Source organism: Streptomyces avidinii (assembly GCF_014650695.1).
GTDB classification, from domain to species: Bacteria; Actinomycetota; Actinomycetes; order Streptomycetales; family Streptomycetaceae; genus Streptomyces; species Streptomyces avidinii.
In genome coordinates this window covers 159,915-324,487 of record NZ_BMVL01000009.1, presented here as the reverse complement: position 1 = coordinate 324,487, position 164,573 = coordinate 159,915, and the positions used below count along the sequence as shown (strand labels likewise).

The window sequence follows — 164,573 nt, the reverse complement described above, 5'->3', positions numbered from 1 at the left end:
GCCGCACACCCCAGCCACACCGCCCACTGAGGTGCGGGCCCGCACATCCAGCCTCGCCGGCGATCGAGGCGCGGGTCCGGGCAGCGCCCGGCACACCGGCTCTAGGAGATGGCGGTGCGCAGCCGGACCACGTCGATCGGCTCGGTCTCGTCGTGGGCCGTCAGGTCGATGACCTGACCCACCGCCCGGGTCTCGTCGGTCGCCGGCTTGAACTCCGGCTCCGCGACGGCCCGGGCCGACTCCGCCTTGTGCACGGCGAGGGCCTCCGCGCCGACCACATCGGCCAGGTCCTCGTTCTGGACCGCCTCGATCACCGCGCGGGCCTGCGCCGCGTTCTTGGTGCCGAAGAAGTCGAAGCCGCCCTCGACGCGGGAGGCCGTGCGCCGCTGGGCCGCGTACGGGGCCACCGCGGCCGCCGGACGACGCGCGGGCACCGAGGGCGCCGCAGCGGGAACGGGGGCGTGGCCCCGGCCGGGGCCGGGAGTGGGGTCGGGCTCCGGGAGGGTCGGGGCGGACGGGGCCGCGGGCAGCTCCCGCGTCTGCCGCTTGCGGGCCAGTGCGCCGAGGGCCGCGTGGGCCCGGGCGTAGCCGACCGTGGTGGGCGCGCCCGCCGAGGTGCGCTCCTCGGTGACGGCCGGAAGTTCCTTGGGGGTCGAGGCCGGAGCCGCAGAGGCCTCCAAGGCCAGCAGCCGGCGGCCCTCCAGGGCGCTGGCGCGCTCGGTCTCGGCGGTCGCGTACCGGCGCAGCAGCGCCGCGTGCTCGCCGCGCAGGCCGGCGAGTTCGACCCGCTTGGCCCGCAGCTTGGCGTCGAGCCGGGCCCGCAGCATCCGGGCTTCTTCGAGGTCGGATTCGAGCTCGGCTATCCGCTCGTCCGTCCGCCACTCGTCCTTGACCCGCTCGCGCGCGAGCTCCGCGACGCGGCGGCCCGCCGAGCGGTCCCAGGCGCGCATGACGACGGCGCCGGCGACCCCGGCGGCCGCCGTGACGGCCACGAGCAGCCGCAGCGCCATCGGTTCCGCCAGCAACCAGGCCGCGCCCGCACTGGCGACGGACACGCCGGCCACGGTCGTCGGCGTGAGCAGCCGGTGCAGGGGTTCGGGATTGCGGTGGCGTCCACGGGGCATGGCCCGAAATTTACAGGGCCCGGGGGTCGAGTGGGATACCCGCCCGGCAAACTCTTCCCGGGCAGTTACCCCACATTTCTCCATCAACCCCGTGCGCGCTACTTCTTCAGCAGGCCCTTGGACTCCAGGTAGGCCTTCGCGACATCGGCCGGCTTGGCGCGCTCGGCGTCCACCTTCCGGTTCAGGTCGACGAGATCGGCCGTCGTGAGCACCTTGGTCAGCTTGTCGAGCGCTGCCGCGACCTCCGGCGTACCGGCGTCCTTGGCGTTGACCACCGGCAGGACGTTGTCGGCGTTCTGGAGCTTCTTGTCGTCGTCCAGCAGGACCAGGTCGAAGCTGTCGAGGGTGGCGTCGGTGGTCGTGGTGAGCACGAGCTGGTCGGCGCCGTCCTTGACCGCCTGCTTGGCCTGGGGGGTGCCGACGCCCTTCGGGTCGACACCGGAAACCTGAATTCCGTACGTCTTCGTCAACCCCGGCGCGCAGAAGGGCCGGACGCTGCATTCGTCGCCCGCCGCGATCTTCACCTTGAGTCCGGACTTACCAAGATCGGAAAGGGTCTTCAGGTTGTTCTTGCGGGCGAATTCCTTGGTCACCGCGAATGCGTTCTGGTCGACCGCCTCACCCGCGGCCAGCGCCTTCAGGCCGAGCGGGGCCGCCAGCTTCTCCAGACCCGCCACCGTCGCCGCGACGTCACTGGAGGCGACCGGCTTCTCCTCGGGCGCCTTCGGGCCGTTCACCTTGGCGTTGAGGAACTCCGCGAGCGTTGCCGCGTACTCCGGGACGACGTCGATCTCGCCCTTCTCCAGCGACGGCTCGTACAGCTCGCGGTTGTTGACCGTCTTGACCGACGTGCTGTAGCCCGCGTCCTTCAGGATCTGCGCGTACAGCTCGGCGAGCACGTTCGACTCGGTGAACCCGGCCGCGCCGATCACCAGGCTGCCCTTGCCACCGCCCGCGGACGAGGAGGAGCCGTCGGAGGCCGCGCCGCCGTCCTTGCTCTTCTCCAGGCTGTCGCCGCCGCACGCGGCCAGCGACACCGTCAGCGCAAGGGCGCCCAGGGACGCGCCGAGGACGCGCGTGGTCTTGGTCATGGAGGTACTCCGTTCGAGGCGATGGACAGGATTCAGCGGGAGGCCGCGGTCCCGGGCAGCAGCCGGTCGGCCGCCACCAGCGCGCCCTCCACCAGCAGGGCGAGGGCGGCCACCAGCAGGGCTCCCGCGACGACCTGCGGGGTGTTGTACGTGTTGAATCCGGCGGTGATGATCCGGCCGAGGCCGCCCTGGCCGACCATGGCGGCGATCGTGGCCGTGGCGATGACCTGCACGGCGCCCGAGCGCAGCCCGGTCATCACCAGGCCGCGGGCGAGCGGCAGCTCGACGCGCAGGAAGAGCTGGGTCCCGGACATGCCCATGCCCCGGGCGGCCTCCACCACCGAGCGGTCCACCTCGCGCATGCCGACGTACGCGTTGGTCAGCAGCGGCGGAACGGCGAACAGCACGAGCGCGGCGATGGTCGGCAGGTAGCCCGCGTTGCGCAGCGGGGAGACCATGAACAGCGCCAGGACCGCGAAGACGGGGACGGCCCGGCCGATGTTGGAGATGTTGATCGCGAGGGTGCCGCCCTTGCCGAGGTGGCCGAGGAACAGGCCGATCGGCAGCGCCACGGCGCAGGCGAGCGCGAGCGCGACCGCGCTGACGTAGACGTGCTCGCCGAGCCGGTGCCAGACACCGCTCTCCCCCGCCCAGTTGGCGCCGTTCGCCAGCCAGTCCCAGGCCCCTGTGATGACGTCCACGGCCTCAGGCCCCCTTCGCCGGAGCCGGAGCCGGAGACTGCGCCGCGGTGCGGGCCGGATCCTTCGCAGGGGCCGCGGCCCGGCCACCGCCGCCGGCCCGGGTCCACGGGGTGAGCAGGCGCTGCAGGCCGAGCAGCAGCAGGTCGGCCACGAGCGCGAGCAGCACGCACAGCACGGAGGCGGTGAGCACCTGGGCCTTGAAGGAGCTGTTCACGGCCGGCGCGATGAGGTTGCCGAGGCCGCCCTTGCCGACGATGGAGCCGACGGTGGTCAGCGCGACCGTCGAGACGGTGGCGATCCGTACGCCGGCGAGCAGCGCGGGCAGTGCGAGCGGCAGTTCGACCTGCCACAGCAGGCGCCCGGGGCCGTATCCCATGCCGCGCGCGGCCTCCCGTACGTCCTCGGGGACGGCCTCCAGGCCGGCCAGCACGTTACGGACCAGGATCGTGAGCGAGTACAGCACCAGCCCGGTCACCACCAGCGCCGCCGAGAGCCCGAAGACGGGCAGCAGCAGGGAGAACATGGCCAGCGAGGGGATCGTGTAGAGCAGGGTGGTCAGGCCCAGGACGGGCGCCGCCCAGTGGCGGCCGCGGCGGGCCAGCAGGGCGAGCGGCACGGACACGGCGATGCCGATCAGGACGGATACGGCCGTGATCCATATGTGTTCGAGGGTGGCGTCGGTGAGTTCCTGGGAGCGGGAGGTGACGTAGTCCCAGCAGATCCAGTCGTTCGCCACGAGGCAGTTCTGCCCGGCCATGCCCCCACCCCCCATCATTCGAACGTACGTCTTCACGATCACCCGTCACAGCGACCCTAACCCCCACGACCCACAATGGCCGGAATCCTTCGCACTGGGGCAACACGCCCTTCACAAATCAGCGGCACGCGTGCGGAAAGATGAGCTTGTGATCCGATTCGAGCATGTGACCAAGCGCTACCCCGACGGGACGACAGCCGTCGAGGACCTGTCCTTCGAGGTGGCGGAGGGTGAGCTCGTCACGCTCGTGGGCCCGTCCGGCTGCGGCAAGACCACCACGATGAAGATGGTCAACCGGCTGATCGACCCGACCTCCGGCCGGATCCTGCTGAACGGCGAGGACATCGCGGCCGCCGATCCGGTCGAGCTGCGCCGCCGTATCGGGTACGTCATCCAGCAGGTCGGGCTGTTCCCGCACAAGACGGTGCTGGAGAACACGGCGACCGTGCCGCAGCTGATCGGCACCCCCAAGGCGCAGGCCCGCGCCCGGGCGGCCGAACTGCTCGAACTGGTGGGCCTGGACCCGGCCGTGTACGGGGGCCGGTACCCGGAGCAGCTGTCGGGCGGGCAGCGCCAGCGCGTCGGCGTGGCCCGCGCGCTCGCCGCCGATCCGCCGGTGCTGCTGATGGACGAGCCGTTCGGCGCGGTGGACCCGGTGGTGCGCGAGCGGCTGCAGAACGAATTCCTGACGCTTCAGCGGACGGTGCGCAAGACGATCCTGCTGGTCACCCACGACTTGGAGGAGGCGATCCGGCTCGGCGACCGCATCGCGGTCTACGGGACGGGCACCATCGAGCAGTTCGCCCGCCCGGCGGCGGTGCTCGGGGCGCCGGCCACCGAGTACGTGGCCTCCTTCGTCGGCGCCGACCGCGGTCTCAAGCGGCTCGCGGTGACCGCGGTCGAGGCGGCCGACCTGGCGGCGGCCGACGGGAGGGCCCCGGCCGCGTCGGTGCCGCTGGGGGCGACGCTGCGCGAGGCGCTCGCGGCCCTGCTGCAGGAGGACTCGGGGCGGATCGGGGTCACGGACCCGGACACCGGCGCGCTGGCCGGCGTACTGACCCCGGAGGGGGTCCACCGGGCCCTGCGGCGGGCCCAACTGCAGGAGGCGTAGCCCCGGAAACGGCTGTGACCGGCCTCGGGAGGCCGGTCACGGGTGCGTCGGCGCCGGGTCGGCGCGGGGCGGGTCAGGCCTCCAGGCGGTTGCTCATCCACGTGAGCATCGGCGGGATCTCCCGTCGCCACGTGTTGAAGTTGTGGCCACCGCTGTCGAGGATGATGGAGGAGACCCGGTCCGGGCCCTGCACCTTCTTGATGAACTTCTTGGTGTCGCCGAGGTTCGGCTCGCCCTTCTCGCTGCTGGTGACGAGGAAGGACGTACCGGTCGGCTTCTTGTTCGCGATGCTGTGCAGCACGTCGGCGCGCTTCTTCAGCTTCTCGTCCCCGTGGAACAGGTCACCGGTCGTCGGGTCGTCCGGAGCGTCGTAGTACGCGGACAGACCCGCGGCGGCACCGAAGGTCTCCGGGTAGTGCGCGGCGATCTTCAGGGCGCAGTAACCGCCCGTGGAGTTGCCGATGAAGCCCATGTTCTGGGGCTTCTTGCCGACCCGGAAGGTGTCCTTGATGGCCTGCGGGAGGTCCTCGCCGAAGAAGGTCTCGGTCTGCGGTCCGCCGGGTATATCGACGCACTCGGTGTCACGCGGCGGCGCGATGGTCGGGCGCAGCATGACCAGGATCATCGGCTTCATCTTGCCCGACTTGGACAGGCTGAAGGCCTTCATCGGGTAGTCGAGCCCTTTGATCAGGTTCTCGGCGGTGCCCGGGTAGCCCGTCAGGACGATGGACGCGGGGAAGTTCTGGTCCTTGTGCTGCGGCTGGAAGTACTCCGGCGGGAGCCAGACGTAGCCGGGGCTCGTTATCTTCGACTTCTGCCCGGTTATGGCAACCTTCAGGATCTGACCACCGACCTGGGGCTTGGCGCCGCCGGGTACGTCCAGCTTCTGCTTGTCGACGACCTTGATGTCCTTGCTGCTCATCGAGTGGTCGACGACCTTGCCCATGGACGTCTCCTGGCCGAGCAGGTCGGCCCAGGAACCGTAGAAGAGGAACGACTTGTTAGCCGCGAGCCCCACAGCCGAGAACAGCGCCAGCTGGGTCGCCAGCAGCAGCCCGATGCGGCCGGCGAACGCGCGCCAGGTGCGGTTCGAGAGCTTCGGCCAGAACCAGACCGTGGCTGCGAAGAGCAGCACACCGGCGAGGATGGCCAGCGCCAGAACCGTATTACTGGTGAGACCCATGAGCAGTAAGTCGACTTTCTGGTGGCAGGACTGTTTTTTTCCGACGAAAGAGTGAACCCGCTCCTCGTCGATGTCGTCCTAAGGGACGCACCACACACCGGAGGCTGTCGCGGCCTTCGGCCACTTGATCTCTCGCGGAGCAACGGGAAGCGATGTCTAGCAGGATAGATGGCGATAAGTCGGGACAGGTTCCGAGCAGGGTCCGCCGAATCCTCCGAGGACCACAGCCGGAGTCGGTGCCCGGCCTGGTAGGTACGGCCGTCATGATCGTCGGCCTTCTGGACATCGCGGCAGGGGTGTTCCCCCGCTTCCGGCACAGCCGGATCCACGCGGTGGCGGAGGTGCTGCCGGTCTTCGGCCCGTTCGCAGCGGCCCTCGCCATCAGCGCGGGCGTACTGCTCCTGCTGCTCGCGCACGGCCTCAAGCGCCGCAAGCGCCGGGCCTGGCGGGCGGCGATGGTCCTGCTGCCGGCCGGCGCAGCGGCGCAGTTCCTCTACCGGCACTCGATCCCCGGCGTGGTCATCGCAGCGGTGCTCTTCGCGCTGCTGCTGCGCCACCAGGGTGAATTCAAGGCGCTGCCCGACCCGCGCAGCCGCTGGAAGGCGCTCGCGAACTTCGTGCTGATGAGCGCCGGCTCCATCGGGCTCGGCCTGCTCATCGTCAACGTCCACCCGAACAAGGTCGTCGGCAACCCGGGCCTGTACGAGCAGATCACGCACGTCGTCTACGGCCTCTTCGGCTTCGAGGGCCCCGTCGACTACGCCGGCCAGGTCTCCTGGACCGTCGGCTACTCCCTCGGCGCGCTCGGCATGCTGACCGCCCTCACCACCATGTACCTGGCCTTCCGCCCCGAGCACCCGGCCGCCCGGCTCACCGCCGACGACGAGGGCAAGCTGCGCGAGCTGCTCGCCAAGCACGGTGGCCGCGACTCGCTCGGCCACTTCGCGCTCCGCCGCGACAAGGCCGTCGTCTTCTCCCCCAGCGGCAAGGCCGCCGTCACCTACCGCGTCGTCTCCGGCGTGATGCTCGCCTCCGGCGACCCCATCGGCGACGTCGAGGCCTGGCCCGGCGCGATCGAGCGGTTCATGGAAGAGGCCAAGGCCCACTCCTGGACCCCGGCCGTCATGGGCTGCAGCGAGACCGGCGGCGAGGTCTGGACCCGCGAGACCGGTCTCGACGCCCTGGAGCTGGGTGACGAGGCGATTGTCGATGTCAAAGACTTCTCCCTCTCGGGCCGCGCCATGCGCAATGTCCGCCAGATGGTGAAGCGCATCGAGCGCAACGGCTACACCACCAAGGTCCGGCGGGTCAGCGAGCTCACCGAAGCGGAGCTGGAGCAGGTGCGCGGCGCCGCCGAGGCCTGGCGCGGCACCGACACCGAGCGCGGCTTCTCCATGGCGCTGGGCCGGGTCGGAGACCCGGGCGACGGCGACTGCTTCATCGCCACCGCCCACCGCATCGAGGAGGGCGACACCAGCCCCTTCGGCGACCTGAAGGCCGTCCTGCACTTCGTCCCGTGGGGCACCGACGGCATGTCGCTGGAGCTGATGCGCCGCGACCGCGCCGCCGACCCCGGCATGAACGAGCTGCTCATCGTCGCCTCCCTGGAGGCCGCCCCCGGTCTGAAGATCGAGAAGGTCTCGCTGAACTTCGCGATGTTCCGCTCGGCCCTCGCCCGCGGCGAGAAGATCGGCGCCGGCCCGGTCCTGCGGATGTGGCGGGGCCTGCTGGTCTTCCTGTCCCGCTGGTTCCAGATCGAGTCGCTGTACAAGTTCAACGCGAAGTTCCGCCCCCGCTGGGAGCCCCGCTTCGTGGTCTTCCGCACCACCCGCGACCTGCCCCGCATCGGCTTCGCCGCGATGCAGGCCGAGGGCTTCGTGACGCTGGCCCTGCCCCGGCTGTTCGCCAGCCGCCGGCGCCCCAAGCCGGTGCGCACCTGCACGCACACCCACATGGCGACGGTGCCGAAGCAGACCGAGCGCGAGGTCCAGGCGGCGTAGCCCTCGCCGGGCGTGCGGGGCCCCTGCGGCCCCGCCCCCGGCGGGCCCGGGCCCGGGCCGGACGCCCGGGCTTCCGGCCCGGATCCGGGGAAGCCGGACGCAGATCCGGCGCAGTCCCCGTCCACGGTCCCGTACGCAGTCCCGATACGCCCGCCCGGCCGGGGCCCCGGCGGCCACGAGCCGCCGGGGCCCTGCTGTATCCAGGTCAGCCCTACCCTTGGACCTATGAACACGATGCGCGGAGCCACCGGCAGGGGCCGGGTCGCAGGTCTGCCGGATTGGGACCGCTGCGGGGTCATGGGCGTGGTCAACGTCACCCCCGACTCCTTCTCCGACGGCGGTCGCTGGTTCGACACCACCGCCGCGGTTAAGCGCGGCCTCGACCTCGCCGAGCACGGCGCCGACCTCGTCGACGTCGGCGGCGAGTCCACCCGCCCCGGCGCCTCCCGCGTCGACGAGGAGGAGGAGCTGCGCCGGGTCGTCCCCGTGGTGCGCGGCCTGGCCTCCGAGGGCGTGACCGTCTCCGTAGACACCATGCGCGCGACCGTCGCCGCCCGCGCGGTCGAGGTCGGAGCGATGCTGGTCAACGACGTCAGCGGCGGCCTGGCCGACCCCGGGATGATCCCGGCCGTCGCCGCCGCCGAGGTGCCCTTCGTGGTGATGCACTGGCGCGGCTTCAGCGCCGGCATGAACAGCCTCGCCGTCTACGAGGACGTGGTCGCCGAGGTGACCGCCGAGCTGCGGGCCCGGATCGACGCGGTCGTGGCCGGCGGGATCGCCCCCGAGCGCCTCCTGGTCGACCCCGGTCTCGGCTTCGCGAAGAACGCCGAGCACGACCTGGCCCTGGTCGCCCACCTCCCCGAACTGCGCGCGCTGGGCTTCCCGCTGCTGGTCGCCGCATCGAGGAAGCGTTTCCTCGGCCGGGTCCTGGCCGGCGCGGCCGACGCCGCCCCGCCGCCCGCCCGCGAGCGCGACGCCGCGACGGCAGCCGTCTCCGCGATCGCCGCCCACCAGGGCGCCTGGGCCGTACGCGTCCACGAGGTACGGGCGACCGCGGACGCCGTTCGGGTTGCCCGGGCCGTCGAAGGGGCACTCTGATCGTCACCCACCGACAAGGAGCACCGTGAGCAGAACCGACATCGAGGCGGTCGAAGAGGTCAACACGGCCTTCTACGAGGCAATGGAGCAGGGGGACTTCGACTCACTGTCGGCGCTCTGGCTGGAGGACGAGATCTCCTGCGTGCACCCCGGCTGGCCGGTGCTGTCGGGCCGCGGCGAGGTCCTGCGCTCGTACGCGCTCATCATGTCGCACACCGACTACATTCAGTTCTTCCTGACCGACACCAAAGTGGCTGTAATAGGTGATACCGCCCTGGTCACCTGTACGGAGAACATCCTCAGCGGCGGTCCCGCCGAGGACGGCGGGGAACTCGGCCCGCTCGTCGGTCAGCTGGTCGTCGCCACGAATGTGTTCCGACGCACATCCGAGGGCTGGCGACTGTGGTCCCACCACGGTTCTCCCGTCCTCACGGAGTCCGACGACGACGAGGATGAGGACGCCTCCTGACCCCTCCGGCGGGAGCCGGAGTATTTCGCAGGTAAATTCGAAGACGGACGACGCCGACCGCACTCGGCGCAGGCCCATGGCCCCGGGGAGCCCCGGGACCGGAAGCACTTACGAAAGCAGGAGTGATTCGCGTGGATCGTGTCGCGCTGCGCGGCCTCAAGGCTCGCGGGCACCACGGCGTCTTCCCCCGGGAGCGCGAGGAGGGCCAGACCTTCATCGTCGACCTCGTGCTGCACCTCGACACCCGTCCCGCTGCGGCCGGGGACGACCTGGCGAAGACCGTGCACTACGGGGTCGTCGCCGAAGAGGTCGTCGACGTGGTCCAGGGTGAGCCCGTCGACCTGATCGAAACCCTGGCCGAGCGAATCGCCCAGCAGTGCCTCAAGCACGAAGCGGTGGCGCAGGTGGAGGTCGTCGTCCACAAGCCGGACGCGCCCATCACCGTCCCCTTCGACGACGTGACCATCACGATCACCCGGAGCCGCGCATGAACAACGGACTGAACGCTCAGAGCGACCCCACCGTCCAGCCGGTCCCCGCCTCCGTCGTGGAGACGGTCGACGCGGCGGACGTCACCCTGTCCAACCCCAAATGGGCCGTCATCGCGCTCGGAGCGAACCTCGGCAACCGGCTGGAGACCCTGCAGGGCGCCATCGACGCCCTCGGTGACACCCCGGGCATGCGGATCAAGGCCGTCTCCCCCGTCTACGAGACCGAGCCGTGGGGCGTCGAGCCCGGCTCGCAGCCCTCGTACCTCAACGCGGTCGTCGCCGTGAAGACCACCCTGCCGCCGTCCTCGCTCCTGGAGCGCGCGCACGCCGTGGAGGAGGCCTTCGACCGCGTCCGCGAGGAGCGCTGGGGCCCGCGCACGATCGACGTGGACATCGTCGCGTACGCCGACAGGGTCTCCGACGACCCGGTGCTCACGCTCCCGCACCCGCGTGCCCACCAGCGCGCCTTCGTGCTGGCCCCCTGGCACGACATCGACCCGGAGGCCCGGATCCCGGGCCGCGGAGAGGTCGCCGCGCTGCTGGCCGAGATCGGTCTGGTCGGCGTGACGCCGCGCCTCGACCTGGAACTCCACCTCCCCGAGTAGTCGTTAGCCTGTTCACGGCTATTCGCTGAAAGTGGGGAACAGGCAAGTGAAGCAACTGAGGCCGGCGGTCCTGGCAGGCATCTTCGTGGTCGCCGGGGTCCTGTCCTGGGCCGGCGCGCGCCTGTGGAACGCCTACGGCATCCTGCCGGGCGTTCCGCTGGCCGCACCGATCGTCCTGGGCGTCATCGCGGCGGTACTGCTGGCCACCGCCCTGTCGCTGCGGTCCCGCCTCAAGGCCCAGCGCGAGCGCCGCCCGGGCGCCAAGGGCGTGGAGCCGCTGATGGCGGCCCGCGCGGTGGTCTTCGCCCAGGCCAGCGCCCTGGTGGCGGCCCTGGTCGCGGGCATGTACGGCGGTGTGGGCGTCTTCCTGCTGACCGACGCCCTCGACGTCCCGGCCCGCCGCGACCAGGCCTGGTACGCCGGCTTCTCGGTCCTGGCGGGCGTGGCGGTCGTCGCCGCGGCCCTCTTCCTGGAACACGTCCTCAAACTCCCGGAGGACGACGAAACGCCTGAAGCCCCGGCCGCCCACGCCTGACGGCGCCGCTTCCGGGGCTTACGGGGCTTACGGGGCTTACGGGGCTTACGGAGCCACGGGCCTACAGGCCGTGTGCGGGCACCGGCTCAGCGGGCCATGATCAGGCTCATGGCCTCGTTGCGGGTGGCGGGGTCGCGGAGCTGACCGCGGACCGCGGAGGTGATGGTCTTCGCGCCGGGCTTGCGGACACCGCGCATGGTCATGCACATGTGCTCGCACTCGATGACCACGATGACCCCGCGCGGGTCCAGTATCTCCATCAGGGAGTCGGCTATCTGCGTGGTCAGTCGCTCCTGCACCTGGGGGCGGCGGGCGAACACGTCCACGAGGCGGGCCAGCTTCGACAGGCCGGTGATCTTGCCGTCGGTGGACGGGATGTAGCCGACGTGGGCCACGCCGTGGAAGGGAACCAGGTGATGTTCGCAGTTCGACATGACCTCGATGTCCTTCACCAGGACCATCTCGTCGTGACCGAGGTCGAACGTCGTGGTCAGGACCTCTTCGGGCTTCTGGTAGAGGCCGGCGAATATCTCCCTGTACGCCCGCGCCACGCGCGCCGGGGTCTCCAGCAGGCCCTCGCGGTCCGGGTCCTCGCCGACCGCGATCAGCAGCTCACGGACCGCCGCCTCGGCGCGCTTCTCGTCGAACACGCCGATCGTGTCCTCGTCGCCGGTCAGGGTCACTGGGTCCGTCATTGCTTCCTCGTTCCTGTGTGCCTGTGCACTCGCACTCGCGGGCACGTCAAATCAAAGTGCCGCGCCCCCCAGGCTAGAACCTGGGGGGCGCGGCTTCCATTCCGGGTGGACGGGCTCACGGACTAGTCCGTGAGCTCCTCCGGCGAGGCCTCGGGGGCCTTCTCCACCGACACGGCCGACGTGCCGTTCGCCGAGTTCGTCAGCTGGAGCTCCTTGGGCGAGAGCACCGGCGGACGGGTGGAGGGGGTGCGGCGGGAGGAGCCGGTCCACGCGGGGCGGGCCGGACGCTTCACGATCGTCGAGAAGATCTCGGCGATCTGCTCCTTGTTCAGCGTCTCCTTCTCCAGCAGCGCGAGGACCAGGTTGTCGAGGACGTCACGGTTCTCGACGAGGATCTCCCAGGCCTCGTTGTGCGCGGTCTCGATGAGCTTCTTGACCTCTTCGTCGACCAGCGCCGCGACCTCTTCCGAGTAGTCCCGCGGGTGCGACATCTCGCGGCCCAGGAACGGCTCGGTGTTGTCGCCGCCGAACTTGATCGCACCGAGACGCTCGGTCATGCCGTACTGCGTGACCATGGCCCGCGCCGTGGCGGTGGCCTTCTCGATGTCGTTCGCCGCGCCGGTGGTCGGGTCGTGGAAGACCAGCTCCTCGGCCGCGCGCCCGCCCAGCATGTACGCCAGCTGGTCGAGCATCTCGTTGCGCGTGGTCGAGTACTTGTCCTCGTCGGGCAGGACCATGGTGTAACCCAGGGCCCGGCCGCGGGACAGGATCGTGATCTTGTGGACCGGGTCGGAGTTCGGGGAGGCCGCCGCGACCAGGGCGTGTCCGCCCTCGTGGTACGCCGTGATCTTCTTTTCCCGGTCCGACATGATCCGGGTCCGCTTCTGCGGGCCCGCCACGACACGGTCGATCGCCTCGTCCAGCGCGTGGTTGTCGACCAGCTTCTTGTCCGAGCGGGCCGTGAGCAGCGCGGCCTCGTTCAGGACGTTGGAGAGATCGGCACCGGTGAAGCCGGGCGTACGACGGGCAACGGCGCCCAGGTCGACGTCCGGGGCGACCGGCTTGCCCTTCTGGTGGACCTTGAGGATCTCCAGACGGCCCTGCATGTCCGGACGGTCGACCGCGATCTGGCGGTCGAAGCGGCCGGGGCGCAGGAGGGCCGGGTCGAGGATGTCCGGACGGTTCGTGGCGGCGATCAGGATGACCCCGCCCTTCACGTCGAAGCCGTCCATCTCGACGAGCAGCTGGTTGAGGGTCTGCTCGCGCTCGTCGTGACCGCCACCGAGACCCGCACCGCGGTGCCGGCCGACGGCGTCGATCTCGTCGACGAAGACGATCGCCGGCGCGTTGGCCTTGGCCTGCTCGAACAGGTCACGGACACGCGAGGCACCGACACCGACGAACATCTCGACGAAGTCGGAACCGGAGATCGAGTAGAAGGGAACACCGGCCTCGCCCGCGACGGCACGCGCGAGCAGGGTCTTACCGGTGCCGGGCGGGCCGTAGAGCAGCACGCCCTTGGGGATCTTGGCGCCGACGGCCTGGAACTTCGCCGGCTCCTGGAGGAACTCCTTGATCTCGTGGAGTTCCTCGACGGCCTCGTCCGCGCCCGCGACATCGGCGAACGTCGTCTTCGGGGTGTCCTTGGTGATGAGCTTGGCCTTGGACTTCCCGAAGTTCATGACCCGGGAGCCGCCACCCTGCATCTGGTTCATCAGGAACAGGAAGACAACGACGATGAGGACGAAGGGCAGGAGAGAGAGCAGCACGCTCAGGAACGGGCTGGTCTTGTCCGGCGCGACCTTGTAGCCGTCGGGGATCTGGCCGGCTTCGTACTTCTTCTGGAGATTGTCCGCGAGCTGAACGCCCTGGTCTCCGATGTAGTTGGCCTGGAACTTGGTGCCGGAGTTGTCGCCGAGCTTCTGGTCCTTCTTCAGCTCGACCTTGATCATCTGGCTGTCGCCGGTGGTGAGCTCGGCGCTCTGCACCTGGCCGCTGTTGATCGCCTTGATGACCTCGCTGGTGTCCACCGTCTTGTAGCCGCCGCCGGAGCCGACGACATTCATCAACACGACCACGGCGAGGACGGCCAGCACGATCCACATGACCGGCCCACGGAAGTATCGCTTCACGTCCATCCATACGGGGCGCCAGGCGCCCCGTCCCTCCTGCCCGTAGGTAAATGCTGCTGTGAGTAAAGACTGTTCTTCGGAATGTACCCCTGTATTGTCACCCGCGGCCTCATGGGACGGCTGACAGACCCGCCTTCCCCTGCTCCAACGGCGGGAATCGCCCCCAGGTTCCCCGCGGGCCTGCCGGGGTTCCCGGGGACGGGAGCGGGATCAGCCGCCGTAGACGTGCGGGGCGAGGGTGCCGACGAACGGCAGGTTGCGGTACTTCTCCGCGTAGTCGAGGCCGTAGCCCACGACGAACTCGTTCGGGATGTCGAAGCCGACCCACTTCACGTCGATCGCGACCTTCGCCGCCTCGGGCTTGCGCAGCAGCGTGACGACCTCCAGGGAGGCCGGCTGGCGCGAGCCCAGGTTCGACAGCAGCCAGGACAGCGTCAGACCCGAGTCGATGATGTCCTCGACGATCAGGACGTGCTTGTCCTTGATGTCGGTGTCCAGGTCCTTGAGGATCCGCACCACGCCCGAGGACTGGGTCCCGGCGCCGTACGAGGACACCGCCATCCAGTCCATGGTGAGGGGGGTGGACAAGGCACGCGCCAGGTCCGCCATCACCATCACCGCGCCCTTGAGCACACCGACGATGAGCAGGTCCTTGCCCGCGTACTCCGCGTCGATCTTCGCGGCCAGCTCGGCCAGCTTCGCGTCGATCTCTTCCTTGGTGATGAGCACCGACTGGAGGTCGCTGCCCATGTCCTTCTCGTCCACCCGCATCACTTTCGTTGTCGGCCGGGGCTCCGGGGGGCCACCCCGGAGGACTCAGCCGTGTTTCAGCACCAATCAGCCCTGCCGGATGACAAGTCTGCCACCCTGCCGCTGGGCCTCGACCCGGCCGGGCAGGTTGATGGCGCCCTGACCGCGCCAACCGGTGATGAGGCGGTCGACTTCTTCGATGTGGCGGGCGAAGAGGGAGCCCGCGGGGGAACCGGCGGCGACCACGGCCCTGCGCAGCACACGGCGCCGGACGGCCGGGGGCAGGGCGTAGAGCTTGGCGCACTCCAGGCGCCCGTCCGCGTCGCGTACGCCGGTCTCCGCCTCGGCGGCCCAGGCGTCCAGGGCGTCGGCGTCGTCCCGGGAGAGCTGCGCCGTGCGGGCGAGTGCCTCGACGACTCCCTTGCCGAGCGCCTTCTCGAGGGCGGGCAGTCCCTCGTGGCGCAGCCGGGAGCGGGTGTAGGCGGGGTCGATGTTGTGCGGGTCGTCCCAGACGGGGAGGGACTGGACCATGCACGCCTTGCGGGCGGTCTGGCGGTCGACCTGGAGGAAGGGCCGGCGGTAGCGGTTCGTGCGGCCCGCGCTGCCGCCGGAGACCTCGGGCATGCCGGACAGCGAGCGGATGCCGGAGCCGCGGGCCAGGCCCAGCAGGACGGTTTCGGCTTGATCGTCCCGGGTGTGGCCGAGCAGCACGGCGGCGGCGCCGAGCCGGTCCGCGGCCTCGTCCAGGGCCCCGTAGCGGGCGTCGCGGGCGGCGGCCTCGGGTCCGCCGTCACGGCCGACGCGCACGGCGACGGACTCCACCGGGTCGAGGCGGAGTGCGGTCATGCGGCTGACGACCTCGGCGGCACGCAGGTCGGAGCCGGGCTGGAGGCCGTGGTCGACGGTGATGCCGCCGGCCCGGATGCCGAGCTTGGGGGCCTCGAAGGCGAGGGCCGAGGCGAGGGCCATGGAGTCGGCGCCGCCGGAGCAGGCGACGAGGACGAGCGGCAGGGAGCCCCCGGCGGTGCGGGGGGCGGGGGGACTGCCCGGGTGATCGGTGAGGTCGGTGAGGTCGGTGAGGACGTCGTGGAGTACGCGGCGGACCGCCAGGCGTATCGCCGCGACCGCAGGATGGGGACCCATGTCCGGTGCCCTTCGATGGAGTTCGGATGCCTCGGAGGCGTTGGGGTGGTGTGCTGGGGTGCTGCTGCCCGGCTGCCCCCGCGGAACGGGAGGATGTCACTCAGAGTGCGTCGATGGTGACAGAGCCGAGCCGTTCCCCGAGCATCGCACGCCCTTCCACGGCCCACGGTCCCTCGGACGGGTGACGCTGCTTCCCCCAGTGAGACATGTTTACGCCCCCTGTGTCACTCCGCTTCGCTCTGTTCGCTCCCCTTGCTGTGCACCCGGGCGACCCAGTCGGCGGGCGTGGCGATCTCGGCCTTGGTCGGCAGTGTGTTCGGGGAGGTCCATACGCGGTTGAAGCCGTCCATGCCGACCTGGCCGACGACGGCGCGCACGAACCGCTCGCCGTCGCGGTACTGGCGCAGCTTGGCGTCGAGGCCCAGCAGCTTGCGCAGGGCGGCGTCGAGCCGGCCGGCGCCGCTGGCCCTGCGCTGCTGGAACTTCTCGCGGATCTCGGCGACCGAGGGCACCACCTGGGGGCCGACCCCGTCCATGACGAAGTCTGCGTGACCCTCCAGCAGGGACATGACGGCGGTGAGGCGGGCCAGGATCTCGCGTTGCTCGGGGGTCTGTACGAGCTCCACGAGCGAGCGGCCCTCGTCTCCGCCCTCGGCGTCCGGGCGGGCGCCTGCGAAGGACTGGGCGGCCTCGCGGATGCGCTCCAGGACGGTGCCCGGGTCCACATCGGTGGCGCCGAGGAAAGTCTGGATTTCGCCTTCGAGGTGGGCGCGCAGCCACGGGACGGCCGTGAACTGTGTACGGTGCGTCTCCTCGTGCAGGCAGACCCACAGCCGGAAGTCGTGCGGATGCACCTCCAGCTCGCGCTCGACGTGCACGATGTTGGGCGCGACGAGCAGCAGCCGGCCGCCCGCGGCGGAGGCCGGCAGGTCCCGGGAGACCGGTGCGAAGGTCTCGTACTGGCCCAGGACCCGGGAGGCCAGGAAGCTGAGCAGCATGCCCAGCTCGACGCCGGTGACCTTGCCGCCGACCACGCCGAGCACGGCGCCGCCGGGGGCGCCCGCGCGGCGTTCCTGCATCTTGCCGAGGAGCGGCTGGAGCAGCTCGCGGAAGCCCGCGACATTGGCCTTGACCCAGCCGGCCCGGTCGACGACCAGGACGGGCGTGTCGGGGACGGCCGCCCCCTCCGGGATCATCCGGGTGAACTCGCGCACGTGCCGTTCCGAGGTCCTGGCGTGCCGCCGCAGCTCCGCCACGACGGCCCGCGCCTCGTCGCGGGTGACTTCCGGGCCGGGTCGTACCAGCCGGGTCGCGGTCGCCACCGCGAGGTTCCAGTCGACCATCTCCGCACCACTGATGCTCGTCATGCGTCAACCGTACGTGGACCGGCCCTCCGGCGGACCCCCTACGAAGCGGTCGCGACGGCGGCGGCCAGCTTGTCGAGGGCCTTCTCGGCGCCCTCGGGGCCGGGGCTGTTCGCCGTCAGGAAGGCGAAGGCGAGCAGTCGGCCGGAGGGGTCGACGACGGTGCCGGAGAGGGAGTTCACCCCGGTCAGGGTGCCGGTCTTGGCCCGGAGCAGGCCGGCGGCCGGTGAACTGCCGGCGTTGCGGGCCTTCAGGGTTCCGGTGAATCCGGCGACGGGCAGTCCGGTGAGCACCGGCCGCAGCTCCGGGCGCTGCGGGTCGGCGGCCTTGACGAGCAGCCCGGTGAGCAGGCCGGCGCTGATCCTGTCGGCACGGTTCAGGCCGCTGCCGTCGGCGAAGCGGGAGCCGGCGGTGTCGACGCCGAGGGCGGTGAGCCGCTCGGTGACGGCCTTCTCGGCGCCCTCGAAGCTCGCGGGCCGGCCGGAGGCGAGGGCGGTCTGCCGGGCGAGGGCCTCGGCGATGTCGTTGTCGCTGTTGGTCAGCATCCGCTCGACCAGTCCGGCGATCGGGGTGGACAGGGTGACGGCCAGCGGCTGGACGCCGGCGGCGGCCTTGGCCCGGGCCGGTTCGCCGGTGACCTCGATGCCGCGTTCGGCCAGCAGGGTGCGGAAGGCGCGCGCGGCGTCGCGGGAGGGGTCCTCGGCCCGGTCCACGGGTCCGGAGGTGGACTCGTCGGGGCGGCCCTCGTCGGCCGCCAGGGCGGTCACCGGAGCGATGTTGGGGTTGACGCCGATCGGGTGGCGGGCGGGGCCGGCGTAGAGGCTGTCGTCGTAGCCCAGGGTCACCGTGGCGGTGCCGGCGGCCTTGAGGGCCTGCGCGGTGTCGGCGGCGAGGGCGACGAGGCTGCCGCCGGAGCCCGCGGGGCTCTTCTTCTTCGCGGTGAGCGAGGGGTCGCCGCCGCCGACGAGGACGATCTGCCCGGGGGAGGCGCCGGGCGCGACCGTGGTCCTGATCCGGTGCTCGGGCCCGAGGGCGGCCAGCACGGCCGCGGCGGTGGCGATCTTGACGGTGGAGGCGGGGGTCATGGCGTCCCGCGCCCCGGACTCGTAGAGGACCTGCCCGGTAGCGGTGTCGACCACGGAAGCGGTACGGGCGGTGCCGAGCGCGGGATCGGCGAGCAGCGGCTTCAGTACGGCGGCCAGGCCCCCGGCGGAGGCGGGCGCGGCGGGCGCCGACTGTGCGCGCGCCGCCCCGGGGCCGATTCCGCCGAGCACCCCGGGAGCGCTGGGCGCGGCCTGCGGCAGGTCCCCGGAACCGGGCCCGTCACCGTGATCTGCGCCACCCGTAAGGCCCCAGGAGGCGGCGCTGTCCCGCTCGGCCTTACGCTGGCCGGAGTCCCAAGGACCGGCGGCGGCCACCGCTGCCACCGACAGGGCCAGGCCGGCGACGGCCGAACCCGCGATGAGCTGCCACGTCTTGTCCAATGGCACCTCGGACCAGCCCCTTTCGCGATCACACATATGCGTGAGGGACACTTAACCACTGCGTCTTGCCGCGAGCATGGCACCCCACCCGGCAGGGCTGGGCCGGACGCGCACGCGGTGCAATCAACGCAGTCTCGAAGCAATGCAGCTGATCATGGAGGAGCAGGACGTGGAGTTCGACGTCACCATCGAGATCCCCAAGGGTTCGCGGAACAAGTACGAGGTGGACCACGAGACCGGCCGGATCCGTCTGGACCGTCGCCTCTTCACCTCGACCAGCTACCCGGCCGACTACGGCTTCGTCGAGAACACCCTCGGCGAGGACGGCGACCCGCTGGACGCGCTGGTCATCCTTGACGAGCCGACCTTCCCGGGCTGCCTGATCAAGTGCCGCGCCATCGGCATGTTCCGCATGACGGACGAGGCGGGCGGCGACGACAAGCTGCTCTGCGTGCCGGCCTCCGACCCGCGTGTCGAGCACCTGCGCGACATCCACCACGTCTCCGAGTTCGACCGCCTGGAGATCCAGCACTTCTTCGAGGTCTACAAGGACCTGGAGCCGGGCAAGTCCGTCGAGGGCGCGAACTGGGTCGGCCGCACCGAGGCCGAGGCCGAGATCGAGGCCTCGTACAAGCGCCTGGAGGCGCAGGGCGGCCACCACTGAGCTCGCGCTCGGCGGTAACGGGCCGGGGGACTCCCCCGCGCCCCCTGTGACATGGCGGGCGGTATCCCCTCGGGGGATGCCGCCCGCTGTCGCGTTCGCGGGCGTGCGGCGGGAGGAAACGATTCCGCATACTGATGCCCAGGGTGATCACGGACTGGAGGACGCGTGGCGGATGCCGACGGGGCCGAGGACAGGAAGCCCCAGTCCGACGAGGCGCACAGCGCCTTCACGCCGCCGCCGGGGATGGAGCCGGAGGTTTCCGAGGAGGACCAGCCCACTTCGGAATTCGCCCGTCCGGCGGGCGCCGATCCGGTGCAGCCGGAGCCCGAGGGATCGGCCTTCGCCGCCCCGGCCACCTACCGGGCCGCGCAGTCCCCGCCCGCCTACACCCCCGGCCAGGGCTTCCCCGTCGTACTGCTGAAGGAATCGCCCTGGCAGGACCGGATGCGCACCATGCTGCGCATGCCGGTCGACATCCGGCCCGTGCCGGAGCCGGTCCAGAGGCTGAGCGAAACGGGCCCCGCCGTGGGCCGCGTGCTCGACCTGACCCTGCGCATCGGCGAGCTGCTGCTCGCGGGCGGTGAGGGCGCCGAGGACGTGGAGGCCGCGATGTTCGCCGTGGCCCGCTCCTACGGGCTGGACCGCTGCGAGCCGACCGTCACCTTCACCATGCTGTCGATCACCCACCACCCCTCGCTGGTGGGCGATCCGGTCTCGGCCAGCCGGACCGTGCGCCGCCGCGGCACCGACTACAACCGGCTCGCCGCCGTGTTCCGGCTCGTGGACGACATCAGCGCGCACGAGATCGACGTGTCGCTGGAGGAGGCCTACCGGCGCCTCGCCGAGATCCGCCGCAACCGGCACCCGTACCCCGGCTGGATGCTCACCGCCTCCGCCGGACTGCTCGCCGGCGCCGCCTCCACCCTGGTGGGCGGCGGGGTCCTCGTCTTCTTCGCCGCCGTGATCGGTGCGATCCTCGGCGACCGCCTCGCCTGGCTGTGCGCCGGGCGCGGACTGCCCGAGTTCTACCAGTTCGTCGTCGCCGCGATGCCGCCCGCCGCCATCGGGGTGGCGCTGAACATGACCGGCATCGACGTCAAGGCGTCCGCCGTGATCACCGGTGGGCTGTTCGCGCTGCTGCCGGGACGGGCCCTGGTCGCGGCCGTGCAGGACGGCCTGACCGGCTACTACATCACCGCCTCGGCCCGGCTGCTGGAGGTCATGTACCTCTTCATCGGCATCATCATGGGCGTGCTGGTGGTGCTCTACGTCGGGCTGCAGTTCGACGCCTCGCCGCGGCCGGAGGAGGTCCTCCAGATCCAGCAGCGGCCGCTGATCCAGATCGCCGCCTCGATGGTGCTGGTGTTCACCTTCGCGATCCTGCTCCAGCAAGAACGCTCCACCGTGTGGATCGTGACCCTCAACGGCGCCGTCGCCTGGGTCACCTTCGGGGCCCTGCACTACGCGGGCGGCATCCCGCCCGTACCGTCCACGGCCATCGCCGCCGGGCTGGTGGGTCTCTTCGGGCAGCTCTTCTCCCGCTACCGCTTCGCGTCCGCCCTGCCGTACGTGACGGCCGCCATCGGCCCGCTGCTGCCCGGCTCGGCGACGTACTACGGGCTGCTGCTGATCGCCGAGAACCGGCTGAACGAGGGCCTGGGCTCGCTGGTGAACGCCGCGGCGATCGCGCTGGCCATCGCGATCGGCGTCAACCTCGGGTCGGAGGCCTCACGGCTCTTCATGCGCATCCCGGGAGCCGCGAGCGCCGCCAAGCGCCGCGCGGCCAAGCGGACCCGCGGCTTCTGAGCGCCGCGCACAGGGCCGCCCGTACGCGAAGCCCCGTACGCGGGCCCCGTGCGGGCACACGTACGCCCCGGGGCCTCTCGTGGGCCTCCGGGGCGGTACGGGCGTGCGGCGTGCGTACGGGGCGCGGCTCAGCGCTTGGCGTGCCGGCCGCGTGCGCCCGGGGCCTGCGGGCCGGAGCCGTCGCCTGCGGGCACGGCGGCCGACTCGGCGCCGGCGTTCGCCTTGTTCTCCTTGCGGGCCTTCAGCACCTCGAAGACCACCGGGATGACCGACAGCAGGACGATGCCCACCAGGATCGGCTCGACGTTCGTCTTGATGAACTCGATCTGCCCGAGCCAGTAGCCGGCGATCGTGACGCCCGCTCCCCAGCCGATGCCCCCGATGACGTTGTAGGTCAGGAAGGTGCGGTACTTCATCGTGCCGGCGCCCGCGACCATCGGGGCGAAGGTGCGGATGATCGGCACGAAGCGGGCGAGCACGATGGCCTTGGGGCCGTGCTTGTCCATGAACTCGTGCGCCTTGTCCAGGTTCTCGCGCTTGAAGAGCTTGGACTTGGGCCGGTTGAAGAGCTTCGGCCCGAAGAACTTGCCGATCATGTAACCGACCTGGTCGCCGATGATCGCGGCGGCCACGATCAGGGTGCAGACCAGCCACAGCGGCTGCTTGATGTACTGCCCGTCCGCGACCAGCAGGCCCGCCGTGAAGAGCAGCGAGTCGCCGGGGAGGAACGCGAAGAGTCCCGACTCGGCGAAGACGATGACCAGGATGCCGATCAGACCGAAGTGCGAGATCAGATAGTCCGGGGACAGCCACTCAGGGCCGAGCGCAAGCGTATACACGGTTTCCGGGCTCTCCTGGATCGGGGGGCGTATTGCGGAAGGAGCGGTTTCAATTATCAACGCACACGACCCCCGCCCGGTTCCAGGGACCGGAGGGGGTCGGATGCGTGACGTCCGCGCCTACACCTTGCGTACGGCGTTGGCCATGATCGCGTCCCGCAGGAACACGCCCAGCCCCGGCCGGACGGCGTCGTAGGTGGCCGTGAACCGCTCGTCCGCCACGTACATCTCGCCCAGATTGGTGTGCATCTCGTACGAGCAGGTGTAGCAGTTCCCGTCGATCCAGCCGCGGTGCTCCTCGGCCAGGTCCATGGCCTCCTCGGACTCCGCGGCCGCTCCCGAGTCCATCAGCGCGGCCAGGCGCCGGTTGATGCCGTCGGCCTCGGCCAGGATCCGCTTCCAGTCCTCCTTGGTGCAGGCGGCGGCCCGGCGCTGCGACTCGGCGTAGGCGTCCGTGCCGCCCCAGCGCTGCTCGGCCTCCGCGGCGTACTGATCGGGATCGAAGTTCCCGAAGACCTCGAACTTCTCCTCGGGCGTGAGGTTGATGCCCATCTTCTTCGCCTCCATGGCGTGCTCAACGGCCTGGGCCATCTGCTGGAGCCGGTCGATCCGGTCGGTCAGCAGGGCATGCTGCCGGCGCAGATGCTCCCGCGGATCCGTCTCCGGGTCGTCCAGCAGGACCGCGACCTCGTCGAGGGGGAAGCCGAGCTCCCGGTAGAACAGGATCCGCTGCAGACGGTCCAGGTCGGCGTCGTCGTACCGCCGGTGTCCCGCGTTGCTGCGGCCGCTCGGGGAGAGCAGGCCGATCTCGTCGTAGTGGTGCAGGGTGCGCACCGTGACTCCGGCGAATCCGGCGACCTGGCCCACGGAGTAGCTCATCTCTTCCGCCCTCTGGTTGGGTACGCCCTTCACTGTGGTCCCTCACGCGGCGTGAGGTGCAAGTCCCTCCGCGGGTCCGCTCGCGGGTCCGCTCGCGGCGTCTTTTCGCCCGTCCGCCGCGGCGGCTACTTGCCGAGGCCGCGGAACCTGGCCACCGCCAGCGGGAAGAAGACGGCGAGCAGCAGCACCGGCCAGCCGACGGCCAGCAGCGCGGCATGGTCACCGGCCCACGATGGTCCGGCCGCGGCCGGGTTGCCGAACAGGTCGCGGACCGCGGTCGCCGTCGCCGACATCGGGTTCCATTCCACCACCGCCCCCAGCCAGCCCGGCATCGACTCCGCAGTGGCGAACGCGTTGGAGAGGAAGCCCACCGGCCACACCAGGATCTGCACCGCCTGCACCAGCTCCGGGCGGCCCGCGACCATGCCCAGGTAGATACCGATCCACAGCATCGCGAAGCGCAGCAGCAGGAGCAGCGCGAAGGCCAGCAGCGCCGCCGCCGGCGAGCCGTGCCAGCGCCAGCCCAGCAGCAGGCCGACGCCCGCGAGGACGGCCAGGCCCACCGCCGACTGGAGCATGTCGGCGGCGCTGCGGCCGACCAGCACCGCCGCCGAGGACATCGGCATGGCGCGGAACCGGTCGATCACCCCCTTGCCCAGGTCCTGGGTGACCGCGGTCATGGTCGCCTCCAGCCCGAAGGCCATGGTCAGTGCGAGCATCCCGGGCACCAGGAACTCCACGTACTCGCCGTCGATCCCGCGTCCGCCGCCGACCAGGAAGCCGAACATCAGCAGCAGCATCACCGGGAAGACCAGGCCGACGACCATCTGGACCGGCTGGCGCGCCCAGTGCGCGAGCTCGCGCCGGGTCATCGTCCAGGAGTCCACGACCACCCAGGGCACGCCCCGGCCCGCCGACGGACCCGCGCTCGTGCTCGTGCTCGTGCTCACGCTCATGCAGCCACCTCCGCGGCGTCCGTACGGTCGGTCAGGTGCAGGAAGACCTCGTCGAGCGTGGGGCGGCGGACCGCGAGGTCCACCGCCTCGATGCCCGCCTCCTCCAGCACGCGCAGGGTCAGGGCCAGGCCCGCCATCCGGTCCTCCACCGGGAAGCTCAGGGTGAGGGAGTCCGCGTCCACAGCCGGCTCCGGCAGCAGCCGCGCCGCCTGCGCGAGCCGCGCCTCGTCGCGCAGGACGACGACGATCCGGTCGGCCCCGACGAGGGACTTCAGCTCGTCGGCCGTGCCCTCGGCCGCCACCCGCCCGGCATCGATCAGCGTGATGCGGTCGGCCAGCTGATCGGCCTCCTCCAGGTACTGCGTGGTCAGCAGGACGGTCGTGCCGCCGCCCACCAGCGAGCGGACCGCGCTCCACACCTCGGCGCGGCCGCGCGGGTCGAGCCCGGTGGTGGGCTCGTCGAGGAAGAGCACCTCCGGCTCGGTGATCAGGGACGCCGCGAGGTCGAGGCGGCGCCGCATGCCGCCGCTGTACTGCTTCACCGGCTTGCGCCCGGTGTCCGCGAGGCCGAAGAGGTCCAGCAGTTCGTCGGCCCGCAGCCCGGCCCGTCGCGCGCCGAGGTGGTTCAGGCGGCCGAACATCTCCAGGTTCTGCCGGCCGCCCAGGCCCTCGTCGAGCGCCGCGTGCTGGCCGAGCAGCCCGATCCGGGCTCGGACGGCGGGCGCCTGGGTGCGTACGTCGTGGCCCGCGACCCGGACCACGCCCTCGTCGTGCCGCAGCAGGGTGCTCATGATGCGCACGGCCGTGGTCTTCCCGGCTCCGTTGGGACCGAGCACGGCCTGCACCGTCCCGGACTTCACCTCCAGGTCGAGCCCTGCCAGCGCGGGCTTGCCGCCGTACCGCTTGTGCACACCTTCGACGGAGATCGCCAAAACCGCTCCTCCATTAGTCAAATTTGAGTAGCTGGGCCGCCCAAAGTAATGCCCGCCATCCGGCTAGTCAAACTTGATTAGGCATCCTGTCGCGCGGCGTACGGATTCTCCTGGCCGTCCGCGAGGACCCCCACGAACGGATCGCCGCCCTCACCTGCGAAGGAGTACGCGCCCCCCTCGATCCGGGCGATCAGCCCCCGCGTCCACTCCGCCTCGGCGTCCGCGGAGTGGACCCACATGTGCATGATCTCGCCGATGTGCCCGAGCGACTCCGGGCCGCCCTCCGGCGTGTAGTACTCCGTCACCGACGACCGCCAGAGAGCCAGCTTCGCCATCCGCTCCCGGAGCAGCGCGAGCACCTCCGCCCGCGGCAGATCGACCATGAAGCCGATCGCCGCCGACAGCACGTCCGTCTTCTGGTCGTACGCCGCGAGGGCCTCGCGCAGCAGCCGGAAGTACTCCTGGCGGCCGGCCTCCGTCACCTCGTACTCGGTGCGCGGCGGGCCGCCCGCCGCGCTCGGCGCCACCTCGTGCGCGTGCAGGACGCCCTGCTTCGCCATCTGCTTGAGCGCGTGGTAGATCGATCCGGGCTTGGTGTTCGACCACTCGTGGGCGCCCCAGTACTCCAGGTCGTTGCGTACCTGGTACCCGTGGGCCCGCCCGTGCTGGCGGACCGCGCCGAGGACAAGAAGCCGGATCGCTGACATGGGGCCAGGCTACTCACCCCCGCTCACCCCATGGCGCGGGTGCCGTCCAGGGACTCCCGGACGATGTCCGCGTGGCCCGCGTGCCGGGCGAACTCCTCGACCAGGTGCAGGAGCATCCACCGGATCGAGACCTTGCCGTCCTCGGGGAACCAGGGCGCCGGCGGCAGCGGGAAGGTGCTGTCCAGGCTCGGGACGGCGGCGACGAAGGCCTCCGTCTCCTGCCTGACCCCGTCCCAGAAGGCCAGCACCGACTCCACGGACTCGCCGTCGACGAGCCGGAACATCTCGCCGTAGGTCTCCTCGTTGCGTTCCCGCTCGTTCGGCCGCTGCTGTGCCAGGCGCAGCCAGCCCAGTTCGCACTCGGCCACGTGCTTGAGCACCCCGGACAGGCTGAGCTCGCTCACGCTCGGGCGGCTCGCGGCCTGCTCCTCGTCGAGCCCGAGGAGGGATTCGCGGATCGCCGTGCGCTGGGCCTCGACGAAGGCGAGGAGGGTGCCGCGCTCGTCGCCGAGGACTTCGGTGGAAAGCTGAGCCATGACCGACCGCCTTGGGTGTGGGATGGGGTGCCGGGGGCTCTTCCCTCCGACACCCCGTACGTTACGGAGCCTTGCGGTCAGTTCCTGTCCGCAATCCCCGCTCAGTTGCCCTCGATCTCCCCGTCCGGGCGGATCGCCGGCAGCGCGGTGGCGGGCTGCGGAAGCAGCGCCTTGGAGAGGTCCTGCTTGCCCGTCGGGTCGAGCCCGTACATCGCCTCGTAGATCTTGCGGACCGCCGGTCCCGACGCGCCCGAGCCGGTGCCGCCCTGCGAGATCGTCATCACGATCGCGTAGTCGCCGGTGTACGAGGCGAACCACGAGGTGGTCTGCTTGCCCTGGACCTCGGCCGTGCCCGTCTTGGCGTGCATCGGGATCTGCTTCTGCGGCCAGCCGCCGAAGCGCCATGCGGCGCTGCCGTCGGTGGCCACGCCGGCGAGCGCCTCGTCGATGTTGTCGCGGGTCTTCGCGTCCATCGGCAACTTGCCCTGCTCCTTCGGCGCGATCTCCTGGACCGACTTCCCGTCGGCGCTGACGACCGCCTTGCCGATGCTGGGCTGGTGGAGCGTGCCGCCGTTGGCGATCGCCGAGTAGACGGAGGCCATCTGGATCGGGGTGACGAGCGTGTCGCCCTGCCCGATGGAGTAGTTGATGGCGTCGCCCTCGCGCAGCTGGTTGCCCTGACGGCAGTTCTCGTAGGCGATCTTCTCGGCGAAGGAGCCGTTCTTCTTGCCGTCGCGGCACCAGGCGTCCTTGTTCGCCTCGAAGAAGTCCTGCTTCCACTTCCGGTCGGGGACGCGGCCGGGGACCTCGTTCGGCAGGTCGATGCCGGTGCGCTTGCCCAGCCCGAACTCGTGGGCGGTCCTGAGGAACCAGTCGTTCGGGTTCTTCTTCGGGTTGATGCCGCCGTCCTTCTTCCACTCCTGGTCCGCGAGGGCGTAGTAGACGGTGTCGCAGGAGACCTCCAGGGCCCGGCCGATGGTGATGTCGCCGTGGCCCTGCGACTCGAAGTTCGTGAAGGTCTGACTGCCCACCGAGTACGAGCTCGGGCACGGGTAGCGGTTGTTGAACGGGTACCCGGCATTGACCGCGGCGGTCGAGGTGACCACCTTGAAGATGGAGCCGGGCGCCGCCTGGGCCTGGATGGCCCGGTTCAGCAGCGGGTAGTTCGACTCCTTGTCGGTCAGGCCGGCGTAGTCCTTGGCGGAGATGCCACCCACCCACGCATTGGGGTCGTAGGTCGGGTTCGAGGCCATCGCCACGACCCGGCCGGTCTTGGTCTCCATCACCACCACGGAGCCGGAGTCGGCCTCGTAGTTGCGGCGGGTGTTCTTGTCGTAGACCTTGCGCGCGTCGATCATCGCGTTGTTCAGCTCGCGCTCGGCGACCGCCTGCACGCGGGAGTCGATCGAGGTCACGATGTTCGAGCCGGGCTGCGCCGGATCGGTCTCGCCCTGCCCGATGACCCGGCCGAGGTTGTCCACCTCGTAGCGGGTGATGCCCGCCTTGCCGCGCAGCTCCTTGTCGTACGTGCGCTCCAGGCCGGAGCGGCCGACCTGGTCGGAGCGCAGGTACGGCGAGTCCGACTTCTTCGCCTTGGCGATCTCCTCGTCGGTGACCGGCGAGAGGTAGCCGAGCACCTGGGAGGTGTTCGCCTGGTCCGGGGCGGCGTAGCGGCGCAGGGCCGTCGCCTCGGCCGTGATGCCCGGGAAGTCCTCGGGGTGCTCGCGGATCTGCAGGGCCTGCTCGGTGGTGGCCTCGTCGCTGACCGGGATCGGCTGGTAGGGGGACCCGTTCCAGCAGGGCTGCTTGGTCTTGGCATCGCAGAGCCGGACCTTGTCGACGACCTCCTGGGCGTCCATGCCCAGCACCCCGGCGAGCCGGGTCAGCACGGACTTGCCCTTGTCCTTCATGGTCAGCAGCTCGGTGCGGTTGGCGGAGACCACGAGGTGGGTCGCGTTGTCGGCGAGCGGGACCCCGCGGGAGTCCAGGATCGAGCCGCGCACGGCGGGCTGGACCACCTGCTGGACGTGGTTGTTCTTCGCCTCGTCCGTGTACTCCGGGCCATTGCGGATCTGGAGGTACCAGAGGCGTCCGCCCAGCGTGAGCAGCAGCGAGAAGACCACGATCTGGATGACGACGAGCCGGTTCTGGACCCGAGGGGTCCGGCCGGTCTCCGGTATGTTGCTCAACTCGATCTCCCCCGGGCGGCTGCCTACGCCCGGCCGAGTCTAGGGGTGTGACCCGTGAGACCTAGAACGGGAAGGTCGTCCGGCCGTGCTGTACGGAGATCCACTTCTGGGTGGTGAAGGCCTCGATCGTGGCCTCGCCGTTCAGCCGGCCCAGGCCCGAGGCCTTCTCGCCTCCGAACGCGGCCAGCGGCTCGTCCCCGATCGTGGAGTCGTTGACGTGGATCATGCCCGTCTCGATCCGCTGCGCGAAGCGGACGCCCCGCTCCACGTCCCGGGTGTGCACCGCACCGCTGAGACCGTAGGGGGTCGCGTTGGTCAGCCGGACGGCCTCGTCCTCACCGTCGAATACCACCAGCAGGGCCACCGGCCCGAAGATCTCCTGGCCCAGCAGCGGGGAGTCCTCGGGGATCCCGGCGAGCACCGTGGGTTCGACCAGGTTGCCGCGCGTAGAACCCCGTACGAGCGCCTGCGCGCCGGATTCCACGGCCTGGTCCACGAGGGCGGTCAGGGCGTCGGCCTGGAAGGAGTTGATCAGCGGGCCGATGTGGGTGTCGGCCTCGTGCGGGTCGCCCGTCTTCAGGCCGCGCACGCGGGCGATGAACTTCTCCGTGAACTCCTCGGCGACGGAGGCGTCGACGAGGATGCGGTTGGCGGCCATGCAGACCTGGCCCTGGTAGACGAAGCGGCTGAAGACGGCCGCGTCCACCGCATAGTCGAGGTCGGCGTCGTCGAGGACGACGAGCGCGCTGTTGCCGCTGAGCTCCAGGACCGTGCGCTTGAAGTGGCGGGCGGCGACCGCCCCGACGTGCCGGCCGACCCGGTCCGATCCCGCGAAGGAGATGACCTTGGGCACGGGGTGGGTCAGGAGCGCATCGCCTATCTCGGCGATGTCGGTGACGAGGACGTTCAGCAGGCCGGCCGGCAGCCCGGCGTCCTCGAAGATCTTGGCGATCACGCCGCCGCCGACGACCGGGGCGTTCTGGTTGGGCTTGATGACGACCGCGTTGCCCAGCGCCAGGGCCGGGGCGACCGACTTCAGGGTCACCAGGAACGGGAAGTTGAACGGGCTGATCACGGTGATGACACCCACGGGCAGCCGCTGGATCCGGTTCTCCTTGCCCTCGACCGGCGAGGGCAGGATCCGGCCCTCGGGGCGGACGGCCAGCTGGAGCGACTCGCGGATGAACTCCATCGCGAGGTGGACCTCGTACTCGGCCTTGGGACGGGTCCCGCCGAGCTCGTCGATCATCGCCTCGACGATTTCCTTCTCGCGCTCCTCGGTGATCCGCAGGGCGCGCTCCAGGACCGCGCGTCTGATGTACGGGCTGGTGGCGGCCCACTCCCGCTGGGCGCGCTCGGCGCCGCGGTAGGCCTGGTCCACCTGCTCGACGGTGGCCACCGTGATGGCCGCGAGCTTCTCCCCGTTGTACGGGTTGACGTCGATGATGTCCCACGAACCGGTACCGGCCAGCCATTCGCCGTCGATGTACTGGTGAGCCAGGTCGCTGAATATGGACATGCCATCCCTTACTGCGAGCGCGCACCCGTGCGCTGCACCGGAGACCGATCGGTCATCATGCACTGATCAGACGTCATACTACGTGCGAATCAAGACAGTTGGAGCAGGCCGCGAAGAAGATCGCGGGTCCGGTCGGGGTCGGGGCAGTCGGCCTGGAGCCGTTCCATCGCCCGCTCGTACTGCCCCACTTCCTCGTCCTTGTCCAGGTAGAGGGCACTGGTGAGCTGTTCCAGATAGACGATGTCCTGCAGGTCGGACTCGGGGAAGCGCAGCAGGGTGAAGGCTCCGCTCTCGCCCGCGTGGCCGCCGAAGGAGAAGGGCATCACCTGGAGCTGCACGTTGGGGCGCTGGGATACCTCGATGAGGTGCTCCAGCTGGCCGCGCATGACCTCGCGGTCGCCGTACGGGCGGCGCAGCGCGGCCTCGTCGAGGACGGCGTGGAAAACCGGGGCGTTCTCGGAGACGAGGACCTTCTGCCGCTCCAGCCGCAGGGCGACGCGGCGGTCGATCTCGGCGCCGGTGGCGCCGGGCATGCCGCGGCTGACGACGGCGTGGGCGTAGGCCTCGGTCTGCAACAGCCCGTGGACGAACTGCACTTCGTAGATGCGGATGAGGGAGGCGGCGCCCTCCAGGCCGATGTACGTCTGGAACCACCCGGGCAGCACGTCGCCGTAACTGTGCCACCAGCCGGTCGCGTTGGCCTCGCGGACCAGTCCGAGCAGCGACTCGCGCTCGGTGCTGTCCGTGACTCCGTAGAGCGTGAGGAGGTCCTCTACGTCTCTGGCCTTGAAGCTCACCCTTCCCAACTCCAAGCGGCTGATCTTCGATTCGGATGCGCGGATCGAGTAGCCGGCCGCCTCACGGGTGATGCCGCGGGATTCTCGGAGTCGCCTGAGCTGGGAGCCCAGGAGGATGCGGCGCACCACAGAACCGCTTGCTTCTGCGGTCACTAGTACTGCCCTCCCCATCGCATTGGCGTTGCGCGTGGTGTGCGCGAGCGTCATCGGGGCCCCCGTACCCCAGGGGCCGCAGTCTGCCACCAAAACGCATCGGCCCGTACTCGTGCTGTAACGGAATCCTGTCTCCGGGAAAAGAAGTCCGTAAGTATGCGTAGGAAGAAATGAGTCAGAACCGTCACGGGAGGGGACAGGTCCGGCGCGTGCACGTGCATCTGCCCTTGCATCCGGCTCCGCCATTCGGAACGATGGTCCCCGCGCACCTGCGTGCTGTTCGCGCCGGCGCCGGACCCACCCCGCAGTTCTTTCTGGACGGAGTTGACCGCTCCGCCCGCGAATCCCGGGAGTGCCTCGCATGGGGACGAATGGATCGACCATGCTCGAGCCGTTACGGCAGGGGCTTCCCCCGGTCGACCCCACGGCTGTCTCCGGGTCCGCCTCATGCGCCCTTCCCGCACGCTTCGACGCAGTGCGCGGCGCCCGCACCTTCACCCGGTCGACCCTGTCCCAGTGGGGGCTCGACGACCGTTTCGACGATGTGGCCCTGGTCGTCTCCGAACTCGTCACGAACGCGCTGCGCCATGCCCTGCCCGAGGACAGGCGCGGTCCGGACGCCGAACCGGAGCCGCCGGTACGCCTGCATCTGATGCGGTGGAGCACACGGCTGGTGTGTGCGGTGCGGGACCCCAGCGAGGACCGGCCCGGCGGGGCGTTCTCACCGGAGCGGACCTCGGAGAACTGCGACCTGGAGTCCGGGCGCGGGCTGTTCCTGGTGGACGCGTACAGCGACAGCTGGGGCTGGCACCCGCTCGCGGGACGGCTGACCGGCAAGGTCGTCTGGGCACTCTTTTTGCTCCAGGACTGAACAACCGACAGCCGCCGATCAGGGGCGTACACAGGACAACTGGCCGGGATTGATCATTGCGATCAGTCCCGGCCAGTGCACGTGCATGGCTTGATTGGGTGCGCTGTTCCGTCAGCCGATCAGATGATCGAACTCGCCGTCCTTGACGCCCAGAAGCAGGGCCTCGATCTCCGCCGGCGTGTAGACCAGTGCCGGTCCGTCGGGAAAGCGCGAGTTGCGCATGGCGACGTCGCCTCCCGGCAGCCGCGCGAACTCCACGCAGGAACCCTGCGAGTTGCTGTGTCTGCTCTTCTGCCACGTCAGCTCAAACAAGGAAGCGAGTTCTGCAGCTGCCATCCCGTTGTACGCGTGGTCCACAGGAAGCCCCCGATAGTGCAGATGTCAACTCCTCCGGATCATAGCTGTGTTCATGAGCGGCTGCATGGGCAGATGCACGTGCACGCGGGGTGGTCCGTTGATCACTCAGAGGTTGGTGCTCAGGGGCGAAGGGCTTCGGACACCTCGTCCAGCGAGTCCAGGAGCTGCGCGGCAGTCCCGCGCAGGACCCTGCCCGGGTGCACGCCGGTCCGCCGGCACCGCCCTGACCTCGTCCCACTGCGGCACCCGGCGCTCCCGGACCGCCTCGGCGCCCGCCTCGGTGGCCCCGCGCAGCGCCCCCGCCGGATCGGCGGCGCCGGGCACCGGGGCCTGCCCGCGGTCCGGGAGATGGGCCTCCAGCAGCATGGCGGACCGGCCCAGCGCGGCCGGCGCTTCCCCCGCGCCGTCGGCGGCCGCGTGGGACAGCCCGCGGTGGCGCACCGGCTCCCCGGCGATCCGGAAGAGACGGCCCGGGCGGGCCCCGGAGTACCTAGCGCGCCAGCGGCCTGCGCCGGCCGCCCATGTGGGCGCGGTCGGCGGCCGCCGTGCCGTCCTCCCAGCCCGCGTGGTCGGTCGCGCCGCGCAGCCGGGTCGTGGTGGTCCGCGGGAACATCTCGTCCGCGCGCGAGGTGACCGCCACGTCCCGGGCCACCAGGGCCGGCAGGTTGTCGGGGGCCTCCGTCGCCGCGTGCTCGGCGGTCTCGGTGAGCCGGTGGCCGAGCCGGCTGGCGTAGGCGAGCAGGAAGGACTGCCTGAAGGTCTTCGTCCGCTTGCGCCCGGCGGAGCGCTGCGCGGCCTCCGCACGGGTCATCGCCGCCGTTCCCTGGACGAGCAGCGAGGTGTGGAGCAGCTCCACCGCCTCCAGGTCGCTCTCGAAGCCGACCACCGTGGAGAACCCGAAGCCGCTGTTCCACACAGCCCGGCAGCGGTTGGCGGTGGCCACCGCGTCGAGCAGCACCGCCTTCGCCTCCTCGTACGGCGGCTCGACGCCGATCCGGCACGCTCCCGGGACCTGCGCCGGGCCGCCGCCGCGGGCGGCCAGCAGCGCCTCGTCGACGGTGTGCCGGGCCATCAGCTCCTGGGCCTTGGCGCTGAGCGCCTCCGCCTCCTCCGGGAAGGTGGTGGCCTCGGCCTTGGCGAGAAGCGCCCGGATCCGGCCCAGCATGCGGGGCTCTATGTGGGCGTGCTCGGCGAGGGCGTCGGCCGGGTCACCGGGCAGCGGACCCACCGGCTCGATCGAGGGCAGCCGTATCAGCAGCCGCAGCACCTCCAGGAAGGCGGTGGCCAGCGTGAAACGGTCGGCCCGTTCCCGCTGCGCAAGCCGGTCGGCGTACTCCTCGTCGCCCGCCCACCACACCTCACCGGCGCCCCAGCGCGCCGGCAGCCGCGCGTAGCGGCGCGCCTCGGCGGCGATCAGGTCCCCGGCGATGCGCAGGTGCCGCTCGTCGAGGTCCCGCCGGACCAGCCGCAGTACGTCCGCAGGCTGCCAGCCCCGCTCCCAGCCCTGGCGCACGTACGCCTCCCCGCGCGCGAGCAGCTCCCTCCCGACCGCGGCCCAGCCGCCCTGATCGGCGACGAGCAGCGAGGCCCCGGTGTCCAGCCCGGCATCGTCCTGGGCGTAGAGGGCGGCGGCGAAGGCTCGGTCGACGATCTCGGCAAGGTCTCTCACCCCTCCAGTCTTCCAGCCCGCCCGCCGATCCAGCTCCGGCCGTCCCAGCCCCACCGGCGTTCGAGACGCACCCACCCAGCCCCACCGGCATTCGAGACGCACCCACCCAGCCCCGCCAGCGTTCGAGACGCACCCACCCAGCCCCGCCAGCGTTCGAGACGCACCCACCCAGCCCCGCCGGCGTTTGAGGCGCACCCACCCAGCCCCGCCGGCGTTTGAGGCGCGGGGTCCGGGGCGGAGCCCCGGCAACGGCGCCGCACCGGCCACGACCGGCACGGCACAGCGACCCGGCGGCCCAGCGGCCCAGCGACCCGGCACGCCGGGGCTCCCCTGTCAGACCCCGGTGGGACACTCGCACCCATGAGCGACCGCACCCCCCGCTGGGCCCTCGCCGAGGACGGCGACGGGTGGTGGCACGCCGCGCCCGTACCCCCCGCGGACGGAGTCCGGCTCCGCGTCCGCGACCCCGCCGAGGCGATCCGCTCCGCCCCGCCCGGCACCCGCTGGGTCTGGCGGTCCACCGCCGCCGTGTACCCCCGCCTGCTCGCCGCGGGCACCCGCGTCGAGCGCTGCCACGACATCGAGGCCGCCGAGCTGCTGCTCCTCGGCCACGAGGGCCGCTCCGGCGAGCCCCGCTCCGCCGCCGCCGCCTGGGCCCGGCTCACCCGCACCCCCGTACCGCCCGATCCGCGCCCGCGCGCCGTCGAGCCCCGCGCCCAGGACTCCCTGTTCGACCCGCAGCCCGCCCCCGTCCCTCTGGACGCCCTGCTCGCCATCCACGCCGACCAGGCGAAACGGCTCGACGCCACCGACCGCCCCGACCGGATGCGGCTGCTCACCGCCGCCGAGTCGGCGGCCTTCCTCGTCGCCGCCGAGATGAACCGTGCCGGTCTGCCCTGGCGGGCCGACGTGCACCGGGCCCTGCTGACCGAGCTGCTCGGCGAGCGGTACGCGGGCGGCGGCGAGCCCCGGCGCCTCGCCGAGCTGGCCGACCGCGTGTCCGCCGCCTTCGGCAGACGGGTGCGCCCCGATCTGCCCGCCGACGTCGTCAAGGCCTTCGCCGGAGCCGGGATCAAGCTCAGGTCCACCCGCCGCTGGGAGATCCAGGAGCTGGACCATCCCGCCGTCGAGCCGTTGATCGAGTACAAGAAGCTGTACCGGATCTACACCGCCCACGGCTGGTCCTGGCTCGCGGACTGGGTCCGCGACGGCCGCTTCCGCCCGGAGTTCATCCCCGGCGGCACCCTGACCGGCCGCTGGGTCACCAACGGCGGCGGCGCCCTGCAGATCCCCAAGGTGATCCGCCGGGCGGTGGTCGCCGACCCGGGCTGGCGGCTCGTCGTCGCCGACGCCGACCAGATGGAACCGCGCGTACTCGCCGCCATCTCCCGCGACCCGGCCTTCATGGAGGTCGCCGGGGAGGCCTCGGACCTCTACACGGCCGTGTCCCGCCGGGGCTTCTCCGGCGACCGGGACAAGGCCAAGATCGCCGTGCTCGGCGCGGTCTACGGGCAGACCTCCGGGGACGGCCTGAAGAACCTGGCCGCGCTCCGCCGCCGCTTCCCCCTGGCGGTCGCGTACGTGGACGACGCCGCGAAGGCCGGGGAGGAGGGCCGGCTCGTACGGACCTGGCTGGGACGCACCTGCCCGCCACCCGCCGGCTCCGGCGACGGCGACGAGGCCGGCGACGGCGGCGTCGACCCCGGCGAGGGGTACGGCGAGGGCGAGGCGGGGACCCCGCAGGACCGGGAGGACGGCTGGACCCCGAGCTACGCCTCCACCAACACCCGGGCCCGCGGCCGGTTCACCCGCAACTTCGTGGTCCAGGGCAGTGCGGCCGACTGGGCGCTGCTGCTGCTCGCGGCCCTGCGGCAGGCGACCGTCGGCATGCGGGCCGAGCTGGTCTTCTTCCAGCACGACGAGGTGATCGTGCACTGCCCGGCCGAGGAGGCCGAGGCCGTGGTGGAGGCGATCCGCGCCGCCGGTGACCGGGCCGGCCGGATCGCCTTCGGCGACACCCCGGTCCGGTTCCCGTTCACGACGGCGGTCGTGGAGTGCTACGCGGACGCCAAATGAACCCGCCCACGCCGGTTTCTAGTTGCTGGTCCGGTTCCACCCCGGGGCGAGGGCGATCTCGTGCAGCTGCTCCATCGTCAGCATGGGCGAGTCGCGCGTGGGCGTACCGTTCGGATCGGCCGCGTTGAAGGAGGAGACCAGCACGCGCAGACCGTCCTTGCGCAGGGTGTCCACGCTCCACTGCATCACGTCCTTGCCCTTCGTGGCGCGCCCCACCATGGGCTTCACCCTCGTCCCGTCGGGCCGCACGGTGGCATCGGCCTCCGTGAAACCGATGTTGCCCTCGCCCTTTTGGACGTTGATCTGGACCAGGGACTTTCCGCTGCCGTCGTCGAGGACGACATAGCCGTACTCGCCCTCACCGCCCTTGGCGACGACGGGCAGTGCGACTCCGAGTCCGTTGATCAGGTGCTCCAGGGCGGCCCCGGCGTTCCGGTCCCGCAGTGCGGTCGGCCCCTCCACCTGGGGGACCTCGGGCTCGACCGTCGGCAGGTCGTTCAGCGCCGGCTGCCATGCCGGTGAGGTGACCAGCGTCTTCAAGTCCTCCGTGGCCAGCGGCGGATCGGTCCGGGAGACGGGGGCGCCCTTCTCGGCCGCCGCGTTCCACTCGGACGCGCCGACCAGGAAGCCCTGGGGGGTGACGAGCGTCGCCGACCACACCTTGGTGTCCACCCGGCGGTCGGGGTACTCGTACCCCTTGTGGAGCATCAGCCTGGAACCGTCGGCCAGATACTCGGTCCGGCAGTCGTCGTAACCCTGCAGGCTCTTGTCCCCGCACTCGGTCTGCGCGCGCGCCAGGCTGCCCTTCGGATCGACCCGCTGTAGGCGGACGGAGACGGCGGACTTCCCCTTCCCGTCGTCGTACACGCCGGAGACCCAGGGGCCCAGCTCGTCGCTGGTGCCCCGCGCCTCCGCCTTGGTGAGCGCTCCGCCCGGCAGGAGCGCCTTCAGGCTCGCGATCAGCTGCTCGGCGGTCACCACGCCGGTGCCGGTCCGCGGCTGCTTCCCGTTCCCGCCCGGCACGGTCGACGGCGCCGCGACGTCGACCCGGTCCGCGGCGCCCGGGCCGTCGAACAGGCCGCCGGTGTAGGCGCCCGCCGCGGCGATCACGGTCAGGGCCAGCGCGGAGGCACCGGCCACGGCGGTCCGGCGGCGCGCCACCAGCCGTCGGCCGCGCTGCTCGCCCGCTTCCGCGAGGGCGTTCCGGTCGGTCGTGAACCCTTCCCCCGCACGCCGCAGGGCCTCGCCGAGTTCGTCTTCAAAGGGCATGTGGAACCAGACCTTCCGTTTGCAGGGTGGGGTGGGGCGCGGGAGTGACCGGAGCGACCGGAGCGGAGCGGCCCGGAGCGAATCCGAAGGGACCCGAGCCGAGCGGTTCGCGCCGGTCTCAGAGATCCGCGAAGGCGGAGAGGCTGCCCCCCAGCTGCTCGCGCAGCCGGGCGAGCGCCCGCGAGGTCCGCGTACGGACCGCTGCCGAGCTGGTGTTCATCGCGTCGGCGGTCTCCTCGACGCTGCGGTCCTCCCAGTAGCGGAGCACCAGTACCGCCCGGTCCTTGGGCGCCAGCCGCCCCAGCGCCTCCAGCAGCGTCAGCCGCAGCGCCGGATCCTCGCCGCCCGTCGCGGGCGCGCCCGGGTCGGGCAACTCCCCGACCGGGCGCTCCCCCGCCGAGCGGCGGCGCTGGTGCGTGAGGAAGGCCCGTACCAGCACCGTCTGCGCGTACGCCGCCGGATTGTCGATACGGGAGATCCGCCCCCAGCGCAGGTACATCCGCCCCAGGGTCTCCTGCACCAAGTCCTCCGCGAGGTGGGTGTCCCCGCTCGCCAGCAGGCACGCCGACCGGTACAGATGCCCCGACCGGCCCGCCGCGAACTCACGGAATCCACCCCCGCGACCGTGCCGCATCTGCTCCCCCTCGCGTCCGTCACACCACACTGACGCGTCGGCCGTGCGGAAATGTTTCATCGCCCGCCGGAAGTCCTCCCGGGAGCATTCCCCGGAGTCCCACCCGGAGGACCGTGCCCTGCCCCGGAAGCCGGTCAGCCCAGGCCGTGGAAGTACACGTGGAACTCCTCGCGGACGAAGCCCTCGGCCTCGTACAGCCCCTGCGCGACGGTGTTGTCGTACGCGGTCTCCAGCTGCACCCCGGACACCCCGGCCTCGCGGGCCCGGCGCAGCACCTCGCGCAGCAGCGCCCGGCCGGCCCCCGTGCGGCGGCCCTCCGGGGCCACGTACAGGTCGTTGAGGACCCAGGCGGTCCGCAGCGAGAGCGAGGAGAACCCGCGGTAGACCTGCGCGAAGCCGACCATGCCCGCCTCCGGGACGTCGGCGAGCAGGACCAGGGACTCGTCCTTTGCGATCCGCTCCGCCAGGAAGGCCCGCGGGGCGTCCGGGTCCTCGATGTCCACCTCGTAGAAGTCGAGGTAGCCGCGGAACAGCACGGCCGCCGCCTCGACGTCCGCCTCGCCGGCGGCGCGGACCGCCACCCCGGGCGCGGATGCCGGTGCCGAGTCCTCCGCCGGGGACGGGACGTCCTGCTGTGCCGCCGCCTGTGCCTGACCGTTCATGTGCGTCTCCCTCAGGGGTGTTTCGCGCGCGCCGCGGACCATTGTGCGCGGGCGACCGGTCGCCCGGACTCTCGACTGCCTACGCTACGGCCGGAGTCGGCCGCCGCGAAGGACCGGCCGCACACATGACGACACGGGCCCCGGGACCGAAGTCCCGGGGCCCGCCGCTGATGTGGCGTCGGTCGTCCCGCCCGCTCACGACGGGGGCTGGGCGGGGAGCGAGTAGACCCGGTCGGGAGTCACGATCTTGGTGATCGCCTCCCCGAAGAGGGTGCTGGGCTCCTGGTTCTCGTACGAGATGTCCGTGTTGAGCAGCACGACCAGCGTGGCCTCGGCCTCCGGGAGGTAGAGGACGAGCGAGCCGTAGCCCGGCAGGGAGCCGTTGTGGCCGATCCAGCCCTGGACCTTGAAGATGCCGAGGCCGTAGCCCGCGCCCGGGATCGCGTCGACCACGTCCAGCCGCTGGGCCTGGGTGGCGGGGGTCAGCAGGGTCCCGGTCGCCAGGGTCTTCGCCCAGCTGCGCAGGTCGGAAAGGTCGGAGATCATCGCGCCGGCCGCCCAGCCCCAGGAGGGATTCCAGTCGGTGGAGTTCTCGACCTTCCCTGAGGCCGTCTGGTTCGTGTAGCCCTGGGCGTGCGGCCGGGGAAAGTCCGCGCCCGTGGGGAAGAGCGTGTGCTTCAGCCCGGCCGGTTCGACGACCTCCCGGTCGATGAACCGGTCGAGGGGGATGCCGCTGACCTTCTCCACCACCAGCCCGAGGAGGATCAGGTTGGTGTTGCAGTAGTAGAACTTCGCGTTCGGCTCGAACAACACCGGGTGCTTGAACGAGTAGTCGAGCAGTTCCTGCGGGGTGAAGGGCCGCTCGGGATTGCTGGTCAGCGCCTTGTAGAAGCCCTCGTCCGCCGAGTAGTTGAAGAGCCCGCTGCGCATCCCGGCCAGCTCGCGCAGGGTGATCCGGTCGCCGTTCGGCACCCCGTCGACGTACTTGCCTATGGGGTCGTCCAGCCCGACCTTGCCGTCGTCGACCAGTTCCAGGAGGGCGGTGACGGTGAAGGTCTTCGTCACGCTGCCGATCCGCATGTTGAGGTTCGGGGTCATCGGCGCACCCGTGCCCTTGTCGGCGATGCCGAAGGACCGTACGTACTCGCCCTTGCCCGGCGCCGACACGGCCACGATCACACCCGGGATCTTCGCCTCGGCCAGGACCTTCCGGATGGCGTCGTCCAACTGTCGGGCCACGGCGGGGGTCAGCCGGGCGAACTCGTCGGAGGCGGACGTCGGCGTCGGCGTCGTCTTGGGCGTGGGTGTCGGCGTGGGCGTCTGGGCTGCGGCCGGCGCCGTCGCGGTCGCGGTCCGTGTGTGCGCCGCCGCGTCCCACCCGTACACCGCGCCCGCACCCGCGCCCACCGGACCCACCACCAGTGCGACGGCCGCCCCGCCCACGGCTGCACTGCGCCAACGTGTCGTCATGCCCGGCCTCCTCGCCCGCCAAGCCACAGACCTCCACTCCACGCTAGACCTGTGCCGGCGGGCGGGCGACCGGGAGCCGGGAGGACTCGCCGGGCAGCGAGGGAGGCGGCGAAGAAGTCTAAAAATCTATTCTAGAAATGCCGCTGTACCGGCCAGACTTCCCCCATGACCGGTCGCACTCCCGGCGCACGGCCGGAACCCGACGAGCAGGAGCCCGCCGGCTTCGGGCCGCCGCCCGCACCGTTCGGCCCGGATCCCGCCCCTCGTCCCCCTTCGCGTCCGCGGCTGCGACCCGCCGTCGCCGTCGCGGCGGTGGCCGCCGCCCTGCTCCTGATCGGCGGCGGCTCCTACCACCTGACGGTCCGCACCGGCGTCGGCGTCCCCGCCCGGCCCGCTGCCGGGCCCTCCGGTTCCCCCTCGGTCGACCAGGGCGACGGCAAGGGCCCCGGTGGGACCCCCGGCGCCTACGACCCCAACGCGGGCATCCGGCCGGGTGAGGCCCGGGTCTGGCTGCGCGACAACCGGACCGAGGTGGCCGGTTCGGGGACCGCGCAGTACGGCCCGTGGCGGGTGGGGGACGCCGTGGTCGGCGCGATCTCCAGCGGGCTCACCGCGTACGCCGTGGCCGACGGCCAGGAGAAGTGGAAACTTTCGCTCCAGACGCCGCTGTGCGGGGTCCCACCGGCCCCGTCCGCGACCGGCGTACTCGTCGTGGCGGTGAAGGAGAGCGCTTCGGACACCTCGCGGTGCACCCACCTCCAGCAGATCGACCTCGCCACGGGCAAGGCGGGCTGGAAGGTTCCGGTACCGCCCGAGAACGAGCACGACAGCTCGGTGCAGTTCGAGCTGGCGATCAGCGGTGACACCGTGGCCGTCGCGCGGCCCGCCGTCATGAGCGGCTTCTCGGTCACCGACGGCCGCAAGCTGTTCGGCACCTCGAAGACCAACGGCTGTTACCCGTCCGCCTTCGCCGGGGGCTCGCGGCTGATCGGCATCCGCCACTGCCCCGACCCGAACGGCGCCCTCGCCTCCGGCCAGGCGATGGTCGAGGAACTGGATCCGGCCACCGGCGGCGCGCGCTGGAGTCACAAGTACGACCGGGACTGGACCGTCGGCCGGGTGCTCTCCATCGACCCTCTGGTGATCGCCGCGCACCACAAGGACAAGAAGACCTGGAACATCACGGCCTTCACGGCCGACGGCAGGGTCCGCTCGCAGACCAACCCGGGCTTCGGGGTCAGCGGCCGGTGCAACGGATTCGGCAACGCGAGCGGCTTCCAGGAGTGCTACGCCGTCGCGGCCGACGCCGACACCCTCTACCTGGGTGCGGGCAAGCCCGGCAGCAGCCTCGGCATCGACGACACCAACCAGGTCGTCGCCGTCGACCTGAACACCGGCAAGGAGCGGTGGCGCACGGCCGAGCAGCCCAAGGAGCGCACCCTGTGGCCGCTCGCGGTGGAGGACGGCCGGGTCGTCGTGTACGTCTCCTCCGGCAGCAGCGGCGAAGCAGGGGCGGTCGTCTCCCTCGCCCCGGCCGACGGGGCGGCGCAGCCCCTCCTGCAGAGCCCGGCCGCGGCTGCCGGCGCCCAGGGCGTCTTCTTCACCCACGGCCTGCGCACCGCCTGGGCGGGCGGACGGCTGTTCCTGCTCAACGGCAGGGTCTACAGCCCGGAGCCGAAGAAGGCGAGCCGCTCGATCCTGTCGTTCGGCAAGTAGGAGGGCACCATGGAGAACCCGTACCCACAGCCGGATCGGCCCGGCGGCCTGTACCAACCGCCGCCGTTCCGTCCGCCGCAGGAACCCGGCGGCCGGGGGAGGAGCAGCAGGAAGAAGGTCGTGGCCGGGATCTGCGCCCTGACCGCCCTGGCGGTCACCGCTGCCGCGACCGGCGTCGCACTCGGCGTCCGCGAGAACCGCGCGAGGGAAGCCGCCGTCCCTCCGGCGTCCGCAGCGGATCCGACGAAGCCGCAGGTCGCGGGCTGGAAGACCGTGGTCAACCCGAAGCACGGCACCGCGTTCGACGTGCCGCCGCAGTGGGAGGTCCTCGAACCCACGGTCTTCAGCGGCCATACGGACAGCAAGGACCGGGAGAAGGTCCTCATCGGGCACACGGCCCCCGCCTTCTACAAGTCCAAGTGGTGCAGCATCGACGCGGACGGAGACGGCCAGGTCTCGGACGTCCGGCTCGCCAACGTCGGCACCAAGGGCGCCGCCGGCGCCAAGAACGCCGCCGAGATCGCCGAGAAGGAAGCGCCCACCTGGGTCTACGCCGCCTACACCCAGCCGGACAAGAGCGCGGTCAAGACGGACAAGCCGGTGGCGTACACGACGAGGTCGGGGGTCAGCGGGAGCTACGTCAAGGCCCGCTCCACGGGCGTTCCCCGCACCAACCACTGTGCCGGCGACGGCCAGGCGGTCGTCTTCGGCTTCAAGAACTCCCGGGGCGACCTCGTCTCCTGGGACTTCTACGGCCGCACGGGCGTCCCAGGCGCCGTCGACGACGCCCTGATCATGCGCGTCCTGAGCACGGTCCGCCTGGCGGGCGACCCGAAGGAACCCTGACCCGCCCCCGGCACCCCGGCCCGCCCACCTCGCTCACCGGGCGCCCGGACGACGACGGGCCAGCAGGGCGCTTCCTCCGAGTACGACGCCGATGGCGAGGACCTTGGCGGCCTGGTAGTAGCCGGTAGCCAGGTTCTCGGGGGTGCCGGGCAGCCGGAGGAAGACCCACGCTGCGCAGAGAACCCCGACGACGATCAATCCGACCGCCCCCCAGGCCCCCAGGTCCGTCCACCAGGGCCCCGGGCCGTAACCCCGCTCGTCGGGCTGCTCAACGTCCTTGTCGGTCAAGGTCTCTTCTCCCGTGGGTGTAGTGACGATCGGGAGAGAAGACGCAGGGCCGGTACGGGAGGTTCACGCGTCCGGGACCGGAACCGGGACCGCCAGCATCCGAGCGGCCCGCGCGCGGCGGCGGCGCATGATCCGGGAAATAGCAAAAGCCCCAGGTCACGGCGAGTGAGTCCTGGGGCTTCTACAGAGCCGCCTTCGGGATTCGAACCCGAGACCTACGCATTACGAGTGCGTTGCTCTGGCCAACTGAGCTAAGGCGGCACCACTGGTCAGACAAGTGTTCCCTCGAAGAGGGGCGCTCATCAGCAGCGGCGCCAAGTCTACAGGGTGTGGACGGGTGCCCCGAACCAGGTTTCGCACGGGCGAGACACGGGTCACATACTCGGACGTTTACGTTGTTTTCTTCACGCGTCGCCACCGAGCCGGACGCGGGGCGGCGGGCTCAGCACTTCTTGCCCGCCGCCGGGGCCTTCCCCTCCAGGAGGTAGCGGTTGATCGCGGTGTCGATGCAGTCGCTGCCGCGGCCGTACGCCGTGTGGCCGTCGCCGTCGTAGGTGAGGAGCGTGCCCGAGTCGAGCTGGCCGGCCAGTGCCTGGGCCCACTTGTACGGGGTGGCGGGGTCGCGGGTGGTGCCCACCACCACGATCGGCGGGGCGCCCTTCGCGGCCAGCTCCTTCGCCTTGCCCGTGGCCTTCACGGGCCAGTAGGCGCAGTTCAGCGACGCCCAGGCCAGGCCCGGGCCGAAGACCGGGGAGGCCTTCTCGAAGGAGGGCAGGGCGGAGTCGACCGCCGCCGGGCCGGTGAAGGCCGGGGGCTGGTCGAGGCAGTTGACGGCGGCGTTCGCGAACATCAGGTTGGCGTACTTGCCGTCCGCTTCGCGCTCGTAGTAGCTGTCGGCCAGGCTCAGCAGGCTCGATCCGTCACCGTTCATCGCCGAGGAGAGGGCCTCGCGCAGCTGCGGCCAGGCGCTCTCGTCGTACAGGGCCGCGATCACCCCGGTCGTCGCCAGCGACTCGCCCAGCGGACGGTTCGGATCGCCTGACGGAACCGGCTGCGCGTCCACCTTGCGGAAGAAGTCCTTCAGGCGAGCCGCCACCGCGTCCGGGCCGCCCTTGCCCAGCGGGCAGTCGGGCTGCTTCGCGCAGTCCTTGGCGAAGGAGGTGAAGGCCGTCTCGAAGCCCTCGGTCTGGTCCCGGTTCAGTTCGAGCGCGGGCCGGGCGGGGTCCATGGCCCCGTCCAGGACCAGCCTGCCGACCCGGTCCGGGAAGAGGTCCGCGTACGTCGCCCCGAGCAGGGTGCCGTACGAGGCCCCGACGTAGTTGAGCTTCTGGTCGCCGAGCACCCCGCGCAGCAGGTCCATGTCCCTGGCCGCTTCGACGGTGGAGACGTGCGGCAGGACCCGCTGCGAGTTCTTCTGGCAGCCGGCCGCGAACTCCTTGAACGCAGCCACCAGCTCGGCCCGCTCGGCCTCGTCGTCCGGCGTCTGGTCCACCTGCGTGTACTTGTCCATGGCAGGGCCGTCCAGACACTCGACGGGGTTGCTGCGTTCCACCCCGCGGGGGTCGAAGGACACCATGTCGTACTGGGCCCGGACGGCCGCGGGATAGCCGATGCCCGCGTACGCCTGGAGGTAGCCGATGCCGGAGCCGCCCGGGCCGCCCGGGTTGACCAGCAGCGAGCCGAGGCGCTTGCCGGGACCGGTGGCCTTGCGCCGCGCCACCGCGATGTCGACGTCCTGGCCCGAGCCGGGGTTCGCGTAGTCCAGCGGGGCCTTCATGGTGGAGCACTCGAATCCGGGGACACCGCAGTCGCGCCAGGTCAGCTTCTGCTCGTAGTACGGGCGCAGCGCGGCCTCGTTCGGGGACGACCGGCCCGACGGCGGGGCGGACTCCGGTGTGGAGGACGCGGCGGCCCGGGGTTCCCCCGAGCCGCCCGAGGTGCACCCGGAGAGCAGCAGCCCGGCGGCTGCGATCACGGTCCCGGTGGTGCGCAGCAGGCGACTGGTGTCCATCTACGGAGCCTACGTCCTGCCGGAGGAGGTCAGCAGGCCCGCCGGGACCGGACGGCCGCACGCCTTCCGTGGCCCGCGCCGCGCAGGGCACGGACCGGGCGCTGCCCGGCCCGGCGACCGGTCCGCCCGTACGGGTGAACCCGTCAACCGGGTGTGGACCGCCGCCCGGTCGGTCCGGCCGATTTCGGCCCCGCGCAGCCCGCGATCAGCCCTCGATCAGCCCGCGCGCAGCGACATCGTCATCGCCTCGACCGCGAGGAGCGGGGCGACATTGCGGTCGAGGGCGTCCCGGCAGGCGATGATCGCCTCGATCCGGCGCAGGGTCCGCTCGGGGCCCGAGGCGCGGGCGACGCGGTCCAGGTCGGGCCGTATCTCCTCATTGGCGATGGCCACGGAGGAGCCGAGCTGCAGGGCCAGCACGTCCCGGTAGAAGCCGGTGAGATCGGTCAGCGCCAGGTCGAGGGTGTCGCGCTGGGTACGGGTGCGGCGGCGCTTCTGCCGGTCCTCCAGCTCCTTCATCACGCCCGCCGTACCGCGCGGCATCCGGCTGCCGGCGCCCGCTCCGGCGCCGAGCGCGGCGCGCAGCTCCTCGGTCTCCTTGGTGTCGACCTCCTCCGCGACCTGCTTGGCGTCCTCGGCGGCGGCGTCGACCAGCTCCTGCGCGGCCTTGAGGCAGCCGCCCACGTCGTCGACGCGCAGCGGGAGCTTCAGCACGGCGGACCGGCGGGCCCGGGCGGTCTCGTCGGTGGCGAGCCGGCGGGCCCGGTCGATGTGCCCCTGGGTCGCCCGGGCGACGGCCGCGGCCACGGCGGGCTCGATGCCGTCGCGCCGGACCAGCACGTCGGCGACGGCGTCGACGCTCGGAGTGCTCAGCGTCAGGTGCCGGCAGCGGGAACGGATGGTGGGCAGCACGTCCTCCAGCGAGGGCGCGCACAGCAGCCACACCGTCCGCGGAGCGGGCTCCTCCACGGCCTTGAGGATCACGTTGCCGGCGCCCTCGGTGAGCCGGTCGGCGTCCTCCAGCACGATGACCTGCCAGCGGCCGACGGCCGGGGAGAGCTGGGCCCGGCGGACCAGGTCGCGGGTCTCCTTCACACCGATCGACAGCAGGTCGGTGCGGACGATCTGCACGTCGGCGTGCGTACCGATGAGGGTGGTGTGGCAGCCGTCGCAGAACCCGCAGCCCGGCTCACCGCCGAGGGCACGGTCGGGGCTGGTGCACTGCAGCGCGGCCGCGAAGGCCCGGGCGGCGGTGGACCGCCCGGATCCTGGCGGTCCGGTGAACAGCCAGGCGTGGGTCATCTTGGACGACGGCGGCGGCGCGGTCCCGTCCGTGATGGCCGTGACCAGTGCGTCGGCGTCGCGGGCGGCGGCGGCCAGCTGCTTCTGGACCCGCTCCTGTCCCACCAGGTCGTCCCATACGGGCATCCCGCCCACCACCTTTCACTCTCCGTGCACCCATTGTGGCGGGCGCCACCGACAATCCCGTCCCGCCCGGCTCAGCGGCGGCGCGGTGCGCGTTCGCCCTCGTCGCCGTCCTCGTCGTCCCGGTGGCGGCCCAGCAGTTCGTCCGCCAGCGTCGGCAGATCGTCCAGCGGGGTCTCCTCCGCCCAGTCCGGGCGCGCCCGGCGCGGCCGGCCCTCGTCGTCGACGACGGGGAGCTCCCGGGTCCGGTCGTTGCCGGCGTCCCGGAAGATGCCCGACGGCACCCGGTCGGCCGGATTCTCCTCGGGGCGCTGGGCCGTCGGCCGGGTGGCGGAGCGGTGACCGCCACCACTGTCCCGCGGGGCCGGCCGGGCCTGCGCGGCCTGCGGCGCGTCCGGGCGTACGGGGGGCAGCACCGCCGTCTCGTCCGTCGCGCGGACCGGCGGCAGCACCGTGGTCTCCTCGGCGGACGACGGGTCGATCTTCGGCACCGGGACGGTCTGGGTGACGTCGTCCGGCTGGACGACCCGCTTGACCGGCGGCGCGGCCATCGGGGTCTCCACCGTCACCGCATCGTCCGGGTGCGACTCCGGCTCCGGCTCCGGCTTCTTGGTCATGCCGACCTTGGGCGCGGAAGCAGGAGCAGCAGACTGGGCAGGGGCAGGGGCAGGGGCAGGCGCCGCCGCGGCGGCCGCAGCGGCCTCCGCAGCCGCGGCCGCCGCGACAGCCGCCGCCTTGGCCGCCGCCTCGGCCTCCACCAGCCGGCGTGCCTCCTCGGCCTTCAGCAGGGCCTCCTCGGCCCTGCGCTGCTTCTCCAGCCGCCGCTCCTCGGCCTCGGCCCGCAGCCGGGCCTCCTCCTCGGCCTGCCTGCGCAGCCGCTCGGCCTCCGCCGCGCGCGCCTTCTCCTCGGCCTCCGCTCGCAGCCGCTCGGCCTCGGCCCGGACCCGGGCCTCCTCCTCGGCGCGCAGCCGCTCCTCCTGCGCCCTGCGGGCGGCCTCCGCCTCGGCCTTGATCCGCGCTTCCTCGGCCTCCCGTGCCTTGCGGGCCTCTTCCTCGGCGCGCAGCCGCTCTTCCTCGGCCTTGCGCGCGGCCTCTTCCTCGGCCCGGCGCCGGGCCTCCTCCTCGGCGAGGCGCCGCGCCTCCGCCTGGGCGGCCACCTCTGCCTCCGAGAGCGGGAGCATCCGGTCCAGGCGGTGCCGTACGACCGTGGTCACCGAATCCGGGTCCTGGCCCGCGTCGACCACGAGGTAGCGGCCGGGGTCGGACGCGGCGAGGGTCAGGAAACCGGACCGCACCCGCTGGTGGAACTCCGCCGGCTCCGACTCCAGCCGGTCCGGCGCCTCCGTGAAGCGCTCGCGTGCCGCCTCCGGCGACACGTCGAGAAGCACGGTCAGGTTCGGGACGAGTCCGTCGGTGGCCCAGCGCGAGATCCGGGCGATCTCCGTCGGGGACAGGTCACGGCCGGCGCCCTGATAGGCGACCGAGGAGTCGATGTAGCGGTCCGAGATGACGACAGCGCCGCGCTCCAGGGCCGGGCGCACCACGGTGTCCACGTGCTCCGCACGGTCGGCGGCGTACAGCAGGGCCTCGGCGCGGTTCGAGAGACCGGCGGAGGAGATGTCGAGCAGGATCGAACGGAGCCGCTTGCCGACGGGGGTCGCCCCGGGCTCCCGGGTCACCACGACCTCATGGCCCTTGCCCCGTATCCAGGCGGCCAGCGCCTCGACCTGGGTGGACTTGCCGGCCCCGTCGCCGCCTTCCAGGGCGATGAAGAAGCCGGTGGCGGACGCCGCCTGGACGGGCTCACCGCCGCGCAGCGCCTCGCGCAGGTCCCGCCGCAGGGGCACGCCCCGGCGGTCGTCGGCCTTGGTCAGCACCAGCACGGCGACGGGCAGCAGCAGGGCGCCGACCAGCATCAGGGTGAAGGCGGCGCCGCCGTGCGCGAAGACGACCTCGGCGCCGGTCAGCCGGTGCGGGCCGATCGCCGCGGCCAGGACGGGGGCGAGGACGGCGCCGAGCGCGACGGCCACCCGTACGGCCGCCTGGAGGTGCTCGGTGACCCGGGCCCGGCGGACCTCCTCGGTCTCCTGGTCCAGCAGGGTGTGGCCGGTGTTGGCCGCGACGCCCGCGGCGAGGCCGGCGAGCAGCGACAGGAAGAGCACGGTCGCCATGTCGGGGACGAGCCCGGTCAGCAGCAGCGCGGTCCCGGTCACCGCTATGGCGAGGGCCAGCAGCCGGCGCCGGGACAGGCCCGGCAGCACCTTGCCGGCCTGGGTGGCGCGGATGCCGGCGGCGGTGCCGCCGACGAGCGCGAGGACGAACAGCGCGAACGCGGCCGGGCCGCCGCCCAGGTCGAAGGCGTGCAGCACGGCGACGGCGACGGCGCTGGACACCGCTCCGGCGACCGCGGCACAGCTCAGGACCAGCAGGGGGATGGCGCCCGTACGGCCCTTGTCGGGCCGGTCGCCCGCCTTGGGGGCGCGCAGGCCCTCCAACGGGGAACGCGGACGCGGGGTCGCCCCGCCGGGCAGCACCAGCGGCAGCAGCAGCGAGACGGAGGCGGCGAAGAGGCCGGAGGCCACGTACGAGCCGAGGGCGGCCTGGTTCGCGGCGAACCAGTCGATGCCGAGGCCGAGTGCCTTGCCGACCAGGGTCGCGGCGAGCAGCACGGCCGCGGCGACGGGCAGCGCCGCGAAGGCGGTGCGCAGGGTCAGCCGGCGCAGCGCGTCCAGGTGGTCCGGGAGCGGCCGTACGGCGGCCCCCTCCAGCGGCGGCGCGGGCAGCAGGGCGGGCGCCGCACTCTCCTTGGCCAGGGTCCACAGCCGCTCGGCGGCACCGGCGACGAACACGGTGGCCAGCAGCGCGGTGAGTGCGTGGGCCGGGATCCAGTCGAGCCACAGCGGGGCGACGACGAAGAGCGCGAGGCGGACCCCGTCGGCCCCGATCATGGTCCAGCGGCGGTCCAGCTTGCCCCCGGCGCCCAGCAGCCCGGCCAGCGGGCCGAGAAGGACCGCGCCGAAGAGCAGGGTGGCGAGGATGCGGACCCCGAAGATCGCGGCGACGGCGAGGGCCGCGCCGCGGTACCCGCCGCCGAAGGCCCCTTCCGAGGCGGCGGCCTGGAGGGCCAGCAGCACCAGCACCAGGAGGGCCAGGGCATCACCGATGCCGCTCACCAACTGGGCGCTCCACAGCCGGCGCAGCCTGGGAGTGCGCAGCAGTGCGCGCACCGCACGCTCGCGGGAATCCGCGGCTAGGGCTTCGTCGTAAGTGGGGTTCGCCGGGGCGGTAACGACCGCCGGCTGCTCGGCTCGCGTCATCCGCCCAGCCTATCCGCTACGCCATGCGGGTGCGGAAGCCTGTGGACAAGGCCGGGTGTGACCCCGGACCCACCTTTCCGGGAACGGTCCGGCGCCGTTGCGGGGCTCCGCCCCGGACCCCGAGACTCGAATGCCGGCGGGGCTCCATACGGACGGGACGGGGCACGAAGCGCCCCGTCCCGTCCGTATGAGTACTACTCGTCCGCGGCCGGGGCGGCGGCCGTCTTCTTCGCCGTCGCCTTCTTGGCGGTGGTCTTCTTTGCCGCCGTCGTCTTCTTCGCGGCTGCGGTCTTCGTCGCCGTCGCCTTCTTCGCCGGGGCCTTCTTGGCGGGGGCCTTCTTCGCCACCTTCTTGGCCGGGCCCTTCGCGCGCTTCTCCGCGAGCAGCTCGTAGCCCCGCTCCGGCGTGATCGTCTCGACGTCGTCGTCCCGCCGCAGCGTCGCGTTCGTCTCGCCGTCCGTCACGTACGGGCCGAAGCGGCCGTCCTTGACCACCACCGGCTTCTCGCTGACCGGGTCCGTGCCCAGCTCCTTGAGCGGCGGCTTGGCCGCGGCCCGGCCCCGCTGCTTGGGCTGCGCGTAGATCGCGAGGGCCTCGTCCAGCGTGATCGAGAAGAGCTGGTCCTCGGTCTCCAGCGACCGCGAGTCCGTGCCCTTCTTCAGGTACGGGCCGTAGCGGCCGTTCTGGGCCGTGATCTCCACGCCCTCCGCGTCCGCGCCGACGACGCGCGGCAACGACATCAGCTTCAGCGCCTCGTCGAGGGTGACCGTGTCCAGGCTCATGGACTTGAAGAGCGAGGCCGTCCGCGGCTTGACCGCGTTCTTGCCCGTCTTCGGGGTGCCCTCGGGGAGGATCTCCGTCACGTACGGCCCGTAGCGGCCGTCCTTGGCGACGATCTCGTTGCCGCTGACCGGGTCCTTGCCGAGCTCGAACTCGCCGCTCGGCTTCGCGAACAGCTCCTCCGCGTACTCGACGGTCAGCTCGTCCGGAGCCATGTCCTCCGGGACGTCGGCGCGCTGGTGGCCCTCCGCGTCCTTCTCGCCGCGCTCGATGTACGGCCCGTAGCGGCCGACCCGGAGCACGATGCCCTCGCCGACCGGGAAGGAGGAGATCTCCCGGGCGTCGATCGCACCGAGGTCCGTGACCAGCTCCTTCAGACCACCGAGGTGGTCCCCGTCGGCCGGCACGACCTCGGTCGCGTCCTCCGAGCCGAAGTAGAACCGCTTCAGCCACGGCACGGACTGGGCCTCGCCCCGCGCGATGCGGTCGAGGTCGTCCTCCATCTTCGCGGTGAAGTCGTAGTCGACGAGCCGCCCGAAGTGCGTCTCCAGCAGGTTCACCACGGCGAACGACAGGAAGGACGGCACGAGCGCCGTGCCCTTCTTGAAGACGTAGCCGCGGTCGAGGATCGTGCCGATGATCGACGCGTACGTCGACGGACGGCCGATCTCACGCTCTTCGAGCTCCTTGACGAGCGAGGCCTCGGTGTAGCGGGCCGGCGGCTTGGTCGAGTGCCCGTCCGCCGTGATCTCCTCGGCGGCCAGCGCGTCGCCCTGCGCGACCTGCGGCAGCCGCTTCTCACGGTCGTCGAGCTCGGCGTTCGGGTCGTCCGCGCCCTCGACGTACGCCTTCATGAAGCCGTGGAAGGTGATCGTCTTGCCGGAGGCGGTGAACTCGGCGTCACGCCCGTCCGAGGCACGGCCGCCGATCTTCACGGTGACGCTGTTGCCGACCGCGTCCTTCATCTGGGAGGCGACGGTCCGCTTCCAGATCAGCTCGTACAGGCGGAACTGGTCGCCGGTCAGGCCCGTCTCGGCCGGGGTGCGGAAACGATCACCCGAAGGACGGATCGCCTCGTGCGCCTCCTGGGCGTTCTTGACCTTGCCGGCGTAGATGCGCGGCTTCTCCGGCAGGTAGTCGGCCCCGTAGAGCTGGGTGACCTGCGCCCGCGCCGCCGACACCGCGGTGTCGGACAGCGTGGTGGAGTCGGTACGCATATAGGTGATGAAGCCGTTCTCGTACAGCTTCTGCGCCACCTGCATCGTCGCCTTCGCACCGAAGCCCAGCTTGCGCGAGGCCTCCTGCTGGAGCGTCGTCGTGCGGAAGGGGGCGTACGGGGAACGGCGGTACGGCTTGGACTCGACCGAGCGGACCGCGAACGAGGTGTCCGCCAGCGCGGCGGCAAGCGCCCGGGCGCCCGCCTCGTCGAGGTGCAGCACCTCGCTCTTGAGCTGCCCGTTCGAGCCGAAGTCACGGCCCTGGGCGATGCGCTTGCCATCGACCGTGTTCAGCCGGGCGACCAGCGTGGAGGGGTCGGAGGCGTCACCGGCACGGCCGGTGGAGAAGGTTCCGGTCAGGTCCCAGTACTCGGCGGAGCGGAAGGCGATGCGCTCGCGCTCCCGCTCGACGACCATGCGCGTGGCCACCGACTGGACGCGGCCCGCCGACAGCTTCGGCATGACCTTCTTCCACAGGACCGGCGAGACCTCGTAGCCGTAGAGGCGGTCGAGGATGCGGCGGGTCTCCTGGGCGTCGACCATGCGCTGGTTGAGCTCGCGCGGGTTGGCGACGGCGTCGCGGATCGCGTCCTTGGTGATCTCGTGGAAGACCATCCGGTGGACGGGGACCTTGGGCTTGAGGACTTCCTGCAGGTGCCACGCGATGGCTTCGCCCTCGCGGTCCTCATCGGTGGCGAGGAAGAGTTCGTCGGACTCGGCCAGCAGCTCCTTGAGCTTCCTGACCTGGGACTTCTTGTCCGCGTTGACGACGTAGATCGGCGCGAAGTCGTGCTCGACGTCCACACCGAGGCGACGGACCTCGCCGGTGTACTTGTCGGGAACCTCGGCCGCGCCGTTCGGGAGGTCGCGGATGTGCCCGACGCTCGCCTCGACGACGTATCCGGGGCCGAGGTAGCCCTTGATCGTCTTCGCCTTGGCTGGGGACTCGACGATGACGAGTCGGCGGCCGCCCTTTGCGGTCTCGCTAGTCGGGGACAACTTGGCTCTTCTCTCCGGTCGGCACTCGGTCGCAGTACGGCGACGCTGCGGAGTGTGACGGTACAACCCGCCCCCGTGTCAAACGGCAGAAGCCCGCAACGGCCACTCGAACGGTAACCCGACAAGTGCCGTTTCTGCCGCCCGGATGCCGCGCCGGGGCGTTCGCGATCACCGGGCCGAGTGGCGCAAGGGCCGTCTGGCCGCGCCTTCGCACCCGGTCGCGCGCCTGCTCCGGCCTCGTGTTTTCGTGCCGGAGGAGGGCCGTGATCCCGGTCCGGCCGAGCCCCGCGATCTCGCTGTGGCTGCCGCGCGAGGCGCCCCGGTCCGAGGGCCGTCGGCGCTGCGCCGACGAGCCGGACCGGCGGCAGGCCCGCGACGGGGCGCGCGCCGTCCGCCACCGCTGCGCGGTGGAGGCGTGCGTGCCCCGTCCAGGCCTGCAGAGCCGCCCCGAGCAGCGGGAACACGGCCGCGCGAAGATCGCCGGACCGTTTTCCGCGCCGCTCTCCCTGTACCCCCGGGCCGCCCTCGGGATCCCCCCGGATCCCTCTGACCGGCAGACTGACAGCCCCGGGGATACGCCGGGCGAACCCCGGGTTACATCCAGGTGCCCTACTGCGTGCGGCCCGCCACGGGGTCCAGGAAACCCTGCTCGACCAGCAGCCGGATGGCTTCCGGAGTGCGGTCCCGCAGCACGATCGGGTCCTCCTGCATCAGCTGCGCGATCGCGTCCAGGATCCGGCCCGCGCTCAGTGAGCCGTCACACACTCCGGCGAACCCGGCGCCGACCGTGTCGACCTTGGTCGCGCGGCGCATTCCGCGGTTCTGCCGCAGCACGACGTGTTCCGGATCCTCCGCGCCGGGCGCGCCGACCTGCTCCTGGACCACTTCCTCGGCCAGCGCGAAATGGGCCTCCAGCAGGGCCGCGTCGTCGTGCTCGCGCAAGTAGTCCTGGCGGGCGAAATGGGCCAGCACGGCGTCGCCGAGCGGCTGCTCGACCGTGTGCGGCCACTCCTCGACCACGATCGAGGGCTCGGCCGCGTCCGTCCGGCGCAAGGTGATCCACCCGAAGCCGACGGACTTGGTCCCGCGGGCCTCGAACTCGTCCAGCCAGTCCTCGTACCGGCGCGCGTACTCGGCCGGGTCGGTCCGGTGGTCACCCGCGTCGCGCAGCCACAGCTCGGCGTACTGCGTCACGTCCTGCACGTCACGCTGCACGATCCAGGCGTCGCAGCCGCGCGGCACCCAGGAGCGGAGCCGGTCGTGCCAGTCCTCGCCCTCCACGTGCTGCCAGTTGCCGAGGAACTGCGCGTACCCGCCCTGATTGAGCCGCGCGCCGGACTCCTGGACCAGGGTCCGGCACAGGTCGTCGCCGCCCATGCCGCCGTCCCGGTACGTCAGCCGGGCGCCGGGGGAGATCACGAACGGCGGGTTCGACACGATCAGGTCGTACGTGGCGTCGCCGACCGGCTCGAAGAGCGACCCGGTGAGCAGCTCGGCCTCCGGGGCCCCGGACAGCGCCAGCGTCAGGCGGGTGAATTCCAGGGCCCTGGGGTTGACGTCCGTGGCGGTGACCCGGGTGGCGTGCCGGGAGGCGTGCAGCGCCTGGATTCCGGATCCGGTGCCGACGTCGAGGGCCGAGCCGACCGGGGTGCGGACGGTGATCCCGGCCAGGGTGGTGGAGGCGCCGCCCACGCCGAGGACCACTCCCTCCTCGCGGCTGCCGATCCCGCCGATCCCGCCGGCCCCGCCGACGGAGCAGCCGAGGTCGGAGACGATGAACCAGTCCTCGCCGTCGGGGCCGCCGTACGGGCGTACGTCGACGGTGGCGTGCACCTCGTCGCCCTCCAGCCGCAGCCAGCCGTCGGCCAGGGCCGCCTCGACCGGCAGCGCCTCGGCGGCGTGCACGTACGGCTCGGGCTGCTGGAGCAGGAAGAGCCGGACCAGGCTCGCGAGCGCCCCGTCGCCGGGGCCGCGGGTGGCGCGCAGGGCCGGAACGGTCTCGCTGCGGGCCAGTGCGGCGTAGGCGGGGGCGCCGAGCAGGTCGAGCAGCCCGTCTGCGGTGAAACCGGCGGCCAGCAGGGCTTCGCGGAGCTCGGCGGCGCGGTCGGGCGTGGGAAGGCTGGTGGTACTCACGCGTCCATTGTGTCCGCTGGGACCCGTCCTGCCGATCACACCGGGCCCGGGGGCACGAAAGGGCGGCCGCGGCCCCCTTGCGGGACCCCGGCCGCCCTGATCGACGTACCGCGCCGAACGCCGCCCCCGAAGGCGGGCCGCGCTACTGCGGAGCCGCGGAGGACGTCGCGACCTGGCAGCCCTTCTGGCTGTTGATCGCCTTGTCCAGGCCGCCCGCGTTGAGCTGGGCGAGCGCGTCCTGGCCGCCCTTCGTCGCCTCCTGGAGGCCGCCCGCGACCTCCTTGAGGCCGTCGGCGAACTTCGGCTGGTCCTTCGGGTCGAGGGCGTCCATCTTCGCCTTCAGGTCGGCGTAGCCCTTCGAGGTCGACTCGAAGCCCTTGGCCGCCGCCGCCTGGGTCGCGGCGCCGTTCTTGACGGGCGGAACGCCCGCCGACTGCAGGGCGGCCCCCATCGTCCTGTACGACTCGGACATGGTCCCGAAGGCCGCCGAGTCGGTCTTCTGGACGTCCTCGGGCTTACTGCTCTCCGAGGCCACCCGCTTGATGTCGGCGTTGGCGGTCTCGATCTTCTTGAGTTCGGGTTGCCACTGGTCACAGACCTTTTTGGCCCAGGTGCCGGCCTTCTCGTCGGTCTCGTCCCCGCCGCAGCCGGACAGGACGAGCATCAGCACCGCACCGCCCGACATTGCGGCCGCAAGCTTCTTGTTCACCGGATTGGTCCCTTCGAAGGCTCTCGGCCCGGAAGATACACGCCTACCGTCCGGTGACGCACAAAGGCGGACAGACGGCGCGTGAGTCCGCGCCGCCCGTCCGCCGTTCGGGCGTACCGGCCGGCCCTGCCCGGCCCTGCCCGGCCCGCTGGCCGAACCTCGGGTCAGGAGACCGTCGCGGGGTCGGCCGACTGAGCCACCCGCTCGGCGGCTCCGCCTTCGGTCTCGTCGCCGACGGCGATGCCGCGGCGCTTGGAGATGTACACCGCGGCGACGATCACGCCGATCGCGAGGACCGCGACGATCGCCCGCACCGTCGGGCTGCTGTCCGTGCCGTAGCTGAACTGCACGACGGCGGGAGCGATCAGCAGCGCCACCAGGTTCATGACCTTGAGCAGCGGGTTGATCGCGGGACCGGCGGTGTCCTTGAACGGGTCGCCGACCGTGTCGCCGATGACGACCGCGGCGTGGGCCTCGCTGCCCTTGCCGCCGTGGTGACCGTCCTCGACGAGCTTCTTCGCGTTGTCCCACGCGCCGCCGGAGTTGGCGAGGAAGACCGCCATCAGGGTGCCCGTGCCGATGGCTCCGGCGAGGAAGGAGCCGAGGGCGCCCACACCGAGGGAGAAGCCGACGGCGATGGGGGTGAGCACGGCGAGCAGACCGGGCGTGGCGAGCTCGCGCAGCGCGTCCTTGGTGCAGATGTCGACGACGCGCCCGTACTCGGGCTTCTCGGTGTAGTCCATGATCCCGGGGTGCTCGCGGAACTGGCGGCGCACCTCGTAGACGACGGCGCCCGCGGAGCGGGAGACGGCGTTGATGGCGAGGCCGGAGAACAGGAACACGACCGCCGCGCCCAGGATCAGCCCGACGAGGTTGTTGGGCTGTGCGATGTCGAGGCTGAGGTTCATCTCCCCGGCCTTGGCACCGACTTCCCTGACCGCGGTGGCGATCGCGTCGTTGTACGAGCCGAAGAGCGCCGCCGCGGCGAGCACGGCCGTGGCGATGGCGATGCCCTTGGTGATGGCCTTGGTGGTGTTGCCCACGGCGTCGAGGTCGGTCAGGACCTGCGCACCGGCGCCCTCGACGTCGCCGGACATCTCGGCGATGCCCTGGGCGTTGTCGGAGACGGGCCCGAAGGTGTCCATGGCGACGATGACGCCGACGGTGGTGAGCAGGCCGGTGCCGGCCAGGGCCACCGCGAAGAGCGCGAGCAGGATCGACGTACCGCCGAGCAGGAACGCCCCGTAGACGCCGAGGCCGATGAGCAGCGCCGTGTAGACGGCGGACTCCAGACCGACGGAGATGCCGGCGAGGACGACGGTGGCCGCGCCGGTCAGGGAGGACTTGCCGATGTCCCGGACGGGGCGCCGGTTGGTCTCCGTGAAGTAGCCGGTCAGCTGCTGGATCAGGGCCGCGAGCACGATGCCGATGGCGACGGCGACGACGGCCAGGACGCGCGGGTCACCGGAGTGGTTGGTGATCGCCGGGTTCTCGACGCCGACCAGCTCCTTGTAGGTGGCCGGCAGGTAGGCGTAGACGGCGATCGCGACCAGCACCAGGGAGATCACGGCCGAGATGAAGAAGCCGCGGTTGATGGCGGTCATGCCGCTGCGGTCGGAGCGCCGCGGGGAGACCGCGAAGATGCCGATCATCGCGGTGATGACGCCGATCGCGGGGACGATCAGCGGGAAGGCGAGGCCCAGGTCGCCGAAGGCGGCCTTGCCGAGGATGAGCGCGGCCACGAGGGTGACGGCGTAGGACTCGAAGAGGTCGGCCGCCATTCCGGCGCAGTCTCCGACGTTGTCGCCCACGTTGTCGGCGATGGTCGCGGCATTGCGCGGGTCGTCCTCCGGAATGCCCTGCTCGACCTTGCCGACCAGGTCGGCGCCGACGTCGGCGGCCTTGGTGAAGATTCCGCCGCCCACGCGCATGAACATCGCGATCAGGGCGGCCCCGAGGCCGAAGCCCTCCAGGACCTTGGGGGCGTCGGCGGCGTAGACCAGCACGACGCAGGAGGCGCCGAACAGGCCGAGACCGACGGTGAACATGCCGACGACGCCACCCGTGCGGAAGGCGATCTTCATCGCCTTGTGGGAGACCTCGGTCAGGTCCTTGGCGGGCTCCCCCTCGGCCGGGGTGGCCTCGCGTGCGGCGGCGGCGACGCGCACGTTGGCGCGGACCGCCAGACGCATGCCGATGTAGCCGGTGGCGGCCGAGAAGATGGCGCCCACGAGGAAGAAGGCGGACCGCCCGCTCCGCTGGGACCAGTCGTCGGCGGGGAGCAGGAAGAGCAGGAAGAAGACCACGACGGCGAAGACGCCGAGGGTGCGCAACTGCCGGCCGAGATAGGCGTTGGCGCCTTCCTGGACGGCTGCTGCGATCTTCTTCATGCTGTCGGTTCCCTCGTCTGCGGCGAGTACCTGGCGGACCAGGATCTGCGCGACGACGAGTGCGGCGAGTGCCACGGCCGCAATGACGATCACGATGAGCCGATTGTCATCAGTGAGTACTGCGGATGCCAGATCTGTGGTGCGACCCGGCGCAATGGGGGTGAAGAGCCCCGTCATTCGTCCTCCTTGACGTGATGAGCTCAAGATGTGGACGGATTGTAGGGAGCGCGACCCGATCAAAACAGTGCGCAGGAAACGTAATTGGCGTGCTCCTGCTCCTCAGCAATAGATCGCGTCACTCCATTACCCCCGAAAGTGGTAATGGGACAAAGGCATTGACGCCTCGTCATCGATCTAGGGAAATGAAAAAGGCCCTGCTCAGCAGGGCCTTGATAAAGATCGGAAGATACGAGGGATTCGCGCGCGGTGGATCGCGTGGATCGCGGCGGACCTCAGTGCAGCTCGGAGACACCGGCGACGGGCCAGCTCATCCGGATGGTTCCGCCCGATTCCCCACTGGTCACCTCGACGTCGTCGACGAGCCCGGTGATCACTGCGAGCCCCATCTCGTCCTCCGCCTCACCGTCGGACTCCAGGACGGCGGTCATGCCGGACACGGCGTCGGACCCGCCTCCGGACGGGCCGGGGACCTCGTCGCCGACCTCGATGGAGAACACCTTCTCGTCCTCGGTCAGCACGACCCGGACGGGCCCGGTCAGCCCGTTGAGCCGATGGAGTCCGACGGCACGCGAACAGGCCTCGCCCACGGCGAGGCGGACCTCGTCGAGGACGGCTTCCTCCACACCGACCCGGCGCGCCACGGCAGCCGCTACCAGGCGGGCCGTCCGGACGTGTTCGGGCTGGGCGCTGAAGCGCAGTTCAACGGTGGCCATGCGCGTCCCCCTCGGACTACGGGCGTGCCTTGACAGGGGCCCGGGCCAACCATGGCCCGGTACCCCCGCTCTCCTTGTCGGCGCCCTGCCGCCCGAAGGCCGCGGGGAGCCGCTCGGAGCCGTCAGTCAGTGGCGTTGACGGCGTCTTCCACAGTGGTGTGGATCGGAAACACCTTGGTCAGACCGGTGATGCGGAAGATCTTCAGGATGCGCTCCTGGTTGCACACCAGACGGAGCGAGCCCTCGTGCGCACGGACGCGCTTGAGGCCTCCCACAAGCACACCGAGGCCGGTGGAGTCGAGGAAGTCCACTCGCTCCATGTCGACAACCAAGTGGTAGCTGCCGTCGTTCACCAACTCGACCAACTGCTCGCGCAGCTTGGGCGCGGTATACACATCAATCTCGCCACCGACCTCCACGACCGTACGGTCGCCGACAGTGCGAGTCGACAGGGACAGGTCCACGGATCCTCCAGCACCTTGCTATCGAGCGACGCCCCCTCACCCGAAGGTAGGCGAGGGATTGGCTGCCGCGATGGCATTCAATCACTTACCGGCAGGCGCGCACGACGCCTTCGGACCATTGTCCCGCACGCCGGTGACACACTCGGTTCCGATGGCCGACACTCACGGTCCCGGACGGCCCACGGCGCCCGCGGACCCTCGACCCACCCCCGACACGGTCCTGGACCGTCTGTCACGGGGGCCTTCCCGTGCTGCGCGCATCACCCATACGGAGCACTTGCCCCCTCGGGCGGGTCGTCATGCAGTCTGGCCCGACCGCATCCGAACGGACGTCGTAGCCGCGATCCGATCGGCCGGAATCGACCATCCGTGGGAACACCAGGCCGCGGCGGCCGAGCTCGCCCTCGACGGAACGTCCGTGGTCGTGGCCACCGGCACCGCCTCGGGCAAGTCCCTGGCCTACCTCGCGCCCGTGCTGTCCGCCCTGGCGGACGGCGCCGAGGCCCCGAACGGCCGGGGGGCGACCGCCCTGTACCTGGCCCCCACCAAGGCCCTGGCGGCCGACCAGCGGCGCGCCGTACGGGAACTGGCCGCTCCGCTGGGCAACGCCGTACGCCCCGCCGTCTACGACGGGGACACGCCCGTCGAGGAACGCGAGTGGGTCCGCCAGTACGCGAACTACGTCCTCACCAACCCCGACATGCTGCACCGCGGGATCCTCCCGGCCCACCCGCGCTGGTCCTCCTTCCTGCGGGCGCTGCGCTACGTCGTGATCGACGAGTGCCACACCTACCGCGGGGTCTTCGGCTCCCACGTGGCGCAGGTCCTGCGCCGGCTGCGGCGGCTGTGCGCCCGCTACGGCGCGGACCCGGTCTTCCTGCTGGCCTCCGCCACCGCGAGCGACCCGGCGGCGGCCGCGTCCCGGCTGACCGGCGTACGGGTGATCGAGATCACCGACGACGCCTCACCGCGCGGCGAGCTGGTCTTCGCCCTGTGGGAGCCGCCGCTACTCACCGAGCTGCGGGGCGAGAAGGGCGCTCCCGTACGCCGTACGGCCACCGCGGAGACGGCCGACCTGCTGACCGACCTGGTCGTCCAGGGGGTCCGTACGGTCGCCTTCGTCCGCTCCCGGCGCGGCGCCGAACTGATCTCCGTCATCACCCAGGAACGGCTCGCGTCGGTCGACCGGTCGCTGCCCCGCCGGGTTGCCGCCTACCGGGGCGGCTACCTCCCCGAGGAGCGCCGGGCCCTGGAGTGGGCCCTGCACTCCGGGGAGCTGCTCGGGCTGGCTGCCACGACGGCCCTGGAGCTGGGCGTGGACGTCTCGGGCCTGGACGCCGTCCTGATCACCGGCTATCCGGGCACCAGGGCCTCCCTGTGGCAGCAGGCCGGCCGCGCCGGGCGCTCGGGCCAGGGCGCCCTGGCCGTGCTGATCGCCCGCGACGACCCGCTGGACACCTACCTCGTCCACCACCCGGAGGCGCTGTTCCGCCAACCGGTGGAAGCCACCGTCCTGGACCCCGACAACCCGTACGTCCTCGCCCCCCACCTGTGCGCGGCGGCGGCCGAGCTACCGCTGACCGACGCGGACCTGGACCTCTTCGGCCCGGCGACCAAGGAGCTCCTTCCCCAGCTCGAAGCAGCGAAGCTGCTGCGCCGCCGGGCGACCGCCTGGCACTGGACCCGCCGGGAACGGGCCTCGGACCTGACCGACATCCGGGGCGGCGGCGGCCGCCCGGTGCAGATCGTCGAGGCCACGACCGGCCGGCTGCTGGGCACGGTCGACGAGTCGGCGGCCCACACCGCCGTCCACGAGGGGGCCGTCCACCTCCACCAGGGCCGCACGTACCTCGTGAAGCACCTGGACCTGGAGGACTCCGTGGCCCTCGTGGAGCAAGCCGACCCGCCCTTCTCCACCACGGCCCGTGACACCACCTCCATTTCCATCCTGGAGACCGAGACCCAGATCCCGTGGGGCTCGGCCCGGCTCTGCTTCGGCTCCGTCGAGGTCACCAACCAGGTCGTCTCCTACCTGCGCCGCAAGCTGATCACCGGCGAGGTGCTGGGCGAGGCCAAGCTCGACCTGCCGCCCCGCACCCTGCGCACCCGGGCCGTGTGGTGGACCGTGACCGAGGACCAGCTCGACGAGGCCCGGATCAATCCGGAGATCCTCGGCGGCGCGCTGCACGCCGCCGAACACGCCTCCATCGGCATGCTCCCGCTCTTCGCCACCTGCGACCGCTGGGACATCGGCGGCGTCTCGGTGCCGCTGCATCCCGACACCCTCCTCCCCACGGTCTTCGTCTACGACGGCCACCCCGGCGGCGCCGGCTTCGCAGAGCGCGCCTTCCGCACGGCCCGCGCCTGGCTGACGGCCACCCGGGACGCGATCGCCGCCTGCGAGTGCGAGTCCGGTTGCCCTTCCTGCATCCAGTCCCCCAAGTGCGGCAACGGCAACGAGCCCCTCCACAAGCGCGGCGCCATCCGCCTCCTGACCCGCCTCCTCTCCGAATCCCCGCCGGCCCCGGCCGCCGAGGCCTGACGGAATCCACCGGGGGAAAACCGGTGGGGGCGGAAGCCGGTGGAGCCTGACGCAGCCCTGCCGGCGGTCCTCGGTCCGCGGCCCGCGCCTCCGGTCTCAGCCCGGACGCGGGCCGGGCGGGCCCGCCCGGGCCCGGATCGCCGGGGTGAAGGGGCCCGCCGCGACCCGTGCGGTGACCTCGGCGACCTCTCCCCGGAGCAGGCACCCGCCCAGCGCCGCGCCCTGCGCCCGGGCCACCCGCAGGGCCGCCGCGCACGCCGGCCCCGGCCCGTGCGCCCAGGTTGCCGCCGCCGCGAGCGCCGCCAGGTCGGCGGCCGCCGCCGCGCGGTGGCGGGCCACGACGGCCTGGCCGAGCAGCAGCACGCCGCCGAACACCGCAGCCAGCACCGTCGCCACCAGTGCCGCCCAGACCGTGGCAGACCCCCGGTCCCGGCTCATGGCGGCGGCCCCACGCTGTCCTCCGCCAGGGCCACCGCCTGCGCGCCCAGCCGTACCTGCGGCCCGCCGGGCCCCGGCGCCGGCGCCACCACGCGGACCCGCCAGAGGTCGCCCACCCGGGCCAGCTCCACCCGCGCGCCCTCCGGAGCAGCCGCCCGGGCCGCCTCCTCCACCACTTCCACCGGTTCCGACCTGGCCGCCGCCCGGGCACCGGCCCGGGCCGCGTCCACGCACCGGATCTGCGCGGCCGCCGCCGTCAGCGCCCACACCAGCAGCGCCGCGAACAGCACCAGCGCCGGGATCACGAGGGCGGCCTCCGCCGTCACATATCCCCGGTCCGACTTTCCACGGAGACCCCCTGACCCACCCTCAGAACGGCACATCGAGCGCCTTTCCGATGGTCGACTGCAGGGCCGTGGCAACGACTTCACTCGTCACCACCTTGTAGAGGACGGCAGCGAATGCGCAGGCCGCGATCGTGCCCATGGCGTATTCCGAGGTGGACATCCCCGCATCGCTCCTGCGTCCCCTCAGCACCTTCCGCACACGAAACCAGATGATCCTCATGACAACCTCCTGTGGATTTCTGCTGTTGATGTCTGTGGTCAATGCGACTTCAGGTGTTCGAGAGAAGTCCCGAGGCCATACCGATCACCACCGGCGCGACCCCGATCGCGAGAAAAGCCGGGAGAAAACACAGCCCCACCGGCGCCGTGACGAGGACCGCCGCCCGCTGCGCCCGCGCCCCCGCACTCCGGGCGTGGTCCTCCCGCAGGCCGGACGCGAGCCGGGAGACCGGCTCCGCCGCGGGCGCCCCCGTCCGGGCCGCCCGCTCCAGGCATTCCGCGAGAGCCCGGGCGCCGGGTATCTCCGCCAACCTCCCCCACCCGGATCCCGGTTCACCGCCGAGCCGCAGCTCCGCTCCGGCCCTCGCAAGCCGCTCCCCCACCGGGCCGCCCAGCGACTCCCCGACCACCTCGGCGGCCTCCACCGGGCCCGCCCCGGCCGCCAGGCACGCGGCCAACAGATCTGCGGCAAACGGCAGCTGACGCTCCGCCTCCTTCAGGTCTACTCCGCCCTGCGGCCCGACCCTGGACCGCCACCGCCGCACGCCGAGCGCGGCCAGGCCGCCCACGGCCACACCCGCCACGCCACCGACGAGCACCCAGCCCGCCAGCAGCGCCCCGGCCGGACCGGCCCACACCGCCACCGCGCCGCGCACCGCGGAGCCGAACACCGGCCCCCGCAGTCCCGGTTCCACCCCCAGCAGGGCCACGGCCCTGCGCCGGGCCGCCCGCGACCGGATCCGCGCGGTCACCGCTCTCACCGTCCACAGCGCCGCCACCGCCAGGCACACGGCGATCCCCAGCCTGTGGACGAGGCACCCGGCCATCACCGCTCCCCCGTCCGGACGATCCGCCGGCACCACAGCAGTCCCAGCGCCTCCAGCACGCCGCCCGCCACCAGACACCCCCAACCCATCGGCGTGTGCAGCAGCACCCGCAGCGGATCCGCGCCCAGGCCCGTGCCGATCAGCAGACCCACCAGCGGCAGCAGGGCCAGCACCAGCACCGTCGACCGCGCCCCCGCCAACTGGGCCCGCATCGACTCCTGCCGGTCCCGCTCGGCCCTCAGCGCTCCCTCCAACCGCTCCAGTCCGGCTGCCAGGCCCGCACCGCCGTCCACCGACACCCGCCAGCAGGCGGCCATCCCGGCCAGCCCCTGCGCACCGGGCTCCCGCGCCGCCTGGCGCAACGCACCGGACACGTCCCCGCCGAAGGCCGCCGCGGCCAGGACCCCCGTCTCCACCGCTCCCGGGCCGCCGGGCCCGACGGCCGTGCGCCGCATCGCCGCTGTCAGGGCCTGCCCCGGCTGGGCTCCCGCCCGCAGCTCGCCCACCACCGCCCCGCACAGGGCCACCACCTCGGCGGCCCGCGCGGCCCGGGCCCGCTCCCGCGCCCGTACCCGCAGCCACCGCCGTACCAGCGGGACCGCAGCCGCCCCCGCCAGCAACGGGATCACCGACCCGCCGAGCGCAGCGACCACCAGCCCGGCCCCGAGGCAGGACCACTCCCGCCACCGCGCCGCCCGCACCCGTACGGCGATCAGCAACCGCTCCCGGCGCAGTGGCCCACCCGGAACCACCGGAGCACCCGCGGCGAGCACCACCCGGGCCCGCCGGGACACCCGGTCGCCCCCGGCCAGACCCCAAACTGCCGCTCCGGCGCACAGCACCCCGGCGAACAGCGGCACCGGTAGCGCGGCTGCCGCGTTCACCGGGCACCGCGCAGCAGTGGGCGAAGCCGTTCCCAGCCGCGCTCCCGTACGAAGCCCCGCGCGGCCCACCGCAGCGCCGGTACGGTGACCACCAGCCCGGCGGCGTCCCGCTCCAGCACGTGCACCTCGGCCAGTCGGCGCCGGCCCTCCCGGTCCCGGACCAGGTGGAGCACCAGGGTCAGGGCCGCGGCCAACTGGCTGTGCAGAGCCGCCCGATCGAGCCCCGCGGCCGTCCCCAGCGCTTCCAGCCGTGCGGGCACATGGGCCGCGGCATTGGCGTGGACCGTCCCGCAGCCCCCCTCGTGCCCGGTGTTCAGGGCGGCGAGCAGGTCCGCCACCTCCGCGCCCCGCACCTCGCCCACCACCAGCCGGTCGGGCCGCATCCGCAGCGCCTGGCGGACCAGGTCCGCCAGGGTGACCAGGCCCGCCCCCTCCTGGTTGGCCGGCCGGGTCTCCAGCCGCACCACATGCGGATGGTCGGGACGCAGCTCGGCCGAATCCTCGGCCAGGACGATCCGCTCGCCGGGCCCGACCAGCCCCAACAGGGCGCTGAGCAGAGTGGTCTTGCCGGTCCCCGTCCCACCGGAGACGAGGAACGACAGGCGGGCCTCGACCATGTCCCGGAGCAGTCGGTGCCCGCCGGGCGGCAGGGTCCCCGCGGCGACGAGCTCCTCCAGCGTGAAGGCCCGCGGGCGCACCACCCGTAGCGAGAGGCAGGCCGACCCGACCGAGACCGGGGGCAGCACGGCATGCAACCGGGTCCCGTCGGGCATCCGGGCGTCCGCCCAGGGCCGGGCGTCGTCCAGGCGCCGGCCCGCCACGGCAGCCAGCCGCTGGGCGAGCCTGCGCACGGCTTCCGCATCGGCGAAGGTCACCCCGGTCAACTCCAGGCCGCCGCCCCGGTCCACCCACACCCGGTCGGGGGCCGCCACCAGCACGTCGGTGACCTCCGGGTCGGCGAGCAGCGGCTCCAGCGGGCCCGCCCCGACCAGCTCCGACCGTAACTCGGCGGCCACCCCCAGCACTTCGGCGTCCCCGAGCAGCCTGCCCTGGGCCCGCAGGGCGGCCGCCACCCGCGCCGGGGTCGGTTCCGCCCCGGTCTCGGCAAGGCGTCGGCGCACCGCGTCCAGGAGTACCGCGCTCATGCCGGCACCCCCTGGGCGGAGCCGAGGGCCCGCTGCCAGAAGCCGTCGCAGAAGCGGGCCAGGGCACTGCGCCCCTGCGCCCCCGGCGGTTCCCCCTCGGCCACCCGCCCCGGGAGTCCCACCTCGACCGGCACCTCCCCGGCCAGCGGCGCCCCCAACAGCCCGGCAACGGCCTCCGGATCGAGACCGCCCGGGCAACGTCCCCGTACGACGACGCGCACGTCCCGGGACACCATCCGCACCCCGGCCGCCACCCGCCCCGCGGCGGCCACCGACCGCAACTCGCCCGGCACCACCATCAGCACCAGGTCGAGCTGGGCCAGCACCTCGGCCACGGCTTCGTCGACGCGCCGCGGGAGGTCGACCACCACCACCCCGCCCCGGCGGCGCGCGGCGGCAACCACGGACCGGATGGCCGCGGGCGGCACCACCACCCGGTCCCCGCGGTCCCAGCTGAGCACGCGCAGGGCGTGCAGCTCGGGCAGGGACTCCTCCAGCGCTCCGGCGCCCACCCGGCCCCGCGAGGCCGCGAAGTCGGGCCAGCGCAGCCCTTCGGCACTCTCGCCGCCGAGCAGGACGTCCATGCCCCCGCCCAGCGGGTCGCCGTCGATGAGGATGGTCCGCTCACCGGCGTGGGCGGCCCGCAGGGCGAGCGCGCACGCGAGGGTGGACGCTCCGGCGCCGCCGCTGCCGCCGATCACCCCCACGGTGAGGGCGGGCCGCCCGGCACCCTCCACGACATCGGCGATGCGGTCGACGAGCAGGCTCTCGGCATCCGGGAGCCGCAGCACCTCCTCGGCGCCGATCTCCACCGCCCGCTGCCACACCTGGGGGTCGTCCAGCTCGCGGCCGACGAGGAACACCCCGGCCCTGCGCGGCGCCCCTCGCACCCGTCGGGCGGCGTCGTCGCCCACCAGCACGAGCGGAGCGGTTTCCCATCCCACGCTCCCCGCCGCCCCGCCCTCCGGCGTCCCGGCCGTCCCGTCCGTCCCGGCCGTCCCGGCTGACGCCTCCATCGCGTGCGCCCCGGCTGCCCAGGCCCGCTCGGGAAGCCCGTGGTGCACATGCGGTTCGGCACCTGCCGCGGCGCACAGCCTCAGCAGATCGTCGAGCAGCAGCGGGTCCTCGGTGATGATCAGCGGCCGCCCGCCGCCGGGTGCGGATCCGGCCACGGAACCGGGGCCGAGGCCCACCCCGGCCCTCGTCCCCCTTCCGCCGACCACGGACTCCGGCGTTTCACACGACTTCGATCGCGCCACGATCTCCGCCCCCTTCTCACTGCAAATGCTTCCGCCACGGACTTCGCGGCTGGAATCACCGTGCAGCGATCAGGAAAAACAAGTGGATCTTGCTCGATAACTGTGGACAACCCATCGATTGTGAATAACCCGGTCACCCTCACAGGTGAGTTCCGGAGCGCGGCGGAACCATCACGCAGCGTCACGAGTCTGATGTGGAGAGGGCCTTCGCGACGTCGGCCCCACACAAGGGGAAGGGCCGGAGGATGGTCACTTGGGGCCGAAGGCAGGGACGCAAACCGCGTCCGGACATGCGACGACCCCCGCCGGGGGGGAGAGCGGGGGTCGTCCCCACGGTCCGACTCGGGGGGGGAGGAGCCAGACCGGGTTAGCACGGTCGCGAACGATCCGTGACTTCCATGGTGTACCCGAGAGCCTTCTCAGGCAAACCCACGCGCCACACCTTACGCCGAATGGTGGGCGCATATGCTCGGGGCGTGGAAAATCAGCCCTTGCCGCACTCCTCGCCTCGCACCGCAGCCTTCTTCGACCTGGACAAGACGGTCATTGCGAAGTCGAGCACCTTGACGTTCAGCAAGTCCTTCTACCAAGGCGGCCTGATCAACCGGCGAGCCGTGTTGCGCACCGCGTACACGCAGTTCATCTTCCTGGCCGGCGGCGCCGACCACGATCAGATGGAACGGATGCGGGAGTACCTGTCCGCCCTCTGCAAGGGGTGGAACGTGCAGCAGGTGCGGGAGATCGTCGCGGAGACCCTGCACGACCTCATCGACCCGATCATCTATGACGAGGCCGCGTCCCTGATCGAGGCCCACCACACCGCGGGCCGCGACGTGGTGATCGTGTCCACCTCCGGAGCGGAGGTCGTCGAGCCCATCGGGGAGATGCTCGGCGCGGACCGGGTCGTCGCCACCCGCATGGTCGTGGGTGAGGACGGTTGCTTCACCGGAGAGATCGAGTACTACGCCTACGGGCCCACCAAGGCCGAAGCCGTACGGGAACTCGCCGAGTCCGAGGGGTACGACCTCACCCGGTGCTACGCCTACAGCGACTCGGCGACCGACATCCCCATGCTCGAAGCCGTCGGACACCCGCACGCCGTCAACCCCGACCGGGCGCTGCGGCGGGAGGCCGTGGCACGCGAGTGGCCGGCCCTCGTCTTCAACCGGCCCGTGCGGCTCAAGCAGCGCCTCCCCGGGCTGTCCATGCCGACCCGGCCGGCCCTGGTCGCCGCCGCGGCCGTGGGTGCGGCAGCCGCCACTGCGGGGCTGGTCTGGTACGCGAGCCGGCGTCGGGCTCACGCCCTGGCCGCCACCCGCTCTGCCTGAATGTCCCGACCTGCACCGATAAGAACTGTCCGGTTCGCCCTCGGTCGTCCCGGAAAGTAAAAAGTGGAGCCAGGGGTTTCGCATGGCTCCGAAGCGGAGTACAAATAAAGCAACGGCCCGCGAGACCAAAGAACATCCGAGAGGATCATCTTTAAAACGCAGTAAGGCCCACGGACCGAAGCATGAGCGCCGAGCACCCACGCGACGTCGACCCGTCGATTACGGGCCAGCCGCACCAGGTAACGGGCAAAGACCCCGACCTGATGGGCATATATCGAGGACGCTTGGTAACTGGGCGTAAATGCCAGCGGCGACACCAAAGCTAGACGGTGTCGCCGCAACCCATGTCCGCGAGGGCCGGACGGACGCGCTCAGGCCGCGCCGCGCTGGAGGGCCTCGCAGACCGCCGTCGACTCGCGGACACCCAGTTCGATCGCCCGCCCGCAGTGCGCGATCCAGGCGGCCATCCCCTCCGGGGTCCCGGAGACGTAGCCCTCGAAGGCGGCCAGATAGGCCTCGGTCCCCTGTTCGGCGTGACCGACCTCCGCCGGGCAGATCGCCTTCGGGTCCAGACCGCTGTTGATCAGCACGATCCGCTCGGCCGCCCGCGCCACGAGGCCGTTGTACGAGGCGAACGGGCGCAGGGCCAGCAGCTCGCCGTGCACCACCGCCGCCGTGATCAGAGCCGGGGCGGAGCCGCCGGCGATGATCAGGCGGGAGAGTCCGTCCAGCCGGCCCGCGACCTCCTCGGCGCTCGGCAGCGGGAGTTCCACCAGGGGCTCGACCACCGGCTCGCCCGCCAACCGGGGGCGGCCCACGACATCGCCGTCCGCTGTCGACCCGCACGCCACCAGGTGCAGCCGCGCCAGGACCCGTAGCGGCGACTGGCGCCAGATGCTGAGCAGTTGGCCGGCCTCCGCCGTCAGCCGCAGCGCCGCGCCCACCGTCAACGCCTCCGGCTCCGATCCGAAGTCGGTCCGGCGGCGCACCTCCTCCAGCGCCCAGTCCGCGCCGGACAGCGCCGCGCTCCCGCGGGCGCCGCGCAGGGCGGCCTCCGAGGTGATCTCGCCGCTGCGGCGGCGCATCACGCGGTGCCCGTAGACCCGGTCCACGGCCTTGCGTACGGAATCCACGGACTCGACGACACCCGGGAGCCCGGCCAGGGGGGCCAGCGGGTCAGAAGCGCTACTCATAAGTAGGGAGCCTACGCACTGCGCACCCTCAGCACCGACCCCTCCTTGGAGTGGTCTTCTTCACTCACCTTGACAACACCCTGCTATCAACCCACTACGCTTGGTGAACATGAAGATCGCTTTCGTGGGAAAGGGCGGCAGCGGCAAGACGACCCTGTCCTCCCTCTTCATCCGCCACCTCGCAGCCAATGAAGCCCCTGTCGTCGCGGTGGACGCCGACATCAACCAGCACCTGGGCGCCGCGCTCGGACTCACCGAGGAGGAGGCCGCCGAGCTGCCCGCCCTGGGCGCTCACCTGCCCCTGATCAAGGAGTACCTGCGGGGCTCCAATCCGCGCATCGCGTCCGCCGACACGATGATCAAGACCACCCCGCCCGGGCGCGGCTCGCGCCTGCTGCGGGTCACCGAGGACAACCCGGTCTACGAGGCCTGCGCGCGCACGCTCGTGCTCGACGGGGAGCCCGTCCGGCTCATGGCCACGGGGCCGTTCACCGAGGCCGATCTGGGCGTGGCGTGCTACCACTCCAAGGTCGGGGCGGTCGAGCTCTGCCTGAACCACCTGGTCGACGGACCGGACGAGTACGTGGTCGTCGACATGACGGCCGGCTCGGACTCCTTCGCCTCGGGCATGTTCACGCGCTTCGACGTGACCTTCCTGGTCGCCGAGCCGACCCGCAAGGGCGTCTCCGTCTACCGCCAGTACAAGGAGTACGCGCGGGACTTCGGGGTCGCGCTCAAGGTCATCGGCAACAAGGTGCAGGGGCCCGAGGACATCGAGTTCCTCCAGGACGAGGTGGGCGAGGACCTGCTGGTCACCGTGGGGCACTCCGACTGGGTACGGGCGATGGAGAAGGGCCGGCCGGCCCCCTTCGACCTGCTGGAGGCGTCGAACCGGTTCGCCCTCCAGGAGCTCCAGGACGCCGCCGACGACTCGTACGCCCACCGCGACTGGGCCCGGTACACCCAGCAGATGGTGAGCTTCCATCTCAAGAACGCGGAGAGCTGGGGCAACACCAAGACCGGGGTCGATCTGGCGGACCAGGTCGACCCCGACTTCGTCCTGCACGAGGGGACCGAGGTGCTCGTCAGCCCTCGTCCCCACTCTCCTCGGCCGGCTCCGCAGCCGGCTTGACGCCCGCGGGGGCGGCCGGCTTGGCCGGCGGCCCCGCGGTCAGGAACTTGGACCAGCCCTCCTTCGGCGTCTCGCCGACGTCGAGGGTGCGCATCCACTCCAGGGCCTTGGGGTCCTGCGCGTCCAGCCAGTCCACCAGCTCGCGGAAGGGGACGCAGCGGACCTCCTTCTGGGTGCACATGGTCTTGATGGACTCCTCGACGGCGCGCATGTAGGTGCCGCCGTTCCAGGACTCGAAGTGGTTGCCGATGATCAACGGCGCACGGTTGCCCTGGTAGACGCGGTCGAAGGCCTGACTCAGGCCGTCACGCATCTGCTCGCCCCAGTACGCGTGCTGCGAAGGGTCGCCCTGGGAGGTCGTCCCGGACTGGTTGACCATGTAGTTGTAGTCCATGCTCAAGGTGTCGAAGGCGCGCCCCGGCATGGGCACCAGCTGGAGCGGGATGTCCCAGAGACCGTCCGTCTTCTTGGGCCAGATCTGCTTGCTGATGCCACTGGAGTCGTAGCGGAAGCCCATGTCCTTCGCCGCCAGCATGAAGTTCTTCTGGCCTTCGAGGCAGGGGGTGCGGGCGCCGATGAGCTCCTTGTCATAGTCGAAGGGGAGCGCCGCCTGGTCCTTCAGACCGGAGTTGGTCCGCCAGTTCTTGACGAAGGACTTCGCCTGGTTGATCTCGCTCTTCCACTCGTCCACGGACCAGGTGCCGACGCCGCCGTCGGGGCCGCAGAAGTGGCCGTTGAAGTGGGTGCCGATCTCGTTGCCCTCCAGCCAGGCCGCGCGGACCTGGGTGGCGGTGTCCTTGATCCCCTGGAGGTCGCCGAAGCCGATGTCGGAGCGGCCGGGCGAGTGCTGGGGCGCCGTGTAGAGGGAGCTCTTCTCCTCCGGGAGCATGTACACCCCGCTGAGGAAGTACGTCATGCGGGCGTTGTACTTCTTGCCGACCTCGCGGAAGTGCGAGAAGAGCTTCTGGCTGTCCTCGCCGGCGCCGTCCCACGAGAACACCACGAACTGCGGCGGCTTTTCACCGGGCTTCAGCTTCTGCGGCTTCTGTACGTTCGGCTGCGCACCCGTGTACGCGGTCGAGCCGTCTCCGATGGGTCGGTTCACACTGCCGGGCGCCTCCGGGGCGGCGGGTCCCTTCAGCGCGTTCTGGGCCCCTGGAGCCGGGGACTTGGCGGGTTCCGAGATGCTGCACCCGGCGGCTCCAAGGACCAGCGCCGTGGCGACCAGGCCGCCGGCGATCTTCTTCGTGGCGGCGATCATCCGCCCCACCTCTCCCTCGCAGTTCCATCGCAGGACTTCCGCGCCGCAACGTCCCATGCGGTCTGCTTTGAGGAAGGTATGACAAGCCGGACAAAATGCTTAATCACCCTTGCGTGGTAATTTGTCGGCTATTTGCCCGTATTATTCACCGCCCACCTTTACTCTCCATTACCATCCATTTACCGAGTGTTGAGACTCCCGCCGCTTCATCCCTCCCCCGAGGAGACGGGACCCATGACAGTCACCTCCCCCACCCGCACGACCCAGGAGATCCGCAAGGACCTCCCGGCGGACCTCTCCGCCTCCATCGCCGTCTTCCTGATCGCCCTGCCGCTCTCGCTCGGCATCGCCCTGGCCACCGGCGCCCCGCTCCAGGCCGGCCTGGTGGCCGCGGCGGTCGGCGGGATCGTCGCCGGGCGGCTCGGTGGCGCTCCGCTCCAGGTGAGCGGACCCGCCGCCGGACTCACCGTGGTCACCGCCGAATTGATCCAGCGCTACGGCTGGCGCACCACCTGCGCCATCACCGTGCTCGCCGGCGTGTGCCAGCTCGGCCTCGCCGCACTGCGCACCGCCCGATCGGCGCTCATGGTCAGCCCGGCCATCGTGCACGGCATGCTCGCGGGCATCGGCGTGACCATCGCGCTGGCCCAGCTGCACATCGTGCTCGGCGGCACCCCCCAGAGCAACGCCGTGGCCAACGTCCTCGGGCTGCCCGGGCAGTTGGCCGACCTGCATCCGGTCGCACTGGGCATCAGTGTGCTGACCCTGATCGTCCTGCTCGGCTGGCCCCGGCTGCCCGGACGGGTGGGCCGCGCCCTGCGCAAGGTGCCCGCGGCGCTCGCCGCCGTGGCCACGGCCACCGCGGTCGCCGCCCTGGCCGGACTCAGCCTGCCCCGGGTGGACCTGCCGTCCTGGCGCAGCCACGCCCTGCCGGAACTGCCCGAGGGTCCGGTCCTCGGCCTCATCGCCGCCGTACTGACCATCACCCTGGTCGGAAGCGTGGAGTCGCTGCTCTCCGCCGTCGCGACCGACAAGCTGATCGCCTCCGAGCGGCGCACGGGCAACCGCCCGCCGCGCGCCGACCTCAACCGGGAACTGCGCGGGCAGGGTGCCGCGAACATCGTCTCCGGGGCGCTGGGCGGACTGCCCATCACCGGCGTGGCCGTCCGCAGCGTGGCGAACGTCAAGTCCGGTGCGGTCAGCCGGAAGTCGGCCATGCTGCACGGCTTCTGGGTGCTGCTCGCGGCCGGGCTGCTGGTCCCGGTCCTGGACCTGATCCCGCTGGCCGCACTGGCCGCACTGGTGATGGCGGTCGGCGTGCAGATGGTCAACATCACGCACATGCGCAGCGTCACCCGGCACCGGGAGATCCTGGTCTACGGCACGACCATCGTGGCCGTGGTGCTCGGCGGAGTCCTGGAGGGCGTGGCCATCGGCATCGCGGTGGCGGTCGCGCTGGCCCTGCACCGGCTCGCCCGGACCCGGATCACCGTGGAGCAGCAGGACAACGGGGTCCATCGGGTGCGGGCGCGCGGGCAGTTGACCTTCCTCGCCGTGCCCCGCCTGAGCCGGGTGCTGAACCAGCTTCCGTACGAGGGGCACGCGGTGATCGAGCTGGACGGCTCGTTCATGGACCACGCGGCCTACGAGACCCTGCACGACTGGCAGGAGTCCCATCTGGCACACGGGGGCACGCTGGAAGTGACAGGCCGGGCCGGATCCTCGGCGCGGCTACCCGGAACCACCTCCGCCGACGAGTTGGACGGGTACGACGAGTCCGAGGGAGCCTACGGACCCACCGGGGCCGGAGCGGCCGAAGCAGCCGGTCCGAACGGCGCGGGCCACCACGCGGACCGGTCCCGCCGCGGGGCCCACCAGTGCTGCCGGCCCTGGACGCCGTGGCAGAACCACTGCGACCACCGCCCCGCGGGCACCCGTACGGTCACTGCCGCTGCCGCGGCCGCGGCAGCCGCGGCGACCACAGAGGCCGAGGCGGAGGCCGCCACGGACCGGGCCGCCTCGCCCGCGCCCCGGCGGCGCGGCGCGGGCCAACTGGCCAATGGCATCAGCGCCTTCCAGCGCGACACCGCACCGCACGTCCGGGACGAGCTGGCCCGGCTGGCCCGCGAGGGGCAGCGGCCCTCCCAGCTCTTCCTCACCTGCGCGGACTCCCGCCTGGTGACCAGCATGATCACGGCCAGCGGCCCCGGCGACCTGTTCACGGTCCGCAACGTCGGCAATCTCGTGCCGCTGCCCGGCGCGGAGTCCACGGACGACTCCGTCGCCGCTGCCATCGAGTACGCCGTGGACGTGCTGCAGGTGGACAGCATCACGGTGTGCGGGCACTCGGGCTGCGGGGCCATGCAGGCCCTGCTCAGTTCCACGCCCGGCGCCCCGATGACCCCGCTGCGTCGCTGGCTGAAGCACGGGCTGCCCAGCCTGGAGCGGATGGCCAGCCGCCACCACGCCTGGGCCCGGATCGCGGGCCGGCTCCCGGCGGACGCCGTCGAGCAGCTGTGCCTGACCAATGTGGTCCAGCAGCTGGAGCACCTGCGGGCCCACGAATCGGTGGCCAGGCGACTCGCCGAGGGCACCCTGGAGCTGCACGGGATGTACTTCCACGTGGGCGAGGCTCAGGCGTACCTGCTGTCCGAGGGCGAGGACTTCTTCGACTGCCGGGTCTTCGACAGCGTCGGCCAGCACGCCTGAACCGATACCCTCCCGTATTCGTGCAATCGTTTGGCCCCTTCCCGCCCCCTGCAGCGGGGAGGGGCCATTCGCACTCCGTTCGCGCGCGGCCCGGATCGTGATATAGGTCTAAACCAATTCCCGGCTACCCCTTGTCACCTGGGCCGCTGACTGATGAGCTATGCCCGGGGACACAACGGACACCCTGGGAAAGGGAGATGTCGTGAGCAATGAGAGCCTGGCCAATCTGCTCAAGGAGGAGCGGCGGTTCGCACCGCCCGCCGATCTGGCCGCCGCCGCCAATGTGACCGAGGCTGCGTACACACAGGCCGACGCGGACCGGCTGGGCTTCTGGGCCGAGCAGGCCCGGCGGCTGACCTGGGCCACCGAGCCGACGGAGACGCTCGACTGGACGAACCCGCCCTTCGCGAAGTGGTTCGCGGATGGCAAGCTCAACGTCGCGTACAACTGCGTGGACCGCCACGTCGAGGCCGGCAACGGCGACCGCGTCGCCCTCCACTTCGAGGGCGAGCCCGGCGACAGCCGCGCGATCACCTACGCCGAGCTCAAGGACGAGGTGTCCAAGGCCGCCAACGCCCTCACCGAGCTGGGTGTCGAGGCCGGCGACCGGGTCGCCGTCTACCTGCCGATGATCCCCGAAGCGGTCATCGCGATGCTCGCGTGCGCCCGCGTCGGCGCCGCGCACTCCGTCGTCTTCGGCGGCTTCTCCGCCGACGCCGTCGCCTCCCGCATCCAGGACGCCGACGCCAAGCTGGTCATCACCGCGGACGGCGGATACCGCCGCGGCAAGCCCACGGCCCTGAAGCCCGCCATCGACGAGGCCGTCACCAAGTGCCCGCAGGTCGAGAACGTGCTCGTCGTGCGCCGCACCGGCCAGGACACCGCCTTCACCGAGGGCCGCGACATCTGGTGGCACGACCTGGTCGGCCGGCAGTCCGCCGAGCACACCCCGCAGCCGTTCGACGCCGAGCACCCGCTCTTCATCCTCTACACCTCGGGGACCACGGGTAAGCCGAAGGGCATCCTGCACACCTCCGGCGGCTACCTCACGCAGGCCGCGTACACCCACCACGCGGTCTTCGACCTGAAGCCGGAGACCGACGTCTACTGGTGCACCGCCGACATCGGCTGGGTGACCGGGCACTCCTACATCGTCTACGGGCCGCTCGCGAACGGCGCCACCCAGGTGATGTACGAGGGCACCCCCGACACCCCGCATCAGGGCCGGTTCTGGGAGGTCGTCCAGAAGTACGGCGTCACCATCCTCTACACGGCGCCCACGGCCATCCGTACGTTCATGAAGTGGGGCGACGACATCCCCGCGAAGTTCGACCTGTCGAGCTTGCGCGTGCTGGGCTCGGTCGGCGAGCCGATCAACCCCGAGGCCTGGATCTGGTACCGCAAGCACATCGGCGGCGACCGGTGCCCGATCGTGGACACCTGGTGGCAGACCGAGACCGGCGCGATGATGATCTCCCCGCTGCCGGGCGTCACCGCCACCAAGCCGGGCTCCGCCCAGCGCGCCCTGCCCGGGATCTCCGCCACCGTCGTGGACGACGAGGCGCACGAGGTCCCGAACGGCGGAGGCGGCTACCTGGTCCTCACCGAGCCGTGGCCGTCGATGCTGCGCACCATCTGGGGCGACGACCAGCGGTTCATCGACACCTACTGGTCGCGCTTCGAGGGCAAGTACTTCGCGGGCGACGGTGCCAAGAAGGACGACGACGGCGACATCTGGCTGCTCGGCCGGGTGGACGACGTGATGCTGGTGTCCGGCCACAACATCTCGACCACCGAGGTCGAGTCGGCGCTCGTCTCGCACCCCGCGGTCGCCGAGGCGGCCGTGGTCGGCGCCAACGACGAGACCACCGGTCAGGCCATCGTGGCCTTCGTCATCCTGCGCGGCAGCGCCTCCGAGACCGAAAGCCTGGTCGCGGACCTGCGCAACCACGTGGGCAGCACGCTCGGCCCGATCGCCAAGCCGAAGCGGATCCTGCCGGTCCAGGAGCTGCCGAAGACCCGCTCGGGCAAGATCATGCGCCGCCTGCTGCGCGACGTCGCGGAGAACCGCGCGGTCGGTGACGTCACCACGCTCGCCGACTCCTCGGTGATGGACCTGATCCAGAGCAAGCTTCCGGCCGCCGGCAGCGAGGACTGAGACACACCCAGAAGGGGCACCCGGCGCGCCGCGCCGGGTGCCCCTTTCGCACTTAAAGTGATGATCGCCGGATACGTCCTCGCGTACGCCCTGTAAAATATTGAAAGCATAAAGAAAGACCACAGGGTGCGCCGGGAAGTCTGGTCGGCAATGAGCTTCGCCATGCCGTCCAACCGACCCCCGGAGGTTTCCCCTCGTGGCCGCGCCCAGCCCCACCGACCACCAGAGCCGCAAGCTGCTCGGCCTGCTCTCCCTGCCCGAGCGCCGCTTCGTCGCCGACGCGCTGCGCACCGAGACCGTCGGCGGGGTGCTGCTGCTCGTGGCCGCGATCGCGGCCCTGGTGTGGGCGAACATCCCCGCCATCGCCGACAGCTACGCCGCGGTCCGCTCCTTCCACATCGGCCCCGCGTCCCTCGGGCTGGACCTCTCGCTCCAGCACTGGGCGGCCGACGGCCTCCTCGCCGTCTTCTTCTTCGTCGCCGGCATCGAGCTCAAGCGCGAGCTCGTCGCGGGTGATCTGAGCGATCCCCGGGCGGCCGCCCTTCCGGTGATCGCCGCCGTCTGCGGCATGGCCGTACCCGCGGTGGTCTACGTACTCGTCAACATCGCGGGCAACGGCTCCACGGACGGCTGGGCCGTCCCGACCGCCACCGACATCGCCTTCGCACTCGCCGTCCTCGCCGTCATCGGAACCTCGCTGCCGTCGGCCCTGCGCGCCTTCCTGCTCACCCTCGCGGTCGTCGACGACCTCTTCGCCATCATGATCATCGCGGTGTTCTTCACCAGCGACATCGACTTCCTGGCACTCGGCGGCGCCGTCGTGGGCCTGGCCCTCTTCTGGCTCCTGCTCCGCACGGGCGTGCGCGGCTGGTACGTCTACGTTCCGCTCGCCCTGGTCATCTGGGGCCTGATGTACAACAGCGGCGTGCACGCCACCATCGCCGGCGTCGCCATGGGCCTGATGCTCCGCTGCACCCGCCGCGACGGCGAACAGCAGTCCCCCGGCGAGCACATCGAGCACCTGGTACGGCCCCTGTCGGCCGGTCTCGCCGTACCGCTCTTCGCCCTCCTCTCCGCCGGCGTCTCCCTCTCCGACGAGGCCATCGCCCAGGTCTTCACCCGACCCGAGACCCTCGGCGTGGTCCTCGGCCTCGTCGTCGGCAAGACCGTCGGCATCTTCGGCGGCACCTGGCTTGCCGCCCGCTTCACCAAGGCCGAACTGAACGAGGACCTCGCCTGGCCCGACGTACTGGCCGTGGCCTCGCTCGCCGGCATCGGCTTCACCGTTTCCCTCCTGATCGGTGAACTCGCCTTCGCCGGCGACGCCGTCCTCACCGACGAGATCAAGGCCGCCGTACTGATCGGCTCGCTGATCGCCGCCGTGATCGCGTGCGTCATGCTCAAGCTCCGCAACCGCAGGTACAAGGCGCTGACCGACGCCGAGGAGCGCGACGAGGACCACGACGGCATCCCGGACATCTACGAGCAGCACAACCCCGAGTACCACCTGCGGATGGCCAGGATCTACGAGGACAGGGCCGCGGAACACCGCCGCAAGGCCGCGGACGCGGCCGCCGCCGCGCTCCAAACAGCAGCCGGGTCCACCACCGAGGGCGACCGTCCGGCATGATCTGACTGACGACGCAGGACAGCCGCGCCGCCCGGCAGCAGACGACAGAGGGAGAGAGCGATGAGCGCAGTGGACCAAGAGGCGCAGGGAGCCGAGCTCACACTCGGCCAGCTGGTCGCCTCGGCCACCGCCGAGATGTCCGCGCTGGTGCACGACGAGATCGCCCTCGCCAAGGCGGAGATCCGCGAGGACGTCAAGCGCGTGGGCAGCGGTTCCGCCTCCATCGCTGCCGCAGGAGTGTTCGCGGTCTTCTCCCTCCCGGTGCTGACCTTCGCCGCGGCGTACGGGATCCACAACCTCGGGCTCGGACTCGCGTGGTCCTTCCTCATCGTCGGCGGCGCGTTCCTGCTGATCGCGGGCGTGCTCACGCTGATCGCCGTCCGCAAGTTCAAGAAGGTCAAGCCGCCGGAGAAGTCCATCGCCTCCGTCAAGCAGACCGCCGCACTGGTCGGTACCGTCAAGCCGCACCCGCGGCCGGTGAGTGACAAGGCTGTGGGTGTGGCACGCTCGTCCTCATGACAGCGCCCACCCCGGACCCCAGCGTTCCTCCCACAGCTGCCACGGCGGTGCGGCTCGGCCTCCCCGGCGGCCGGTCGGTGACGCACCGGGACGTCGCCGCCAACGGCGCCCGTTTCCACGTCGCCGAGCTGGGTGACGGTCCGCTGGTCCTGCTGCTGCACGGCTTCCCGCAGTTCTGGTGGACCTGGCGGCACCAGATGACCGCGCTCGCCGACGCCGGGTACCGGGCGGTCGCGATGGACCTGCGCGGCGTGGGCGGCAGCGACCGCACCCCGCGCGGCTACGACCCCGCCAACCTGGCACTCGACATCACCGGGGTCGTACGGTCCCTCGGCGAGCCGGACGCCGCACTGGTCGGGCACGACCTGGGCGGCTACCTCGCCTGGACGGCGGCCGTGATGCGGCCCAAGCTGGTGCGCCGGCTGGTCGTCTCGTCCATGCCGCATCCGCGCCGCTGGCGCTCGGCGATGCTGTCGGACTTCGGGCAGACGCGGGCCAGTTCACACATCTGGGGTTTTCAGCGGCCTTTCGTTCCCGAGCGGCAGCTGGTCGCCGATGGCGGGGCGCTCGTAGGCGAGCTGATCCGGGAGTGGTCGGGTCCGCGGCCTCCCGAGGACGAGGATCTGGCCGTGTACCGGCGGGCCATGTGCATCCCCTCCACCGCGCACTGCTCGGTCGAGCCGTACCGCTGGATGATGCGGTCGATGGCGCGGCCCGACGGGATCCAGTTCAACCGGCGGATGAAGCGGCCGGTGCGGGTGCCGACGCTGCACCTGCACGGTTCGCTCGACCCGGTGATGCGCACCCGCAGTGCGGCCGGTTCCGGGGAGTACGTCGAAGCCCCGTACCGGTGGCGGCTGTTCGACGGGCTCGGGCACTTCCCGCACGAAGAGGACCCGGTCGCCTTCTCGTCCGAGCTGGTGAACTGGCTCAAGGACCCCGAGCCGGACCGCTGACGGACCGTCGGCCGGGCGGCGATCACCCCTGAACGGGCGGCAGTTCGCCCGTGCGCTTGTCCGACGAGCATTCAATTGCCCGGCGCATAGGCCAATTGGCCGCGCCTGACGGGGTTACGGACCATGGGGCCCGGGCACAGCTCGAAGTATGAGCTGGACGCACGACTACGGTGACACCGCGCACGAACGCCGCTCGGCAGCTACGCCGGGCACCCACGAGAGGGCCGGCCGGCACGGCCACGACCCCCGCCTCGGGATTCCGCTCATCCTGCGCCGACGGGCCCGATGGGTCTCCGCGCGCCTGCGCCATCCACGGACGTAGGCGCCCGGCGGGAGCGGGAGCGGCCGCGACTCAGAGGGCGCAGCCCTGGCTGTCGACCCGGCGCACGGCTTCCTTGCCGATCCGGATGTCGTCGCGGATCTCGTCCACCGTCAGCACGTAACCGGTGTTGGGGTCGTCCAAGGACTTTGCGAAGACGACTCCGTACACCTTGCCGTCGGGGGTCAGCAGCGGTCCGCCGGAGTTGCCCTGGCGAACGGTCGCGTACAGCGAGTAGACGTCCCGTCGGACAGTACCGCGGTGGTAGATGTCCGGACCGTTGGCGTTGATCCGGCCGCGGACGCGGGCGGGGCGGACGTCGTACGCGCCGTTCTCCGGGAAGCCGGCGACGATCGCGTCGCCGCCGCTCGCCGCGTCCTTCTCGGAGAACTCCAGCGGCGGGGCCTTCAGCTTCGGCACGTCCAGGACGGCGATGTCGCGCGCCCAGTCGTAGAGCACGACCTTGGCGTCGTACAGCTTGCCCTCGCCGCCGATCTGCACGGTCGGCTCGCCGACGCCGCCGACGACGTGCGCGTTGGTCATCACCTTGCCGGGCGCGAAGACGAAGCCCGTGCCCTCCAGCACCTTGCTGCAGCTGGGCGCGGTGCCGACGACCTTCACGATCGAGCGTTTGGCCTGCTCGGCGACGGGGCTGCCGGCGAGCGCCGGGTCGGGCGCCCGTACCTCGGTGATGGGCTCGTTCGAGAACGGGCTGAAGACCTGGGGGAAGCCGTTGCGCGCGAGGGTGGAGCTGAAGTCCGAGAACCAGGTGTTCGCCTGGTCGGGCAGCACCCGCGACACGCCGAGGAGGACCTTGGAGTTGCGGACCTCCTTGCCCAGGGTGGGCAGCGAGGTCCCGGCGAGCGCAGAACCGATCAGCCACGCCACCAGCAGCATCGCGACCACATTGACCAGCGCCCCGCCGGTCGCGTCCAGCGCGCGCGCCGGTGACCAGGTGATCTGGCGGCGGAGTTTGCTTCCGAGATGGGTGGTCAGGGCCTGGCCGATCGAGGCGCAGATGATGATCACGACCACGGCGATCACGACGACCGTGGTGGACACCTGGGTGCCGTTGTCCGTCACCCGGTCCCAGATCAGCGGGAGCAGGGACACGGCGACGAGACCACCGCCGAGGAAGCCGATCACCGACAGGATGCCGACGACGAACCCCTGGCGATAGCCGACGATCGCGAACCACACGGCGGCGAGCAGCAACAGGATGTCCAGCACGTTCACGTGGGTCACCGTCTCATGCGCGCCAGTCGAGCGGGACCTGTCGTGACCGGTCCCACGGCCGCTCCCAGCCCGCGAAGTGCAGGATCCGGTCGATCACCCCAGCGGTGAAACCCCAGACCAGGGCCGATTCGACGGTGAACGCCGGCCCCAGGTGACCCCGCGGGTGAACGGCCATGACCCGGTGTTCGGGATCCGTGAGATCGGCCACGGGAACCGTGAAGACCCGGGCCGTCTCGGCCGGATCCACGGCTCCGACGGGGCTCGGGGCGCGCCACCAGCCGAGGACCGGGGTCACGACGAACTCGCTGACCGGGATGTAGAGCCGGGGCAGCACACCGAAGAGCTGGACGCCGGAAGGATCCAGTCCGGTCTCCTCCTCGGCCTCGCGGAGCGCGGCACGCAGCGGGCCGGTGGTGTGCGGATCACCGTCCTCGGGATCCAGCGCGCCGCCCGGGAAGGACGGCTGGCCCGCATGCGAGCGCAGGGTCCCGGCGCGCTCCATGAGGAGCAGCTCGGGGCCGCGGGGGCCCTCCCCGAAGAGGACGAGCACGGCGGACTGCCGCCCGCGGCCGTCCTCGGGCGGCAGGAAGCGGCTCAGCTGCCCCGGCTGGACGGACCGGGCCGCCTCGACGACGGGATCGAGCCAACCGGGCAGACCGTCGGTGGTGACGGCCGGGGCACCGCCCTCGCGGGCTCCCGCCCTGGCCTCGGTCTCGTCCCGCGTACCGCGCGTCATGGGCACCCCTGTCCGCGTCGTCCTGTCCAACACCGTCTCCACACACCGCAAACGCGGCCCTGGTAGCGATTCGTTCCTGAGTCCCTGCGTGCTTGGTGCCTGCGCCGCCCGCCCCACCTGCCCGCGCCTACGTACCCGCGCCCTGCGGGCCCGCGTCCTGCGGGCCCGCGTCCTGCGGGCCCGCGTCCTGGACGGCGCCGCCCAGCGGCGGGGCCGGCAGTCCCGGGTAGTCCGGGGGCGGGCTCAGCCGCTGCCCCGGCTGGCCGCCCTTCTCGTACTTGAGCAGCTTCTTCGCCTTCTCCGGGTCCGTCTCGCCCTCCCCGTACGCCGGGCACAGCGGGGCGATCGGGCAGGCTCCGCACGCGGGCTTGCGGGCGTGGCAGATCCGCCGTCCGTGGAAGACGACCCGGTGCGAGAGCATCGTCCACTCGCTCTTCGGGAAGATCGCGCAGATCTCCGCCTCGACCTTCTCGGGGTCCTCCTGCGCGGTCAGCTTCCAGCGGCGCACCAGCCGGCCGAAATGGGTGTCCACGGTGATCCCCGGGACACCGAACGCATTGCCGAGGACCACGTTCGCGGTCTTGCGGCCCACTCCGGGCAGGGTCACCAGGTCCTCGATCCGCCCCGGCACCTCCCCGCCGAAGTTGTCCCGCAGGGCCTGCGAGAGGCCGAGCAGGGACCTCGACTTGGCCCGGAAGAACCCGGTCGGCCGGATCAGCTCCTCCAGATCCTCGGGGGCGGCCGCGGCCATGTCCTCGGGGGTCGGGTAGGCGGCGAAGAGGGCCGGGGTCGTCTGGTTCACCCGCAGGTCGGTGGTCTGGGCCGACAGCACCGTCGCGACGAGCAGCTCGAAGGGATTGCGGAAGTCGAGCTCCGGATGGGCGTATGGGTAGATCTCGGCCAGCTCGCGGTTGATGCGCCGCGCCCTGCGCACCATGGCCAGGCGGGATTCCGGCTTGACCGACTTCGGATTCTTGGCCGAAACTTTGCCCTGTGGGGTGGCCGCGGCCCGCGCGGACGTCTTCACTGGGACATGTTCGCCCACGGCAGAATTTTGGGGCTCCGTCACTCCGGCGGACCCCTTGGCCTGTGCTCTCACCGGCTTATTGGACACCCGGCCAGCCTAAGGCCGGGCGCTGACACCCGCCCGGACCTCAGGTAACACGACTCCGATTGGCCTCTCGCCGCACAGCACGCCCGTCCGTCCGGCATCCTTGTGATTGATCGCACTGTTTGAGCCGTCCGGCAAAATGGGGAGCACGGTCCCCTGAGCCGGTCGACATAGGAGAGAGACTCGTGGACGACGTTCTGCGGCGCGCCCCGCTCTTCGCGGCGCTCGATGACGAGCAGGCCGCGGAGCTCCGCGCCTCCATGGGCGAGGTGACCCTCGCACGCGGTGACGCCCTGTTCCACGAGGGCGACCCCGGCGACCGGCTTTATGTCGTGACCGAGGGCAAGGTGAAGCTCCACCGCACCTCGCCCGACGGCCGCGAGAACATGCTGGCCGTCCTCGGCCCCGGCGAGCTGATCGGCGAGCTGTCGCTCTTCGACCCGGGCCCGCGCACCGCCACCGCCACCGCGCTGACCGAGGTCAAGCTCCTCGGCCTCGGCCACGGTGACCTCCAGCCCTGGCTCAACGCCCGGCCCGAGGTCGCGACCGCGCTGCTGCGCGCCGTCGCCCGCCGCCTGCGCAAGACCAACGACCAGATGTCCGACCTGGTCTTCTCGGACGTTCCCGGCCGTGTGGCGCGGGCGCTCCTCGACCTGTCGCGCCGCTTCGGCGTGCAGTCGGAGGAGGGCATCCACGTGGTGCACGACCTGACGCAGGAGGAGCTCGCGCAGCTCGTCGGCGCCTCGCGCGAGACCGTGAACAAGGCCCTGGCCGACTTCGCGGGCCGCGGCTGGCTGCGCCTGGAGGCCCGCGCGGTCATCCTGCTGGACGTCGAGCGCCTCGCGAAGCGCTCCCGCTGACGCCGGCCACAGCCGTCGGAGGGGTCCTGCCCGGTCGGGCAGGACCCCTCCGTGCTTCCCCCGCCCCGGCCGGCCGGAGGGGCACAGTGGAACCATGGAGCACAGAGGGCTGGACGCGTACGGGTACTTCGAGCGGGAGGGTTCGCTCGGGCGGGTGCAGAACGAGTTCCGCGGCCTCGTGGCGGCCGTACGGGGGCGCACCTCCGAGGCCTACGGGCGGCGGCTGCACAGCGCGTACCTCTACGGGTCCGTACCGCGCGGCACGGCCCGGCCCGGGCCGTCGGACCTGAACCTGCTGCTCGTCCTGCACCACGCGCCCTCCGACGAGGACCGGGACACCGCCGAGGTGCTCGCACGCGGGCTCGACGAGGACTTCCCGGAGATCGACGGCGTGGACATCCTGCTCCGGGACAAGGCCGCCGTGCTGAGCGAGGCGGAACGATTCGACCTGGGATGGTTCCTCGCGTGCCTGTGCACCCCGCTGCTCGGGGCGGACCTGGCCGAGCACCTGCCGCGCTACCGCCCGGACAGCCTGCTCGCCCGCGAGACCAACGGGGACCTGGCCGCACTGCTGCCCGAATGGCGGACGCGCGTACGGGAGTCGTCGACCCCGGAGGAGTACCGGAAGCTGTGCCGGCTCTTCTCCCGGCACCTGGTGCGCACGGCCTTCACGCTCGTCATGCCGCAGTGGGGCGGGTGGACCAGTGACCTCGGCGAGTCCGCGGAGATCTTCGGCATGTACTACCCGGAGCGCGCGGACCGGCTGCGGGCGGCGGCCGACGCGGCGATCGACCCCGTCTCGGATCCGGAGCTGCTGCGCTCGTACGTCGAGGACCTCGGTCCGTGGCTCGCGGACGAGTACACGGCCCGGCACGGCACGAAGACCCCGCGCGGGCGCCGGCGCGGCGTGTGAGGGCCCGCGTCAGGACTTGTCGGACCGCTCGGTCACCGCGAGGGCCTCGACGGCCTGCTTGGCCTCCACCAGGCCCGCCCCGGTGATCCGGCGGTACTCCTTGATCGCCGCTATCTGCCGGTCCGCCCCGAGCAGGGCGCGTACCTCGTCCATCCCGGCGGGCTCCGGCTCCTCGATGCCGAAGTGGTCCAGCACCAGGGCCAGGCGGCGCTCCGCCCGGTCCGCCTGGCGCTGCAGGCTCTGCACCCGGAGGGTCACCGCGGAGGTGATCCATCCGGCCGTCACGACCAGCATGACGAGCAGGAACACCGTGTTCATTCGAGCCCTCCAGGGATGAGTCCGTGATCTTGAAGGTACTCGAGCTGCGCCCGCACGGACCATTCGGCGGCCGGCCACAAGGACCGGTCCACATCCGCGTAGACCTGCGCGACGACCGCCTCCGGCGTCACGAAGCCGTTCTCGACCGCGGTCTCGACCTGGGCGAGCCGGTGCGCGCGGTGGGCCAGGTAGAACTCGACGGCGCCCTGCGCGTCCTCCAGTACCGGTCCGTGGCCCGGCAGGACCGTGTGCACGCCGTCGTCCACGGTGAGCGAGCGCAGCCGGCGCAGGGAGTCCAGGTAGTCGCCGAGGCGCCCGTCGGGGTGCGCGACGACCGTGGTGCCTCGGCCCAGGATGGTGTCGCCGGTCAGCACGGCCCGGTCGGCGGGCAGGTGGAAGCAGAGCGAGTCGCTGGTGTGGCCGGGGGTCGGCACCACCCGCAGCTCCAGCCCGCCGGTCCGGATCACGTCCCCGGCGGCCAGGCCCTCGTCGCCGAGGCGCAGGGCCGGGTCCAGGGCGCGCACCTTCGTACGGGTGAGCTCGGCGAAGCGTCCCGCGCCCTCGGCGTGGTCGGGGTGGCCGTGGGTGAGCAGGGTGAGGGCGATCCGCTTGCCCGCCCCCTCGGCGGCGGCGATGACGGCCCGCAGGTGTACGTCGTCCAGCGGGCCGGGATCGATCACGACCGCCAGGTCCGAACCGGGCTCGGACACCAGCCAGGTGTTGGTGCCGTCGAGGGTCATCGCGGAGGCATTGGGAGCCAGGACGTTCACCGTTCGGGCGGTCGCCGGCCCGGAGGTGACGACTCCGCGGGGCTGCCCGGGCAGTGCGGCGGCGTCGGTCATGCGGGACCTCCGGGGCGGACGCGCTTGGTGAACTCGTCGTGGCCCGGCCAGCTGAGCACCAGCTCGCCGTTCTCCAGCGTGGCCCGGGCCAGGACCGGTGCGAGGTCCTGTTCGGCGGCGGCGGTGAGCGCACCGGCGGCGCTTGCGTACGGCTCCAGGGAGCGCAGGGTGGAGATGGTGGGCGGCATCATCAGCAGCTCGCCCTTGTCGTACCCGGCGGCCGCGTCGGCCGGGCGGATCCACACGGTCCGGTCGGCCTCGGTGGAGGCGTTGCGGGTGCGCTGGCCCTCGGGGAGGGCGGCGACGAAGAACCAGGTGTCGTAGCGGCGCGGCTCGAACTCGGGGGTGATCCAGCGCGCCCAGGCCCCGAGCAGGTCGGAGCGCAGCCGCAGGCCGCGGCGGTCGAGGAACTCCGCGAAGGACAGGTCCCGCGCCACCAGCGCCTGCCGGTCGGCCTCCCAGTCGTCCCCGGTGGTGTCGCCGACGATCGTGTCCGGGGTCTGCCCGGCGAGCAGGACGCCCGCCTCCTCGAAGGTCTCCCGTACCGCGCCGCAGACGATCGCCTGGGCGGTGAGGGGGTCGGTCCCGAGCCGGGCCGCCCAGTCCTCCCGGGTGGGCCCCGCCCAGCCGACCTGGTGCTCCTCGTCGCGCGGGTCGACCCCACCGCCCGGATAGGCGTACGCACCCCCGGCAAAAGCCATGGAGGCCCGCCTGCGCAGCATGTGCACGGCGGGACCGTCGGGGGTGTCGCGCAGGAGCATCACGGTGGCCGCGCGCCGCGGCTCCACCGGGACGAGCGAGCCGTCCGCGAGCGCGCGGATGCGGTCGGGCCACTCCGGCGGGTACCACTGGCCTCCGGCGGGGGGCTGCTGCTGACCATGCTGACCATTCGGCATGGCCGGATGCTACGGCCATCCGGCCCGATGTTCGAGGGTCACCCCTCCCGGCCGGTGCCGCGGGCGGGCTGTGCCGGGCCTCGAAGCCCCTGGCTCGGCCCCGCACCCCGCTCCTCGAACGCGGGAGGGGCCGGATGCGGCAGAGCCCGGCCCTCGCCGCGCAGGGCGGTGAGGGCCGGGCTCGTGGAACTCTCCCCGGAGGGGTCAGGCTCCGGCGACCAGCTCGACCTGGATCTCGATCTCGACCGGGGCGTCCAGCGGCAGGACCGCCACGCCGACGGCGCTGCGGGCGTGGACGCCCTTCTCGCCGAGTACGGCGCCCAGCAGCTCGCTCGCACCGTTCAGCACGCCCGGCTGGGCCGTGAAGTCGGGGGCCGAGGCGATGAAGCCGACGACCTTCACGACGCGGGCGATCTTGTCCAGGTCACCGACGACGGACTTCACGGCGGCCAGGGCGTTCAGCGCGCACGTGGCGGCCAGCTCCTTGGCCTGCTCCGCCGAGACCTCGGCGCCGACCTTGCCGGTGACCGGCAGGTTGCCCTTGATCATCGGGAGCTGGCCGGCGGTGAAGACGTACGAGCCCGACCGCACGGCCGGCTGGTACGTGGCCAGCGGCGGAACGACCTCGGGCAGGATCAGGCCCAGCTCGGCCAGCTTCGCCTCGACAACGCCGCTCATGCCTTCTCCCGCTTGAGGTAGGCCACGAGCTGCTCGGGGTTGTTCGGGCCGGGCACGACCTGGACGAGCTCCCAGCCGTCCTCGCCCCAGGTGTCCAGGATCTGCTTGGTGGCGTGAACCAGCAGCGGGACCGTCGCATATTCGAACTTCTTGGTCATGGGAGCGAGGGTAGTGCCTCGCGTGCGGGGTGCACGCCGCACGCGGAACCGACGCATCCGACGCGGCTCACCCCCCGAACACTCCGGCACAACCACCCGGCACCACCGGACCGGAACCCGAGGAATTAGGCTCGGACGCTGTGAGCAGGCTCCAGGTGGTCAGCGGCAAGGGCGGCACCGGCAAGACCACGGTCGCCGCAGCACTCGCGCTCGCCCTCGCACGCGAGGGCGGCCGGACTCTTCTCGTGGAGGTCGAGGGCAGGCAGGGACTCGCACAGCTCTTCGGCGCCGAGGCACTCCCCTACGAGGAACGGAAGATCGCCGTGGCGCCCGGCGGCGGCGGTGAGGTCTTCGCGCTCGCCATCGACGCCGAACGGGCGCTGCTGGACTACCTCCAGATGTTCTACAAGCTCGGCTCGGCCGGCCGCGCGCTCAAGAAGCTCGGCGCCATCGACTTCGCGACGACCATCGCCCCCGGGCTGCGCGACGTACTGCTCACCGGCAAGGCCTGCGAGGCGGTGCGGCGCAAGGACAGGGCGGGCCGGTACGTCTACGACCACGTGATCATGGACGCGCCGCCGACCGGGCGGATCACCCGGTTCCTGAACGTCAACGACGAGGTGGCGGGCCTGGCCCGGTTCGGGCCGATCCACAACCAGGCCCAGGCCGTCATGAAGGTGCTCAAGTCCCCCGAGACGGCCGTGCACCTGGTCACCCTCCTGGAGGAGATGCCCGTCCAGGAGACCGCGGACGGCATCGAGGAACTGCGCGGGGCCGGGCTGCCGGTCGGCCGCGTCATCGTCAACATGGTCCGGCCGCACCATCTGGACGAGGACACCCTGCGCACCGCGGCCGGCGACCACCGCGCCGAGGTGGCGAAGGCGCTGTCCCGGGCGGGCCTCGGCGGCGCGCGCCGCGGCGGGCTGGCCGAGCGCCTGGTGGACCCACTGCTCGCACAGGCCGCCGAGCACGCGAGCCGGGTGGAGCTGGAGCGCGCGCAGCGCGGCGTACTGACGGGGCTGGACCTGCCCACGTACGAACTGCCCCTGCTCGGCGCGGGGATGGATCTGGCCGGGCTGTACGCCCTGGCCAGGGAATTGCGGAAGCAGTCGGTGGCCGAATGAGCGAGGGGGAGGACACCGTGGGCATGGACACTCCGCCGCGGCTGGCGGTCGACCGGCTGCTGGACGACCCGGAGACCCGGATCGTCGTGTGCTGCGGGGCGGGCGGGGTCGGCAAGACCACCACGGCCGCGGCGCTCGGCGTACGGGCCGCCGGGCGCGGGCGCAAGGCCGTGGTGCTCACCATCGACCCGGCGCGGCGGCTCGCGCAGTCGATGGGGATCGACTCGCTGGACAACACCCCGCGCAAGGTGGAGACCGTAGGGGCGGGCGGCGGCGAACTGCACGCCATGATGCTGGACATGAAGCGGACCTTCGACGAGATCGTCGAGGCGCACGCGGACGGCGAGCGGGCCCGGGCCATCCTCGCCAACCCCTTCTACCAGTCGCTGTCGGCCGGCTTCGCGGGCACGCAGGAGTACATGGCGATGGAGAAGCTGGGGCAGCTGAGGGCCCGGGACGACTGGGACCTGATCATCGTCGACACTCCGCCGAGCCGGTCCGCGCTGGACTTCCTGGACGCGCCGAAGCGGCTCGGGTCCTTCCTGGACGGCAAGTTCATCCGGGTGCTGATGGCCCCGGCGAAGGTGGGCGGCCGAGCCGGAATGAAGTTCCTGAATGTCGGCATGTCGATGATGACCGGCACCCTCAGCAAGCTGATGGGGGCCTCGCTGCTGAAGGACGTCCAGACCTTCGTGGCCGCGATGGACACGATGTTCGGTGGCTTCCGGACCCGGGCGGACGCGACCTTCCGGCTCCTCCAGGCTCCCGGCACGGCCTTCCTCGTGGTCGCCGCGCCCGAACCGGACGCCCTGCGCGAGGCGGCGTACTTCGTGGAGCGGCTGGCCGCGGAGAACATGCCGCTGGCCGGTCTGGTACTGAACCGGGTGCACGGCAGTGGCGCCGACCAGCTGTCCGCCGAGCGGGCGTTGGCCGCCGCAGAGAATCTTGAAGAAGGCGGCATTGTCGATCAGGAGTCCGGGAAAGCTGGACTTCGTGACTCGGGCGCGGAACCCACGGGAACCGCCGAGCCCGCCGGGTCCACCCAGACCGACCGGACAGCACGGACCGCTCAGACCACACGGACCGCGAACTCTCCCGAGACAGGCTCCCCCGGCCCGGAAGGCGACACCGAAGCCGGTAGTACGGAAAGCGGTGTCGCGACCGACACCGCGGTCGTAGACCGGATCACGGCAGGACTGCTGCGTCTGCACGCCGAACGCATGCAGGTGATCGCGCGCGAACAGCGCACACGCGATCGTTTCACCTCGCTGCACCCCGAAGTGGCGGTGGCGGAAGTGGCTGCCCTGCCCGGCGATGTGCACGACCTCGCCGGGCTGCGGGCGATCGGAGAACGACTCGCGGCCGGTGTACCGGCCGGAGCGTAGGCGTCCGTACGTCGTGGCGGCCGTGTGGTCTACCCGGCTGCCGCGTATGTCTCGTACGACACGTCGATCTCCGCGTCTGCATCCATGGTGAGGATGCCCGTGCTGCGCTCGTACTCCGTACGTGCGGTTTCGAGCAGCCGTCGCCACGAGGTGACGGTGGGACGCCGGCGCAGCAGCGCGCGTCGTTCCCGCTCGGTCATTCCGCCCCACACGCCGAACTCGACACGGTTGTCGAGCGCGTCGGCCAGGCACTCGGTCCGCACCGGACATCCGGTGCACACCGCCTTGGCCCTGTTCTGTGCCGCTCCTTGAACGAATAGTTCATCCGGATCGGTAGTGCGGCAGGCTGCCTGCGCACTCCAGTCGGTAACCCAGCCCATCCCGGCGCCGTCCTCTCCCGAATCGAGGCTCCCCCACGGCGGTAGCGGCATATTCACCGCTGCCAGTTGAGGACGTTACGGAAGGCGAGCACAGTGCAACACCCCCGACGGGCCCAATCTTGAATGGTCCGAACGGACTATGGGTAAGCGGCAGATCACCCGACGGAGTGATCCGGCGACATGCCCGACCATTCCGGCAATTCGGATGTAATCGTCGGTTCGGCTTCAACAGAGGGGCGAGAATCGGACATGTGTCCACCCCATTCGGGAAGGGTGAAAATCAAGCCGAGGGGTTGATGTCGCACCACACTGCTGTGACAGTTGGGGACAGCTTAGGCCAAGGCATTCGCGTGTGTCCGGCGAATCAGAACGTAGGCTGCCCCCTATGGGAAAGAAGCGCTCGGGCGGCGGGCTCACGGGGAGCCAGCAGGCCGCCAAGTTCCTCGGGGTGTCCGTTCTCTCCGGGGTTGTACTGGCCGGCATGGCGATTCCGGCCGCAGGCGCCCTGGGCCTGGCGGCCAAGGGGACGGTCGAGGGATTCGATGAGATCCCGGCCAATCTCAAGACTCCGCCGCTGAGCCAGCGGACCACGATTCTGGACGCCGAGGGTGGCTTGATCGCCACCGTCTATTCGCGCGACCGTCAGGTGGTTCCGCTCACGGCGATCTCCCCGTACATGCAGAAGGCGATCGTCGCCATCGAGGACTCGCGTTTCTACGAGCACGGCGCGGTCGACCTCAAGGGCATCCTGCGCGCGGTCAACCGCAACGCGCAGGAGGGCGGTGCCGCACAGGGCGCCTCCACGCTCACCCAGCAGTACGTGAAGAACGTGTTCGTCGAAGAGGCCGGCGACGACGAGACCAAGGTGCGCGAGGCCCAGGAGAAGAGCCTCGGCCGCAAGATCCGCGAACTGAAGTACTCGATCCAGGTCGAGGAGGAGCTCGGGAAGAAGAAGATCCTCGAGAACTACCTCAACATCACGTACTTCGGTCAGCAGGCCTACGGAATCGAATCCGCCGCCCAGCGCTACTTCAGCAAGCCGGCCAAGGACCTGACCCTGGAGGAGTCCGCGCTGCTGGCGGGCGTCGTGCAGTCGCCGAGCCGGTACGACCCGGTGAACGACGCACAGGAGGCTACGAAGCGCCGCAACATCGTCCTCCAGCGGCTGGCCGACACCAAGGACGTCTCGCAGGCGGAGGCGGACGCGGCGAAGGCCAAGCCGGTCACCCTCAAGGTGACCAAGCCCAAGAACGGCTGCATCACCGCCGTCAAGGGCGCGGGCTTCTTCTGCGACTACGTGCGCAACTCCTTCCTGACCGACACGGCCTTCGGCAAGACGCGCGAGGAGCGGGCGAAGGTCTGGAACCAGGGCGGCCTGACGGTCCGCACCACCCTGGACCCGCAGTCGCAGGAGGCTGCCAACGAGTCGATCAAGGATCACGTCTACCAGGACGACGCGATCGCGACGGCCGTGACCCTGGTCCAGCCGGGCACCGGCCGGGTGCTGGCGATGGGTCAGTCCAAGCCCTACGGGTTCGGGAAGAACGAGACCCAGATCAACTACTCCGTGGACAAGCGGATGGGCGGATCGAACTTCGGCTTCCAGGTCGGCTCGACCTTCAAGCCGTTCATCGCGGCCGCCGCCCTGGAGAAGGGGATGCCGCCGACGAAGGTGTACCAGGCGCCGAACAAGATGGACTACCCGAGCCCGATCTCCCGCTGCGACGGCTCGCAGTACATCAACACCACGGGCGAAGCGGCGGAGAACGAGACCGAGGACGAGGTCGGCCCCTACGCGCTGCGGACCGCGATGGAGAAGTCGATCAACACCTACTTCGTCGACATGATCTCCGAGATCGGCCTGTGCCCGGTGTCGGAGATGGCGCAGAAGCTCGGCGTGGTCCCGGCGAGCGGGGCGAAGCTGGCCGACGGCCCCGCCATCGCCCTCGGCGCGGAGGAGATGTCCCCGCTGACGATGGCCAACGCGTACGCGACCTTCGCCAACCGCGGCGTCTACTGCACCCCCACCGCCATCGAATCGATCACCGACGCGCACGGAAAGGCGCTCTCGGTACCGAAGAGCAAGTGCTCGCGGGCGATGTCGCAGACGACCGCCGACACCATCAACACCCTGCTGCGCGGAGTGGTCGACTCCGGCACCGGCGAGCGCGCCGGTCTGAACGACCGCGACAGCGCCGGCAAGACCGGTACGACGGACTCCCGCTACAACGCCTGGTTCGTCGGCTACACGTCGAACATGTCCGGCGCGGTGTGGGTCGGCTCCGGCGGCGCGAAGAAGATCACGATGGAGAACATCGTGATCGGCGGCAAGCCCTACGACAAGGTCTTCGGTGGCGGTCTGCCCGGCCCGATCTGGAAGGACGCGGTCTCCGGCGCGCTGTCCGGCCGCGAGTCCTCGAACTTCACCACGGTGAGCATCCCGGAGCCGACGGTTCCGTCCGGCGGCCCGCGCGGCAACAAGCCGTCCACGAACCCGTCGAAGCCCGGTAAGCCCGGCGGTGACGGCAAGCCCGGCGGGCGGCCCGGCGGCCAGACCGCCGGAGCCAACGGGGGCGCCACGGGCGGCGGGGCCGACCCGCAGCCCCCGTTCCCGCCGATCTCGATCGACCCGAACATCGGCGGCGTGGTCGGCGGCCGCGACGACCAGTAGGTACGTGCAGGACAGGGCAAAGGGGGAGGGCCCCGGCCGATTTCGGCCGGGGCCCTCCCCCTTTGCCCTGTCCTGCTGCGCTCTTGCTCTGCGCCTGCTCGTGCTCGTGCGCTGCGGTCCTACGAGAGCTGCTGCTTGACGACGGCGGCGACACGCCCGCCCTCCGCCAGCCCGGCGACCTTCGGGTTCACGATCTTCATGACGGCACCCATGGCCCGCGGCCCCTCGGCACCAGCCGCCCTGGCCTCCTCCACGGCCTGCGCCACGATCGCGACGAGCTCGTCGTCGCTGAGCTGCTTGGGCAGGTACGTGTCGAGAAACTCGCCCTCCGCAGTCTCCCGTGCGGCCTGCTCGGGACGGCCGCCCTGGGCGAAGGCCTCGGCCGCCTCACGGCGCTTCTTCGCCTCCTTGGCGATCACCTTGAGGACTTCCTCGTCGGAGAGCACACGTGCTTCCTTGCCCGCGACCTCCTCCTTGGTGATGGCGGAGAGGGTCAGGCGCAGCGTGGACGAATGCAGCTCGTCACGCGCCTTGATGGCGGTCGTGAGGTCTTCCTGGAGCTTGGCCTTGAGCGTGGTCATACAGGTGAGTCTGCCAGGTACGGGGCCGGTGGCGCTCACCTGTTTTCCGGGTCTGCGACGATGGGTCCATGCGTGCGCGTTACGGAGTACCCCTGAAGGCTGCTGCGGGAATCGCTGCGGTGGGGGCCGCGGGTGTGGCCTATGCCGCCGGTTTCGAGGCGCGGTCCTTCCGCCTGCGCCGGGTCACGGTGCCTGTTCTTCCCCGGGGGATGCGCCCGCTGCGCGTGCTCCAGGTGTCCGACATCCACATGGTCGGCGGGCAGCGAAAGAAACGTGCCTGGCTGCAGTCCCTGGCTGGGCTGCGCCCCGACTTCGTCGTGAACACCGGCGACAACCTCTCGGACACCCAGGGCATCCCCGAGCTGCTCGACGCCCTGGGCCCCCTGATGAAGTTCCCGGGCGTGTACGTCTTCGGGTCGAACGACTACTACGGGCCCCGGCTGCGCAACCCCGGGCGCTACCTGCTCGAGAAGGCGCAGGGCCGGCACGGGCTGAACGGCAACAAGCCGGTCGTCGGCGCCGTCCACAACCCGTGGGAGGAGATGCGGGACGCCTTCGACTCGGCCGGCTGGCTGAACCTCACCAACACCCGGGCCCGGCTGAAGCTGGACGGCCTGGAGCTGGCCTTCACCGGGCTCGACGACCCGCACATCAAGCGGGACCGCTACGCGGAGGTCGCCGGCGGTCCGGAGGCGGACGCGGACTTCTCGATGGCCGTGGTGCACGCCCCGTACCTGCGCGTCCTGGAGTCCTTCACCGCCGACCGGTACCCGCTGATCCTCGCGGGCCACACCCACGGCGGGCAGCTGTGCATCCCCTTCTACGGGGCCCTCGTCACCAACTGCGACCTGGACACGAAGCGGGTGAAGGGGCTCTCCATGCACGAGGCCGAGGGCAACCGCGCGTACCTGCACGTCTCGGCGGGTTGCGGCACGAACCGGTTCACCCCGGTCCGCTTCGCCTGCCCGCCGGAGGCGACACTCCTGACCCTGACCCCGGCGTAATACGCTGCCGGGATGACCGCACCATCACGCCTCGTCCCGGTGGTGTTCCGCGGCCTGATCTGCGCGGCGGCCGTGGTGGGGCTGGTCATCGACTTCGTGTACGGGAGCGTGCCCGTCGTCCTGAGCTACTTCACCATCTGGACGAACATCCTGGTCGCGGTCGTCCTCGGGGTGTCCGCGGCGCGCGCACGGCAACGCCGGCCCGACGTCGCTCCCCTCTACCGGGGCGGGATGCTGCTCTTCATCCTGATCACCGGGCTGGTCTTCCACCTGGTGCTCGCCAACCCGTCGAGCCCGTACAACGTCGTCGCCGAACTCGACCGGCTCACCGGCGCCAGGTCCGTGGCCAACCAGCTCCTCCACACGGTCACCCCGGTCGGCGCCCTCTTGGACTTCCTCCTGCTCACCGCCCCGCGCACCCTGCGCCCGCGCCACGCCGCCCAGTGGCTGGCGTACCCGCTGGCGTACGTGACCTTCGCGATGGCCCGCGGCGCCCTGCTCACCCCCGGCACCGGGCGCCGGTACCCGTACCCCTTCATCGACGCGGCCCAGTACGGCTACGCCCGCGTGACCGTGAACGCCCTGGTCCTGGGCGCCGCCTTCTACGCCCTCGGCCTCGTCCTGGTCGCGGCGGACCACTACCGCCGACCGTCCCGCCTGGCTCCGCGACCGCCCCGCGAAAACCGGATTTCGTCTCCGGCGAGAGGTCCGCTAAAGTAATCGATGTCGCCAGGGCAGCAAGCGCTGCAAGGCGGCGATCGGGGTGTAGCGCAGCTTGGCAGCGCGCTTCGTTCGGGACGAAGAGGTCGTGGGTTCAAATCCCGCCACCCCGACGCTGAAGTATCGGAAAGAGCCGGTGCAGGGAAACCTGCGCCGGCTCTTTTTGCGTCCGGCGGACCACCCGAGTGACCACGACGCCCCTCTTCCTTCGGGAGGCTCCGGCGCGGCCGACGGTGGACGGTTGAATGTTCGATTGTCACGGTTTGAACATTGTCGCACCCGCGCGTGCACGCCCCCATACGGTGACCGGATTCGCACTCGTCCCTGTGGGGGTTCCCTTGTCTCAGCAGTTCTCGCCGCCCGGTCAGCCGCAGCCCGGGTACGGCTACCCGCCCCCTCCGCAGCCGAAGAAGTCCAACGCGGGGAAGATCGTCGGCTTCTCGTGTCTGGGCATCGTGGGATGCATCGTGCTCCTCGGTGTCGTCGGCGCGTTACTCAGCAGTGGGAGCAGCGACAAGACGGCGAAGGAGTCCGCGCCCGCAGCTGCTGCACCATCCGCACCGGCGCAGGCCCCCGAGTCCAAGCCGTCCTCCGCCGCACCGGAGAAGAAGGCCGCGGTCGATGTGGTTGCGAAGAAGACCGAGTTCAAGAAGAGCATCATCGCGCAGGGCGACGAGTACACGAGCGTGTCCGTCACCATCACGAACAACAGCAGTAAGCCGATCAACGTGAACCCGCTCTACTTTGCGATCACCGACACGAACGGCACCAAGCACATGGCTGAACTCGGGGCCGACGAGGACCAGATCGCCACGGTCGAGCTGGCTCCGGGCGAGAACGTGACCGGCGCGGTCACCGGCAAGGGTGCGTTCACTGCGAAGACGGTGACGTACACGGATGGTCTGATCGGCAAGGGGATTCGCGCCGACGTGTCCTGACGCCTTGCGGGTCGACGTCCCACCCGCAGAGCCGAAACCAGCTACCCCGACTTCGTAAGACCAGGTCAAGGGCTTGATCCGCATCGCGGGTCGGGCCCTTCCTGCGTTGGGGGGTTCCGCCGGTCAGTACGGGCGGGGGGACATGATGTGGGGCTCCGTGGACGGGGTCTCGAGGATGCAGCGGGGGACGCCCGGGCCGGGGGTCGCGCGGACCGTGACCTGGGTCGGGGGGTCCGTGGGCAGCTCGACGTGGACGGTCACCGGGTGGTCGTGGTGCGTCGTGGCGTAGCCGGTCTCCTTGCCGTCGACCAGTACCTCCACGACGGCGGTGTGACCCGTCTGGACCGTGGCGCTCACCGAGTGCCCGTCGTGGTCGATGTGGAAGTGATGGCGCCGACGCATGAGATCGCCTCCCGCGGTACCCCCTCACCACCAGGGTAGCCACGCCGCACGCTCAGGGCTCCGCGAGTTCGGCGAGGGTGGTCCGGGTCAGGGTGATGAGGGTCTCGGCGGGGGCCGCGGCGGCCAGCGCGTCGAGGTGTTCCAGTAGTGCGCCGACGGTGGTGAAGGGGCCGACCGGGCGGAGCAGCCAGAGGCGGCCGCGCGGGCGGGGCGGGAGCCCGAGCGCGTCGAGGGCCTCGTCGGCCTCCCGGTCGAGGTCCCGGAGGTCGGGCTCGGGCAGCGGGGCGCACTCCACGCCGGTGATGTGGCCGTGGCCGTCGAGGGAGGTGTCCACCGCCCAGTGGGTGGACCGGTCCGGGATCCAGGTGCGGTCCGCGGGGGGCCAGACGTACGGGAGGAACACCCAGCGCAGGTCCTCGGGGGCCGGCTCCCAGCCGAGCACCTCCAGCTCCCGCATCTCGGGCAGCCGGTCCGGTTCCAGTTCGCTGCGGCCGGTGCGGCGCAGTGCGAGCGGGTGCGGTGTTCCGTCCTCGTCCCACGACATGCGGGCACGCTATCCGACCCGGTGGGCGATATGCGTGACCCCGCGTACGGGGCTACGCCCGCGGCCGGTCCAGCGGGTTGGCCGCGATGCGGGCGGCCGCGCCGCCGGCCACGTACGCGGCGGCCGCGCAGTCCGGCTTGCGCACGGCCTGGTCCTCGACCAGGGCCAGGAACGCGGCGCCGAAGTCGCCCCGCGGGTACGCGGCGAGGAGGTCGGCGGTGAAGGCGGGATCGAAGGAGGCGAGGCCCAGGCCCGAGACGTCCGCGCTGGTGCCGACCTGCAGGAGGTGGCTCTCCACGTCCTCGGCCGCGCTCACGTCGTCACGCATGTGCAGGACGATGACCTCCTCGGCGCGCGCCCGGCGGGCCGCCGGCCAGCCCAGGCCGGCCGTCAGGACGCGCGCGACGTGGCCGCCCGCCTCCTCGAAGGGAAGGGTGTGGCTGTCGAAGGGCGGCGTCAGGCCCAGGTCGTGCAGGAGGGCGCTGACGTAGAGGAGTTCCGCGTCGTACGCCAGCTCGTGCTGCTGCGCGTAGCGGGCCGCGAAGGCATAGGAGCGGACCGAGTGGTTCAGCAGGGTCGTGTCCGCGTACTCCGCCGCGATCTCGTGGGCGGCGCGGGCCGATGCGGTGTCAGGAGTCCATGTCTTCATGGGGCGTCAGCGTAGGCGGCGGCCGAAGTCGACCTCGGACGGGGGCTCCCCGGGCCAGTTGAGCCGGGTCGGGGCGGGCGGGGTCTCGGCGAGGACGGTGCCGCGCGAGACGACGTACCGCGGGCGGACCTGGCGGCGGATCGCCTCCTCGGGCGTGGGGGCCGGAAGCAGGACGAAGGAGGCGGGGGCGCCCGCGGTGATGCCGTACTCCGTCTCCGCGAGGCCGAGCACCCGCGCCGCGCGCTCCGTCACCATCGAGAAGGCCAGCGGGACCTCGTCGCCGCCGGTGAGCTGGGCGGCGTACAGCCCGACGAGGGCGGTCTGCAGCGGGTTGGCGGTGCCGAGCGCGTTCCACGGGTCCATCACGTCGTCGTGGCCGAAGGCGACGTTGACCCCGGCGGCCAGCATCTCCTTGACCTGGGTGAGGCCGCGGCGCTTGGGATAGGCGTCGAAGCGCCCCTGGAGGCCGAGGTTGGCGAAGGGGTTGGAGACGAGGTTGATGCCGGATCGGGAGAGCAGCCGCTGGAGTTTGTAGCTGTAGGCGCCGTTGTAGGAGCCCATGGCCGTGGTGTGCGAGGCGGTGGCGCGGCCGCGCAGCCCCGAGCGCATGGCCAGGGTGGCCAGCACCTCCACGAAGCGCGACTGCTCGTCGTCGATCTCGTCGCAGTGCGCGTCGACCCGCAGGCCGTGTTCCTCGGCCAGCGCGAAGGCCGTGTGCAGCGAGGCCACGCCGTCCTCGCGGGTGTCCTCGAAGTGCGGGATCGCACCGACGACGTCCGCCCCGCGGGCGACGGCCTCGCGCAGCAGTCCCTCGCCGCCCGGGAAGGAGACGATGCCCTCCTGCGGGAACGCCACGATCTGCAGGGTCATGAAGTCCCGCACCCGGTCGCGGACCTCCAGCAGCGCGTCGAGTGCGGTGAGGTCGGGGTCGGTGATGTCGCAGTGGGTCCGCACGTGCAGCACCCCGTGGGCGGCCTGCCAGCGCAGCACCTCGGTGGCCCGCGCGATCACGTCCTCGCGGGTCAGGGTCCGCTTGCGCTCGGTCCAGCAGGCGATGCCCTCCCAGAGGGTGCCGGAGGCGTTGGGCCGCGGCTCGCCGGCGGTCAGGGCCGTGTCCAGGTGGATGTGGGGCTCGACGAAGGGCGCGCTGAGCAGGCCGCCGTGGGCCTCGATGAGGATGCCGGTGGCGGGTGGTTCCTTCTGGTCGTCGTACGGGATCACCCGCGCGATGCGGCCGTCCTCCGCGACCTCGACATCGGAAAGGCCGTGGGTGTGCAGCAGCCGGGCGCCCCTGACGATCATCCGCATGGCGCCAGCGTAGGGGGTGTCCTGCCGGTCGGGCCGGATCAGGGAGGGGTGTCCGGTGCGTGCGATCGCAAGGCCGAGGAGGGAGTCGACGCGGAGCGTCGGCGACCGACGAGAACGCGGCGAGCGTGCGTGCCGGACACCGCGAGCCCGGCCCGACCGGCAGGACGCCCCCAAGGGTGTCCTGCCGGTCGGGCCGGATCAGGGAGGGGTGTCCGCGGGCCGGGCTAGCCGCGCTTGGCCTGGGCCTTCTGCTGCATGCCGCGCGTCTTCGCGGCGGTGCTGTGGATGTCCCGGACCGCGGCCTTGGCTCGGGCCTCGGCGGCCGTGTTCTTCGCCTGGGCGCGCTCGGAGTCCTGATGGCGGTGGTGGCCGGTGTGGGCCTTCTTGGCCATGATCGTTCCTCCTCGGACGGGACGGCCGATGCGTTCCACTCTGCGCCCGTTCCGGGCAGTCGGCATCCCGGGGACCGCTGCGGCCACAATGGGCGCATGACCAGCGACAGCGTGATGACCCCCGACATGCCCGACTGGGAGAAGCGGTTCCGGGCACCGCGCGTCGGGCTGCCCGACTGGGCCGAGGACGCCCCGGACCGTTCGCTCTTCGTTTCCAACGCGACCGGAACCTTCGAGATCTATGCCTGGGACCGCGCCACCGGCGGGCAGCGACAGGCCACCGACCGCCCCAACGGCACCACCGACGGCACGCTCTCCCCCGACGGCGAGTGGATCTGGTGGTTCTCCGACACCGACGGCGACGAGTTCGGCACCTGGGTGCGCCAGCCCTTCGCTGGCGGCCCCGACGAACCGGCCACTCCGGGCCTTGCGCCCTCGTACCCCGCCGGGCTGGCCATCGGGCGTGACGGGACGGCCGTCGTGGGGCGTTCCACCGACGAGGACGGTTCGACCGTCCACGTGGTCCGGCCGGACGGCTCGGCGCCCACCGTGATCTACCGGCACCGGGAGTCGGCCGGCGTCGGCGACCTGTCCCGCGACGGAACGCTCGTGGCCGTGGAGCACACCGAGCACGGCGACGCGATGCACTCCGCCCTGCGTGTCCTGGCCCTCGACGGGAGCACCGTCGCCGAGCTGGACGACACCCGGGGCGGGACCGAGGAGCTGGGTCTGGAGGTCCTCGGCTTCGCACCGGTCGTCGGCGACACCCGGCTGCTCGTCGGCCACCAGCGGCGCGGCCGCTGGGAGCCGATGGTCTGGGACGTGGCCACCGGCGCCGAGCAGGAGCTCGCGATCGACCTGCCGGGCGACGTCAGCGCCGAGTGGTACCCGGACGGCAGCGCGCTGCTGGTCGCGCACAGCTTCGAGGCGCGCAGTGAGCTGTGGCGCTACGACCTGGCCGCACGGGAGCTCGTACGCGTGGACACGCCGCCGGGGTCGGTGTCAGGGGCCACCGCGCGGCCCGACGGGACGGTGGAGTACCTGTGGTCCTCGGCCGCCGAGCCGTCGACGGTACGGTCCACCGCGGGCGGGACCGTACTGGACCCGCCCGGTTTCCGGGCGCCCGGTTCGGTGCCGGTGGAGGACGTGTGGGTCGAGGGCCCGGGCGGGCGGATCCATGCGCTCGCGCAGCGGCCGGCGGGCCACGGCGAGGGCCCCTTCCCGACGGTCTTCGAGATCCACGGCGGTCCCACCTGGCACGACAGCGACGCCTTCGCATCCGCCCCGGCGGCCTGGCTGGACCACGGTTTCGCCGTGGTGCGGGTCAACTACCGCGGCTCGACGGGCTACGGCCGTGAGTGGACCGACGCCCTCAAGCACCGGGTCGGGCTGATCGAGCTGGAGGACATCGCGGCGGTCCGGGAGTGGGCGGTCGCCTCCGGCCTCGCGGACCCGGCCCGCCTGGTGCTGTCGGGCGGTTCCTGGGGCGGGTACCTGACGCTGCTGGGCCTGGGCACGCAGCCGGGCGCCTGGGCCGTGGGGCTGGCCGCCGTACCGGTCGCGGACTACGTGACGGCCTACCACGACGAGATGGAGGCGCTGAAGGCCCTGGACCGCACCCTCTTCGGCGGCGCGCCGGAGGAGGTCCCGGAGCGCTTCGAGGCGTCCTCGCCGTTGACGTACGTGGACGCCGTGCAGGCCCCCGTCCACATCGCGGCGGGCGTCAACGACCCGCGCTGCCCGATCCGCCAGATCGACAACTACGTGGACCGCCTCGCCGCGCGCGGGGCGGTGCACGAGGTGTACCGCTACGACGCCGGGCACGGTTCGCTGGTGGTGGAGGAGCGGATCAAGCAGGTGCGGATGGAGCTGGAGTTCGCGCTGAAGCACCTGCCGCACTGACCCTGCGGGAGGGCGACCGGTGCACCCCCCGTACCGTGGTGGGGTGCACCGGTTTCTCCTGACCCCGCGCTGGTGGGGGATCAACGTCTTCGTCGCGCTCGCCGTGCCTTTCTGCCTGTTCATGGGGTCCTGGCAGCTCGGCCGGTTCGAGGACCGTGTCGACAGCCACCGGGAGGCGTCCGCCGAGCGGCCCGCCGATCAGGTGGCCTCGCCCCTGGACTCGCTGCTCCCGGTCGACAAGACGACCTCGGGACGGCTGGCCTCGACGGCCGGCGAGTACGGCGACCAGCTGCTGGTGCCCGAGCGTCGACTGGACGGCCGGTCCGGGTTCTACGTGCTGACCCTGCTGAAGACCGACTCCGGAAAGGCCGTCCCGGTGGTGCGGGGCTGGCTGCCGGGGGCGGCGGATCCCGCGAAGGCGCCGGCCCCGCCCACCGGGCGGGTCGAGGTCACCGGGGCACTGCAGGCGTCGGAGAACGCCGGCACGAAGGGGGTCCACGCCGAGGGCGGGCTGCCGGCCGGGCAGCTCGGGGTGATCGCGGCGGCCTCGCTGGTCAACCTCGTCGCATACGACCTGTACGACGCCTGGCTGACCGTGCAGACCCCGTCGGACGGGATGGTTCCGGTGCCCGCGCAGGCACCGACGAACACCGGGCTCGACCTGAAGGCCTTCCAGAACCTCGGCTACACCGGCGAGTGGTTCGTCTTCGTCGCCTTCGTGCTCTTCATGTGGTTCCGGCTCTACCGCCGCGAGCTGGAGACCATCCGCGACGCCGAGGCCGGCCTGCTGGAACCCGCCGCCTAACGGCCCGGCCCGGCCCGGTCGGGCCGGTCGGGCCGGTCGGGCTGCCCGCGCGGGCTGCGCATCCGACCTGGTCCGCGCATACGACCCGCTCGGCAGGACGTCCCTCAGGCCACCGGGATCGCGCCCGTCCGGTACACCGTTCCGCCACAGGCCTCGGGGATCGTCGTCTGGGTGGTCGCGGCCCCCGACTGCGGGGTGTGCGAGACGGCCACGCCCGGCGGAGTCTGGCCCGAACCGGCGTCGGGGTCGGAGGCGGCCCCGTTGCCCGCGCCGGCCGAGGTGCCCGCAGAGTCGGTCTGCGGCGGCTTCCCGCCCGCGTCCGGGCTGCCCGGCGTACAGGTCACCCCCGACGGCACCCACGCGAAGCGGACCTCGTACGCGGTGTTCGGCGGGAGCACGAGGGCCGCGGAAGCCGCCGACGGATCGGGCAGCAGCCCGGTCGCGGGATCCCCGGCCGTGTGGCCGACCACCGCGACCGAGGAACCCGAACCGGTCCCGGTACCGGCCGCCGGGGCGGCCGTCACGGCGTCCTGGCCGTTGACCGCGCAGGCCTGCGTCGAGACGTTGGCGACCCGGAAGCTGCCGTACACCCTGCCGTCGTTCTCCGGGGGCCGGGCATGGCCCACCACCCCGAGCTGGTCCGCGCCGCACCCGGGCACGCCCGGCGCCGCCACCGGCGGCATCGGGCCCGAGCCGATCGCAGCCCCGCCGGAACCGCCGGGTCCGGCGGTGGTACCGGCGCCCGACGGGCCGGCCGTCTGACCACCCGCCTGGGGGCCCGCCGTGGCGTCCGGCTGCCCGGTGACTCCGCCGATGGCCGGGAGGTCGCCGAAGGAGTGGCTCGACCTCGGGCGGTCCCCGAATCCGTTCTGGTGCGGGTCGGAGGCGTGTGCGTCCCGCCTGTCCCCCGCGGCCGTGCCGTGCCCGGCCATGGCCGGGTGGTCGTCGGCCGCGCTGCCGGCTCCGGACAGGTGCAGGGCGGCCGGGATCGCGGTCCCGGCGAGCAGCACCGCGGCCGCGGCACCCACGAAGGCGGCCCGGCGGTTGCGGGTCCGGCGCGCGGGAACGGCGTACCGCAGTCGCTCCAGCGCGTCCGCGGAGGGCTGCATGCCCTCGACGGCCCCGCGCAGGAGGATGCGCAGCTCCTCTTCCCCGCCCGATCCGCCCGATCCGCCCGATCCGCCCTGCGAAGTGTGGTCGTCCATCATGACTGCGCAGCCTCCATCGCCACCCGCAGCGCGGCAATGCCCCGCGATCCGTACGCCTTCACCGAGCCGAGCGATATTCCGAGCGTCTCGGCGACCTGGGCCTCCGTCATGTCCGCGAAGTAGCGCAGGACCAGCACCTCGCGCTGGCGGCGCTGCAGCCCGCGCATCGCCTTGATCAGATCGTCCCGCTCCAGCTGGTCGTACGCGCCCTCTTCGGCGCTCGCCATGTCGGGCATCGGCTTCGAGAGCAGCTTGAGGCCGAGGATGCGGCGGCGCAGGGCGGACCGCGAGAGATTCACGACGGTCTGGCGCAGGTACGCCAGGGTCTTCTCCCGGTCCCGGACCCGGTTGCGGGCGGAGTGCACCCGGATGAAGGCCTCCTGGACCACGTCCTCGCAGGAGGCGGTGTCGTCGAGGAGCAGCGCGGCCAGGCCCAGGAGCGAGCGGTAGTGCGCCTGATAGGTCGCAGTGAGGTGGTCGACGGTGGTGCCGGCCACCACCTCGGCCGTCTCGCTCTTGGCTGCCCCGTCCGCCTCAGCGCTGTCGCGCGGTGCGGGCACGAGGGCGCCCCGGATCGGTACGGCGGTCCGTACGGGCGCCTCTGACGGCCCCGCCGGCGGGACGGGCACGATCACGGGGAGACCGCCGCCGGGCGCGCGGAGACCCCGGCGCGACGGGATGATCCCGATCTGCGCCGGTCGTACGACTGGTTCGAGCAGTGCCTCTGCCACGCCAGTTGGACACGCGTCCCCCCATCAGGGTTGTACGCGCGAGGCAGTCTCACCGCCGCAATCCCTATTGCCCTCATGCGTACCCGCTCTTCCCGATTGCCCCGTCTTATCGAGACGGCAGTCGGGCCATCACCTTGATCAAGGGATCAGCACCGATCCTACAAAGCGAATTACGCAAATTCACCTGCGATCAGTTCCGCGATCTGCGTGGCATTCAGAGCGGCGCCCTTGCGGAGATTGTCGGCGCACACGAAGAACTCCAGGGCGTACGGGTCGTCGAGCGAGGCCCGCACCCGTCCCACCCAGGCGGGATCCGTCCCGGCGGCGTCCACGGGAGTGGGGAATTCCCCTGCCGCGGGGTCGTCCACGAGCACCACGCCGGGCGCGGCCTCCAGGATCTCCCGGGCGTGCGGGGCCTCCACCTCGCGCTCGAACCGGGCCCGCACGGTCAGCGAGTGCCCGATCAGCACCGGCACCTGAACGCAGGTCACCGATACCGGGAGCCGCTCCAGTTCCAGGATCCGGCGCGTCTCGCCGCGTACCGCCAGCTCGTGCGAGGACCAGCCGTCCGCGCACAGCTCGCCGGACCAGGGCACGACGTTGAGCGCGAGCGGGGCGGCGAAGGGGCCGGTGTCCTCGCCCACCGCGCGGCGGACGTCTCCGGGCTGCTCTCCCAAGGAGGTGCCGGCGACCAGCGACTGCTGGCGGCGCAGCGCCTCGGAGCCGGCCCGGCCGACGGCGCTGGCGGCCTGGTACGAGGAGACGACCAGGTCGCGCAGGGAGTACTCGGAGTGCAGCGCGCCCAGCGCCGCGATCATGGTGGCGGTCACGCAGTCCGGTCCGGCGACGATCCCGCGCGGCCGGATCCGCGCCGCATGCCCGTTGACCTCGGGCACCACCAGCGGCACCTCGGGGTCCTCGCGGAAGGCGGCGGACAGGTCGATGACCACCGAGCCGCGCGCAGTGACGACGGGCGCCCACCGGGCCGAGATGTCGGCCGGGGTGAGGAAGAGGGCGATGTCGCCCGGTCCGAGGCCGTCGAAGGCGTCCTCGGTGAGGGCGATCACCTCGCTCTCCTGCGCGCGGACGGTCAGCATGCGGCCGGCCGAGCGCGCGGAGGCGATCAGGCGGATGTCGCCCCAGACGTCCGCGCGCAGGGACAGCATCTGGAGCAGGACCGAACCGACTGCTCCGGTCGCCCCGACCACGGCGAGTGCCGGGCCGGAGGACCGGGTGCGGGTCATCGTCCGGTGCCTCCGTAGACGACGGCTTCGTCGCTGTCGGAGTCGAGGCCGAAGGCCGTGTGCACGGCGCGGACGGCCTCGTTGACGTCGTCCTGGCGGGTGACGACGGAGATGCGGATCTCGGAGGTCGAGATCAGCTCGATGTTCACGCCCGCGTCGGACAGCGCCTGGAAGAACGAGGCGGTGACGCCCGGGTTCGTCTTCATGCCCGCGCCGACCAGAGAGATCTTGCCGATCTGGTCGTCGTAGCGCAGGGAGTCGAAGCCGATCGCGCCCTTCGCCTTCTCCAGGGCCTCGATGGCCTTGTGGCCCTCGGCCTTGGGGAGGGTGAAGGAGATGTCCGTGAGGCCCGTGGAGGCCGCGGAGACGTTCTGCACGATCATGTCGATGTTGATCTCGGCGTCCGCGATGGCGCGGAAGATCGCCGCGGCCTCGCCCGGCTTGTCCGGGACACCGACGACCGTGATCTTGGCTTCGGAGACGTCGTGCGCGACTCCGGAGATGATGGCGTGCTCCACCTGCGCGTCCCCTTGCGGATTCTCGTTGCTGACCCAGGTGCCCGGCAGTCCGGAGAAGGACGAGCGGACGTGGATCGGGATGTTGTAGCGGCGCGCGTACTCGACGCAGCGGTGCAGCAGCACCTTGGAACCGGAGGCCGCGAGCTCCAGCATGTCCTCGGAGGAGATCCAGTCGATCTTCTTGGCCTTCTTCACGACGCGGGGGTCCGCGGTGAAGACGCCGTCCACGTCGGTGTAGATCTCGCAGACCTCGGCGTCCAGCGCCGCGGCGAGCGCGACGGCCGTGGTGTCCGAGCCGCCCCGGCCGAGGGTGGTGATGTCCTTGGAGTCCGCGGACACGCCCTGGAAACCGGCGACGATGGCGATGTTGCCCTCGTCCAGCGCGGTGCGGATTCGGCCCGGCGTGACATCGATGATGCGCGCTTTGTTGTGGACCGAGTCGGTGATCACGCCTGCCTGGCTGCCGGTGAACGACTGGGCCTCGTGACCCAGGTTTTTGATCGCCATGGCCAGCAGGGCCATGGAGATCCGCTCTCCGGCGGTCAGCAGCATGTCGAATTCACGCCCGGCAGGCATCGGGGATACCTGCTCGGCGAGATCGATCAGCTCGTCCGTCGTGTCGCCCATCGCGGAAACCACGACGACCACCTGGTGGCCGTTCTTCTTGGCATCCACGATCCGCTTGGCGACGCGCTTGATGCCCTCGGCATCGGCTACGGAGGAGCCTCCGTACTTCTGCACGACTAGGCCCACGTGCGCTCCTCGCTCAGTCCGTCTCATTGCTGGTGCAGTGTAACGAGCGACCTGGATCCGACCGCTTCGTACCACATCATGAGACGAGAAGATCAGAGAATGAGTTCCCGATCCGGGCACTCACTTGCGGCCGAGACCGCCGAGCTCCTCGGCCATCACCGCTCCGGCCTGCTCCGCGAGATCGTCCTCGGCCAGGTCCTCGTCCGTGTCCAGGCCGTCCAGGGCCGCCAGCGGCTGGTCCAGGCGGACATGGGCGATCAGCGACTGGAGGGCGCGCAGGGTCGCCGAGGCCGTCGGACCCCAGTTGGTGAAGTACGAGAACTGCCACCACCACAGCGCCTCCGTGATGCGGCCCGACTGGTGGTGGATGAGCCCGTGCCGCAGGTCGGCGACCACGTCGGCCAGGTCGTCGGAGATCCGGTGGGCCACCGGCGTCTTGCGCGGCTCGTACGGGTCGAAGACCTCGGAATAGACGTCGACCGGCTCCAGCATGATCGCGAACCGCTCGCGCAGGTCGTCCACGTCCGGCTCCGGGCCGAGATCGGGCTCGTAGCGCTCGTCCGGCAGCACGTCCTGGTACGCGCCCAGCCGGCCGCCCGCCAGCAGCAGCTGGGACACCTCCAGGAGCAGGAAGGGCACCGCACTGTCCGGGTCCTCGCCCTTGGCCACTTCGGTGACCGCAACGATGAACGACTCGATCTGGTCCGCGATCGAGGCGGCGAAGTCGTCCGGATCCTGGCCGAGGGCGTGCAGCGTTGCGTCAGACATCGAGAAGTCGCCTTCCTTCAAAGGCCCGCCCCAGCGTGACCTCGTCCGCATACTCCAGATCTCCCCCGACGGGGAGCCCGCTGGCCAGGCGGGTGACCTTCAGGCCCATGGGCTTGATCATGCGGGCGAGGTAGGTGGCGGTCGCCTCGCCCTCCAGGTTGGGGTCGGTGGCCAGGATCAGCTCGGTCACCTCGCCGTCCGCCAGTCGTGCCAGCAGTTCGCGGATGCGCAGATCGTCCGGGCCGACGCCCTCGATCGGGCTGATCGCGCCGCCGAGGACGTGGTACTTGCCCCGGAACTCGCGCGTGCGCTCGATCGCGACGACGTCCTTCGGTTCCTCCACGACGCAGATGACCGTGGTGTCGCGGCGCGGATCACGGCAGATGCCGCACCGCTCCTCCTGCGCCACGTTCCCGCAGACGGCGCAGAACCGGACCTTGTCCTTGACCTCCAGCAGCGCGTGCGCGAGGCGGCGGACATCGGTGGGCTCGGCCTGCAGGATGTGGAAGGCGATCCGCTGCGCGCTCTTGGGCCCGACGCCGGGCAGCCTGCCCAGTTCGTCGATCAGGTCCTGAACCACGCCTTCGTACAACGGACTGCCTTCTTTCGTCGGGTAGGGGGAGGAGGGCTAGAACGGGAGGCCGGGGATACCGCTGCCGCCGCCCAGGCCCTGGGCCAGGGGGCCCAGCTTCTGCTGCTGGAGCGCCTGCGCATTCTCGTTGGCCGCCTGCACCGCGGCGACCACCAGGTCGGCGAGCGTCTCCGTGTCCTCGGGGTCCACGGCCTTCGGGTCGATCACCAGGGAACGCAGCTCACCGGAGCCGGTGACGGTCGCGCGGACCAGACCGCCGCCGGCCTGGCCCTCGACCTCGGCCTGTGCGAGCTCCTCCTGCGCGGCCGCGAGATCCTGCTGCATCTTCTGGGCCTGCTGGAGCAGCTGCTGCATGTTGGGCTGGCCACCACCGGGAATCACTGGGCACTCACTCCATACGTCGTACGTCGAGACCTTCGGAACGCTTGGTCAATCCGAGCCTACGTGCTCCCCGGGCGCCGCGCCCTACGCCGTGAGGACCAACTCTTTCGAGTGAGAGTCGGGGCGTACGCGTACCTGCTGGAGACCTCCTTGCGGGCGGAAATCCCGGGAATCGTCGCCCATCGCCCGTCATTCGAAGGTAGGAAGAGCATGCGCATCATTGCGCACACGCGCACCACCACACGTCAGCGCAGGCAGAGGGAGTGCCGGGTGAGCCAGCCGGAGATGCAGCCCGAGGGGCCACCCCGGGATCCCCGGGAGGAAGGCGGCGGACCGATGGCGGCGGGCGATCTGACCGGCCGGCCGTTCCCCCTCGGGGACTGGGGCGAGCCCGCCGAGCGGCTCGACGAGCTCTACCGGCGGGTCGAGGCCGACGCGCTGCGCACAGCCGAGTGGTACCTGTCCGACCGGGCGTGGAAGCGGCGCGGTGCGCGCGTGCTGCGCGCCGGCGCCGCCGTCGGTGCGGTCACGGGCGCCTCGATGCCGCTGCTGGAGCTGACCGGCTCCATCCCGGGCGCCTCGACGTACGGATACCTCGCGCTGCTGCTGGGTGCGGCTGCGCTGGCCTGCGACCGGTTCTTCGGGCTGACGTCCGGGTGGATGCGCGACGTGGCCACGGCCCAGGCGGTGCAGCGCCGGCTCCAGACCCTCCAGTTCGACTGGGCCTCGGAGAACGTGCGCGAGGTGCTCGGCCCGACCGAGGGCACGGCCAGCGAGGCCGCCGAGCGGTGCCTGACCGTGCTGCGCCGCTTCTCGGAGGACATCACGGAACTGGTGCGCTCGGAGACGGCGGACTGGATGGTGGAATTCCGGGCCGGGCCCGCACCGCTGGTGATGCAGTCGCTGGGGTCCTCCGGTGGGCGCGTGGACGCGAACATCCCGCCCGCCCGCTTCCCGCTGCCGCCGGGCACCAGACCCAACATGCCCCGGCAGCGCCCGCCGGAGCAGCCGCGCTGAGGGGCGGGCGGGGCCGGGGTTCCGCGCAGCGGACCCATACCCCGCCCACCCGCTGCGGCCCCGCCCACCGGCTGCAGCCCGGCCGCCGGCTCAGCTGAAGATGATCATCGAGCCCTGGCCGAGACTCCGCGTCGCGGCCGCGTGCAGTCCCAGCCATACGTGCCGCTCACGGGCGAAGGGGCTGTCGTCGTAAGAACTCGGACCCGCCGCCGGCTCCTCCAGCAGCGTCGGCCGCCCCGGCGGCGCCGGCGCGGCGGGCGGGTTCCCCGGGTCTATCCCGATGGCGGGGGCCACGAACAGCAGCTCCCGCAGCAGCCCCTGCACGGACCCCAGCGGCCCGCCCCCGGCCAGCAGCTCCTCGTTGGCCAGCGGCACGGCGAAGTCCACCGGGACGTACGCCCCCGCGTGGTCGTAGTGCCACACCAGGTGCGACTGCTGGGCCGTGGGCTCGAACATCTCCAGCAGCTGCTCGTAGTCCCCGCCCAGCTCGTCCACCGGCGTCACGGGCAGCCCGCAGAGCTGGAGCAGGTACGCCCGCCTCAGGAAATGCAGGGCGTCGTAGTCGAAACCGGCCACCGGGGCGACGTCCCCGCTCAGGCCCGGCATGTAGGCGAACACGGGCACGGACGGGAATCCGGCGGCACCCAGTGCCTTGTCGTACGAGGCGATCTCTTCCGCGAAGGGGTTGTCGGGGCTGTGGCACAGCACGTCGACAAGGGGGACCAGCCACAGGTCACAGGCCACTCGGCCTCCGATCAGTCGTTGTCGCCGATCGGGCCAGCGTAGTGGCCCGGACACCCTCCGCGAAGGGGTGCGCAGAACCTCGGGCCCGGCTCCGGCCTCAGAGCCGGGCGGCCCAGGCCAGCGCGTGCTCGTTGTAGCCCCGTACGATGCCGCGCACCGCGTCGGCGTCTGCGAGCGTCACCGCTTCCACCAGCTCGCTGTGCCTGTCCCACAGCGCCGCCCGCAGCTGCGGCTCGCGCTGGAGGTGGGGGACGGCGAAGACCCAGCACTGCACGCGGATGCGGTGCAGGAACTCGGAAATGTAGGTGTTGGCGACCAGCCCGCTCAGCTCCCGCCAGAAGCGCAGGTCGTAGCCGATCAGGACTTCGAGCGAACCGCTCTGGGCGGCTCGTCGCGCCTCCTCGCCCCGGCGGCGCACCGACACGAGCAGCTCGCCGGAGCCGGGGGCGGTGCCGCGCTCGGCGAGGCGGCGGAAGATCCCGTCCACGACCAGCGAGCGGGCCTCGATCATGCCCCGGAAGTCGTCGACCGTGAAGATCCGCACACGGAAACCGCGGTGCTGGACCAGTTCGAGCAGCCCCTGGGCCGAGAGGTCCACGAGTGCCTCGCGCACCGGGGTCGCCGAGACCTCGTACTGCTCGGCGATCTGCTTGACGGTGAACTCGGTCCCCGGAGGCAGGCGTCCCGCGAGCACTTCGTCCCGCAGCGCGTCCGCGATCTGCTGGCGAAGTGTGTTGCGGGTGACAGCGCCGCTGCCTGGCATAGGGGTCCGTCTCCTGTCGTGGGGCTCCGGACACCATAGGCCAGACAACGCGGCTGAAAACCGATCGGTAGCCAACCGATATACGGAATCCGCACCCGCTGTGCGGATGCGGATTCCGGGCCGGTCCGGTTGGCTCCCGCGCAGGTGGGTGGGAGCCAACCGGAGGGCGGAGAGCGGCTAGCCGGCCGTGGTGTGACGGTCCGCGACCGTCAGCGCCTCGTCCAGCAGGGCCAGACCTTCCTTCGCCTCGGCCTCCGTGACGTTGCACGGGGGGACGACGTGGGTCCGGTTCATGTTCACGAACGGCCACAGGCCGGAGGCCTTGCAGGCCGCCGCGAACTCGGCCATCGGCGCGTTGTCCGCCCCGGCCGCGTTGTACGGGACCAGCGGCTCGCGCGTCCCCTTGTCCCGTACGAGTTCCAGGGCCCAGAAGGCGCCGAGCCCGCGGACCTCCCCGACGGAGGGGTGCCGCTCGGCGATCTCGGCGAGGGCCGGGCCGATCACGTTCTCGCCGAGGTGGGCGGCGTGCTCGACGATGCCCTCCTCCTCCATCGTGTTGATCGTCGCGACGGCGGCGGCGCAGGCCAAGGGGTGGCCGGAGTACGTGAGTCCGCCCGGGTAGGGGCGGGTGGCGAAGGTCTCGGCGATGGCGGCCGAGATGGCCACGCCGCCGAGCGGCACGTACCCGCTGTTCACCCCCTTGGCGAAGGTGATCAGGTCGGGGGTGACGCCCCAGTGGTCGGCGGCGAACCACGTGCCGGTGCGGCCGAAGCCCGACATGACCTCGTCCAGGATGAAGACGATGCCGTGGCGGTCGCAGAGCTCACGGACGCCCGCGAGGTAGCCGGCCGGCGGGGTCATGATGCCGGCGGTGCCGGGCACGCTCTCCAGGATGATCGCCGCGATGGTCTGCGGCCCCTCGAAGGCGATGGTGTCGGCGAGGTGGGCGAGGGCGCGGGCGCACTCCTCGGCCTCGGTGGTGGCGTGGAAGGCGGAGCGGTAGAGGTACGGGCCCCAGAAGTGCACGACACCGGCGGCGGCCGTGTCGGAGGGCCAGCGGCGCGGGTCGCCGGTCAGGTTGATCGCGGCGGCGGTGGCCCCGTGGTACGAGCGGTAGGTGGAGAGCACCTTGGCCCGGCCCGTGTGCAGACGGGCCATGCGAACGGCGTTCTCGACGGCCTCGGCGCCGCCGTTGGTGAAGAAGATCTTGTCCAGGTCGCCCGGGGTCCGCTCGGCGATGAGGCGTGCGGCCTCGGAGCGGACGTCGACGGCGAAGCCGGGCGCGAGGGTGCAGAGCCGGGCGGCCTGCTCCTGGATCGCGGCGACGACCTTGGGGTGCTGGTGGCCGATGTTGGTGTTGACCAACTGGGAGGAGAAATCGAGGAAGCGCTTGCCCTCGTAGTCCCAGAAGTACGACCCCTCGGCCCCGGCGACGGCGAGGGGGTCGATCAGGGCCTGGGCGGACCAGGAGTGGAAGACATGCTTCCGATCTGCGTCCTTCACGGCGGCAAGGGTGTGCGGGGTGACATGAGGGGTCATGGCGTCACGCTAGAAGTGCGCAGGTGGGGCGGGATATCGGCGGACTGTATGCGGGTGGGGTGCCGCTCTCGGCAGTCTGTCTGCGAGGGGGCTCGGAGCCCTTCGCGGGATTGACAGCATCCTGTCGTTATGACAGTCTATTGTCATAAGCAGGAACCACGCTGGAGGCGAAACCACCATGAGCGAGACCCCGCGCAAGCCCGTCCACCTCGCGGTCTACGACACGTACGCGGACTGGGAGACCGGCCACACCACCGCGCACCTCACCCAGCGCGGTCACGTCGTGCACACGGTCGGCTTCGACGCGGCGCAGCCCGTGACCACCATGGGCGGTCTGCGCATCCAGCCCGATCTGGCGCTGGCCGACCTGCGTCCGGAGGACTCCTCGCTGCTGATCCTCACCGGCGCGTCCCTGTGGGACACGAGCGAGGAGCTGGCGCCCTTCGCGGCGAAGGCGAAGGAGTTCCTGGCGGCCGGAGTGCCGGTCGCGGCGATCTGCGGAGCCACGGCCGGCCTCGCGCGCGAGGGCCTGCTGGACGGCCGGACCCACACCAGCGGCGCCTCCTTCTACCTGGCCGAGCAGCCGGGCTACGGCGGCGGCGACCACTACGTCGAGGCGGACGCGGTGACCGACGGCGACCTGATCACGGCCGGGCCGACGGAACCGGTGGCCTTCGCCCGCGAGGTCTTCGCCCGCCTGGACGTCTACAAGCCGGACGTCCTGGATGCCTGGTACGGGCTCTTCCACGACTCCGACCCGGACGCCTACCCGGTCCTGATGGCGGCATCGGCGGCGGGCGATGCGTGAGGCGATGCGCGGGCCGCTGCCCGTCGGGGACGCAAGGACGGACCCGCAGATGGACTCCGCGAACGACTCCGGGATGGACTCACGGATGGACTCCCGCACGGACTCACGGGCCGACTCACGGACCGACTCACCAGCCGACTCACGGACCCAGCAGGACCTGCTGAGCAGTACGGCGCTCGGGGTGTTCCGGCTGAACGGCCAGTTCCTCGCCATCTCGGAGGAACTGGCCAAGCCGGCCGGGCTGACGGCCGCCTGGTGGCAGGTGCTGGGCGCGGTGCTGCGGGAGCCGCTGCCCGTAGCGGGCATCGCCCGGAGCATGGGCATCACCCGCCAGAGCGTCCAGCGGATCGCGGACCTGCTGGTGGCCAAGGGCCTGGCCGAGTACGCCCCGAACCCCGCCCACCGCCGGGCGAAACTGCTGCGGCCCACGCAGCAGGGGCTCGACGCCGTGGACCGGATCGGCCCGGGTCATGCGGCGCTGGCGGCCCGACTGGCGGCCGAGCTGGGCGACGCGGCGTTCGCGGAGACGGTCCACGCCCTGGAACGCCTGGCCGCGGCACTGGACGCGCTGGAGGCTGCGGCCGTGATCCCGGGACCGGCCGCGTCGGACGCCCCCTAGGCGTGTTGTTCGGACACCTCCCGGGAGCGCGGGCACGTCACCCTTGCGGTGGGCAACCGGCCGGTGCCGGCCGCCGTCCTTCCCTGCAGAGCCGTTCGGCACGGCGAGCACGGGGAGGGACCGCCCGGCCATGGAGCAACTGCATCCGTACGACCCGCACCACATAGGCCCGTACCGTCTGCTGTCCCGCCTCGGCGCCGGCGGCATGGGCCAGGTCTACCTCGCCCGCTCGGACCGCGGCCGGACCGTCGCCGTGAAGCTGGTCCACCAGGACCTCGCCGCGCGGGAGGAGTTCCGGATGCGCTTCCGCCAGGAGGTCGCCGCGGCCCGTCGCGTCGGCGGCGAGTGGACCGCCCCGGTCCTCGACGCCGACACCGAGGCCGCGACCCCCTGGTTCGCCACGGGCTACGTCGCCGGGCCGAGCCTGCGCCAGGTCGTGGCCCACGACTTCGGCCCGCTGCCCGGCCGTTCGGTACGGATCCTGGCCGCGGGCCTCGCGTACGCCCTCCAGGACATCCACCGGGCCGGCATCGTCCACCGCGATCTGAAGCCCTCGAACGTCCTGATCACCCTCGACGGGCCGCGCGTCATCGACTTCGGCATCGCCCGCGCCCCGGCCGGGTCCGGGGCAGGAACAGGGGCAGGCCCCGGCGGGCCGGACCCCGGGCTGACGCGGGTGGGCGAGGTCATCGGCTCCCCCGGTTTCATGGCCCCGGAGCAGATCCGCGGCGAGCCGGTCACCGCCGCCTGCGACATCTTCTGCCTCGGCGCGGTCCTGGTCTACGCGGCCACCGGCCGGCTGCCCTTCGGCGACGCGGAACAGCCCGGCGGCCTCGCGGGGCTCCTGCTGCGCAGCACCACGGCGGAGCCGGACCTGACCGGCGTACCGGCCGAGCTGCGCGACCTCGTACGGGACTGCCTGCACCAGGATCCCGCTGCGCGGCCGGGGCCCGCCGAGGTGCTGGCGCGGGTCGGCGCGGGCGACACCGTGGCCGACGGGAGGGCCCTGGAGCCCTGGCTCCCGGCGCCGCTGGTGGCGGGGCTCGGGCGGCATGCCGTACGGCTGCTGGACCGGGAGGACGCCGGACCGGACCGGGCTGCGGCCCCACCGCCGCCGCCCGTTCCCGCCCGGCCCGCCGCATCGGCGCCCTCGTACGCGCCCTCGTACGCGCCCTCGTACGCGCCGTACACCGGCTATCCGCCGGGGGTGCCGGAGCCGCCGCGGCCGCGGACCGCGTCCACCGCCCTGCTGCTCGTGGTGGCGACCGTTGTCGCCGTCCTGTCCGCCGGCACGGTGTACGCGGTGATGAGTGGGGCCGAGGATCCCCGCCCGCCCGTGGGCACCGGCCGTACGCCGAGTGCGTCCGCCGGCGTCTCCGGTTCCGCGTCCGCGCCGCCCTCGGCTGCTTCGGCGTCCGCTTCGGCGTCCGCTTCCCCGTACGGCGATCTGCCCGAGGCCTACGTCGGCAGCTGGGAGGCCGTCCAGGGCGGCCGGACCTGGACGCTCACGCTCGACCGCGGGGCGGTCGGCGACCCGGTGATGTCCCTGGCCGTCGAGGGCAGCGGCCTCGCCTGCGCCTGGACGGCGCCCCTGCGCAGTGCCTCCGATCCCGTCGAGCTCGACGCCTCCACCGTCACCTCCGGCGCCCCGCCGACCTGCACGCCGGGGGCCTGGAGCCGGTTGCGGCTGCTGCCCGACGGCACGCTTTCCAGGGAGCTGGCGGGCAGCGACAGCCCGCCCCTGACCTACCGCAGGCAATGAGCGGCGCCCGATTGTGTCGGGGTCAATAAGCCTGCAGGCAAAGCTTGTTACGTATAACGGGGCTGCCGGACACTGCGGCACATGGAGCCGTTGAAGGTAGTGGCACGACTGTGGGGGCGGATCGAGGCACGCGACTGGGACGGCGTGGCCGAGCTCATCGCCGAGGACGCCGTCATCGAATGGCCCGTGAGCGGTGAGCGCATCGTGGGGCGCGCCAACTTCATCGCCGTGAACAGCGACGACGGCTACGCGGACGAGAGATCCGTGGAACTGCTGCGGATCCTGGCCGAGGGGAACCTCGTCGTCACCGAGGTCGAGATACCTCAGGACCACGTCGTCTACCGGGCCGTCTCCCTGTGGACCGTGCGGGACGGGAAGGTGGTGGGGGCGCGGGAGTACTGGACCAGCCCCGGCCAGGACCCGGCACCCCGGTGGCGGGCGGGGTACGTGGAGCCCCTGGTGGCCGACTGAGCCGCAGGGCCGCCCCCGGGTCGGGTCGTGGCCGACCAGGCGGTGGCGGAAGGGATCCCGGTCGACCGGAGCGGGCCGGGGCCACACGCGTCCAGGCGCTGGAACAACCATGATCGTGCCTCTCACGTATCCCCCGTCATACCTGAGAGCTACCTGCGAACACGGCTCCATGGCGTGACGCGGACCACGGGCCCGAATTTCTAACTTCGGTAGCAGAGAAGAGCGTTGAGGCTCTTCCGGGCGACCGAAGGAAGAGGACATGGCAACGGGGACGGGGACGGGGACGGGGTCCGGGACGGGGACTGGCGCTGGGACTGGGACCGCGCGGACGACGGGTGGGGCCTGGGCTGCGGGGTCCGGCAGTGGCCGGCTGCTCCGGACCCTGCTGGCCGCCCTGGTCGCGGCGGCCGTCGCCGTCCCGATATCCGCCGCCGCCTCCCCCAATGTCCCCGCCCCCGCTCCCGCCACGTTCGCCGAGGACGCCGCGCCGCAGAGCCGGTACGCCGCCAACCGCGCCAACATCGCCGAGGCGGTCCGGCGCGCCGACGGCGCCGACCGTCCGGGCCGGGCGGCCAGGCTGCGCACCATGGAGGCGTCCGGAACAGCGCAGTTCCTCGTCTTCGACGGCCGCGGCAGGGGCCGGGTCGTCGAGGTCTTCGGCGAGCTGGAGAGCGCCGACCGGGTCGCCGTCCTCGTGCCCGGCTCCGACACCACGCTCGACACCTACGAGAGGTTCCGCGCCGGGGCCGTCTCCCTCCAGGAGCGCCTGCGGACCGAGCATCCGCGCTCGGCCGTCGTCGCCTGGCTCGGATACGACACCCCCGGCACGGTGAGCAGCACCGTCCTGACCGCCGGCCGGGCCGATGAGGCCGCCGCCGAGCTGGGGCCCTTCCTGGACCGGTTGCGGGGTCTGGCCGGACCGGGCGCCCGGCTCTCGCTCCTGTGCCACTCCTACGGTTCGGTGGTCTGCGCGAGGACCGTCACCGGGCCGGCGGTCAGCGACATGGCACTGTTCGGCAGCCCCGGCACGGGGGCCGGGTCCGTCCGTGAGCTGGCGACCGGCGCCCGAGTCTGGGCCGGCCGCGGCAGCGGCGACTGGATCGGCAACGTCCCGCATGTCCGGCTCGGCGGAATCGGTTTCGGCACCGACCCGGTCGACCCCGCCTTCGGGGCGCGGGCCTTCACCGCCGGCGCCGTCGGGCACAGCGACTACCTCAAGCCGGGCACCGCGTCCCTCGACAGCCTGGCCGCCATCGTCCTCGGCACCACCGCTCCTGACTCGGAGGCCGACCATGGTTGAGATCCGCGCCCGCTGGTCCGCTCTGGCGGCCGGCATCGAAGCGTCCACGCCCGACGAGCGCGACCGGACCGTGGACGCGCTGAGGGCCCTCGCGATCCTCGGCGTGGTCCTCGGCCACTGGCTGGTCACCGCGCTGACCGCCCGTGACGGCGGACTGAGCACCACGAGCCCGCTGGAGCACATGCCCTGGCTGGCCCCGGTGTCCTGGATGTTCCAGACCCTGTCCGTCTTCTTCCTCGTCGGCGGCCATGTCGCCGCCCGCGGGTACGCGTCGGCGCGCGAGCGCGGGGGCTCGTACGGCGCATGGGTCGGACAGCGGCTGGGGCGGCTGTTCCGTCCCGTCGCGGCGGTGCTCCTCCTGTGGGGGGTTGTCGCGGGCGGAATGCTGATCGGCGGGGCGGAGTTCGACACCGTCCGGTCGCTGGTCAAGCTGGTGTTGTCGCCGCTCTGGTTCCTGCTGGTGTTCGCCGCGATCACGGCGGCGACCCCGCTCGTGGCCCGGATCAGCCCGCTGTGGCCGCTGGCCGTGGTGGCAGCCGTGGACGTCTGGCGCTTCGGGCTGGAGGGGCCCGAGTGGATCGGCTGGGTCAATGTGGCCGCCGGCTGGCTCATCCCCTTCACCCTGGGCGCCGCCTGGTCCCGCGGAGCCTTCGCCCGGCGGGCACCGGCGCTGCTCCTGCTCGGCGGGGGCGCCGCGGCCACGGCCGCGCTCATCCTCTGGGGCGGCTATCCCGCGTCCATGGTGGGTGTCCCGGGGGCCGCTGTCTCGAACCTGAACCCGCCGACGCTGGCCGCGGCCGCCTTCGGACTGGCCCAGTGCGGGCTGGCGTTGCTGGTGCGCGAGCCGCTGGCCCGGGCCATGCGACGGCCGATGGCCTGGGCCAGCGTCGCCCTGATGAACCTCTCCGCCATGACGGTCTTCCTGTGGCACCAGACCGCCATGATGGCCGTCACCGCCCTCGGGCTGCTGGTGTCGGCCGAGCTGCCCGGGCTGCACACCGTGCCCGACTCGGTGGGCTGGACAGCGGCCCGGCTGCTGTGGCTGCCGGTGTTCACCGCCGCGCTGATGGTCTGCTGGGCCGCGTTCCGTACGCATGAGCAGGCCGGGCGCCGTCCGAAGCCGTCGCGCGCGCCCCGTACCGTCGCCGTCGGCGCCGCTGCCCGTACCGCCGTCCCCCGCCCCCGGACGGGCCCCGCCCAGGAGATCACCCGTGTCTAGGACCCGCCTTAGCCTGGACGGCGTGACTCGGCAGAGCGCGCCGCCCGCCGAAGACCGCACCCGCCTGCCGCGCGGCCTGGCCCGGGAGCTGTTCACCGTAAAACGGGACCCGCTCCCGAAGATCTCGCGGCCGCGCTGGCTGGCCTGGTTGCCGCACGTGATCCTCTGCTACGTGGCCATTCCCTGCGGCGTCCTCACGGGAATGCAGCTGAACGACCATTACAAGGTCTACGGTGCGGCCGTGCTGGGGTTGTCGCTGCTGACCTCCGCGTCCGTCGTGCTCAGCATGTTCCGGCCGATCGCCGCCTGGTGGCTCGGGCTTGTCACCACGGCCCTCATAGCCTGGGTCCTCCACGACCACGTCGGCCACGGTCAGTCCTGGCCGTGGACACCCGCCGGGCCGTTCACGCTGGCGCCCGTGATCCTGATGGTCGCCCTGCGAGTGCCGCCCCGCGTGACCGTCTCGGTCATCGGCATCACGCTCGCCCTCAACGGACTGGCCGACATCTCCCTCAGGCCGCCGCAGAGTCAGACGATCATCGGCGGGGTGGCCCTCGTCTTCGGGTTCGTGGGAATCCTCGGCTACGCCCTGCGGGCCACCCGCCTCGCCCGCAGCAAACTCGTCGAGCAGGAGACCCTCACCGAGGAGGAGCGGGCTCGGCGCACCCTGCTGGAGGAGCGCAGCCGGATCGCCCGCGAACTGCACGACGTCGTCGCCCACCACATGTCCGTGATCTCCATCCAGGCGCAGGTCGCCCCGCACCTCGTGGAGAACCCGTCCGAGGAGCTCAAGGAGAACCTGGCCGGTATCCGGGAGAACGCGCTGGAGGCGCTGACGGAGCTTCGACGGGTGCTGGGCGTGCTGAGGTCCGAGCATCCCGACGATCCGGCGACCCGGCAGCATCCGCAGCCGACCCTCGCCGAGTTGGAGGGTCTCGTGGACAACGTGCGGGGGGCCGGGCTGGATGTCACGACCGAGATCGCGGGGATACGGCGGCCACTGACCCCGGGCGTGGAACTCACCGCGTACCGGATCGTGCAGGAGGCACTGAGCAACGCGCTGCGCCACGCCCCCGGTTCGCGGGTGGAGGTGGGCATCGCGTACGGGCCGCGCGATCTGCACCTTTGCGTCGCGAACACCGCGCCGACCCGGACGGCCCCGTCGTCGCCCGGAGCGGGGCACGGGCTGCTGGGGATGCGGGAGCGGGCAGGCATGCTGGGGGGTGAGCTGGCCGCCGGCCCGCGCCCGGACGGGGGGTACGAGGTGAGCGCCGTACTCCCGATGGATCCGCAGGAGCTGTCCGCGGTCCCCGACCCCGAGACGAAGAGGGCCACATGAGCACCCCGATCAAGGTGATGATCGCCGACGACCAGATGATGGTCCGGCAGGGCTTCACCGTGCTTCTCAACGCACAGCCCGACATAGAGGTCGTGGGGCAGGCGGTGGACGGGGCGGACGCGGTGGCAAAGGTCGCGGAGCTGGCCCCGGACGTGGTGCTGATGGACATCCGGATGCCGGGGATGGGCGGGATCGAAGCCACGTCCGTCATCACCGCGGTTCCGGACGCCGCCGTGAAGGTGCTGGTGCTGACGACCTTCGATCTCGACGAGTACGTGTACGAGGCGCTGCGGGCCGGGGCGTCCGGCTTCCTCCTCAAGGACGCGTCGGCCGACCAGCTCGCCGAGGCGGTGCGGGTGGTGGCGGCCGGCGAGGCGCTGCTCTCGCCGAACATCACGAAGCGGCTGATCACGGAGTTCTCCCGGCTGGGGGCGCCCCGCGCGCCGTCGCGCGCCCGGATCCAGGCGCTGACCGAGCGGGAGACCGAGGTGCTGTCGCTGATCGCCCAGGGCCTGTCGAACGCCGAGATCTCGGAGCACCTGGTGCTGGCCGAGCAGACGGTGAAAACGCATGTGAGCCGGATCCTGGTGAAGCTCGGCCTGCGGGACCGCACGCAGGCGGCGGTGTTCGCGTACGAGACGGGTCTGATCCGCCCGACGGGCTACTGAGGAACCCGCGTAGTACTTGAGAGGGACCCCCGGAAATCCCCATCAGCGGCGACGCGGACGAGGGCGGTACGGACCTACGGTGGTGTGTATGACCGAGACGACCACCGGGGGGACAGCCCGGACGCCTGAATTCCGACTGGCATCGGAGGTGATCGCGACCCTGCGCCAGGACCTCCTCACCGATGCCTTCGCGTACCGGCCGCTGCCGCTGGCGCAGGGTCCCGGGCGCTTTGTGCGGCGGCTTCCCCGGGTGATACGTCAGTACGCGCCGTGGCGGCAGTACGCGGCGGTGGCGGCTCTGGCCTTCCTCGTCATGCTGTTCACGGTCAACACGCACTCCGGTTATCTGGGAGATGCGGCCCAGCTCGCCATGGGGCTGATAGCCGCGACCCCGGTGCTGATGACGCTGGTGCGGCCGATCGCCGCGTGGTGGGCGGCCGTCGCGATGACGGTGGTGCTGGCGGCCCTCGGCGGCGCGGTCAACTGGCCGTGGCCCCCGGGCAGCTTCCTCTCCTACATCGCGGTCATGTTCCTCGTCACCCTGCGGACCCGGCCCCGGGTGGCGGCCTGGATGTGGACGCTCACCCTCGCGCTGGGCTTCGCACTCACCGTGGTGCTCGGCAACCGCTGGGGGTCGAACCTGCCCGAGATGGCGGTGACCTCGGCCTTCGCCCTGGTGATCGCCGGCAGCATCCAGATACGCCGCGCCGCCAAGGCCGAGGTCAGCGCACAGCAGGAGGTCACGGCCGTCGAGCGGGACAAGCGGACGCTGCTGGAGGAGCGGACCACGATCGCACGGGAGTTGCACGACGTGGTGGCCCACCACATGTCGGTGGTGGCGATCCAGGCGGAGGCCGCGCCGTACCGGGTGAAGAACCCGCCGCCGGAACTGGAGGCCGCGTTCGTCACCATCCGGGAGAACGCGGTGGCGGCCCTGACGGAACTGCGGCGGGTGCTGGGTGTGGTGCGTTCCGCGGACTACGAGGCGCCGGACGCCCCGCAGCCGACGCTGGCATCGCTGGACGGGCTGCTGGCCAATGTGCGGGAGGCCGGGCTGAGCGTGGAGAAGACGATCACGGGCGCGGTGCGGGAGCTGCCTCAGGGCGTGGAGCTGTCGGCGTACCGGATCATCCAGGAGGCCCTGAGCAATACCCTGCGGCACGCGCCGGGAGCCACGGCCGAGGTGGAGGTCTCGTACGTCCTGGGCGGTTTGGGCATACGGATCGTCAACGACCCGGCGACCGGGGATGCGCGGCCCTCGCCGGGGGCCGGGCACGGGATCACCGGGATGCGGGAGCGGGTGGCCATGCTGGAGGGCGAGATGACGGCCGGCCGGACGGCCGCGGGCGGGTACGAGGTGGCGGTGTTCATACCGGTGCCCCACCGGCCGGAGCCGGCTCCGGAGCCGCAGGGGGAGATGGCATGACGATCAGAGTGCTGATCGTCGACGACCAGGTGATGGTGCGCGAGGGGTTCTCCGTCCTGCTGAACGCGATGGACGGCATCGAGGTGGTCGGCGAGGCGGTCGACGGCCGGGAGGCCATCGGCCAGGTGGCGGCGCTGCGGCCGGATGTGGTGCTGATGGACATCCGGATGCCGCGGATGAACGGGCTGGAGGCCACACGGGAGATCGTGGCCGCCGACACGGACGCGAAGGTGCTGGTCCTGACGACCTTCGACCTCGACGAGTACGTGTACCAGGCACTGCGGGCCGGGGCCTCCGGGTTCCTGCTCAAGGACGCGTCGGCCCGTCAGCTGGCCGACGGGGTAAGGGTGGTGGCGGCCGGTGAGGCCCTGCTGGCGCCCTCGGTGACCAAGCGGCTGATCGTGGAGTTCTCGAAGATCTCCGAGGCGCGCAGGCTGGCCGACCCGGCGGGGGTGGGGGAACTGACGGAGCGGGAGACGGAGGTGCTGGTACTGATCGCGCAGGGGTTGTCGAATGCGGAGATAGCCGACCGGCTGGTCGTAGCGGAGTCCACCATCAAGACCCATGTGAGCCGGATCCTGGTGAAGCTGGGCCTGCGGGACCGGACCCAGGCGGCCGTGTACGCGTACGAGACCCGCTTGGTGACGCCCGCCTGATCGGGTACGGCTGCCCTTAGGGTGCGGGGATGGGCTTTGATCCGTGGGATGCCGCGTTCGTCGCCGATCCGTACCCGGCGTACCGGGAGTTGCGGGAGCAGGGGCGGGCCGTGTGGTGCGGGGCCACCGGGCAGTGGCTGGTGCCGCACTACGCCGATGTGAGTGCGCTGCTGCGGGACCGGCGACTGGGGCGGACCTACCTCCACCGTTTCTCGCACGAGGAGTTCGGCCGCGAGGCGCCGCCGCCGGAGCACGAGCCCTTCCACGTGCTCAACGGCAACGGCCTGCTGGACCTGGAGGATCCCGCGCACGCGCGGGTGCGCAGGCTGGTCGCGAAGGCCTTCACCCCGCGGACGGTGGAGCGGCTGGTGCCCGCCGTGCAGCGGCTGGCCGGGGAACTGGTGGGTCAGCTGCGCGCGGACGGGGGCGGGGATCTGCTCACCGTCGTCGCCGAGCCGCTGCCGGTGGCGGTGATCGCCGAGCTGCTGGGCGTGCCCGGGGCGGACCGGATGCTGCTGCGGCCCTGGTCGGCGGACATCTGCGGGATGTTCGAACTGCGGCCGGACGAGGAGACGGCGCGGCGCGCGGTGCGGGCGAGCGTCGAGTTCAGCGCGTACCTGCGCGGGCTGATCGCCGAGCGGCGCATGCGCCCCGGTGAGGATTTGATCTCCGGGCTGATCGCCGCTCACGATGAGGACGGGCGACTCAGCGAGCAGGAGATGATCTCCACCTGCGTCCTCCTGCTGAACGCCGGGCACGAGGCCACCGTCAACACGACCGTCAACGGGTGGTGGGCGCTGTTCCGCAACCCCGCGGAGCTCGCCGCGCTCCGCGCCGGTCGCGATCCCGAAAAGTTGTCCACAGCTGTGGATGAACTCATGCGGTACGACACTCCCCTCCAGATGTTCGAGCGCTGGGTGCTCGACGACATCCGGATCGGTGACATCGTCATCCCGCGCGGCGCCGAGGTCGCACTGTTGTTCGGGTCCGCGAATCGGGATCCCGCACGGTTCGACGATCCCGATGCGCTCGACCTCGTACGGGCCGACAATCCGCACCTGACCTTCGGGGCCGGGATCCACTATTGCCTCGGGGCGCCGCTGGCGCGGCGGGAGTTGGAGGCCTCGTTCGGGGCGCTGCTGGCGGACGGAGTCCCGCCACTGCGGCTCGTCGAGGAGCCGCAGTGGCAGGACGGCTACGTGATCCGGGGGCTCAAGCAGCTGCTCGTGGAGTTCTAGGACCGGACCCCGGGCCGGGTCGGGCTCGCCCCGTCGGCCCCGGCTGCCCCGTCGGCCCGGCGCGGGCCTACGCGATCATGTCACGGCGGCGCAGGGCGCCGAGGCCCGCCGCCGTCAGGGCCACCGCCAGCGCCGTCAGAACCGTCGGCGGGGCCCAGTCCAGGGCCTGCGCACCCGGCAGCCGCGGCAGGTGGGCGAAGGGCGAGAGGTTCAGGACGGCCTGCGGGAGATTCAGCGCCGGCCCGATCCAGCCCAGGGCCAGTACGCCCCCGGCCACGGCCCAGGCGGCCGCCGCGTACTGGGGCACCGCCCCGTACAGCAGCGCGGCCAGCGCCCCGATCAGCCACACCGCCGGAAGCTGGGCCAGCGTGGCACCGATCGCCGCGCCGAGTCCCCGGCCGTGCCCGAGGCCGAGGCCGAGCCCCGCCAGCAGCAGGATCAGCGCCGAGCCGCCGAAGGCCACGGCCAGGTGCCCGCCGGCCCAGCGCAGCCGGCCGACCGCGTTCGCGAGCAGCGGCTCCGCACGCTGCCCCGACTCCTCACCGCTCAGGCGGAGCACCGCCGAGACGGCGTACAGGGCGGCGACCATGCCGAACATTCCGGCCATCGTGGCGAGGAAGGCGTCGGTGAGCACGCCCGGTCCGCCCTGCCCGCCCATCCGCTCGATGATCTCGCGGGTCCGGTCGTTGTCACCGACAAGGTCCGCGGCTCCGTCCGCCATCCCGCCGAACACGACACCGGCGACCAGGAAGCCCGCGCTCCAGCCCAGGACGCTGCCGCGCTGCAGCCGCAGCGCCAGTGCGCCCGCCGTGCCCAGGCGCCCCTCGGCCGGCCCCGGCCGGGACGGCAGGAAGCTCATGCCCAGGTCACGACGCCCGGCCAGGACGTACGCGGCGCCCGCCTGCACCGCAACGGCGCCGACGAACAGGAGGAGCACCCACCAGCGTTCGGCGGCGAAGGCCCGTACGTTCTCCACCCAGCCGAGCGGCGAGGCCCAGGTCAGGGCCGAGCGCCCGCCCCCCGTACCGGCGTCGCCGGCGGCCTTGAGGACGAAGGCGGCGCCGAGCACGGCCGCCGCGATCCCCTTGGCGGCGCGGGCGCTCTCCGTCAACTGGGCTGCAACGGCAGCCGTGCAGGCGAAGAGCAAGCCGGTACCCGCGACGGCCAGCCCGAGAGCGAGGGCTCCGCGTACGCCCTGCCCCGCGAGACCGCCCGCGACGAGCAGGGCGACTGCCGCATCGGCCACGAGGGCGGCCAGCAGAGCCGAAGTCAGCGGGGCCCGCCGGCCCACCATCGCCGCCGAGAGCAGCTCCTGACGACCCGACTCCTCCTCCTCGCGGGTGTGCCGCACGACGACGACCAGGCTCATCACGGCGGCGAGGACGGCGGCGTAGACACCGCCCCGCCAGGCGGTCAGAGCGCCGAGAGAATCGCCGAAGACCGGGCCGTACAGGGCGCGCATCGAGCTGTTGGCGTTCATCGAGGCGGCAGCCCGGGCGCGTTCGGCGGCGGTGGCGTACACACTGCCCAGCGCGCCCGGCATGCTCACCACCAGGAGGGTGGTGAGCAGGGTCCACACCGGCATCATCACGCGGTCGCGGCGCAGGGCGAGCCGCAGCAGCGTCCCGGTACCCGCCAGTTGGTCCGTCATCGGGACGCCTCTTCGGCGTAGTGGCGCAGGAAGAGCTCTTCGAGGGTCGGCGGGGTCGAGGTCAGCGACCGCACCCCGGACGCGGTGAGGGAACGCAGTACGGCGTCCAGCTTGTCGGTGTCGGCCTGGAGGCGGACCTTGAGCCCCTGCACCTCCACGTCGTGCACGCCCGGCAGCTGTGCGAGGCCGTTCGGCGGGCCGGCGAGCTCGGCACTGATCGACGTACGGGTGAGGTGGCGGAGTTCGGCGAGGGTGCCGGTCTCCACGGTGCGGCCCTTGCGGACGATGCTGACCCGGTCGCAGAGGGTCTCCACCTCGCTGAGGAGGTGCGAGCTGAGCAGGACGGTGCGCCCGGCGGCGCGGACCTCGGTGACGCAGGTCTGGAAGACCTCCTCCATCAGCGGGTCGAGGCCGGAGGTCGGTTCGTCGAGGACGAACAGTTCGGCGTCGGAGGCGAAGGCCGCGACGAGGGCGACCTTCTGCCGGTTGCCCTTGGAGTAGGTGCGCCCCTTCTTGGTGGGGTCCAGCTCGAACCGCTCGACGAGCTCGGCGCGCCGGGTCCGGTCAAGGCCGCCGCGCAGGCGTCCGTAGAGGTCTATGACCTCGCCGCCGGAGAGGTCGCGCCACAGGGTGACGTCCCCGGGCACGTAGGCGATGCGGCGGTGGAGGGATACGGCGTCGGCCCAGGGGTCGCCGCCGAGGAGTTCGGCGGTGCCGGAGTCGGCGCGCAGCAGGCCCAGCAGGACCCGGATGGTGGTGGACTTGCCGGCGCCGTTGGGGCCGAGGAAGCCGTGGACCTCGCCGGTGGCGACCGAGAGGTCGAGTCCGTCCAGTGCGCGGGTGCGGCCGAATGCCTTGTGGAGGCCGGCAACGCTGATTGCCTTCGTCATGCTTCCGAACGTACGTTGATTTCACAAACTTGTGAAGATTGAGAATGTCAAGAATCACGTAAAGTCGGGAGGGTGGCGATGACATGGCGGACGTGAACGTGAACCTGAACGCGAGCACCTCGGGCACCTCGGGCACCTCGGGCCGCGATGCCGGTGCGCGGGACGGCGAGGCCGTCTCCCGTTTCGTCGAGCGGTTCGCCGCACAGCTGACCGACGCCGGGATGCAGCGGATGGCCGCACGCGTCTTCGCACAGCTGCTGGCCAGCGACGGCGCCGCGATGACCTCGGCGGAGCTGGGCGAGGCGCTGCAGATCAGCCCTGCCGCGGTGTCGGGCGCCGTGTCCTACCTGACGCAGGTCAACATGGTCAGCCGCGAACGCGAACCGGGCTCCCGGCGCGACCGGTACGTCCTGCACAACGAGCTCTGGTACGAGACGTTCACGCGCCGCGACCAGGTCCTGACCCTGTGGGGGAAGACCCTGCGCGAGGGCGCGGCCACCCTCGGCACCGACTCGCCCGCCGGGGCCCGAGTCGCGGAGACGGCGGCCTTCTTCGAGTTCATGCAGGGCGAGATGCTGGGCCTGATGGACCGCTGGCGGACCCACAGGGCGACGCTCGGCCTCGGCCCGGCCGGCCGATCCATCTGATCGAATCCGGAAGCACCGATACCCGCAGACGCGTCGGCGCCCGCGTGCCATGCTGGAACGCATGAACCTGGAGGACCTGGTACGGCTGCGCCGCGCCCGGGACATGATGGACCGCGCCTACGCGGAACCGCTGGACGTTCAGGCACTCGCGGACGTCGCCCTCATGTCGTCCGGACACTTCTCCCGCAGCTTCCGCGCCGCCTTCGGGGAAACCCCGTACAGCTACCTCATGACCCGCCGCGTGGAGCGCGCGAAGGCGCTGCTGCGGCGCGGCGACATGAGCGTCACGGACGTCTGCTTCGCCGTCGGATGTACCTCACTGGGGTCCTTCAGCTCGCGCTTCACCGAGCTCGTCGGCGAGACCCCGAGCGCCTACCGGGCCCGCAGCCACGAGGACGGCGCCGACATCCCGGCGTGCGTGGCCAAGATCTTCACCCGACCGGTCAGGATCGGAGAAGCGAAATCCACGCCCTCCTCGTAGCGTCGACGGCATGAACATCAACCTCTCGCAGTGCTTCATCGCAGTCGACGACCACGACAAGGCGCTCGCGTTCTACCGCGACGTCCTCGGCCTGGAAGTCCGCAACGACGTCGGGTTCGAGGGCATGCGCTGGGTGACCGTCGCCTCCCCCACCCAGCCCGACGTGGAGATCGTCCTCGAACCGCCGCTCGCCGACCCGAACGCCTCGCTGGCCGACCGTCAGGCCATGGCGGAGCTGCTGGCCAAGGGGATGCTGCGCGGCGTGATCTTCTCCACCGACGACGTCGACGCCACCTTCGAACGCATCCGGGCCGCCGGCGGGGAGGTGCTGCAGGAGCCGGTCGACCAGCCGTACGGCGTCCGCGACTGCGCCTTCCGCGACCCGGCGGGCAACATGCTCCGCTTCAACCAGCCCCGCAAGCACTGAGGACCGACTGCCGCAGGAGTCCGCGCAGGCGGCCCGCCCGAGAAATGGAGACACGATGAGCAGGGCCACCGAGCCGGACCCCACGTCGCCCGCGGCGCAGAAGCGACAGACGCGGCGGACACCGCAGAAGCCGCAGACATCGCAGACGCAGCAGACGCAGCAGACTCCGCACGCCGCCGACAGCCACGGTCTGATCCGCGTGCACGGTGCGCGCGTGAACAACCTCAAGGACGTCAGCATCGAGATCCCCAAGCGGCGGCTGACGGTGTTCACGGGCGTGTCCGGCTCGGGCAAGAGCTCGCTGGTGTTCGACACGATCGCCGCCGAGTCCCAGCGGATGATCAACGAGACCTACAGCACCTTCGTGCAGGGCTTCATGCCGACCCTGGCCCGCCCCGAGGTCGACGTACTCGACGGCCTGACCACCGCGATCACCGTCGACCAGCAGCGCATGGGCGGCGACCCCCGCTCCACGGTCGGCACCGCCACCGACGCCAACGCAATGCTGCGCATCCTCTTCAGCCGGCTCGCAAAGCCGCACATCGGCCCGCCCAGCGCCTACTCCTTCAACGTCGCCTCCGTCCGCGCCAGCGGCGGGATCACGGTCGAGCGCGGCGCCGAGAAGACCAGGACGGTCAAGGCGACCTTCTCCCGCACCGGCGGCATGTGCGTGCGCTGCGAGGGCCGCGGCTCGGTCTCCGACATCGACCTCGCCCAGCTCTACGACGACTCCAAGTCGCTCGCCGAGGGGGCTTTCACCATCCCCGGCTGGAAGTCCGACAGCTTCTGGACGGTACGGGTCTACGCCGAGTCGGGGTTCCTCGACCCGAACAAACCGATCCGCAAGTTCACCAAGAAGGAGATGCAGGACTTCCTCTACCGGGAGCCCACGAAGGTCAAGGTCGAGGGCGTCAACCTCACCTACGAGGGCCTCATCCCCAAGATCCAGAAGTCATTCCTGTCCAAGGACAAGGAAGCGATGCAGCCCCACATCAGGGCCTTCGTGGAGCGCGCGGTCACCTTCGCCACCTGCCCCGAGTGCGAGGGCAGCCGGCTCAGCGAGGGCGCCCGGTCCTCGAAGATCAAGAAGATCAGCATCGCCGACGCCTGCGCCATGCAGATCAGCGACCTGGCCGAGTGGGTCCGCGGACTCGCCGAGCCCTCGGTGGCCCCGCTGCTCACCGCCCTGCAGCTGACCCTCGACTCGTTCGTGGAGATCGGCCTCGGCTACCTCTCGCTGGACCGGGCGTCCGGCACCCTCTCGGGCGGCGAGGCCCAGCGCGTCAAGATGATCCGCCACCTCGGCTCCTCGCTCACCGACGTCACCTACGTCTTCGACGAGCCCACCATCGGCCTGCACCCGCACGACATCCAGCGCATGAACGACCTCCTGCTGCGGCTGCGCGACAAGGGCAACACGGTGCTCGTCGTCGAGCACAAGCCGGAGACGATCGCGATCGCCGACCACGTCGTCGACATCGGCCCCGGCGCGGGTAGCGCCGGCGGCACCGTCTGCTACGAGGGCACCGTCGAGGGCCTGCGCTCCGGCGGCACCATCACCGGCCGCCACCTCGACGACCGGGCGAAGCTCAAGCCGTCGGTGCGCCGGGCCACCGGCGCGCTGGAGATCCGCGGTGCGACGGCGAACAACCTGCGCGACGTCGACGTCGACATCCCGCTCGGCGTGCTCACGGTCGTCACCGGCGTCGCCGGTTCCGGCAAGAGCTCGCTGCTGCACAAGTCGCTCTCCCCGGACGCGGACGTGGTCTCGATCGACCAGGGCGCGATCCGCGGCTCGCGCCGGAGCAACCCGGCGACGTACACCGGGCTGCTCGACCCGATCCGCAAGGCCTTCGCCAAGGTCAACGGGGTGAAGCCGGCACTGTTCAGCGCCAATTCCGAGGGCGCCTGCCCCAACTGCAACGGCGCCGGCGTCATTTACACCGACCTGGCGATGATGGCCGGGGTCACGACGACCTGCGAGGAGTGCGAGGGCAAGCGCTTCGAGGCGTCGGTGCTGGAGTACCACCTCGGCGGCCGCGACATCAGCGAGGTGCTGGCGATGTCGGTGACCGAGGCCGTGGAGTTCTTCGGCGACGGCGAGGCGCACACCCCCGCCGCGCACCGCATCCTCACCCGGCTCTCCGACGTCGGGCTCGGCTACCTCAGCCTCGGCCAGCCGCTCACCACGCTGTCCGGCGGCGAGCGGCAGCGACTCAAGCTGGCCACCCACATGGCGGAGAAGGGCGGTGTCTACGTGCTCGACGAGCCGACCACCGGCCTGCACCTCGCCGATGTGGAACAGCTGCTCGGCCTGCTCGACCGGCTGGTCGACTCCGGGAAGTCGGTCGTCGTCATCGAGCACCACCAGGCCGTGATGGCGCATGCCGACTGGATCATCGACCTCGGTCCCGGCGCCGGTCACGACGGCGGCCGGATCGTCTTCGAGGGCACTCCCGCCGACCTGGTGGCGGACCGCTCCACCCTCACCGGCGAACACCTCGCGGCATACGTCGGGGCCTGACCGCCGCCGCCCGGGCGAGGGCCAGGGCGCGGCGCGCGGGCCGGGCATGGCCCAGCCCACCGGAGTGCGGGGCCCACAGGGCCCCGCCCGCGCCCGGGTCACCCGCGCACCGCACCACCACCGCGGCCGGGGTGGCGGCCGTACGGGGCCACGGGCGCGGCGGCAGCACCCGGCGGCCCAGCAGCCCCAGGGTCAGTACGTGCCGTCCGCCGGCCAGCACCAGCACGGGCGGCCGCCACCACGCGCGGACCACCACGGCCTCGTACGGGGTCCAGCACACCGCGGGGTCCTGCAGCGCGCGCCGGACCCGCCGGGCGGCGTACAGCTCCCGCGCTCCCAGCAGCACCGGGCTCAGGGCCGCGCACAGCGCCCCCACGAGCACCGGCGGCCGGCCGAGCACGGCCGCGACCAGCACCGGCCAGCAGAACAGCGGCAGCAGGCAGAGCAGCAGTGCGTCGCGCCGCCAGTCGCCCAGCGCGGCGCACATCTCGGCGCGCATCCCGGCGCCCAGCCCGCCGCCCAGCTCGTCGCCCGGCCCGCCGCACGTCCCGTCCTCCGCCCCGGAGGCCTCCGGCGTCACCGGGGCACGGTCAGCGTCCATGCCCCCGGCCGCAGGGTCCACGTACGGCGGCGGACCGGGCCGGTCATCGCCGCGTCGGCGCGGTAGCGGAAGTCCGCGCCCGACACCGTCACCGTGTGCGCCCTGGCCGTGACCGTCGCGTCGGCAGCGGCGCCGCCACCCGTTCGGACCACGACCTCCGCCGGGCCTCCGTCGTCCCGCGTGCGAACCGAAACGTCCTCCACCGGTCGGTCCAGATCGGCCAGCACCACCCCGTCGGCCTCCACGCGCAGCCGGTGCCGGCTGGTGCCCGCGCCGCCCGCCGCAGCCACCGGGCGGACCAGCGTCCGCACGAGCGAGCGGTACGCGCTCCACACCGACGGCCCGGAGGGCCGCGTGACCCCGTGCACCGGCGGGATCCGCAGCCCGCCCAGCACCACGCCGTCACTGTCGTCGACCAGCAGGTCGCAGATCCGCACCGACCCGTCGAGCACCGCCCGGGCCGCGGAGACGGCCGAAAGCGGCACGCCGAGGGACCTCGCCAGCCCCAGCGATCCCACAGGGCCCACGGGAACCAGCGCCAGGGGTCCCTCCCCCAGCCCCCGCTCCCGGTGCAGCAGGCCCACGGTGCGCACCAGGGCCCGGTCGTCACCGACGATCACCAGCCGCCGATGACCCCGGCGGGCAAGTGCCCGCGCAAATTCCTCCTGCGAATCCGGGAGGCAGATTTTCGCTGCCGCGCCCGCTGACAACACATCCTTCGCGATCCGCACGGACTCGCCGTCAAGACGGCGGGCGACCGGGTCGACGAGCACGAGCAGACCGCCTACCGGCGCGCCCGCATGGCTCATGGTGGGCTCTGGAGCCGACACCTCGGTCCTTCCTCGGGTAGCATCTTTGTGCAAGAGGCCCTTGCGCTATTGCGCCAGGGCCTTCGTCTATTCCGGGGCACCGGTCCGACGGCTCAGCCTGCGGTGTACATCGTCGTACGCCCCCTGACCTTGGACATGCCCCATCCGGAAGAGGTGTACGCCTGTGCCCGCTCTTGTGCTGCTCGGAGCTCAGTGGGGTGACGAGGGCAAGGGAAAGGCCACCGACCTGCTCGGTGGATCCGTTGACTATGTAGTGCGCTACCAGGGCGGCAACAATGCCGGCCACACGGTCGTCGTCGGCGACCAGAAGTACGCGCTGCACCTTCTCCCCTCCGGCATCCTCTCCCCCGGATGCACCCCGGTCATCGGTAACGGTGTCGTCGTCGACCCGGCCGTCCTGCTCTCCGAGCTGCGCGGTCTCAACGAGCGCGGCATCGACACCTCCAAGCTGCTCATCAGCGGCAACGCGCACCTGATCACGCCGTACAACGTCACCCTCGACAAGGTCGGCGAGCGTTTCCTGGGCAAGCGCAAGATCGGTACGACCGGTCGCGGTATCGGCCCGACGTACGCGGACAAGATCAACCGCATCGGCATCCGCGTCCAGGACCTCTACGACGAGTCGATCCTGATCCAGAAGGTCGAGGCGGCGCTGGAGGGCAAGAACCAGCTCCTCGCGAAGCTGTACAACCGCCGCGCGATCGACGCCGCCCAGATCGTCGAGGAGATGCTCCAGTACGCGGAGCAGATCAAGCCGTACGTCGCCGACACCACCCTGATCCTCAACAACGCGCTGGACGAGGACAAGGTCGTGCTGTTCGAGGGCGGCCAGGGCACGCTGCTCGACGTCGACCACGGCACCTACCCCTTCGTCACCTCGTCCAACCCGACCGCCGGCGGCGCCTGCACCGGTACCGGCGTGGGCCCGACGAAGATCAGCCGTGTCATCGGCATCCTCAAGGCCTACACGACCCGGGTCGGCGCGGGCCCGTTCCCGACCGAGCTGTTCGACCAGGACGGCGAGGACCTGCGCCGCATCGGCGGCGAGCGCGGCGTGACCACCGGACGTGACCGCCGCTGCGGTTGGTTCGATGCGCCGATCGCACGTTACGCCACCCGCGTGAACGGCCTCACGGACTTCTTCCTCACCAAGCTGGACGTGCTGACCGGCTGGGAGCAGATCCCGGTCTGCGTCGCGTACGAGATCGACGGCAAGCGCGTCGAGGAGCTGCCGTACTCGCAGACGGACTTCCACCACGCGAAGCCGATCTACGAATACCTCCCCGGCTGGTCCGAGGACATCACCAAGGCCAAGACCTTCGAGGATCTGCCGGCGAACGCCCAGGCGTACGTCAAGGCCCTGGAGGAGATGTCGGGCGCCCCGATCTCCGCGATCGGCGTCGGCCCCGGCCGCACCGAGACGATCGAGATCAACTCGTTCCTCTAGTCCCTGACCCCGAAGGGGCGGCAGGCGCACCCGCGCCCGCCGCCCCTTCGGCGTTCCCCGCGACGAGGGGCAGTGGGACTGAGCCGCCGCGGGGCGTGAACCCGCCCCCCGTAGGGCGGGCCCGCTCTCGGGGGGCGGTTTCCGGGTGGGCGGAAATATGATGTGCACGGGCTTTTCGCGCAGCGGAAGCAGGGACGGATGGATGCACCTCGGAGCGTTCCGTGAGTCCTCGCCGTGCCCCGCGGGCGGCCAGCGCCGACCTGCTCAGCACCCTCGGGCGGCTCGCCGACCAGGCCCGCCGCGGGGTGGAGCTGCAGCAGGCCCGGGTGGACCTGGCCGAGGCGCTGCAGAGCGAGATGCTGCCCGCCTCCCTCCCCGCACTGCCGGGCCTGCGAACCGCGGCCCGGTACTCGCCGGCCCGGCACGGCCTGGACATCGGCGGCGACTGGTACGACGGCTTCAAACTGCCGGAGGGCGCGCTCGCCTTCTGCATCGGTGACGTCCAGGGACACGATGTGGAGGCGGCCGCCTTCATGGGGCAGGTGCGGATCTGTCTGCGTGCCGTGGCCGGCGTCGTCGTCGATCCGGGCGAGGTGCTGAGCCGGGCCAACGAGGTGCTGCTCTCCATGGACCGCGAGCTCTTCGCGACCTGCACCCTGCTCCGCTTCGATCCGGAGACCCGGGAGCTGGAAACCGCCCGGGCAGGCCACGTTCCGTCGGTCTGGGCCACCGTCGACGGCGAGTACGGCATCGCCGAGGACGACGGCGGCCTGCCGCTGAACCTGATGCCCGGGGCGGGATACGCGGTCACCCGGCGCCGACTGACGAAGGCGGGGTCGATCGTCCTGCTCACCGACGGCGTGGTGGAGGGTCCGAAGTTCCCGATCGAGGTGGGACTGGAACGAGTGGCCAGGGTGGTCCGGGACGCCGCGGGCACCGACCCGGGCGAGCTGGCCGCCGAGGTGATGAAGGTGGCCGACTCCACCGGCCACGCCGATGACGCCGCCGTACTCGTCCTCAGCCACGACGACGTGGGATCCCGGTAGCGCGCGGTAGCGCGTGTCACGGCCCGCCCGGACGCCGGGCTGTTGTCTGATGCTGTGGTGCGCACCGAGGGATGGCGACGACTGCCCGCAGCTCTGCTGCCGATCCTCGCCGTCGCCCTCGCCTACTATGCGGGCGGATTGATCGGCCTCTACCAGCGCGTGGTCGTGGACGGCGCAGAGGTCACGCCCCTGTGGCTGCCGACAGGCGTCGCGGTGACCGCCCTGCTCTGGCTCGGCCTGCGGGCCTGGCCGGGGATCGCGCTCGGTACGTACCTCACCATCGAGCGGATCGCCGATTTCGACCCGCCGGGCCTGATCATCGTCGCGGGCAACGTCCTCGCCCCGGTATGCGCGTACCTGATGCTCCGCAGGGCGGGCTTCCGTACCGAGCTGGACCGGCTGCGGGACGCCCTGGCGCTGGTCTTCCTGGGCGGTCTGTGGCCCATGCTCATCAGCGCCACGATCGGAACCTGGACGCTGGTGCTCACCGGCGACCTGCCGCTGTCGCAGTTCTGGCCCGTCTGGTCGGCCTGGTGGGCCGGGGACGCGATGGGAGTGCTCGTGCTCACCCCGCTGCTGCTCGTCCTGCGCAGGGTCGTGACGGCCCGGCGGCCCCTGGACGGCTACCGCGCGGCCGAGGCGGCGGCCCTGGCGGTCACCGCCGTCGTCGTCACCCTGGTGGCCACCCGGAGCTCCCTCTCACTGCTGTTCCTCGTCTTCCCCGTGATCATCTGGGCGGCCGTACGCTTCCAGCTCGCCGGGAGCGCTCCGGTCACCCTGCTGGTCTCCGTCCTGACGATCTCGGCGGCGACCGACCACGCCGGTCCCTTCGCCGAGCACAGCCTCCTGGAAGTCATGATCAACCTCCAGGCGCTCAACGGAGCCGCGGCCCTGACCGGCCTGCTGCTGGCGGCTCTGGTCACCGAGCAGAACAACGTGCGCCTGAAGATCGAGCAGGTCTGCGAGGACCTGGCCGAACTGGTCGAGCACCTGGCCCCGGGAACCTCGGACCGCTGGACGGAGCCGGACGACTAGACCGTCTCTTTCGGGCCCGGCAGGATCCGGAGGAGACGGCCAGACGGAGCCGGACGGCCGGACGGGGTCCTGCCGGCCGGACATCCCGCCGGGCAGTCCCGCCGGCAGTCCTGCTCAGCGGCTGGGAGTGGACGTGGGTCCGCCCTTTTCGAGGACGAGGTCGGACGTCCAGGCCTCACCGAACTTGGACTGCTTGCCGTCGGCGTTGGCGGAGAACACGCCTTCCAGGGGGATCTTCTCGCCGGCCGAGGAGGACTGGAGGACGTCGCAGACCTCGGCGACCGTCTCCACCGGGGTGTCCTTCATGGCGGTGACGACGTCGTAGGTGCCCAGGTTGGCCTTGGCCGCGGGCGAGTTCGTCCGGGTGTCGACGACGAACACTCCGGTCACACCCTTGGCGATCAACTTCTTCTGGGTGCTCTCCGCCTCGGCCTGCTCCTCCTCGACGAAGTTCGCGGCGAGTTCCGGGTCGTCCAGGGCCAGGAGCCGCCAACCGGGGTCGTTCTTCATGACTCCGGAGGCCAGGCTGTCGAGCACCGGCCGGGCGTGGTCGGCGCTGATGGCGTAGAACTGCCCCTGTACGTCGCCGGTGGCGGCCAGCGAGTTGATCCCGACGACCTTCCCCTGGCCGTTGAGCAACGGGCCGCCGGAGTTGCCCGCGTTCACGGTCGCGGAGTGCTGGATCGTGGCGGGATAGCGCGGCATCGATGTGGAGGGCTCGGCGTCCACGACGTTCGGGTTCTGCACCGAGCCGGCCGTGTAGATGGCCTTCTGGTTGGCCTGGCCCAGCCCTTCCGGGTAGCCGAGCGCAGTGACCGTGTCGGCGACCTGGACGTCCTTGCTCTTGTCGAACTCCAGGGCCTTCAGCTCGGACGGCTTCGAGGTGAAGGCCAGGACCGCCAGGTCTTCGCAGGGATCGATCCCGACCACCCGGGCGGCTGCTGGGGGCTGGTCTCCGACCGCGACCTTCAGGGAGGGCTCGTCCACGACCACGTGGGCATTGGTGACGATGAGCCCTTTGTCGGAGTCGAAGACGAAGCCGCTTCCCTCGGTGTACTTCCCGACGACGCGCACGGTGGCGGGCGCCGCCTGTTCGTAGATCTCCTTGGGGTCCTTGTCGTCCGCCGAGGCGGACGACGCGGACATGGTCCCGAGCACCACTGTCGCGGCGGCCAACACGGCGCCGCTGCGCTGCACCTTCATAGGTCCGCAACCTTCCGGAGGTCGGATCCCTCTTTCAGGCTAGTCCCGGGGTCCGGAGGTGTCCTGGCAGGCCGGTGGTTGACCGTTCCACCAGGTGACGGGCCGTCGGTGGGCCGGGGTACGCGGACACGTACGGGCGCCCCGGGAGCGGATCCCGGGGCGCCCGTATGCGGAACGACTAGTTGGTCTCGTAGTAACCGAAGACGTCGACGACCAGGTCGGTGGTCGCCCACTCGTCCCAGCTCTGGTTGAAGAAGTCGGCGATCCCGTTCTCACCGGCGCTCGCCTGGACCAGGTTCGCGACGGTCTTGCCGGTCGTCCAGTTCAGGGTGGAGGAGCCGGGGAGCTCCGGCGGCACCGCGGTGCCGTTTCGGTACGCCTCCAGCGAGTTCGGGTCCGGGGCGACCGAGAGGAAGCCGTTGTCGGCGGTGTTGGTGACCGTGGCGTTCAGCACGTAGCCCGAGACACCGTCGTCCACGGCGTCGGGGGTGAACGTCACCGGCAGGTAGTAACCGCCGGGGATCACACCGTGGTACGGGTCCTTGGGCTCGCGGGTGTCCAGGCGACGGACCGGAGCGATCGGGACGAACGAGCCCCTGCTGTCCGGGCTGTAGTAGCCGACCACGTCGACGACGACGTCGACCCCGGCGTAGGCACCGTTGCGGAAGCTGATCTTCCCGTCCTTGCCGACGGGCACGATCACCGAGTTGGCGACGGTCTGACCGGCAGCGAAGTTCAGGCTGGAGGTGTCCGGCGCCGCCTGGCCGCTCGGGAAGACGGTCAGGTGACCGTACTTGCCCGGGTTGGTGACGGTGACGTTCAGCGCGACGGCGGTGACGCCCTCGGGCACGCCCCGCAGGCCGCTGATCTGGGTGCTGAAGGAGCCCTGGCCGCCCAGCTGGCCCCGGTAGGTGCCGAGTCCCTCACGGGTGTCGACGAAGCGCGCCGGGGTCATCGAGGTGTAACCGCTGGCGGACTTCGGCGTGAAGTAGCCGGTGACGTCGGCGATCAGGTGGGCCGATCCGGTCCAGCTGGCGTTGTACAGGTCGACGTAGCCGTTCTTGCCGACGGGCACGATGACCTGGTTCGGGACGGTCTGCCCCTTGTCCCAGTTGACGTTGGACGTCTTCGGACGCACCCCGCCCTCCGGGAAGGCGGTGACGAAGCCGGAGTTGTTGGTCTCGGTGGCGGTCACGTTGAGGACGACCGCCGTCACCCCCTCGGGGATGCCGGCGTTGCCGCCGACCTTCACCCGGGCGGTGCCGGACGACTGCACCGCACCCTGGGGCCCTCCGAGCCCGGTACGGGTGTCCAGGAGGCGCGTGGGGGCCACCGGGGTGAACTCCGAACCCGCGGTGCCGTACGGGAGGGTGTTGACGACCTCGACCGCGTTCGCGGTGTCCGTCACCGTGACCTTGATGTCGTACTCGCCGAGCTCCGCGTAGGCGTGCCGGTGCGTCAGCGGGCCGGCGCCGGAGGCGGCTACGACGTCCTTCTTCCCGTCGCCCCACTCGACCGTGACGGTCAGCGAAGCCGTCTCGCTGATCAGGTCGGTGACCAGCTCCACCCCGTGAGCGGTCTTGCTGGTGGCGGACAGGACCATGTTCAGGTCCGGGTTGCCCGCGGCGGCGGCTGCCTTCCCCTTGGCAGCCGGCAGGGTCTTGCGGACCGACTTCTCGGCCGGGCTCCTGTAGGTCTTGAAGTTCGACGCCGCGGCCTTGCCGAGGTCGATATTCGGCGCCGACACGGGCGGCGCGACGGGCTCGGCCGCCTGGGCCATGCCCGGTACGAGACCGATCGTGGCCGCGATGACGGCAACGGAAATTACGAGACGGCGACTGCGCACCGGCCCCCCCATTTTTGAACGTGCTCAGGAATGAGGTTCCAGAGTACACAGATCATCGTCGAACGTTCGACGGATATCCGTACGGGCGGGGGGAGTTGGCGGGATTCTGTCCCACCGTGCACCCATTGCCCGGTACGGGCTGCGCCGTGATGGGGAGGCTGGGGGGAACGGCACGCTGTCGCCCGCCGCTCCTCCCGCTCGCTCACCGGCGCATCAGTCGTTCTGGTAGACGCCGAAGATGTCGACGACGAGGTCGGCGTCCTTCCAGCCCTGGTTCCAGAAGTTGATGATTCCGTGCTCGCCGGCACTCGCCTGCACCAGGTTCGGGACGGTCCGGCCGGCCGTCCAGTTCAGGGTGGAGGAACCGGGACGCGGCGGCTCGGGCGCGTTCGGGTCGTCGTTCACCAGCCAGGGGAACGGGCTCGGCGCCACGGAGAGGAAACCGGAGTCCGTCGTCTCGGTGACGGTGGTGTTCAGGACGTAGGCCTCGTCGCCCTCCGCCTCCCCGGAGACCCACTGCGAGATGTGGCCGCGGGCCGGCAGGCGGCCGCCCGGTCATTACGAGTCGGCGATTGCGCACCGGCCCCCATTTTTTTCTTTTTTTGAACATGATCAGACCAAAACATGATCAGCGTACACACGGGTCCAGGCACCCCGACCTGGTTTTCGGACCGGGTCCGGGCGGCGGACCGGAAGGGACGGTGGGGCCTACCAGGCCAGCTGCGAGATCTCCTCGGCAACCACCGCGCACGCGTCCGCCGCCGGGTCGATCAGCGGAAAGTGACCGACCGCGTCCAACAGCGTCAGCCCGACCATCTCCCCCGCCTTCGCGGCCGCCGCCACATACGCCTCGGACACCTGCTGCGGGACCACGATGTCGTCCCGGCCCTGCACCACCGCCGTGGCGATCCCCGTCGGCAGCAGCGCCGCCGGGTCGGCGCACGCCAGGCGCTCCTCCCAGTGGTCCGCCCCGCCCAGCAGCTGCGCACTCGCGCCGCCGCACACGCCCAGCTCCTCCGCCACCACGAAGTCCGCGATCGGGGCCAGCGCCACCACGCCGCGCAGCATCGGCGGGGCGGGCAGCCGCCAGGGGGAGTCGTACGGGAGCACGTGCCGGGCCGCGGCCCACAGCGCGAGGTGGCCGCCCGCCGAGTGGCCGGTGACGACCGTACGGCGGACATCGGCCTGCGGGAGCGCGGCGGCCGCCAGCGCGGGGAGGGCGTCCATCGCGGCGGCGACGTCGTCGAAGGTCTCCGGCCAGCGCCCGGCGACCGGCCCCTCGGCGTTCTGGTGCGGCACGGAACTGCCGCGCCGGTACTCGACGTTGGCGACGGCGAAACCCCGCCGGGACAGGAAGTCCGCGAAGGGCGTGACGTGCTGCCGGTCGTACGGGGCCCGCCACGCACCGCCGTGCAGCAGCACCACCAGCGGGGCCGGGCCCCCGGTTTCGCGGCGCGGGGCGTAGAAGTCGACGACGTGGTCGGGATGTTCGCCGTACGCGGCGGTCACGTCCGGTGCCACGGCCGGATGGGCGAAGGCCGAGGCGGCCTCGGCGGCGTCCCGTTCCACTGCGGCGGGGTCCGTCATCGGCTCAACCTCTCGGTAACGCGTGGGACAGCGGGGACTGATGTTCCGGTGTTCCGGCAGAGCGGGACGGTATCAGTCTGGAACAGGCCGTTCCGTGCGGGTCCCGGAATATGACCGGGCGGACGGAGCCGTAGCCCCGCCCGCCCGGTGATGTGACGTTTCGCTACCGAGTCACCCGAAAATGTGACCCAGTGTCCGTGCTGCGCGCTCGGCGTCGGCGAAACCGACGTAGAGCGGGGTGAAGCCGAAGCGTAGGACGTCGGGCGCGCGGAAGTCGCCGATGACGCCCCGGGAGATGAGCTCGCCCATGACCTCACGGGCGTTCTCGGTCCGCAGCGAGATCTGGCTGCCGCGTCGCTCGTGCTCGTCCGGGGTGACCGACTCGACCCGGCCCTGCGGGACGTACGCCGCCACGCACTCCAGGAAGAAGTCGGTCAGGGCGAGGGACTTGGCCCGTACGGCTTCGACGGACACCCCGTCCCAGGCGTCGAGCGCCGACTCCAGGGCCAGCATGGACAGGATGTCCGGCGTACCGACGCGGCCGCGGGTCGCGCCCTGCGCCGCCTCGAAGCCCGGGGTCATCGCGAACGGGTCCGCGTGACCGTTCCAGCCCGGGAGCGGGGAGTCGAAGTCGGCCTGGTGGCGGGCGGCGATGTACAGGTACGCGGGCGCGCCGGGGCCGCCGTTGAGGTACTTGTACGTGCAGCCCACCGCGAGGTCGACGGCGTGCTCGTCCAGGCCGACCGGGAGGGCGCCGGCGGAGTGGCACAGGTCCCACACCGTGATCGCCCCGGCGGCGCGGGCCGCCGCGGTGAGGGCGGGGAGGTCGTGGAGCCGTCCGCTGCGGTAGTCGACGTGGTTGAGGAGCACCACGGCGGTGTCCGCGTCCATGGCCTCGGCCGCGTGCGAGGGGTCCACCGGGACGACGGTCAGGCCCGTCATCCGGGCCGCCGACTCCGCGATGTAGCCGTCGGTGGGGAAGGTGGCGGCGTCGACCAGCAGCCTGGTCCGGCCGGGGGCCGCGAGACGGGCGGCGCCGACCAGGGCCTTGAAGAGGTTGACGCTGGTGGAGTCACCGACGACCACCTGGCCGGGAGCCGCGCCGACGAGCGGGGCGAGCTTGTCGCCGATCCGCTCGGGCGCGGTCCACCAGCCGCTCTCGTCCCAGGACCGGATGAGGAGCTCGCCCCACTGCCTGGCGACGACGTCGGCAGTGGTGTCCGCGACCCCGGCCGGCAGGGCGCCGAGGGAGTTGCCGTCCAGGTAGACGACCCCGTCGGGGAGGGTGAAGCGCTCGCGGAGCTTTGCCAGCCCGTCGGCGGCGTCCAGTTCGGCCGCACGGCTGCGGAGGTCCGCCGCGGTGTCCGCCGGTATGTCCTTGGAGTCGTCAGACATAGCTGCGGGCCGTCCAGAGCTCCGGGAAGACGTTCTTCGTCGCGCGCTTCTCCAGCCAGGTCACGCCGGCCGAACCGCCCGTGCCCGTCTTCGCGCCCATCGCGCGGCGGGTGGCGACCAGGTGGTCGTTGCGCCAGCGCCAGACGAGCTCGGCGACATCGGTGAGGACCTCACCGAGGCGGTGCAGGTCCGCGTTCTCGTTGGTGTCCGGGGCGGCGTACAGGCCGGTCCAGACGGCCTCGACCTCGGCCGAGGGCTCGTAGCGCAGCGAGAGGTCGCGGTTCAGGACGGCGTCCGGGACCGGGAGCCCGCGGCGGGCGAGCAGGCGCAGCACCTCGTCGTAGAGGCTGGGCTCGTGCAGGGCCTTCTCCAGCTCCGCGTGGACGCGGGGGGCGCCCCGGTGCGGAACCAGCATCGAGGCGGACTTCTCGCCGAGCAGGAACTCCATCCGGCGGTACATTGCCGACTGGAAACCGGAACCCTCGCCGAGGGCGGAGCGGTAGGCGTTGAACTGTCCCGGGGTGAGCTGGGCCAGCGGGCGCCAGGAGGCGTTGAGGGCCTCCAGTTCGCGGAGTGAACGTTTCAGCGCATCCATCGCGACGGGGATGCGGTCCTCGCGCAGGGCCTTCGTGGCGGTTTCCCACTCGTGGACGATGACCGTGAACCACAGCTCCATGACCTGGGTCGTAACCAGGAAGACCATCTCGCCCGGGTCGTCCGAACGGAGGTGCTGGAGGTGGGTGAGAACGTCTGCCTGGACGTAGTCCTCGTACGGGGTCGTGCCTGCAAAGTCGAGGTTCGGGGTGTCCGACCCGCCGACTCCGGAGGCATCAAGGGTTTTCGACATCGCTGTCTCCTCGACACGTGCTTCCGGGTAGCGGTCCGCCCCTTCCGTGAGGTGAGTGGAGCCCCGGTCCCCTGCCCGCATCATAGGACCCTGTCGCGTCCGCGCTCCAGCGGAGAGTGATGCAGACCACACCATTTCGGTCGCATCACTCCCCGCCGTACGGGATCAGGCGCTCAGCGTGTCCGCCGCCGTCGGGGAGGAGTCCCGCAGGAAGGTCGAGCAGCGCTCGTACTCCTCCTTCTCGCCGATGGCCTCGGCCGCGCGGGCCAGGGCGTGCAGGGCGCGCAGGAAGCCACGGTTCGGCTCGTGCTCCCACGGCACCGGGCCGTGGCCCTTCCACCCGGCGCGGCGCAGGGCGTCGAGGCCGCGGTGGTAACCCGTACGGGCATAGGCGTAGGACTCGACGGTGCTGCCGGCGGCGAAGGCATCGTCGGCGAGGACCGCCCAGGCGAGCGAGGACGTGGGGTGCGCGGCGGCCACCTCGACGGCGGGGGTGCCGGCGGCGATGGCCTCGCGGCCCGGCTCGTCGGGCAGGTGGGTGGGGGCGGGGCCCCCGAGCAGGTTCTGGTGAATGGACATGCCCCCAGTCTGCCGGGCCGCCGCCACCGCGTTGAGCGGTGGTGTGCCGCGTCTGCCCACGGGGCGGGACGGAGCGAGCCGGAGGAACCCTGTGGGTCCGCGTACGGGGGCAGTTCACACCCCGGGTCGAGCGGCCGTCCCCCCGCCTCCGCGGCCACCCGCCCGGGCGAACGCCGAAGGGCCCGGCCTCCGTCGCGGGACGGGGGCCGGGCCCTTCGGTACGGCTCGCTGCGGCCGACTACTTCAGCTTGGTGCCCGTGGAACGCAGGTTCGCGCACGCCTCGGCGACGCGCGCGGCCATGCCCGCCTCGGCGGCCTTGCCCCAGGTGCGGGGGTCGTACTTGGACTTCGTACCGACCTCGCCGTCGACCTTCAGGACGCCCGCGTAGTTGCTGAACATGTGGTCCACGACCGGACGGGTGAAGGCGTACTGGGTGTCGGTGTCGAGGTTCATCTTCACGACGCCGTTCTCCAGCGCGGTGGCGATCTCCTCGGCCGTGGAGCCCGAACCGCCGTGGAAGACGAAGTCGAACGGCGAGGCCTTGCCGTACTTCTCGGCGACACCGGCCTGGAGGTCCTTGAGGAGCTCGGGGCGCAGGACGACGTTGCCCGGCTTGTAGACGCCGTGGACGTTGCCGAACGAGGCGGCCAGCAGGTAGCGGCCCTTCTCGCCCAGGCCGAGGGCCTCGGCGGTGCGGATCGCGTCGTCGACGGTCGTGTACAGCTCGTCGTTGATCTCGTGGGTGACGCCGTCCTCCTCGCCACCGGTCGGGGTGATCTCGACCTCAAGGATGATCTTGGCGGCGACGGCCTTGGCGAGCAGCTCCTGGCCGATGGCCAGGTTGTCGGCCAGGGTCTCGGCGGAACCGTCCCACATGTGCGACTGGAAGAGCGGGTTCAGACCGCGGGCCACGCGCTCGGCGGAGATGTCGAGCAGCGGACGTACATAGCCGTCCAGCTTGTCCTTCGGGCAGTGGTCCGTGTGCAGGGCGACCGTGATGTCGTACTTGGCGGCCACGATGTGCGCGAACTCGGCCAGGGCGACCGCGCCGGTGACCATGTCCTTGTTGTGCTGGCCACCCAGGAACTCCGCACCACCGGTGGAGATCTGGATGATGCCGTCGCTCTCGGCCTCCGCGAAGCCGCGCAGCGCAGCGTGCAGGGTCTGGGAGGAGGTCACGTTGATGGCCGGGTAGGCGAACTTGCCTGCCTTCGCCCGGTCGAGCATCTCGTTGTAGACCTCGGGGGTTGCGATGGGCATCTGCCGGCTCCTTGGATGTGCGGGAGTGTGCTTATTGCGGGCCCTGACCTGGGGGCGACGTCATCGTCGCGCCTATCTTTCCAGACTCGGCGCGAGGGTCCAGCCCGCCGGTCTCACGTGGTGGGCGAACGGCCCGGGATGTTTCACGTGAAACATCCCGGGCCGCCGGGTTTTGCCAGGTCAGACCGCCCAGAGGGGCGACCGGGCTCCTTCGTCGACACTTCTCGCGGTGGCCGGACGGAGTCGGCGGAGCGGACCTAGGACAGGCCGAGGTCCTCAAGGCGGTATCCGGTGAGGTACGGAAGACCGGCCGCGGCGATCGCGTCGGCCGCACCGCGGTCGACGATCGTGGCGACGGCGACGACCTCGCCGCCGGCCTCGCGGACCGCCTCGACGGCCGTCAGCGGGGACCCGCCGGTCGTCGAGGTGTCCTCGACCACCAGGCAGCGCTTGCCCTTCACGTCGGTGCCCTCGATGCGGCGCTGCATGCCGTGGGCCTTCTGCGCCTTGCGGACGACGAAGGCGTCCAGGCGCTGACCGCGCGCGGCGGAGGCGTGCAGCATCGAGGTCGCGACCGGGTCGGCACCCAGGGTCAGACCGCCGACGCAGTCGAATGCGAGCTCGGCGGTCAGGTCGAGCATGACCTGACCGACCAGCGGGGCGGCCTCGCCGTCGAGGGTGATCCGGCGGAGGTCGATGTAGTAGTCGGCCTCACGACCTGAGGAGAGGGTCACCTTGCCGTGCACGACGGCCTTGTCCTTGATCTGCTGCAGCAGCGCACCGCGTGTGCCTGACGGCATTACTTCGTTGACGTCACTCATGCCCCTGAGCTTAAAGGGGCCCCGGCGGGTGTTTATCCGAGACGGCGCCAGGTCCAGGTCGTGGAGACCTCCAGCGGATCCAGCGGGGTGACCAGGCGCGGGAGGGTGTTCAGCCCGTTCGGCGGGCCCGACTGGGGCTCCACGCAGACGGCCTCGGGCTCCTCGTCGTAGATGACCACCCATTCGGCCCGGCTGGTGACGCGCAGTTCGAGGGCACCGGGCCAGGTGAGGGTGACGTCGACGCCGTTCGGCATGCCGAAGCAGTCGTCCCAGGGGCGGGGCTTCGGGTCGATGCGGTTGCCGGTGGGGATGTGGTCGTCACCGCGCTCCTCCTGCCACGCGGGATCGAAGGAGACCTCCGCGTCCGGGCCGCCGGCCTCGAGGTTGCGCAGGAACCAGGGGTGCCAGCCGACCTGGGCCGGAAAGGAGTCCCCGTACGTCTCGACGCCCATGGTGAGGGTCAGCGAGTCCTCGGCGAGCGCGACGACCTGGGTCACCCGGCCGGGGTACGGCCACGGGTCGGTGAGGTCGTAGGCGAAGGCGGCCTCGGTGGCGCCTGCTCCGGCCGGGCGCCAGGGTGCGTCGCGGGCGAAGCCGTGGAGCGCGTGCGGCGGGTGGTTGAGCGGCATCTGATGGACGGTCGCGCCGTCGCGGAACCGCCCGTTCGCGACCCGGCCGCACCACGGGACCATCGGGAAGGCCCCGTACCTCGGCCCCTGCCGCAGCAGTTCCGTCCCGTCGATGCGCAGGCTGCTGATCCGGCAGCCGTTCTCCTGGTCGACCGTCACCTCGGCGCCGCCGGCGCTCAGTTGCGTACTCATGCGGTCGACCCTAATGCGGCCGGCCCGTTGTTCAGCGACGGCGGCGCAGGGCCCGGCCGATGACAACCGCCGAGGCCAGCGCCAGGGCGGCGGCCGGGGCGATCCAGCGCAGGCTGTCGCCGGCGGTGGCGGAGGCGGGCGCGGGGACCGGGGCGTACCGGCCGCGCGGCGGTGCATGGTCCACCTCCTCCGCGCTGCGGCCGATCATGGTGCGGCGTGCGTGGGCGGCCTCGGCCGGGGGCTGCGGGACTCCGTCCGTGCCGTCGAACTGACCGGCGAGGAACGGGTCCAGGGAGGGCGGCGGCACCTCGGTCTCGTACAGGGAGGCGCTGACCCCGGAGACGTCGTCCTGACCCGCTGCCCCGGACTCGGACTCGGACTCGGACTCGGACTCGGCCACCGGGTCGTCGGGCGCGGAAGCGAGGGTCAGCTGTCCGGCCGCCCGGTCCAGCAGCCGCTGCACGGCAGTGGCCGTGGCCTCCGGCGGGAAGACGGCGGCACGCCCGTCTGCCGTGGCCGCGGCGGTGAAGTCCAGCCGGGTCCCGTCCGGGACCGGCGTCAGCCGCAGGTCCAGGGCGAACTTCACGGTCCCGCTGCCCCGGACCTCCGTCCCCTCACCCTCGAAGGTGAAGTGCCCCGGGTCCTGCTCGGTGACGGTCAGGGCCCCCCGGTACGTCACGGTGCTCCCGCCGACCCGCACCTTGAGCCGGCCCGAGACCGGCCCGGCATCGGTGTCGGCGTCCTGCTGGAGGCCCGGCACGCACCGGGCCACCCGGGCGGGGTCGCGCAGCACGGCGCGGAGATCGTCTGCCGGTACCGGAACGAACACCTGATGCTCCATGCGGTCGAGCCTACCGACGAGACCGCACCGGGTCACGAATACCGCGGGTGCGGCAGGGTCGACGGCGGAAGTCCGGGCACCCGGGTGCGTTCCGCGTCGCGAGCGGCGTCCTGCAGGGAGCGGGTCGACAGGGAGCGCAGCGCGGGCGTGTCGTGGTCCACACGCAGGTGCGGGTCCTGGTCCCGGGCCGCAAGGACGAAGCCCCAGTCCTGCGGCGGTGCGCCGGTCACGCCCAGCGGGGTGCGGTCGGGCCCGGCGGCGAAGCCCGTGAGGCGGCCGCCCGCGCTGTAGGGGGCGGTGCGCAGCCCGGCTGCGCGGAGGGTGGAGTCGACGGTCCAGTACGCACGCGGGCGCGTGGCGAGCGGTCCGGCGTGCACGGCGATCCGGCCCCCGGGGCGCAGGGCCCGCGCGGCCAGCCCGTAGAACTCCTGCGAGTACAGCTTCGTGCTGGGGGTGATGCCCGGGTCGGGGAGGTCGGAGAGGATGACGTCGAAGCGGTCCTCGGCGGCCGGTCCCCGCAGCCAGCGGAAGGCGTCCTGGGTGACGACCGCCAGCCGCGGGTCCTCGTACACCCGGGAGTTGAGCGCGGAGAGCATCGGATCGGTGCGGGCCAGGCGGACCACGCCGGGGTCGAGCTCGACGACGGTGACGGAGGAGACGTCCCGGTAGCGGAGCACCTCGCGGGCGGCGAGCCCGTCGCCGCCGCCGAGGACCAGGACGCGGGCGTGCGGGCCGGTCATCGCGGGGTGGACCAGGGCCTCGTGGTAGCGGTACTCGTCGTAGCCGCTGACCCGCAGCCGTCCGTCGAGGTAGAGGTCGAGGGAGCGCGGGGAGCCGGTCGACGGCCCGGTGAGCACCAGCTCCTGCACCCCGGTCTGGACGGCGACCCGTACCTCCCCGCCGTACACGGCGCGCCGGGCGGTCCGCTCGAAGTCGTCGGCGAGGACGGTGGCGGAGGCGAGCACCGCCAGTACGGTCACGTTCGCGGCGATCAGCAGCCAGCGGCAGCGCCTGCTCAGGTCCCGGCGGAACAGCCACAGGACGAGCCCGCCGCCGACGATCACGTTGACGGTGCCGGTGACCATGGCGCCGGTGAGCTGGCCGAGCATCGGGAGCAGCAGGAAGGGGAAGGCGAGGCCGCCGACGAGGGCGCCCACGTAGTCGGCGGCGAACAGGTCGGCGACGGCCCCGCCCGCGTCCTGTCTGCGGATCCGCTGGATGAGGACCATCAATAGCGGGATCTCCGCGCCGATGAGCACCCCGATGGCGAAGGAGAACGCGACGAGCGCGGGCCGGGACTCCCCCAGCCAGGCGAAGCTCGCGTACAGCGCTATGGCCGAGAGCCCGCCGAGGAGGGCGAGCCCGGCCTCGATGGCACCGAAGCCGAAGGCGGGCCGGTGACGGAAGCGCTTGGCGAGCAGGGAGCCGACTCCCATGGCGAAGACCATGACGGACAGCACGACCGACGCCTGGGTGACGGAGTCGCCGATCAGGTAGGTGCCGAGCGCGAGGAGCTCCAGCTCGTACACGAGCCCGCAGGCGGCACAGATGAACACGGTGGCCAGGACGAGGAGTCGGCCGGTCCGGGGCCGTACGGGCAGGGCGGCCGGGACGGTCGCGGCGCCCCGAGGCTCCGGAGCCGGGAGCACCCGGCGCGGGACGGAACGGTCGATCATGAAGCGAACCGTACGTCACCGTCCACTCGCATCCGGTCACCCACATGGGTGCAAGTGAGGTGCTGATCCGGCCAGTTGGCGTAACCGAGCCGGGATAATCGCGCCCCGGCGCCCGCTACAGCAGCGCGGGTGATTCCAGGGCCGCCGTCGCGGGTGCCCCCGTCCGTACGCCCACCCGCGTCCGGGTGGCCACCAGCTGGCCCTCCTGCGGGTACGCGTGCCAGGTCCGCCAGCGCACCTGTCCCTCGTAGTACTGCGCGAGCATGGCGGTGAAGGCGTGCGGACTTCCGGGAAAGGTCCCCGCTAGTCCGTTCGGGTGGTCCGCCACCAGTGCGAGTAGCTCCTGGGCCCGCCCGGCGAAGGACCCGCGCGACAGGGTCTCCACCCGCGCGGCGAACTCGTACTCCCAGTCGCCCACCCGCTTGGCCACGCCGAGCGGCAGCGGCGTGCTGCTGCCGGGCATACAGGCGACCGTCTCCGAGCAGCGCACCTCCCCCTCCTCCAGAAGTACCTGGTGGGAGGCCCCGAGCAGGCGCAACTCCACCTTTGCGCCCGAGAGTTCGAGGTTCAGTACGGCCAGGGCGGGCAGCCGGTCCCGACCCAGGGCCCAGGCGAGATCGGCGGCACGCGTGTCGGTGTATGAGGTCTGGAGGGTCGTGAGCATGAGTCGGCTCCGCAAACGCGCGAGGGAGATGGGCCGGGGCCCGCCAGCGGTAGCAAGCACGGGTGGGGGGAAACCGGCACGGGTCCACAGGAAGTCCAGGGAGGTCCGAGGACTGGTCTACTCAACCGAGGGAATCATGAAAGGCACGGCACTCACAGCGTTTTTACCCAACTTGAAGTGGTTTACATCCCCCCGGGGGCTCCGCAGTTCACGTGTTCAACAGGTTGCGCCCCGCGCGTCGTCATGCATCGACGAACGAGAGGGCGCCCGACGGCAGTCGGACCGTCGAACGCCCTCGTCAAACGCCGTGCCCGCGGTCCCTCGTCAGCTGGAACCGCCGCATCCGCCACCGCCGCCGCACGAGGAGGACGATCCCCCGCACGACGAGGAGGAGCCGCAACCGGAGGAGGACGACCCGCAGCCCGAGTTCGACGAGGAGCCGCCGTCCGCCCACCAGCTGCGGCGGCCCCGGCGACGGGACGCGCTCCGCCCCATGGACGACCGGCCCAGCGCGTTCAGGAGGACCACCACGACGAGGGCAACAATCAGAACGAAACCGAAGACGAACCCCATGTCCGCCACCTCTCTCGCACCCCGGTCTTCCCGGGGGAGCAGGATCCCCGCGTCCTGCGTGAAGGGGGGATGCCCGCGGCCCGTACGACCCAAAGCACACTTGAGGAAGTCCAGAGGTTGCCCGCAGGATGACGCCCATGAGCGCACCCGTGAGCAGCGACCGCCCCTTCCTGAACCGCCGCCTCGCGGCCTTCGGCACGACGATCTTCGCGGAGATGTCGGCGCTGGCCGTCCGCACCGGTTCGATCAACCTCGGCCAGGGCTTCCCCGACACCGACGGTCCCGCGCAGATCGCGGAGGCGGCCTCCCGCGCGGTCCTCACAGGACTCGGCAACCAGTACCCGCCGGGGCCCGGCGTCCCGGAGCTGCGCACCGCGATCGCCGCTCACCAGCAGCGCTTCTACGGACTCGGCTACGACCCCGACACCGAGGTCCTCGTCACCGCGGGCGCCACGGAGGCCATCGCCGCCGCCCTCCTCGCCCTCCTGGAGCCGGGCGACGAGGTCATCGCCCTGGAGCCGTACTACGACTCGTACGCGGCCTGCATCGCCATGGCCGGCGCGGTACGCGTCCCCGTCACCCTGCGCCCGCACGCCGGAGCCTTCGTCCTCGACCTGGACGAACTGCGCGCCGCCGTCACCCCGCGCACCCGCCTGCTGCTCCTGAACACGCCGCACAACCCGACGGGCACCGTCCTGACCCCGGCCGAACTCGCTGCGGTCGCCGAGCTGGCCGTCGAGCGCGATCTGCTGGTCGTCACGGACGAGGTGTACGAGCACCTGGTCTTCGAAGGCGTCCACACCCCCCTGGCGGGCCTGCCGGGCATGCGCGAGCGGACGGTCACCATCTCCTCGGCCGGCAAGACGTTCTCGTTCACCGGCTGGAAGGTCGGCTGGCTCACCGCGCCCCCGGAACTGGTCACGGCGGTCCGCTCGGCGAAGCAGTTCCTGACCTACGTCTCCTCGGGCCCCTTCCAGTACGCGATCGCCGAGGCCCTCGCCCTGCCCGACGCGTACTACGACACCTTCCGCGCCGACCTGGCCGCCAAGCGCGACATCCTCGCCGACGGCCTGGCGGCGGCCGGCTTCGAGGTCTTCCGCCCGCAGGGCACCTACTTCATCACCACGGACATCACGCCCCTCGGCGAGAAGGACGGCCTCGCCTTCTGCCGCGCCCTGCCCGAACGCTGCGGTGTGGTCGCCATCCCGAACCAGGTCTTCTACGACGACAAGGCCGCGGGCGCCACCCAGGTCCGCTGGGCCTTCTGCAAGCGCGAGGACGTGCTCCGGGAGGCCGCCGAACGGCTGCGCCGGCTGTAGGGGGTGCGTTGCCGGTCGGACGACCCCGGCCCGACCGACCGGCAGGACACACCCGGGTCGGGCCCGGCGGATCCGGTCCCGGCCGGGCGTTTTTCTGCCGGTCACCGGGCGTCCTTGCGGGGTTGTGGGGGCGGTGTGAAGCTGTGCGTCGTGCACCTGCCCGAAGCCGTCACCAACGGGTGAGCGGACCCCTCACGGCGAGCCGGAAAGTCGGGATTCATGGCAACGGGCAGAGCGGCCGTGTCCGCGTCGCCGCTGGAGATGCGCGCGGTCCGGGCCGTACGGTCCGCCGCGCCCACCACCGTGATCGCGCTCGGGGTGTTCGCCGCCGTGCGCGGGGCCGGGGTGCTGGTGCTCGCCCTCGGGGCCTGGTGGGCCGGGCGGGATCCGCTCAAGGTGCTCGGCCGGTCCTGGGACTCGGACTGGTACCTCAGGATCGCCGCCCACGGCTACGGGCGGACCCTGATGTGGCCCGAGGCCGTGACCGGCACCGGGCCCGTCCAGAGCGACCGGGCCTTCTTCCCGCTCTACCCCGCCCTGATACGGGTCGTCTCCGAGATACTGCCCGGCGGAACGGTGTCCGCCGCGCTCCTCGTCGCCTGGGTCTCCGCCGGCGTGGCCGCCCTCGGGATCTACCGGGTCGGGGAGCGGGTGATCGGCCCGCGCGCCGGACTGCTGCTCGTCGGGCTGTGGGCGGCGCTGCCGCACGCGGTGGTGCTGACCCTCGCCTACACCGAGGCCCTGCTGGCAGCCTTCGCCGCATGGGCGCTCCACGCGCTGCTGCGCGGCCGCTGGCTGTGGGCCGCGGGCCTCGCCGTACCGGCCGGCCTCACCCGGCCCACGGGGCTGGCCGTCGCGGCCGCCGTCTCGGCCATGGCGCTCCACGAGATCGTCGTACGAAGATCCCGGGCGCCCGAGGTGTGGCTGGCCGGGCTGGTGGCGCCGGTGGGCTGGGCGGCGTACGTCCTGGCCGTCGGGATGCAGGTGGACGACCCGCTCGGCGGCTATTTCGCCGTGCAGCGCAGCTGGGGATCCCGCTTCGACTTCGGCATCGGGGCGCTGCGCTCCGCGGAGCGGGTGCTGGCCGGCGGGCACGTGCCGCTCGCCACGACCGTGACGGTGGTCCTGCTGGCCGTCGCGGGGCTGCTGGCGGTCCCGCTGGTACTGGACCGCATCCCGCTGCCGCTGCTCGCGTACACCGCGGTCCTGCTGGTGATCGCTTTCGGCGGGGCGGGGTTCTTCGAGTCCAAGCCGCGCTTCCTGCTGCCGGCCTTCCCGCTGCTCCTGCCGGTGGCCGCCGTCATGGCGAGAGCCCGGCCGCGCACCGCGGTCATGGTGACCGCGGTGGTGGCCGGGCTCTCGTACGGCTACGGGCTGTACCTGCTGCTGGTCGCCCGCGTGCCGCTGTAACGGCTAGTTGTCGGCGTCGCCGTTGCTGTCGTCGTCGCCGTCGGCGGAGTCGATGTCCTGCTCCAGGCCGAGCTGCTCGACGAGCCACTTGTCGAACTCGATGGACGCGCGGACCCAGCTGACCGTGGAGGACACGAAGTGCTCCAGGTTGACGCCGGTGCCGATCAGCATCTGCGCCTCACCGATCAGGCGGACCGAGCCGTCGTCGTGGGTGTGGCTGTAGACCTTCGGCCACAGGGTGCGGCGGTTCCAGTCGTCGATCGACTCGAGAAGCTGGGGCTTCTCGTCGATCTTGTGCGGACGGTCGTAGAAGGTACGCACAGAGAAAACCTGCTGCTCGTCCTCGCCGCGGAACATGAAGTACGTACGGAACTCCTCCCACGGCGCCGCGAGGTCTCCCTCGTCGTCGACGACGTACTTGAGTTCCATCTGCTCCAGCAGCTGCTTGACCAGATCCTGGTCGGGGACGACGGGGCCCGCCGGTCCTGTGGCCTGCGGTTCGGGCTGCTGCCCTCCGAAGTTCGGAATCGAGGCCGGGTCGATGCTCACCGTGTACTTCCCTTCGTGCGGATACCTTCATCCTCCCCCATGGCGCCCACCCCGTGTCCAGTGCCGGAGGCCCTATCCGCTCCGGGCGGAAACGTGTCCCGCCCGGAGCCTGCCCGGAGCCCGCCCGGAGCCCGGTCCCGACCCGCCCGGAGCCCGCTCGGGGCGGGGCCGGGGGCGGGCCGGACCGCTCAGAGCGCCTTGCCGACCAGCAGGTCCTCGCCCGCCACGTCGACCCGCACCGTGTCGCCGTCCCTGACCTCGCCGGAGAGGATCTCCTTCGCCAGCCGGTCGCCGATCGCCGTCTGGATCAGGCGGCGCAGCGGCCGGGCTCCGTACGCCGGGTCGTTGCCCTTGTCCGCCAGCCAGGCCAGGGCCTCGGGGGTGACGTCCAGGGTCAGCCGGCGGTCGGCGAGGCGCCGGGCCAGGCGGCCGATCTGCAGCTGCGCGATGTGCGCGAGCTCGTCCCGGGTCAGCGCGGAGAAGACCACCAGGTCGTCCAGGCGGTTGAGGAACTCCGGCTTGAAGGAGGCCCGCACCACGTCCATGACCTGCTGCTTCTTCTGCTCGGGCGGGGTCAGCGGGTCCACCAGGAACTGGCTGCCCAGGTTCGAGGTCAGGATGAGGATGGAGTTGCGGAAGTCCACCGTCCGGCCCTGCCCGTCCGTGAGCCGGCCGTCGTCCAGGACCTGGAGCAGGACGTCGAAGACCTCGGGGTGGGCCTTCTCCACCTCGTCCAGCAGCACCACGCTGTACGGGCGGCGGCGCACGGCCTCGGTCAGCTGGCCGCCCTCCTCGTAGCCGACGTAGCCGGGCGGGGCGCCGACGAGACGGGCCACGCTGTGCTTCTCGCCGTACTCCGACATGTCGATGCGGACCATGGCCCGCTCGTCGTCGAAGAGGAAGTCGGCGAGCGCCTTGGCCAGCTCCGTCTTGCCCACGCCCGTCGGGCCGAGGAAGAGGAAGGAGCCGGTCGGGCGGTCCGGGTCGGCGATGCCGGCGCGGGTGCGGCGCACGGCGTCCGAGACGGCCCGTACGGCCTCGCCCTGGCCGATCAGCCGGCGGCCCAGTTCGTCCTCCATGCGGAGCAGCTTCTGGGTCTCGCCCTCCAGCAGGCGGCCGGCCGGGATGCCGGTCCAGGCGCCCACCACGTCGGCGATGTCGTCGGGGCCGACCTCGTCCTTGACCATCGCGGACTTGGAGCTGCCGGTCTTGGAGGCCTCTTCCTCCTCCTCGGTGGCTTCCGCCAGCTCGCGCTCCAGGGTCGGGATCTCCCCGTAGAGCAGCTTGGACGCGGTGTCGAAGTCGCCGTCGCGCTGGGCGCGCTCGGCCTGGCCGCGCAGGTCGTCGAGGCGCTCCTTGAGCTCACCGACCCGGTTGAGGGACTGCTTCTCCTTATCCCAGCGGGCGGTCAGGCCGCGCAGCTCCTCCTCCCGGTCCGCGAGGTCCTTGCGGATCTTCTCCAGACGCTCGATCGAGGCCGGGTCGGACTCGTTCTTCAGGGCCAGCTCCTCCATCCGCAGGCGGTCCACGGAGCGCTGGAGCTCGTCGATCTCCAGCGGGGAGGAGTCGATCTCCATGCGCAGCCGGGACGCGGCCTCGTCGACGAGGTCGATGGCCTTGTCGGGGAGGAAGCGGGAGGTGATGTACCGGTCGGAGAGGGTCGCGGCGGCCACCAGCGCACTGTCGTTGATCACGACCTTGTGGTGGGCCTCGTAGCGGCCCTTGAGCCCGCGCAGGATCGCGATCGTGTCCTCGACGGACGGCTCGGCGACCAGCACCTGCTGGAAGCGCCGCTCCAGCGCCGGGTCCTTCTCGATCCGCTCGCGGTACTCGTCGAGGGTGGTCGCGCCGACCATCCGCAGTTCGCCGCGGGCCAGCATGGGCTTGAGCATGTTGCCGGCGTCCATGGCGGAGTCGCCGCCGGCGCCCGCGCCGACGACCGTGTGCAGCTCGTCGATGAAGGTGATGATCTGGCCGTCGCTCGACTTGATCTCGGACAGTACGGTCTTCAGCCGCTCCTCGAACTCGCCGCGGTACTTGGCGCCGGCGACCATGGCGCCGAGGTCCAGGGAGACGAGGCGCTTGTTCTTCAGGGACTCGGGGACGTCACCCTTGACGATGCGCTGGGCCAGGCCCTCGACGACGGCGGTCTTGCCGACGCCGGGCTCGCCGATGAGCACCGGGTTGTTCTTCGTGCGGCGCGAGAGCACCTGCACGACGCGCCGGATCTCCTGGTCACGGCCGATGACCGGGTCGAGCTTGCCCTCACGCGCCGCAGCGGTGAAGTCGGTGCCGAACTTCTCCAGGGCCTTGTACTGGCCCTCGGGATCGGGGGTGGTCACCCGCCGTCCTCCTCGTGCGTTCTCGAAGGCGTCGAGCAGCTTCTTCGCCGTCGCGCCCTGGGTGGAAAGGATCTCTCCGGCCGCGCCGCCCTTGGCGGCGATGGCGATGAGGAGGTGTTCGGTGGAGAGGTACTCGTCGCCGAGCCTGCCGGCCTGCGCGTCGGCCTCGGCGAGTACGGCGAGCAGGTCGCGGGAGGGCTGCGGGGGCGCGACCGTGGAACCGGTGACGCTGGGCAGGGCCGCGAGCAGCCGCTCGGCACCGCTCCGTACGGCGACCAGGTCGGCGTCGGTGGCGACCAGCAGGTCGATGACGTTCTCGTTGTCCTCGCCGGCGAGCAGCGCCAGCAGCAGGTGCGCGGGGGTCAGATCCGCATGGCCGTCCTTGACGGCCCTGCTGGTGGCGGCGTTCAGCGCGTCGCGGCTCTTGTTGGTCAGCTCGGCGTCCACTGCGTCTTCTCCTCTCCCCGAGGGGTGCGACAACAACACTGACAGAGTCAGCGTATGCAAAGTTGAGTCTATTCCACTCAAGGCAGCTGAGGACACCGTTGCGCCGTACCCTTCGGCGCATGTCCCATGACGTACTCAACCCGACGCCCGAGTACCTCGCCTTCTGGCGGGAGCGGCACGTCTGCACCCTGACCACCCCGCGCCCCGACGGCACGCCCCACGTCGTGCCGGTGGGCGTGACCTACGACCCGGAGGCCGGCCTGGCCCGGGTGATCAGCAACCGGCACAGCAGGAAGGTGCGCAACATCCTGGTGGCGCAGGAGGCTCGGCCGGAGGGCGCACGGGTCGCGGTCTGCCAGATGGAAGGGCGCCGCTGGGCCACCCTGGAGGGCCGCGCGGTGATCCGCACGGACCAGGCGTCGGTCGCCGACGCGGTGGCGCGCTATGCGGAGCGCTACGGGCGCACTCCGTCACCCAATCCCGACCGCGTGGTCATGGAGATCACCCTGGACCGGGCCATGGGGCGCGCGTAGGCCGTTGATTCTTCATCTTGTCCGGTTCGGGCACTGGACGCGGACATCACAACGGCGCCATCGTGGTCAGGTCCACGATGGCGCCGCTGTGTGGGGGTAGCGCCTGAGCGATCTGGAACGACGGGGGAATCGCTTCAGGCACTGCGGGGGGTGGCGGTGGTGATATCGGGTTCGAAGAGCTGGTGGTCACGCTGATCGAGATTGACGAAGACCATTCCGTAGCGCACCTCACAGCGGACGGGCTGCGGCGCGCCCCGCGGGCGGCGCAGGCACCGGTAGGCACGTACGTCCTCGTCCTCCTCGCGCACGACGACGATCGGTTGGCCGAACAGGGTGACCATCAGCGAGTCGCCAGGGTGGGGGATGGCCGTGGCGAGGTCGATGAACTGCCAGCCCGAGCGGTAGGCGGAGGCCATCTCGCGGCGGAAGCCGCGGTCGTCGGGGGTCACGCGGACACCGTCACAGGGGTCTCGGTCCAGCCCGTATCGTCCTTACCCCCGCCGCCCAGCTGGCCGCTGGTCCAGCCGGTGTCCGCGTACTTACCCACGGGCGCCGTGGTCCAGCCGGTGTCGAACTCCGTGCTCGTCAGGCTCGTGCCCTGACCGTCCCTAGCGCTCCCCGCGTCACTTTCGACGGCGCTGACTGCCCCAAAAACCGCAACGGCGGAGAAAACTATGGCAAGCACCGAGCGAAGCATTCTCTTGTACATGGTCGGCTTCGTCCTCACTTGATGGAATCCTCTCCCCCGCGTGACAGACGATGGCTCATTCAGGCACGTCAATGCCACAGGGACGATGCATCATGTTCTTGCATGTTCAGGACCCTGGGGGGTGGAGATTTGACGCGAATCGAGACAAAAGCGGCACATCCGCACCCCGTCACGTCCATGTGCGCCGAGGGGACGCGGCTCTACGCGACCGCGCTGAGTACCGGCCGGATCGCCCGGGGCGAGATCAAGAACGCCCCCTGCCTGCTTGAATTCGCTCTTCTGCAACCCGACCCGGATGACGCGAACCAACTGCGTCCGGTTCCCCCGTCCGTCGCATTGGCTCAACGGCTTCATCCGATCGAACGTGAGATCCAGGACCGCCGACGGAGCGCTGTAGATCTCACCGACACTTTCGAGCCTTTCCTGGCCATCAGCGCACAGAGCCCGGCCAACACCCACGCCATCACGGTGCTGGAGGGTTTTGAACAGATCAACGCCGCCCTGAACCTCGCGACGGCCGAATGCCACACCGAGGTGCTGACGGTCCAGCCGGGCGGAGCGCGGCCCTCCCTCGCCCTCACCCAGGCCCTGGAACGCGATCAGCCGCTGATCGACCGCGGGGTCAGCATACGGACCCTGTACCAGCACACCGCCCGGCACAGCCAGGGCACGCTCGCCTACGTGGAGCGGATCTCGACGGGCAAGGTGGAGATCCGCACGCTGGAGGAACTGATCGAGCGTCTGATCATCTTCGACCGCACGGTCGCCTTCATCCCGGTGAGCGACGACCGCCGGGTCGCCCTCGAACTGCGCCACCCGGGCCTGGTCGACTACCTCATCAAGGTGTTCGAACAGCTCTGGCACCGTGCCGTGCCCCTCCAGGAGGAGGTGACGTACCGCAGCACCCCCGGCGGGATCTCCGGTGTGCAGCGGACCATCGCGCAGCTCCTGATCGAGGGCCACGTCGACGAGGCCATCGCGCGCCGCCTCGGCATGAACGTCCGCACCTGCCGGGCGCACATCGCCAAGCTCGCCACCACCCTCGGCAGCGGCAGCCGCGCCCAGCTCGGCTACCTCATCGCCCGGTCCGGCATCCTGGGCCGCCCCTCGGGCCCCGAACAGGACTGCGAGGGACATCCGGACCACGAGGACCACGAACCGGACCGGGAAGGGCTCTGACGCGGCTCTGACACGGCTCTGACACTGCTCCGCCACCGCTCTGAAAGCCCTCGGGCCCCGCCCTGGGAAGGGCGGGGCCAGAGGATGCGGAACAGAAGTCACCGGGACCGGATACGGCCCGGGACCGGGTCAGTCCATCGGCCTCTTGGGGCTGGGCCGCCAGACCACCAGGGCACTGCCCGGCTGCGGCGGCTGGTACGGGACCAGGTCGCGCCGGTACGAGGCGTGCACCTGGGCCTCGCGGGCCTGCAGCGTGGCCGCCGCACCGTCCACGGCCGCGGAGAGCTCGGCCACGCGCTGCTGGAGCGCCGCGACCTGGTTCTCCAGTTCGATGATCCGCTTGATGCCCGCCAGGTTGATGCCCTCGTCCTGCGACAGCGCCTGCACCGTACGCAGCAGTTCGATGTCACGGGCCGAGTAGCGCCGGCCGCGGCCGGCCGTACGGTCCGGGGAGACCAGGCCGAGGCGGTCGTACTGACGGAGGGTCTGCGGATGCAGGCCCGAGAGCTGAGCGGCCACCGAGATCACGTAGACCGGGGTCTCGTCGGTGAGTTGGTAGCCCCCGCCCAAGCGGGAGGACTGTCGTCGGCGGCCGTCCATGCTCATGCTCCCTTCGCGGACTCGAACAGCGCGGAGCGCGGGTCCTCGGACTCCGTCGCCTCGCGGTACATCTCCAGCGCCTCGCGTGCCTTGTCGGACAGCTCGGTCGGGACCGCGACCTCCACCGTCACCAGCAGGTCGCCGCGGGTGCCGTCCTTGCGGACCGCACCCTTGCCGCGGGCCCGCATGGTGCGCCCGTTGGGAGTGCCCGGCGGCAGCTTCAGCGTCACCGAGGGGCCGTTCAGGGTCGGGACCTTGATGTCGGCCCCCAGCGCCGCCTCCGCGAACGTCACGGGCACGGTCACCGTCAGGTTGTCGTCCTTGCGGCCGAACACGGGGTGCGAATCGACGTGCACGACCACATAGAGGTCACCGCCGGGACCGCCGCGCTCGCCCGGCGCACCCTTGCCGCGCAGCCGGATCCGTTGGCCGTCGGAGACGCCCGCCGGGATCCTGACCTGCATGGTGCGGGAGCTACGGGCGCGCCCGCTGCCCTTGCAGATCTCGCAGGGGGTCTCCGCGATCAGACCGCGGCCCTTGCAGTCCGCGCAGGGGTCGGTCAGCGAGAAGCCGCCGCCGCTGCCGCGCGAGACCTGGCCGGTGCCGACACAGGTCGGGCACACCCTGGGGGTGCCGTTCTTGTCGCCGGTGCCCGAACAGGCCTTGCAGGGAGCCTGGGAGGACATCCGGAGCGGGACCGTGGCCCCGTCCACCGCCTCCGTGAAGGAGAGGGTGACCTCCGACTCGATGTCCTGGCCGCGGCGCGGCTGGGCACGGGTGCCCGTACCGGGGCCGGCGCCGCGGTTGAAGAGGCCGCCGAAGACGTCGCCCAGGCCGCCGCCGAAGCCGCCGGCCTGGCCGGCGCCCTGCTGCTGGCCCCCGAAGAGGTCACCCAGGTCGAAGTTGAACGAACCGCCGCCACCGCCCGGCCCGGGGCGGAAGCCACCGTTGCCGAACAGGGCGCGCGCCTCGTCGTACTCCTTGCGCTTCTTGGCGTCGCCGAGGATGTCGTTCGCCTCGGAGATCTCCTTGAAGCGCTCCTCGGCCGAGGCGTCGCCCTTGTTGGCGTCCGGGTGGAACTCGCGAGCGAGCTTCCGGTACGCCTTCTTGATCTCGGCCTCGGTGGCGTCCTTCGGGACACCGAGGACCTTGTAGTAGTCCTTCTCGACGAAGTCCTTCGTGCTCATCCCCGGTGTCCCTCCTCTCGTGCTCCTACGGGTGGTGCATCAGCCCTTGTCGGGGGCATCCGTGTCCTTGTCGGACGGTGCTTCGCCCTCCGCCGACTCGGACTTGGGGGCCGCGCCCGGCTGGGGCTCGGCCACCGCGACCCGTGCGGGACGGATCGTACGCTCGCCGATCCGGTACCCCGGCTGCAGGATCGCCACGCAGGTCGTCTCGGTGACGTCCGGCGCGTACGAGTGCATCAGGGCCTCGTGGATCGTCGGGTCGAAGGGCTCGCCCTCCTTGCCGAACTGCTGCAGGCCCATCTTGGCGGCGACCGTCTCCAGCGATTCGGCCACCGACTTGAAGCCGCCGACCAGCTCGCCATGCTCCCGCGCCCGGCCGACGTCGTCCAGGGTCGGGAGCAGTTCCGTCAGGAGGGATGCGACCGCGATCTCCTTGACGGTGATCCGGTCCCGATCCACCCGGCGGCGGTAGTTCTGGTACTCCGCCTGGAGCCGCTGGAGGTCCGCGGTGCGCTCGGTGAGCGCGGTACGGGCCTGGTCCAGCTGCGCCAGCAGCGCCACGTCCTGGCTTGCGTCCCCGGCCGGGGCCGCCGCCTCCTCCTTGGCGGAGTCGGCGGCCTTCGGCTCAGCGTCGTTCTGACCGGCGTCGGGGACTTCGGGCTTCTCGTCGAAACCCGGGGTCTCCTCCGACATCAGGCAGCGCCGCCCTTCGGCTTCTCGTCGTCGACGATCTCGGCGTCGACGACGTCGTCGTCGGCCTTGGCCTGGCCCGCGTCACCGGCGGCGCCGGCCGCACCCTGGGCGGCCTGGGCGTCGGCGTAGATCGCCTGGCCGAGCTTCTGGCTGACCGCGGCGAGCTTCTCCGTCGCGGTGCGGATCTCGGCGGTGTCCTCGCCCTTGAGGGTCTCCTTCAGCTCGGAGACTGCGGCCTCGACCTCGGTCTTGACGTCGGCCGGGACCTTGTCCTCGTTGTCCTTGACGAACTTCTCCGTCTGGTAGACGAGCTGCTCGCCCTGGTTGCGGGACTCGGCCGCCTCCTTGCGGCGCAGGTCCTCGTCCGCGTACTGCTCCGCCTCCTGGCGCATGCGGTCGACCTCGTCCTTGCCGAGCGAGGAGCCGCCGGTGACGGTCATCTTCTGCTCCTTGCCCGTGCCGAGGTCCTTGGCCGTGACGTGCATGATGCCGTTCGCGTCGATGTCGAAGGAGACCTCGATCTGCGGGACGCCACGCGGGGCCGGGGGCAGGCCCGTCAGCTCGAACATGCCGAGCTTCTTGTTGTACGCCGCGATCTCGCGCTCGCCCTGGTAGACCTGGATCTGGACGGACGGCTGGTTGTCCTCGGCCGTCGTGAAGATCTCGGAGCGCTTCGTCGGGATCGTGGTGTTGCGCTCGATCAGCTTGGTCATGATGCCGCCCTTGGTCTCGATACCGAGGGACAGCGGGGTCACGTCGAGGAGCAGGACGTCCTTGACCTCACCCTTGAGCACACCGGCCTGGAGGGTGGCGCCGATGGCGACGACCTCGTCCGGGTTGACGCCCTTGTTGGCGTCCTGGCCACCGGTGAGCTCCTTGACGAGCTCGGCGACGGCCGGCATACGGGTCGAGCCGCCGACCAGGACCACGTGGTCGATCTCGGACAGCTGGATGCCAGCGTCCTTGATGACGTTGTGGAACGGGGTCTTGCAGCGGTCGAGCAGGTCCGCGGTCAGCTGCTGGAACTGGGCGCGCGTGAGCTTCTCGTCCAGGTGCAGCGGGCCCTCGGCGGAAGCCGTGATGTAGGGCAGGTTGATCGTGGTCTCCGTGGAGGAGGACAGCTCGATCTTCGCCTTCTCGGCGGCCTCGCGCAGGCGCTGGAGCGCCATCTTGTCCTTGGAGAGGTCCACGCCGTGACCGTTGGCGAACTGCTTCACCAGATAGTCGACGACGCGCTGGTCCCAGTCGTCACCACCGAGGTGGTTGTCACCGTTGGTGGCCTTCACCTCGACGACGCCGTCGCCGATCTCCAGGAGCGACACGTCGAAGGTGCCGCCACCGAGGTCGAAGACGAGAATGGTCTGGTCGTCCTTGTCGAGGCCGTAGGCCAGGGCGGCGGCCGTCGGCTCGTTGACGATGCGCAGGACGTTCAGGCCCGCGATCTCGCCGGCCTCCTTCGTCGCCTGACGCTCGGAGTCGTTGAAGTAGGCCGGGACGGTGATGACCGCGTCCGTGACCTTCTCGCCCAGGTACGCCTCGGCGTCGCGCTTCAGCTTCTGCAGGATGAAGGCGCTCATCTGCTGCGGGTTGAAGTCCTTGCCATCCAGGTTGATCTTCCAGTCAGTGCCCATGTGGCGCTTGACGGAGCGGATGGTCCGGTCCACGTTCGTGACCGCCTGGCGCTTGGCCACCTCGCCGACGAGGACCTCGCCGTTCTTGGCGAAGGCGACGACGGACGGCGTGGTCCTGGCGCCCTCGGCGTTGGTGATGACGGTGGGCTCGCCGCCTTCCAGAACGCTGACGACGGAGTTAGTGGTGCCCAGGTCGATGCCGACCGCACGTGCCATTTCGATTCCTCCAGCTGACTTGAGTGGAACAGACTCAACCATGCCGTATCGCCGCGCTTGCGTCAACAGAGCTGAGCGGGGTCGACTCAACCTTTAGCCCGCACTTACGCGCAACCTTGCCGCTGGCCGCACCGCGCGGGCGCTTGCGGCGCAGGGGCCCGGAGCCCTCGCGGCAGAGCCCCCGACAGCGGCGCCGCGGCCGAACGGGTCACGGCAGCCGCGCGCCACCGCAAGACCGCCGGAGGCGTACGGCAACGTGCTGGTATGCCGCTCACACTCACCGCCCCCCGGCCGCGGGTCCGCGTACCCGCGGCCCCGTCGGCGAAAAGGGTGCTCGACCTCGTCGGAGCGGCGATCCTGCTGGCCCTGCTCGCGCCGGCCCTGGCCCCGGCCGTCGCGCTGCTGTACGCGACCCGGGGCGGCCGCCCCTTCGTACGGGAGGCCGCGGTCGGCCTGGCCGGCCGGTCGTTCCGGACCTGGCGGCTGCGCACCGCCGACACGGGCCGGCTCGGCGCCGCCCTGGACCGCTGCGCCCTCGACGCCCTCCCCCAGCTGCTCAACGTGCTCCGCGGCGAGATGTCGCTGGTCGGACCGCGCCCCGAGGCCCGTACGGACCGCCCCGATCGGCTGCTCGTACGTCCCGGAATGACCGGCTTGTGGCAGGTGAGCGCGCGCTCGGACCTCCCCTGGGAGGAGATGGCTCTGCTCGACCGGCATTATGTGGAGAACCACTGGCTCGGGATGGACCTCGCGATCCTGGCGCAGACCCCGCGCGCGGCGTACCGGCAAAGGGTCGCCTGAGCGACACAGATCACCGCACGCTCAGCTACATTGCGGCGTCGGGAATGGGTAACCTCAAGCCTTGACTTCATAAGTTACCGCTTAGTAAGTGCCGCCCGAGGAGCCCTTCCATGCAACTCGCCGCGATCATCGTGTCGCTGGTCCTGACCGTGGTCGGCGTCGCGCTGCTCGCACGAGCCGTGGCGCAGATCTACCGCTTCGTGAAGCTCGGCCAGCCCGTGCCGGCAGGCAGCCGCACGGATGACCCGAAGGCCCGAACGTTCACCCTCGTCCGCGAGTTCCTCGGCCACAGCCGCATGAACCGCTGGGGCATCGTCGGCTTCGCGCACTGGTTCGTCGCGATCGGCTTCCTGACGCTGCCGCCGACCCTGGCGCAGGCCTACGGCCAGCTCTTCCAGGCCGACTGGGTGCTGCCGATCGTCGGCGGCTTCCTGCCGTTCGAGCTCTACATCGAGTTCATCGGCCTGATGACCGTGCTCGGCATCCTGGTCCTGATGGCGATCCGCCTGCTCAGCCTGCCCTCCCGGGCGGGCCGCAAGTCGCGCTTCACCGGCTCGAAGGCCTGGCAGGCGTACTTCGTCGAGTACATCATCCTGACCATCGGCCTCGCGATCCTGTGCCTGCGCGGCCTCGAGGGCGCGATCCACCACGTGGACAGCTACGAGCCCGCCTACTTCGTCTCGTACCCGCTGGTCCTGGCCTTCAAGGGACTCTCGGCGAGCGCGCTGCAGAACGCCATCTACTTCACCGCGATGATCAAGATCGGCACTTCGCTGATCTGGATGATCGTGGTCTCGCTCAACACCAACATGGGTGTCGCCTGGCACCGCTTCCTCGGCTTCCCGAACATCTGGTTCAAGCGGAACGCGGACGGCGCCACGGCGCTCGGCGCCCTCCAGCCGATGACCTCGGGCGGCAAGGAGATCGACTTCGAGGACCCGGGCGAGGACGACAACTTCGGCGTCTCCCAGGTCGAGCAGTTCTCCTGGAAGGGCATCCTCGACTTCTCCACGTGCACCGAGTGCGGTCGCTGCCAGTCGCAGTGCCCGGCCTGGAACACGGGCAAGCCGCTGTCCCCGAAGCTGCTCATCATGTCGCTGCGCGACCACGCGCACGCCAAGGCCCCGTACCTGCTCGCCGGTGGCGGCAAGGACATGGAGGGCAACGAGAAGGCC

General features: G+C 71.5%; 150 protein-coding genes, 2 tRNA genes and 2 pseudogenes (1 of these 154 only partly in view). 57 read left to right on the top strand and 97 right to left on the bottom strand.

Annotation, left to right across the window (positions count from 1 at the left end; genetic code table 11):
* Positions 1-101: 101 nt before the first annotated feature.
* The 4 genes from IE257_RS24670 to IE257_RS24655 form a co-directional block, all read right to left on the bottom strand.
* A complete protein-coding gene (locus IE257_RS24670) occupies positions 102-1,124 on the bottom strand; it encodes a hypothetical protein (RefSeq protein WP_189972100.1) in 1,023 nt (340 codons plus the stop codon).
* Positions 1,125-1,222: 98 nt separating this feature from the next.
* Positions 1,223-2,215, bottom strand: coding sequence for an ABC transporter substrate-binding protein (locus IE257_RS24665; RefSeq protein WP_189972099.1), 993 nt, complete (start codon positions 2,213-2,215; stop codon positions 1,223-1,225).
* Between the two features lie 32 nt (positions 2,216-2,247).
* Complete coding sequence (locus tag IE257_RS24660) at positions 2,248-2,916, bottom strand: ABC transporter permease (RefSeq protein ID WP_189972098.1); 669 nt, start codon at positions 2,914-2,916, stop codon at positions 2,248-2,250.
* A 4-nt stretch (positions 2,917-2,920) separates the two neighbouring features.
* Complete coding sequence (locus tag IE257_RS24655) at positions 2,921-3,673, bottom strand: ABC transporter permease (protein WP_189972097.1); 753 nt, start codon at positions 3,671-3,673, stop codon at positions 2,921-2,923.
* A gap of 148 nt (positions 3,674-3,821) precedes the next feature.
* Between IE257_RS24655 and IE257_RS24650 the strand changes: the two genes are divergently transcribed.
* The gene (locus IE257_RS24650) at positions 3,822-4,784 is read left to right on the top strand and encodes an ABC transporter ATP-binding protein (protein ID WP_189972096.1); all 963 of its coding nucleotides are present in this window, start codon (positions 3,822-3,824) and stop codon (positions 4,782-4,784) included.
* Between the two features lie 73 nt (positions 4,785-4,857).
* On the opposite strand, the gene IE257_RS24645 is transcribed toward IE257_RS24650, so the two are convergent.
* Positions 4,858-5,967, bottom strand: a complete 1,110-nt coding sequence (locus IE257_RS24645; protein WP_189972095.1) for an alpha/beta hydrolase — start codon at positions 5,965-5,967, stop codon at positions 4,858-4,860.
* 152 nt (positions 5,968-6,119) lie between these two features.
* Here IE257_RS24645 and IE257_RS24640 point away from each other — a divergent pair, with 152 nt between their 5' ends.
* The 6 genes from IE257_RS24640 (at position 6,120) to IE257_RS24615 (ending at position 11,165) form a co-directional block, all read left to right on the top strand.
* Complete coding sequence (locus tag IE257_RS24640; protein WP_189972094.1) at positions 6,120-7,967, top strand: phosphatidylglycerol lysyltransferase domain-containing protein; 1,848 nt, start codon at positions 6,120-6,122, stop codon at positions 7,965-7,967.
* A 234-nt stretch (positions 7,968-8,201) separates the two neighbouring features.
* Positions 8,202-9,065, top strand: coding sequence for a dihydropteroate synthase (folP, locus tag IE257_RS24635; protein ID WP_189972127.1), 864 nt, complete (start codon positions 8,202-8,204; stop codon positions 9,063-9,065).
* 25 nt (positions 9,066-9,090) lie between these two features.
* Positions 9,091-9,534: a nuclear transport factor 2 family protein gene (locus IE257_RS24630; protein WP_189972093.1), complete on the top strand. Its 444-nt coding sequence runs from the start codon at positions 9,091-9,093 to the stop codon at positions 9,532-9,534.
* 131 nt (positions 9,535-9,665) lie between these two features.
* On the top strand, positions 9,666-10,025 hold the full coding sequence (gene folB, locus IE257_RS24625) for a dihydroneopterin aldolase (protein WP_030010912.1): 360 nt from the start codon (positions 9,666-9,668) through the stop codon (positions 10,023-10,025).
* The gene (folK, locus tag IE257_RS24620; RefSeq protein WP_189972092.1) at positions 10,022-10,630 is read left to right on the top strand and encodes a 2-amino-4-hydroxy-6-hydroxymethyldihydropteridine diphosphokinase; all 609 of its coding nucleotides are present in this window, start codon (positions 10,022-10,024) and stop codon (positions 10,628-10,630) included. The genes folB and folK overlap by 4 nt, the downstream gene beginning before the upstream one ends.
* 46 nt (positions 10,631-10,676) lie before the next feature.
* Positions 10,677-11,165: a DUF3180 domain-containing protein gene (locus IE257_RS24615; RefSeq protein ID WP_189972091.1), complete on the top strand. Its 489-nt coding sequence runs from the start codon at positions 10,677-10,679 to the stop codon at positions 11,163-11,165.
* An 86-nt stretch (positions 11,166-11,251) separates the two neighbouring features.
* Here the strand turns inward: IE257_RS24615 and folE are convergent, their stop codons facing one another.
* The 6 genes from folE to dacB all read right to left on the bottom strand — a co-directional run bounded on the left by folE (position 11,252) and on the right by dacB (position 18,739).
* Positions 11,252-11,860, bottom strand: a complete 609-nt coding sequence (gene folE / locus IE257_RS24610) for a GTP cyclohydrolase I FolE (protein WP_189972090.1) — start codon at positions 11,858-11,860, stop codon at positions 11,252-11,254.
* A 122-nt stretch (positions 11,861-11,982) separates the two neighbouring features.
* Entirely contained in the window at positions 11,983-13,998 is a 2,016-nt protein-coding gene (gene ftsH / locus IE257_RS24605; RefSeq protein ID WP_189972089.1) for an ATP-dependent zinc metalloprotease FtsH, read from the bottom strand.
* A 204-nt stretch (positions 13,999-14,202) separates the two neighbouring features.
* Entirely contained in the window at positions 14,203-14,763 is a 561-nt protein-coding gene (gene hpt, locus IE257_RS24600; RefSeq protein WP_030228417.1) for a hypoxanthine phosphoribosyltransferase, read from the bottom strand.
* Positions 14,764-14,829: 66 nt separating this feature from the next.
* The gene (gene tilS, locus IE257_RS24595) at positions 14,830-15,885 is read right to left on the bottom strand and encodes a tRNA lysidine(34) synthetase TilS (RefSeq protein ID WP_189972088.1); all 1,056 of its coding nucleotides are present in this window, start codon (positions 15,883-15,885) and stop codon (positions 14,830-14,832) included.
* 224 nt (positions 15,886-16,109) lie between these two features.
* A complete protein-coding gene (locus tag IE257_RS24590; RefSeq protein ID WP_189972087.1) occupies positions 16,110-17,252 on the bottom strand; it encodes an Rv3626c family coenzyme F420 biosynthesis-associated protein in 1,143 nt (380 codons plus the stop codon).
* Positions 17,253-17,290: 38 nt separating this feature from the next.
* A complete protein-coding gene (dacB, locus tag IE257_RS24585; RefSeq protein WP_308279448.1) occupies positions 17,291-18,739 on the bottom strand; it encodes a D-alanyl-D-alanine carboxypeptidase/D-alanyl-D-alanine endopeptidase in 1,449 nt (482 codons plus the stop codon).
* Positions 18,740-18,902: 163 nt separating this feature from the next.
* On the opposite strand from dacB, the gene IE257_RS24580 reads away from it, so the two are divergent.
* Positions 18,903-19,397: an inorganic diphosphatase gene (locus IE257_RS24580; RefSeq protein ID WP_008742522.1), complete on the top strand. Its 495-nt coding sequence runs from the start codon at positions 18,903-18,905 to the stop codon at positions 19,395-19,397.
* 165 nt (positions 19,398-19,562) lie between these two features.
* Positions 19,563-21,203 (top strand): threonine/serine exporter family protein, encoded by a 1,641-nt coding sequence (locus IE257_RS24575; protein ID WP_229920632.1) that lies wholly within the window; start codon positions 19,563-19,565, stop codon positions 21,201-21,203.
* Positions 21,204-21,361: 158 nt separating this feature from the next.
* On the opposite strand, the pseudogene IE257_RS24570 reads toward IE257_RS24575, so the two are convergent.
* From IE257_RS24570 to IE257_RS24530, 9 genes and pseudogenes are all read right to left on the bottom strand, one after another.
* Positions 21,362-22,042 (bottom strand): annotated as a pseudogene (locus tag IE257_RS24570) (DedA family protein); the annotation flags it as partial.
* Between the two features lie 120 nt (positions 22,043-22,162).
* Positions 22,163-22,921, bottom strand: coding sequence for a MerR family transcriptional regulator (locus IE257_RS24565; RefSeq protein WP_189972084.1), 759 nt, complete (start codon positions 22,919-22,921; stop codon positions 22,163-22,165).
* 125 nt (positions 22,922-23,046) lie between these two features.
* A complete protein-coding gene (locus IE257_RS24560; protein ID WP_189972083.1) occupies positions 23,047-23,877 on the bottom strand; it encodes an ABC transporter permease in 831 nt (276 codons plus the stop codon).
* Positions 23,874-24,809 (bottom strand): ATP-binding cassette domain-containing protein, encoded by a 936-nt coding sequence (locus IE257_RS24555; RefSeq protein WP_189972082.1) that lies wholly within the window; start codon positions 24,807-24,809, stop codon positions 23,874-23,876. The genes IE257_RS24560 and IE257_RS24555 overlap by 4 nt, the downstream gene beginning before the upstream one ends.
* 77 nt (positions 24,810-24,886) lie before the next feature.
* The gene (locus IE257_RS24550) at positions 24,887-25,516 is read right to left on the bottom strand and encodes a PadR family transcriptional regulator (RefSeq protein WP_189972077.1); all 630 of its coding nucleotides are present in this window, start codon (positions 25,514-25,516) and stop codon (positions 24,887-24,889) included.
* 23 nt (positions 25,517-25,539) lie between these two features.
* Entirely contained in the window at positions 25,540-26,052 is a 513-nt protein-coding gene (locus IE257_RS24545) for a DinB family protein (RefSeq protein ID WP_189972075.1), read from the bottom strand.
* 110 nt (positions 26,053-26,162) lie between these two features.
* Positions 26,163-28,241, bottom strand: a pseudogene (gene mrdA, locus IE257_RS24540) (penicillin-binding protein 2); the annotation flags it as partial.
* A 61-nt stretch (positions 28,242-28,302) separates the two neighbouring features.
* On the bottom strand, positions 28,303-29,760 hold the full coding sequence (locus IE257_RS24535; RefSeq protein ID WP_189972071.1) for an aldehyde dehydrogenase family protein: 1,458 nt from the start codon (positions 29,758-29,760) through the stop codon (positions 28,303-28,305).
* 89 nt (positions 29,761-29,849) lie between these two features.
* Positions 29,850-30,728 carry a Sco1979 family transcriptional regulator gene (locus tag IE257_RS24530; RefSeq protein ID WP_051778785.1) on the bottom strand — a complete coding sequence of 293 codons (879 nt, stop codon included), beginning with the start codon at positions 30,726-30,728 and terminating at the stop codon, positions 29,850-29,852.
* A 364-nt stretch (positions 30,729-31,092) separates the two neighbouring features.
* Between IE257_RS24530 and IE257_RS24525 the strand changes: the two genes are divergently transcribed.
* A complete protein-coding gene (locus tag IE257_RS24525; RefSeq protein ID WP_372453121.1) occupies positions 31,093-31,581 on the top strand; it encodes an ATP-binding protein in 489 nt (162 codons plus the stop codon).
* 111 nt (positions 31,582-31,692) lie between these two features.
* On the opposite strand, the gene IE257_RS24520 is transcribed toward IE257_RS24525, so the two are convergent.
* The 3 genes from IE257_RS24520 to IE257_RS24510 form a co-directional block, all read right to left on the bottom strand.
* Entirely contained in the window at positions 31,693-31,938 is a 246-nt protein-coding gene (locus IE257_RS24520) for a DUF397 domain-containing protein (protein WP_069920830.1), read from the bottom strand.
* Positions 31,939-32,043: 105 nt separating this feature from the next.
* Positions 32,044-32,379, bottom strand: coding sequence for a hypothetical protein (locus tag IE257_RS24515; protein WP_189972067.1), 336 nt, complete (start codon positions 32,377-32,379; stop codon positions 32,044-32,046).
* A gap of 49 nt (positions 32,380-32,428) precedes the next feature.
* A complete protein-coding gene (locus tag IE257_RS24510; RefSeq protein WP_189972065.1) occupies positions 32,429-33,607 on the bottom strand; it encodes a DUF2786 domain-containing protein in 1,179 nt (392 codons plus the stop codon).
* 360 nt (positions 33,608-33,967) lie between these two features.
* Here IE257_RS24510 and IE257_RS24505 point away from each other — a divergent pair, with 360 nt between their 5' ends.
* Positions 33,968-35,683, top strand: coding sequence for a bifunctional 3'-5' exonuclease/DNA polymerase (locus IE257_RS24505; protein ID WP_189972063.1), 1,716 nt, complete (start codon positions 33,968-33,970; stop codon positions 35,681-35,683).
* 18 nt (positions 35,684-35,701) lie between these two features.
* On the opposite strand, the gene IE257_RS24500 is transcribed toward IE257_RS24505, so the two are convergent.
* The 4 genes from IE257_RS24500 to IE257_RS24485 form a co-directional block, all read right to left on the bottom strand.
* Positions 35,702-36,952 carry a hypothetical protein gene (locus IE257_RS24500; RefSeq protein ID WP_189972061.1) on the bottom strand — a complete coding sequence of 417 codons (1,251 nt, stop codon included), beginning with the start codon at positions 36,950-36,952 and terminating at the stop codon, positions 35,702-35,704.
* Between the two features lie 118 nt (positions 36,953-37,070).
* Entirely contained in the window at positions 37,071-37,586 is a 516-nt protein-coding gene (locus IE257_RS24495) for a SigE family RNA polymerase sigma factor (RefSeq protein ID WP_189972060.1), read from the bottom strand.
* Between the two features lie 134 nt (positions 37,587-37,720).
* Positions 37,721-38,248 (bottom strand): GNAT family N-acetyltransferase, encoded by a 528-nt coding sequence (locus IE257_RS24490; RefSeq protein WP_189972058.1) that lies wholly within the window; start codon positions 38,246-38,248, stop codon positions 37,721-37,723.
* 195 nt (positions 38,249-38,443) lie between these two features.
* Entirely contained in the window at positions 38,444-39,718 is a 1,275-nt protein-coding gene (locus IE257_RS24485; protein WP_189972056.1) for a serine hydrolase domain-containing protein, read from the bottom strand.
* A 165-nt stretch (positions 39,719-39,883) separates the two neighbouring features.
* On the opposite strand from IE257_RS24485, the gene IE257_RS24480 reads away from it, so the two are divergent.
* Both IE257_RS24480 and IE257_RS24475 read left to right on the top strand, forming a co-directional pair.
* Positions 39,884-41,434 (top strand): outer membrane protein assembly factor BamB family protein, encoded by a 1,551-nt coding sequence (locus IE257_RS24480; RefSeq protein ID WP_189972054.1) that lies wholly within the window; start codon positions 39,884-39,886, stop codon positions 41,432-41,434.
* A gap of 9 nt (positions 41,435-41,443) precedes the next feature.
* On the top strand, positions 41,444-42,280 hold the full coding sequence (locus IE257_RS24475) for a DUF8017 domain-containing protein (protein WP_189972052.1): 837 nt from the start codon (positions 41,444-41,446) through the stop codon (positions 42,278-42,280).
* Between the two features lie 33 nt (positions 42,281-42,313).
* On the opposite strand, the gene IE257_RS24470 is transcribed toward IE257_RS24475, so the two are convergent.
* The 11 genes from IE257_RS24470 to bldG all read right to left on the bottom strand — a co-directional run bounded on the left by IE257_RS24470 (position 42,314) and on the right by bldG (position 58,906).
* A complete protein-coding gene (locus tag IE257_RS24470) occupies positions 42,314-42,568 on the bottom strand; it encodes a hypothetical protein (RefSeq protein WP_189972050.1) in 255 nt (84 codons plus the stop codon).
* 187 nt (positions 42,569-42,755) lie between these two features.
* A tRNA-Thr gene (locus tag IE257_RS24465) sits at positions 42,756-42,829 on the bottom strand.
* A gap of 181 nt (positions 42,830-43,010) precedes the next feature.
* Positions 43,011-44,579: an alpha/beta hydrolase gene (locus IE257_RS24460; protein ID WP_189972048.1), complete on the bottom strand. Its 1,569-nt coding sequence runs from the start codon at positions 44,577-44,579 to the stop codon at positions 43,011-43,013.
* Between the two features lie 216 nt (positions 44,580-44,795).
* Positions 44,796-46,007 carry a DNA polymerase III subunit delta' gene (locus IE257_RS24455; RefSeq protein WP_189972046.1) on the bottom strand — a complete coding sequence of 404 codons (1,212 nt, stop codon included), beginning with the start codon at positions 46,005-46,007 and terminating at the stop codon, positions 44,796-44,798.
* 71 nt (positions 46,008-46,078) lie between these two features.
* Complete coding sequence (gene tmk, locus IE257_RS24450; protein WP_189972044.1) at positions 46,079-49,321, bottom strand: dTMP kinase; 3,243 nt, start codon at positions 49,319-49,321, stop codon at positions 46,079-46,081.
* A 194-nt stretch (positions 49,322-49,515) separates the two neighbouring features.
* Positions 49,516-52,317, bottom strand: coding sequence for a type I DNA topoisomerase (gene topA, locus IE257_RS24445; protein ID WP_189972042.1), 2,802 nt, complete (start codon positions 52,315-52,317; stop codon positions 49,516-49,518).
* Between the two features lie 609 nt (positions 52,318-52,926).
* Positions 52,927-54,450 (bottom strand): DUF7059 domain-containing protein, encoded by a 1,524-nt coding sequence (locus IE257_RS24440; RefSeq protein ID WP_189972040.1) that lies wholly within the window; start codon positions 54,448-54,450, stop codon positions 52,927-52,929.
* A gap of 142 nt (positions 54,451-54,592) precedes the next feature.
* Positions 54,593-55,159, bottom strand: a complete 567-nt coding sequence (locus tag IE257_RS24435) for a small secreted protein (RefSeq protein WP_189972038.1) — start codon at positions 55,157-55,159, stop codon at positions 54,593-54,595.
* A 164-nt stretch (positions 55,160-55,323) separates the two neighbouring features.
* A complete protein-coding gene (locus tag IE257_RS24430) occupies positions 55,324-57,726 on the bottom strand; it encodes a sodium-translocating pyrophosphatase (RefSeq protein WP_189972036.1) in 2,403 nt (800 codons plus the stop codon).
* Positions 57,727-58,001: 275 nt separating this feature from the next.
* Entirely contained in the window at positions 58,002-58,442 is a 441-nt protein-coding gene (locus IE257_RS24425; RefSeq protein ID WP_189972034.1) for an ATP-binding protein, read from the bottom strand.
* 122 nt (positions 58,443-58,564) lie between these two features.
* Positions 58,565-58,906 carry an anti-sigma factor antagonist BldG gene (gene bldG / locus IE257_RS24420; RefSeq protein WP_008743037.1) on the bottom strand — a complete coding sequence of 114 codons (342 nt, stop codon included), beginning with the start codon at positions 58,904-58,906 and terminating at the stop codon, positions 58,565-58,567.
* A 70-nt stretch (positions 58,907-58,976) separates the two neighbouring features.
* On the opposite strand from bldG, the gene sftH reads away from it, so the two are divergent.
* Complete coding sequence (sftH, locus tag IE257_RS24415; RefSeq protein WP_189972032.1) at positions 58,977-61,448, top strand: DEAD/DEAH box helicase; 2,472 nt, start codon at positions 58,977-58,979, stop codon at positions 61,446-61,448.
* 96 nt (positions 61,449-61,544) lie between these two features.
* On the opposite strand, the gene IE257_RS24410 is transcribed toward sftH, so the two are convergent.
* From IE257_RS24410 to ssd, 7 genes are read right to left on the bottom strand one after another with little or no spacing between them, the layout of a single operon-like run.
* Positions 61,545-61,886: an Rv3654c family TadE-like protein gene (locus IE257_RS24410; protein WP_189972030.1), complete on the bottom strand. Its 342-nt coding sequence runs from the start codon at positions 61,884-61,886 to the stop codon at positions 61,545-61,547.
* A complete protein-coding gene (locus IE257_RS24405; RefSeq protein WP_189972028.1) occupies positions 61,883-62,269 on the bottom strand; it encodes a TadE family type IV pilus minor pilin in 387 nt (128 codons plus the stop codon). The genes IE257_RS24410 and IE257_RS24405 overlap by 4 nt, the downstream gene beginning before the upstream one ends.
* A complete protein-coding gene (locus tag IE257_RS24400) occupies positions 62,256-62,453 on the bottom strand; it encodes a DUF4244 domain-containing protein (protein ID WP_189972027.1) in 198 nt (65 codons plus the stop codon). The genes IE257_RS24405 and IE257_RS24400 overlap by 14 nt, the downstream gene beginning before the upstream one ends.
* A 49-nt stretch (positions 62,454-62,502) precedes the next feature.
* Complete coding sequence (locus tag IE257_RS24395; protein WP_189972024.1) at positions 62,503-63,279, bottom strand: type II secretion system F family protein; 777 nt, start codon at positions 63,277-63,279, stop codon at positions 62,503-62,505.
* Positions 63,279-64,163 carry a type II secretion system F family protein gene (locus tag IE257_RS24390; RefSeq protein ID WP_229920631.1) on the bottom strand — a complete coding sequence of 295 codons (885 nt, stop codon included), beginning with the start codon at positions 64,161-64,163 and terminating at the stop codon, positions 63,279-63,281. Before IE257_RS24390 ends, IE257_RS24395 begins: the two co-directional genes overlap by 1 nt.
* Positions 64,160-65,308, bottom strand: a complete 1,149-nt coding sequence (locus IE257_RS24385) for a TadA family conjugal transfer-associated ATPase (RefSeq protein ID WP_189972006.1) — start codon at positions 65,306-65,308, stop codon at positions 64,160-64,162. Before IE257_RS24385 ends, IE257_RS24390 begins: the two co-directional genes overlap by 4 nt.
* Positions 65,305-66,480: a septum site-determining protein Ssd gene (gene ssd / locus IE257_RS24380; protein ID WP_229920630.1), complete on the bottom strand. Its 1,176-nt coding sequence runs from the start codon at positions 66,478-66,480 to the stop codon at positions 65,305-65,307. The genes IE257_RS24385 and ssd overlap by 4 nt, the downstream gene beginning before the upstream one ends.
* Before the next feature lie 539 nt (positions 66,481-67,019).
* Here ssd and IE257_RS24375 point away from each other — a divergent pair.
* On the top strand, positions 67,020-67,895 hold the full coding sequence (locus IE257_RS24375; protein ID WP_189972002.1) for an HAD family hydrolase: 876 nt from the start codon (positions 67,020-67,022) through the stop codon (positions 67,893-67,895).
* Between the two features lie 371 nt (positions 67,896-68,266).
* Here the strand turns inward: IE257_RS24375 and IE257_RS24370 are convergent, their stop codons facing one another.
* Positions 68,267-69,088 (bottom strand): Fic family protein, encoded by an 822-nt coding sequence (locus IE257_RS24370; RefSeq protein ID WP_189972000.1) that lies wholly within the window; start codon positions 69,086-69,088, stop codon positions 68,267-68,269.
* Between the two features lie 109 nt (positions 69,089-69,197).
* On the opposite strand from IE257_RS24370, the gene IE257_RS24365 reads away from it, so the two are divergent.
* On the top strand, positions 69,198-70,220 hold the full coding sequence (locus IE257_RS24365) for an ATP-binding protein (protein ID WP_189971998.1): 1,023 nt from the start codon (positions 69,198-69,200) through the stop codon (positions 70,218-70,220).
* Here the strand turns inward: IE257_RS24365 and IE257_RS24360 are convergent.
* Complete coding sequence (locus tag IE257_RS24360) at positions 70,174-71,481, bottom strand: polysaccharide deacetylase family protein (RefSeq protein WP_189971996.1); 1,308 nt, start codon at positions 71,479-71,481, stop codon at positions 70,174-70,176. The two genes, IE257_RS24365 and IE257_RS24360, sit on opposite strands and share 47 nt — an antisense overlap.
* A 234-nt stretch (positions 71,482-71,715) precedes the next feature.
* Here IE257_RS24360 and IE257_RS24355 point away from each other — a divergent pair, with 234 nt between their 5' ends.
* The 5 genes from IE257_RS24355 (at position 71,716) to IE257_RS24335 (ending at position 79,453) form a co-directional block, all read left to right on the top strand.
* Complete coding sequence (locus IE257_RS24355) at positions 71,716-74,190, top strand: SulP family inorganic anion transporter (protein ID WP_189971993.1); 2,475 nt, start codon at positions 71,716-71,718, stop codon at positions 74,188-74,190.
* A 160-nt stretch (positions 74,191-74,350) separates the two neighbouring features.
* Positions 74,351-76,348, top strand: coding sequence for an acetate--CoA ligase (gene acs / locus IE257_RS24350; protein ID WP_189971991.1), 1,998 nt, complete (start codon positions 74,351-74,353; stop codon positions 76,346-76,348).
* Between the two features lie 196 nt (positions 76,349-76,544).
* A complete protein-coding gene (nhaA, locus tag IE257_RS24345) occupies positions 76,545-77,978 on the top strand; it encodes a Na+/H+ antiporter NhaA (RefSeq protein WP_189971989.1) in 1,434 nt (477 codons plus the stop codon).
* A 60-nt stretch (positions 77,979-78,038) separates the two neighbouring features.
* A complete protein-coding gene (locus tag IE257_RS24340) occupies positions 78,039-78,497 on the top strand; it encodes a phage holin family protein (RefSeq protein ID WP_189971987.1) in 459 nt (152 codons plus the stop codon).
* A complete protein-coding gene (locus IE257_RS24335; protein ID WP_189971985.1) occupies positions 78,494-79,453 on the top strand; it encodes an alpha/beta fold hydrolase in 960 nt (319 codons plus the stop codon). Before IE257_RS24340 ends, IE257_RS24335 begins: the two co-directional genes overlap by 4 nt.
* 352 nt (positions 79,454-79,805) lie before the next feature.
* Here IE257_RS24335 and IE257_RS24330 read toward each other — a convergent pair whose 3' ends face one another.
* The 3 genes from IE257_RS24330 to nth form a co-directional block, all read right to left on the bottom strand.
* Positions 79,806-81,008: a MarP family serine protease gene (locus IE257_RS24330; protein WP_189972124.1), complete on the bottom strand. Its 1,203-nt coding sequence runs from the start codon at positions 81,006-81,008 to the stop codon at positions 79,806-79,808.
* 13 nt (positions 81,009-81,021) lie between these two features.
* Complete coding sequence (locus IE257_RS24325) at positions 81,022-81,744, bottom strand: NUDIX hydrolase (protein ID WP_189971983.1); 723 nt, start codon at positions 81,742-81,744, stop codon at positions 81,022-81,024.
* A 127-nt stretch (positions 81,745-81,871) separates the two neighbouring features.
* Positions 81,872-82,771 (bottom strand): endonuclease III, encoded by a 900-nt coding sequence (gene nth, locus IE257_RS24320; protein ID WP_372453122.1) that lies wholly within the window; start codon positions 82,769-82,771, stop codon positions 81,872-81,874.
* A gap of 269 nt (positions 82,772-83,040) precedes the next feature.
* Between nth and IE257_RS24315 the strand changes: the two genes are divergently transcribed.
* Both IE257_RS24315 and IE257_RS24310 read left to right on the top strand, forming a co-directional pair.
* Positions 83,041-83,715 carry a Crp/Fnr family transcriptional regulator gene (locus IE257_RS24315; RefSeq protein ID WP_003981529.1) on the top strand — a complete coding sequence of 225 codons (675 nt, stop codon included), beginning with the start codon at positions 83,041-83,043 and terminating at the stop codon, positions 83,713-83,715.
* A 94-nt stretch (positions 83,716-83,809) separates the two neighbouring features.
* Positions 83,810-84,628 carry a nucleotidyltransferase domain-containing protein gene (locus tag IE257_RS24310; protein ID WP_189971979.1) on the top strand — a complete coding sequence of 273 codons (819 nt, stop codon included), beginning with the start codon at positions 83,810-83,812 and terminating at the stop codon, positions 84,626-84,628.
* Between the two features lie 9 nt (positions 84,629-84,637).
* Here IE257_RS24310 and IE257_RS24305 read toward each other — a convergent pair whose 3' ends face one another.
* From IE257_RS24305 to sp36, 5 genes are all read right to left on the bottom strand, one after another.
* On the bottom strand, positions 84,638-84,946 hold the full coding sequence (locus IE257_RS24305; protein WP_189971977.1) for a ribosomal protein L7/L12: 309 nt from the start codon (positions 84,944-84,946) through the stop codon (positions 84,638-84,640).
* Entirely contained in the window at positions 84,943-85,788 is an 846-nt protein-coding gene (locus IE257_RS24300; RefSeq protein WP_189971975.1) for an MBL fold metallo-hydrolase, read from the bottom strand. The genes IE257_RS24305 and IE257_RS24300 overlap by 4 nt, the downstream gene beginning before the upstream one ends.
* Positions 85,785-86,684 (bottom strand): NUDIX hydrolase, encoded by a 900-nt coding sequence (locus IE257_RS24295; RefSeq protein ID WP_189971973.1) that lies wholly within the window; start codon positions 86,682-86,684, stop codon positions 85,785-85,787. The genes IE257_RS24300 and IE257_RS24295 overlap by 4 nt, the downstream gene beginning before the upstream one ends.
* Positions 86,685-86,888: 204 nt before the next feature.
* On the bottom strand, positions 86,889-87,362 hold the full coding sequence (locus IE257_RS24290) for a RidA family protein (RefSeq protein WP_189971971.1): 474 nt from the start codon (positions 87,360-87,362) through the stop codon (positions 86,889-86,891).
* Positions 87,359-87,520, bottom strand: coding sequence for a Sp36 family protein (gene sp36, locus IE257_RS24285; protein WP_007264966.1), 162 nt, complete (start codon positions 87,518-87,520; stop codon positions 87,359-87,361). The genes IE257_RS24290 and sp36 overlap by 4 nt, the downstream gene beginning before the upstream one ends.
* A gap of 140 nt (positions 87,521-87,660) precedes the next feature.
* Between sp36 and bagA the strand changes: the two genes are divergently transcribed.
* Positions 87,661-88,644 carry an ATPase BagA gene (gene bagA, locus IE257_RS24280; RefSeq protein ID WP_189971969.1) on the top strand — a complete coding sequence of 328 codons (984 nt, stop codon included), beginning with the start codon at positions 87,661-87,663 and terminating at the stop codon, positions 88,642-88,644.
* A complete protein-coding gene (gene bagB / locus IE257_RS24275) occupies positions 88,641-90,029 on the top strand; it encodes an ATPase BagB (RefSeq protein WP_189971967.1) in 1,389 nt (462 codons plus the stop codon). The genes bagA and bagB overlap by 4 nt, the downstream gene beginning before the upstream one ends.
* A gap of 29 nt (positions 90,030-90,058) precedes the next feature.
* Here the strand turns inward: bagB and IE257_RS24270 are convergent, their stop codons facing one another.
* Positions 90,059-90,409, bottom strand: coding sequence for a WhiB family transcriptional regulator (locus tag IE257_RS24270; RefSeq protein WP_030009547.1), 351 nt, complete (start codon positions 90,407-90,409; stop codon positions 90,059-90,061).
* Positions 90,410-90,794: 385 nt separating this feature from the next.
* On the opposite strand from IE257_RS24270, the gene IE257_RS24265 reads away from it, so the two are divergent.
* Complete coding sequence (locus IE257_RS24265) at positions 90,795-93,080, top strand: transglycosylase domain-containing protein (RefSeq protein WP_189971965.1); 2,286 nt, start codon at positions 90,795-90,797, stop codon at positions 93,078-93,080.
* 119 nt (positions 93,081-93,199) lie between these two features.
* Here IE257_RS24265 and IE257_RS24260 read toward each other — a convergent pair whose 3' ends face one another.
* Complete coding sequence (locus IE257_RS24260) at positions 93,200-93,661, bottom strand: GatB/YqeY domain-containing protein (RefSeq protein ID WP_189971963.1); 462 nt, start codon at positions 93,659-93,661, stop codon at positions 93,200-93,202.
* A 68-nt stretch (positions 93,662-93,729) separates the two neighbouring features.
* Between IE257_RS24260 and IE257_RS24255 the strand changes: the two genes are divergently transcribed.
* From IE257_RS24255 to IE257_RS24240, 4 genes are all read left to right on the top strand, one after another.
* A complete protein-coding gene (locus IE257_RS24255) occupies positions 93,730-94,665 on the top strand; it encodes a metallophosphoesterase (RefSeq protein ID WP_189971961.1) in 936 nt (311 codons plus the stop codon).
* A 12-nt stretch (positions 94,666-94,677) separates the two neighbouring features.
* Positions 94,678-95,385 carry a Pr6Pr family membrane protein gene (locus IE257_RS24250; protein WP_189971959.1) on the top strand — a complete coding sequence of 236 codons (708 nt, stop codon included), beginning with the start codon at positions 94,678-94,680 and terminating at the stop codon, positions 95,383-95,385.
* Positions 95,386-95,424: 39 nt separating this feature from the next.
* Positions 95,425-95,498 (top strand) — tRNA-Pro (locus IE257_RS24245).
* Between the two features lie 225 nt (positions 95,499-95,723).
* Positions 95,724-96,323, top strand: coding sequence for a DUF4352 domain-containing protein (locus tag IE257_RS24240; protein WP_229920629.1), 600 nt, complete (start codon positions 95,724-95,726; stop codon positions 96,321-96,323).
* Between the two features lie 123 nt (positions 96,324-96,446).
* Here the strand turns inward: IE257_RS24240 and IE257_RS24235 are convergent, their stop codons facing one another.
* From IE257_RS24235 to IE257_RS24215, 5 genes are all read right to left on the bottom strand, one after another.
* On the bottom strand, positions 96,447-96,725 hold the full coding sequence (locus IE257_RS24235; protein WP_189971956.1) for a hypothetical protein: 279 nt from the start codon (positions 96,723-96,725) through the stop codon (positions 96,447-96,449).
* A gap of 52 nt (positions 96,726-96,777) precedes the next feature.
* Entirely contained in the window at positions 96,778-97,269 is a 492-nt protein-coding gene (locus IE257_RS24230; protein ID WP_189971954.1) for a DUF5956 family protein, read from the bottom strand.
* Between the two features lie 52 nt (positions 97,270-97,321).
* A complete protein-coding gene (locus tag IE257_RS24225; RefSeq protein ID WP_189971952.1) occupies positions 97,322-97,918 on the bottom strand; it encodes an HD domain-containing protein in 597 nt (198 codons plus the stop codon).
* 6 nt (positions 97,919-97,924) lie between these two features.
* Positions 97,925-99,226 carry a cytosine deaminase gene (codA, locus tag IE257_RS24220; RefSeq protein ID WP_229920628.1) on the bottom strand — a complete coding sequence of 434 codons (1,302 nt, stop codon included), beginning with the start codon at positions 99,224-99,226 and terminating at the stop codon, positions 97,925-97,927.
* 224 nt (positions 99,227-99,450) lie between these two features.
* The gene (locus tag IE257_RS24215) at positions 99,451-99,618 is read right to left on the bottom strand and encodes a hypothetical protein (protein ID WP_158720973.1); all 168 of its coding nucleotides are present in this window, start codon (positions 99,616-99,618) and stop codon (positions 99,451-99,453) included.
* 96 nt (positions 99,619-99,714) lie between these two features.
* Between IE257_RS24215 and IE257_RS24210 the strand changes: the two genes are divergently transcribed.
* Positions 99,715-101,520 (top strand): S9 family peptidase, encoded by a 1,806-nt coding sequence (locus tag IE257_RS24210; RefSeq protein WP_189971951.1) that lies wholly within the window; start codon positions 99,715-99,717, stop codon positions 101,518-101,520.
* A gap of 43 nt (positions 101,521-101,563) precedes the next feature.
* Positions 101,564-102,325, top strand: a complete 762-nt coding sequence (locus IE257_RS24205; RefSeq protein WP_189971948.1) for an SURF1 family protein — start codon at positions 101,564-101,566, stop codon at positions 102,323-102,325.
* A gap of 104 nt (positions 102,326-102,429) precedes the next feature.
* On the opposite strand, the gene IE257_RS24200 is transcribed toward IE257_RS24205, so the two are convergent.
* The 7 genes from IE257_RS24200 to IE257_RS24170 all read right to left on the bottom strand — a co-directional run bounded on the left by IE257_RS24200 (position 102,430) and on the right by IE257_RS24170 (position 108,520).
* Positions 102,430-103,533, bottom strand: a complete 1,104-nt coding sequence (locus tag IE257_RS24200; RefSeq protein WP_189971946.1) for a hypothetical protein — start codon at positions 103,531-103,533, stop codon at positions 102,430-102,432.
* The gene (locus IE257_RS24195; RefSeq protein ID WP_372453123.1) at positions 103,530-104,264 is read right to left on the bottom strand and encodes a SigE family RNA polymerase sigma factor; all 735 of its coding nucleotides are present in this window, start codon (positions 104,262-104,264) and stop codon (positions 103,530-103,532) included. Before IE257_RS24195 ends, IE257_RS24200 begins: the two co-directional genes overlap by 4 nt.
* A gap of 170 nt (positions 104,265-104,434) precedes the next feature.
* Positions 104,435-105,508: an aspartate-semialdehyde dehydrogenase gene (locus IE257_RS24190; RefSeq protein ID WP_189971943.1), complete on the bottom strand. Its 1,074-nt coding sequence runs from the start codon at positions 105,506-105,508 to the stop codon at positions 104,435-104,437.
* Positions 105,505-106,779: an aspartate kinase gene (locus IE257_RS24185; RefSeq protein ID WP_189971941.1), complete on the bottom strand. Its 1,275-nt coding sequence runs from the start codon at positions 106,777-106,779 to the stop codon at positions 105,505-105,507. Before IE257_RS24185 ends, IE257_RS24190 begins: the two co-directional genes overlap by 4 nt.
* 120 nt (positions 106,780-106,899) lie before the next feature.
* Positions 106,900-107,547 carry a DUF5063 domain-containing protein gene (locus tag IE257_RS24180; RefSeq protein WP_189971939.1) on the bottom strand — a complete coding sequence of 216 codons (648 nt, stop codon included), beginning with the start codon at positions 107,545-107,547 and terminating at the stop codon, positions 106,900-106,902.
* On the bottom strand, positions 107,540-108,139 hold the full coding sequence (gene recR, locus IE257_RS24175) for a recombination mediator RecR (protein ID WP_030010802.1): 600 nt from the start codon (positions 108,137-108,139) through the stop codon (positions 107,540-107,542). Before recR ends, IE257_RS24180 begins: the two co-directional genes overlap by 8 nt.
* Positions 108,140-108,175: 36 nt before the next feature.
* Entirely contained in the window at positions 108,176-108,520 is a 345-nt protein-coding gene (locus tag IE257_RS24170; protein WP_189971937.1) for a YbaB/EbfC family nucleoid-associated protein, read from the bottom strand.
* Between the two features lie 270 nt (positions 108,521-108,790).
* Between IE257_RS24170 and IE257_RS24165 the strand changes: the two genes are divergently transcribed.
* Positions 108,791-109,537, top strand: coding sequence for an SLATT domain-containing protein (locus IE257_RS24165; RefSeq protein ID WP_189971935.1), 747 nt, complete (start codon positions 108,791-108,793; stop codon positions 109,535-109,537).
* A 90-nt stretch (positions 109,538-109,627) separates the two neighbouring features.
* Here the strand turns inward: IE257_RS24165 and IE257_RS24160 are convergent, their stop codons facing one another.
* The 3 genes from IE257_RS24160 to IE257_RS24150 form a co-directional block, all read right to left on the bottom strand.
* On the bottom strand, positions 109,628-110,281 hold the full coding sequence (locus IE257_RS24160) for a putative DNA-mimic protein (protein ID WP_189971933.1): 654 nt from the start codon (positions 110,279-110,281) through the stop codon (positions 109,628-109,630).
* 97 nt (positions 110,282-110,378) lie between these two features.
* Complete coding sequence (locus IE257_RS24155) at positions 110,379-111,044, bottom strand: GntR family transcriptional regulator (protein ID WP_189971931.1); 666 nt, start codon at positions 111,042-111,044, stop codon at positions 110,379-110,381.
* 177 nt (positions 111,045-111,221) lie between these two features.
* The gene (locus IE257_RS24150; protein WP_189971929.1) at positions 111,222-112,583 is read right to left on the bottom strand and encodes an aspartate aminotransferase family protein; all 1,362 of its coding nucleotides are present in this window, start codon (positions 112,581-112,583) and stop codon (positions 111,222-111,224) included.
* Between the two features lie 178 nt (positions 112,584-112,761).
* On the opposite strand from IE257_RS24150, the gene IE257_RS24145 reads away from it, so the two are divergent.
* The 11 genes from IE257_RS24145 (at position 112,762) to IE257_RS24095 (ending at position 124,089) form a co-directional block, all read left to right on the top strand.
* On the top strand, positions 112,762-113,391 hold the full coding sequence (locus IE257_RS24145) for a DJ-1/PfpI family protein (protein ID WP_189971927.1): 630 nt from the start codon (positions 112,762-112,764) through the stop codon (positions 113,389-113,391).
* 85 nt (positions 113,392-113,476) lie between these two features.
* Positions 113,477-114,010 (top strand): MarR family winged helix-turn-helix transcriptional regulator, encoded by a 534-nt coding sequence (locus tag IE257_RS24140; protein WP_189972121.1) that lies wholly within the window; start codon positions 113,477-113,479, stop codon positions 114,008-114,010.
* A 130-nt stretch (positions 114,011-114,140) separates the two neighbouring features.
* On the top strand, positions 114,141-115,772 hold the full coding sequence (locus IE257_RS24135) for a serine/threonine-protein kinase (protein WP_189971925.1): 1,632 nt from the start codon (positions 114,141-114,143) through the stop codon (positions 115,770-115,772).
* Positions 115,773-115,853: 81 nt separating this feature from the next.
* Complete coding sequence (locus tag IE257_RS24130; protein ID WP_189971923.1) at positions 115,854-116,243, top strand: nuclear transport factor 2 family protein; 390 nt, start codon at positions 115,854-115,856, stop codon at positions 116,241-116,243.
* Positions 116,244-116,502: 259 nt separating this feature from the next.
* Entirely contained in the window at positions 116,503-117,543 is a 1,041-nt protein-coding gene (locus tag IE257_RS24125; protein ID WP_189971921.1) for an alpha/beta hydrolase, read from the top strand.
* On the top strand, positions 117,536-118,762 hold the full coding sequence (locus tag IE257_RS24120) for an acyltransferase family protein (protein ID WP_189971919.1): 1,227 nt from the start codon (positions 117,536-117,538) through the stop codon (positions 118,760-118,762). Before IE257_RS24125 ends, IE257_RS24120 begins: the two co-directional genes overlap by 8 nt.
* Positions 118,763-118,784: 22 nt before the next feature.
* On the top strand, positions 118,785-120,101 hold the full coding sequence (locus IE257_RS24115; protein WP_189972129.1) for a sensor histidine kinase: 1,317 nt from the start codon (positions 118,785-118,787) through the stop codon (positions 120,099-120,101).
* A complete protein-coding gene (locus IE257_RS24110; protein ID WP_189971917.1) occupies positions 120,098-120,769 on the top strand; it encodes a response regulator in 672 nt (223 codons plus the stop codon). Before IE257_RS24115 ends, IE257_RS24110 begins: the two co-directional genes overlap by 4 nt.
* Before the next feature lie 88 nt (positions 120,770-120,857).
* The gene (locus tag IE257_RS24105) at positions 120,858-122,195 is read left to right on the top strand and encodes a histidine kinase (protein ID WP_189971916.1); all 1,338 of its coding nucleotides are present in this window, start codon (positions 120,858-120,860) and stop codon (positions 122,193-122,195) included.
* Positions 122,192-122,851, top strand: coding sequence for a response regulator (locus IE257_RS24100; protein ID WP_189971914.1), 660 nt, complete (start codon positions 122,192-122,194; stop codon positions 122,849-122,851). The genes IE257_RS24105 and IE257_RS24100 overlap by 4 nt, the downstream gene beginning before the upstream one ends.
* 29 nt (positions 122,852-122,880) lie before the next feature.
* Entirely contained in the window at positions 122,881-124,089 is a 1,209-nt protein-coding gene (locus IE257_RS24095) for a cytochrome P450 (protein WP_189971912.1), read from the top strand.
* Positions 124,090-124,156: 67 nt separating this feature from the next.
* On the opposite strand, the gene IE257_RS24090 is transcribed toward IE257_RS24095, so the two are convergent.
* A complete protein-coding gene (locus tag IE257_RS24090) occupies positions 124,157-125,740 on the bottom strand; it encodes an ABC transporter permease (RefSeq protein WP_189971910.1) in 1,584 nt (527 codons plus the stop codon).
* Complete coding sequence (locus IE257_RS24085; protein ID WP_189971909.1) at positions 125,737-126,630, bottom strand: ABC transporter ATP-binding protein; 894 nt, start codon at positions 126,628-126,630, stop codon at positions 125,737-125,739. Before IE257_RS24085 ends, IE257_RS24090 begins: the two co-directional genes overlap by 4 nt.
* Before the next feature lie 83 nt (positions 126,631-126,713).
* Here IE257_RS24085 and IE257_RS24080 point away from each other — a divergent pair, with 83 nt between their 5' ends.
* The 4 genes from IE257_RS24080 (at position 126,714) to IE257_RS24065 (ending at position 130,709) form a co-directional block, all read left to right on the top strand.
* Entirely contained in the window at positions 126,714-127,277 is a 564-nt protein-coding gene (locus tag IE257_RS24080; RefSeq protein ID WP_189971907.1) for a GbsR/MarR family transcriptional regulator, read from the top strand.
* Between the two features lie 61 nt (positions 127,278-127,338).
* Positions 127,339-127,758: a helix-turn-helix domain-containing protein gene (locus tag IE257_RS24075; protein WP_189971904.1), complete on the top strand. Its 420-nt coding sequence runs from the start codon at positions 127,339-127,341 to the stop codon at positions 127,756-127,758.
* 10 nt (positions 127,759-127,768) lie between these two features.
* Positions 127,769-128,185 (top strand): VOC family protein, encoded by a 417-nt coding sequence (locus IE257_RS24070; protein WP_189971903.1) that lies wholly within the window; start codon positions 127,769-127,771, stop codon positions 128,183-128,185.
* A gap of 55 nt (positions 128,186-128,240) precedes the next feature.
* Positions 128,241-130,709, top strand: a complete 2,469-nt coding sequence (locus IE257_RS24065; protein WP_189971901.1) for an ATP-binding cassette domain-containing protein — start codon at positions 128,241-128,243, stop codon at positions 130,707-130,709.
* On the opposite strand, the gene IE257_RS24060 is transcribed toward IE257_RS24065, so the two are convergent.
* Together IE257_RS24060 and IE257_RS24055 are read right to left on the bottom strand one after the other, a co-directional pair.
* A complete protein-coding gene (locus IE257_RS24060; RefSeq protein WP_189971899.1) occupies positions 130,672-131,310 on the bottom strand; it encodes a hypothetical protein in 639 nt (212 codons plus the stop codon). The genes IE257_RS24065 and IE257_RS24060 overlap by 38 nt on opposite strands.
* Positions 131,286-132,119 carry a diacylglycerol kinase catalytic domain-containing protein gene (locus IE257_RS24055; protein ID WP_189972120.1) on the bottom strand — a complete coding sequence of 278 codons (834 nt, stop codon included), beginning with the start codon at positions 132,117-132,119 and terminating at the stop codon, positions 131,286-131,288. The genes IE257_RS24060 and IE257_RS24055 overlap by 25 nt, the downstream gene beginning before the upstream one ends.
* A gap of 184 nt (positions 132,120-132,303) precedes the next feature.
* On the opposite strand from IE257_RS24055, the gene IE257_RS24050 reads away from it, so the two are divergent.
* From IE257_RS24050 to IE257_RS24040, 3 genes are all read left to right on the top strand, one after another.
* Positions 132,304-133,587: an adenylosuccinate synthase gene (locus IE257_RS24050; RefSeq protein ID WP_189971896.1), complete on the top strand. Its 1,284-nt coding sequence runs from the start codon at positions 132,304-132,306 to the stop codon at positions 133,585-133,587.
* Positions 133,588-133,808: 221 nt separating this feature from the next.
* Positions 133,809-134,633 carry a PP2C family protein-serine/threonine phosphatase gene (locus IE257_RS24045; RefSeq protein WP_189971893.1) on the top strand — a complete coding sequence of 275 codons (825 nt, stop codon included), beginning with the start codon at positions 133,809-133,811 and terminating at the stop codon, positions 134,631-134,633.
* 54 nt (positions 134,634-134,687) lie between these two features.
* A complete protein-coding gene (locus tag IE257_RS24040) occupies positions 134,688-135,668 on the top strand; it encodes an MASE1 domain-containing protein (protein WP_189971891.1) in 981 nt (326 codons plus the stop codon).
* 114 nt (positions 135,669-135,782) lie between these two features.
* Here IE257_RS24040 and IE257_RS24035 read toward each other — a convergent pair whose 3' ends face one another.
* The 13 genes from IE257_RS24035 to IE257_RS23975 all read right to left on the bottom strand — a co-directional run bounded on the left by IE257_RS24035 (position 135,783) and on the right by IE257_RS23975 (position 149,209).
* On the bottom strand, positions 135,783-136,871 hold the full coding sequence (locus IE257_RS24035) for a S1C family serine protease (RefSeq protein WP_189971889.1): 1,089 nt from the start codon (positions 136,869-136,871) through the stop codon (positions 135,783-135,785).
* A gap of 178 nt (positions 136,872-137,049) precedes the next feature.
* Positions 137,050-138,717, bottom strand: a complete 1,668-nt coding sequence (locus IE257_RS24030) for a hypothetical protein (RefSeq protein ID WP_189971887.1) — start codon at positions 138,715-138,717, stop codon at positions 137,050-137,052.
* A 213-nt stretch (positions 138,718-138,930) separates the two neighbouring features.
* Positions 138,931-139,149, bottom strand: coding sequence for a hypothetical protein (locus IE257_RS24025; protein WP_189971885.1), 219 nt, complete (start codon positions 139,147-139,149; stop codon positions 138,931-138,933).
* 276 nt (positions 139,150-139,425) lie between these two features.
* Positions 139,426-140,304: an alpha/beta hydrolase gene (locus IE257_RS24020; RefSeq protein ID WP_189971883.1), complete on the bottom strand. Its 879-nt coding sequence runs from the start codon at positions 140,302-140,304 to the stop codon at positions 139,426-139,428.
* 171 nt (positions 140,305-140,475) lie between these two features.
* A complete protein-coding gene (gene kynU / locus IE257_RS24015; protein ID WP_189971881.1) occupies positions 140,476-141,699 on the bottom strand; it encodes a kynureninase in 1,224 nt (407 codons plus the stop codon).
* A complete protein-coding gene (locus IE257_RS24010) occupies positions 141,692-142,546 on the bottom strand; it encodes a tryptophan 2,3-dioxygenase family protein (protein ID WP_189971879.1) in 855 nt (284 codons plus the stop codon). The genes kynU and IE257_RS24010 overlap by 8 nt, the downstream gene beginning before the upstream one ends.
* 165 nt (positions 142,547-142,711) lie before the next feature.
* Positions 142,712-143,125, bottom strand: coding sequence for a DUF3151 domain-containing protein (locus tag IE257_RS24005; protein ID WP_189971877.1), 414 nt, complete (start codon positions 143,123-143,125; stop codon positions 142,712-142,714).
* A gap of 238 nt (positions 143,126-143,363) precedes the next feature.
* Positions 143,364-144,386, bottom strand: a complete 1,023-nt coding sequence (gene fbaA, locus IE257_RS24000; RefSeq protein ID WP_030755743.1) for a class II fructose-bisphosphate aldolase — start codon at positions 144,384-144,386, stop codon at positions 143,364-143,366.
* Positions 144,387-144,643: 257 nt separating this feature from the next.
* Positions 144,644-145,207 (bottom strand): orotate phosphoribosyltransferase, encoded by a 564-nt coding sequence (gene pyrE, locus IE257_RS23995; RefSeq protein WP_229920627.1) that lies wholly within the window; start codon positions 145,205-145,207, stop codon positions 144,644-144,646.
* Positions 145,208-145,239: 32 nt separating this feature from the next.
* Positions 145,240-146,028 (bottom strand): aldose epimerase family protein, encoded by a 789-nt coding sequence (locus IE257_RS23990; protein ID WP_189971875.1) that lies wholly within the window; start codon positions 146,026-146,028, stop codon positions 145,240-145,242.
* A 31-nt stretch (positions 146,029-146,059) separates the two neighbouring features.
* The gene (locus IE257_RS23985) at positions 146,060-146,869 is read right to left on the bottom strand and encodes an SRPBCC family protein (RefSeq protein WP_189971873.1); all 810 of its coding nucleotides are present in this window, start codon (positions 146,867-146,869) and stop codon (positions 146,060-146,062) included.
* A 32-nt stretch (positions 146,870-146,901) separates the two neighbouring features.
* Positions 146,902-148,545 (bottom strand): polyamine aminopropyltransferase, encoded by a 1,644-nt coding sequence (locus tag IE257_RS23980; RefSeq protein ID WP_229920626.1) that lies wholly within the window; start codon positions 148,543-148,545, stop codon positions 146,902-146,904.
* A 115-nt stretch (positions 148,546-148,660) separates the two neighbouring features.
* Positions 148,661-149,209: a DUF2617 family protein gene (locus IE257_RS23975; protein WP_189971871.1), complete on the bottom strand. Its 549-nt coding sequence runs from the start codon at positions 149,207-149,209 to the stop codon at positions 148,661-148,663.
* Positions 149,210-149,910: 701 nt separating this feature from the next.
* On the opposite strand from IE257_RS23975, the gene IE257_RS23970 reads away from it, so the two are divergent.
* Together IE257_RS23970 and IE257_RS23965 are read left to right on the top strand one after the other, a co-directional pair.
* Positions 149,911-151,101: a pyridoxal phosphate-dependent aminotransferase gene (locus tag IE257_RS23970; protein WP_372453124.1), complete on the top strand. Its 1,191-nt coding sequence runs from the start codon at positions 149,911-149,913 to the stop codon at positions 151,099-151,101.
* A 219-nt stretch (positions 151,102-151,320) separates the two neighbouring features.
* The gene (locus tag IE257_RS23965) at positions 151,321-152,511 is read left to right on the top strand and encodes a putative hexosyltransferase (protein WP_189971867.1); all 1,191 of its coding nucleotides are present in this window, start codon (positions 151,321-151,323) and stop codon (positions 152,509-152,511) included.
* A 3-nt stretch (positions 152,512-152,514) separates the two neighbouring features.
* Here IE257_RS23965 and IE257_RS23960 read toward each other — a convergent pair whose 3' ends face one another.
* Both IE257_RS23960 and clpB read right to left on the bottom strand, forming a co-directional pair.
* Positions 152,515-153,060, bottom strand: coding sequence for a type III secretion system chaperone family protein (locus tag IE257_RS23960; RefSeq protein ID WP_189971865.1), 546 nt, complete (start codon positions 153,058-153,060; stop codon positions 152,515-152,517).
* A gap of 188 nt (positions 153,061-153,248) precedes the next feature.
* Entirely contained in the window at positions 153,249-155,849 is a 2,601-nt protein-coding gene (clpB, locus tag IE257_RS23955; protein WP_189971863.1) for an ATP-dependent chaperone ClpB, read from the bottom strand.
* A 119-nt stretch (positions 155,850-155,968) separates the two neighbouring features.
* Here clpB and IE257_RS23950 point away from each other — a divergent pair, with 119 nt between their 5' ends.
* Positions 155,969-156,382 (top strand): pyridoxamine 5'-phosphate oxidase family protein, encoded by a 414-nt coding sequence (locus IE257_RS23950; RefSeq protein WP_189971861.1) that lies wholly within the window; start codon positions 155,969-155,971, stop codon positions 156,380-156,382.
* Between the two features lie 134 nt (positions 156,383-156,516).
* Here IE257_RS23950 and IE257_RS23945 read toward each other — a convergent pair whose 3' ends face one another.
* Both IE257_RS23945 and IE257_RS23940 read right to left on the bottom strand, forming a co-directional pair.
* Positions 156,517-156,798, bottom strand: a complete 282-nt coding sequence (locus IE257_RS23945) for a Rieske (2Fe-2S) protein (protein ID WP_051762453.1) — start codon at positions 156,796-156,798, stop codon at positions 156,517-156,519.
* Between the two features lie 29 nt (positions 156,799-156,827).
* Positions 156,828-157,109 (bottom strand): hypothetical protein, encoded by a 282-nt coding sequence (locus IE257_RS23940; protein WP_229920625.1) that lies wholly within the window; start codon positions 157,107-157,109, stop codon positions 156,828-156,830.
* Positions 157,110-157,193: 84 nt separating this feature from the next.
* On the opposite strand from IE257_RS23940, the gene IE257_RS23935 reads away from it, so the two are divergent.
* Positions 157,194-158,270, top strand: a complete 1,077-nt coding sequence (locus IE257_RS23935; RefSeq protein ID WP_189971859.1) for a helix-turn-helix transcriptional regulator — start codon at positions 157,194-157,196, stop codon at positions 158,268-158,270.
* 129 nt (positions 158,271-158,399) lie between these two features.
* On the opposite strand, the gene IE257_RS23930 is transcribed toward IE257_RS23935, so the two are convergent.
* The 4 genes from IE257_RS23930 to dnaK are packed head-to-tail and all read right to left on the bottom strand — an operon-like array spanning position 158,400 to position 162,597.
* A complete protein-coding gene (locus tag IE257_RS23930; RefSeq protein ID WP_189972116.1) occupies positions 158,400-158,870 on the bottom strand; it encodes a heat shock protein transcriptional repressor HspR in 471 nt (156 codons plus the stop codon).
* A gap of 2 nt (positions 158,871-158,872) precedes the next feature.
* Complete coding sequence (gene dnaJ, locus IE257_RS23925) at positions 158,873-160,057, bottom strand: molecular chaperone DnaJ (protein ID WP_189971857.1); 1,185 nt, start codon at positions 160,055-160,057, stop codon at positions 158,873-158,875.
* Positions 160,058-160,096: 39 nt separating this feature from the next.
* Positions 160,097-160,750: a nucleotide exchange factor GrpE gene (gene grpE, locus IE257_RS23920; RefSeq protein ID WP_189971855.1), complete on the bottom strand. Its 654-nt coding sequence runs from the start codon at positions 160,748-160,750 to the stop codon at positions 160,097-160,099.
* Positions 160,750-162,597 carry a molecular chaperone DnaK gene (dnaK, locus tag IE257_RS23915; RefSeq protein WP_189971852.1) on the bottom strand — a complete coding sequence of 616 codons (1,848 nt, stop codon included), beginning with the start codon at positions 162,595-162,597 and terminating at the stop codon, positions 160,750-160,752. The genes grpE and dnaK overlap by 1 nt, the downstream gene beginning before the upstream one ends.
* Positions 162,598-162,861: 264 nt before the next feature.
* On the opposite strand from dnaK, the gene IE257_RS23910 reads away from it, so the two are divergent.
* Positions 162,862-163,398, top strand: a complete 537-nt coding sequence (locus tag IE257_RS23910) for a sugar transferase (RefSeq protein ID WP_189971850.1) — start codon at positions 162,862-162,864, stop codon at positions 163,396-163,398.
* Positions 163,399-163,508: 110 nt separating this feature from the next.
* A protein-coding gene (locus tag IE257_RS23905) for a 4Fe-4S dicluster domain-containing protein (RefSeq protein ID WP_444545139.1) crosses the window boundary here: on the top strand, positions 163,509-164,573 show its beginning. Its footprint extends 1,608 nt past the window's final position; 1,065 of the gene's 2,673 nt are visible here — the first part of the coding sequence; its start codon is at positions 163,509-163,511; its stop codon lies off the right edge, out of view.

Coding starts and splice junctions, on each gene's coding strand:
- IE257_RS24670 (WP_189972100.1), bottom strand. CDS start 1,124: ATGCCCCGTGGACGCCACCGCAATCCCGAACCCCTGCACCGGCTGCTC.
- IE257_RS24665 (WP_189972099.1), bottom strand. CDS start 2,215: ATGACCAAGACCACGCGCGTCCTCGGCGCGTCCCTGGGCGCCCTTGCG.
- IE257_RS24655 (WP_189972097.1), bottom strand. CDS start 3,673: ATGGCCGGGCAGAACTGCCTCGTGGCGAACGACTGGATCTGCTGGGAC.
- IE257_RS24645 (WP_189972095.1), bottom strand. CDS start 5,967: ATGGGTCTCACCAGTAATACGGTTCTGGCGCTGGCCATCCTCGCCGGT.
- IE257_RS24640 (WP_189972094.1), top strand. CDS start 6,120: ATGTCTAGCAGGATAGATGGCGATAAGTCGGGACAGGTTCCGAGCAGG.
- folP (WP_189972127.1), top strand. CDS start 8,202: ATGCGCGGAGCCACCGGCAGGGGCCGGGTCGCAGGTCTGCCGGATTGG.
- folK (WP_189972092.1), top strand. CDS start 10,022: ATGAACAACGGACTGAACGCTCAGAGCGACCCCACCGTCCAGCCGGTC.
- folE (WP_189972090.1), bottom strand. CDS start 11,860: ATGACGGACCCAGTGACCCTGACCGGCGACGAGGACACGATCGGCGTG.
- ftsH (WP_189972089.1), bottom strand. CDS start 13,998: ATGGACGTGAAGCGATACTTCCGTGGGCCGGTCATGTGGATCGTGCTG.
- hpt (WP_030228417.1), bottom strand. CDS start 14,763: ATGCGGGTGGACGAGAAGGACATGGGCAGCGACCTCCAGTCGGTGCTC.
- tilS (WP_189972088.1), bottom strand. CDS start 15,885: ATGGGTCCCCATCCTGCGGTCGCGGCGATACGCCTGGCGGTCCGCCGC.
- IE257_RS24590 (WP_189972087.1), bottom strand. CDS start 17,252: ATGACGAGCATCAGTGGTGCGGAGATGGTCGACTGGAACCTCGCGGTG.
- IE257_RS24565 (WP_189972084.1), bottom strand. CDS start 22,921: ATGAGCTACTCCGTGGGCCAGGTCGCCGGATTCGCCGGAGTCACGGTG.
- IE257_RS24560 (WP_189972083.1), bottom strand. CDS start 23,877: ATGAGCGTGAGCACGAGCACGAGCACGAGCGCGGGTCCGTCGGCGGGC.
- IE257_RS24550 (WP_189972077.1), bottom strand. CDS start 25,516: ATGTCAGCGATCCGGCTTCTTGTCCTCGGCGCGGTCCGCCAGCACGGG.
- IE257_RS24545 (WP_189972075.1), bottom strand. CDS start 26,052: ATGGCTCAGCTTTCCACCGAAGTCCTCGGCGACGAGCGCGGCACCCTC.
- IE257_RS24535 (WP_189972071.1), bottom strand. CDS start 29,760: ATGTCCATATTCAGCGACCTGGCTCACCAGTACATCGACGGCGAATGG.
- IE257_RS24530 (WP_051778785.1), bottom strand. CDS start 30,728: ATGGGGAGGGCAGTACTAGTGACCGCAGAAGCAAGCGGTTCTGTGGTG.
- IE257_RS24525 (WP_372453121.1), top strand. CDS start 31,093: ATGCTCGAGCCGTTACGGCAGGGGCTTCCCCCGGTCGACCCCACGGCT.
- IE257_RS24505 (WP_189972063.1), top strand. CDS start 33,968: ATGAGCGACCGCACCCCCCGCTGGGCCCTCGCCGAGGACGGCGACGGG.
- IE257_RS24500 (WP_189972061.1), bottom strand. CDS start 36,952: ATGCCCTTTGAAGACGAACTCGGCGAGGCCCTGCGGCGTGCGGGGGAA.
- IE257_RS24495 (WP_189972060.1), bottom strand. CDS start 37,586: ATGCGGCACGGTCGCGGGGGTGGATTCCGTGAGTTCGCGGCGGGCCGG.
- IE257_RS24490 (WP_189972058.1), bottom strand. CDS start 38,248: ATGAACGGTCAGGCACAGGCGGCGGCACAGCAGGACGTCCCGTCCCCG.
- IE257_RS24485 (WP_189972056.1), bottom strand. CDS start 39,718: ATGACGACACGTTGGCGCAGTGCAGCCGTGGGCGGGGCGGCCGTCGCA.
- IE257_RS24480 (WP_189972054.1), top strand. CDS start 39,884: ATGACCGGTCGCACTCCCGGCGCACGGCCGGAACCCGACGAGCAGGAG.
- IE257_RS24475 (WP_189972052.1), top strand. CDS start 41,444: ATGGAGAACCCGTACCCACAGCCGGATCGGCCCGGCGGCCTGTACCAA.
- IE257_RS24460 (WP_189972048.1), bottom strand. CDS start 44,579: ATGGACACCAGTCGCCTGCTGCGCACCACCGGGACCGTGATCGCAGCC.
- IE257_RS24455 (WP_189972046.1), bottom strand. CDS start 46,007: ATGCCCGTATGGGACGACCTGGTGGGACAGGAGCGGGTCCAGAAGCAG.
- tmk (WP_189972044.1), bottom strand. CDS start 49,321: ATGACGCGAGCCGAGCAGCCGGCGGTCGTTACCGCCCCGGCGAACCCC.
- IE257_RS24430 (WP_189972036.1), bottom strand. CDS start 57,726: ATGACGGGGCTCTTCACCCCCATTGCGCCGGGTCGCACCACAGATCTG.
- IE257_RS24425 (WP_189972034.1), bottom strand. CDS start 58,442: ATGGCCACCGTTGAACTGCGCTTCAGCGCCCAGCCCGAACACGTCCGG.
- sftH (WP_189972032.1), top strand. CDS start 58,977: ATGGCATTCAATCACTTACCGGCAGGCGCGCACGACGCCTTCGGACCA.
- IE257_RS24410 (WP_189972030.1), bottom strand. CDS start 61,886: ATGAGCCGGGACCGGGGGTCTGCCACGGTCTGGGCGGCACTGGTGGCG.
- IE257_RS24405 (WP_189972028.1), bottom strand. CDS start 62,269: ATGTGCCGTTCTGAGGGTGGGTCAGGGGGTCTCCGTGGAAAGTCGGAC.
- IE257_RS24400 (WP_189972027.1), bottom strand. CDS start 62,453: ATGAGGATCATCTGGTTTCGTGTGCGGAAGGTGCTGAGGGGACGCAGG.
- IE257_RS24395 (WP_189972024.1), bottom strand. CDS start 63,279: ATGGCCGGGTGCCTCGTCCACAGGCTGGGGATCGCCGTGTGCCTGGCG.
- IE257_RS24385 (WP_189972006.1), bottom strand. CDS start 65,308: ATGAGCGCGGTACTCCTGGACGCGGTGCGCCGACGCCTTGCCGAGACC.
- IE257_RS24375 (WP_189972002.1), top strand. CDS start 67,020: ATGGTGGGCGCATATGCTCGGGGCGTGGAAAATCAGCCCTTGCCGCAC.
- IE257_RS24370 (WP_189972000.1), bottom strand. CDS start 69,088: ATGAGTAGCGCTTCTGACCCGCTGGCCCCCCTGGCCGGGCTCCCGGGT.
- IE257_RS24365 (WP_189971998.1), top strand. CDS start 69,198: ATGAAGATCGCTTTCGTGGGAAAGGGCGGCAGCGGCAAGACGACCCTG.
- IE257_RS24360 (WP_189971996.1), bottom strand. CDS start 71,481: ATGATCGCCGCCACGAAGAAGATCGCCGGCGGCCTGGTCGCCACGGCG.
- IE257_RS24355 (WP_189971993.1), top strand. CDS start 71,716: ATGACAGTCACCTCCCCCACCCGCACGACCCAGGAGATCCGCAAGGAC.
- acs (WP_189971991.1), top strand. CDS start 74,351: ATGCCCGGGGACACAACGGACACCCTGGGAAAGGGAGATGTCGTGAGC.
- IE257_RS24340 (WP_189971987.1), top strand. CDS start 78,039: ATGAGCGCAGTGGACCAAGAGGCGCAGGGAGCCGAGCTCACACTCGGC.
- IE257_RS24335 (WP_189971985.1), top strand. CDS start 78,494: ATGACAGCGCCCACCCCGGACCCCAGCGTTCCTCCCACAGCTGCCACG.
- IE257_RS24325 (WP_189971983.1), bottom strand. CDS start 81,744: ATGACGCGCGGTACGCGGGACGAGACCGAGGCCAGGGCGGGAGCCCGC.
- IE257_RS24310 (WP_189971979.1), top strand. CDS start 83,810: ATGGAGCACAGAGGGCTGGACGCGTACGGGTACTTCGAGCGGGAGGGT.
- IE257_RS24305 (WP_189971977.1), bottom strand. CDS start 84,946: ATGAACACGGTGTTCCTGCTCGTCATGCTGGTCGTGACGGCCGGATGG.
- IE257_RS24300 (WP_189971975.1), bottom strand. CDS start 85,788: ATGACCGACGCCGCCGCACTGCCCGGGCAGCCCCGCGGAGTCGTCACC.
- IE257_RS24295 (WP_189971973.1), bottom strand. CDS start 86,684: ATGCCGAATGGTCAGCATGGTCAGCAGCAGCCCCCCGCCGGAGGCCAG.
- IE257_RS24290 (WP_189971971.1), bottom strand. CDS start 87,362: ATGAGCGGCGTTGTCGAGGCGAAGCTGGCCGAGCTGGGCCTGATCCTG.
- sp36 (WP_007264966.1), bottom strand. CDS start 87,520: ATGACCAAGAAGTTCGAATATGCGACGGTCCCGCTGCTGGTTCACGCC.
- bagB (WP_189971967.1), top strand. CDS start 88,641: ATGAGCGAGGGGGAGGACACCGTGGGCATGGACACTCCGCCGCGGCTG.
- IE257_RS24270 (WP_030009547.1), bottom strand. CDS start 90,409: ATGGGCTGGGTTACCGACTGGAGTGCGCAGGCAGCCTGCCGCACTACC.
- IE257_RS24265 (WP_189971965.1), top strand. CDS start 90,795: ATGGGAAAGAAGCGCTCGGGCGGCGGGCTCACGGGGAGCCAGCAGGCC.
- IE257_RS24260 (WP_189971963.1), bottom strand. CDS start 93,661: ATGACCACGCTCAAGGCCAAGCTCCAGGAAGACCTCACGACCGCCATC.
- IE257_RS24255 (WP_189971961.1), top strand. CDS start 93,730: ATGCGTGCGCGTTACGGAGTACCCCTGAAGGCTGCTGCGGGAATCGCT.
- IE257_RS24250 (WP_189971959.1), top strand. CDS start 94,678: ATGACCGCACCATCACGCCTCGTCCCGGTGGTGTTCCGCGGCCTGATC.
- IE257_RS24235 (WP_189971956.1), bottom strand. CDS start 96,725: ATGCGTCGGCGCCATCACTTCCACATCGACCACGACGGGCACTCGGTG.
- IE257_RS24230 (WP_189971954.1), bottom strand. CDS start 97,269: ATGTCGTGGGACGAGGACGGAACACCGCACCCGCTCGCACTGCGCCGC.
- IE257_RS24225 (WP_189971952.1), bottom strand. CDS start 97,918: ATGAAGACATGGACTCCTGACACCGCATCGGCCCGCGCCGCCCACGAG.
- codA (WP_229920628.1), bottom strand. CDS start 99,226: ATGCGGATGATCGTCAGGGGCGCCCGGCTGCTGCACACCCACGGCCTT.
- IE257_RS24215 (WP_158720973.1), bottom strand. CDS start 99,618: ATGGCCAAGAAGGCCCACACCGGCCACCACCGCCATCAGGACTCCGAG.
- IE257_RS24210 (WP_189971951.1), top strand. CDS start 99,715: ATGACCAGCGACAGCGTGATGACCCCCGACATGCCCGACTGGGAGAAG.
- IE257_RS24200 (WP_189971946.1), bottom strand. CDS start 103,533: ATGATGGACGACCACACTTCGCAGGGCGGATCGGGCGGATCGGGCGGA.
- IE257_RS24190 (WP_189971943.1), bottom strand. CDS start 105,508: ATGACCCGCACCCGGTCCTCCGGCCCGGCACTCGCCGTGGTCGGGGCG.
- IE257_RS24180 (WP_189971939.1), bottom strand. CDS start 107,547: ATGTCTGACGCAACGCTGCACGCCCTCGGCCAGGATCCGGACGACTTC.
- IE257_RS24155 (WP_189971931.1), bottom strand. CDS start 111,044: ATGCCAGGCAGCGGCGCTGTCACCCGCAACACACTTCGCCAGCAGATC.
- IE257_RS24150 (WP_189971929.1), bottom strand. CDS start 112,583: ATGACCCCTCATGTCACCCCGCACACCCTTGCCGCCGTGAAGGACGCA.
- IE257_RS24145 (WP_189971927.1), top strand. CDS start 112,762: ATGAGCGAGACCCCGCGCAAGCCCGTCCACCTCGCGGTCTACGACACG.
- IE257_RS24140 (WP_189972121.1), top strand. CDS start 113,477: ATGGACTCCCGCACGGACTCACGGGCCGACTCACGGACCGACTCACCA.
- IE257_RS24135 (WP_189971925.1), top strand. CDS start 114,141: ATGGAGCAACTGCATCCGTACGACCCGCACCACATAGGCCCGTACCGT.
- IE257_RS24130 (WP_189971923.1), top strand. CDS start 115,854: ATGGAGCCGTTGAAGGTAGTGGCACGACTGTGGGGGCGGATCGAGGCA.
- IE257_RS24125 (WP_189971921.1), top strand. CDS start 116,503: ATGGCAACGGGGACGGGGACGGGGACGGGGTCCGGGACGGGGACTGGC.
- IE257_RS24120 (WP_189971919.1), top strand. CDS start 117,536: ATGGTTGAGATCCGCGCCCGCTGGTCCGCTCTGGCGGCCGGCATCGAA.
- IE257_RS24110 (WP_189971917.1), top strand. CDS start 120,098: ATGAGCACCCCGATCAAGGTGATGATCGCCGACGACCAGATGATGGTC.
- IE257_RS24105 (WP_189971916.1), top strand. CDS start 120,858: ATGACCGAGACGACCACCGGGGGGACAGCCCGGACGCCTGAATTCCGA.
- IE257_RS24100 (WP_189971914.1), top strand. CDS start 122,192: ATGACGATCAGAGTGCTGATCGTCGACGACCAGGTGATGGTGCGCGAG.
- IE257_RS24095 (WP_189971912.1), top strand. CDS start 122,881: ATGGGCTTTGATCCGTGGGATGCCGCGTTCGTCGCCGATCCGTACCCG.
- IE257_RS24090 (WP_189971910.1), bottom strand. CDS start 125,740: ATGACGGACCAACTGGCGGGTACCGGGACGCTGCTGCGGCTCGCCCTG.
- IE257_RS24085 (WP_189971909.1), bottom strand. CDS start 126,630: ATGACGAAGGCAATCAGCGTTGCCGGCCTCCACAAGGCATTCGGCCGC.
- IE257_RS24080 (WP_189971907.1), top strand. CDS start 126,714: ATGGCGGACGTGAACGTGAACCTGAACGCGAGCACCTCGGGCACCTCG.
- IE257_RS24075 (WP_189971904.1), top strand. CDS start 127,339: ATGAACCTGGAGGACCTGGTACGGCTGCGCCGCGCCCGGGACATGATG.
- IE257_RS24070 (WP_189971903.1), top strand. CDS start 127,769: ATGAACATCAACCTCTCGCAGTGCTTCATCGCAGTCGACGACCACGAC.
- IE257_RS24065 (WP_189971901.1), top strand. CDS start 128,241: ATGAGCAGGGCCACCGAGCCGGACCCCACGTCGCCCGCGGCGCAGAAG.
- IE257_RS24060 (WP_189971899.1), bottom strand. CDS start 131,310: ATGGACGCTGACCGTGCCCCGGTGACGCCGGAGGCCTCCGGGGCGGAG.
- IE257_RS24055 (WP_189972120.1), bottom strand. CDS start 132,119: ATGAGCCATGCGGGCGCGCCGGTAGGCGGTCTGCTCGTGCTCGTCGAC.
- IE257_RS24035 (WP_189971889.1), bottom strand. CDS start 136,871: ATGAAGGTGCAGCGCAGCGGCGCCGTGTTGGCCGCCGCGACAGTGGTG.
- IE257_RS24020 (WP_189971883.1), bottom strand. CDS start 140,304: ATGACGGACCCCGCCGCAGTGGAACGGGACGCCGCCGAGGCCGCCTCG.
- kynU (WP_189971881.1), bottom strand. CDS start 141,699: ATGTCTGACGACTCCAAGGACATACCGGCGGACACCGCGGCGGACCTC.
- IE257_RS24010 (WP_189971879.1), bottom strand. CDS start 142,546: ATGTCGAAAACCCTTGATGCCTCCGGAGTCGGCGGGTCGGACACCCCG.
- IE257_RS24005 (WP_189971877.1), bottom strand. CDS start 143,125: ATGTCCATTCACCAGAACCTGCTCGGGGGCCCCGCCCCCACCCACCTG.
- fbaA (WP_030755743.1), bottom strand. CDS start 144,386: ATGCCCATCGCAACCCCCGAGGTCTACAACGAGATGCTCGACCGGGCG.
- pyrE (WP_229920627.1), bottom strand. CDS start 145,207: ATGAGTGACGTCAACGAAGTAATGCCGTCAGGCACACGCGGTGCGCTG.
- IE257_RS23990 (WP_189971875.1), bottom strand. CDS start 146,028: ATGAGTACGCAACTGAGCGCCGGCGGCGCCGAGGTGACGGTCGACCAG.
- IE257_RS23985 (WP_189971873.1), bottom strand. CDS start 146,869: ATGGAGCATCAGGTGTTCGTTCCGGTACCGGCAGACGATCTCCGCGCC.
- IE257_RS23980 (WP_229920626.1), bottom strand. CDS start 148,545: ATGATCGACCGTTCCGTCCCGCGCCGGGTGCTCCCGGCTCCGGAGCCT.
- IE257_RS23975 (WP_189971871.1), bottom strand. CDS start 149,209: ATGCTCACGACCCTCCAGACCTCATACACCGACACGCGTGCCGCCGAT.
- IE257_RS23970 (WP_372453124.1), top strand. CDS start 149,911: ATGACGCCCATGAGCGCACCCGTGAGCAGCGACCGCCCCTTCCTGAAC.
- IE257_RS23965 (WP_189971867.1), top strand. CDS start 151,321: ATGGCAACGGGCAGAGCGGCCGTGTCCGCGTCGCCGCTGGAGATGCGC.
- IE257_RS23950 (WP_189971861.1), top strand. CDS start 155,969: ATGTCCCATGACGTACTCAACCCGACGCCCGAGTACCTCGCCTTCTGG.
- IE257_RS23945 (WP_051762453.1), bottom strand. CDS start 156,798: ATGGCCTCCGCCTACCGCTCGGGCTGGCAGTTCATCGACCTCGCCACG.
- IE257_RS23935 (WP_189971859.1), top strand. CDS start 157,194: ATGTTCAGGACCCTGGGGGGTGGAGATTTGACGCGAATCGAGACAAAA.
- IE257_RS23930 (WP_189972116.1), bottom strand. CDS start 158,870: ATGGACGGCCGCCGACGACAGTCCTCCCGCTTGGGCGGGGGCTACCAA.
- dnaJ (WP_189971857.1), bottom strand. CDS start 160,057: ATGAGCACGAAGGACTTCGTCGAGAAGGACTACTACAAGGTCCTCGGT.
- grpE (WP_189971855.1), bottom strand. CDS start 160,750: ATGTCGGAGGAGACCCCGGGTTTCGACGAGAAGCCCGAAGTCCCCGAC.
- dnaK (WP_189971852.1), bottom strand. CDS start 162,597: ATGGCACGTGCGGTCGGCATCGACCTGGGCACCACTAACTCCGTCGTC.
- IE257_RS23910 (WP_189971850.1), top strand. CDS start 162,862: ATGCCGCTCACACTCACCGCCCCCCGGCCGCGGGTCCGCGTACCCGCG.